This is a genomic window from Streptomyces nigra (assembly GCF_003074055.1).
In the GTDB taxonomy this organism is placed as follows: Bacteria; Actinomycetota; Actinomycetes; order Streptomycetales; family Streptomycetaceae; genus Streptomyces; species Streptomyces nigra.
Genome location: NZ_CP029043.1, coordinates 4677043 through 4902521, shown reverse-complemented (window position 1 = coordinate 4902521; position 225479 = coordinate 4677043). Strand labels below are relative to the sequence as shown.

Below are 225479 nucleotides of genomic sequence, written 5' to 3'. Positions count from 1 at the left end.
CTACCCGTTCTTCGGCACGGCCTTCCTGATGGCCGTCGGCTTCCTGTGCATCGCGGCGTTCCTCAGGGAGCAGCCCAGGCCGGCCCGCAGAACGTCGCTCCTGGACCCGGTCAAGGCGCTCGGCCACGGCGGTCTGGCCTCGGTGGCGGCCTCGGCGTTCTTCTACAACTACACGTTCTTCACGGTGCTGGCCTTCACCCCGTTCGTGCTGGACATGAGCCCGTACCGGTCGGGTGCGGTGTTCTTCGCCTGGGGTGTGCTGCTCGCCGTGTTCTCGGTGATCGTGGCACCGCGTCTGCAGAAGCGGTTCGGCTCGCTGCGGGTGCTCGGCGGCTCGCTCGTGCTGCTCGCGGCGGACGTCCTCGTGCTCGGCTACGGCGACCACACGACCGCGGTCGTCTGCACCATCCTGTCGGGTGCCTTCATCGGGGTGAACAACACCGTCTACACGGAGCTGGCCCTCGGCGTGTCGGACGCGCCGCGCCCGGTGGCCAGCGCGGGCTACAACTTCGTCCGCTGGTTCGCGGCGGCCGCGGCGCCGTTCTTCGCCCCGCGGATCGAGGAGTGGACCGGCAGCCTCCAAATCCCCTTCGTGGTGGCGGCCGTCACGGCGGTGGCAGGTGCGCTCGTGGTCCTCGTGCGCCGCGGGGCGCTCACGCTCCGGGCCGAGGAGGCCGCGCCCCGGCACGCGACCCGGGACGGTGTCGGCGTCTTCGTCAACTGACGCTTTTCAGCCACCGGTTGGTGAGATCGCTCACGTCAGCGGGACGGACGCGCGGGCGGGGTCCCGCAGGTCCGTCCCGTGCGTCAGCCAGCGCTCCTGAAGGGCCTGGGCGCCGTGCACACGCTTCCAGGCGGCCTCGTTCGGCGTCATCGGGAGCAGCGGCAGAAAGCTCACCGGGTCGAGGGGAGCGTCGAGCTCCAGGTCCTCGACGAGGCCGCCCGGCTCGGCGACCAGCACCGAGGTGAACGGGGCACCGGGCCACAGCGGTTCGCCGACGTCCAGGGAGGCGCCGGGCGCCACGACGACACCCTCCACCTGCGGGGACGCGGCGAGCACGGCGAGCGGGCGGAGCACCTTGCCGGTGTCGGCGACGCCGGCGCGCACGGAGAGGACCAGCTCGGCGCGGGGGCCCTTGACGGGGTCGGCGACCACGGCCGTCGGGTCGGCCATGGGGTGCGCGGACATGCCGAGGGTGGCGTAGCGGACGATGTCGCCCTCCTGGAAGCGGAGCACCTCGATGCGGTCCGTGCCGAGGAAGGTGACCGCCGCGCGCGCGTCCGGTTCGCCGAGGGCGGTGCGCAGCCGGGCCTCTACCAGGGGAAGAACATCAGCCATGCGGCGAGCATAGAACTCGTCAGGACGCGGCAAAGCAGCGCCTTGACACTTCAGTCGGCTGATACTCTTGCCCGGTGTTCGGGCAGCGCGCAGAGGCATCGCGAACGAGTCCCGACGCCTGAATACTCCCGAACGGGGAACCCCTAGGGGTATGGAACGTCCCTCACGAGGGACCGGCCGGAGGAGGTGGGGCTGTCATGGATCGAAGTCGACCGTGCAGTACCACTCGCTCTTCCCGCCGTTGATGTAGCTGGCTCGGCTGTTCCGGCTCCGGCTGACCGCCGCCTTTCACGCTCGTGTTCCTGACGCGGAAGAGCACTTCGTTTCGCTTTGCCTGATCGTCTGATCTGTTTCAGCAACGAAGCCCATCACCGCAACGGTGCGGTGCTCCCCGCTTTGTGGACGTACCAAACATCCTGAGGTCAGGACGTCCTCATTCCGGGCAGTTCCACCCGTGCCGCGGTTCGCACGCGCTTCGTTGCCCGTCGCGAAGGAGCCTGCTCATGTCGATGATCCGCGACCTGCGTGCCGTGGTCCGTCCGTCCCGCATCTCGCTGCGCAAGGACAGCGGCCCGTACGAGACCACCCGCGACCCCGCGACGCCCTCCGCCGTCGTCGACTGCGCCGTCTACCGCGACGGCGCCCGTGTCCCCGTCACGACCCCGCTGACGCCGCACGAGGCGATGCGCCAGGTGCGCCGCGACGGCGGCTTCGTCTGGATCGGGCTGCACGAGCCCACCGAGGCCGAATTCGCCGGTATCGCCAGCGAGTTCGGGCTGCACCCGCTGGCCGTCGAGGACGCCGTGCAGGCCCACCAGCGGCCCAAGCTGGAGCGCTACGACGACACCCTGTTCACCGTGTTCAAGACGGTCCACTACGTCGAGCACGACCGGCTCACCGCCAACAGCGAGGTCGTGGCGACCGGTGAGGTGATGTGCTTCACCGGCCGGGACTTCTTCATCACCGTCCGGCACGGCGGCCAGGGCTCGCTGCGGGCCCTGCGGCACCGCCTCCAGGACGACCCCGAGCTGCTCGCCAAGGGCCCGTCCGCGGTGCTGCACGCCATCGCCGACCATGTGGTGGACGGCTACATCGCCGTCGCCGACGCCGTACAGGACGACATCGACGAGGTCGAGACCGAGGTGTTCTCGCCGGGCCGCAAGGGCGCGCCGCGCGGCACGGACGCCGGCCGGATCTACCAACTCAAGCGCGAGGTGCTGGAGTTCAAGCGGGCGGTGTCGCCGCTGCTGCGTCCGATGCAGTTGCTCAGCGAGCGGCCGATGCGGCTGATCGACCCCGACATCCAGAAGTACTTCCGGGACGTCGCCGACCATGTGGCGCGCGTGCACGAGCAGGTCATCGGCTTCGACGAGCTGCTGAACTCGATCCTCCAGGCCAACCTCGCGCAGGCGTCCGTCGCGCAGAACGAGGACATGCGCAAGATCACCTCCTGGGCGGCGATCATCGCCGTCCCGACGATGGTCTGCGGGGTGTACGGCATGAACTTCGACTACATGCCGGAGACCCACTGGAAGTACGGCTACCCGGTGATCATGAGCGTCACGGTCGCCATCTGTCTGGGCATCCACCGCACGCTCAAGCGCAACGGCTGGCTCTGATCCGGCCGGGCCCCGCTGGATAGGCTTGGGCCATGACAAGCGAGCTGCTCGACCAGGCCCTCGTCGAGGAGGCCACGAAGAAGTCCGGCCTCGTCTGGGTCGCGGCACCCGGTGTCCCGGCCCGCGCGCTGTGGCACGTGTGGCACGAGGGTGCCGCGTGTGTCGTGGGCGACGGCCCCGGCGAGCAGCCGCTGCCGGGTCTGGCCGACGGGGCCACCGTCGAGGTCACCGTGCGCAGCAAGGACAAGGGCGGCCGGCTGGTCTCCTGGCCGGCCCGGGTCGTCGAGCTGGCGGCGCGCAGCGAGGCGTGGGAGGCCGCGGTCGCCGACCTCAAGGGCAAGCGGCTGAACGCCCCGGACGGCGAGGCGATGCCGGAGCGCTGGGCGCGCGAGTGCCGCGTGCTGCGGCTGGAGCCGGCCGGTGCGCCGGCCCCGCTGCCCGACGGCTCTCTCGCGGAGGTCCCCGTCCCGACCCCGGCGACGACCCGTCGGCCGATCCCCGCGGGCCTGCCCCGCCTTCTGGCCAAGCGCCGCAAGCCCTAGGTCGTGTCCGTAAAGTCGCGTCGTCCGCCCGTAGGGCGGGCCGAGCGGCGTCCGGTGCGTGCTCTGGGGGTACCCCCTGCTCGAAGAGCTGGGGGAGTGCCGGACGGGCTCCCGCGTACTGGTTGTACGCGGGTGGCCGGCCGGTGCGGCGAGTGGGGGTCCCCCTGCTCGAAGAGCTTGGGGGAGTGCCGGGCGTCGAACGGCAGGCGGGACTTTGCGGACACGGCCTAGCGGCAGGTCAGGACGACGGCAGCTGCCTGCCGTAGTCCACGGTGTCGTCCTTGTTCGGCTTCTGCAGCGGGAAGTCCTTGCCCCACGCCGAGAAGGTGAGGGTGCCGGCGCCGCCCGCGCGGGTCAGCAGCAGCGGGTAGGGCTTGCCCTCCAGGGAGACCTCCAGGGTGCCGCCGTCCCCGCCGTCGCCGGAGAGCCGGATCGTCTTCAGGCCCGCCTGCTCGTGGTGCCCGTCCGTGGTCACCTCGCCGTGCAGCGCCAGCAGCCCGTCGAACAGCACGTCCTTCTCGGTGAAGCCGCTGAACTTCTTGTACGCCGGGTCGCCCTGCGGGACCTTCACATACTTGCCGTCCAGCTTGTCGACGGCGGCTGCGTCCGTCCTGCCGTCGGTGCCGGCGTCGCTCCAGAAGCCGGCGTCGGCCTTCAGGAACAGCTGCTCGCCGAGGCGCAGCAGATGGAACGTGGACCCCTGGGCGGTGACCGATCCGGTCGCCCCGTCGGCTTTCAGCCGCATATCGAGTTTGTAGGTGCGTCCGCTGGTGACCACGTTCCCTGAGAGGTGCACGGCCTGGGCGGAGTCGGCGGCGGCCCGGGTCTTGCGCTGGATCTCGGCCGGCGGCAGCTTGCCGACCCCGTTCGTCCCCGCGTCGGGGTCCTCGCTGCTGCATCCCGTCAGCCCCGCCGCCGACACGAGAAGGGCGCACATGGCGGACACCAGCGCGGCCTTGCGGGAGCGGCCGTGGGGAATCGCGGTCACAGGTGGGGCTGCCTTTCTGTCGTGGGACCCGAGCGGCGTACGGCAGCGTACCGGGGCGTCGGGGCCTGGGCGGAGTCAGTCCGTCCGGACCGCTCACCAGGGCGGACCGGATCCGGACGGGCTAGCCTGAAGCCCACCCGAGCGGGCAATTCGGAAAGGGCGCCCCCGGCGCGGCACCCGCCACAGAACCACCAGTGACTCGGCCGACCCCGCACGGAGAGGAGCCTCAGCCATGGCAGCCGGCGCGCCCCGCATCTTCGTCTCGCACCTGGCCGGTGTCGCCGCGTTCGACCCGAACGGCGACCAGGTCGGACGGGTGCGCGACCTGGTCGTCATGCTGCGGGTCGGCCGGCGCCCGCCGCGACTGCTCGGCCTGGTGGTCGAACTGTCCACCCGGCGCCGGATCTTCCTGCCGATGACCAGGGTGACCAGCATCGAGTCCGGCCAGGTCATCACCACCGGGGTGCTCAACGTCCGCCGCTTCGAGCAGCGGCCCACCGAGCGCCTCGTCTTCGGCGAGCTGCTCGACCGGCGCGTCAAGCTGGTCGAGACCGACGAGGAGGTCACCGTCCTGGACCTGTCGGTGCAGCAGCTGCCCGCCCGCCGGGACTGGGAGATCGACAAGGTGTTCGTCCGCAAGGGCGGTCGCGGCGGCGCCTTCCGGCGGGCCAAGGGCGAGTCACTGACGGTCGAGTGGTCGGCCGTCACCGGGTTCTCCCTGGAGGAGCAGGGCCAGGGCGCGGAGAACCTGCTGGCCACGTTCGAACAGCTGCGCCCCGCCGACCTCGCCAATGTGCTGCACCACCTCTCCCCCAAGCGCCGGGCCGAGGTCGCCGCCGCTCTGGACGACGACCGCCTCGCCGATGTGCTGGAGGAGCTGCCGGAGGACGACCAGATCGAGATCCTCGGCAAGCTGAAGCAGGAGCGGGCCGCCGACGTCCTGGAGGCCATGGACCCCGACGACGCGGCCGACCTGCTGGGCGAGCTGCCCCTGGACGAGCAGGAGCGGCTGCTGAACCTGATGCAGCCCTCGGACGCGGCCGACATGCGCCGTCTGATGGCGTACGAGGAGCACACGGCGGGCGGTCTGATGACGACCGAGCCGATCATCCTGCGGCCCGACGCCACCGTCGCCGACGCCCTGGCCCGCATCCGGCACCCGGACCTGTCCCCGGCCCTGGCCGCGCAGGTCTATGTGTGCCGCCCGCCCGACGAGACGCCCACCGGCAAGTACCTCGGCACGGTCCACTTCCAGCGGCTGCTGCGCGACCCGCCGTACACCCTGGTCAGCTCGATGGTGGACGAGGCGCTGGAGGCCCTGGAGCCGGACGCGACGCTGCCGGTCGTCGCGGGGTTCTTCGCCACGTACGACATGGTCGCGGCGCCCGTCGTGGACGACTCGGGGTCGCTGCTGGGCGCGGTCACCGTGGACGACGTCCTGGACCACATGCTGCCCGACGACTGGCGGGAGACCGAGTTCCACCTGGAGGAGGACTCCGGCAAGGGGGTGGGCGCCGATGGCTCCTGAGCGCGAGGGCGGACGCGAGCGCGCGGCGGCGGGCGCGACCGCCGCCGGACGGGGACCGCGGACCCGGCTGGACCAGCCGCGCCCGCCGCGCCGCCGCATCCTGCCCGAGTGGGACCCGGACGCGTTCGGGCGGCTGTCGGAGCGGATCGCCCGGTTCATCGGCACCGGGCGGTTCCTGGTGTGGATGACCGTCGTGATCATCCTGTGGGTGCTGTGGAACATCGCGGCACCCAGCGAGCTGCGCTTCGACGAGTACCCGTTCATCTTCCTGACCCTGGCTCTGTCCCTGCAGGCGTCGTACGCGGCCCCGCTGATCCTGCTCGCGCAGAACCGGCAGGACGACCGGGACCGGGTCAACCTCGAACAGGACCGCAAGCAGAACGAGCGGTCGATCGCCGACACCGAGTACCTGACCCGCGAGGTCGCGGCGCTGCGGGTCAACCTGGGCGAGGTCGCCACCCGCGACTGGATGCGCTCGGAGCTGCAGGACCTGGTGAAGGAGCTGGACGCGCGGCGCAACGGGCACCATGATCGCGGCGTATTCCCGGCGGAACGGTCGCCGGGACGTGACGTAGACGACCGCTGACGGCCTTACCGGGGCGAGGCTACCGGGCCGTACCATCGTCCTTATGGCTACGGAAGACGCGGTGCGCGAGGCACTGGCGACGGTGAACGACCCCGAGATCAACCGCCCCATCACCGAACTGGGGATGGTCAAGTCGGTGGAGATCGGCGCGGACGGTGCGGTCGCGGTCACGGTGTACCTGACGGTCTCCGGCTGCCCGATGCGCGAGACGATCACCCAGCGCGTGACGGACGCCGTCGCCGCGGTCGAGGGGGTCACCCGGGTCGACGTCACGCTGGACGTGATGAGCGACGAGCAGCGCAAGGAGCTGGCGAACGCCCTGCGCGGCGGCCAGGCCGAGCGCGAGGTCCCCTTCGCCAAGCCGGGCAGCCTGACCCGCGTGTACGCGGTCGCCTCCGGCAAGGGCGGCGTCGGCAAGTCCTCGGTGACGGTCAACCTGGCCGCTGCCATGGCGGCCGACGGGCTGAAGGTGGGCGTCGTCGACGCCGACATCTACGGCCACAGCGTGCCGCGCATGCTGGGCGCCGACGGGCGGCCCACCCAGGTCGAGAACATGATCATGCCGCCGTCGGCGAACGGCGTGAAGGTCATCTCCATCGGCATGTTCACCCCGGGCAACGCGCCGGTGGTGTGGCGCGGCCCGATGCTGCACCGCGCGCTCCAGCAGTTCCTCGCCGACGTCTACTGGGGCGACCTCGACGTCCTCCTCCTGGACCTGCCGCCGGGCACCGGCGACATCGCGATCTCGGTCGCGCAGCTGGTCCCGAACGCCGAGATCCTGGTCGTGACGACCCCGCAGCAGGCCGCCGCCGAGGTCGCCGAGCGCGCGGGCTCCATCGCCGTGCAGACCCACCAGAAGATCGTCGGCGTGGTCGAGAACATGTCGGGCCTGCCCTGCCCGCACTGCGGCGAGATGGTCGACGTGTTCGGCACCGGCGGCGGCCAGACGGTCGCCGACGGCCTGACCCGCACCACCGGCACCAACGTCCCGGTCCTCGGCAGCATCCCGATCGACGTCCGCCTGCGCGAGGGCGGCGACGAGGGCAGGCCGGTCGTCCTGAGCGACCCGGACTCCCCGGCCGGCGCGGCCCTGCGCTCGATCGCGGGCAAGCTGGGCGGCCGCCAGCGCGGCCTGTCGGGCCTGTCGCTGGGGATCACGCCGAAGAACAAGTTCTGAGGTTCTGACCTGCCCTCAGAGGCGGGTGCGCACGAGGAAGGGGCGCCGCGGATCATGCGGCGCCCCTTCCTCGTGCCGTGTCAGGCGTAGGACGCGATGTCCTTGATCATGGCGAAGCCCAGGCCGTACGCGCTCATGCCGCGGCCGTACGCGCCCACGTGGACGCCCTCCTGGGTGGAGCCGGCGAGCACCCAGCCGAACTCGGACTCCCGGTAGTGGAACGGGGTCGGCACCCCGTCCACGGGGAGGGACAGCGTCGACCAGTCCGGTCCGTCGAGGTCGTCGGCCAGCGCCCAGGCCGTCTCGGTCTGCTGGTCCAGCCAGTCGTCCCGCAGCGAGTGGTCCATCTGCCCCGGCCAGGTGAAGGACAGCAGTCCCACACCGGCCAGCCAGGCCGCCGAGGAGACCGAGGTGGCCTCCAGCAGGCCCGTGCCGTCGGCGCTGCGGCGGGACGGGTTGGCCGCGACGGTCACCACCACCGCGAACTTCTCACGGCCCTCCGAGGCCTCGTTGAGCACGGACGGCTCGTCGCCGTGCCCGATCGAACCGTGCTCCACGGCCCCGTCGGCCGCCATGCCGACCTGCATCAGCCAGCGCGGCCCCGTGAACGCCTCGTCGAGGCCGTACCAGGGGAAGGGCGCCAGCAGATAGCCGTCGACCGTGCGCCGGGCGGAGGGGACCTGCCGGCCGCTCTCCTCGGTCGTTTCCTGCGCGACCGCCCGACTCGTCGTCTGACTCGTCGTCTCCATGTGCCCGGACGCCTCCTCGCTCTCGCCGGACCAGCCCGGCCCGCCCCCCTTCGGGCGGCGGTCCCTTCTGGGTACGGTCCGCACAACAACTCGGCAGCATATCCACACGATTGCCGGCAGCCGGGGAGCCGCCCGGCGCGCGAGGCGCGCGAAAGGCGGGTTCAGGCCGTGAAGGACCTCCGGCGGAGTATGAGAAGCGTCACGTGCGGGCGGGCCGCCGGGCCGCTCAGGTGGCGTCGGCGTCGTACGGCGGGCGCTCGACGCGCGGGGTCTCCGGCTTCTTCGTCATGTCGATACGGCCGCCCGCCGACGGGGCCGGCGTCGGCGGCTCGGTCTCCCGGCCGTGGACGGCGTCGGTGACCTCGGCCATCTCCTTCTTCAGGTCGAAGCCGTTGCGGATCTCCTTCAGCCCCAGTTCCTCGTTGTCCAGCTGCTTGCGGATGAAGGTCTTGGGGTTGAGGTCCTCGAACTCGAAGTCCTTGAACTCCGGGCCGAGTTCCTTGCGGATGTCCTGCTTGGCACCCTCGGAGAACTCGCGGATCTTGCGGATCGTCCGCGTGACGTCCTGGATGACCTTGGGGAGCTTGTCCGGACCGAAGACGAGCACGGCAAGGACGATCAGCGTCACCAGCTCGAGCGGTCCTATGTCATTGAACACCTGAAGCTCCTTGCGATGTCCTCGGTCCTCGGCCCTCGGTGGTCGCTTGCGGGTCTTTCCGTGGTCCGGGCCGCCCCCACGTTACCCGTCCATCCCCTACGACCGGTACTGTCCCGACCCTTCCGGGTCGGCCCGGTGTGCGGGTCACCGGCCGCTCGACGAGCCCAGCGTCAGCTTCAGCGTGATCTCCTTGCCGTCGCGCCTCAGGGTCAGTTCGAGGCGGTCGCCGGGGCGGTGGGCGCGGGTCTTGATGATCAGTTCCTCGCCGGAGTGCACGCGGGCTCCGTCGATCTCGGTGATGACGTCACCGGGCTTGATGCCCGCCTTGGCGCCGGGCCCGCCCTTGGTGACGGCCGGGCCGCCGTCGCTGCCCTTGCTGCCGACCCGGGCGCCGTCGCCGGCGTACTCCATGTCCAGGGTGACGCCGATCACCGGGTGGGTGGCCCTGCCGGTCTCGATCAGTTCCTCGGCGACCCGCTTGGCCTGGTTGACCGGGATGGCGAAGCCGAGGCCGATGGAGCCGGCCTGACCGCCGTCCGGCTCGGCGCCGCTGCCTGCGGAGCGGATGGCGGAGTTGATGCCGACGACCCGTCCGGCGCCGTCGAGCAGGGGGCCGCCGGAGTTGCCCGGGTTGATGGGCGCGTCGGTCTGGAGCGCGTCGACGTACGACACGTCGCTGCCGTCGCCGCTCTCGCCGCCGGCGGTGATGGGCCGCTGCTTGGCGCTGATGATGCCGGAGGTGACGGTGCCTTCGAGGTCGAACGGGGCGCCGATCGCGACGACCGGGTCGCCGACCTGGACGTTCTCGGAGTTGCCGAGCGGCAGGGGCCGCAGTCCGCCGACGCCCTTGACCTTGACGACCGCGAGGTCATAGCCGCTGTCCCGGCCCACGACCTCCGCCTCGGCGGTGTCGCCGCTGTGGAAGGTCACGGATATCTCGCCGTCCTCGCCCGCGGGTTCGACGACGTGGTTGTTGGTCAGGATGTGACCGCGCTCGTCAAGGACGAACCCGGTGCCGGTGCCCTGCTCCGAACCGCCGCTCACATGCAGGGTGACGACGCTGGGCAGGGCGCGGGCGGCGATCCCGGCGACACTGTCGGCGGCCCGGTCGGGCGACTCGACGCCGGCCTGCGGCAGCTCGACGGTGTCCAGCCCGCCGTTGCGCTCGAGGTACGTCCCCAGCACCCCGCCGACGCCGCCGGAGACGAGGGCGATCACCAGGGCTCCGACGATCAGCGCCCCCTTTACCCGCCGCCGCGGGCCCCCGACCCCGGCACCGCTGTCCTGCAGGGGCGCTGCCGCCACGGCCCGCTCGGCCGCCCGAGTCCAGGGGTCGTAGTTCCGCCAGGGGTCGACGGGGTGGTGGGAGTGGCGGGTGGGGGCGCGTCGGCGAAGGCGGGAGCGGTGGGTGGGGGCGCGTCGGCGAAGGCGGGGTCGGGGACGGCTTGCGCGGGGCGCCGGGGGGTGCCTTGTGGGTCGGGCCCGACGAGGGCACGGGCTGCGCCGGGACGGCCTGGGCGGACGCGGCAGGGGGCACCGACCGGACCGGGCCCGACGAGGGCACGGGTTGCGCGGGGCCGGCCTGCGCGGGCGCACCGGGAGGCCCTGGCTGGGTCTGACCCGACGGGGGCGCAGGCTGCTCCGGGGCGGCCTGGGCGGGTGCCACCGGGGGCACCTGCTGGGCCGGTACCACCTGAGGGTGGTGAGGTGCGGGCTGGCCCGGCAGGGCGGCGGCCGCCGGGGTGCCGTGGGCCGGCGTGGCCGCCGGGTGCTGGACCGGCGGGGCGGGCGCCCAGGGACCGGGCTCACCGTACGGCGGAGTGCTGTACGGGTCGGGGTCGTGGAGGGGGCGCGGGCTCGCGTCCTGAGCCGGGGCGGGGGCGGGGGCCGGGGCGGGGGCGGGGGCCGGGGCGGGAGCGGGGGCAGCGTCCTGGGCGGAGGTGGGAGCGGGGGCAGCGTCCTGGGCCGAGGTGGGAGCGGCGGCCGGGGCCTCAACCGGGGCGGAGGTCTCGGCTGCTGGGGCCTGTGCGGCCCCGCCTCCCGCGCCGTGCTCGGCATGCCCGTCCGGGGAGGCGGCGGGGGCCTCCTGCCCCGGCTCCGTGCCCGCGCCCGCGTTCCGCTCCGGGGCGTCCGGCGTCACCGCGTCCAGCGGCCGGGGCCCGCCCCCCTGAGCCGGGGCAGAGCCGGCAGAGGCCGCCTCCTGGCCCGGCTCCGTGCCCGTGCCGACCCCCCGCTCCGGGGCGTCCGGCGTCACCGCGTCCAGCGGCCGGGGCCCGCCCCCCTGAGCCGGAGCCGAGGCGGCGGGGGCCGCCGGCGTGCCACCCGGAGCCTCCCCCGCTTCCCCCTCCGCAAGGCGCTGCTGCGGTACCGGCGGACGCTGAGGCTCCGCCAGTTCGAAGTCGCCGTCAGAAGTGGCCCGCGCGGGCGGGAGCGGGAAGTCGTCGTCCGGGGCCGGGGTGGCCGCCGGCCGTACGGGGCCGGCCAGTTCGAAGTCGCCGTCGGCGGACTCCCCGGCAGGGGTCACCCCCGGAGGGGCCTCCTGCGGACGGGGGCGGTTCCACCACTTCGCCCGCGTGGGCTTCCCCTCGTTCATGCTCTGCTTCCTACTCAGTTCGGCCACCCGTCCGGCGGGCACGCGGACGCGCGGCCCACCCCGGATTCAACCAGGTTCGTGGGCCGCTGCGCAGAGGGCCGGAGCAGGGGCCGGGGTCAGGGACCGGTGGCCGGAGAGGCGGTCGGGGAGGAGGTCGTGGCGGGGACGGGTGCGGCGAGCAGGCCCGGGGTCGCGGCGGTCCCGGAGTCCTTGGACCAGGAGGACAGGCTGAGCGGCGGGGTGGCGCTCAGCGGACGTATCAGCGGGGACATGGCGGCGGCGCCCGCCACCACGGGTGCTGTCAGCGTCCGCACGTCCTCGGCCGCCGGCGCGGCCGGCACCCCGGGGAGCAGCGGAGCGGGGGTCTTCGTCGGGGCGACCGGCGCCTGCGGAGCCCCGGACGCCTGCCCCTGCGCGAGCAGCGGGCCGGCGCCCCGGCGGCGCTGGTTCTCCGGAGCCGTACTGGCGCCGGCGCCCTGCGAGCGGGCCGGTGTCACATTGCTGCCGCCGGAGCCGCCGCGGGCGTCGGTGTCGGTCGGCACGCTGCCGGTGACACCGCCGAGCGCGATGGCGGCGAGCGACACGGCGCCGGCCGCGACGAAGGCGAACCGCATCCGCGACGACGCGGAGCGGTCGGTGTCCTGACGTCCGGTCACCGGGTGGGTGCGGAAGCCCCGGTCGGCCCCGGCGAACGTGGCGTGCGCGCCCGAGGGGACGTAACCGAACTCGAAGGCGTCGTCGCGCTTCACGCCGAAGGCGCCCGCGGTGCCGGGCCGTCCGGCCAGCCCGAATCCACCCCCGCCGAGCGGCGGGCCGCCGTCCGGGTCGCCTCCCCCGGGGAGGCCCTGGAGGCGGGCCAGGAAGCTCTCGGAGGGCGGCGGGGGTGCCGCCTCCGCGAAGACGTTCTTCAGTCGGCGCTGTGCGTCGACCTCGGCCTTGCACCGGGCGCAGGTCGCCAGGTGGGCCAGGACGCGCTCACGCGTCTCATGACCGAGCTCTCCGTCCACGAGGGCGGACAGTCGGTCGCCAAGGTGCTGCTCGGCGAAGAGCCGTTCGATGGGGTCGGGTCGAAGGCCGCTCACGCGCTCGCGCCCCCTCCCCCCAGAGCGGCCACGCGCGGCACGAAGGAGCGGCGTTCGGCACGCGCCTCCGGCGAGCGGTGGGCGAGGGCCTTGCGCAGCTGCGAGCGGCCGCGGTGGATCCGCGAGCGGACGGTGCCGAGCTTGACGCCGAGGGTGGCGGCGATCTCCTCGTAGGACAGCCCCTCGATGTCGCACAGGACGACCGCGGCGCGGAACTCCGGTGCGAGGGTGTCGAGGGCCTGCTGGACGTCCGCGTCGAAGTGGGCGTCGTTGAAGACCTGCTGGGGCGAGGGCTCCTTGCTGGGCAGCCGCTCGGCGGCGTCCTCGCCCAGCGCGTCGAACCGGATGCGCTGCTTGCGGCGGACCATGTCCAGGAACAGGTTCGTCGTGATGCGGTGCAGCCAGCCCTCGAAGGTGCCCGGCGTGTAGGTCGACAGGGAGCGGAAGACACGGACGAAGACCTCCTGGGTGAGGTCCTCGGCGTCGTGCTGGTTGCCCGTGAGCCGGTAGGCGAGCCGGTACACACGGCCGCTGTGCGTGCTGACGATCTCCTCCCAGGTGGGCGGAGTCCACGCCTGCCCGTCCGCGTCGGTGGAGAAGGTCGCGGTCTGGGCGAAGTCGCCGGCGTGGCTGTGGTCAGCGGTGTCGTTCACGGATTTCGGCCTGCCCGCCGATCCGAGGAGGCGCCGCAGCACCCCTGCCCGATCCGCAGGCGCAGCCGCACCTCCCCTATCGGCTCTGGTGGTGTCCAGTGGAGCCCCTACCATAGCCACCTCGCCCGTTAGCTCCGGATAAGCGGTTTTACGAGAGTTTGAACTGGGCTGACACGGCTGGTGCGCCTGCGTCGGCACTTGCTCGCGACCCTGCTCGTCATCGTGATCCAACTGTGTCCCCCCGCTCGTCTTCCCACCCTTCCAAACGCGCGGTCCCATCTGCGGGTTCCCGAGCGCAACGGATACAGTCACGCCCAGGCAACCACGGGGACAGGAGAGGGTCATTACCGGCAACCGGCAGACGAGCTGGGCGTTCGCCGACGCCTACGTCGCCGAGGACGACGTCCTGCGCTGGGCCCGGGACCGGGCCCGCGAGGCGGGACTGCGCTCGGTCTCGCCCGGCACGGGCGCCGCTCTGGGGTTGCTCGCCGCCACCGTGGACGCGAAGGCGGTCGCGGAGATCGGCACCGGCACCGGCGTGTCGGGCATCCACCTCCTGCACGGCATGCGCCCGGACGGCGTCCTGACCACGGTCGACTCGGAGCCGGAGCATCAGCAGTTCGCCCGTCAGGCCTTCCGCGCCGCGGGGTTCGCGAGCAACCGTGCCCGGTTCATCCCGGGCAGCGCGCTGGACGTCCTGCCGCGTCTCGCGGACGCCGGCTACGACCTGGTGTTCTGCGACGGCGACCGGCTGGAGTTCCTCGACTATCTCGCCGAATCGTTGCGTCTGCTGCGTCCGGGGGGCCTCGTCGCGTTCGAGGGCGTCTTCGCCAACGGCCGTACCGTCGACTCGGGCCCCCAGCCCACCGAGGTGATACGCGTCCGTGAGCTGCTGCGGGCGGTGCGGGAGAGCCAGGAGCTCGTCCCGTCGCTGCTGCCGGTGGGCGACGGACTGCTGTGCGCGGTCAAGCGCTGAGGGACGCTCCAGGGGCCGTACGCCCCGGGGAAAACAGCGACCCCGGCATCCGCGGAGTGCCGGGGTCACCGAAAGGGTAGGGTCGCTCCCGCGTCAGCCGACGACCTTCTTGAGGGCGTCGCCGAGCGCGTCGGCCTCGTCAGGGGTCAACTCGACGACGAGCCGACCGCCGCCTTCGAGCGGAACGCGCATGACGATGCCCCGCCCCTCCTTGGTCACCTCGAGCGGGCCATCGCCCGTCCGCGGCTTCATGGCCGCCATGCTCGTTCCCCTTCCTGAAACCAGCTCATCGTCAAAGCCGACGGCCCCATGGAGGGCACGCGTCTCGGGAGTGAGACACGCGACACCGGCATCGAACACATTGCTTCCCAGCCATTATCCCGCATCGCAGGACCCGATGACCAACATCGGTCGGCATCGCTTGGGCAACGCGCGCGAGCAAAACCACTCAATTCGGCGATGTGGCTGCGATACTGCGCCACCCCGCACACTTCGAGCGCACGCGCCCGTGCGGGCATTCTTTGACGCAGGTCACACGTCCGGTCGCCGTGGCGGGCCGTGATCTCCGCCATGCTGTCCCTCAGACAGGGGCGTACCGACGAGTACGCCCGAGCCGCCACACCGGAGGGGACACACCATGGCCGACACCGTGCTCTACGAGGTGAGCGACGGGCTGGCGACGATCACGCTGAACCGCCCCGAAGCGATGAACGCGCTGAACATCGCCGCCAAGGTCGCCCTGCGGGACGCGGTCGAGGCCGCCGCCGGCGACGACGCCGTACGGGCCGTGCTGCTGACGGCGGCCGGGGAGCGGTCGTTCTGCGTGGGGCAGGACCTGAAGGAGCACATCGGGCTGCTGGCCTCCGACCGGGAGACCGGGTCGCGGCTGACCATGACCACGGTCAAGGAGCACTACAACCCGATCGTCCGGGCGCTGGCCGGAATGCGGAAGCCGGTCGTGGCCGCGGTGAACGGCGTCGCCGCCGGGGCCGGCCTCGGCTTCGCGCTGGCCGCGGACTACCGGGTGGTGGCGGAGACCGCCGCGTTCAACACGTCGTTCGCGGGGGTCGCGCTGACCGCCGACTCCGGGATCTCCTGGACGCTGCCGCGGGTCGTCGGCCCGAGCCGCGCCACGGACCTGCTGCTCTTCCCGCGCAACATCGGCGCGCAGGAGGCGTACGACCTCGGGATCGCGAACCGTCTGGTGCCGGCGGCGGAGCTGCGCGCGGAGGCGGAGCGCGTGGCGCGCTCGCTCGCCGAGGGCCCGACGGTGGCGTACGCGGCGATCAAGGAGGCGGTGGCGTTCGGGCTGGCGCACTCCCTGGAGGAGACCCTCGACAAGGAGGACGAGCTGCAGACCCGCGCGGGCTCCTCCGAGGACCACGCGATCGCGGTGCAGGCGTTCGTGAACAAGGAGAAGCCCCGCTACCTCGGCCGCTGAGCACCAGAGCCGCGAGGCGCCGTCCCGCCGTCAGGCGACGCCCCGCGCCTCGCATGCGGCGAGATGGTCGTCGACCAGGCCGCACGCCTGCATCAGGGCGTACGCCGTCGTCGGGCCGACGAACCGCAGGCCGCGCTTCTTCAGCGCCTTGGACAGGGCCGTCGACTCCGGGGTGATCGCGGGGACGTCCGCCAGGGTTTTCGGGACCGGCCGGCCGGCCGGGTCGGGGGCGTGGGACCAGATGAGGGCGTCGAGCTGTCCCGGGGCCCAGCCGGCCAGCACCTTCGCGTTGGCCACGGTCGCCGCGATCTTCAAACGGTTGCGGATGATGCCCGGGTCGGCGAGGAGACGCTCCTCGTCGGCCTCGGTGAACTCGGCGACCCGGGCGATCTCGAACCCGGCGAAGGCCGCCCGGAAGCCCTCGCGGCGGCGCAGGATCGTGATCCAGGACAGGCCGGACTGGAACGCCTCCAGGCAGAGCCGTTCGTACAGGGCGTCGTCGCCGTGGACGGGGCGGCCCCACTCCTCGTCGTGGTAGGCCACGTAGTCCGGGGTCGAGAGGGCCCAGGGGCAGCGGAGGGCGCCGTCCGGGCCCGGGAGGGCGGTGCCGTCGCTCACCGCTGGTCCTCCTGGTCGGGCTTCTCCATGGACACCTGGTCGCGCGGCGCCCGCGCCCCGGCCAGCGCGGACTCCAGGTCGGCGATACGGGCGTCGCGCTCGGCGAGCTCGGCGCCGAGGCGGCTGAGGGCGTCGTCGACATCGGCCATGCGGTAGCCGCGGGCGGCCAGCGGGAAGCGCAGGCCCTCGACGTCGGCGCGGCCGACCGGGCGGTCCGGCGGCAGCGGGTCGCTCAGCCGCTCGGGCGCGGCCTCCGGCAGCGGTCCGTCGCCCTCGCCGCCGCCCACCACGGCGAGCGTCACCGCTGCGACCACGACGGCCAGCGCGACGACCAGGAACAAGAACATGAGCATCGCTGTGGCCCCCACGGTCCGTGATGCGAGCGGTCGGGTGTGTCAGGGTCCGATCGTGCCATGCGACGCTGACGGTTAGGGTCGCAGGCGGCCCGAAGGCCGCACGCAGCGGGAATGTCGAGGGAAGGTCAACAGGGGATGCTCAGGCTGGGCAGTCGTGAGTTCGGCGCGCACGAGCCGGTGATCATGGCGATCGTGAACCGGACCCCGGACTCCTTCTACGACCAGGGGGCGACGTTCCAGGACGAGCCGGCCCTCGCGCGCGTGGAGCAGGCCGTGGCCGAGGGCGCGGCCGTCATCGACATCGGCGGCGTCAAGGCGGGTCCCGGCGAGGAGGTGACCGCGCAGGAGGAGGCGCGGCGCACGGTCGGGTTCGTCGCGGAGGTGCGGCGGCGCTTCCCGGACGTGGTGATCAGCGTGGACACCTGGCGGGCCGACGTCGGCGCCGCGGTGTGCGAGGCGGGCGCCGATCTGCTGAACGACGCCTGGGGCGGTGTGGACCCCGGCCTGGCGGAGGTGGCGGCCCGCTACGAAGTGGGTCTGGTGTGCACGCACGCCGGGGGCGCCCGGCCCCGGACCCGGCCGCACCGGGTGACGTACGACGACGTCATGGCGGACATCCTGCGGGTGACCGTGGGCCTGGCGGAGCGGGCGCTCGCGCTGGGGGTCCCCCGCGAGTCGATCCTGATCGACCCGGGGCACGACTTCGGGAAGAACACCCGGCACAGCCTGGAGGCGACCCGGAGGCTCGGGGAGATGGTGGAGACGGGCTGGCCGGTGCTGGTCTCCCTGTCCAACAAGGACTTCGTCGGGGAGACCCTGGACCGGCCGGTGAAGGAGCGGGTGGTCGGGACGCTCGCGACGACCGCGGTGTCCGCGTGGCTGGGCGCCCAGGTCTACCGGGTGCACGAGGTGGCGGAGACCCGGCAGGTGCTGGACATGGTGGCGACGATCGCGGGGCACCGCCCGCCGGCCGTGGCGCGGCGGGGACTGGCCTAGGTCGTGTCCGTATAGTCGCGTCGTCCGCCCGTAGGGCGGGCCGAGCGGCGTCCGGTGCGTGCTCTGGGGGTCCCCCCTGCTCGAAGAGCTGGGGGGAGTGCCGGACGGGCTCCCGCGTACTGGTTGTACGCGGGTGGCCGGCCGGTGCGGCGAGTGGGGGTCCCCCCTGCTCGAAGAGCTTGGGGGAGCGTGCCGGGCGCCGAACGGCAGGCGGGACTTTGCGGACACGACCTATGGCCTTGCGTTGGGATCAGGCCGGGGTCGCGGGGTGTGATCCGAACGAAAGGCCCCAGCCCCGCCACGCCGTCTCACAGGGGCCCGGTCAGCGGCCCGCCTCCTTGGACACCAGGGCCACCGCCTCGTCCACGTCGTCGGTGACGTGGAACAGCAGCAGGTCCTTCTCGGACGCCTTGCCCTGGGCCACCACGGTGTGGGTCAGCCAGTCCACCAGACCGCCCCAGTAGTCGGTGCCGAACAACACGATCGGGAACCGGGTGACCTTCTGGGTCTGGACCAGGGTGAGGGCCTCGAAGAGCTCGTCGAGGGTGCCGAGGCCGCCCGGGAGGACCACGAACCCCTGGGCGTACTTGACGAACATCATCTTGCGGACGAAGAAGTACCGGAAGTTCAGGCCGATGTCGACGTAGGGGTTGAGGCCCTGTTCGAAGGGCAGCTCGATGCCCAGGCCGACCGAGGTGCCGTCCGCTTCGAGGGCGCCCTTGTTGGCCGCCTCCATCGCGCCGGGGCCGCCGCCGGTGATGACGGCGAAGCCGGCCTCGACCAGGCCCCGGCCCAGCCGCACGCCGGCCTCGTACTCCGGGGAGTCCACCGGGGTGCGGGCGGAGCCGAAGACGCTGATCGCGGGCGGCAGCTCGGCGAGCGTGCCGAAGCCCTCGATGAACTCCGACTGGATGCGCAGGACCCGCCAGGGGTCGGTGTGGACCCAGTCGGTGGGAGCACGCTCGTCCAGCAGACGCTGGTCGGTGGTGCCCGCCTGCACCTGGTGGCGCCGCCGCAGCACCGGCCCCAGCCGCTGCTCGTCGGGTGGCTGCTTTTTCCCCTCGGGGTCACCGGTAGCCATATGCGCTCCCTCCATGTGCCAGGACGTTCCGCCTCAGCGTAGATCGACGCGGGTTACCCGCGAGGGACGTCAGCATGTCCGCGCTGAGACGTTCCAAACCCGCCGGCGCCCCGATCGGCTCACGCGGTGAGCCAGGCCCGCAGCCGCTCCTCGCCCGCGAGGATCTTCGCCGTCTCGACCCGCTCGTCCCGCTTGTGGGCGAGATGCGGGTTGCCGGGGCCGTAGTTCACGGCGGGGACGCCGAGGGCGGAGAAGCGGGAGACGTCCGTCCAGCCGTACTTGGGCCGCGCGATGCCGCCGACCGCCTCCATGAAGGCCGCGGCGGCCGGGTGGGACAGGCCGGGCAGGGCGCCGCCGCTGTGGTCGTCGATGATGAACTCCTCGACACCGCAGTCGGCGAACACCTCGCGGACGTGCGCCACGGCCTCCTCCTCGGTGCGGTCCGGGGCGTACCGGAAATTCACGGTGACGACGCACTCGTCGGGGATGACGTTGCCCGCGACCCCGCCGGAGATGCCGACCGCGTTCAGGCCCTCCCGGTACTCCAGGCCGTCGATCACGGGGTGGCGCGGCTCGTACGAGGCGAGGCGGGCCAGGATCGGGGAGGCCGCGTGGATGGCGTTCGAGCCCATCCAGGAGCGCGCGGAGTGGGCGCGCTCGCCCGTGGTCTTCAGCAGCACGCGCAGGGTGCCCTGGCAGCCGCCCTCGACCTCGCCGTCCGAGGGCTCCAGCAGCACCGCGAAGTCGCCCTCGAGCCACTGCGGGCGGTTCTCGGCGATGTGCTTGAGGCCGTTGAGGTCTGCGGTGACCTCCTCGTTGTCGTAGAAGACGAACGTCAGGTCGCGGTTGGGTTCCGGGACGGTGGCCGCGATGCGCAGCTGGACGGCGACGCCGGACTTCATGTCGCAGGTGCCGCAGCCCCACAGGACGCCGTCGTCGTCGAGGCGCGAGGGGACGTTGTCCGCGATCGGCACGGTGTCGATGTGCCCGGCGAGGATGACCCGCTCCGGCCGGCCGAGGTCGGTGCGGGCCAGGACGTTGTTGCCGTACCGCTCGACCGTCAGATGGGGCAGGGCGCGCAGGGCGCCCTCGATGGCGTCCGCGAGGGGCTTCTCGGAGCCGCTCTCGGAAGGGAGGTCGACCAGCCGGGCGGTGAGCAGGGCGGCGTCGAGGCTGAGGTCAAGGGAGGTGTCGGCCATGGGGCCGACCCTAACCTCCGGCCCCGCGTCCCCTCCCCCGTCCCTCTTCTCCCACCACTCCCCTACCACTCAGTAGCCTCGGCTACCTTGTACGCGTGCCGAAGACGTCGCCCACCACACGCCGTGGCCGCCTCCTCCGCCGGGGGCGTCCCTCCTGGTCCTGCTCGCCGTCGCGGGGTACCTCGCCGTGCAGTACGTCACCGGGGGCGCGCACACCCCGGGCTGCGCGGTCGTCTCCGGCTCGGGGGACGGCGCGCGGTACGAGTTCACCCCGGAGCAGGCGGTGAACGCGGCGACGATCGCCGCGGTGGGCACGGGGCGAGGGCTGCCGGAGCGGGCGGTGACGATCGCGCTCGCGACCGCGCTGCAGGAGTCGGCGCTGCGCAACATCGAGCACGGCGACCGGGACTCCCTGGGCCTGTTCCAGCAGCGGCCGTCGCAGGGCTGGGGCACCCAGAAGCAGATCATGGACCCGACCTACGCGGCCGGCGCCTTCTACGAGCACCTCGTCAAGGTCCCCGAGTACACCCGGCTCCCGCTGACGGAGGCCGCGCAGCGCGTCCAGCGCAGCGGTTTCCCGGAGGCGTACGCCAAGCACGAGCCGGACGCCGCCCTGCTGGCCGCCGCGCTCACCGGGCGCTCGGCGGCCACCCTGACCTGCGAGGGCCGTCCGGACACGACGCCCATCGAGGGCACGGACCGGGTCCGGGCGGCGCTGGTGCGGGACTTCGGGCGCGACGCGCTCCAGTCGGCCGCCGCCGAGGTGGGCACCGGCAGGGCGTCCCCGACACCGTCCGCCGAGCCGGGCGCCCGCGGGGACGGACGGACCGTCGTACTGCCGGTGACCGGGGACGGGCGGTCCGGGGACGGGCGCGAGGCCGGGGAGCGCGGCTGGCAGCTGGCGCACTGGGCGGTGGCCAACGCGTCCCGGCTGCACATCAAGCAGGTGGTGTACGCGGGGCGCGAGTGGACCGCCGGGAACACCGACAGCCGGTGGCGGGCGAGCGGCACCGCGGGCGCCCCGGAGAGCGGGACGGGCCGGGACGCGGTCCGGATCACGACGACGCGGTAGTACGCGCAGACGTTCAAGGGCTCACTCCGCCGGGTTACGGCGGGTGTCGTGGGACCGTGCGGCGGGCAGGCTTGCGCGCGGCGGGCCTCACGCGGTCAACGCCCTTGTGAACAAAGGGATGTAAGGGTTCCGCACAGATTTCGACGCGATGCGCTTTGCCCGTTTTTGTCCGCAGGCGATTATGCGACGCATTGCCAACTCTTTACATTGTCGCGCCGCAACCTTCCCGGCCTTCGAGCGGTAGTCACTGCGCCGAGCCCGGAGATCAACAGCCTGTCGGTCAACTGCCGGGCCTGGTCGGACACTTCAACGTTCTCATCCGACTTACCCGTCGAAGGAGCATCATGACCCTCCCCCTGACCCGCCGGATCGCCCGTGCCGCGCTGATCGTCGCTGCGGGAGCGGCCGCCGGGGTCGGTGCGGCCGGCTCCGCCAGCGCGGCCCCCGAACTGCCCGACGCGTCCAAGGTCGGCGGGCTCTCCGCGCTGGACGGCGCGAGCGTCGTCGACGGCGCCGCCCAGAACGCCACCGGGATCGCGAGCGGTGCCGTCGACTCCGCCGTCGACCAGGCGCTGCCGACGGCCACGCAGACCGGCGACAAGGTCACCAAGAAGGGCACCAAGGCCGCCAAGAAGGCCGGTGGCAAGGTGACGAAGACCGGCGGCAAGGTCGCGAAGAAGGCCGCGCCGGCCGCCCAGCAGACCGCGGGCGGCGTGGCCGGGTCGGTCGGCACCGTCCTCGGCGACACCGCGGGGGCCGCCACGCAGGGCGGGCTGCCCGCCACCGGCTCGCTGCCGGTGCAGGGCCTCCCGATCGGCTGACACGGCCGCAGGCGGACGAGAGCGGCAGGGTCCGGGACGCTTCCCGGACCCCGCCGCTCCTTCGTGTCTCAGGCCAGCCGCTGGACCGCGGCCCGCACCCGCTCGTCGGTGGCCGTGAACGCCACCCGCACATGCCGGGCGCCGGCCTCGCCGTAGAAGTCGCCGGGCGCCACCAGGACGCCGCGCTCGGCGAGGTGCGCCACCGTCGACCAGCAGGACTCGTCCCGCGTGGCCCACAGGTACAGGCTCGCCTCGCTGTGCTCGATCCGGAAGCCGTGTCCCTCCAGGGCCGTGCGCAGGGCGGCGCGGCGGGCCGCGTAGCGCTCGCGCTGGACACGGACGTGCTCGTCGTCGCCCAGGGCCGCGACCACGGCCGCCTGGGTCGGCGCGGACGTCATCATGCCGCCGTGCTTGCGGATCTCCAGGAGCGGGCCCAGCACGGCCGGGTCTCCGGCCAGGAAGGCGGCGCGGTACCCGGCGAGGTTCGAGCGCTTGGACAGCGAGTGCACGGCGACCAGGCCGTCGTACGAACCGTCGTTGACGTCGGGGTGCAGCACCGAGACCGGCTCGGCCTCCCAGCCCAGTTCCAGGTAGCACTCGTCGGAGAACACGAGCACGCCGTGCTCGCGGGCCCATGCGACGATCCGGGTCAGCTCCCGCTTCGACAGGACCCTGCCGGTCGGGTTGGACGGGGAGTTCAGCCAGAGCAGCTTCAGGCCCGTCGGGTCCAGCTCGGTCGGGTCGTCGTAGACCTCGTAGTCCGCGCGGGCCAGCCGCGCGCCCACCTCGTACGTCGGATAGGCCAGACGCGGATACGCCACCCGGTCGCCGGGGCCGAGGCCCAGCTGGGTGGGGAGCCAGGCGACCAGTTCCTTCGAACCGACGATCGGCAGGACGTGCCGGTGCGTGACCTCGCGGGCGCCGAGCCGGCGCTCCACCCAGCCCGTGATCGCGTCCCGCAGCGCCGGGGTGCCCCACACCGTGGGATAGCCCGGGGAGTCCGCCGCGTCGATCAGCGCCTTCTGGACCAGCTCGGGGACCGGGTCGACCGGGGTGCCGACGGAGAGGTCGACGATGCCGTCCGGGTGCGCGGCGGCCGTCTTCTTGTACGGCTCCAGCTTGTCCCAGGGGAAGGTCGGAAGTCGGTCGGAGACTGCGGACACGGGATGTCGCTCACTTTCTGGTACGGCCGGACACGCCGAAGCCCCGGTCCCGTACGGCGGTCGAGGCCGTACGGGACCGAGGCGGCACGCTGTGCGGGTCGCCGACGGGTGTTACCCGTTCTGCGGCGGCAGCGCGGCGATGAAGGGGTGGTCCCGCTCGATCAGACCGAGCTTGCTGGCGCCGCCGGGAGAGCCGAGCTCGTCGAAGAACTCGACGTTCGCCTTGTAGTAGTCCTTCCACTCCTCCGGAGTGTCGTCCTCGTAGAAGATGGCCTCGACCGGGCAGACCGGTTCACAGGCACCGCAGTCGACGCATTCGTCCGGGTGGATGTACAAGGACCGCTGGCCCTCGTAGATGCAGTCGACCGGGCACTCCTCGATGCACGCCTTGTCCTTGACGTCGACACAAGGCTGCGCGATGACGTAGGTCACGCTGTCGTTCCTCCTCGATTGGGCGCTGGCGGGCCTCCTCAGGCTCCGCCGCCTGGCGCGCGGGAGCGCGGCGTCGTCGATGCCCGCCCCTAGTATCTCCGTTCTTGGGCATGATCCGAACAGGAGGGGTGAACTGACCTGTGGAAATCTCTGCGACGGGGCGCTTTGAGGTCCGTATCACCGCTGCTGACGTGGGCAAACGGGTCTCGGTACGCCGCCTGGCCGATGCCGCTGGTTCGGGTGAGAAGTTCACCGACACGGTGGGCGTGCTCGCATCGTGGGACGACGGTGTGCTGCTGATCACACGGAAGAGTGGTGAGACCGTCCGCATTCCGGAAGCCTCGCTGGTCGCCGGCAAGGTGGTGCCCGCCGCTCCGGCCCGCCGCCGGGGTCCCGCCGCGACGTACGAGGAGCTCGCGCGTGTCGCCGCTCGCGCGTGGCGGCCCGTGGAGAGCGAGCGGCTCGGCGGCTGGGAGCTGCGCGCCGCCGCCGGCTTCACCCGCCGCGCCAACTCCGTCCTGCCGCTGGGCGATCCCGGGCTGCCGCTCGACGCCGCGCTCGACGCGGTGCGCCGCTGGTACGGCGCCCGCGGCCTGCCCGCGTACGTCCAGACCGCGACCGGCGCCGAGGGCACGCAGGAGCTGCTGTGCGCGGAGCTGGAGGAGCGCGGCTGGGAGCGGGAGGTGACCGCCGAGCTGTGGATCGGGGCATTGGCGCCGGTCGCCGACCGGCACGAGGGCTCCGGAGTGGTGCTGAGCCGGGAAGCGGACGAGGCTTGGCTTGCGCGGTATCAGCGCAAGGGAGTGAGCGACGTGGCCCTGAAGGTGCTGGGCAGCGGCCCCTCGGTGTGGTTCGCGAGCATCCCCGCGGAGCACGGCGGGGCGCCCGCCGCGATCGGGCGCTGCGTCGTGGACGGCCGGTGGGCCGGGTTCGCCGCCGTCGAGGTCGACCCGGCGCTGCGGCGGCGCGGGCTGGCCCGCCGGGTGATGGCCGCGCTGTCGGCGCGCGCCCTGGACGAGGGGGCGTCGGCGGCCTGGCTCCAGGTCGAGACGGACAACGTGGGCGCGCGCGGGCTGTACGCCGGGATGGGGTTCGCCGCGCATCACGCGTACCACCACTACCGCTCCGCGTGAGCGGCTGTACCGATCACCGTGGAAGGGCACGAGCCGGTTATGCGTCCCCTGTATCCCCCGACCCCCGAGCGCTCGGCCGAGCTGCGGCGGCGGTTCGCCGAGGAGGCGCGGTCCGAGCGGCCCGATCTGTCCGCCCTGTGCCTGCTGGTGGCCGCCGAGGCCGACGGGGCGCTGGACGAGGCGGGCATGGACGCCGCGCAGATGGAGCTGGACGAACTGGCGGGCCGGCTGCCGTACCGGCCGGGCGGGCCGCACGCGTGGGCGGTGGCGCTGCGGGAGCTGCTGGGCGAGCGGTGCGGGTTCCGCGGCTGCGCGGCGGACTACGAGCGGCTGGAGTCGTCCCTGTTGCACCAGGTGCTGCTGCGGCGCAGGGGGCTGCCGATCCTGCTGTCGGTGGTGTGGATGGAGGTGGCCCGGCGGGCCGGGGCCCCGGTGTACGGGGTCGCGCTGCCCGGGCACTTCGTGGTCGGGTTCGGCCCGCCCGGGGACCAGGTGCTGGCCGACCCGTTCGACGGCGGGCGGGTGCTGACCGGCTCCGACGCGGAGCTGCTGGTGGCGGGGGCCACGGGGGCGCCGCTGGAACCGTCGATGCTGACGCCTGCCGATCCGCTGGAGGTGGTGCAGCGGATCCTCAACAACGTGCGCGCGTGGGCCGCCGCCCGGCCCGAGCGCACGGACGTGGCGCTGTGGGCGGTGGAGCTGGCCCTGCTGCTGCCGGCGCACCCGGCCCGGCTGCGGCTCGAGCGGGCGCAGCTCCTGGTCCGGCGCGGTGACTTCGTACAGGGGGCCGTGGAGCTGGAGGAGTACGCGGAGCTGATCGAGGTCGTCGACGAGGGGGCCGCGGAGCGGGTGCGGGCGGAGGCTCGGGCCGCGCGGGCTCTGCTGAACTGACGGGCCTGGTCTAGAGCCAGCCCTTGTCCCGGGCTATGCGTACCGCCTCCGCCCTGTTGCGGGCCGCCAGTTTCTGGATCGCCGTCGACAGGTAGTTGCGGACCGTGCCCTGGGACAGGTGCAGGGCCGCGGCGAGTTCGGCGTTGGTCGAGCCGTCCTCCGCCGCGCGCAGCACCTCCCGCTCGCGGTCGGTCAGCGGGTTGGCGCCCTCCGCGAGGGCCGCCGCGGCGAGCGTCGGGTCGATGACCCGCTCCCCCGCCAGCACCTTCCTGATCGCCTCGGCCAGTTGGGCCGCCGGGGCGTCCTTGACGAGGAACGCGTCGGCACCGGACTCCATCGCGCTGCGCAGATAGCCGGGGCGGCCGAAGGTCGTGAGGACGACCAGCTTCACGGCGGGCAGCTCCGCGTGCAGGACGGCCGCCGCCTCGATGCCGGTCGCGCCCGGCATCTCGATGTCGAGCAGGGCCACGTCCACGTCGGCCGCGCGGGCCGCCGCCAGGACCTCGTCACCGCGGGCGACCTGGGCGACCACCTCGATGTCGTCCTCGAGGCCGAGCAGGGCGGCCAGGGCCTCGCGCACCATGGACTGGTCCTCGGCGAGGAGGACCTTGATCGTCGGGCTCATGCGCCGGATCCTACGTCCGCCGGGACGGCCGCCACCGGGGCGCGGGCGATCAGGAGGAAGCCGTTCCGGGTCCGGCCCGCCTCCAGGGTGCCGCCCGCCTGTGTCAGGCGTTCCGTGAGACCGGTCAGGCCGTTGCCCGGGCCGCCGCCGGGGCCACCGCCTGGGCCGCCGCGTGGGCCGCCGCGTGGGCCGCCGGAACCGTCGTCCTCGACGGCGAGTTCGAGGAGGAGGCCGTCCAGTGTCCGGCGGCGCAGGAGCTCCACCGTGCAGCGCCGGGCGCCGCTGTGCCGTACGACGTTGGTGACGGCTTCGCGCAACGCCCAGGCCAGGGCTGTCTCGCTGTCCTCCGGGACGCCGTCGAGGTCCGGTTCGGCGGGGAGCTCGGCGGTGATGCCGGCGGCCGTCAACGCGACCCTGGCGCCCGCCAGTTCCTCCAGGAGCCGGGGTTTGCGGTAGCCCGCGACGGCGGCCCGTACGTCGACGAGGGCCTGACGGCTGACCTGCTCGATGTCGGCTACCTGCTGCGCCGCCTTCTCCGGGTGGCCGGGGAGCATCCGGCCGGCCAGCTCGCTCTTCAGCGTGATCAGGGACAGCGAGTGGCCCAGCAGGTCGTGCAGGTCGCGGGCGAGCCGCAGCCGTTCCTCGTTGGCGGCGAGCCGGGCGACCGTGGCGCGGGCCTCCCGCAGTTCCGTCGTCGTGCGGATCAGCTCCCGTACGCCGGTCATGGAGAACCCGCCGAGCAGGGCCGGGAACAGCAGTCCGGTCAGGAACGACGTGCCGTCCGGCACCAGGAGCGCGCAGCCGGTCAGCAGGGCGGACACGGCCGGGATCGTCCAGCGGGCCAGGCGGAACGGCAGGGCCGCGCCCGAGGCGATGGCCACGTACACGTACAGCACGAGCCACTCGCGGCCGAGGGTCAGGGACAGCACCGTCGACTGGGCGGCCAGCACCGCCACCGAGCCGAGGACGACGCCGTTGCGCTCGCCGCGGCCGGCCCGGACGACGAGGGTGAAGTACCAGAAGACGAACGCGGCCAGGCCGATCCAGCCGAGGACCACCACACCGTCGCTGTGGCCTCCGTCGAGCAGGTCGCGGACCGGCGCGCTCAGATAGGCGAGCCAGATGCCGACCCAGAGGAACTTGACGACCTGCTGTCTGCGGTTCTGCGGGCGTTGCCCCATGCCGACGCTGTTCACGCTCGCAGCGTGTCAGGCGGGTGGGATGCGCGGGTAGTGCCTGCGGGCCTGTGTGGCGGATGACAGATGTCATACGGCAGCCCAGGGGGCGCGGCATACGCCGGGTGCCCCTGGGCCGGGCTGCCGTATTGTCTGCTGGTTCGGGTTGGTGTCGATCAGTTCGGGGTGGTCTCGATCAGTTCGGATTGGTGTCGATCGTGACCGTGCGCTCCGCCGGGGTCTTGCCGCGCAGTGCCTTGCGCAGGGCGGAGGCGACGTCCTGCGGCAGGACGTCCCGCTTGCCGCTGGCGCCGTTGATCTGCACCCCGTCGAACGTGGTGCCGTACGCCGCCTTGAGGGCCTTCAGGTCGTAGGTGTCGACGAGCTTGCCGTCGACGGCCTTCGCTCCGAGGATCTTCGGCAGGGACAGCGAACCGAACTGGATGCTGTGCGCGGGGTCCGTCTGGATGGTGACCTTCTGGGCCATCGCCGGTTCGGCGAACGCCTTCATGAACCGGTCGACCTCGGCCTTGGCGATCGTCGGCTGCTGCGTGGTCGTCGCGACCCGCACCGCCGGGGAGCGCCCTGTCTCCACCTGGGTGCGGTACGCCGCCTCCACGGCCGACGTCGAGCGCGTGACGTCGATGCCGGCGCCCGGCTTGCCGTACACGGCGACCGCCTTGCCGGTCTTGAACGAGACCGTGCCCTCCGTCACCGAACCGGAGCCGCCGGAGGCGGCCCGCAGGGCCGCGTGCAGCTTCTCCTCGTCGGTGGGCATGACCGGCTCGACGACCCGCTGGTTGCCGAACAGGGAGCCGATGACGGAGACCGGGTTGTAGTCGCTGCTCGCGGCGTCGCTCACCGTCTGCTGCATGTCGAACTGGAGGCCGGCCTTGTCCGGGTCCAGCGGGACGGTCCTCCCGCCCACCGACAGCTGCAGCGGCTTGCCGATCCGGTCGTCGAACGCGTCGTTGAGCTTCTTGACCGCGTCGTCGCGCGTTCCGCCGCCGATGTCCACGCCGAGCACCGTGGTGCCCTTGGGGACGTCGGTGTGGTTCATCAGCAGACCCGCGCCGTACAGGCCGCCCGCGAGGACGACCAGGCCGCCGCCGACCAGGGCCAGCTTGCTGCGGCCCTTCTTCTTGGGCGCGCGGGCCGCCGGGGTGCTCGACGTGGCCGGCTCGGGGGTGTCCGCGCCCGGTGGGCGGGCTCCCTGCTGGCCGGGGGTCACGACCGGGATGCCGCTGGTGACGGTGTGCCCGGAGACGTTGTCCGCCACGCCGTAGTGGGGGTGGCCGGGGTCGGGGGCGTGCTTCTGGGGGGTGAGGATCGCTGTGTCGTCGCTCAGGCCGCCGCCCGGGAAGGGGCCTTGGGCCGCATTGGGGGTCGCTCCGGGGCCTGTGGGGCCGGGGCGGCCCGGGCCCGTTTGGATGCCGGGGGCGCCGCCTGGGGCCATGGGGCCTCGGGGGTGCTCGGGGGCGCCCGGGGCGCCGTTGCCGAGGGGAGGCACGCGCGGGCCGTCGCCGGTCACGGGGCCCGTCGTGGGGCCTGCGGGGCCCTGGTGGCCGCCGCCCGGGCCGCCTCGGCCGAAGTCGTCGATGCCGCCCGGGCCGCCGGGGCTGTCCGGGGCGTTGAAGTCGGCGGACGGGTCCACGTTGCCGGGGCCGGTGTAGCCGCCCCGGGGGGCGGTTCCGTTCGGGCCCGGGCGGCCGTTCGGGGTGCTCCGGCCGTGGGTGCCGGGGCCTTCGCCCGAGAAGTACGGGAGGTCGTCGCGGCGGGCCTCGCCGGTCGGGGGGCGCGTGCCTGCGCCGCCTCGCGGGCCGGCCGCCAGGGCCTCCGTGACGTCGAAGGAGCCCGTGCCGCCGCCGTGGCCGGGGGCGACCGGGCCGCCTGTCGCTCCGGGCAGGCCCGTGCCGGTGGCGCCGGACGTGCTGCCGCTTCCCGGGCGGGCGCCCGGCACGTTCACCGAGCCCACGCCGGGGCCGGTGGGGCCGACGCCGGGGCCGGTGGGCGGGGTCTTGGGGGCGGCCGAACCCGTGGGTACCGTCGGGAGGTTGCCCGTCGCGCCGTTCTGACCGCCCCTGGCGGACGGGGACTTGCGCGGGGCGAACCACTCGCTGGCCTTCTCCTCCGCCGGCGGGGCGGGGTCGGCCGGCTCCGCGGGGGCCGCCTGGGCCGGGGTCGGGCCTGGGCCCTGACCCGGGCCCGCGGTGGGGGCGGGGGGCGCCTGGGGCGCCTGGGCCTCCGCGGCCGCGCCGGGCTTCCCGCTGTCGGAGACGGGCTTGCGCACCACGACCGGCGGGATGGGCCGTGATCCGGGGATGTTGATCCGGATACGGGTCGTCAGCGTGGTCTCGGTCTTGCGTTCCTCCGGCGCGCCCGAACGGCCCGCGCCCGCGCCGCTGTCGGAAGCCACGGGGGTCCCGTACGGCGGCGTCCCCGAAGGGTATGCGGCTCCGCCGCGCCCGTCGGGCCCGGAGGACGGAGTGTCAGTTTCACGACTCAAGGCAGGTTCTCCCGGTTGGCTCCGCCGCCCGTACCTCACTGCGTCGGGCGGCTCGGCGGCGCGCACCACCATACTGGCCACTTCTGGCGCGTATCCCACGACCGCCTGGGAAACCCACACGGGACTCGCACGTGCACGGTATGAAGAAGTGGTACGTCACTTGCCAAGTCGGACCCCGTCACCACCCGGTTGCCGTAGTGGGGCAAGGGTGGCGCAGATCACAGCCAGGGCCATGCCGCCGAGCAGGAAGAGGTAGGCGGAGGCTCCTGTGCCGAAGACGAAGTCGCCCTCGGGGCGGCTGGCCGTGAGCAGGATGACGGTGATCGCCCAGCCCGCGGCGGCGGCGACGGCTCCGCCCCGGCTGCCGGTGGCCCTTGCGGCGCCCAGGAGGAGGCCGGCCTCGCCTGCCAGGGCGAGCAGGAGGCCGCCCGGGAACCAGGCGGGCTGCAGGAGTGCGCCTGCGATGCCCACGAGGGCGCCCAGCAGCAGTAGGCCTAGGTGGGCCAGGATCCTGGGCAGGGTCGGGCTCTTGATCGGGCGGGCCAGCATCGAACTCATGACGTCTCCTCGATCCCCGCGAACAGGTCGGTCTCGGGGGCGCCGACGGGCTGCCCCTGGACCAGCTCGTAGTACTCGGTGGTCAGCAGGGGCTGGGCCAGCTCGTTGGACAGCGCGAAGTACCGGCCGGACACCTCGATCTGGGTGGCGTGTGCCCGCATCGCGGCGGCCTTGGCGGCGGCGTGCTCGGTACCGTCGATGACGGTGGTGATCCGCTCGTCCTCGACGACGCCGGGTACGTCGGCCGCCGTGGCGGACTTGGTGAACGGCAGGCTCGGCAGATCCGCCTGGAGCCGGGCGAACGCCTCGTCCACGGCGGTGCGCGAAACGCGGTTCCAGTAGATCTTGGGGATGCGCCAGCCGGACGCTGCGGCCAGCTCGGCGCCTCGCATCGCGATGCGGTGGGCCTGGATGTGGTCGGGGTGGCCGTAGCCGCCGTCGGGGTCGTAGGTGACCAGGACCTGGGGGCGGACCTCGAGGATGACGTCCACGAGGGCGCGGGCGGCCTCGTCGACGTCCGCCTGCCACAGGCACGCGGGGTCGTCGTTGTCGGCGGTGTCCATCATCCCGGAGTCCTCGTAGCGGCCGGGACCGCCCAGCTGACGGAAGTCCTCGACACCCAGCTCGCGCATCGCGGCGGCGAGCTCGCCCAGGCGGTGTTCACCCAGGGCGGTGCCGGTGAGGTGGCGCAGTTCGGCGGGGATGACCTCGCCGTGTTCGCCCAGGGTGCAGGTGACCAGGGTGACGTGCGCTCCCTCGGCCGCGTACGTGGCCATGGTGGCGCCGTTGTTGATCGACTCGTCGTCCGGGTGCGCGTGCACCAGGAGGAGGCGCCGGGCAGGCAGTTCCGTCATGCCGAACAGCCTACGAGGGGTTCTCGGTGGGCGCCGGTGGGTGGGTCGCTGCGGGATTGGGGATGCCTGCGGCGCAACTGCGGCCTCGGTGGGGTTCGCCGAGCGCCTGCGGTGCGGTCATGAGGTGGGGACGGGGTGGGGGGTGTCCGTCCTCGGTCCGGCGGCTCGGTCGGATGACCCGTGCTGCCCTTTGACGCCGGACGCTGCGGGCGGGAACCCCCACCCCGTCCCCTCACCGCCGTACGCGGGTGCGGGCCCCGGGTCGGGAGGCGCCGGGCTCAGAACTTGATGCTGCCGATCATGCCCGCGATGTTCGTCGTCAGCTCACTGATCGTGGGCGCGACGGTCGAGGACGCCAGATAGAAGCCGAGCAGCATGCAGACGATCGCATGGCCCGCCTTCAGACCTGACTTCTTGATCAACAGGAAGACGATGATCGCCAGCAGCACCACCGCCGAAATCGAGAGTGCCACGGCGGCTCACCTCCAAGAATCCCAAGCGGAAGTCGGTCTATGGGGGCAGATAAATCCATGCAGCAAGCCAGCAGGTTCATACCCACTATGCGACAGTGATCATAACTATCCGTACGTGCGCATCGGTCGGCGCACAGCCGCACAAGGGGGCGCACTGGCCAATATGGTCGGGGCATGACGACCGAGCCGATCTCCTTCCCCAGGCGGCACGCCCGCACCCAGAGGTTCACCTTGGGAGCGCCCCGCGCGTTCACGGTGGCGCCCGACGGTTCCCGTGCTGTTTTCCTGCGCTCCTCCTCCGGTACCGACCCGGCGAGTTCACTGTGGGTGTTCGACACGGTGGACGGCGGGGAGCGCGTCGCGGCGGATCCGCGCGCCCTGCTGGGCGGGGCCTCGGAGAGGCTGTCGACCGACGAGCGCGCGCGACGTGAACGCTCCCGTGAGGGGGGCGCCGGCGTCGTCTCCTACGCCACCGACGCGGCCGTCGAGTTGGCCTCGTTCGCCCTGTCCGGGCGGCTTTTCGCGGCGGAGTTGCGGGTCGGGACGGCTCGTGAACTGCCTGTTCGGGGGCCTGTGATCGATCCGCGTCCCTCGCCGGATGGACGGCACATCGCGTATGTCGCTCGGGGTGCGCTGCGGGTGGTCGGTGCGGAGGGGGACGGTGATCGGACGCTCGCCGAGCCGGAGGGGGAGGGCGTTGCCTATGGGCTCGCCGAGTTCATCGCCGCCGAGGAGATGGGCCGTCACCGGGGGTTCTGGTGGAGTCCGGAGTCGGACCGGCTGCTGGTGGCGCGGGCCGACGACACGCCGGTACAGCGGTGGTGGATCTCCGATCCGGCTCATCCGGAGCGGGCGCCTCGGCAGGTGGCTTATCCGGCGGCCGGGACGCCCAATGCGGAGGTCCGGCTCTTTGTGGTCGGGTTGGACGGGGCCCGTGTCGAGGTCTCCTGGGATCGGGCCCGGTATCCGTATCTGGCGCGAGTGCACTGGTCAGCGGCGGGGGCGCCGCTGCTGCTCGTACAGGCGCGCGACCAGCGCAGCCAGCTGTTCCTCGCCGTGGACCCGGCGACGGGGGCTACACGGATGGTGCACGCCGACGAAGATCCACAATGGCTGGAACTTTTCCCTGGTGTGCCGTGCTGGAGTCCGTCCGGTCATCTCGTGCGGATCGCGGACGAGGGTGGGGCGCGGGTTCTGGCGGTCGGGGAACGACCGCTGACCGGGGCGCAGTTGCATGTGCGTGCCGTTCTGGATGTGTCCGATGACGATGTGCTTGTCTCGGCTTCTGCGGGGGCCTCGGCGAGTGAATCCGAGATCGGTGAAGTGCATGTCTACCGGGTGAACGAACTCGGTGTGGAGCGTGTGTCGCAGGAGCCCGGTGTGCATACGGCGGTGCGGGCCGGAGGTCTGACCGTGCTCGTCTCGCATACTCCGGAGTGGGCCGGGGCCCGGGTCCAGGTGCTGCGCGACGGCAAGGCGATTGGCTTGGTCCGGTCGCATGCCGAGGATCCCGGAGTGACTCCGCGGCTCACGCTGACCGAAGGGGGCGCACGGCGCATCCCGTGCGCCGTGCTTATGCCTCGGGACTACGCCGGTGACACCCCCCTCCCGGTTTTGCTCGATCCCTACGGGGGACCGCACGGCCAGCGGGTGGTCGCCGCCCACAACCCGCATCTGACCTCCCAGTGGTTCGCCGACCAGGGCTTCGCCGTGATCGTCGCCGACGGGCGGGGCACCCCGGGCCGCTCGCCGGCCTGGGAGAAGGCCGTCAAGGACGACATCGCGGCGGTCGTGGTGCAGGATCAGGTCGACGCCCTGGAGAGTCTTGCCGAGCGGTTTCCTCTCGACCTCGGGCGGGTGGCCATCCGGGGCTGGTCCTTCGGCGGCTATCTCGCGGGCCTCGCGGCCCTGCGCCGCCCCGACGTCTTCCACGCGGCCGTCGTCGGCGCCCCCGTCACCGATCTGCGTCTGTACGACACCCACTACCAGGAGCGCTATGTCGGGCACCCCGACGAGCAGCCGGAGGTGTACCGGCGCAACTCGCTGATCGACGACGCCGGTCTGGTCGACGCGGCCGAACCGCACCGGCCGATGATGATCGTGCACGGCCTCGTGGACGACAACGTGGTCGTCGCCCACTCGCTGCGGCTGTCCTCGGCGCTGCTCGCCGCCGGGCGCGCGCACGAGGTGCTGCCGCTGTCCGGGGTGACCCATATGACCCCGCAGGAGGAGGTCGCCGAGAATCTGCTGTTGCTCCAGCTCGACTTCCTGAAGCGGTCTCTCGGGCTCGTGTAGACGGCAACGGACCGGGGTGCCCATGGGCGCCCCGGTCCGTCTACGGCACCCGCACGGCCGTACGGTGTTCAGCCTGGCGCGTCCGTATATCGGAACCGGGTCGGTCAAGTTGCCTGCGTGTTAACGCGGTTCGGTGGTCTTTGTGGGGGTACGGACGACTTGTTTCTCCTCGGCGAAGTGGCACGCCGAGGGGTGGGCCGCCGGGCCACGGAGGCTTTGCGGTACCGCCAGCACCGGGATCTCGGCCGCGCAGCGGTCCCTTGCCTTGAAGCAGCGGGTGCGGAAGCGGCAGCCGGACGGCACCTGGGTCGGGGACGGGACGTCTCCGGTGAGGATGATCCGTTCGCGGCGGGCCTGCGGGTCGGGGACCGGGACCGCGGAGAGCAGCGCCTGGGTGTAGGGGTGGGTCGGGTGGTCGTAGATGGCGGTGTCTCCGCCGGTTTCCACGATGCGTCCCAGGTACATCACGCTGATGCGGTCCGAGATGTGGCGGACGATCGACAGGTCGTGGGCGATGAAGACGTAGGAGAGGCCGAACTCCCGTTGCAGGCGGGCCATCAGGTTGATCACCTGTGCCTGGACGGAGACGTCGAGTGCGGAGACCGGCTCGTCGGCGACGATGATCTCCGGGCGCAGGGCCAGGCCGCGTGCGATGCCGATGCGCTGTCGCTGGCCGCCGGAGAACTGGTGCGGGTAGCGGTTGATGTGTTCCGGGTTGAGGCCGACCACGTCCAGGAGTTCGCGCACCCGGCGGCGGCGGTCGCCCTTCGGGGCCACCTCGGGGTGGATGTCGTAGGGCTCGCCGACGATGTCGCCCACCGTCATCCGGGGGTTGAGCGAGGTGTACGGGTCCTGGAAGACCATCTGGATGTTGCGGCGCACCGCCTTCAGGGCGCGGCCGGAGAGTCCGGTGATGTCCTCGCCCTTGTAGCGGATGGTGCCGGCCGTGGGGCGTTCCAGGTTTACCAGCATGCGGGCCACCGTGGACTTGCCGCAGCCGGACTCCCCTACGACGCCCAGGGTTTCGCCGCGGTGAAGGGTGAGGTCGATGCCGTCGACCGCCTTCACGGAGCCGATCTGTTTGCGGAGCAGGACGCCGCGGGTGAGGGGGTAGTGCTTGACCAGTCCCTCGACTTCGAGGATCGCCTCAGGCATGCAGGCACTCCGTCCGGAAGTGGCAGGCGCTGCCGCGGGTCTCGGAGACCGCGTACAGCGGGGGCTCGTCGGTGCGGCAGACGTCGCGGGCCATCGGGCAGCGGGGGTGGAAGGCGCAGCCGGGCGGGATGCGGGTGAGGTTGGGGGGCAGGCCGCTGATGGCGGTCAGTTCGCGGCCCTTGAGGTCCAGGCGCGGGACGGACTCCAGCAGGCCCCGGGTGTACGGGTGGGCGGGCGCCTTGTAGATGTCCTGGACCGGTGCGGACTCCACGATCCGGCCCGCGTACATCACGGCGATCCGGTCGGCCACGTCGGCTACCACGCCCAGGTCGTGGGTGATCAGGACGAGGGCCATCTTGTACTCGCGGCGTAGTTCGGCCAGTAGGTCCATGACCTGGGCTTGAACGGTGACGTCGAGGGCTGTCGTGGGTTCGTCGGCGATGATCAGGGCCGGTTCCAGGGCGATCGCCATGGCGATCATGATGCGTTGGCGCATTCCGCCGGAGAACTGGTGCGGGTACTGCTTCACGCGCTCCCTGGCGCCCGGGATGCGGACCTGGTCCATCAGCTCCACGGCCTTGGCGCGGGCGTCCTTGCGGGACATGCCCCGGTGCACGACGAACATCTCGCCGAGCTGGTCGCCGACGGTGAGGACGGGGTTGAGGGACGACAGCGCGTCCTGGAAGATCATCGCCATCCCGGCGCCCCGTACGCGTCGTCGTTCGTCCTCGTTCAGCCGCAGGAGGTCGCGGCCTTGGAAGAGGACCTCTCCGGCGGTGATCCGGCCCGGTGGGGAGTCCAGGATGCCCATCACCGCCTGTGCCGTCACGGACTTGCCGGAGCCCGATTCGCCGAGCACCGCGAGTGTCTCGCCCGCGTCGACGCCGAAGCTGACGCCGTTGACGGCGCGGGCGATGCCGTCCCGGGTCCGGAACTCCACCTTCAGGTCGCGTACGTCGAGCAGCACGGCGTCCTCACCTCAGCTTCGGGTCGAGGGCGTCGCGCAGTGCGTCGCCCAGCATGATGAAGGCCAGGACGGTGATCGCCAGCGCCCCCGAGGGCCACAGCAGGGCGTGCGGGGCGGTGCGGATGTACGGGGAGGCGGCCGAGATGTCGATGCCCCAGGACACGCTCGGCGGCTTCAGGCCGACGCCGAGGTAGGAGAGGGTGGCCTCCAGGGCGATGTATGTGCCCAGCGCGATGGTCGCGACGACGATGACGGGGGCGACCGCGTTGGGCGCGATGTGCCGCAGCAGTAGGCGGGTCGGGGAGGCGCCCAGGGCGCGGGCGGCCTGGACGTAGTCGTTCTGCTGGACGGTGATGACCGAGCCGCGGGCGATCCGGGAGATCTGCGGCCAGCCGAGCAGCACGATGAAACCGACCACCGGCCAGACCGAGTCGGCGGTCACGACCGAGAGCAGGACCAGGCCGCCCAGGACGACCGGGATGGCGAAGAAGACGTCGGTGACGCGGGACAGTACGGCGTCCCACCAGCCGCCGAAGAATCCGGCGAGCGCGCCGAGGACCGAGCCGAGGACGGCCACTCCGAGCGTGGCGCAGACGCCGACGACGACGGACGTACGGGCGCCGTGGACGGTGCGGGTGTAGACGTCGCAGCCCTGGCCGTCGAAGCCGAAGGGGTGGCCGGGCGCGGAGCCCTGCTGGGCGCGGGCCAGGTCGCACTTCAGGGGGCTGCCGGAGGCGATCAGGGACGGCCACAGGGAAATGACGACCAGGAAGAGGATGACCAGGGCGGAGAGCAGGAAGACGGGGTTGCGGCGCAGGTCGCGCCAGGCGTCGGACCAGAGGCTGCGGGGCCGGTCGGTGGCTTCGGGCCGGGCGGCCGCGGGTGGGGCGGGTTCGCCCGTTCCGTCGGGGGGCCGTACCGTCCCCGTCTCGGTCGGGGTCAGGTCCATCGCGCCGCCGCCGGCGATCACCCCCTCGGGCGGGAACGGCTGTTCAGGCATAGCGGATCCTCGGGTCGAGTACGGCGTAGAGGAGGTCGACGACCAGGTTGCAGAGCAGGAAGACGAGGACGAGGACCGTCACGAAGCCGACGACCGTCTGGGTGTTCTGGCGCACGATGCCCTGGTAGAGCTGGTAGCCGACGCCGTGGATGTTGAAGATCCGCTCGGTGACGATCGCCCCGCCCATCAGGAAGCCGATGTCGGCGCCGAGGAACGTGACGACCGGGATGAGGGAGTTGCGCAGGAGGTGGCGGGTGACGACGCGGTGGCGGGGCAGGCCCTTGGCGACGGCCGTACGGACGTAGTCGGAGCGGCGGTTCTCCGCGATGGATGTGCGGGTGAGGCGGGTGACGTAGGCCAGGGAGACCGAGGCCAGGACGAGGCCGGGCAGCAGGAGTTCGCCGAAGGGGGCCGCCGGGGAGACCGAGGGTCTGATCCAGCCCCATTCGACGCCGAGCAGCAGCTGGAGCAGGAGGCCGGTGACGAAGGTGGGGACGGAGATGACGACGAGGGTGAGCAGCAGTACGCCGGTGTCGACGGGGCGGCCGCGGCGCAGCCCGGTGAGGACGCCGAGGGTGACGCCGATGAGGATCTCGAAGCAGATCGCCACGATGGTCAGCCGGAGGGTGACGGGGAAGGCCGTGGACATCAGCTCGGTGACCTCCTGCCCGTTGAAGGCGGTCCCGAAGTCCCCGGTGAACACGTTCCCCATGTAGGTCAGGTACTGCCGCCACACGGGCTGGTCGAGGCCGAACTCCTGGCGCAGCCGGGTGGCCGTCGCCGGGTCGCACCGGCGATCGCCGCACAGGCCCGCGACGGGGTCGCCCATCACGTTCACCATGAGGAAGATCAGCAGCGTGGACCCGATGAACACCGGGACCATCTGCACCAGGCGCCGGACGACGTACCGTCCCATGGCGGGCTCAGCCGACCTTGATCTGTTCGTAGACCGGGACGCTGAACGGGTTGAGGGTCACGTCGGACAGGCGCTCGGACCAGCCGGCGCTGCCGTTCTGGTACCAGAGCGGGACGGCCGCCATCTCGTCGCGGACGACCTCCTCCGCCTGCTGGAACAGCTTCACGGCCTTGGCGGGGTCCGTCTCGGCGTTCGCCCGGTCGACGAGCCGGTCGAACTCCTCGTTGGACCACTTGCCGTCGTTGGAGGAGGCGTTGGTGTAGTAGAGCGGCTGGAGGAAGTTCTGGGTGAGCGGGTAGTCCATCTGCCAGCCCGCCCGGAACGGCCCGGCGATCTTCTGGGTGGTGGACTTGCTGCGGAAGTCGGCGAAGGTGCCGATCGGGTTGCCGACGCAGGCCTTGTCGTCGTTCAGGGCGTTGTTGATGGAGTTGCAGACGGCGTCCACCCACAGCTTGTGGGACCCGGTGTCGGCGTTGTACGTGATCTTGACCTGACCGCCGGGCAGCCCGCCGCCCTCCTCGATGAGCCTGCGGGCCGCGGCGGCGTCGTACGCGCACCACTCGCCGCACAGCCCCGCCTTGTAGCCGCCCTCGGCGCCGAGCACGGGGGACGTCCAGTCGGTGGCGGGGGTGCGGGTGCCCTGGAAGATGGTCCGGGTGATCTGCTCACGGTCGATGGCCCGGGACAGGCCCTTGCGGACCTTGTCGGCGCCGGGGCCGGTCCAGCGCTTGTCGTAGTGCGGGAAGGACAGGGTCTGGATGATGCCGGCCGGGGTGTTGAGGTAGCGGCCGTCGAGGTCGGCGCGGACGTTCTTCAGCTGCTGGGCGGGGACGTCGTCGACCAGGTCGAGGTTGCCGGCCATCAGGTCGGTGTAGGCGGTGTTGTTGTCGGTGTAGACCTTCAGGGTGACGCCGTCGTTGCGGGCCGCGTCGGGCCCGGTGTAGGCGTCCCACCGCACCAGCCGCATCTCCGAGCCCCTGGTGTACGACTGCACGGTGTACGGCCCGTTGCCGACGGGCTTGGCGAGCCAGCCCGCGTGGTCCTCGTAGAACGACCGGGGCAGCGGGACGAACGCGTTGTAGCCGAGGGTGTCCGGGAACCCGGAGAACTTCTGGCTGAGCGTGACCGTGAAGGTCCGCTCGTCGACGACCTTCAGGCCGGACATGGTCTTCGCGCGCTGCTCGCCCTGCTCGGGGTGGACCTGGTCGTAGCCCTCGATGTAGCTGAAGAAGTAGGCGTTCTTCTGGTTGTTCTCCAGGCTCGCGCCGTAGTTCCAGGCGTCGACGAAGGACTTCGCGGTGACCTTCTCGCCGTCGCTGAACGTCCAGCCGTCCTTCAGGGTGACGGTGAAGTGCTGCGAGTCGGACGTCTCGATGCGCTCGGCGACCATGTTCTTCGCCTCGCCGGTCTTCGGGTCGTACTGCTTCAGCCCCCGGAAGATCATGGACAGCACCTTGCCGCCCTGCACCTCGTTGGTGTTGGCCGGCTCCAGCGGGTTCTGCGGGTCCGTCCAGGAGGAGCTGAGCACCGCCCCGCCCTCCCCGGCGTCGGCGCCGCCTCCGCAGGCGGTCGTCGCGAGCGCAACGACCATCGCGGCCGCGGCCCATCGGGCGTGCCTGGCTGCGCGCATCGGGTGCCTCCTCGTGACCGCGGCGCCCTGGTCGACGCCATGCTCTGGCAGCCACTATCGGCAGCCGCGCGGCGGCGGCGCATGCGCACGGAGGCCATCCGGGGGCGGGGTTGGCCCGTTCGGCGGCACGGTCCCGTCAGGGCGTCACGCCACGACCAGGGCCGCTTCAGCGGTCTGGACCACTGGCTGTCTCAATCTCATCACTTCGTTGTTTCCGCAGGCCACATGGGGTTTCATGCGCCGTTGACGTGCGCATGAACGCGCTGACAGTCCAACAGGCCGTCCCTCTGCAAGCGATGACGCGAGGTCACCACCATGAGTACTTCTGAGCAGCACGGCAGAGCACGGCGGCGCCTGGTCGCCGCCACCGGAGCCGCCGCCCTGACGCTGGCGGCCGGACTGGTGCCGCAGCAGGCGGCGGCCGCGGACGGCGACAAGGTCCTCACCGTCGCAGTCGCACAGAGCGTCGACTCACTGAGTCCGTTCCTCGCCCAGCGTCTCCTGAGCACCAGCATCCACCGGCTGACGTACGAGTACCTCACCAACTACGACCCCGAGGACGCCCGGGCGATCCCCGCCCTGGCCACCAAGTGGACGTCGTCGCCGGACAAGCTGACCTGGACCTACACGATCCGCTCCAACTCCTCGTGGTCGGACGGGAAGCGGGCCACGGCCGAGGACGCGGCGTGGACGTTCAACACGATGATGACCGACCCGGACGCGGCGACGGCCAACGGCAGTTTCGTCGCCAACTTCCGCAAGGTGACCGCCCCGAGCCCCACCAAGCTGGTCATCGAGCTGAAGAAGCCGCAGGCCACGATGACGGCCCTGGACGTGCCGATCGTGCCGAAGCACGTCTGGGAGAAGGTCGACGACTACTCGGAGTTCAACAACGACAAGAAGTTCCCCATCGTCGGAAACGGGCCATTCATCCTCACCGACTACAAGCCCGACAGCTATGTGCGGCTGAAGGCCAACAAGAACTTCTGGCGGGGGGCGCCCAAGTTCGACGAGCTGGTCTTCCGCTACTACAAGGACCAGGACGCGGCCGTCGCCGCCCTGCGCAAGGGCGAGGTCTCCTTCGTCTCCGGGTCGCCCTCCCTCACTCCCGCCCAGGCGTCCTCGCTGAAGAGCGAGAAGAACATCAAGGTGAACGACGCCCCCGGCCGCCGCTTCTACGCGCTGGCCGTCAACCCGGGCGCCCGGGCGAAGAACGGCGAGAAACTCGGCGACGGCCATCCGTCGCTGCTGGACGAACGGGTGCGGCACGCCCTGTTCATGGCCGTCGACCGCAAGACGATCATCGACAAGGTCTTCCAGGGATACGCCGTACAGGGCGAGGGCTACATACCGCCGCGCTTCGGCTCGTACTTCTGGGAGCCGTCGGACGGGCAGGAGCTCGCCTACGACCCCGCGAAGGCGGCCCGGCTCCTCGACGAGGCCGGGTACAAGAAGAACGGTGACGGCAAGCGCCTCGGCAAGGACGGCAAGCCGCTCGACTACCGCGTGCTCTGCCACGCCACCGACCCCAACGACAAGGCCATCGGACAGTACCTCCAGGAGTGGTGGGGCGACCTCGGCATCGACGTCACCCTTAACTGCCTGGACAACGTCACCGACCCCTGGCTCGCCGGCACCTACGACCTCGCCTTCGACGGCTGGTCCGTCAACCCGGACCCCGACTTCGTGATGTCGATCCACACCTGCGCGGCGCTGCCCGCCACCCCGAAGGACACCGGCGCCACCGACAACTTCATCTGCGACAAGCAGTACGACGAGCTGTACGCCAAGCAGCTCGCCGAGTACGACCCGGCCAAGCGCGCCGACCTCGTCAAGCAGATGCAGTCCCGGCTGTACGACCTCGGGTACATGAACGTCATGGCCTACCCGAACGCCGTCGAGGCCTACCGAACGGACCAGATCGCCTCGATCACGACGATGCCCGAGAAGGCGGGCAACATCTACGGACAGGACGGCTACTGGAGCTGGTGGTCGGCCACCCCGGCGGACGGCGGGGACTCCGGCGGCTCGAGCTCGACGGGCATCGTCGTCGGCATCGTCGCCGGTGTCGTGGTCCTCGCGGGCGCGGGCGTCTTCTTCGCGCTGCGCCGCCGGTCCACCGCCGAGGACCGCGAGTAGCGCATGACCGACGCACCCCTCACCGCGGCCGTGAAGGCCGCCGCGCCCGCGGGCCCCGGACCGCGGGCGCGCACCACCACGCGCTATCTGCGCTACGGCGCGGGCAAGGTGGGCGGCGCCGCCGTCTCCCTGTTCGCCGTGCTCGTCACCGGGTTCTTCCTGTTCCGGCTGATCCCCGGCGACCCGGTCAAGACCATGACCGGCGGCCGGCCCGTCTCGGCCGAGCAGATGGCCGCCTACCGCGAGGAGTTCGGGCTCGACCTGCCGCTGTGGCAGCAGTTCACCGAGTACTGCGGCAAGGCGCTCACCGGCGATCTCGGGACGTCGTACCAGTTCCACGCGCCCGTCACCGACAAGATCGCCGAGGCGCTGCCCAACACGCTGCTCCTCACCGGCACCGCCTTCGTCCTGTTCACCCTGCTCGGCATCGTGCTGGGCACCCGCTCGGCCTGGCGGCACGGCGGGCTCGGCGACCGGCTGAACACCGGTCTGGCGCTCACCCTGTACTCCGTGCCGTCGTTCTGGCTGGGCCTGCTGCTCATCATCGTGTTCGCCGTCGGCATCGGCCCGGTCCCCGGGCTGTTCCCGACCGGCGGCATGGAGTCCGGCGGCGAGGAGGGATTCGCCCATGTCCTCGACGTCGCCCACCACCTGGTCCTGCCCGTCGTCACGCTGGTGGCGGTCGAGTACGGCCAGACGCTGCTGGTGGCCCGCTCCGCGCTGCTGGACGAGATGGGCGGCGACTATCTGACGACGGCCCGCGCCAAGGGGCTCCGCGACGACCAGGTGCGCCGCCGGCACGCCGTGCCGAACGCGCTGCTGCCGACCGTGACCCTCGTCTTCGTCAACCTCGGCCGGACCGTCGCCGGCGTCATCCTGGTCGAGACGGTGTTCTCCTGGCCGGGGCTCGGCGGGCTGTTCTACCAGGGGCTGAGCGTGCCCGACCTGCCGCTGGTGCAGGGCCTGTTCCTCTTCTTCGCCGGGACGGTGATCGTCATGAACACCCTGGCCGACCTCGTGTACCCGCTGCTCGACCCGCGGGTGGGCCGATGACGGCCGGGACCGGGGAGCCGGTGACGGACCGGGGTGCCGGCCCGAAGGCGCCGAGCGCGCGGACGCTCGCCCGACGCCGGCGCCGTGCGTCCGCCGCGCGCTTCTGGCGGGAGTACCGCACCCACCGGGCCGGACTGGTGGGGCTGGCCGCGCTGGCCCTGTTCGCGCTGGCCGCGCTGACCGCGCCGCTCACCGTCGGCTCCGACGTGTCCAGCGTGACCGGGGCGCCCGGACAGCCGCTGGAGACCCCGAGCGGCGAGTTCTGGCTGGGCACCGACCGGTTCGGGCGGGACCTGCTCGGCCTGGTGGTGTGGGGGTCCCGGGTGTCGCTGCTCGTGGGGCTGCTCGCGGCCGCGCTGTCGGTGGCGATCGGCACCCTGGTCGGCATCACCGCGGGCCACTTCAAGGGCGCGTACGCCACGGTGGTCATGCGGATCACCGACTGGTTCCTGGTGATGCCGACATTGGTCCTCGCCATCGCGCTGGCCACCGTGATGTCCCGCTCGCTGGCCACGGTCGTGCTGGCCATCGGTGTCACATCCTGGCCGACCACGGCCCGGCTGGTGCGGGCGCAGACCCTCGCCGTGGAGGCCCGGCCGTACATCGAGCGGGCCCGGGCGCTGGGCGGCGGGCACCGGCACATCATGGTCCGGCACGTCCTGCCCAATGTGATGCCGCTGGTCCTCGCCCAGACGACGCTGATGATCTCCTCCTCCATCCTCGCCGAGGCGACGCTCGCCTTCCTGGGGCTGGGCGACCCGACCGTCGTGTCCTGGGGCGGGCTGCTCCAGGACGCCCGGGAGGCCGGCTCGGTCAGCTCCGGGAACTGGTCGTACCTGGTGCCGCCCGGCCTCGCGATCGCGGGCGTCGCGCTCGCGTTCACGCTGTGCGGGCGCGCGGTGGAGTCCGTCCTCAACCCCAGGCTGGGGGTGGCCCGTTGACACTCCTCGAGGTCCGGAACCTGGAGGTGACCTACCCGGGCGGCGCGGCCGCCGTCCGCGGGGTCGACCTGAGCCTGGAGGCCGGGCAGAAGCTCGGCATCGCCGGGGAGTCGGGGTGCGGCAAGTCCACGCTCGCCCTCGCCCTGCTGCGGCTGCTGCCGCCCGGCACCCGGGTCGGCGGCGAGGTCCTGCTGGACGGCGAGGACGTCCTCACCATGCGGTGGGGCCGGGTGCGCGCGGTGCGCTGGGCCGGGGCGTCGATCGTCTTCCAGGGCGCGATGCACTCGCTGAACGCCGTGCACCGCGTCGGGGACCAGATCGCCGAGCCGATCCTGCTGCACCGCAGGGCGACCCCGGCCGCCGCCCGCCGGCGCACCGGGGAACTCCTGGAGCAGGTCGGGCTCCCGGCGGCGCGGGCCTCGGCGTATCCGCACGAGCTGTCCGGCGGGCAGCGCCAGCGCGTCATGATCGCGATGGCGCTGGCCTGCGACCCCCGCCTCGTCGTCGCCGACGAGCCGACGACCGCGCTGGACGTGATGATCCAGGCGCAGATCCTGCGGCTCATCGAGGGGCTCGTCGCCGAGCAGGAGCTCGGGCTCGTCGCGATCAGCCACGACCTCGCCGTCCTCGCCGAGACCTGCGACCGGATGGCGGTGATGTACGCGGGCCGGGTGGTCGAGGAGGGCCCGGCGCGCACGGTGTACGAGGACGCCGGGCACCCCTACGCGTGGGCGCTGTCGGAGGCGTTCCCGAGGATCGGCGACCCGGCGTCCCGGTTCGCCCCGCGCGGTCTGCCCGGCGACCCGCCGGACCCGTCGGACCTGCCCTCCGGGTGCGCCTTCCACCCCCGCTGCCCGGTCGCGCTGGAGTCCTGCGCGGTCGACGACCCGGCGCTGCGCGTCTCGGGCACGGGCCGGCGGGCGGCCTGTGTGCACGTGGGCGCGGCCCAGGACGCGAGGAGCGGAACATGACCCTGCTGAGCGCACGGGACCTGCACGTCACCTTCCCCGGCAGGCACGGCGCCCCGCCCACCTGCGCGTGTGACTCCTGCGCGGCCGACAATCCGGCCCTGCGGTTCTCGGGCACGGGCCGACGGGCGGCGTGTGTGCACGTGGGCGCGGCCCAGGACGCGAGGAGCGGAACATGACCCTGCTGAGCGCACGGGACCTGCACGTCACGTTCCCCGGCAGGCACGGCGCCCCGCCCGCCCGTGCGGTGGACGGGGTCGAACTGGACATCGGTGCCGGGGAGATCGTCGCCCTGGTCGGCGAGTCCGGCTGCGGCAAGACGACCCTGGCCCGCGCCCTGCTCGGGCTGGTCCGGCCGACCAGCGGGCGGGTCGTCTTCGACGGGGAGGAGGTACGGCCCGACGCGCGCGCCCTCAAGGCGTACCGGCGCCGTGTCCAGCTCGTCCTCCAGGACCCGACGGGCTCCCTGAACCCCCGGCACACCGTGTACGAGGCGGTGGCGGAAGGGCTGCGCATCCACGGGTACACCGGCGACGAGCGTGCGGCGGTGGCCGGGGCGCTGTCCCGGGCGGGGCTGCGGCCGCCCGAGCGGTTCTTCCTGCGCTATCCGCACGAGCTGTCGGGCGGGCAGCGCCAGCGCGTGGTCATCGCCGGCGCTCTGGTCCTCGCGCCCGAACTCCTCGTCGCGGACGAGCCGGTGGCCTCCCTGGACGCCTCCGTGCGGGGCGAGATCCTGGCCCTGCTGCTGCGCCTGCGCACCGAACTCGGGCTGTCCGCGCTGGTGGTGACGCACGATCTGGGGCTGGCGTGGAACATCGCGGACCGGGTGGCGGTGATGTACCTGGGCCGGATCGTGGAGACCGGGGACGTCGAGCAGGTCCTGACGGCACCGCGGCACCCGTACACACGGGCGCTTTTGTCGGTCCTGCCGGAGGCGCCCGGTGATCCGGTGATCCTCAGCGGGGAGCCGCCGGACCCGTCACGGGTACCGCCCGGCTGCCGCTTCCACGCCCGCTGCCCGGTGCTGGCGAGCGGGGAGGCGGAGCGGGCGGGGGTGGCGGACGCCTGCCGCACCGAGGACCCGGAGATCCTCGACGGGGGCCCGCACGCCCAGGTGGCCTGTCACTGGGCGCGGGCGACGGCACCGGCCTGACACGCACGAGGACCGGGGTGCGAGCGCCTGCTGCGGCGCTCGCACCCCGGTCCTCGTGCGTGTGACCAGGGGTCAGCTCTTGGAGACCGGCCCGTCGTGGTCGGAGACACCCTCCAGGGCCTTGAGGCCGGCGTCCAGGACGACGTCCTCGCCCCGGTCCGCGATGGTGGGCTCCTCCGGGTAGTGGCACGCGGTCAGGTGACCGGGCTTGCTGCCCTCGATGTGCAGCAGCGGCGGCTCCTCCGTCGCGCACTTCTCCGTCGCCTTCCAGCAGCGGGTGCGGAAGCGGCAGCCGGAGGGCGGCATGATCGGCGAGGGCACGTCGCCGGCGAGCCGGATGCGCTCCCGCTTGGTCGCGTCGATGTCGGCGTCCGGGACGGCGGACAGCAGCGCGTGCGTGTACGGGTGCCGCGGGCCGTTGTAGATCGAGTCACGGTCGGCGATCTCGACGATCTTGCCGAGGTACATGACCGCGACGCGCTCCGAGAAGTGCCGGACGATCGCCAGGTCGTGGGCGATGAAGACGAACGCGATGCCCATCTCCCGCTGCACTTCCTGCAGCAGGTTCACCACCTGGGCCTGGATCGACACGTCGAGGGCCGAGACCGGCTCGTCGGCGACGATCAGCTTCGGCTCCAGCGCGATGGCGCGCGCGACGCCGATGCGCTGGCGCTGGCCGCCGGAGAACTCGTGCGGGAAGCGGTTGTAGTGCTCCGGGTTGAGACCGACGATCTCCAGGAGCTCACGGACGCGCTTCTCGCGGCCGCCGGGAGGGTTGATCCCGTTGATCTCCATCGGGCCGGAGATGATCGTGCCGACCGTCTGCCGCGGGTTCAGCGACGCGTACGGGTCCTGGAAGATCATCTGGATCTCGGACCGGATCGGCGCCAGCTTGCGGCGGTCGGCCCGGCTGATGTCCTGGCCCTTGTACTCGATGGTGCCCGCGGTCGGCTCGTAGAGCCGGGTCAGCAGCCGGCCGGTGGTCGACTTGCCGCAGCCGGACTCACCGACGAGGCCGAGGCTCTCGCCCGGGTAGACCTCGAAGTCCACGCCGTCGACGGCCTTGACGTGGCCGACGGTGCGCCGGATCGGGAAGCCGCCCTTGATCGGGAAGTGCTTGGTCAGTCCGCTGACCTTCATCAGCGGTGCCTCGTCGCTGCCCCGCTGCTGCGGGACGGCGTCGGCGACCGCCGTGGTCGTGTTGTTCTTGTCGCTCATGGTGATGCCCCAGTCGCCGGTTTCCGCTCAGCCCAGCCGGGGCTGAATCGTGTCGATGAAGACCTGCTGCCGCTGCTCCCCCGTCAGGTGGCAGGCGGCGGCACGCCCGGCGGCGAGCGCCGGCCGCTCCCCCGCGCACAGCCCGCCCTGCACCTTGTCGGTGTGCGCGCACCGCGGGTGGAACGGGCAGCCCGACGGCGGGTTCAGCAGGGACGGCGGCGAGCCGGGGATCGGCAGCAGCGGCTCGTCGACGCTCGAGGACAGCCGCGGCATCGAACCGAGCAGGCCCCAGGTGTACGGGTGCTGAGGCGTCTTCAGCACCTCGCGCACCGTGCCGCGCTCCACGGCCCGGCCGGCGTACATCACGAGGATGTCGTCCGCCATGTTGGCGACCACGCCGAGGTCGTGGGTGATCATGATGATCGCGGAGCCGAACTCCTGCTGCAGGTCCTTGAGCAGGTCGAGGATCTGCGCCTGCACGGTCACGTCGAGCGCGGTGGTCGGCTCGTCGGCGATCAGCAGGTCCGGGTCGCAGGCCAGCGCCATGGCGATCATGGCGCGCTGGCGCATACCACCGGAGAACTGGTGCGGGTAGTCGTCCACGCGCTGCTGCGGGTGCGGGATGCCGACCTTCTCCAGCAGATCGATGGCACGCACCCGGGCGTCCCGCTTGGAGGCGCCGGTGTGCTTCATGAACGGCTCGGCGATCTGCCGGCCCACCGTGTAGTAGGGCGACAGGGCGGTCAGCGCGTCCTGGAAGATCATCGCCATCTTCTTGCCGCGCAGCGTCTCCAGCTTCTTCTCGCTGGCGTCGGTCAGCTCCTGGCCGTCCAGCGTGATGGAGCCGTCGATCGTCGTCGTCTTGCGGTTGTGCAGACCGAGGACGGCGAGGTTGGTCACGGACTTGCCGGAACCGGACTCGCCCACGATCCCGAGGGTCTTGCCGCGCTCGAGGTCGAAGGAGAGCCCGTCCACCGCCTTGACGATGCCGTCCTCGGTGGAGAAGTGGACCTTGAGGTCGCGCACCGAGAGAAAGGCGTCCCCCGAGGCGGGAGCAGCGGCCTCTTCAGGCTTGGTCTGAGTGGTCACGGTGGTTCTCCTAGGACAGGCGCACGCGCGGGTCGATGACGGCGTACAGGGCGTCCACGATCAGGTTGAAGACGATGATGAGCGCGGCGCTGACCAGCATGACGCCCATCAGCATCGGCAGGTCCTTGTTGGTCACGGACTCGAGAGCGAGCCGGCCGAGCCCCGCCAGGCCGAAGGTCAGTTCGGTCACCATGCCGCCCGAGAGCAGGGAGGACAGGTCGATGCCGAGGATGGTGACGATCGGGATCAGGGAGCCGCGCCACGCGTAGCGGAAGAAGGTGTAGTTGGCCGACATGCCCTTGGCACGCGCGGCTCTGACGTGTTCCTCCTGGAGCTGCTCGATCATCGAGGAGCGGCTCATACGCGTGTAGTTGGCGGTGAAGATGGTCGCCATGACGACCCAGGGGATCAGCAGGCCCATGAACCAGCCGCCGAGATCCTCGGAGAAGGGCACGTACTTCGGCTTCTCGAGCCAGCCGGTGCTGTAGACGAGCGCGAGCAGGACCAGCGGGCCGAGGAAGTAGATCTGCAGGGAGCTGACGACCAGCGAGCCGGAGCTGAACAGCTTGTCGATCCAGGTGCCGCGGTTCTTGGCGGCCAGCAGACCGGCGCCGAGGCCGAGGAAGAGGAAGACCAGGAGGCTTCCGACGGTCAGCGAGAGCGTCAGCGGGAAGCGGTCGACGATCGTGTCCCAGACGTTCTGGTTGTTGGCGAAGGAGACGCCGAAGCAGGGGGCGGCGCAGTGGCCGACGGCGAAGTCACGGCCGGCGAAGATGCCGACGAGGAACGTCCAGTACTGGACGGTGACCGGCTTGTCGAGGCCGAGGTTCTTGTGAATGATCGCCAGCGCGTCCGGAGTGCAGTTCTTTCCACAGGCCAGAGTGGCCGGGTCCTGCGGGATGGCGAAGAACATGAAGAACGTGAACGCACTGATCAACAGCAGAATCAGCGCCGCGCCGAATGTCCGGCGGATGAGGAATTGAAGCATGGCAGGCAGCTGCTCTCAGGACGGCGGCAATCGAAGGGGGTCTGGCAGGGGGGTGGGGACGGGTGGTGGGCGCTCCGCCGCGCGCCCACCACCGTCGCCCCGACCTGGCGGGTTACTTCTTCAGGAAGACGCGGGTGACGTCCACGTAGCTCGAGTCCGAGCTGTAGCGGATGCCGCCGATGTTCGAACCGAAGATCTGGAAGACCTTGGTGTAGTAGATCGGCGCGGCCGGGTTGACTTCCTTGGAGATGTACTCGTTCAGCTCGGCCCAGGCCTTGGTGGCCTCGGTCGTGTCGGTGATCTTCGCGATCCGCTCGATCTCCGAGTTGACCTTCGGGTCGTTGATGTGCGAGTAGTTCGACGCACCGTCCTGGATCTGCTTGCCGTCGTACAGCGGCGGGAAGACGGTGGACGCCGACGGCCAGTCCTGACCCCAACCGGTCATGTACAGGTCGTAGCCGTTCTTGACCTTGCCGACCTGCTCGTACCAGGTGGCGGAGTCGATCTCCTTCTTCTGGATGTCGAGACCGATCTTCTCCAGGGCGGTGGCGATCAGCACGGCCTGCTGCTGGCGGACCGGGGTGTTGCCGTAGGCGTAGACGAGCTTCTTGCCCTCGAAGCCGCCCTCCTTGATGAGCTTCTTGGCGGCCTCGATGTCACCGTTCGGCTTGCCCTTGCGGTTGAACGGGTCGAACGCCTCGTCGTAGCCCGGGGTGGTGGGCGACATCAGGGAGTTGGCGACCTCACCGCCGTAGGCGCCACCGTCGGCCTTGAAGACCGAGGCGGAGGGCAGCGCGAGGGTGATCGCGTCGCGCAGCTTCTTGTCCTTGACGCGGTCGAGGTTGAAGTTGAGCTGCCACACGTACGGCGCGTAGCCCTGGATGGTGCGCTTCATCGCGGCCTTGTTGCCCACGACCTGCTGCAGCTGCGTGGTGGCGACCTGGCCGGTGAACATCATCGCGTTCTTGGCCCCGCCCTGGTCGGCGAGCAGCGTCTTGGTCTGGTCCTCGTCATCGTGGTTCATCTCGATGTCGAAGCCGTCGACGTACTGGTGGCGAACGGAGTCGGACTTGGGGTCCCACTTGTCGTTCTTGACCAGCTTCATGGACTTGCCGGGCTTGAAGTCGGCGATCTTGTACGGACCCAGGGCGACCGGGTCGTTGTCGTACTTCTCCTTGGTGTCCGTCTCCTCGGGCACGACGCTGTAACCGGGCATGGTCAGCATCTGCGGGAGGTCGACCTGGGCCTCCTTGAAGTGGAAGACGATCGTCTTGTCGTCCGGGGTGTCCAGGACGGTCTTCGGCAGGTGCTTGCCCTTGTCCGGACCCGGGTAGGCCTTGCGGTAGGTGGTGCCGGCACCCGACAGCGCCTGCTGCAGGTAGGTCGGGCCGTCCGTGATGTAGGACGCGTACAGGCGCTCGACCGTGTGGCGGATGTCCGCCGAGTTGATCGGGTTGCCGTTCTCGTCCTTCAGGTTGTCCTTGAGGGTGTAGGTCCAGGTCTTGCCGCCGTCCGAGACCTTGCCCGCGTCGGTGGCGAGGTCGCCCACGACGGTCAGGTTGCCCTGGTCGTCCTCGTCGTACTGGGTCAGGCCGCGGAAGATCAGACGGCTGAGCAGCTTGCCGTCGGAGACGTAGATCTGGCCCGGGTCCAGGTGGGAGAAGTCGGCCTCCTGGTACACGGTCGCGACGCCGCCGGGCTTGGCACCGGGGACCGCGGGAGCCGGACCGGTCGACGCCTTCGCGTCACCGATCTGCACCGGCTTGGACTGCGCCTTGGCATCGTCCTTGGTCTTGCTGTTGTCCTTGCTGGAGCCACCGCCGCCCCCGCCGCAGGCGGTGAGGGTCAGGGCGCCCGCGGCGACCGCGACTATGGCGGCCGAAGCGGCGCGGTTACGGAAGATGCTCATGGAGACGATCCACCTGCCTGTGAGTAGTGAGCACTGCTGGTACTGGGCCGGACGGTGCCGTACGGCGCCGGGGCCGGCCGAGCGGGAGTGTGGGGGGAGGGTGGGAGATGGCCCGAGGAGGGTCAGCGTCCCGTCTTGGGGTCGAAGGCGTCCCGTACCGAGTCGCCCAGGAGGTTGAACGCCACGACGAAGATCACCATGGCGATGCCGGGGAAGAGCATGTAGTACGGGTCCTGCTCGACGATGTTGGCGCCGATGGCGAACATCCGGCCCCAGTCCGGGGTGGGTTCGACGTATCCGACGCCCACGAAGGACAGGAACGCGATGCTGAGGATCGTGCTGGGCAGCGTCAGGGTGGCCTGCACCAGCGTGGGGGTGACGATGTTGGGCAGAAGCTCCTTGCGGATGATCCGCCAGGGCGAGGCACCGGAGATCCGGGCGGCCTCGATGAACTCGCGGTCGCGCAGCGACAGCGTGGCGCCGCGGACGATACGCGCCATGCTCATCCAGCCCAGGAAGGACAGCACGATGATGATCGCGCTGGTCCGCACGTAAGTGGGCGTCTCCTCGTCGGGGGCCACGAACACCGTGGTGATGACCGGCATCGCGGCGACGAAGAACAGCTGGCTGGGCAGCGCCATGAAGAAGTCGGTCATCCGGCCGAGCCAGTAGTCGATACGGCCGCCGAAGTAGCCGCCGGCGAGGCCGATCAGCACACCCAGGATGGTCATGATGAGCGTCGCGGCGAGGGCGGTGGCCAGCGAGGTCCGGATGCCGTAGATCAGCTGCGTGAGGACGTCACGGCCGAGGCCCGGCTCGATGCCGAACCAGAACTCGCCGTCGATACCTCCGGCGGGCTTCGCGGGCATGGTGAACATGTCCAGAAGCTCGGGCCTGTCCTGGCCGTACAGCGTGTACGGGTCCTTGCCGTAGACCTTCGCGATCAGCGGCGCGGCGGCGGCGATCAAGAAGAAGAACAGGACGACGAAAGCGGACACCACGCCGGTCCGGTCGCGCTTGAACCGCGCCCACATCAACTGGCTGGGGCTGCGCCCCGCGAGCTTCTTCGGCTCCTCGGCCTTGCTCGGTGACGCGCTCTCTTTGTCCAAGGCGGAGGAGGTGTCAACACCCTCAAGCTCGATTGGACTCGTCATGATTCGTCCATTTCACAGGTTGGAGGTCACCGGGGAGGAACACTGGCCCGGCGGCCTTCGCACGGCGTACGTATCCGCAGCGCGCGAGGGGGAACAACGACGGAGGGGCGTCGGCCGCCCCTGGGGGAACCCTGGCTCGCGACCGGCTGGGGGCCGGCCAACGGAACGAGTCGTCAAGGAAGTTCGCGACGCCGCGTCGCGAACGCAACCACCGTGACGGCACTGAGCGCACCCGCGGGGCCTACACCTGCCATCGGGGACGACGCGACCCATATGGCGCTTGTGGCACCTCGCATGGGTTCCTCCTCATGAATCCGCTGGTTCACCGCAAAGAGAGGCACACGACACCTTTCGGTCCCGTTCCGGTGCCGAAAGTCGTCAGGTGCCCCCCGCGCTCGAGAGTCGGCGCAGTCAGCGCGTGACCCGTTCAGACGAGCTCTACGCGCCTAACTATCTGCCATCGGCCACACGACGAACCACAGTCTCGAGGTCTCGGTTCGATCACAGATAGGGGCCAGGCCTTCCAAAATCCGGACAAAGGGTTTGGCGAGAGATCACTACGAAACGGACTTGTTACACATCTATCGGAGCTGGCCGTCCGTATAGCGGACGCCCGTCTCGAAAATGGGTTGCCGCTCACCCGCCGAAAAGGGAGGGTGCCCGCGGGGTGCTGTGCCACCCGCCACACGCCGGCCGCGAGGACCGGCACGGTGCGTCACCGGACCCGCGGTTACCGGCAGTCGCACCGCCTCTGCTTGCGGGCAGGATAGTGCGACCTGTCCCGTTCTCCGGCATCTCACATCGGATTCAAGGGTTTTCCCTATGCCGTTCACGTACGCCTCTCACCGGCCCCGGACGCACGACGGCGCCGGACACCCCCGGCAGGGGGCGCCCGGCGCCGTCGGGACGTACGTCAGCCGTGCTTGGCGCGGCTCGCGGCGCGGGCGCGCTCGCGGGCGTCCAGGTTCACCTTGCGGATGCGGACGGCCTCCGGGGTCACCTCGACGCACTCGTCGTCGCGGCAGAACTCCAGGGACTGCTCCAGCGACAGCTTGCGCGGCGGGACGATCGACTCGGCCACATCGGCCGTGGACGACCGCATGTTGGTGAGCTTCTTCTCCTTGGTGATGTTGACGTCCATGTCGTCGGCGCGGGAGTTCTCGCCGACGATCATGCCCTCGTACACCTCGGTGCCGGGCTCGACGAACAGCACGCCGCGCTCCTGAAGGTTCGTCATCGCGAACGCGGTGACGGCGCCGGAGCGGTCGGCGACCAGGGAGCCGTTGTTACGGGTCGTCAGCGTCCCGAACCAGGGCTCGTGGCCCTCGTGGATCGAGTGCGCGATACCGGTGCCGCGGGTCTGGGTCAGGAACTCGGTACGGAAGCCGATCAGACCGCGGGAGGGCACGACGAACTCCAGGCGCACCCAGCCCGAGCCGTGGTTGGACATGTTGTCCATCCGGCCCTTGCGGACACCCATGAGCTGCGTGACGGCGCCCATGTGCTCCTCGGGCACGTCGATGGTCATGCGCTCGACGGGCTCGTAGGTCTTGCCGTCGACCTCCTTGGTGACCACCTGCGGCTTGCCGATGGTCAGCTCGAAGCCCTCACGGCGCATCTGCTCGACCAGGATGGCCAGCGCCAGCTCGCCGCGGCCCTGGACCTCCCAGGCGTCGGGGCGCTCGGTGTCCAGGACGCGGAGCGAGACGTTGCCGATCAGCTCGCGGTCCAGGCGGTCCTTGACCTGGCGGGCGGTGACCTTGCGGTCCTTGACGGCCGCCTTCGCGTCGGCGCCCTTGCCGGTGCCGCCACGGCCGACCAGCGGGGAGGTGTTGGTGCCGATGACCATGGAGATCGCGGGCTCGTCGACCGTGATGAGCGGCAGCGGGACCGGGTTCTCCGGGTCGGCCAGCGTCTCGCCGATCATGATGTCCGTGATGCCGGCGACCGCGCAGATGTCACCCGGGCCCGCCTTCTCGGCCGGCTTGCGGGTGAGCGCCTCGGTCATCATCAGCTCGGAGATGCGCACGTTGGTGACGGAGCCGTCGCGCTTCATCCACGCGACGGTCTGCCCCTTCTTCAGCTCGCCCTGGTGGACGCGCAGCAGGGCGATACGGCCGAGGAAGTTGTCGGCGTCCAGGTTGGTGACGTGGGCCTGGAGCGGGGCGTCCTCGTCGTAGGTCGGCGCCGGGATGTGCTGGAGGATCGTCGAGAAGAACGGCTCCAGGCTGGTGGAGTCCTCCGGGACGGTGCCGTCGGCCGGCTTGGTCAGCGAGGCGATGCCGTCGCGGCCGCAGGCGTAGACGATCGGGAACTCGATCTGCTCCTCGTCGGCGTCCAGGTCGAGGAAGAGGTCGTAGGTCTCGTTGACGACCTCGTCGATCCGGGCGTCCGGACGGTCCGTCTTGTTGATGCAGAGGATGATCGGCAGGCGGGCCTGGAGGGCCTTGCGCAGCACGAACCGGGTCTGCGGGAGCGGGCCCTCGGAGGCGTCGACGAGCAGCACCACGCCGTCGACCATCGACAGACCGCGCTCGACCTCGCCACCGAAGTCGGCGTGGCCGGGGGTGTCGATGATGTTGATCGTGATCGGGTCCCCGCCGTCCTTGGGGTGATACTTCACCGCCGTGTTCTTGGCGAGGATCGTGATGCCCTTCTCACGCTCCAGGTCGTTCGAGTCCATCATGCGGTCGTCGACGCCTTCGAGCTGGTGGGCGGCGAAGGCACCGGCCTGCTTCAGCATGCCGTCGACGATGGTGGTCTTACCGTGGTCGACGTGGGCGACGATGGCGACGTTGCGGATGTCGTGGCGCGTGGCCATATTGCGGCGTACTCCCGGAGTGTGAGGACGGCCCTGCTGCGTACGTCTGTGTTACGCGGGCCCTGCCGGGCGGAACATGCCACGGCCTCACCCCATGGTACGGGGCTTGCGGGGCGGGGGCTTGGCGGGATGTGACGACGCAGGTCAGCCGCCCTTTGGAGCACGCGAAGGGCGCCGCGGGGCCCCTTTCGGCCCGCGCGGCGCCCGTGAGCGGCTTCCGACTGTGATCGGCTACGACGCCGAGGGGGCCGGCTGGCCCGCGGCACCCTTCTTCAGGAAGCCCATGTCCTCGAAGACCGGGGCGCCGAACCCGAAGGCGCCGGCGTTGGCGAGGTTGCTGCGCGCGGCCGTCAGCTGGGGACGCTGGTAGAGGGGGATCGAGCCGGCCGCGGCCCAGATACGGGAGTCCGCCTTGCGGATCAGGGAGCGGGACTCGGACTCGTCGAGTGTGCTGACCGCCTGCTCGAAGAGCTGGTCGACCTGGTCGGTGCCGACCCGGGTGTAGTTCTGCTCGACGTTCAGGGAGCCGTCGGCGGCCGGGACCGGCTTGGCGTAGATCGGCCGGGCGTCGGTCGCGGGGAAGGCGGAGGCCGGCCAGGAGTAGAGGGCGAGGTCGTACTGGCCGGACGCGATGTGGTCCTTGAAGTAGCTCTCGTCCGAGACCTTGGTGATCTCGGTGCGGATGCCGACCCGCTTCAGCATGTGGCCGATCCGGTCCGCCACCGTGCGCAGGGTCCCCGACCCCTCGCCGTCCGGCACGACGAACCGCAGTGTCAGCGCCTTGCCGTCCTTGGCGAGCTGCCGGGTCGCGGCGGCGGGAGCGGCCGTGCCCTGCGGGGCGTACGCGCCGGGCGCCCCGCCGGACAGCTGCTTGCCGCCGTACTGCTTGCCGTCCTGGGCGAGCGGCCGGCTGTCCTGCTCGTCGGCACCCTTGTTGTCGTCGCCGACGATGTAGGTGCCGTCGTCGGACTTCTTGTCCGTCTTCTTGTCCGTCTTCGACTCGGAGTCCTTCTCCTCCTCCTTCCCTCCCTCCTTCTTGCCGGTCTTGTCGGCCTCGCTGCCGGCGGCCTTCTCCCCCTTCTTCTTCTCCTTCACGGGGCCGCCCGGCACCCAGCCGGCGTCCGCGAGGAGGGCCTGTGCCTCGGCGGTGTCCTGGCCGCCGATCGCCCCGCTGTTGTCGGCGTACGCGGCCTGTCCGGACAGCGCGAGGTGGCTGCCGACCGGCTCGGCGGGCAGTCCGAGCGGCCGCAGGACCGTTTCGGCGATCTTCTCCCGGTCCAGGGCGCGGGCCACGGCCCGGCGCACCCGCTCGTCGGCGAGCGGGCCGTCGCCGCCGCCGTTGAGGGCGAGCTGGGTGTAGGCGGGCTCGAGGGACTTGCGGACCTCGAAGCCGTGGAACCGCTCCTTGTCCTTGCGCTGCACGGAGGTCAGCTTGCGCAGGTCGGGGCCCATCAGCGGGGTGCCGGACGGGCCGGCCGAGGGGTTCTCGGGGCGCGGGGCGGCGATCGCGATGCGCCGGGCGGCGGCCGGGTCGACGTCGGCGAGGTCGAGGCGTCCGGCGGCCAGTTCGGCGGCCCGCTCGTCGCGGGGGACGGCGCGCAGCACGATCTCGTTCAGCTTGGCGGGCTCGCCCCACCAGCGGGGATTGCGGGTGAGCCGGATCTCGTCGCCCTTGCGGTCGATCTTGCGCACGGTGAACGGGCCGGCGCTGACCTTGAGCTTGCGCCGCGCCCCGTCGTTGAAGGAGTCCGGCGTGCCCATGACCTCCTTCGGGTACAGCGGCGAGAACAGCGACTGCCAGTCGGCGTAGGGGCGGGCGAAGGTGACCCGCACCTCCAGGTCGTTGTCGCCGCGTTCGATCTTCTGGATGCGGTCGTAGCCGGCGTTGCGGGCGGTCCAGTAGGCGCTGTCCTTGCCGGACAGCGCCCGCCACTGGGCGGCGAAGTCGGCGGCGCCGATCTCCCGGCCGTCGCTCCAGACGGCCTGCTGGTTGAGCTTGTACAGCACGACCTGCTTGGGCTCGGTCTCGACGACCTTGGCGGACTCCAGATACGCCTCGTTGCGCTCGGGGCGCCCGCTCTCGTCGAGCCGGTACATCGAGGGCAGCGTGGCCTGGGCGATCCGGGACGTGGTGGCGTCGGCGTCCGACTGGAAGGTGTTCAGCGTCTCCGGCACGGTGTCGACCGCCCAGCGCAGGGTGCCGCCGTCGGCGATCCGCGCCCGGGCGGCCGGGGCGATGTCCTGGCCGGCCAGCGGCTTGCCCGCCGGGTCCGGGTCGCTGCAGCCGGAGAGCACCGGCAGCGCCAGCACTCCCGCGGTGAGGAAGGCGGCCGCGCGCATGACCGAGCCGCGGCCGGGCCTGGTTCCGACACCGTCATGGGACATCTGCGTACCTCCGGGGAGCGGCTCCCGCCGGTGACAATTAGTGCGTTCTGATCACGTTTGGCGGTATTTTGGTGCTGATCAGATCTACGGCACCCCACTGAAGAGGAAAGGGTTCGCCAGCCGGAGCCGACACGGCGCCGGGGGCGCTCAAGGCCACCCGTGCGGAGCACAGCGCCCCGCACACTCCTTCGATCCACCGGCGCACACAGAGCGCGTGCGAGCGCGCGTCCATGGCGCGCAATACGCCAATCGCTGCACACGCCTTCACAGAGGCAGGTGTGACGCGCAACACTCGCAGGCGCATGAACGTTGCCACCCAGGGCCGCAGGGCCCACGGAAGTGAGGTCACGTCATGTCCGTGCACGACGATTTGATCGCCGTCCAGCGCTGTCTGGACGACCTGGCCCGGTCCGTCGGCCGCCTGGAGAAGCAGCTGGGCACGGCGGGGCTGGAGATGCGCCGCGTGCGCACCGACGCCAACCATCTGCGCGAGAGCGTCGCACTGCTGCGGGAGGCCGCGGCGAGCCCGTCCGCCCCGCGCAAGCCGGAGCTCGTCACCATCCCCGACACGCCGTACGACGACTCGCTGTGGATCGACACGGACGACGAGGGTCTCGGCGCCCGGGACCGCCGCGCCCCCTGATCCGTCCCCCCTCACCCGACCGGAGTCATGCATTGGCCACTGGTACGGAACCCCATCTGAACAGCGGCGGCGTACACACCGGTACCCGCGCCGCGATCGACGCCCCGCACCTGCGGACCGACCGCTGGTGGCTGGCCCCCGCCGCCACCGCGGCCGGTCTGCTGGCGTTCATCGTGTACTCGACCTGGCGGGCCTTCGCCAACGCGGACTACTACGCGGCACCGTACGTGTCCCCCTTCTACTCGCCCTGCCTCGCGGAGAACTGCGAACCGATGCGCGGCGGGCCGAACTGGGAGCTCTTCGGGAGCTGGTGGGGGATCTCGCCGGCGATCATCATCCTGATCTTCCCGCTGGGCTTCCGGCTGACCTGCTACTACTACCGCAAGGCGTACTACCGGGGCTTCTGGATGTCGCCCCCCGCCTGCGCGGTCGCGGAGCCGCACAAGAAGTACTCCGGTGAGACCCGCTTCCCGCTGATCCTGCAGAACGTCCACCGGTACTTCTTCTACGCGGCGCTGCTGGTCGCCGGCATCCTCACGTACGACACGGTGCTCGCCTTCCGTGACGAGGACTACGCCTGGGGCCACATGGGCCTCGGCACCCTCGTCTTCCTCGCCAACATCGTGCTGATCTGGGCGTACACCCTCTCCTGCCACTCCTGCCGGCACATCGTCGGCGGCAAGCTCAAGCACTTCTCCAAGCACCCCGTGCGCTACCGCATGTGGCAGTGGATCGGGCGGCTCAACGCCCGCCACATGCAGCTCGCCTGGGCGTCGCTGGTGAGCGTCGCGCTCGCCGACTTCTACGTCTATCTCGTCGCGTCCGGGGTCTTCGACGATCCGCGCTTCTTCTAGATTTGGTGGGGACTGAACACATGTCCGTGGTCGACCGGCAGGAGTGGGACGTCGTCGTGGTCGGTGCCGGGGGCGCCGGCCTCCGCGCGGCGATCGAGGCACGGGAGCGGGGCGCCCGTACAGCCGTGATCTGCAAGTCGCTGTTCGGCAAGGCGCACACCGTGATGGCCGAGGGCGGTATCGCGGCGGCCATGGCCAACGCCAACGAGCACGACAACTGGAAGGTGCACTTCCGCGACACCATGCGCGGCGGCAAGTTCCTCAACCAGTGGCGGATGGCCGAGCTGCACGCCCAGGAGGCGCCGCAGCGGGTGTGGGAGCTGGAGACCTGGGGCGCGCTCTTCGACCGGACGAAGGACGGCCGGATCTCGCAGCGCAACTTCGGCGGGCACGAGTACCCGCGTCTCGCGCACGTCGGCGACCGCACCGGTCTGGAGCTGATCCGCACCCTCCAGCAGAAGATCGTCTCCCTCCAGCAGGAGGACAAGAAGGAGACCGGGGACTACGAGTCCCGGCTGAAGGTCTATCAGGAGTGCACGGTCACCCGGATCCTCAAGGACGGCCGCCGCGTCTCCGGGGTCTTCGCCTACGAGCGGGAGACCGGCCGCTTCTTCGTCCTGGAGGCCCCGTCCGTGGTCATCGCGACCGGCGGCATCGGCAAGTCCTTCAAGGTGACGTCGAACTCCTGGGAGTACACGGGCGACGGGCACGCGCTCGCGCTGCTCGCCGGGGCGCCGCTGCTCAACATGGAGTTCGTGCAGTTCCATCCGACGGGCATGGTCTGGCCGCCGTCCGTGAAGGGCATCCTGGTCACCGAGTCGGTGCGCGGCGACGGCGGGGTGCTGCGCAACTCCGAGGGCAAGCGGTTCATGTTCGACTACGTCCCGGACGTCTTCAAGGAGAAGTACGCCGAGTCGGAGGAGGAGGGCGACCGCTGGTACGAGGACCCGGACAACAACCGGCGCCCTCCCGAGCTGCTCCCCCGCGACGAGGTGGCCCGCGCGATCAACGCCGAGGTGAAGGCGGGCCGGGGCTCGCCGCACGGCGGGGTCTTCCTGGACGTGTCCACCCGGATGCCGGCGGAGGTCATCAAGCGCCGGCTGCCGTCGATGTACCACCAGTTCAAGGAGCTGGCGGACGTCGACATCACCGCCGAGCCGATGGAGGTCGGGCCGACCTGCCACTACGTCATGGGCGGTATCGCGGTCGACTCGGACACGGCGGCGGCCCGCGGGGTGCCGGGGCTGTTCGCTGCCGGTGAGGTCGCCGGCGGGATGCACGGCTCCAATCGGCTCGGCGGCAACTCGCTCTCCGACCTGCTGGTCTTCGGCCGCCGGGCGGGCTGGCACGCCGCCGAGCACGCGGCGGCGCAGGCGTTCGAGCGCCCTGGCGTCAGCGACCCCCAGATCGACAGCGCGGCGGCGGAGGCGCTGCGGCCCTTCTCGGCGGAGGGCCCGGCCGGGTCCGTGGACGCCGGACGGCCGCCGGAGAACCCGTACACCCTGCACCAGGAGCTCCAGCAGGCCATGAACGACCTGGTCGGCATCATCCGGCGCGAGGCCGAGATGGAGCAGGCGCTGGAGAAGCTCGCCGAGCTGCGGGTACGGGCCCACCGGGCCGGGGTCGAGGGGCACCGGCAGTTCAACCCGGGCTGGCACCTCGCGCTGGACCTGCGGAACATGCTGCTGGTCAGCGAGTGCGTGGCGCGGGCGGCGCTGGAGCGCACCGAGTCCCGCGGCGGCCACACCCGTGAGGACCATCCGGAGATGGACCGCCGCTGGCGCAACGTCAACCTGCTGTGCCGGCTGGCCGACCCGACGGGCGGCCTCGCGGCCACCGACCCCGAGAGCGGCCAGATCGACCTCGTCCGGGAGACCACCGAACCCGTCCGCCAGGACCTGCTCGCCCTCTTCGAGAAGGAGGAGCTGGTCAAGTACCTCGCCGAAGAGGAGCTCTACCAGTGAGCAGCTACGAGGCCCGCTTCAAGGTGTGGCGCGGCGATGTCGGGGGCGGGGACCTGGAGGACTTCCGGGTCGAGGTGAACGACGGCGAGGTCGTCCTCGACATCATCCACCGCCTCCAGGCCACCCAGGCGCCCGATCTGGCCGTCCGCTGGAACTGCAAGGCGGGCAAGTGCGGGTCGTGCTCCGCCGAGATCAACGGGCGGCCCCGGCTGATGTGCATGACCCGGATGTCGGTGTTCGACCGCGAGGAGACGATCACGGTCACCCCGCTGCGGGCCTTCCCCGTCGTACGGGACCTGGTCACGGACGTCGGCTTCAACTACGAGAAGGCCCGGCAGGTCCCGGCCTTCGTGCCGCCGGAGGGCGTGGGGCCCGGCGAGTACCGGATGATGCAGGAGGACGTGGACCGCTCGCAGGAGTTCCGCAAGTGCATCGAGTGCTTCCTGTGCCAGGACACCTGCCATGTGGTGCGCGACCACGAGGAGAACAAACCGGCCTTCGCCGGTCCCCGCTTCCTCATGCGCGTCGCCGAGCTGGACATGCACCCGCTGGACGCGGCGGCCGAGAGCGGACTCGACCGCAAGAGAACAGCGCAGGACGAGCACGGGCTCGGGTACTGCAACATCACCAAGTGCTGCACCGAGGTCTGCCCCGAGGGCATCAGGATCACGGACAACGCGCTGATCCCGCTGAAGGAACGGGCCGTGGACCGCAAGTACGACCCGCTGGTGTGGCTGGGGTCGAAGATCAGAAGGCGGACCTCGTAGCGGGCCCGCACCTCCCCTGACGCACCCCGGGTCGCGCGGGTGCATTCCTGCTCATACGCTCCGAAATGTGACGTCATCCTTGATCCGGGGCCGGCCGCGGCGCGCCCGTGCGCACATACCCGCGCGCGTGCTGCACGCCCTGCTGGGCGCCCTGGTCGGGGTGGCGTGGCTGGTGCTGCCCGGGACGGCGTCCGGCGGGGCGGTGGCCGGCGGACCGCACCGCCCGGTGGCGGGCGCGCTCGGACAGCGGGAGGACCGCGGGGCGCACACCACCGACCTGGTGCTCCCCATGATCGCCGTGGCCGCGGCGGGCGTGCTGGCGAGCTACGGCTTCTGGCGGCGCAGACGGCGGACGACGGGCCGTACGACACCCGGCGGGGCGCCGGTGACGACCGGGGAGCCGCCCGACGAGGAGCTGGACGAGCGGGCCCGGGACGCGCTGGTCCACGCGGACGACTGGGTACGGGTCAGCAGCGAGGAGCTCGCCTTCGCCGAGGCACGGTTCGAGGAGGCCGGGGCGCCGGAGGAGTTCGAGGACGTCCGGCGGGCGGTGCGGGAGGCCGGGACCGAGCTGGCGGCGGCGTTCCATATCCGCTGGCAGTACGAGCACGGCGTGCCCGAGGAGGGCGCGTCCCGCCGGCACGCGCTGGCGGGGATCGTCGGGCGGTGCGAGGAGGCCGGGCGGCTGCTGGACGTACGGGCCGCCGCCCTCGACACGCTGCGGGGCCTCGAGGAGGGGCCCGGCGGTGGGCTGGGGGCCGCTCTGGCGGTCGCGGAGGGCCGCTTCCGGGGGCTGACCGCGCGGACCGGGGGTGCCGACGCGGCCCTCGCCGAACTCGCCGAGCGCCACGCCCCCACGGCGTCCGCCCCCGCGGTGGGGAACGTCGAACAGGCCAAGGACCGCCTGGTGTTCGCGACGACCCGGCTGAACCTGGCCCGGCAGGCCGCCGACGCCGGTGACGTCGGCCGGGCGGCGAGCCGGCTGCGGGCCGCGGAGGGCGCCATCGCCCAGGCCGAGGTGCTCATCGACGGCGTGGAACGCCTCCGCGAGGACCTGGCCGCGGCGGCTGAGCTGGTCCCGGCCGCCCTGACCGGCGCGGAGACGGAGATCGCCGGCGCCCGGCAGGCCCTCGACGGCCGGCCCAGCGCCCACCCGGACATCACACCGGGCGAGCTGCGGGCCCGGACCGGTCACGCCGACGTCGTGCTGGCGGGCGTACGGCAGGAGCTGGCCTCGGGACGGCCGTACGACCCGCTCGGCCTGCTGCGCCGGATCGTCCGGGCGGTGGCACCCGTGGCCGCCGGGCGGGCCGGCGTGCTCCCGGCCGCCGCCGCGCTCTGCGCGCGGGCCGCCGTCGCCGGGGCGGACGACGTCGTCGCGACGCACCGGGCGGTGGTGGGGCGCGGGGCCCGCACCAGGCTGGCGGAGGCGCGGCGCCGGGGCGGCACGGAGAACCTGGACGACCTGGTGGCGGCCGACGAACTCGCCGAGGAGGCCCGGGATCTGGCCGACCAGGACCTCCGTCTGCACGGCCACCCGCCCGAGCCCACCCCCGATCAGACGGCGGCCTTCCTGGGCGGCCTGCTCCCCCACCCGCCGAGCTACGGCGGCCCCCGGACCTCCGACCGCCGCCGCGAGGCGGACGAGCCACGGTGACCGGGGCGTGGCTCGGGAGCGCACCGCCGCCGAGCCACGCCCCCGGGCAGCACGACCCGCCGTCGCGAGATGGACCAGCGCGAGTGACGTCCCCGCGCGGGACGGCCGGGCGCCCGGCACCCCGTCGCCTCCCGCCGGCAGTCGTGAACGCGGCCGAGCACTCACGGACGGAGGCCTGAGCAGGCGCCCGGCGCGCATCCCCACCCCGGCGCCCCGAGTCGGGTGTGCCGGAGTGGGGGGCGGACGGGATCAGAAGAGGCTCAGCAGGGCCTCCGCCGGGTCGGTCAGGGTCGTTTCGCCGTCGGGGAGCGGGAGTTCGAACCAGACCGTCTTGCCGCGCGGGGTGCGGCGGGAGCCCCAGGCCGCGCTGAGCAGGCCGACCAGCTGGAGGCCGCGGCCGCCCTCGTCCGTGTCCCGGGCGCGGCGGCGGCGCGGCTGGACCAGGCCGGAGTCCCAGACCTCGCACACCAGTGTGCGGTCCAGCAGCAGCCGGAGTCTGATCTCGCCCTCGCCGTAGCGCAGGGCGTTGGTGACCAGTTCGCTGACGAGGAGTTCGGTGGTGTCGGCCAGGGCCTCCAGGTCCCAGGACCGCAGCCGGGTGCGCGCGAACTCGCGGGCGCGGCCCACGCTGCGCGGCTCGCGCGGCAGGGTCCAGTCGCCGACCGAGTCGGCGGGCAGGCCCTGGACGCGGGCCATCAGCAGCGCGATGTCGTCCTCGCCGTGATGGGTGTCGAGGGTGTTGAGGACGTGGTCGCAGACGTCCTCCAGGGGGCGTGTCGGGTCGGTGAGCGCCCCGACGAAGGCCTGCAGGCCCTCGTCCAGGGGATGGTCGCGGGACTCGACCAGTCCGTCCGTGTAGAGGGCCAGCAGCGCGCCCTCGGGGAGTTCGACCTCCACCTCCTCGAACGGCTCGCCGCCGACGCCGAGCGGCATCCCGGGTGGCACGTCCAGCATCAGCGCGTCCTCGCCGGGCTCGACGAGGACCGGCGGGAGATGGCCGGCGTTGGCGAAGGTGCAGCGCCGGGTCACGGAGTCGTACACCGCGTACACACAGGTCGCGAGGTACACCTCGGAGAGGTCCGCCTCCCGGGGCCGGCGCGCCGCGCGGGTGGCCTGCTGGACTCCGCCGGGGGCGCCGAGACCGCGCGCGATCTCGTCCAGCGCGGAGAGCACCTCGGCCGGTTCGAGGTCCAGCAGCGCCAGCGTCCGTACGGCGGAGCGCAGTTCGCCCATCGCGACGGCGGCGCGCAGCCCGCGCCCCATCACGTCGCCGACGACCAGCGCGGTGCGGTGCCCGGGGAGTTCGATGACGTCGAACCAGTCGCCGCCCACCTCGCTGTGCCGGTCCGCGGAGGAGTTGCCGGGCAGATAGCGGCAGGCGATGTCGAGTCCGGCGGCGACCGGGTCGCCCGGCGGCAGCAGCGACCGCTGCAGTATCAGGGCGCGTTCGTGTTCGCGGCGGTAGAGGCGGGCGTTGTCGATGCAGACGGCCGCGCGGGCGGCGAGTTCCACGGCGAGTTCGCGGTCGCGGTCGCCGAACGGCTCGCTGCCCTTGGTCCGGGCGAACTGGGCGAGTCCGACGACGGTGTCGTGGGCGACCATCGGCACGGCGAGCGTGGACTGCACCAGGCCGCCGTCCTCGCCGGGCACATGCTGCACCCGGGCGGTGCGCAGGGCGTCCGCGCAGGGCGAGTTGAACGGGTAGTGGTGCACGGCGCCGACGGCGACCTCGGCGCCGCCGCCCACGAAGGGCGCGTCGGAGACGGCGCTGGAGAAGGCGACGCGGCGCAGTTCGGCGCTGCCGTCGGCGAGGCCGGGCGGGGTCTCGTCGCCGGCCAGCAGGCCCTGGTACAGGTCGACGGTGGCGAGGTCGCAGAAGCCGGGCACGACGACGTCGAGGAGTTCGCGGGCCGTGGTCTCCAGGTCGAGGGAGTTGCCGATGCGCGCGCCGGCGTCGTTCAGCAGGGCGAGGTTGCGCCGGGCGGCGGCGGCCTCGCGGGCGGCGGCGCGCCGGGCGGTGATGTCGATGCCCAGCCAGGCGATGCCGATGGGCCGGCCGCTTCCGCTGTGCACCCGGTAGAGGTTGACGGACCAGTGGCGGCGCTCGTCGGACCCGGGCAGGAAGCCGGTGACGTGCATGTCGGTGATGGAGTCGCCGCTCTCCAGGACGCGCCGCAGGGTGGCCGCGACCCGTTCCGCCTCGGGCCGGGCGAGATAGTCGTGGACGCCCCGTCCGCGGTGGTCGTCGGGGGTGCCGCCGAACAGGGACGCGAACCGCTGGTTGGCGCGGCGCACCCGCAGATCGGTGTCGATCAGCAGGAAGCCGAAGGGAGATTGACCGAAAATTGCCTGCGAGGCGGCGAGGTCGGTCTCCATCCGGCGCAGGGTGCGGACGTCGACGACGATGCAGACGGCGGCCTTCTCCCCCTCCTCGGTGCGCGTCGGCATGACGTACACCTCGGCGAGGCCGTCCTTGCCCCGGCCGCCTTCGTCGGAGTCGTCCGGCACCCGGAAGGGGACCACACCGGTCCACTCACGCCCGTCCAGGATCTCCGCCATCTTGCGCTGGCCCTGTGCGCGCAGGTCGGGGTCGATGAACGCCTCGATGGGGTCCATGCCGACCGCGCGTTCGGCGGGGATGCCGAAGACCTGCTCGGCGCGCAGACTCCACTGGTCGACCAGGCCGTCGGGGCCGATGGAGAAGGACGCGACCTTGATGTAGTCGTAGATCGAGCCGGGCGGCTTGCTCTGCCACAGCGGCTCGCCGGGGCGCGGCTCCTCGGAACCGAAGCCGGTCGCGTCGGGGCCCCGCGGGTCGCGGGCCGAGCGGGCGTCTCGGTCGACTCGGGCAGCGCGGTCGTCACGAGCGTCACGGTCGTCGCGGGCGTCCGCCGCGGCGGACCGGGCGGGCACGGGCGAGGCGGATGTGCCGTCGGAGGCGGGTGTGCCGTGAGAGGCGCGAGCGTCGGAGAGATCTCCGGCGGCCCTCGCCCTACCACTGTTCGACGAGTCCTCGGACTCCGTCGCCTTCGCTGGTATCTCGCTCACGCGAACCGTCCCCTCCAGCTCACCGCGTCCGGCACCGGTCACCGGCGGCGGCTGCCCGCAGTATCCAGCACTACGGCCCACCACAACACGGTGTTCACGATCACAGCACGGTCCCGATGGTTTTCGGTCCCCGCCGCGGAAACACTTCCAGTCTTCTAACCAGCGGACACGTCCTCGAATCACGACTTGGGTCACCCGTCACCGGCCAGAACCGGCCGCCGGCGGTCCGGGCGCGGACGGAGGGCGTCCGGCACGTCCGCTGACGGACCGTGGGGAACGGGGTGTCAGCGTGGGACCGCGAGTTCGAACCACACCGTCTTGCCGCTGCCGCGTCCCGGCCGGGTCCCCCAGCGCCGGGAGGTGCGCGCGACGAGCTGGAGTCCCCGGCCGCCCTCGTCGTCGGTGTCGGCGCCGCGGGGACGCGGTGGATCGGGCAGCGGGTCGGAGACCTCGACGAGCAGGACGCCGCCGTCCCCGTCGGGGCGCACCAGGCGTACACCGATGGGACCGGTGGCGTGCCGCAGGGAGTTGGTCACCAGCTCGCTGACGAGCAGGGCCGCGAGGTCGGCGAGACCGCCCAGCCCCCAGGCGTACAGCCGGCCGCGCACGGCGTCCCGGGCCGCGCGGACGGCACCGGCCTCCGCGGGGAAGGTCCATTCGGCGCAGTCGCCATCGGTGTCGAGCACGCCGATCACTTCCCAGCCAGCGAAGCCACTCCATGTCCGGTTTCATGCGTTTAATGGGCACATACCCGATATTCAGGTGTCAGTACCGCGCCGGCCGGGTCAAGGGCGGGGGTGCGTCAGGGTGTCAGCCGCCGGGCCACCTCGCGGACGGCGGGGACGTCCTGGTCCAGCCAGTCGACGTCCCACAGCTCGCCGGCGTCGAGCCAGCGCAGGTCGTCGTGGTCCTGCAGGGGGTGCGGCGCCGGGCTGCCGGGCCGCAGCCGGGCGGTCCACACATGGAGGACGAAGGGGGCCCGCAGGGGCCAGACGCCGGGGACACGCCCCATCACCTCGGCGTCCACGCCGAGTTCCTCGCGCAGTTCGCGGGCGAGGGCCGCCTCCGGCCTCTCGCCCGGTTCCACCTTGCCGCCGGGCAACTCCCAGCGCCCGGCCAGGTCCGCGGGCGCGCTCCGGCGTGCGGCGAGCAGACGGCCCGCCTCCAGCAGCGCGGCGCCGACCACGATCCGTTCCGTCATGCGCCGGAGCCTACGGGAGCGCGGTGTCAGCGGTCGGCGCCGCCGCCGTTCTGCGTGATGCGCTCGACCCAGTACAGCTGCTTGTGCCCGCGGCCGTCGAGGCTGTCCGCGATCTTCTGGGCCTCGGCCCGGGTCGCGTACCGGCCCACGCGATAGCGGTTGCCGTTGTCGTCCTGCCGGACGACGAGCCAGGGAAGAGTGATCGTGCTGTCGTTCATCGCGCCCCACTGCTCCTTCCCGCCCACGGCCGCCCGGCTAACGCTCGCGGCCTGTGCCGTGCCCCGCCCGCTGAGGAAACCGCAATCCGCATATGCCCGAGCCTACGCCTAACCTTCACGCAGCGAATACGGCTTTTCACAAAGAGGTACGCAATGAGCCAAGCCGAAGGGGGCGCACGACGCTGAACGCGCCGTGCGCCGGGGGCAATGCATCCGTTCGCGGGCATACCGCGCACACCCGCGCCGACCTGCGGGAACGTCCAGCGCACAACAGAGTGCGCGGAGACGGGTGTTACCGGTCCGCGCAGGGCAACGGACAAGAGGTGTGCGCTACTTCACTCGCACACGCGCTTCTTCACTCGCACATGCGCGCTACTTCACCGGCAGGTGGTACGCGACCCGGTAGCGGTCGGCCGGGACCACCACGTCCGCCGTCTCCACCGGACGGCCCGAGGCGTAGTAGGTGCGCTGGATGACGAGGACCACATGGCCGGGGACACCGCCCAGCGCGTGCAACTCCTCGGCGAGGCCGGGGCGGGCGCCGACCTCCTCGGTGACGTTGTCCACGACGACGTCGATGGCGGCCATCCGCTCGACGACGCCCATGCCGCCGAGCGGCCCCTCCTCGGGCAGCATCACGGGCGTCCGGCCGGTGACGGAGAGGGGCTCCCAGGAGGTGGAGAGCATCATGGGCTCGCCCGCCTCCCGGAACAGATACCGCGTGCACATCACGCGCTCGCCGGGCCGGATGGCCAGCCGCTCGGCGACGGCACGGCCGGCGAGCGCCTGCTCGCTGCTGGACTCCCAGGTGCCGCGCACATCCCCGTCGGCCTGCTCCTGCCGGAACGGGGTGGCGCCGCTCGGCGGGCGGAAGCCGGAACGGGCGATACGGCGGGGCACGGGCCGCTCGCGCACATAGGTCCCGGAGCCGGAGCGGCCCTCGACCAGGCCCTCGGCCATCAGCACCTTGCGCGCCTCCAGGGCGACGGTGTCGGAGACGCCGTACTCCTCGCGGATCCTGGCCTGTGACGGGAGGCGGGTGTGCGGAGGGAGCGAACCGTCGACGATCTTCTTACGGAGATCACCCGCGACACGCAGATACGCCGGCTGCTCACCGAAAGTCACTGGCCGCTCCCATCAGGTTGTACAGACAGCAACAGCCTGGCAACCAAGCGTTGTCCTGTGCAAGCAAAGGCCAGAGAATCACTCGATGTGATGACTTGTGGCCGCGGGGGGCTTTACGCAGGCACTTTCTCCCCGCTATGGCGGCGCTCACACCTGGAGATCGCCCGCGTCCTCGCCGCCGCCCCCGCTGTCGGAGTCGTCCGTGTACTCCGGAACGGTGGTGTCGAGGCCCAGAGCCTCGCGCGCGGTGACCGTCGTGGGCCCGTCGACGTACGCGTAGCCCTTGTCGTAGTGCGCGAAGTACGTGTCCGTGTCCTTCGCGGCGGCGGCCCGTGCCCACTCCTTGCGGGCGTCCTCCATCTCCTCGACCAGGTCGGTGACCGGCTTCTTCGCCGTGCCGGACCAGCCGTGCGCGCGCAGCGCCGCGATCTGCTCGCCGAGCACCCGGTCAACGTCCTTCGCCCAGACCTGATTGGCGCCCAGGTCGTCGTCGGGGTGGTCCTCCGGCTCCTCGTACAGGACCGCGTCGACGGCGTTGACCGCGGACAGGAAGGCGACCTGGTCGGCGTCGAGCGTCGTGGCGTCGCCGCGCAGCGAGCCGGTCAGCCGGCGCTCCTCGACGCTGCCGAACAGGCAGGTGAGTTCACGGTCGCCGAACCGCCAGCTCTGCGCGGTGGGGATGAAGTAGTAGACGTCGACGTCGTCCGGCACACCCCAGGTGTCCATGGCGTAACCGTCGCTCAGCGCGTAGCACTTGTCGTCGGCCGTGCGGGACAGCTCGTCCTCGCCGGGGTAGCCGCCGTCCGGCAGCTCGACCACCGCGAAGACCTCGCCGTCGTGCTCACCGGAGCAGGGCACCTTCTCGGCGTCGAAGGTCTCCCCCTCCAGGCTCCCCGCCGGGGTGTCGAAGCAGTCGCCCTTGTCCAGCGCGAAGGCGCTGCCCTCCCCGGTGGCGGCGCCCTTGAAGCCGTCCCAGAAGTCGGCGGCGGCACCGGTGGACAGCGTCAGCGCCCACAGCGCGAGGCCCACCGTGGACAGCACCGAACCGGCGATCGCCATGCCCTTGCCGCGCTCGCCCTTCCGCCGGATCTGCGCGAGCGCGACGATGCCGAGCACCAGGCCGACGGCCGGCACGAAGCACAGGATGCCGAGCACGAGGGAGCCGATCGCGAGACCGTTCACCGGCGCCTGCCCGCCGAAGGCCCCGTACGGGCCGTAGGGGGCACCGTACGGCGCCCCGTAGGGCGAGCCGGGACCGGCGGCGTACGGCCCGTGGGGCGGTGCCGGTGGCCCGTACGGCTGCTGGGGTCCGGGCGGCGGGGGTATCGACACGGCTACCGTGCTCCTGGTTCGGGCGATGGGGCGGGGCGTACGACTGCGCGCATCGTAAGCGCGCCGCGAACCGGGACGGCATGGGGGGCGGCCGGGTTCACCAGTCGTCGCCGATGCCGAAGTCGGCGGCGATCGGCATGCCGTCGTACGCGAACACCACCACGAGGTGGTCGCCCGACGCGGTCAGCCCGTCGTACATCCGCTCCGCCGGCTCCGAGCTCGCCACCTCGTAAGACCGTGAGATCACGGTGAGCATGGCGGGCACCTGGTCCAGCACCCCGGAGTCCGGCTCCGGGGGGCCGAGTGCAGATGGGCGCTCAGGTCGTCGTCGAACCGGTATCTGTGTCCGTCGGGGGCGTCCGGTTCGATCGTCGCGCCCTCGAAGCGTTTTTCCAGGATGCGCGAGAGGTCCGCCCAAGGCGGTCGCCGAACGCCTTGCTGTGGAAGTCCTCCGCTCGGGCGGGCCCGATGTGGAAGTCGAAGTCGTGCTTGTAGCCGTCGTACTGTGCGAAATCCGTCATCGCTGTCTCTATAGCGCCTCGTCCCCGCGGGGAGCCGGGTCACGGGACCCGGACTCCGCCGCGAGGACGAGGACGTGAATGGCTGGTGGTCACTCGGGGACCTGGGCTAGAACTGCAGCGCCCAGGAGTCGATCCGCCCGGTGTCCAGTCGGGCGTTGTCGCTGACCCTCAGTCTCCATGTGCCGTCGGCCGCTTCGGAAGAGGCGTCCACGGTGTACGTGGTGTCGATGTTGTCGGCGCTGCCGCCGGTGCCGTACGCCTTCAGGGTGTAGGCCGTGCCGTCGGGGGCGACCAGCTGGACCTGCAGGTCACCGATGTAGGTGTGGACGATGTGCACCTCGACGGCGAGGGCCGAGGGCGCGTTGCCGGAGACACCGGAGACCGTCACCGGGGACTCCACGGTGGAGTTGTCGGCGACGGTGAAGTCGGCGGCGTTCTCGAAGCGCGGCCCGGGCGGGGTGGTCGTGCCGCCGCCCACGTACAGCAGACGGTTGGGCGAGCCCGAGCCGGGGCTGGTGACGACGCCCGACGTGGCGGCCGCCGTGAGCGCCGAGGCGACCTGCGCCGGGGTGGCCGTGGGGTTGTCGGCGAGGTGCAGGGCGGCGGCGCCCGCGACGTGCGGGGTGGCCATCGACGTACCGGAGATGGTGTTGGTCGCCGAGTCGCCGCTGTTCCAGGCCGAGGTGATGGAGGAGCCGGGCGCGAACAGGTCGAGCGACGAACCGTAGTTGGAGTAGCTCGCCCTGGCGTCGGTGGAGGTCGTCGCGCCGACCGTGATCGCCTCGGCGACGCGGGCGGGCGAGCGGGTGGAGGCGTTGGTCGACTCGTTGCCGGCGGCCACGGCGAAGGTGACGCCGGAGGCGATGGCGTTGCGGACGGCCGTGTCGAGCGCGGAGTCGGCGCCGCCGCCGAGGGACATGTTGGCGACGGCCGGCTTGACCGCGTTCTGCGCGACCCAGTCGATACCGGCGACGACCTGGGCGGTCGTGCCCGAACCGGAGTTGTTCAGCACGCGGACGCCGACGATCTTCGCCTTCTTCGCGACGCCGTACGACGATCCGGCGACCGTGCCCGCCACGTGTGTGCCGTGGCCGTGCCCGTCCTGGGCGGTGTTGTCGTTGTCGATGGCGTCGTAGCCGTAGGAGGCGCGGCCGCCGAAGTCGCTGTGCGTGATGCGGACGCCGGTGTCGATGACGTACGCCGTCACACCCTGCCCGGCCGAGTCCGGGTAGGTGTAGGAGCTGTTGAGCGGCAGGTTCTTCTGGTCGATGCGGTCCAGGCCCCAGGACGGCGGGCTGGGCTGGGTGGCCTCGACGTGGAACGTGCGGTTCTGGACGACGGAGGCGACGGCCGGGTCGGCGGCGAGCCGCTCGGCCTCCGCCTCGGAGGCCTCGACCTCGTAGCCGTTGAGCGCCTTGCGGTAGGTGCGCTCGATGCCGGCGCCGTAGCGCTCGACGAGGGCGCGCGCGGACTTCGAGCCCGAACGGGCCTGGTCGGCCTTGAAGGTGACGATGTAGCTGTCGGCGACGGCGTTCGCCGCGCCCGCGTACTGGACGCGGCCCTCGGGGGCGGCCGCGGCGGGGAGTGCGGTGACGAGGCCCGCGGCGAGAACCGCGGTGGCCGCCGTGCTGAGCAGCGCCAGTCTTCGGCGGGTCGTGCGCTGGGGGGTACGCATCACTGCCATCTGAGGGTTCCTCCTCAATCGGTGGTGCGCCGGCGTGGGGTGGCACGAGAACGACGAAGGAAGTCATGATCATGTCAAGTTCCGACGCGTCAGGTGCGCCAGCCGAAAGATTGAGGCCTCCACAGGAATTGCACAAGAGTGCTGCGTGAGCCAGTCATTGGGCGGCCGGCTCACGCAGGGAGGAACGGTCAGTCGTCGAAGGCGGTCGCGCGGGCGCTCTTCTCCCAAGGGGCGATGTCCTCGCGGACCTGGTCGAGGTGGCCGAGGACCGCGCCGACCCCGTCGTCCCCGAGCGGCAGCCGCAGCGGGGTCCGCTCCGCCTCCAGGGCGGCCACGATGAGGGCCGCCGCCTTCGCCGGGTCACCGGGCTGCGATCCGTCGCCGCCCGCGACGAAGCCCCGGGTCCGGCTCACCTTCGGGTAGAGCCCGCTGTCCGGGCTGGTCCCGGCCCGGTCCGTCTCGAACAGCGAGGTGCGGAAGGCGCCCGGCTCCACGATCAGCACCCGGATGCCGAAGTCCGCGACCTCGTCGGCCAGGGCCTCGGACATGCCCTCCAGCGCGAACTTCGTCCCGCTGTACGCCGAGAAACCGGCGAACGACATCTGCCCGCCCATGCTGGAGAACTGCACGATCGCCCCCGACCGCCGCTCGCGCATGTGCGGCAGCACGGCCCGCACCAGGGCGGCGGGGCCGAAGACATGCACGTCGAACAGCGCGCGCAGCTCGTGCTCCGTGGTCTCCTCGAAGGCACCGACATGCGTACGGCCCGCCGCGTTGACCAGCACGTCGATCCGCCCGTGCCGCGCCACGACGTCCGCCACGGCCGCCTCGGCGGCGCCCGTCTCCGCGACGTCCAGACGTAGCGCCTCCACCTGGTCGGGGTACGCGGCGACGAGGTCGTCCAGTGCCTCGGGCCGGCGTACCGCGCCGACCACCACATCGCCGTCGGCGAGAGCCAGCTCCGCGAGGGCACGTCCGAAACCGCTGCTCGCCCCGGTGATCAGCCACACCTTGTTCATGTCCGCTCCTCGATCCGCGGGGCCCCCGTCGGCCCACGGGTTCAGCCTGCTGCGGAACGGCCTTGCCCGTCCAAGACCCACGCTGATAACCGATGGCTATGACGTCGGACGTTCATGTACGGGACCTGCGCTACTTCGTGACGGTCGCCGAGGAGCTGCACTTCACCCACGCGGCCGCCCGGCTGTACGTCTCCCAGCCCGCCCTCAGCAAGCAGGTACGGGCGTTGGAGCGGCAGTTGGGCGTGGAGTTGCTGGACCGAGGGCCGCGCGGGGTGGCCCTCACCGAGGCCGGTGCGGCCCTGCTGCCGCACGCGCGGCGGGTGCTGGCCGCCTGGGCGGAGGGGGCGGCGGCGCTGGACGCGGTGCGGGCGGCGGCCCGCGGCACGCTGGTCGTGGGCATGAGCACCAGCCCCGGCCGCGGCGGGCTGCTGCCGGCGATCCGGTCGCGGTTCACGGCCGCGCACCCCGAGGTGACGGTCCGGCTGCGGCAGGTGAGCTGGGAGGACCCCACGGCCGGTCTGGCGGACGGCGAGGCGGACGTCGCCTTCGTCTGGCTGCCGCTGCCCGACGCCGGCCACTACGGCTGGACGGTGGTCGCCGAGGAGCCCCGGCTGGTGGCCCTGCCCGAGACACACCCGCTGGCCGACCGGCCCGAGGTGGACTTCGCCGACCTCGCCGACGAGCCGTTCCTCGCTCTGCCGAAGAGCGCCGGGCCGCTGCGCGACCACTGGCTGGCGCTGGACGAACGCGGCGGACGGCCACCGCGGATCGGCGCCGAGATCGCGAGCACCGAGGAGACCTACGAGGCCCTGGTCGCCGGCCTCGGCGTCTGCCTGCTGGCCTCGGGCAACGCGCCCCTGATCACCCTCGGCGGTGTGGTGACCCGCCCGGTCCGGGGCCTCTCCCCGGCCCGCTACGCCCTGGCCTGGCGCCGCACGGACGCGGAGCGCCCGTCGGTGCGGGCGTACGCGCGGGCGTGCGCGGAGGTGAGGGGGCAAGGCTGACCGGCTCCGCACCCAGACGGGCCTGTTCCTCCTCGACGATACGGCGGGCCAGACCCAGGTCGGAGACGTCCACCGCGTCCGGGGTCGACTCGGCGACCGCGCTGCGGCGGGCGTAGGCGTCGAAGAGGCGGGACTTGTTCTCCAGGAGCCGCACCAGGCGCTCGTCCACGCCGCCCGTGCACAGCAGGCGGTGCACCTGCACCGAGCGGACCTGGCCCATACGGTGGGCGCGGGCGACCGCCTGGTGCTCGACGGTCGGCTTCAGCTGCGGCTCGCACAGGATGACCACGGACGCGGCCTGCATGTTCAGGCCCACTCCCCCGGCCTCGATCTGCGCGAGCAGCACCGCGTGGCCGGGCGCGGCGGCGAAGTCGTCGACGAGCCGCTGCCGGCGCGCGGGCGGCACACTTCCGGTGAGCGGCCCGAACACATGCCCCTCGTCGCTCTTCCCGAGTGCTTCATGCACCGTGCCGAGCACGTCTCGGAACGCGGAGAACACCACGACCTTGAGCCCGTTCTCGGCGGCCTCCGCGGCGATCTCCCGCAGCCGGTCCAGCTTCGCGGACGCGGCCGGCCGCGCGTAGGCCGCCCTGCGCATGGCCATGAAGTTGCCCGCCCGCACGGCCTCCCGGTACGCCTCCTCGTCCTGGGCGCTGGGTTCCTCCCACTCGTCGGTGTGCTGCAGCGCGGGGAGCTCGGTGAGGACGTCCTGCTGGTTGCGGCGCAGATAGACCGGCGCGACCGCCTTGCGGAACGCCTTCGAGCCCGCGACGCCGTCGTGTTCGTCCACGCGCTCGGCGAGGTCCGGCTGCAGGATCCGTACGAGGCTGCGGAACTCCTCCACCCGGTTCTCCATGGGTGTGCCGGTCAGGAACAGCACGCGGTCGCAGGTGCCCGCCCAGGCGGAGACGGCGCCCGCGCGGCGCGTGTTCGGGTTCTTGACGTAGTGCGCCTCGTCGACGACGAGCAGGCCGATCTCACCGTTGCCGGGCGCGGGGAAGCCGCGCAGGGCGTCGAAGGTGGTGACGGCGACGCCGCCCCGCTCCTTCCAGTCGGTGAACGCGTCCTGCCGGTCCGGGCCGTGCACCGGGGTGACCCGCAGCGTGCTGCGCTTCTCGATCTCCCGGGTCCAGTTGATGAGCACGCTGGCCGGGCAGACCACCAGGAAGTGGGTCTCGCCCCGGGCGGCCAGGTGCGCCAGCGCGGCGATGGCCTGGATCGTCTTGCCGAGCCCCATCTCGTCGCCGAGGATCACCCGGCGCTGGGCGAGGGCGAACCGGGTGCCGAACGCCTGGTAGCCGCGCAGCGACACCCGGCGGTGGGTGTCGTCCAGCGACTGCTCCCGCACCCGGTCGGCCACCTCGTCCGGCAGGAAGCCCTCGGCGGCGGCCGGGTCGGGGGCGCGGCCCGTGACCTCGGCGAGCAGGCTGTAGTACTCGGCGGAGCGCAGCTCGAAGTCGACCAGGGCGGCCAGGTCGGACTCGGGGCGGCGCAACAGGTCCACCGAGGCCTGCGCCAGCAGCTCCGGCACACCGTCCTCACGCGCCCGCTCGGTCAGCGCGCGGACCTCCGCCACGGCCGCGACCGCCCGCTCCCGGCCGACCCGCCCGGCGAACAGCATCCGCAGCCGCCCGGCCGCGGGGGCCGCCTCGGCCAGCAGCGGACCGAGCCGCTTCTCCAGCCCGGCGGCCGTCTCCACGGCCCGGCGCGCCTCGGGCCCCGCCTCCACCAGCACATGCAGGGCCGCGACCAGCGCGGTGGTCCGCGGCTCCGGCCGGTCCACGTCGATGTGCACGGCCACGGTGTCCCGTACGGCGTCGGCGATCCGTCGCGCGGCGGCCACCGTCTGATCGGCGGTCTGCTGCCCCACGCCGGGCAGCTGACGCAGCCGGTACGCCCCGGCGTCGAGCACCTGCCCGACCGTCCGGAACCCGCCCTTCTCCACCTCGCCGAGCCGCAGCCGGCCCTCGGTGAGGTCCTTCAGCCGGGCGACCGGGATCGCGTCCAGCTCATGCCGTACGAGCTCGTCGTGGATCGGCTCCAGCGCCGCGCGCACGGCGGCGACGGCCCGCGCGTGGTCGCCGGCCACCCCCTGCACGGCCTCGTACAGCCGCCGCCCCCCGGCAACCGCTTCCCGCTCACTGCGCCCCATGCCGCCCCCGCCCTCCCGACCCCTCCCGACGCGTCCTCGCATCCTGCCACTGGGAGGGGGCAGCTCCGAGCCCGGTCCACCGACGCCACACGATCCCGCGCTCGGACCTGCGCCGAGTCACTACCGTCGCACCAGGCCCTGACTGCCGCGGAGCCCCAAACAGGGCCCTGACCTGGACTTTCCTCGTCAGCATGCGGTGGCTCCCGACGGCCGTCACGGGTGTCCTGCGGACTGGCCGGCGGCTCCGAGGCGGCGAAATGCCTGGCACACCGGCTGGGCCTGCAAGGAGACTGCGCAGGTGAGCGACTCCTACCCCTGCCCCTGCTGCGGGCACCGCGTGCTGGACGCGATGCCCGGCTCGTACGAGATCTGCCCCGTCTGCTTCTGGGAGGACGACGGGGTCCAGTTCCGCTGGCCGACCATTGCCGGCGGCGCGAACCAGGTCTCCCTCATCGATGCCCAGCGCAACTGGCGAGTGGACACCGGCCGCGCCTACTGCGTCCCCGGCCCCGGCCTGGGCTGGGAACTCGACTGGACCGCGCCCTGGGAACACCTGGTCGAGGAGTCCCGCACCTGGTCCCTGCTGGAAGCCTCAGAAGCCCCCGCCGGCGACGGCATCTTCGTCGCCCCCGCCTGGATCGACCGCAGCGACCTGCACCCGGAGAGGTGACCGATGCCGTTCCAACACCCCGAGGAAGTCGGCTACGGCCATGTGATCGAGCGCTACGCGGCAAGGAACGACTCGGGCCGAGCACGCTACCTCGTCCTGAGGAGTGGTCGATTCCTACGGCCCGAATGGCCTCACGGCGAAAGCTTCGCCCGTCACCTCATCGACGACGCGGCCACGATCACCGACGCGGAGTTGGAGGCCCTCCTCGGCTACGAGTGGCGTTCGCGCCTCACCGCCGCATGGCTGATCGGCGTCGACCGCCGCGACCGGTTCCGCGAACGCATCGGCGACCTGCTCCTGGCCAGCGAGGTCGGCTTCTCGGGTGGCGCCTACTGCTTCGCCCTGGCCCGCTTCGGCACCCACGCGGACGCCGAGATCCTCGCCGCCTACCTCGACCACTACCTCCCGCGCACCGACCTCCGCTACGACCAGCACGCAGCCCTGGGCGCCCTCCTCCGCCTGGACGCCCACCTCGGCACCCACCACGCCGACCGCTTCACCCGGCCCGACGGTCTCTGGGACCAGTGGGTCGACGCCCTGCCCCACCTCCGCGGTCACCCCGCCTACACTCCCGTCGAACGGCGCCGCTCGACAGACCTCCAGTGCGACTTCGCCAACGGCTGGCGACGCCGGTGACCACAAAGGCCGCCCGACCCGCCGCATCGCGGGTCGGACGGCCTTCTGCCGGGCGTATCAGACGTTGAAGCGGAACTCCACCACGTCGCCGTCCTGCATGATGTAGTCCTTGCCCTCCATGCGGGCCTTGCCCTTGGCGCGGGACTCGGCGACCGAGCCGGTCTCGACCAGGTCCTCGAAGGAGATGACCTCCGCCTTGATGAAGCCCTTCTGGAAGTCGGTGTGGATGACTCCGGCGGCCTCGGGGGCGGTGGCGCCCTTCTTGATGGTCCAGGCGCGGGACTCCTTGGGGCCGGCCGTCAGGTAGGTCTGCAGGCCGAGGGTGTTGAAGCCCACGCGGGCCAGCGTGGCCAGGCCGGGCTCCTCGGCGCCGACCGACGCCAGGAGCTCCATGGCGTCCTCCTCGTCCAGCTCGGCGAGGTCCGCCTCCAGCTTGGCGTTGAGGAAGATCGCCTCGGCGGGGGCGACCAGGGCGCGCTGCTCGGCCTTGAAGTCGTCGTCGACCAGCTCGTCCTCGTCGACGTTGAAGACGTAGAGGAAGGGCTTGGTGGTCAGGAGGTGCAGGTCGTGCAGCAGCTCCTCGTTGCCGGAGCCCTGGACGATTCCCGCGGAGAACAGGGTGTCGCCCTTCTCCAGGATCTCCTTGGCCTCCTCGACGGCCTTCACCTTCGGCGCGATGTCCTTCTTGATCCGCGACTCCTTCTGCAGGCGCGGCAGGACCTTCTCGATGGTCTGGAGGTCGGCGAGGATCAGCTCGGTGTTGATCGTCTCGATGTCGTCCTTCGGCGAGACCTTGCCGTCGACGTGGACGACGTTCTCGTCCTTGAAGGCGCGGATGACCTGGCAGATCGCGTCCGACTCACGGATGTTCGCCAGGAACTTGTTGCCCAGGCCCTCGCCCTCGGAGGCGCCGCGCACGATGCCCGCGATGTCGACGAAGTCGACGGTCGCCGGAAGGATCCGCTGGGAACCGAAGATCTCGGCCAGCTTCGTCAGACGCGCGTCGGGGACGCCGACCACACCGACGTTGGGCTCGATCGTGGCGAACGGGTAGTTGGCCGCCAGCACGTCGTTCTTGGTCAGGGCGTTGAACAGGGTCGACTTGCCGACATTCGGCAGACCGACGATTCCGATCGTGAGCGACACGTTGCGACTTCCCGTACGTGAGAGGTGAGGACTGGGGGGCTTGGCCGATCCACCAGTCTACGGCGTGCCGGGCCCGCCTCCCGCGTGCCGTCGAACACCTGGCCAAGGTGCGCCCCCGGGCGTGTCCGTCGCCCGCCGCACCCCGTGCCCCGGCCTAGGTTGGTCCGGTGGAGCGGCACGGCGCGCGACCCGCCGGGTACGGAATGCCACGAGACACTCGGTTCCACGTGGGGTGAGGGCGGGTACGCGCCGCGCGAGCGGTTTGCGGATGTCGAGGCGGACGGGGAGACGGTGGAACGGCGGGGCGAGGGCCGTACGAGGCGCGGCGAGGGCGGGCTCATGCCCGGCGGCGGTGAGCGGGGTGGCGGCAGCGGGGACGGTGGCGGGACCGGGCGGAGGTCCGCCTGGCCGGCCTCGCGGTCCGCACAGTCGCCCCAGGGGCTGTCCCGGTCCGCCCGGGAGCGGCGGCCCCTGCGGAGGGACGCTCCCGTGCGGCCGGGTCCGGCCACGCGGCCCGTCGCCCAGCGGCGGCCCGTCCCCTCCCGCCCGGCAGGGGCCCTACGGCGGCCCGGTCCGGCCCCTGTGGCAGCGCAGGCCCGGCGGTTTCCCAACCCCCGGCTGACCGGACTCGGCAGCGGGCTGTTCTGCGGCGCCGCGATGCTGCTGCTCGGCTTTCTCGACGCGGCGGTGTCCGGCTCGCTCGGTCTCTACAGCGTCGCGTTCCTGCCGGTGTGCGTGCTGACCGCGCTCTGGGTGCGCGAGGGCGATCTGCTGACCGCCCCCGTGGTCCTGCCGAACGCGTTCGCGCTGGGGCTGCTGCCCGCGGCCGCCGACCATGGCGGGGGCTTCGGCGGTCACCTGATGGGGCTGGTGACCGCCCTCGCGACCGAGGCCGGATGGCTGTACGGCGGGACGCTGCTCGCCGGTGTGGTCGTCCTGGTCCGCCGGGTCCGGCTGGTGGCCCGCCGAAACGCCGCCCGCCACCCCGGGCACCCCGGGGTCTGAGGGCCGCCCTACCCGCCGATGTCCGTCTCCGCCGCGTGCATCGCCGCGCCCACGATCCCCGCGTTGTTCTGCAGCTGGGCCGGGACGATCTCCGCGCGGATGCCCTGGATGTGGGGCAGGAACTTGTGCGCCTTGCGGCTCACGCCGCCGCCGATGATGAACAGCTCGGGCGAGAACAGCATCTCCACGTGCGCGAGGTACTTCTGGACCCGGCGGGCCCAGTGCTCCCACGTCAGGTCCTCGTCCTCCTTGGCCTTGCTGGAGGCGTGCTTCTCCGCGTCGTGGCCGTTCAGTTCGAGGTGGCCGAGCTCGGTGTTGGGGACCAGGCGGCCGTCGAGGAACAGGGCGCTGCCGATGCCCGTGCCGAAGGTGAGCAGGAACACCGTGCCCTTGCGGCCGCGGCCCGCGCCGAAGTGCATCTCGGCGACTCCGGCGGCGTCCGCGTCGTTGACCACGGTCACCGGCAGTCCGCCGAGGCGCTCGCCGAACAACGCGCGCGCGTCGGTGTCGATCCAGCTCTTGTCGACGTTCGCGGCGGTGCGGATCGTGGAGCCGTCGGTCACCACACCGGGGAAGGTGAGGCCGACCGGGCCGGTCCAGCCGAAGTGCTCGACTACCTGGCGCACACCGTCGGCGACCGAGTCGGGGGTCGCCGGGTGCGGGGTGAGCACCTTGTGGCGCTCCTGGGCGAGGTCGCCCTTGTCGAGGTCCACCGGGGCGCCCTTGATCCCGGATCCGCCGATGTCCAAGCCGAAGATCTGCATGGCCCTACGGTACGACGGACGTCTGACGGTCACTCACCGGTCGCGGTGGCGGTGCGCTCGGCGATGAGCGTGGCCGCCTCCTCGCGCAGGTCGCGGCGGAGCTCCTTGGGCAGCGAGAAGGTGATGGACTCCTCGGCCGCCTTGACGATCTCGACGTCCTCGAAGCCGCGCTGCGACAGCCACTCCAGGACCTGCTCGACCAGGACCTCCGGCACCGAGGCGCCCGAGGTCACGCCGACCGTCGTGACGCCCTCCAGCCAGGCCTCCTCGATCTCGTCGGCGAAGTCCACGAGGTACGCGTCGCGGGCGCCCGCCAGCTTGGCGACCTCCACCAGCCGCTTGGAGTTGGAGGAGTTGCGCGAGCCGACGACGATGACCAGGTCGGCCTCGGCGCCCATCTGCTTCACGGCGAGCTGGCGGTTCTGCGTGGCGTAGCAGATGTCGTCGCTGGGCGGCGAGATGAGCTGGGGGAACTTCTCCTTGAGGGCGTCGACGGTCTCCATGGTCTCGTCCACGGAGAGCGTGGTCTGGGAGAGCCAGACGACCTTGGACTCGTCGCGGACCTCGACCTTGGCGACGTCGCCGGGGCCGTCGACGAGCTGGATGTGCTCGGGGGCCTCGCCGGACGTGCCGATGACCTCTTCGTGGCCCTCGTGCCCGATGAGGAGGATGTCGTAGTCCTCGTTGGCGAAGCGGACCGCTTCCTTGTGGACCTTGGTGACCAGCGGGCAGGTCGCGTCGATGGTGGCCAGCTTGCCGCGCGCGGCCTCCTCGTGGACGACGGGGGCGACGCCGTGGGCCGAGAACATCACGATGTTGCCCGGCGGCACCTCCTCCGTGCGCTCGACGAAGACGGCGCCCTTCTTCTCCAGGGTCTGCACGACGTACTTGTTGTGGACGATCTCGTGCCGGACGTAGACGGGAGCGCCGTACTGCTCGAGGGCTTTCTCGACGGCGATCACGGCGCGGTCCACACCCGCGCAGTAGCCACGGGGGGCGGCGAGCAGGACACGGCGGCCAGGCGAAGCAGTCATGCGTCCCATCGTAAGGGTGCGCCGCCCGCCCCGAAGATCGCCCGGGGTGTGGGGCGGTGCGCGGGGCGGGGGACGGCGCGCGGGGCGCCCGTCCACGCCCTCGCCGCACGGACGGGCGGTGTTGTCGGTGGCGGCCGTTACGCTCGCGGCATGGCTGTGAACACGTCGCCCGAGTCCCCGTTGCCCGTCGGTGAGGTGTCCCGGCTCATCGGGGGGTGGATCGACCGGCTCGGCGCGGTGTGGGTGGAGGGGCAGATCACCCAGCTGTCGCGGCGGCCCGGCGCGGGCGTGGTGTTCCTGACGCTGCGCGACCCGTCGTACGACATCTCGGTGAGCGTGACCTGCTACCGGCAGGTGTTCGACGCGGTGTCGGACGTGGTGAGCGAGGGCGCGCGGGTCGTGGTGCTGGCCAAGCCCGAGTGGTACGCGCCGCGCGGGCAGCTCTCGCTGCGGGCGACCGAGATCAAGCCGGTCGGGGTCGGGGAGCTGCTGGCCCGCCTGGAGATGCTGAAGAAGTCCCTGGCCGCGGAGGGTTTGTTCGCTCCGGAGCGCAAGACGGCGCTGCCGTTCCTGCCGCAGCTCGTCGGCCTGGTGTGCGGGCGGGCGTCCGCCGCCGAGCGGGACGTCCTGGAGAACGCGCGGCACCGCTGGCCCGCCGTCCGCTTCGAGGTGCGCAATGTCGCCGTGCAGGGTGTCCACGCGGTGCCGCAGGTGGTGCAGGCGGTCAAGGAGCTGGACGCGCTCGACGACGTGGACGTGATCATCGTCGCGCGGGGTGGTGGCAGCGTGGAGGACCTGCTGCCGTTCTCCGACGAGCAGCTGGTGCGGGCGGTGGCTGCCTGCCGTACGCCGGTGGTGTCCGCGATCGGGCACGAGCCGGACAATCCGCTGCTGGACCTGGTCGCCGATCTGCGTGCCTCCACCCCGACCGACGCCGCCAAGAAGGTCGTCCCGGACGTGGGCGAGGAGTACGAGCGGGTGCGGATGCTGCGGGACCGGGCCCGGCGGTGCGTGGAGGCGTACGTCGAGCGCGAGGAGCGGGGGCTCGCGCACGCTCTCGCGCGCCCCTCGATAGAGGATCCGCACCGGATGATCGACGAGCGGGCCGACCATGTGGCCTCGCTCCTCGACCGCGGCCGCCGCTGCCTGGGGCATCACCTGGACCGGGCCGCGTCCGAGTTGACGCACACGCACGCGCGCGTGGTGGCCCTCTCCCCGGCGGCGACCCTGAGGCGGGGGTACGCCGTGCTGCAGCGGGAGGACGGGCATGTGGTGCGCGATCCCGGCGAGGTGACGGCGGCCGAGGTGCTGCGCGCCCGGGTCGCCGAGGGCGAGTTCTCCGTACGAGTCGACGCAGGAAACGATGCATAGGGTGGGCGGCATGACCGGCAAGGTGGAAGAGGCCCTCGGGTACGAGCAGGCCCGGGACGAGCTGATCGAGGTCGTACGGCGGCTGGAGGCGGGCGGCACGACGCTGGAGGAGTCGCTCGCGCTCTGGGAGCGCGGCGAGGAGCTGGCGAAGGTGTGCCGGCGCTGGCTGGACGGGGCGCGGGCGCGCCTGGACGCGGCCCTCGCCGAGGAGGAGGCCGGGGACGGGCCGGAGGAGACCGGCGACGACGACTGAGCCGCCCGCTCGGGGGCTGTGAGGCGACTCACCAGAGGGCCTTAGTTGAACATTGAACTTGTCTCGCGTACTGTCGCTCACGTAAGCGGTCCACGGTCCGTTTACGCGTGCCGTGCGGTCCCCGTGCGGCGCCCCCGACGACGCACCACCGAGAAGGTTCCGCATGTCTCTCGTCCTCGACCCCGCCGCCCAGGACCTGCTGTTCCGTGAGGCCCGCACCGCCAACACCTTCACCGACGAGCCGGTGACCGACGAGCAGGTGCAGGCGGTCTACGACCTGGTCAAGTACGGCCCGACCTCCATGAACCAGTCCCCGCTGCGGGTCACGCTGGTCCGCTCCGCCGAGGCCCGTGAGCGCCTGGTGCAGCACATGGCCGAGGGCAACCGGCAGAAGACCGCCACCGCCCCGCTGGTCGCGATCCTCTCCGCGGACAACGAGTTCCACGAGGAGCTGCCGGCCCTCTTCCCGCACTTCCCGCAGGCCAAGGACGCCGTCTTCGGCGACCGCGTGGTCCGCGAGAACAGCGCCGCGCTGAACGGCGCCCTCCAGGCCGCCTACTTCATCGTCGGCGTCCGCGCCGCCGGGCTGGCCGCCGGCCCGATGACCGGCTTCGACTTCGAGGGCGTCCGCAAGGAGTTCCTGGACGGCGACCACACCCCGCTGATGGTCGTCAACATCGGCCGCCCCGGCCCGGACGCCTGGTACCCGCGCTCCCCGCGCCTGGCGTACGAGCAGGTCGTCACCACGGTCTGATCCGGCGCGCGGCCCAGGCCGTGTCCGCCCGCCCATGACGAAGGCCCCCGGCAGCACTCGCCGGGGGCCTTCGCCGTGCTCAGGGGGTCACTCGGCCCGCAGGGCCTTCGCCATCCGGGTCAGCTCGCCGAAGGAGCCGGTCCCGGCGACCACGGTCGTCGCGCCGTCCTCCTGGGAGACCAGGGCGTCGTAGCGGCCACCGGTCCAGCGGGTCCAGGTGCGCTCACCGATCCGCTCGGCGACGTCCGTCCTGCCCGCGCCCTGGGTGGCCTGCTCGATGAACTCGGCCGGCTTCTCCGTCGACTGCTGGACCTGCACATAGCCGCCGTCCGGGGTGTGATAGCCGAGATGCCAGGCGTCGAACTGGTCGGCCCGGAAGCGGACGGAGGTCGGCTTCCAGGTGTCGGGCAGCCCCTGGGGCGCCACCACCGGATAGGACGCCGCCCGGCGGGCGGTGAGCAGTTCGACGCGGTAGTCGACCCGCGGGAGGTCGGGCGTGCCGTCGTCGTGCGGCACGAAGAGATAGACGACTCCCGCCGCGAGCACGGTCACCCCGAGGGAGAGAACCATGTTGCGGACCGACTTCTGCTTAACCTTCGAACCAGCCACGCCTCTATCGTCGCAGGTGCCCTGGCCGCTCATCCGTGGGGCCCCCTGCTCATTCTGTTCACCCGGGGATAGAGTCGAGCCGGTCACCCTCATCCGGCCGTCGTCGTATCAGAAAGGTGCGCTCCGATGACCGAGAATCATCATCATCTGCCGTCCGAACTCGAGGTACCGAGCGAAGCCCCCGACCGCAACCTTGCCCTGGAACTGGTCCGTGTGACCGAGGCGGCCGCGATGGCGGCGGGCCGCTGGGTCGGTCGCGGCGAGAAGAACGGCGCCGACGGTGCCGCGGTGCGCGCCATGCGGACCCTCGTCCACACCGTGTCGATGAACGGCGTCGTCGTCATCGGTGAGGGCGAGAAGGACGAGGCGCCCATGCTCTTCAACGGAGAGCGGGTCGGCGACGGGACGGGCCCGGAGTGCGACATCGCCGTCGACCCGATCGACGGCACCACGCTCACCGCCAAGGGCATGCCCAACGCGATCTCCGTGCTGGCCGCGGCCGACCGGGGCTCCATGTTCGACCCGTCGGCCGTCTTCTACATGGACAAGCTCGTCACCGGGCCCGAGGCCGCCGACTTCGTCGACATCGACGCGCCCGTCGGGGTCAACATCCGCCGGGTCGCCAAGGCCAAGCGGGCCACCGTCGAGGACGTCACCGTCGTCATCCTCGACCGCCCCCGGCACGAGGGCATCATCAAGGAGATCCGGGACGCCGGCGCGCGGATCAAGCTGATCTCCGACGGCGATGTCGCCGGCTCCATCTACGCGCTCCGCGAGGGCACCGGCGTCGACATGCTGCTCGGCATCGGCGGCACCCCCGAGGGCATCATCTCGGCCTGCGCGGTGAAGTGCCTCGGCGGCACCATCCAGGGCAAGCTGTGGCCCAAGGACGACGAGGAGCGGCAGCGGGCGATCGACGCCGGGCACGACCTGGACCGGGTGCTCATGACGGACGACCTGGTCGCCGGCGACAACGTCTTCTTCGTCGCGACCGGCATCACCGACGGCGAGCTGCTGCGCGGTGTGCGCTACCGGTCGGAGACGGCCACGACCGACTCGATCGTGATGCGGTCGAAGTCGGGCACGGTGCGCCGGATCGATTCCGAACACCGGCTGAGCAAGCTGCGGGCCTACAGCGCCATCGACTTCGACAGGGCGAAGTGACGGCGTAGCGGTCCCGCTGAGCGGCAAGGGCGCCCCCGGTGCGGAGGGGGCGCCCTTTTCCGTCGTGTCTCAGCCGGCCTGGGCTATCCGGTTCGCGGCGCCCACCGTCTTCTTGAGCTCCATCTCGCGGCGGCGGCGCCGGGCGAGGACGACCCGGCGCTCGGCCGCGGTCAGTCCGCCCCACACGCCGTACGGCTCGGGCTGGAGCAGGGCGTGCTCACGGCACTCGACCATGACCGGACAGCGTGCGCAGACGCGCTTGGCGGCCTCCTCACGGGAGAGGCGGGCCGCGGTGGGCTCCTTGGAGGGTGCGAAGAACAGGCCCGCTTCGTCGCGCCGGCACACCGCTTCGGTGTGCCACGGGGCGTCCTGATCCCTGTCTCGCGCTGGCACCCGCTGGGCCGGAACGGCGGCTACCTGCAGGGACGAATGCGGCGGTTGCAGCACGGTCTACTCCTGACGACGGCTTCGCGAGCGAGAGACGATGCGACAAGGTCTACCCGCTGTACGCGCGCCTATGCGGGGAGTTCCGAACCGCTGGGCCCCGGGCCGCCCCGGACGCCCCACCGGGGCCGCCGACCGCGGGAACCCGCCCGTCCGGTTCACGACCGTCAATGCTCCAGGTGCCGGCGCAAACTCCGGTCGACCTTGCGGTGCACCCGGTCCAGGATGTCCGCGACCAGCTTCCCGCGCCGCGGCCGGCCCTCGATGCTGCCGAGCACGGCCCAGCCGTCGATGTGGACGACCGGCGCGTCCGGGTCCTCCGCGTCGAGATGGTCCACCTCGAAGGCGCCGAGGACGCCGCCGCCGGTGCCCCGCAGCGACACGTTCTCCGGGACGCGGACCTCGACGCTGCCGAAGACCGACCACGCCCGGATCACGATGTGCTGGTACTGGAACAGGGCCTCGCTGAGATCGATCTCCACGCTGCCGAAAACGGCGTACGCGTGGATACGGCGGCCCGCGCGCCAGCGCCCCTTGCGCACGGCACTGCTGAACACCGCGACCACATGGTCGTCGGCGTCGGCCGGGACCGGACCCGGCGCCGGGAGCGGGGCGGCCGGGGCGACCCGGCGCGGATGCCCGGCGGGCAGATCCCGGATGAACGCCTCCAGCTCCCCCACCGTCCGGGCCGCCAGGACGCCCTCGACCCGCTCGGCGTGCTCGTCGGCGGTCAGGCGCCCCTCGGCCAGGGCGTCGCGCAGTATGTCGGCGATGCGGTCACGGTCCGCGTCGGAGGCGCGGAGCTCGGCGGCGGGAGCGGGCGCGGTGCGCTTCTGAAGGTCCACGGCAGCAGCGTACCGAAACACGATAGATCGCGATAGCCCTCGGCCGATTCGTCCGCCGGTCACCGAACTGAGCCTTACCTCACAGGCTCGCCGTCGGAGGCAGGTTCTACGCTGGTGGACGCTGCCAACGGAGGCCAGCCGCTGTCTGTCGAGTGAGGAATGGGCGAGATGCCTGAGTTCGCGTACACCGATCTGCTCCCCATGGGAGAGGACACCACCCCGTACCGGCTGGTGACCTCCGAGGGTGTCTCCACCTTCGAGGCCGACGGGCGGACCTTCCTCAAGGTGGAGCCCGAGGCGCTGCGCAAGCTCGCCGAGGAGGCCATCCACGACATCCAGCACTACCTGCGCCCCGCGCACCTCGCCCAGCTGCGCCGGATCATCGACGACCCCGAGGCGTCCAGCAACGACAAGTTCGTCGCGCTGGACCTGCTGAAGAACGCGAACATCGCGGCCGCCGGCGTCCTCCCGATGTGCCAGGACACCGGCACCGCGATCGTCATGGGCAAGCGCGGCCAGAACGTGCTGACCCAGGGCGAGGACGAGAAGGCCCTCTCCAAGGGCATCTACGACGCCTACCAGAACCTGAACCTGCGCTACTCGCAGATGGCCCCTCTCACCATGTGGGAGGAGAAGAACACCGGCTCCAACCTCCCCGCCCAGATCGAGCTGTACGCCACCGACGGCGGCGCCTACAAGTTCCTCTTCATGGCCAAGGGCGGCGGCTCGGCCAACAAGAGCTTCCTCTACCAGGAGACGAAGGCCGTCCTGAACGAGGTCTCCATGATGAAGTTCCTGGAGGAGAAGATCCGCTCCCTCGGTACGGCCGCCTGCCCGCCGTACCACCTGGCCATCGTCGTCGGCGGCACCTCCGCCGAGTACGCGCTCAAGACCGCCAAGTACGCCTCCGCGCACTACCTGGACGAGATCCCCGCCGAGGGCTCCGAGCTCGGCCACGGCTTCCGCGACAAGGAGCTGGAGCAGAAGGTCTTCGAGCTCACCCAGAAGATCGGCATCGGCGCGCAGTTCGGCGGCAAGTACTTCTGCCACGACGTCCGCGTGATCCGCCTCCCCCGGCACGGCGCGTCCTGCCCGGTCGCCCTCGCCGTCTCCTGCTCCGCCGACCGCCAGGCCGTCGCGAAGATCACCGCCGAGGGCGTCTTCCTGGAGCAGCTGGAGACCGACCCGGCGCGCTTCCTGCCGGACACCACCGACGAGCACCTGGACGAGTCCGGGGACGTCGTGAAGATCGACCTCAACCAGCCGATGGACACCATCCTGGCCGAGCTGACGAAGTACCCGGTCAAGACCCGCCTGTCCCTCTCCGGCCCGCTGGTCGTGGCCCGCGACATCGCGCACGCCAAGATCAAGGAGCGGCTGGACGCGGGCGAGGAGATGCCGCAGTACCTCAAGGACCACCCGGTGTACTACGCCGGTCCCGCGAAGACCCCCGAGGGCTACGCGTCCGGCTCCTTCGGCCCGACGACGGCCGGCCGCATGGACTCCTACGTCGAGCAGTTCCAGGCCGCGGGCGGCTCCAAGGTGATGCTCGCCAAGGGCAACCGCAGCAAGCAGGTCACCGACGCGTGCGGCACCCACGGCGGCTTCTACCTCGGCTCCATCGGCGGCCCGGCCGCCCGCCTCGCCCAGGACTGCATCAAGAAGGTCGAGGTCGTCGAGTACGAGGAGCTCGGCATGGAGGCGGTCTGGAAGATCGAGGTCGAGGACTTCCCGGCCTTCGTCGTCGTCGACGACAAGGGAAACGACTTCTTCCAGGATCCCGCGCCGGCGCCCACCTTCACGTCCATTCCGGTACGCGGCCCCGGGCTCGGCTGAGCCGCGCGGTGACGATCCGCCTCCGCGGGGAACAGTGGTCGGGGTGCCGGTGCTGTGACACGTGGAGGTGATCGTCGATGACCGACGGACAGGACAGGGACGGGTACCGGGTCGAGCACGACTCGATGGGTGAGGTGCGGGTGCCCGCGCACGCCAAGTGGCGGGCGCAGACCCAGCGGGCCGTGGAGAACTTCCCCGTGTCCGGGCAGCGCATCGAGCGGGCGCACATCGAGGCGCTCGCCCGGATCAAGGGTGCCGCCGCGAAGGTGAACGCGCGGCTCGGGGTGCTCGACAAGGACGTCGCCGAGGCGATCCAGGAGGCGGCCGCGGAGGTCGCCGAGGGCCGGTGGGACGAGCACTTCCCCGTGGACGTGTTCCAGACCGGGTCCGGCACCTCGTCCAACATGAACACCAACGAGGTGCTCGCGACGCTGGCGACCGAGCGGCTCGGCCGGGACGTGCACCCGAACGACCACGTCAACGCGTCCCAGTCGTCGAACGACGTCTTCCCGTCCTCGATCCACATCGCGGCCACCGCCGCCGTCACCCGGGACCTGATCCCGGCGCTCGAGCACCTCGCGGCGGCCCTGGAGCGCAAGGCCGGGGAGTTCGCCGACGTCGTGAAGTCGGGGCGGACGCATCTGATGGACGCCACGCCCGTGACGCTCGGTCAGGAGTTCGGCGGGTACGCGGCCCAGGTCCGGTACGGCGTCGAGCGGCTGCGGGCCTCGCTGCCCCGGCTCGCCGAGCTGCCGCTGGGCGGTACGGCCGTCGGCACCGGGATCAACACCCCGCCCGGGTTCTCCGCCGCCGTCATCGAGGAGGTCGCCCGGGTCACCGGGCTGCCGCTGACCGAGGCGCGCGACCACTTCGAGGCGCAGGGCGCCCGGGACGGCGTCGTGGAGACCAGCGGGCAGCTGCGGACGATCGCCGTGAGCCTGACGAAGATCGCCAACGATCTGCGGTGGATGGCGTCCGGGCCGCGCACCGGGCTGGCCGAGATCTCGCTGCCCGATCTGCAGCCGGGGTCGTCGATCATGCCGGGCAAGGTCAACCCGGTCATCCCGGAGGCCGTGCTGATGGTCGCCGCGCAGGTCGTCGGCAACGACGCCACGGTGGCCACCGCGGGGGCGGCCGGCAACTTCGAGCTGAACGTGATGCTGCCGGTGATCGCGAAGAACGTGCTGGAGTCGGTGCGGCTGCTCGCGAACGTGTCCCGGCTGCTGGCCGACCGGACGGTCGACGGCATCGTGGCGCACCGCGAACGGGCCCGGGAGTACGCGGAGTCCTCGCCGTCGGTCGTCACGCCGCTGAACAAGTACATCGGGTACGAGGAGGCCGCCAAGGTCGCCAAGCGGGCGCTGGCGGAGCGCCGGACCATCCGCGAGGTCGTCCTGGACGGCGGGTACGTGGACCGCGGCGACCTGACGCTGGAGCAGTTGGACGAGGCGCTGGACGTGCTGCGGATGACGCGGCCGTGACCGGTGGTCACGAAGGCGTGAACCGTGACCCGTCTCGCAGCGTCGCGTGCCTGGGGCACCTAATATCTGTGCATGGCAGACGGCGGGTCGGTGACGACGGAAGTGGAAACGGGCGGGTCGACGGGCTTCTGGGCCCCCGGCTCGCACATCCTGTGGCGGTACCGGGAGAACGCGGGCCCGCGTTTCCACATCGCGCGCCCGGTCACCGTCGTCCGTGACGACGAGGAGCTGCTCGCGGTGTGGCTCGCGCCGGGCACGGAGTGCGTCAAGCCGGTGCTGACCGACGGGACGGCGATACATCTGGAGCCGCTGCGGACCCGGTACACCAAGCCGCGTACCGTCGCGCGGGGCCGCTGGTTCGGGACCGGGGTGCTGAAGCTGGCGCGGCCGGGTGAGCCGTGGTCGGTGTGGTTGTTCTGGGAGCCGGGCTGGCGGTTCAAGAACTGGTACGTGAACCTGGAGGAGCCGCTGGCCCGTTGGGCTGGCGGGGTGGATTCCGAGGACCACTTCCTCGACATCTCGGTGCATCCGGACCGCAGTTGGCACTGGCGGGACGAGGACGAGTTCGCGCAGGCCCGGCGGGACGGTCTGGTGGACGAGCCGCTGGCCGCGCGGGTGCGCCGGGCCGGGGAGTCGGCGGTGGAGGTGATCCGCGCATGGGGGCCGCCGTTCCGCGACGGCTGGCAGAACTGGCGCCCCGATCCGTCCTGGGCTGTACCTTCTTTGCCTGAGGACTGGGACCGTACGCCCGCGCGTCTGTCGTCATGAGACCCTTGATGCGCCCCCCTGCAAGAAACGTAGGATCGTCCTCCGCACGGGCGCGCGGGGACAACTGACGGACGAAGCGCCGGGCTTGACCGATCGTCACCGAGGGGCGGCAGGACGTGAGCGAGGGTTACCAGGGCGGCGCCGGCACGGACCGGCGCCGGTACCGCACGGGTGGCACAGGAACTGCCTCTGGTCACGCGGGATTTCCGTTCCCGGGGCATGTATTGCGGGTATCGGAGTCTCGGCGGGACGAACTGCACGCGTGGCGCGCAGCCCCGGACGGATGGATTCGAGAGGCGTGACGGAGCAGCCGACCTCCTACGAGCGCCCCGAGGCGGGCGTCGACCCCGCGGAGCCCCGCGGGGCGCTCGCGCGTTCCTCGGCGCCCCGCGCCACGTCCACGCGCCCCTCCGGAGGCGGTGCCGCGTTACCCGCGCAGGCCCGCACCGGAGAGACCCCTTCCACGCCGGGCACCACCGCACCGTCCGGCCCGAGCAAGGAGCCCCCAGTCATCGTCGGCAACGGTCCCGAGCACGCGCAGCCCTCCGTCGCCGAGCCCGACGCGCACCGGCCACGGCCGGCGCCGGAGGCGATTCCTCCGCAGCCGGGTGCCGAGCAGCCCCCGGCGTCCGCGGAGCGGCGGACCGGTCAGGGGGTGCAGCCGGGCCGTCCCACGCCGATGCGGCGGGACGGGGACCGGCTGCGTTTCGTGGGCGCGGCGACCCGGCGGATCGCGCGCGGCATAGACCTGGACGAGATCGTGATGGGGCTGTGCCGGGCGACCGTGCCGACGTTCTCCGACGCGATCCTGGTCTATCTGCGGGACCCGCTGCCGGTCGGGGACGAGCGGCCGACGGGGCCGGTGGTGCTGCGGCTGCGGCGTACGGACCGGATTCCTGAGGAGCGGGACACCGAGGGTTTCCTGCCGCCGGCACCGCCCGCGGACCCGGCGGAGCTGTCCGGGCTTTCGGCGGTGACGGCCGAGTTGTGCGAGGTACGTCCCGGGGGCGCGCTGGCGGAGGTGCTGCGCGGGGTGCGTCCGGTGTTCGCGGACGCACCCGCCGCGCGGGCCGCGCTGCCCGAACTCCTCGGCGAGGAGGGCGAGTCGATCATTCCGGACGGTCAGCGGGCGATCCTGGCCCCGCTGCGGGGGCGGCGCCGGGTGATCGGCGCCGCGGTGTTCCTGCGCCGCCCGGAGCGGCTCGCGTTCGAGCCGGACGATCTGCTGGTCGCGGCGCAGCTGGCCACGCACAGCGCGCTGGGCATCGACAAGGCGGTGCTGTACGGCCGTGAGGCGTACATCGCGGACGAGCTGCAGCGCACGATGCTGCCGGAGACGCTGCCGCGTCCGACGGGGGTGCGGCTCGCCTCGCGCTATCTGCCGGCCGCGGAGACCGCCCGGGTGGGCGGCGACTGGTACGACGCGATCCCGCTGCCGGGCAGCCGGGTGGCGCTGGTGGTGGGCGATGTCATGGGGCACTCCATGACCTCCGCCGCGATCATGGGCCAGCTGCGGACGACGGCGCAGACCCTCGCGGGGCTGGATCTGCCGCCGCAGGAGGTGCTGCATCATCTGGACGAGCAGGCGCAGCGGCTGGGCACCGACCGCATGGCGACCTGCCTGTACGCCGTCTACGACCCGGTCGCGCACCGGATCACGATCGCCAACGCCGGGCATCCGCCGCCGGTGCTGCTGCATCTGGGCGGGCACGCCGAGGTGCTGCGGGTGCCGGCGGGCGCGCCGATCGGTGTCGGCGGTGTGGACTTCGAGGCGGTGGAGCTGGACGCGCCGGCCGGGGCGACCCTGCTGCTGTACACGGACGGTCTGGTGGAGTCCCGGCTGCGGGACGTGTGGACCGGGATAGAGCAGCTGCGGGAGAAGCTCGCGGCGACCGCGCAGCTGACCGGCCCGGACCATCCGCCGCCGCTGGAGGCGCTGTGCGACGACGTGCTGGACATGCTCGGTCCCGGTGACCGTGACGACGACATCGCGCTGCTCGCCGCCCGGTTCGACGGGATCGCGCCGAGCGATGTGGCGTACTGGCATCTGGACCCGGAGGACGCGGCGCCGGGGCGGGCCCGGCGGCTGGCCCGGGGCGCGCTGTCGGGCTGGGGGATGGAGGAGCTGACCGACTCGGTCGAGCTGCTGGTGAGCGAGATCGTGACGAACGCGGTCCGGTACGCCTCCCGTCCGGTGACGCTGCGGCTGCTGCGCACGGATGTGCTGCGCTGCGAGGTCGGCGACGACGTGCCGCAGCTGCCGCGGCTGCGGCAGGCGCGGGCCACGGACGAGGACGGGCGCGGGCTGTATCTGGTGAACCGGCTGGCGCGGCGCTGGGGTGCGACCCGGCTGAGCACCGGCAAGGTGGTCTGGTTCGAGCTGAACCGCGGCTCGGCCGCGGGCTGAAGAAGGCGCCGCGCCCCTGGGAGGGCGCGGCGCCGGGCCGTACTAGTCCTCGTCGTCGGGGCGGGCCGGGTCCAGGGTGATGCCGCCCGTGGGCCGGCCCGTGGGGTCGGTCGTGGGCTTCTGGGTGGTCGGCTCGTCCGTCGGTTCCTGCGTGGTGGGTTCGTCGGTCGGTTCCTGGGTCGTGGGCTCGTCCGACGGTTCCTCGGTGGTGGGCTCGTCGGTCGGTTCCTCGGTGGTCGGCGTCTGCGACGGCGTCGGCGTCCAGGTGGGCCGGACCCCGGCGCCCTGGTCGGTCTGGAGGCTGAACCGCGCGTCGGGCCTGGTCACGCCGAACATGTACGAGGCCCAGATCTTCGCCGGGAAGCCGCCGCCGTTGACGCGGTCGAAGCCGCCGGCGCCGTACATCTTGGTCTGGGCGTGGGTCTTGGCGTCCTCGCCGAACAGGCCGACGGAGGTGACCAGGTCGGGCGTGTAGCCGGTGAACCAGGCGGACTTGTTGTCGTCGGAGGTGCCGGTCTTGCCGGCGACCTTCTGCCCGCTGCGCTTGGGGTTGTTCGCCACGGCCTGGCGGGCGGTGCCGTCGTCGACCACGCCGGTGAGGACGGAGGTGACGGTGTCCGCGGCGCGGCGGGAGATGACGCGCTCGCCGACGGGGTCGGGGATCTCGACCTTGCGGGTGTTGTGCTCGGCCTCCTTGAGGATGCCGGGGGTGACCTTCACGCCGTGGTTGTCGAGGGTGGCGTACACGCCGGCCATCTGGAGCGGGCTGGCGCCCATGGTGCCCAGGGTCTGGGCGGGTACGGCCTGGGCGTCCTCGGTGTCCATGCCGAGCGCGCCGGCGACGGCCATGACGTCCTTCATGCCGACGTCGACGCCCATCTGCGCGAAGACGGAGTTGACGGACTTGTTCATCGCCGTCTGCACGGTGATGTCGCCGTAGTCCTGGTCGTCCTCGTTCTCCGGGGCGAAGCCGACCTTGGCGCCGCCGTCGACGACCGGGCGCTTGCTGGTGCCGTCGTAGACCGTGTCGGCGGTGATCGGGTCGCCGTCCTGGGTCTGTGCGGCGTTCTCCAGAGCGGCCGCGAGGATCACCGGCTTGAAGGTGGAGGCGGGCTGGTAGTCGGCGCGGGTGGCGTTGCTCGTGTAGTGCTTGAAGTAGTCCTCGCCGCCGTAGAGGGCGACGATCTTCCCGGTCTTGGGGTCGACGGAGACGGCGCCGGCCTGGATGTTCTTGTCGACCTTGCGCTTCTTCGGGTCGAGCCGGGCGGTGAGTTCGGCCTTGACGGCCTTCTCCAGCGCGGCCTGCCGCTTCTTGTCGACGTTGAGGGTGATGGTCCAGCCCTGGTCGACGACGGCGGCCTCGGCCTGGGAGCGGGTGAGGCCCTGCTGCTCCATCAGCTGGTCCTCGAGCTGACGGTTGGCCAGCTCGATCAGATAGCCCTTCTGGCCCTCGCGGCCCGCGGCGGGCTTGGGCTCCCTGGGCACCGGCAGCTTGGTCATCTCCTGGCGTTCGGAGCGCTTCAGCCAGCCTTCCTCGACCATGTTGTCGAGGACGTAGTTCCAGCGGTTGGTGACGAGCTTCTTGCCGGTGTCGGACGCGCTCGACCAGTCGTACTGGCTGGGCGCCTGGAGGAGGGCGGCGAGGTAGGCGCCCTGCTCGACGGTCAGCTTCTCGGCGTCGACGCGGTAGTACGCCTGGGCGGCGGCCTGGATGCCGTAGGCGCCGCGGCCGTAGTAGCTGGTGTTGATGTAGCCGGCGAGGATGTCGTCCTTGGTCATCTGGCGGTCGACCTTCAGGGAGATGACCATCTCCTTGAGCTTGCGGCTGACCGTCTGCTCCTGGCTCAGGTAGTAGTTCTTGACGTACTGCTGGGTGATGGTCGAGCCGCCCTGCGCGCCCTTGCCCATCGCGGTGTTGAGCAGACCGCGGGCGGTGCCCTTCAGGTCGATGCCGTGGTCGTTGTAGAAGCTCTTGTTCTCGGCGGCGACGAACGTGTACTGGACCTTCTTCGGGACCTTGGACAGGTCGACGATCTCGCGGTTCACGTCGCCGGCGCGGGCGAGGACGCTGCCGTCGCTGTACTTGTAGACGTTGCTCTGGCGCTGCGCGGCCTGGGCGGCGGCGTTGTCGCCGGGGACGTCGACGTACAGGTAGAGCGCGATGAAGGAGCCGATGGCGAGCAGGCAGGTGCCCAGGAAGGTCCCGAGGATCTTCTTCCAGGTGAACAGCCGGCGTATCCGGCCCTTGCCGTCGCGGCCGGCGCCCTTGGCGGCACGGCGGGCGGCGGCGCGGCCTCCGCCGGACTCGGACGGTGTGCCGACGACCGTCGGCCCGTCGTCCCCGGTGCGCGGGGGCACCCCGGAGGAGCGCCGGGGCGCGGCGCGGTGGCCACTGCGCCCGCGCGCTCGTCTCTCTTCCGCTCGTCCCATGGTTCGTTCCGCTCCGCTTCGCTTGGGTGTGCGCTCCTGACACACGGGTTCGCCGCTTCCGGTCAGCTCCGAAAGCTAACACCGGAAGTTGTGACAAAGGGCTGCCGATCCGGGCTTTTACGGACGTGACAATCAGCACCCACCCCAACGGAACCGACGGCTCAGGAGGCTTCAAGGTTGCCCGCGTGGGGTAATCTGATATCACTTAGCTAGTCGGATGAGAGCACCAACGAACGGGGGCACCACCATGCCGAACGACAGGAACGACAGAAACGCCGCGGTGACGGCGGACGTGCCGGAGATGCCCGCGCCGCGGGTGCGCGAGTTCGCCGCCCACAGCATCGGCGGCGGGCTCGCCCTGCTGCTGGGGCTGGTCGGGCTGCTGGTGGGCGCGGGCCTGATCGCCGGGGCCACCGCGGTCGAGGGAGCCGGCGGCAAGGCGGCCCTGATCGTCGCGGGCGTCCTGGTCGCGGTCGCCGCGCTGCTCGCGATGTCGGGGCTGAACATGGTCGCGCCGGGCGAGGCCCGGGTGGTCCAGCTCTTCGGCCGCTACCGGGGCACGATCCGGCAGGACGGACTGCGCTGGGTGAACCCGTTCACCTCGCGGACGAAGATCTCGACGCGGGTGCGCAACCACGAGACGGCCGTCCTGAAGGTCAACGACGCCTACGGCAACCCGATCGAGCTGGCCGCGGTCGTGGTGTGGCGGGTCGAGGACACCGCCCAGGCCACGTTCGAGGTGGACGACTTCCTGGAGTTCGTCTCCACGCAGACCGAGGCGGCCGTGCGGCACATCGCCATCGAGTACCCGTACGACGCCCACGACGAGGCCGGTCTCTCGCTGCGTGGCAACGCCGAGGAGATCACCGAGAAGCTGGCCGCGGAGCTGCACGCGCGCGTGGAGGCGGCCGGTGTGCAGATCATCGAGTCGCGCTTCACGCATCTCGCGTACGCTCCCGAGATCGCCTCCGCGATGCTCCAGCGCCAGCAGGCCGGCGCGGTCGTCGCGGCCCGCCGGCAGATCGTCGACGGCGCGGTGGGCATGGTCGAGGCGGCACTCGCGCGGATCAACGAGCGGGACATCGTGGAACTGGACGAGGAGCGCAAGGCGGCGATGGTGTCGAACCTGATGGTGGTGCTGTGCGGTGACCGGGCTCCGCAGCCGGTCCTCAACACCGGGACGCTCTACCAGTGACGGCTTCCGCCGGGGGCTCCGCCCCGCAGGGCCGGCCGCAGCGCAAGCAGGTGCTGCTGCGGCTGGACCCGGCCGTGTACGAGGCGCTCGCTCGCTGGGCGGGCGACGAACTGCGCTCCGCCAACGCGCAGATCGAGTTCCTGCTGCGGCGCGCGCTGGCCGAGGCGGGCCGGCTGCCCGGCGAGGCGGGGCCGATCCCGCGCCGGGGCCGGCCCTCCGGGCGGCCGCCCGAGACGCCGTAGCGGAACCGTGACAATCAGCCCTCACCTGGGCCTTCACACACCCCGCCGACAACTGCACACCGTGCGTATACACACCGGGTATACACCCCGTGTAGTGTCCTCGGCATGTCCATCGGTCACACCCTTCTAGGGCTCCTTGAGTCGGGCCCCCGCCACGGTTACGACCTCAAGCGGGCCTTCGACGAGAAGTTCGGTCACGACCGGCCGCTGCATTACGGCCAGGTCTACTCGACGATGTCCCGGCTGCTGAAGAACGGCCTCGTCGAGGTCGACGGGATCGAGCCCGGCGGCGGGCCCGAGCGCAAGCGGTACGCGATCACCGACGCCGGCGTCACCGACGTCCAGCAGTGGCTCGCGACCCCGGAGAAGCCGGAGCCGTACCTCCAGTCGACCCTCTACACCAAGGTCGTCCTCGCACTGCTGACCCGGCGCGACGCCGCCGACATCCTCGACACCCAGCGCGCCGAGCACCTGCGGATGATGCGCATCCTCACCGACCGCAAGCGCAAGGGCGACCTGGCCGACCAGCTGATCTGCGACCACGCGCTCTTCCACCTGGAAGCCGACCTGCGCTGGCTGGAGCTGACCGCCGCCCGCCTCGACAAGCTGGCGGAGGTGGTGGTCAAGTGACTCCGCCCCCCGGCTCCCTGCTCGCGGCCTCCGAGCTGCGTAAGGCCTACGGCCCGACCGTCGCCCTCGACGGCGCCGACTTCTCCATCCACCCCGGCGAGGTCGTCGCCGTCATGGGCCCCTCCGGCTCCGGCAAGTCGACGCTGCTGCACTGCCTGGCCGGCATCGTCCCGCCCGACTCCGGGTCCATCGTCTACAACGGGCGCGAGCTGGCCACCATGAACGACTCCCAGCGCAGCGCCCTGCGCCGCTCGGAGTTCGGGTTCGTCTTCCAGTTCGGCCAGCTCGTCCCCGAGCTGACCTGCGTGGAGAACGTCGCCCTGCCGCTGCGGCTGAACGGCACCGGCCGCAAGGAGGCCGAGCGGACCGCGCTGACCTGGATGGAGCGCCTGGAGGTCGACGACCTGCGCAAGAAGCGGCCCGGCGAGGTCTCCGGCGGTCAGGGGCAGCGGGTCGCCGTCGCCCGCGCGCTGGTCACCAGCCCGCGTGTGCTCTTCGCGGACGAGCCGACCGGTGCGCTCGACTCCCTCAACGGCGAGCGCGTGATGGAGCTGCTGACGGACGCCGCCCGGTCCACGAACGCCGCCGTCGTGCTGGTCACCCACGAGGCGCGGGTCGCCGCCTACTCCGACCGCGAGATCGTCGTCCGCGACGGCAAGTCCCGGGACATGGAGCGCGTCGTATGAACGTGCGTCAGTGGGCCAGGGACCTCGGCATGGGGGTCCGGTTCGCCTTCGTCGGCGGCCGTGAGGGCTGGGTCCGTGCCCTGCTGACGGCCGTCGGCGTCGGCCTCGGGGTGGCGCTGCTGCTGCTCACCACCGCGATCCCCAGCATGCAGTCGGTCCGGCACGACCGGGAGAGCGCCCGCGCCGACGTCGACTACAGCGAGCTCGACAAGAGGCCGAACGACCACAGTCTGATCGTCGCGGACGTCGACACGGACTGGCGGGACAAGGACATCCGGGGCCGCGCCATCGAGCGCGAGGGCGCGAAGGCGCCGCTGCCGCCGGGCGTCGACCGCTTCCCCGCGCCCGGCGAGATGCTCGTCTCCCCCGCCCTCGAACGGCTTCTGAAGTCGGACGACGCCAAGCTGCTGCGTGAGCGGCTGCCCGAGAAGATCGTCGGCACCATCGGGGAGAGCGGACTGGTCGGCTCGCAGGAACTCACCTTCGTCCGGGGCGGCGAGGGCCTCGCGCAGGCGATCGACGGCGCCCGGGTCGCCCGGATCGACCGGTTCGGGGACACGAGCCCCGCCGAGACCCAGACCGACCCCGTGCTGCTGCTGATGGTCATCGTCGTCTTCGTGGTGCTGCTCATGCCGGTCGGCGTGTTCATCGCCGCGGCCGTCCGCTTCGGCGGCGAGCGGCGCGACCGGCGGCTCGCGGCGCTGCGGCTGGTCGGCTCCGACGGGCGCATGGTCCGCCGGGTCGCGGCCGGTGAGGCGCTCGCGGGCGCCGTGCTCGGCCTGGTCTTCGGCACCGTCTTCTTCCTCATCGGACGCCAGGTCGCGGGCTCCGTCGAGGTGTTCGGCATCAGCGTCTTCCCGAGCTATCTGAACCCCTCCCCCGCGCTGGCCCTGCTCGTCGGCCTCGCGGTGCCGGCCGCGGCCGTGATCGTCACCCTGTTCGCGATGCGCGGCGTGGTGATCGAGCCGCTCGGCGTCGTCCGGACGGCGAAGCCCGCGCGACGCCGGCTGTGGTGGCGGCTGCTCATGCCGCTCGCCGGTCTGGCCATGCTGTGGCCGATGATCGGCCAGGGCCGCACGAACGGCACCTTCAACGCGTACCTGGTGATCGGCGGTGTGCTGCTGCTGCTCATCGGTGTCACCACCCTGCTGCCCTGGGTCGTCGAGGCGGTCGTCGCCCGGCTCGGCTCGGGCGGTGTGGCCTGGCAGCTCGCCGTCCGCAGGCTCCAGCTGAGCAGCGGTACGGCGGCCCGCATGGTCAACGGCGTCGCGGTGGCGGTGGCCGGCGCGATCGCCCTGCAGATGCTGTTCGCCGGTGTCGAGAGCGACTACACCAAGGACAGCGGCAAGGACGTCGCCCGGGCCCAGATGGAGGTGTCGCTGTCGCGAGACACCGGGATCGGCCCGGCGGCGGAGCGGTTCCGCGGCACCGAGGGCGTCGAGAAGGTCTTCGCCTACGACCGGGGCTATCTGGGCGACCGGCGCAGGGAACCGGAGAAGGGCCTCGAGTTCAGCGTCGGCGACTGCGCGTCGCTGCGCGAAGTGGCCACCCTGCCCTCCTGCAAGGACGGCGACGCGTTCTACGTGTCCGACGCCGAGTGGGACACGGACACCCCGAAGCTGGCGAAGCAGCCCGGCCGGACGATGTACCTCGACCCGTCGTACGAGGGCGGACCTCGGCGCGCGGAGATCGCCTGGAAGATCCCGAAGGGGCTGAAGCCGGCCCACGCGCGTCAGGACCTCACGGGCGGCGAGCGCGGCGGCCTCCTCCTCACGCCGAAGGCGGTGGACCCGTCGACCGCGCCCGCGCTGCGCGGCCAGGTGTACCTCCAGCTCGACGACTCCGTGGCGAACGTGCACGACCTGGCGCGCAACACCGCGGCGGCCGTCGACCCGCTGTCGAATCCGATGAACTGGTACAGCACGGAGACGTCCACGCGCTACGCCACCATCCGCACCGGCCTGTTCGTCGGCGCCGTCTGTGTCCTGGCACTGATCGGGGCCAGCCTGCTGGTGTCCCAACTGGAGCAGTTGCGGGACCGCAAGAAGCTGCTGTCCTCGCTGGTCGCCTTCGGCACCCGGCGGCGCACCCTGAGCCTGTCGGTGCTGTGGCAGACGGCCATCCCGATCGCCCTCGGGCTGCTGCTGTCGGCGATCGTCGGCGTGACGCTGGGCACGGTCCTGCTGAAGATGACGGAGACGCCGGTCACCATGGACTGGGGCAGCATCCTGTCGATGACGGGCGCCGGCGCGGCCGTGATCATCGTGGTGACGCTGCTCAGCCTGCCGCCGCTGATGCGGCTGATGCGCCCGGACGGCCTGCGCACGGAGTGACGCCCGTCCAGCCCCGGCCGGTGGCCGTACCGCCTCGCGCGGTGCGGCCACCGGCCGTACGTGTTCGGGCGGGCTGTGCCAGGATCGGTGGGGTCCGACCCCCAGGAGCGCGCGTCATGTCCCTCGACTCCCTGAAGTCCCGCCTACCGCACTACGCCCCGGACCTGCGGCGCAACCTGGACGCCGTGTTCGGCCGTCCGCGCCTTTCGGCGCAGCAGCTGTGGGGCACGGTGCTCGCCACCGCGATCGCCGCCCGCTCCCCGGTCGTGCTGCGCGAACTGGCGCCGGAGGCGAGGGCGAACCTGTCGCCGCAGGCGTACACCGCGGCGAAGTCGGCGGCCGCCGTGATGGCGGTGAACAACGTCTTCCACCGCACCCGGCATCTGCTGTCCGACCCCGGCTACGGCGAGTTGCGCACGGGCCTGCGGATGAACGTCCTCGGCGATCCGGGCGTGGCCAGGGTCGACTTCGAGCTGTGGTCCCTCGCGGTGTCCGCGATCAACGCCTGCGGTGCCTGCCTGGACGCGCACGAACGGGTGCTGCGCAAGGCGGGCCTGGACCGGGAGACGGTCCAGGAGGCGTTCAGGATCGCGTCCGTGATCCAGGCCGTCGGCGTCACGCTGGACGCCGAGGCCGTCCTGGCCGACGTCGAGTAGACCCCGCTCAGGCCTTGGGCGCGGGGGCCTCGGTGTCTCCAGGCCCCTCGCCGGGGCCGTCCGCCGCCTCGACGGGCCCGCCCACGGGCTCGGGGACGGCCGCTTCCGGCACGGCCCGTCCGCTCTCCAGGTCCAGTTCCAGCGAGTACCGCCGCAGATAGCCGACGATCGTGTTGGTCACCGCCACCAGCGGGACGGCCACCACGGCGCCGCCGATACCGGCCACCATGCCGCCGGCCGCCACCGCCAGCACGACCGCGAGCGGATGCACACGGACCGCGCGGCCGAGGATGAAGGGCTGCAGGATGTGCCCCTCGATCTGCTGGACGGCGAGCACCACGACCAGCGTCATCACGGCGGTGAAGACACCCTGGGTCACCAGGGCGACGACCACCGCGAGCGCGCCCGACGCCACGGCGCCGACCAGCGGGATGAAGGAGAACAGGAAGATGAACACGGCCAGCGGCACGGCCATCGGGACGTCGAGGAAGTAAATGCCGATGCCGATGAAGACGGCGTCGATGAGGGCGACCACGACCGTGCCGCGCACATACGCCGTGAGCGTCGCCCAGGCCCGCGGTCCGGCGCCGGCGACACCGGGCCGGGCGGCGGCCGGGACCAGCTTGAGGGTCCACTGCCAGATCCGCTTGCCGTCGTAGAGCAGGAACAGCGTCGAGAAGACGGACAGCAGGATGCCGGTGAGGGCCTCGACGATGACCGTCACGCCTTCGAGGCCGGCGGAGGTGATCTCGTCGGTGTTGGCGCCGACGGCGTCCCGCAGGTTCTCCGCGATCTCGTTGATCTGCTTGTCGGTGACGTGGAACGGGCTGTTGAGCAGCCAGTTGCGCAGCTCGTCGATGCCGTCCTGGATCTGGTCGGACAGGTCGTCGATGTTCTCCATGACCTGCCAGGTCACGAACCAGCCCATCAGCCCGATGACGACGAACCCGAGGATCGCGGTGAGGGCGGTGGCCAGTCCGCGCGGGACCCCGCGCCGGGTCAGCCAGGCCACCGAGGGCTGCATCAGCGCCGTCAGGAGCAGGGAGATGACGAAGGCCAGCACGACCAGTTGGACCGCGCTGATGATCCGCATCAGCACCCAGAGGGTCCCGGCGAGGACCAGCAGCCGCCAGCCGGCCTCCGCGGCGACCCGCATCCCCCACGGCACGGCCTGGGCGGGGTCGGGGCGCGGGGGCGCGCTGACGGGCGCCCGCTCGGGGCGCCGCTGTGCGGTGCCCTTGGACATGGGGACGTCACCGGCCGCGGGCCCGGCGGACGGCCGGTCGGCGGGGAGCTCGTCGCTCTCCCGCTCCGCCGCGGCACGGCGTTCGTTCAACCGCTCGCTCATCTCGGTCAGTCCGGCTCCGAGCCGGCCGAGCCACCCTGGCACTCGTGACATGATCCGTCCTCTTCCCCCGTCCGTGCCCACCACTCCTCCCCGGAGCCGGTCCGACGCTACAGGGGCGGCGCGCGGCAACGCGAAAGCCCCTCACCTGAAGACGGTGAGGGGCGATGCGGGGTTGAGCGGCGGGCCTAGTACCAGTGGTTGGCCTGCCAGAAGCTCCACGCGCCACAGGGGCTGTCGTAGCGCTCGTTCATGTAGTTCAGGCCCCACTTGATCTGGGTGGCCGGGTTCGTCTGCCAGTCCGCGCCGACGGACGACATCTTCGAACCGGGCAGAGCCTGGAAGAGGCCGTAGGCGCCCGAGGACGGGTTCACGGCCCGGTAGTTCCAGCTGGACTCGTGGTCCACGATGTTGCTGAAGCACTGGAACTGGTCGGCCGGCACCATCTGGCGGGCCATCGCCTGGATCTGCGCGATCGTGTAGGAGCTCTGAACGGGGAAGTCGGCGGAGGACCGGGAGGCCTTGGACTGGGCCTCTTCACGCTCCTTGGCTTCCTTGGCCGCCTTCTCCGCCTTCGCGGCGGCTTCCTTCTTCTCGATCGCGCTCTGGGCGGCAGCCTTGCGGGCCGCCTCCTCGGCGTCCTTCTTGGCGCTCGCGTCCGCGGCGATGGCCTGGACGTCCGCCTGCGCCGACAGGGACTCGGTCTGCACCTGGGCCTGCTGGCCCGCGGGTATGTCCGCGAGGAGCGTCGTCTCGGCTGCCGTCGCCTCGGCGTCGTTCGTCTGCGCGGTGCTGCCCGAGGCAACGCCGACGACGCTTCCGACAGCGGTGACCGCGGTGGCAGACGCCACTGCGAATCCCCTGACCGAAATCGGACTCACACGGTTTCCTTCCAGCATCGCCCGCTTCGGTGACCCTGGCGGACGCAATCGTGCCCCTGGCGCTGGCCTCCCAACTGCGGGGTCACGGGAGGCACGGACCCGCTGGGCAACTCCCTTGCGAGGAGCGCCGCGTGTTGACTCGGGCGGCATACGACGTCGCTATGCAGTTGGTGGTGCTGCTGTGGCGCCGTACCGCTGGGGGCACGACTGTGTCGTATGCGGGGCCTGACAGGAGTGAGACTCTGCCGCACCCGCACACCGCAAGGCAATTCTGTGTTGCGTGTGAAAGCTCACACCCAGTTTGCCCCTGGGCTTTCCCGGAAAGCGGCACACGCCAAGGCGCCGCCCGGCTAGGCTCTTCGCCTTTCCGGACGGCGCCAACTGACGCGTAACCGCTATGAAGTTGGGCAGTCCTCCGCAGGAGCGTGCAGACCCGTCAGATCTGCCCGTCCTCGAGCATTTCGGTAACAAGGGCGGCGATCTGGGACCTCTCGGACCGGTTCAGCGTGACGTGGGCGAACAGCGGGTGTCCCTTCAGCTTCTCGACGACGGCGACCACTCCGTCGTACCGGCCGACGCGCAGGTTGTCCCGCTGTGCCACGTCATGGGTGAGAACGACCCGTGAGTCGGCGCCGATCCGGGACAGGACGGTCAGCAGAACGTTTCGCTCCAGCGACTGCGCCTCGTCCACGATGACGAACGCGTCGTGCAGCGAGCGCCCGCGGATGTGGGTGAGGGGAAGCACCTCCAGCATCCCTCGCGCGGTGACCTCCTCGATGACCTCGCGGCTGGTGACCGCGGACAGCGTGTCGAAGACCGCCTGCGCCCAGGGGCTCATCTTCTCGGCCTCGGTGCCGGGCAGATAGCCGAGCTCCTGCCCGCCCACCGCGTACAGCGGCCGGAAGACCATCACCTTCTGGTGCTGACGGCGCTCCAGCACGGCCTCCAGTCCCGCGCACAGCGCCAGGGCCGACTTGCCGGTGCCGGCCCGGCCGCCCATGGAGACGATCCCGACGTCCGGGTCGAGGAGCAGGTCGAGCGCGATCCGCTGCTCGGCGCTGCGCCCCTTGATGCCGAACGCCTCCCGATCGCCCCGCACCAGACGGACGTTGCCGTCGGGGGTGACCCTGCCGAGCGCCTTGCCGCGCTCGGAGTGGATGGTCAGGCCCGTGTGCACGGGGAGGGCGGCGGCTTCGGGCACATGGACGCGGCCCTCCTCGAAGAGGATGTCCACCTGCTCGCCCGGAAGGGTCAGTTCGGACATGCCGGTCCAGCCGGAGGAGTCCGTGATGGCCAGTTCCGCGCGGTACTCCTCGGCGAGGAGTCCGACGGACGAGGCCTTGATCCTCAGCGGCAGGTCCTTGGACACGACCGTGACGTCGAACCCCTCCGCCTGCAGATTGCGGGCGACCGCCAGGATGCGGGAGTCGTTGTCCCCCAGGCGGTAGCCGCTGGGCAGCACGCTGGGGTCCGAGTGGTTGAGCTCGACACGGACGGTCCCGCCGAGGTCCCCCGTGGGGATGGGGGAGTCGAGACGGCCGTACCGGACCCGGAGGTCGTCGAGCAGGCGCAGGGCCTGCCGGGCGAAGTAGCCGAGTTCGGGATGGTGCCGCTTGGCCTCCAACTCCGTCACCACGACGATGGGGAGCACGACCTCGTGCTCGTCGAAGCGGCTCAGGGCGTTCGGGTCGGCCAGCAGGACGCTGGTGTCGAGAACATAGGTGCGCCGGTCGGGCTTGTGGCGCTTTGTGCTGGTCACCACGGAAGGACGTACCCCCTCGGATGAGGTCGGGGAGCGACGGAGTGGAGCTGGACCGGTCGTCGGCCTCGGTGCACGTCCCGCACGGGCCGGAAACCGGCCCTCCACTGCTTCGTCCGTGCCGTCACCGCACGGTCGGGCTGGTGCAAAGGGCCTCCCGGGCGGACGGCTCCGGCGCCGTCCGCTGAGATCCGACACCCGTGGTTCGGGCGTCGACCTGCTTGGTCTATGCCCTCGAACACGCGCCGCCATGCCGACGCATATGACGGCGCGCCGGTGAACTCCTCTTTACGTCCGTCCCCGCCGACTCACGCGGGGGTGCGGTCTCAGCCGCCGTAACGGCGGTGCCGTGCCGCGTAGTCGCGCAGGGCACGCAGGAAGTCGACCTTGCGGAAGGCCGGCCAGAAGACCTCACAGAAGTAGTACTCCGAGTGGGCCGTCTGCCACAGCATGAAACCGGACAGCCGCTGTTCACCGCTGGTGCGGATCACGAGGTCGGGGTCGGGCTGGTCGCCGGTGTAGAGGTGACGGCCGATGAGGTCGACGCTGACGGACTCGGCGAGCGCCTCCATCGAGGTGCCCTTGTCGTGCGCCTCGACGATCATCGAGCGCACGGCGTCGGCGATCTCCTGCCGACCGCCGTATCCGATGGCCACGTTGACCAGTATTCCGTCGACGTGGGCGGTGGCCTCCTCGGCCTCCTTGAGCGTGGTCTGCATCGGGCCGGGGAGCAGGTCCGGGGTGCCGACGTGGTGCACGCGCCAGCGGCCGTCGGCGGCGAGGGTGCGGACGACGTCCTCGATGATGCCGAGCAGGGGGACGAGTTCCTCCTGGGGGCGGTCGAAGTTGTCGGTCGACAGCAGCCAGAGGGTGACGACCTCGACGTCCGTCTCGCTGCACCAGCCGAGGAACTCCTCGATCTTCTCGGCGCCGGCCCGGTGTCCGTGCACGGTGGAGGAGCCGGCGGCCTTCGCCCAGCGACGGTTGCCGTCCATGATCACGCCGATGTGCTTGGGCACCTGAGCGTGGTCCAGGTGGCCTTCCACCCGGCGTGCGTACAGCCTGACCAGCAGGCCGCGCAGCCTGTCGCGCAGGTTCACGTGATTGTCAGCCCCTCCGTACGGATGCGGTCCCCGCGCATGGAGCGTACCGGGGTTCGGGGCGGGTGCGTCCCCGGGGGCGGGCCTGGAACAGTCCTGGAACAGAAGAGGGGCCGGTCCCGGAACTGGAGGCGGGCCGGTCCCGGAACAGAAAACGGGCCGGTCCGTGGGGGGAGACGGACCGGCCCGAGGGGGGGTTTCCACCATAACCCTTCGTAAGTGCTGCCGCGTGCATCAGCGCTGCACAACTACGCTCCGGAGTCGCCCGGCGACGGCCGGATGAGAGGCAAAACGACCCCTCGGGGCGGTGATACGGCGAGGCGCGCGCCTGTGACCAGGGAAAACGCGGATCGCTTGGCCGGTAATGGTGGGTTTGGCCGGTTGTGTGCGCCGCTCGGCCGATCGGGGGGCCATCCCTCCCAGGGGTGACCCCGGCCGCGAACGTCCGCTTGACGCTCCGGAGCCGGCCCCGGGGGCGGGTCGCAGCAGGGCAGGGCACCGCGCAGCCCCCTCCACCGCGCGGTGCCACCGCGCAGCTTTGCTTACGCGAATTGCCTTGGTCTGAACTTACGGGACGGCTTCACGGAAAGCGAGCCAACCCCCATAACAATGTGGAAAAGGCGAGGGCCCCTTGGATGCCGAGGCCGGAACCCCCGCCGAACCCTTGAATGTACGATTCGCGCCGTTTGCCGCAAAGGCGGCTACCTGCGGCCGGGGTCTCAGTGCCCCGGCTTGCGTGCGACGAACAGATGCCGGGTGCTGTGCGCCACGAAGGGCCCCTCGGACTCGATCCGCTCGTGCAGGGCGCGCAACCGGGGCCGGTACGCCTCGACGGTGAAGCCCGGCACCATCCACACCACCTTGCGCAGGAAGTGGACGACGGCGGCGATGTCGTGGAACTCCACCCGCAGGGTCTCGGCGCGCAGCTCCACGACCTCCAGGCCCGCGCCCTCGGCCTCGGCGCGTTCACGGTCCGGGTGCCGGGCGTCGCGCACCTCGTCCGGCTGGGGCCCGAGGAAGTACTCGACCAGCTCGAAGACGCGGCGCGGGCCGACGTGCTGGGCGAAGTAGGTGCCGCCGGGCCGCAGCACCCGGGCGATCTCCGCCCACGGGGCCCGGACCGGGTGCCGGCTCGACACCAGGTCGAAGGCCGCGTCGGCGAACGGCAGCGGCGCGTCCTCCGGCACGGCGACGACCGCGACCCCGCGCGGGGCGAGCAGCGCGGTGGCCTGGACGACGTTCGGCGGCCAGCCTTCCGTGGCGACGGCGAGCGCGGGGGTCTTCGGGGCCCGTCCGAGGGCGAAGTCGAGGGCCTCCCCTCCCCCGGTCTGGAGATCGAGCGCGGCCGTGGCGCCGGCCAGGCGGTCCGCCAGCGACACGGCGTACCCCCAGCTGGGCCGCTCCTCGGTGGCCCGCCCCTCGAACCACGAGAAGTCCCAGCCCTCGGTGGGCACAGCGGCGCCCTCCGCGACGAGTTCCTCGAACGACCTGCTGCGCTGTCCCATCCGGGCATGGTCGCAGGGCGGTGTCGGTGGCCGCTGATAATTTCCGGCCCATGACGAACCCCGCGGAGTTGAAGAACCCGACGTACACGGCGGACGAGAAGGCCGTGCTCCGCGAGAGCCTGGACCGGCACCGGGACGCGGTGCTGTGGAAGCTGGAGGGGCTGGACGACGAGGCGCTGCGCCGCCCGATGACACCGACCGGCACCAGCCTGCTGGGGCTGGTCAAGCACCTCGGCTCGGTGGAGTACGGCTGGTTCGTCGCGAGCTTCGGCGGCGAGGTCGAACCGCTGTGGTTCGACCCGTACAGCGACGAGGACATGCGGGCCGACCAGGGCGAGACGACCCAGCAGATCGTCGACTTCTACGGCCGGGCGCGCGCCGCCGCCGACCGTGTGATCGAGAGCAGGTCGCTGGACGAGCGGGGCCGGCCGGACTGGCGGGACGTCGAGGTGTCCCTGCGCTGGGTGCTCGTCCACATGATCGAGGAGACGGCGCGCCACGCGGGCCACATGGACATCGTCCGCGAGCTGATCGACGGGGCGGCGGGCAGCCACCGACCCGGCTGACGCTCACCCCCTGGTCAGGGGACCAGCGGGCGCACCTCCTCGGCCACGAACCGCACGAACCCCTCCGGGTCCGGCTCGTCCCCGGTCGGCTGCAGTACGACGGTGTCGGCGCCGGCCTCCGCATACCGCCGTACGGCCTCGGCGACGGCCTTCGCGTCTCCGGCGACCCCGAGCCCGGGCACGGACGCGACGCCCTCCGCGGCCAGTTCGGCCTGTACGCGCTCGGGGCCGTCGGAGCCGGTGGCGGCGAGCAGGTAGACGACGATCGGGTGCGGCCCGGCGTCGGTGCGCCCGGCCGCGCTCCGTCCCTCGTCGACGAGCTGCCGGGCCCGGCGTACGCCGTCCGGCGGGGTGGAGGCGGTGAGCAGGGTCCCGTCGGCGGATGCGCCGGACAGCCGCAGCGACCGGGGGCCGGTGACCCCGGCGATGACCGGCGCGGGTCCGTCCGGCGGCCAGTCCAGGGCCACGTCGTCGAGCTGGACGTACCGCCCCTCGACGGTGAGGCGTTCCCCGCGCAACAGGGCGCGCAGCGCGTCGAGATGTTCCCGCAGCAGCGTCACCGGCGACTCGGCGCGGGCGCCGACCTGCCCCATCCAGTCCTGCACGCCGTGCCCGAGGGCGAGGAGCGGCCGCCCCGGGAACATCCGGTGCAGGGAGGCGGCCTCCATCGCGGTGAGCGCGACGTTGCGCAGCGGCACGGGCAGCAGGCCGACGCCGACTCTCACCCGCTCGGTCCACGCGAGGGCGGCCGCGGCGGTGGAGACACCTCCCTCACGGAAGCAGTCCTCCCAGAGCCACAGTTCCTCCAGGCCCGCCTCGTCGGCGGCCCGGGCGACGGATCGCAGTCGTTCGGGGGCGAGTTGGGGGCGGAACACCGCGCCGAGTCCGGTCATGGGATCTTTCCTACCCGGGTATGCCCGGCAGGACAACGCGAAATCCGCGAAGGGCGGGAGGGGCCGCGATGGCTCGGCGGTGGCAGGACGGACGGGGCACGCTGGTCGTCCACGGGGACCGGGGCGAGGTGGCGGTGCCACTGGAGATCGCCGCGTCCTACCGTGCCCGGACGAAGGGCCTGCTGGGCCGGGACTCGGTCGACGGGGCGCTGCTGCTCACCCCGGCCGGCAGCGTCCACACCGTCCGGATGCGCATACCGATCGACGTCGCCTACCTTGACCGCCACCTCCGCGTCCTCGCCGTCCGCACGATGCCCCCGAACCGCCTGGGCCTCCCCCGCCTCCGCTCCCGCCACGTCCTGGAGGCGACGGCGGGGGCGATGGCGCGGTGGGGGGTGCGGGCGGGGGTGCGGGTCGATGTCGAGCTGGGCTGAGACGCGCTCCCCCGTCGGCGTTCACGAGCGGGGGAAGGACACCTCGACTCTGCGGTTCTTCTTGCGGCCGGCTTCCGTGGCGTTGGAGGAGATGGGGTACTGCTCGCCGTAGCCGCGGACCTCGTAGGTGATCGTGGAGTCGTCGAGCTCCGATTCCAGGACGCCCTGTACGGCGTTGGCGCGCTTGCGGGACAGGACGTCGCCGTGGGCCGAGGAGCCCAGGTTGTCGGTGAAGCCGAAGACCCGGATGCGGGTGGCGTTCTGCTTGCCGATCTCCTCCGCGATGGCGGCGATACGGGCCTTCGCCTCGCCGGTGAGCTTGGCACTGTCCTTGGGGAACAGCACCTCCGCCTGCAGCGCGAACTTCACGTCGGCGTTGGTGTCCTCGCGGCGCTCCTCACCGGCCTGGTCCTCGACGACCTGCTTGATGTCCAGCACCTTGGCGGCGGCGAGGGTGGCGCCCTCGGGCAGCTTGAGATCGGGGTCGTTGGCGTCGACCTCCACGGGCGCGGCGGCGGACGCCTCGGTGCCGGGCGGCACGGCGGGGTCGTCGTCGGCCTCGGCCGTGGTGGCGGTCAGGAGATTGGCGGCGATCATGACGCCGACCGCGGTCAGGGTGAGGGGGAGACGGGTCATGGGCGGCTCATCCGGAGATCTGGATGGAGGCGGAGGCGAAGGTGGGGAGTTGGAGGCTCACTTCCCCGGTGCTGGCCGGCGGGGCCGGGAACTGCATGAACACGGGGACGGTGTCACCGGCCTTGATGCGTGGCACGCCGGTGGTGGTCAGGGGGCGCCCGTCGGTGTCGCGCAGGACGTAGTAGCGCTTCTTGCTCGCCGAGTCGACGAGTGTGGCTCCGCCGAACGACGTCCCGTGCCGGACGATCTCCGTCTCGTCACCCGAGGTGCGCGCCGAGAGGCGGGCGGATTCGTCCCCGTCGTTCTTGAGCTCGCCGCTGACGGTGACGAATCCCCCCGAGTCCCGCTGGGCAGAGGTGATGCGCAGGATCAGTCCGTCCTCGCCCTTGAGTTCGGCGAGGAGTTCGTCGGTTCCCTCTTGTGTGCTCGGCTTGGATCCGTCGGTGTCCTTGGAGGTGGACGCGGAGCCCCGGGGCTTCTTGCCGTCGTCGCCGCCCCCTCCGCCGCAGCCCACCGCACCGAGTGCCAGCCCGGCCGCAACGGTCATCGCGACCATCCCCCGACCGGCCTTCGTAGAGAACCGCATGCTCATGTCCTGCTTCCTTCGTCACTCGTCGTTCGTTGCGTCGGCCAGGTGGACGTCGAACAGGTCCTCGGGGTCCGGAAGAGTGGTCGGGTCATCCGGATCCGGCTCCCAGTCCGTGTCACCGCAGTCGAGTACGGGCAGCGGAAGCGTCTCGTTCCCGTCGCCGTCACCGTTGTCGCCCTCCTCGTCCGTCGGAGGCTCGAAGGAGCAGCGCGGTTCGATCACCGCTGTCGCCGACGCGGTCGAGTGCAACTCCTCGGTCCCCGGGACGATGGATTCACCCACGGACTCCTGGGCGGTCACGTCGACCGTGTAGCCCAGCGGCCCCGACGGGCCACAGGCGTCGACATCGGCGCGATTCTGCTCCGCCAGTTCATACGCACGGGGGCAGCCGTCGAGCACCACCGTGTCCCCGTCCAGGAACTCCAGCCACTTGTCCGGGTCGTCGATCACCGACAACCAGTCCCCCGCAAGCTGGTCACGCGTGTCCTGCGCCGCCGCCAGCGCCGCCGCGTCCGCCGCCGTCTGCGCACCGTTGCGATTCACACCGGCCTGCCCGACGGCGAGATACGCGAACGCGAGAAAGAGCAGGCCCCCCACCACCGTGATGTATACGGGGAAGGCCTGCCCTGAGTCGCCCGGCGAGCGACGCCGCCTCATCCCGTGAGCTCGTCGATCTGCTCCACGATGGCGTCGTAAATGGTCTGCCCGATGTCCGTCCCCGTGATCGCCAGCACGATCGCCACCACCACCGCGATGATGCCCAGGTACTCCACCGCCGTCTGTCCCCTGTCGTCCCGTGCGGTGCGGGAGCGCAGGTACGCGGCGGTCGCGTTGATCCAGTTGCTCATGGGGGTCCCCTCCGGTGTCCGGCGATCGTTGAGCGCTCTGGGGAGAAACGTAGGCGGGAACGGCCGCGATGCCAGAGGTTCCCTGGACCCGTTTCCACGCCATGACCGAAAACAGTCGTCGCGTCATCGCCCCTCAGCTCCGCCCTGGTGTGAACCGGGCTGCGTACCACGCCACTTGGCTGCGGCCTCCGCCCGGTTGGTGCTGTGAAGTTTGGCGAAGATGCGGTTGATGTGGTTCTTGACCGTCTTTTCGGTGATGAAACAGGTGGCGGCGATCTGCTGGTTGTTCATGCCGGATGCGATGAGGTCCATGATCTCCGCCTCCCTCCTGCTCAATCGGAACCGTGACCGGTACGACGACTGTGCCATAGGTGGTTGCACTTGCGAAAGCCGTTCCGGTGAAGTCCCAGCTCTATAAGCTCGTTCGGTGTTTGCTTGCGCGAGTAGTGCGGCGACTGACGGGGTCAGGGGGGTCCGTCCCCGCTTCACCTCCCGTATCGCCGCCACCAGTTCGGATGCCGTGAACTCGCCCTGCACCAGGTAGCCGCTCGCTCCTCGGCGCAGTGCCTCCCTCGCGGTCTCCGGCTCCTCGGCGTACGTCAGCATCAAAACCGGAACCACACCGGCCAGTTGTGGGATGTCCAGGGCCGGCAGGTGCACGTCCGGCAGGACCGTGTCCGGGTGGTGGTGGCGGGCCGCCTCCTGGGTTTCGGGGCCGTCGGCCGTCTCCGCCACGATCCGCAGGGCGGTGTGGCCGGACAGCAGGGCGGTCAGGGCCGCCCGCGCCGCGGGGTCGCCGTGTGCCACGACGATCCGCAGCGCCTCCTGCGCCGGAATGCCGGTCATGTGCTCCCCCTACTCCCCCGTCAGCGTCCCGAAGTCCGTGCCGGACCCGAGCAGCAGGCCCGCGCCCAGCAGGATCAGCGTGGCCGGGACCATGAAGGTGGTGATCATCAGCGTGGCCCTGGGCACCGCGCGGGCCGCCTTGCGGCGGGCGTTCTGCGCGTCGGTGCGGCGCATGTCCTTGGCGAGGGCCACCAGGGTGTCGACGATCGGGGCACCCAGTTCCTCGCCCTGCTGGAGCGCGGTCACGAACATCGCGACCTGTTCGGAGTCGTTGCGGCGGCGCAGTTCCGCGAACGCCTGGCGGCGGCTCATGCCGAGGTCCATCTGGCGCAGGGTGATGCGCAGTTCGTCCGCCCAGGGACCCTCGTACCGGCCGGCGACGCGGTCGAGGGCCTGGCGGAAGCCGAGGCCGGCGCTGACCACGACGGCCAGGACGTCCAGGAAGTCCGGCAGGGTCCGTTCGATCTCGTCCTTCCTGATCCGGATGGCCGACCAGATGCCGACCTCCGTCCAGAAGGCCCCGAACGCGAGCAGCAGCAGCGCGACCAGCGGCTGTCCGCGCAGCAGGAAGACCAGGAAGCCGACGGCGCCGAGGAAGCCGTACACGGCGCGGCGGGCCGCGTACCGGTCGATGGTCAGGCCGCCGGGGTTGCCCGCGAGATCGATCTTGCGGCGGTACCGGGCGACCAGCTTGGGTCCCATGAGGCGCAGCACGGCCGGGGCGTACCGCATGCCCATACGGTCGACCAGGGAGTCCACGGCGCCGGTGCGGGTCGCGCCGACCTCCAGCGCGAGCGCCAGGTCGGCGGGGAGCTTGGTCTCCGCCCGGTACATGCGGACACCGGCGAAGACGCCGGCGACGCCGAGGGCCATGACGGTGGCGAGAAGCAGTCCGATTCCCATGTGCGGTCCCCTCAGACGTCGATCCGCGACAGGCGGCGGATCAGCAGGAAGCCGAGCGCGTACAGCCCGAACGCGATCAGGACGGCCGCCTGTCCGACAGGGCTGCCGGTCATCCGTTCCAGGGCGCCGTCCTTGACGCCGTTCATCAGGAACAGCGATCCGACGCCGAGCACGGGGACGGCGTACGACGTCATGCTGACCTGGGAGAGCTGGGTGCGGACCTCGCGCCGGGTCTCCTTGCGTTCCTCCAGGGTCTCGGTGAGGTTCCGCAGGGCGCTGACGACCTGGCCACCGGCCCGGTTGGACAGGACCAGCGTGGTGACCAGGACGACGAGTTCGCGGGAGGGGAGGCGTTCGGCGAGTTCGCCGAGCGCGTCGTCCATGGAGGCGCCGAGCGCCAGCTGGTGGGAGACCTTGGCGAGCTCCTCCCCGGCGGGGGCCTCCAGTTCCTCCGCGGCGAGGCCGATCGCGGTGCGCAGGGCAAGTCCCGCGTGCGCGGCGTTGGCCAGGATGCGGGCGAGTTCGGGGAGCTGGTTGATGAAGCGCTCGATGCGTTTCTGCCGTTGCCAGTCGAGGAACTGGACGGCCGCCCACGCGCCCAGCAGTCCGGCGATGGGGCCGAAGAAGGGGGCGAGGGCGGCCTGTCCGACCAGCCAGAGGCCGGCCACCACGGCGAGCATGGTCACGAAGAACTCGCCGGGGGTGATGTCCAGTCCGGTGGCGACCAGCCGCAGTTCGAGGCGACGGCCCAGGCGGGTGCGGCGCAGCCGGCGGTCCAGGTCGGCGAAGCGGCGGCGCCTGCCACCGGCGTCGGCGAGCTGACCGGCCGCGGTCAGACGGTCGACCAGGGCCTGGCGGCGGGCCCGTCCGGCGGCGTACGCCTGGACGCCCAGCACGGCCAGGACGCAGGTCAGCAGCGCGATGCCGGTGGTGAGCGTGATGCGGGTCTGCAGGTCCATGGGCGGGGTCCTACCTGGCCTCTCGGGTGGCGAGCTCGAGCGGGGACGCGGCGACGCCGAACGCCTGCGGGATCGGCTGGTTCGCCATGTAGAGGCGGTCGGCGGTGCGGCGCGGGAGCGGGTGGCAGGCGAAGGCGCCGTGGACGCGGCCGTCCGGTGTCATCGGCTGGGCGTTGAACCGCGCGACCGTGACCAGCCGGTACGGCTCGGCCCCGTGGCTGTCGAGGACGGCGATCTCGGTGATGCGGCGGGCGCCGTCCGGGAAGCGGGTCAGCTGGATGATGACGTCGACGGCGCTGTTGATCTGGTCGTGCAGCGCCTCGAAGGGGACGGCGACCTCGGACATGGACGCGAGGGTCTTCAGCCGCATCAGGGCGTCCTCGGCGCTGTTGGCGTGCACGGTGGCCAGCGAGCCGTCGTGGCCGGTCGACATCGCCTGGAGCATGTCGAGGGACTCGCCGCCGCGCACCTCGCCGACGACGATCCGGTCGGGGCGCATCCGCAGGGAGTTGCGGACCAGGTCGCGGATGGTGACCTGCCCCTTGCCCTCGACGTTCGGCGGGCGGGACTCCAGGCGGATCACATGGGCCTGCTGGAGCTGGAGTTCGGCGGAGTCCTCGATGGTGATGATGCGCTCGTGGGCGGGGATCAGGCCGGACAGGGCGTTCAGCAGGGTCGTCTTCCCGGTGCCGGTGGCGCCGGAGACGATGACGTTGAACTTGGCCTGCACGAGGCCGGCCAGCAGGAACACCATGGGCTCGTCGAGGGAGCCGAGGCCGGTCATCTCGTGCAGCGTGAAGGAGCGCGGGAAGCGGCGGATGGTGAGGGTGGCGCCGCTGAGGGAGAGCGGCGGGATGATGACGTTGACGCGCTCGCCGGACGGCAGCCGGGCGTCCACCATCGGGTTGGACTCGTCGACCCGGCGGTTCACGGTGGAGACGATCCGCTCGATGGTCTGCATCAGCTGGTCGTGGGAGGCGAAGCGGAGCGGCAACTGCTCGACGCGGCCGCCGCGTTCGACGAAGATCGCGTCGGGTCCGTTCACCATGATCTCGGTGATCGACGCGTCCTCCAGGAGCGGTTCGAGGATGCCGAGGCCGAGGGCCTCGTCGACGACCCGGCGGATCAGCTGGGAGCGCTCGGAGGTGGACAGCACCGGGCCCTCGCGGCTGATGATGTGCCCGAGCACCCGCTCCAGGCGGGCCCGGCGCTCGGCCGCGGCCAGCGAGCTCATCTCGGCGAGGTCGATCTCCTGGAGGAGCTTGGCGCGGTAGGAGGCGACGAGGTGGCCGTCCTCGCCCCGGCCGCCGTTCTCCTCGGGGGTGGTGATGCGTGACCTCAGGCTCATGGGGATCCTCGTTCAGTGGTCGAGCGGCATGATCGCGGTCTTCTCGGCGGGGTCGAATTCCCAGCCGGGGACGATCGACGGGATCTCGACCGTCGCCGTGACGGTGACCTCGTCGCCGCCCAGGGCGGGCGGGCAGCTGACCTCCAGCCATTCGCTGACCGCGGCGGAGCAGGCCTCCTGCGCGCTCTCGTCCAGGGAGGCGGCGCGGGCCCCGGCCCGGGCCGCGGTGCCGGCCTGCTGGGCGGCGTAGGCGATGAGGCCGAGCTGGATGCCGGCCAGGGCGACGAGGATCAGCAGCGGGACGAACCCGAGGTATTCGAGGGCGACCTGTCCGCGGTCGCGGTTCTTCCTGCCGTACGCCATGTCAGTCGCCCCTCTCCTCCTCGACGGCGCCGGCGTGGCCGTCGACCGTGAACGGGAACCCGATGGACCCGGGGAAGAGCACGGGCACCTCCAGGCGCACGTCGGCCGTCACCAGACCGCCGCCGGTGGCGCACTCCACCTCTCCGGTCCAGGCGCCCGGCAGATCCTCGAGCCCGGCCTCCTGGCACGCGGCGTCCCGGGCGCCGGGGTCCGCGGCCGTGCCGGCCCGCACCGCCTCGTCGGCGGCGTGCCCGGCGAGGGTGTACGTGTAGCCGACCAGGACGCACTGCCACAGCACGATCAGTGTCAGCAGGATGAGCGGGGTCATCCCGAGGAACTCGACGGCCAGCTGACCGCGGTCCCCCCGGCGCCGCCTCACCGCCCTATCTCCTTGCGCCGCCGGAACGTCACCGCGGGCCGCTCCCCGCCGCGCGCCCGCTCCCCTCCCCTGGCCCGGCCGCCGCGCCGCTGGACGGCGCCCTCGGTGCCCTTCACCAGGCCCAGTTCGCCCGCGAGGGCCCACAGGGCCTGCTTGACGCTCGACTTGGCGTCCAGTTCGTGCACCCGGCCGGCGTCGACGGCGCCCTGCAGCTCCTTGTAGTTGGCCGGGACGGCGGTGGCGGCGACCGCGGTGCCGGTGATGCGCTGGACCAGGGCGGGCTGGATCTCCGCGGACCGGGTGTGCCGGTTGACGACGATGGTGGTCTCCTCCGCCTTGCGGATCTGCAGGCGGTCCCACATCCGGACGGCGCGCTTGGCGCCGCGCACCGCGAGCACGTCCGGGGTGGTGACGAGGAGCGCGGTGTCGGCCATCTCGACGGCGGCCGCGCTCGCGCCGCTGAGCTGGGCCCCGCAGTCGACGACGACCACCTCGTACCGGGAGCGCAGCGCGCCGACGATGTGCCGGGCGGCCCGGTCGGTGACCTCCTCGCCGCGCTCGCCGTCGCCGGGGGCGAGGAGCAGCGCGACCCCGGTGTCGTGGCGGAACACGGCGTCCGCGAGGACGCGCGGCGAGATGTCGGTGATGGCGGCGAGGTCGGCGACCGAGCGCCGGAACTGGATGTCCAGGTAGGAGGCGACGTCACCGGTCTGCAGGTCCATGTCGAGCAGGGCGGTGCTCCGGCCCGACGCCTGCGCGGCGAGGGCGAGCTGGATGGCGGTGAGGGTCGCGCCCACGCCGCCCTTGGCGCCGCTGACCGTGACGACGGTACCGCCGGTCCCGGCGAACACGTCGCCTCCGGCGCCCAGGTGCCGCCGTACGCCCACCGACCACTGGGCCACGGCGTTGACGCGGCTGGCGAGTTCCTCGTAGTGCAGGGGCAGCGCGACCAGGCCGCGGGCGCCGTGGTCCATGGCGGCCTGGAAGAGGCCGGGGCTCGCGTCGGAGGTGACGAGGACGACGCCGACGGCGGGGAAGCGCAGGGCGACCTCGCGGATGAGCTCCAGGGCCGGTACGGGCCCGATGCGCTCGTGGACGACGACGACCTCGGGCAGCTCGTCGACGGACTCGGCGGCGAGGCGGGCGAGGGTGTCGACGAGCTGCGTGGAGTCGGTGACGGGGGCGACCGGCTCGGCGTCGGGGAGCTGGCTGAGCAGGGTGGTGAGGGAACGGACCGCGTCCGCGTCGCCGACGGCCGGGAGGATCCTCGTGGGCATGGGGGCCTCTCACTTGTCCTTGGCGAGTTCGTACGTGCGGTCCGACGGGGCGATGTCGGAGGCGGCGCCCGGGGCCACCAGGGCGAGCCGGACCTCGTCGGCGAACGACTCGGCGTAGGTGATGCGCTGGGCGTCCACGGTCTTCAGCGCGAAGGTGATGGGGACGGCCTCGACGGTACGGCGGTCCCGGTCGTCGCGGTCGGGCTGCAGGGAGGTCAGGTCGCCGACGTCGATGACGCGGGCGTTGGCCACGATCAGCTTGGACTGGTCGGGGTCGCCGTCGCGCCGGCCCTCGAAGGTGGCGTAGACGTTGACCGTGGCGCCGGGGGTGATCTTGCCGGCGACGCCGGTGGCCGCGTCGATCATGATGGCGAGTTCCTGCTCGTCGGCCTTGAGGGCGGGCTGGTCGACGACCATGTCGCTCTGGAGGAGGGAGCCCTCCTTGAGCGTGGTGACGGCGATCTTGCCGCGGATCTCGCGCAGGTCGGTGACGGCGTTCGGGGACAGCCACCGCTCGGGCATCTGGATCTTCTCGAACTGGGCCGCGCCGAGCGGGGTGTAGGGGGCCACGTCGCGGGTGAGCCGGTAGGCGGTGGTCTCGGGGCCGACCTTGGACTTCACGTCGCTGACGACGGACAGCACGCCGGCGAAGGCGCCCAGGGCGCACAGGACCGACAGAAGCAGGAGTATCACGCCGCGGCGCTGACGGGAGTTCATGAACCGTGCAACCTCATTGGGGGAATCGGTCGGGGGCGGTCGGTGGGCCCGGTCCGGGGTCCGGGTCCTCTCAGCCTGCGCGGGCGGGCTGCTCGTGGACGGGCGGGGTGGCGGAGCAGAAGACGCAGCGGTCGCCGATGACGTCGATGCCGCACCAGTGGCAGGAGCTCTGCCGGACGGAGGTGACGAGCTGGTAGAGCACCGGCAGGCCGGGCAGGAAGGCGCAGAACTCGATCAGCCTGGGCGTCCCCCACCAGCGGGCGGATTCGGCGGGCAGCACCACCTCGCGCAGGCCCTGGGCGCGCCAGGACGGGGCGAGGGTGCCCGCCACCCAGTCGGACTGGAGCTGGCCCCGGGCGATCAGCATCGACGTGCCGAACTCCGGCCCGGGCAGGCTGACTCCGGGGGCGGCGCGGACCAGTTCGGGGGACGGGTGGGCGAGGACGCCGAACTGGCTGCCGGGCATCCAGGACCGGGCGTGCGAGCCGAGGTCGACGGGGACCCGGTCGAGCTTGGCGACGGAGCCGAGGAGCGCGCCCGCGTGCAGGTAGTGGGTGAGCAGCCGCCCTGCGGAGGCGAGGATGCCGGGGCTGAGGTCGCAGGAGGCGAGCTGGCGCAGCTGCCGGGCGAGGACGGCGAGCGCGAGCGGCGGCAGATCGGGTTCGAAGACGGCGATCCGGTCGCTCTCCAGCAGGGACCGTACGGTGTGCAGCCGTTGCCGGGCGCGCCGGGAGACGGCCCGGGAGCAGACGACGATCACATGGCCGTGGTGTTCGGTCAGGGTCTGCAGATGCGCCAGCGAGCTGTCCAGCGGCTCCTGTTCGAGGTCCTTGAGCACCACGGCGGGCACGGTCCGCTCGTCCTGCGCCGGCAGTGCCATGTCGGCACTGGTCACGGCAATGGCAGTTGGCACGCGTCGCTCCCCGCTCCCCACCCGGCCCCGGCGCTCCGGTGTCACTCCGCCGCACCGGGACGACTTCGTTGCGTGACTGTCCCTGCACTGTATCCACGGCTCGATGACGGGAGAACAGCGTTTCAGCAGCCGGGGGACAACTGCCCACCCCCAACTCCCGTCAAAACGGGGCAGGTCGCGCGCACAAAGTCTCCACGTCCGGAACCTCTTGACAGTTTGATTGGTCTGGACCACCTTGTTTTGGCATGTTCACCAACAGATCCCGGGGCTTCCCCGGACGGGCGGCGCGCCTGTGTGCGGCTCTCGCCGCCTCGGCCCTCTCCCTGACCCTCCTCGGCGCCGGTCAGGCGTCCGCGGCGGACGTCAACAACGCCAGGAACGCCGGCTTCGAGTCCGGCCTGACCAACTGGACCTGTACCGCGAACAGCGGCACCACGGTCACCTCACCCGTGCACGGCGGCGCCACGGCACTCAAGGCGACGCCCGCCGGGCAGGACAACGCCCGGTGCAGCCAGAGCGTGGCCGTGAAGCCCAACTCGACCTACACGCTCAGCGCATGGGTCCAGGGCGGCTACACCTACCTCGGCGTGACCGGCACCGGCACGACCGACGTGTCGACCTGGACGCCGGACTCGGCGGGCTGGAAGCAGCTCTCGACGACGTTCACCACCGGCGGCTCCACCAGCTCGGTGACGGTCTACACCCACGGCTGGTACGGCCAGGCGGCCTACTTCGCCGACGACATCTCTGTGTTCGGGCCGGACGGCGGCGGGGGCACCGACCCCGCTCCGACGGTCCCCGGCGTCCCGGGCGGGCTCAGCGTCTCGGGCCGCACCAGCTCCTCGGTCTCCCTGGCCTGGAACACGGTCTCCGGCGCCACCGGCTACAACGTCTACCGCAACGGCACCAAGGTGACGGCGGTCGGCGGCACCTCGGCGACGGTCACCGGCCTCGCGCCCTCCACGTCGTACTCCTTCCAGGTCACCGCCACCAACGCGGCGGGTGAGTCCGGGAAGTCGGCGACCGTGACCGGCACGACCACGGCGACCCCGACGGGGCCCGCACTGCCCAAGCACGCGGTGACCGGCTACTGGCAGAACTTCAACAACGGCGCGGCCGTGCAGAAGCTGGCCGACGTGCAGTCCCAGTACGACATCATCGCCGTCGCCTTCGCCGACGCGGCCGGGACACCGGGCGCGGTCACCTTCAACCTGGACTCGGCCGGGCTCGGCGGCTACGCCGTCGACCAGTTCAAGGCGGACATCCGGGCCAAGCAGGCCGCCGGGAAGAAGGTCATCGTCTCGGTCGGCGGCGAGCGCGGCACGGTCGCCGTGAACGACTCCGCCTCGGCGGCGAACTTCGCGAACTCGGTGTACGCGCTGATGCAGGAGTACGGCTTCGACGGCGTCGACATCGACCTGGAGAACGGCCTCAACGCCACCTACATGACCCAGGCGCTGCGGTCCCTGTCGGCGAAGGCGGGCTCGTCGCTGATCATCACGATGGCGCCGCAGACCATCGACATGCAGTCGACGTCGAACGCGTACTTCCAGACGGCGCTGAACATCAAGGACATCCTCACCGTCGTCAACATGCAGTACTACAACAGCGGTTCGATGCTGGGCTGCGACGGCAAGGTCTACAGCCAGGGCTCGGTGGACTTCCTGACCGCCCTGGCCTGCATCCAGCTGGAGGGCGGACTGGCCCCGTCCCAGGTCGGCCTGGGCCTGCCCGCCTCCACCCGGGGCGCGGGCAGCGGCTATGTGTCGCCGGCGATCGTGAACAACGCCCTGGACTGCCTCGCCAAGGGCACGAACTGCGGCACGTTCAAGCCGTCCCGGACCTACCCCGACCTGCGGGGCGCGATGACCTGGTCCACCAACTGGGACGCGACCGCGGGCAACGCCTGGTCCAACGCGGTGGGACCGCACGTCCACTCCCTGCCGTAGGGAGGGCTCACCCCGCCGGACGGTAGTGGCCGAGCACCCAGGCCAGCTGCGGGAACCACTCCCGCAGCCTGGCCCGGGGCTTGGCCTCCACCACACACTCGTAGAACCGGCCGTCCTGGTGGACCACGGCGACCATCAGCGCCTTGCCGTTCGGGCTCGCCCGGTAGTGGACGCTGCGGATCTCCGGCCAGCGGAACTCCACCGACAGGCCGTACATCTCGAAGACGACCCCGGAGGCGTCGACGACGACCGCGTTGCGCTTGTCGACGGCCAGGAACTCCGGTCCCGCCGCCTGCGGCCCGGGCTGCGGCGGGACCGGCCCGTGCCCCGGCTGCGCGGGGGCGTACGGCGGTGGCGCGGGCGCCTGATGGGGCGCGTACTGCGGCGGGGGCGGGCCGAAGCCCGGGCCGGGTGCGGGTGGCTGCTCGCTCATCGGTGGCGTCCTGGTCCTCGTCCTCGCGGGATGCTCCGGAAAGTTCCGGGTGCTGCGGTGAAACATTCTCCCCGCCCCACCGCATCAGTGAGGTGAGGGCCTCACCGCACAGCCAACAGGGGGACGTATGAGACAGCCGCGCGCCGACGAGTACGCGCGGTTCGCGGCGGCCAGGGCCGGGCATCTGTACCGCTCGGCCTGTCTGCTGACGGCCGGGGACACCCATCTCGCCGAGGACCTCGTCCAGGAGACCCTCGGCCGGATCTACGTCCGCTGGGGACGGATCTCCCGGGTGGACAACCCGGCCGGCTACGCGCAGACCGTCCTCACCCGCGCCTTCCTCGCCCACCAGCGGCGGCGCAGCAGCACCGAGCGGGCCACCGGCGCCATCCCCGACCGGGCGGCGGCCGACGGAGACCTGCCGCTGCGGCTGACGCTGCTCCAGGCGCTGGCCCGGCTGCCCGCCAAGGACCGGGCGGTCGTCGTGCTGCGCTACTGGGAGGACCGCTCGGTCGAGGAGACCGCCGACGTCATGAACGCCAGCTCGGCCGCCGTGCGCACCCGGTGCACCCGGGCACTGGGCCGGCTGCGCGAACTCCTCGGCGAGGAACTCGGCGAGTACGCCGCCCGCTGAGCCCGACCCCCTCACTTTTCTTCGAGAAACGGTGGATCCGTCATGCCCGTGGAACACGACCAGGACCCCTTCGAGACCCGGCTCGGGCACGCCCTGCGCGACGCCGGCGACCACTTCACCACCGACCGCGCGGCCCTCGTCGACGGAGGGCTGGCCCGGGGCCGCCGACAGCGGCTGCGCCGGCGTACGGCGGTCGTCGGCGGGGTCGCCGGGGTGGCGCTGGCCGGGGTCGGCGGGGCGCTGCTCACCCCCTGGGACGACGGCGCCGCGCCCCGGCCCGGCACGTCCGGACGGCCCTCCGCACAGGCGCCCGTGGCACCCGTCACCGGGCACGAGCTGCTCGAGTCGCTGGAGGACATGCTGCCCGCGGGGGAGGTGAGCGGGCAGGAGGCCAAGGGCGGGGCGGACCGCTCCCCGGCGCCGTACGCGCGTCTCGTGTTCGACGACGGGAAGGGGGCCGCGGCGGTCGTGGTCGGGCTGGACCGGATCGCGTTCGGCGGGCAGCACGCCCGTCAGACCGTCGACTGCCCCGACCGGACGCTGGTGCGGCACGACGCGTGCGTCTCCACCGAGCTGGCCGGCGGCTCGCTGCTGAAGCTGTTCCAGGGGTACGTGTACGGCGACCGGCGCGCGAAGACCAAGCTGTGGTCGGCCGATCTGGTGACCCCGGCCGGGCAGCACGTCTTCGTCACCGAGCTGAACGCCGCCGCCGAGAAGGACTCCCCGGTGACCCGGCCCGAACCCCCGCTGTCCACGGCACGGTTGAAGAAGCTGGTGACGGATCCGGTGTGGCGCGGTTACGTCGACTCGCTCCCCGAGGACCCGGTGGAGGCGCAGGAGCCGCCCGCCCAGCCGTCCGTGGACTCGGTGCTGGACACGTTCGCGGCCCTGCTGCCCCGGAAGGCGAAGGTCGTGGAGCGGGGCGAGGACTACTCGTTCCTCGTCCTGGACGACGGCGAGGGCCGCGGCTATGTACAGGTCGACGTGCAGCCGGGCATGGGAGATGTCGCCGGGGAGCTGTTCGGGGAGGGGTCCGAGACGCTGCCGGACGGGACGCGGGTGAACTTCCGCGAGAACGGCGGCGACAAGGGCGTGGCGGGTGCCGTGATGTGGACCGTCGACACCCTGCGCACCGACGGCTTCCGGGTCGTCGTCAGCGCCCTCAACGCGCCGACCCAGCACGACGCCCCGAGCCGCACGGCACCGGTCCTCACCGAGGCCCAGCTGCGGAAGATCGCCCTGAGCCCCCAGTGGGACCGGTACCGGTAGAAGGCGGCTAGAAGAAGTCCGCCCAGGGCTGGTCCCAGATCTGCTTGACGCACAGGACCAGGAACAGCAGTCCGGCGATCGTCAGCATGGCGTTGCTGAGCAGCCCGTTGCGCCACGGCGCGGGCGTACGGGCGGAGTTGAGGAGCCAGAGCAGGGTGCCCGCGAGGAACGGCAGGAAGGCCGCGCCCAGTACGCCGTAGAGGATGATCAGGCGGAAGGGCTGGCCCTGGAACAGCAGGACCATGGGCGGGAAGGTCAGCCACAGCAGGTACGCGCGGAACGGCCAGGAGCGTTCGCGGGCACCGGAGGCGACCTTCTCGCCCTTCTGCGCGCTCTCGCCCCGGTAGCGGGCGACGAAGTCCGCGAACATCAGGCTCACGCCGTGCCAGACGCCGATCAGTGAGGTGTACGACGTGGCGAAGAAGCCGATCAGGAAGAACTTCGCGGTCGCCGTGCCGTACTCGTCCTCCAGGATGTCGCCGAGCTGGAGCAGGCCCTTGTCGCCGCTCGCGATGGCCACGTTCGCCGAGTGGAGCAGTTCGGCGCCGACGAAGAGCATCGCGACGACGAAGATGCCGGTGGTGATGTAGGCGACCCGGTTGTCGAGCCGCATCACCTTCATCCAGCCGGTGTCCGTCCAGCCCTTGGCGTTGACCCAGTAGCCGTACGCGGCCAGCGTGATGGTGCCGCCGACGCCGCCGATCAGACCGAGGGTGTTGAGGATCGAGTCCTTCTCGTCGGGCAGCACGGGCAGCAGGCCCGCGAAGGCGTCCCCGAGGTTCGGCGTGACACGGATCGCGAGATAGACGGTGACGACGAACATGACGCCCACCAGGACGGTCATGACCTTCTCGAACACCGCGTACTTGTTGAACCAGACGAACACCAGGCCGGTCAGGCCGCAGGCGATGGCCCACCACTCCAGGTCCATCACGTTCGGGAACAGCGCCTGCAGGGGCAGGGCGCTCGACGACATCGCGGCCGCCCCGTAGACGAAGCCCCAGACCACGACGTAGGCGCCGAAGAACCAGGTGGTCCAGCGGCCCAGGGAGGCCCAGCCGTCGAAGAGGGTGCGGCCGGTGGACAGATGCCAGCGTCCGGCGGCCTCGGCGAGCGAGATCTTGACCAGACAGCCGATGATCGCGGCCCACAGCAGGGTGTAGCCGAAGTTGCTGCCCGCGATGAGCGTGGCGACCAGGTCGCCGGCGCCGACCCCGGTCGCGGCCACGACGATGCCGGGCCCGATGTACCGCCAACTGGACTTACGGGGCCGGGAGTCCGCCGCGCCGACCGGTGTTGCCTCTGTGCTTCCCGTGGTGTCCGCCATGCAGGTCAAGTAAGCGTACGGGCGCCGGGGCGGCAAGAGGGCGTGCCGCGATCTGCACCCGATGTCCGCACGGACGCTACGAGCGCACCTCGTCCCCGCTGGTCATCCGTACTGGAGCCGGACGCTCGCCCCGTCCGGCTCGTCGCGGACGTCCACGTAGGCGCACACCTGGCGGGCGAACCACAGGCCTTTGCCCTGCCCGGGTGCGGTGTCCGGCGGCGGTACGAAGCCCGCCAGCGGGTCGTCGACGCGGCGCACGGGCCGCAGTTCGCAGACGCAGGCCGGGCCGTCGGCCCACAGCAGGGCCCGGTCGAGGGGGCCGAGGGCGGCGGCCGCCTCGGCGACGGCCGTCGCGAACACCTCCGCGTCGGCCGGGGCCAGCCCCTGCACGGTCGCCCAGGTGCGGACGGCACCGGCGGCGGGGGCCGGACCGGGGAGGCGCTCGGCGTCGGCGGGCGGGGCGGGGAGCGGTACGGCGTCCAGTTCGGCGGCGATCCGCAGCGGGTCCTCGTACACGGGGGTGTCGGGGTGGGTGCGGCGGGCGGCGGCGACGATGGCGGCACCGGCGATCCGGGCGTCGTAGGCGCACAGCGCGGTGGTGGCGAGCGGGGCGAACAGCAGGTTGGCCAGGGCCTCGTAGCGGATCCACTCGGCGGTCTCGCGGGGCGAGCGGCCGGCGCGGCCGCCCCACACGGGCTCCATCAGCAGATGGATCCGGCCACCGGGGCCGGCGTGCGCGGCGAGGTGACCGGCGCCCTGCGCGATCGCGTTGGCGGCGGAGCCCGAGTACCACTCGGTGTGCGGGACGAGTCCGATGTCGCCGGTGCCGGGCCCGAGGGTGTCCCGCAGCAGGTCCAGGTTGCCGGGGGCGGCGATGACCACGGGCGGCGGTTCGTGCGGCGCGGCGAGCCCCTCGGCGAGGAACGGCAGCGCCTGGGCCAGGAACTCCTCGTCGGAGCCGAAGACGGCCATGCGGTGGTCGAACGGACCGGGTCCGGGGTCGGCCTGGGAGGTCATGGGCGGGCTCTCCTGACGTCCTGGGGAGGCCGGGGGGAGCCGGGGGTGCGCCGGTCCCCGCCGCCGTCGCCCCCCCCCGCTCCCCCTTGCGCGGACCCTCACCCTTCCCGGGCCGTGCGCCGCCGCGCACGCCGGGGTCACACCGGCGGGTGGACTTCGCCCGGGAACGCGCCGGGCGCATACCGCGCGCGTACACTGCGCGGCCCGGTTTTCGGCCGGTTCCGGGCATCGGCCGGTTCTCCACTCTTGAACTGTTCATGCCATGCCCCGACCATGAGCCCCGCACCCCCGCACCACGTCGTACGTCGCACTGAACCCCACCCCCACTTCTCCCAGGAGAATTCATGCGACTTCGCACACGCGGTCCAGGCGCCCGGGGCGGCAGACGGGCCGCCGCACTCGCGGCCCTGCTCTCCCTCGCCCTCGCGGCGCCGCTGACCACCACCGACCCCGCCACCGCCGACAGCGCCGCCAAGGCGGCCCCCTCGGCCGACGACATCCGCCAGTACGAGGTCCGGCTGCACGCCACTCCCGCCGACCGCACCGCACTCCAGCGCACGGGCGTGAGCGTGGACGCCGCCGACGACCACGGTGTCGTCGTGTCCGGCCGCGCTGACCAGATCAAGAAGCTCAGGGCGCTCGGCTACGACGTCACCCCGCTCGGCGCGGTCCCCGACCGGTCCGCCGGCGAGGACGACGTACGGCTGTACGACTTCCCGTCGGGCGACTCGCGCTACCACAACTACGCGGAGATGACGGCCGAGATCAACACGGTCGTCGCGGCCCACCCGTCCCTCGTGAGCCGGCGCGTCATCGGCACGTCCTACCAGGGCCGGGACATCGTCGCCCTCAAGATCAGCGACAACGTGGGCACCGACGAGGCCGAGCCCGAGGTGCTGTTCACGCACCACCAGCACGCCCGTGAGCACCTCACCGTCGAGATGGCGCTCTACCTGCTGCGCGAACTGACCTCCGGCTACGGGAGCGACGCGCGGGTCACCGGCCTGGTGAACAGCCGGGAGATCTGGATCGTGCCCGACCTCAACCCGGACGGCGGCGAGTACGACATCGCCACCGGCTCCTACCGGTCCTGGCGCAAGAACCGGCAGCCCAACTCCGGTTCCTCCGCCGTCGGCACCGACCTCAACCGCAACTGGGCCTACCGCTGGGGCTGCTGCGGCGGCTCCTCCGGGTCGGCGTCCTCCGAGACCTACCGGGGCAGGTCCGCCGAGTCGGCCCCCGAGGTGAAGGTGGTCGCGGACTTCGTGCGTAGCCGGGTCGTCGGCGGCAAGCAGCAGATCACGGCCGGCATCGACTTCCACACCTACAGCGAGCTGGTGCTGTGGCCGTTCGGGTACACGTACTCCGACACCACGACCGGGATGACGGCCGACGACCGCAACGCCTTCGCCGCCGTCGGCCGCAAGATGGCCGCCAGCAACGGCTACACGCCCGAGCAGGCCAGCGACCTCTACATCACCGACGGCTCGATCGACGACTGGCTCTGGGGCGACCAGCGGATCTTCTCGTACACCTTCGAGATGTACCCGCGGTCCGGCGGCGGGGGGTTCTACCCGCCCGACGAGGTCCTCGAGCGGGAGACCTCCCGCAACCGGGACGCCGTGCTCCAACTGCTGGAGAACGCGGACTGCATGTACCGGTCCATCGGGAAGGAGGCCCAGTACTGCTCCTGAAGACCGGTACGGGGCCCGGGAGTTACTCCTTCTCGGCGGCTGCCTCGGATTCGGCCTCCGCCTCCTCGGCCGCGCCCTCCTCGAAGTAGGCGTCGAGGACGGCGTCCAGCCGCTCGTCCCACTCCGTGAAGCGGCTCCTGGCCGTCGCCTCGATCTCGATCGGGTACCAGCGGCGGTCGGGAGTGTGCACCGTGATGGTGAACCGCTTCCCGAAGCGCGGGGACTCCGTCTCGACGGCGGCGATCTCGTCCCAGCGGAACTCGCACTCCTGGTCGTCCAGGCAGAGCCGGACTCCCCGGTGGTCGGCGACGATCCGCGCCCGCCGGTCGGCGGCCTCGAACACGGGGCCGTCCACCGGCGCCTCGTCCTCGGGGACGTCCGCCGTCTCCTCGGGCTCCGCCGTCTCCTCGGGCTCCTCGGCGGCGTCCTCGGGCACCGTCTCGTCGGGGTCCGCCGCGACCGGGTCGCCCTTCTCCTGCGGGCCCTTGGGGGCGGCGGACGCGGGCGGGGTGAGCCCGGGGACGAAGGCCGGGTCGAACCCGGCGCCTTCCACCAGGGGCTGGCTGCCTGAACCTATGCGCTGCTCCACAGCCGAGCAGTATGGTCGACAACCCTGTGGTCCGCACAGCCAGCCCCCGCATCGTTACCGACCCGCGAGACGCGGGACTACACGAACAGGCTGAGCACCGCCGCCACCGCGAACCCGGCCAGCGACAGGACGCTCTCCAGCACCGTCCAGGACTTCAGCGTGTCCCGCTCGGTGATGCCGAAGTACTTGGCCACGATCCAGAATCCGCCGTCGTTGACGTGCGAGGCGAAGATCGAGCCGGCCGAGACGGCCATGATGACCAGGGCGACGAACGCCTGCGAGTGGTCGCCCTCGGACAGGAGCGGCGCGACGATGCCGGCGGTGGTGACGATGGCGACCGTCGCGGAGCCCTGCGCGACCCGCAGCACGAGCGAGATCAGGTACGACAGCACGATGACGGGCAGGCCCACGTCGTTGAAGGTGTCGGACAGCGCCTGGGCGACCCCGCTGGCCTTCAGCACGGCGCCGAACACACCGCCCGCGCCGACCACCAGGAGGATGTTGCCGACCGGCTTCAGCGACGAGGTGGACACCGTCTCCAGGGACTTGCGGGACCAGCCGCGCCGGATGCCCAGCAGGTAGTACGCGAGGAGCAGCGCGATCGTCAGGGCCACGAACGGGTGCCCGAAGAACTCGATCACCGAGCGGGTGGTGGACGGGTCCAGGCCGATCGAGGAGAACGTCGCGGCGAGGATCAGCACCAGCGGCGTACCGATGATGCCGAGGACCGTGCCGAGCGGCACCGGGGCCTCCCGGGGCTCCACACCGGCCGCCCGCTGTTCGGCGACGACCGACTGCCGGGCCTCCTCGGCCGCCTCGACCATGTCCTGCGGCACGGCGACGAAGACGCGCCGCCCGATCCAGGCCGCGTACGCCCAGGCGGCCAGCACGGCGGGGATGCCGCAGACGACGCCCATGAGGATGACCCAGCCCAGCTCGACGTGGAGCAGTCCGGCCGCGGCCACCGGGCCGGGGTGCGGGGGCAGGAAGGCGTGGGTCATGGACAGGCCCGCGAGCAGCGGCAGGCAGTACAGCAGGATCGACTTGCCGGAGCGCTTGGCGGCCGCGTAGACGAGCGGCGCGAGGACGAAGATGCCGACGTCGAAGAAGACCGGGATGCCGAAGATCAGACCGGTCACGCCCATCGCGAGCGGGGCCCTGCGCTCCCCGAAGAGCCGCAGCAGCCGGGAGGCCAGCACCTCGGCGCCGCCGCTGACTTCGAGGATGGCGCCCAGCATGGTGCCGAGGCCGATGATGATGGCGACATGGCCGAGGATGCCGCCCATGCCGGACTCGATGGTGGAGACCGCGTCGGACCGCTGGACGGTGCCGAAGAGTTCGGTGACGGAGAGGCCGGCCATCAGGCCGACGGCTATGGAGACGGCGAGCAGCGCGACGAAGGGCTGGAGCCGCACCTTGATGATCAGGTAGAGCAGCAGCGCGATACCGAGGGCGGCGACCGTGAGCAGTCCGGCCGTGCCGTCGATCAGGTGCAGCAGACCGCCGGTGTGCGGGGGTGTGTCGGGGGCCTGCGCGGCGAGCGGAAGGAGCGAAGGGGGCATTCGGGGGTCCTCGGGGTGGGTGCATCCGGCTTTCGGGCAGGGGGCATCGCGGCACGGCGTCGCGGGGGTGGGCGGACACCGTGCCGTGCGGGGGGGTGGGGCGGGGGGAGGCGTCAGCCGAGGACGGCCAGCGCGTCGATCTCGATGAGGAGTCCCGCGGGCAGACCGACGTAGACGGTCGTGCGGGCGGCGGGCGGCTGGGTGAGGCCCTGCTCCTCGAAGTAGGCGTTGTAGAGCGCGTTCATCTCGGCGAAGTGGTCCACGTCGGTCAGATAGACGCGGATCATCATGACGTCGTCCCAGGTGGCGCCGCCCTCCTCCAGGATCGCCTTGACGTTGGCGAGCGTCTGGAGGGTCTGCTCGCGCAGGGTGGGGCCGGCCGGGGTGGGGGCCTGTCCCTCGACGGCGGGGAGGAAGCCGACCTGACCGGCGACCTGGAGGATGTTGCCCTTGCGCACCCCGTGGGAGAACTGCGCGGGCGGGGTGGTGTGGGTCTTCGGGGTGAGCGCGATCTTGTCGGTCATGGGGTGTCCTTCGTCGGGGTTCTGCCGGAGTACTCGCCGCTGATGGCGTCGGCGGTGCGGCGCACGAGCGGGAGCAGGGTGAGGAGTTCGTCGGCGGTGACGACGACGTTCGGCGCCGACACCGACATGGCGGCGACGACCCGGCCGTCCGCGCCGCGGATGGGGGCCGCGACGCAGTTGATGGACTCCTCGTGGCCGCCGAGGTCGGTGGCCCAGCCCTGTTCGCGGACCTTGTCCAACTCCCGGAGGAAGGCGGGCGCGTTGGGGGTGGAACGGGACGTGTACATGGGGTACTCGAGCTGTTCGGCGAGGGCCCGCCGCTCGTGCTCGGGCAGGTCGGCGAGGAGCAGCTTGGCGACGGCCGCGACGGTGATGGCGACGGGCTTGCCGATCCGCGAGTACATCCGCACGGGGTAGCGGCTCTCGACCTTGTCGATGTAGAGCACCTCGTCCTCCTCGTAGACGGCGAGGTGCACGGTGTGGCCGCAACTCTCGTTCAGCCGGACGAGGTGGGGGTGGGCGATCCCGCGGATGTCGAGGTTCTCCATCGCCTCCTGGGCGAGGGCGATGAGGCGGGCGCCGAGCCGGTAGCGCTGGTCGGACTGGCGGTAGACCATGCCGTGTTCGTGCAGGGTGCGCAGCAGCCGCAGTGCGGTGGACTTGTGGACGCCGAGCCGCTCGGCGACCTTGCCCAGGTCGGCGGGGCCCTCGGCGAGCAGCGGCAGGATGCTCAGCGCGCGGTCGACGGTCTGGCTCATGGCGTGGGTACCTCCTCGTCGGCCCGGTCCGTGGTGTGGTTCCAGCCGGGGCCGAGTCGAAGTTTCTCCCACCCGGTGTCGTCGAGGGCCACCAGGCCGTCGGCGGTGTCGCGGGCGGGCGGCGGGGCGAGGTCGGCGGGGCTCGTCAGGGTGGCGGCGGCCCACAGGTGCCCGTGGCGCAGCCGGTCGCGCAGCGGAAGGCCGCGCAGGGTGGCGGAGAGGAACCCGGCGGCGAAGGCGTCCCCGGCGCCGGTGGCTGCGGCGACCCGTACCTCGGGGGCCGGCACGTACACGGCGGAGTCCGTGGCGCGGTCGAAGACGGTGGCGCCGCGCGCGCCGTCCTTCACCACCAGCACCGGCGGCTCGGGCAGCGCGGCGCGGATCGCCTCGGGGCCGCCGGTGACGCCCCAGGCGTCCTGCGCCTCGTCGACGCCGACGAAGACGAGGTCGGCGGCGCGGGCGAGGTCCAGCAGGACGGCCGGTCCGTGGGCGTCCCGCCACAGGCCGGGCCGGTGGTTGACGTCGAAGGAGACGGCCGGGCGGTCCTCGCGCGGCGCGGTCAGTTCGCGCAGCAGGTCCAGGCAGCTGTCCGAGAGCGCGGCGGTGATCCCGGAGAGGTGCAGGACGCGTCCCGCGCGTACGGCGTCGAGGTCGACATTGTGGGCGGACATGGCGGACGCGGCCGATCCGGCCCGGTAGTAGGCGACCTCGTGCGCGTCGGTGGCCCGGTCGCCGGCGGTGCGGAAGTAGACGCCGGTCGGGCGGGCCGGGTCGCGGCGTACGGCGGAGACGTCGACGCCGTGGCCGCCGATGGCCGTCACGAGGTGGTCGCCGAAGCCGTCGGCGCCGACCCGGCTCACCCAGCGCACCCGGTGCCCGGCGGCGGCGAGCCCGCAGGCCACGTTGGACTCGGCGCCGCCGATGGCCCGCTCGAAGGAGGGGACGTCGGCGAGGCGTCCCGGCCGCGACGGCAGGAACGTGACCATGGACTCGCCGAGCGCGACGACGTCCATGACGTCGGGGGCATTGCAGGGTCCGGTGAGGGTCACGATCGTCGTAGCTCCAGACCTTGGGCGGGCGGATCCGCAGTTCCGTTGACCCGCGGTTGGCCGAGATGTTAGACAGCGACAAGCGAAATACGCAATGACTGTTGCACTCACTGCAACGCCACTGATCAGGGAGGTTCCATGGGGAACGAGGCGCTGGCCCGCCTGGCGGAGGAACGCGTCGACCACCGCTTCAAGGGCCTCCCGCCCGACGCCGACGGCCTGAGCGTCGCGGAGCTGGCCGCCCAGCGGCGCAACCTCTTCACCGGCGGCTTCACCACCCCGGTGCTGGCGCTGTCCGCCGAGCGCCTGGAGCACAACCTCGCCCTGATGGAGACGTACGCCGACCGTCACGGTCTCGCGTTCGCCCCGCACGGCAAGACCTCGATGGCACCGGCGCTCTTCCAGCGGCAGATCGAGCGCGGCGCCTGGGGCATCACGCTCGCCGTGCCCCATCAGGTGCGTGTGGCCCGGGCGTTCGGCGTCGAGCGGATCTTCCTCGCCAACGAGCTGGTGGACGCCTCCGCGCTGCGCTGGATCGCCGGAGAGCTGGCCGCCGACCCGCACTTCCGTCTCGTCTGCTACGTCGACTCCGTGTCCGGTGTGCGCCTCATGGACGCCGCGCTGCGGGACGCCGGGGCCGGCCGGCCGCTGGACGTCGTGGTGGAGCTGGCGGCCGGCGAGGGCGCCCGCACCGGCGTCCGCACGGACGAGGAGTGCGCGGCCGTCGCGGACGCCGTGGCCGCCACCGGCACGCTCCGCCTGGTCGGGGTCGCCGGGTACGAGGGCGAGGTCCCCCGGGCGGACCCGGAGCGGGTGCGCGCCTGGCTGCGCCGGCTGGTGGCGCTGGCGGCGGCCTTCGACAAGGCGGGCCGGTTCGCGGGACTGGACGAGATCGTCGTCAGCGCGGGCGGCAGCGCCTGGTTCGACGCGGTGGCCGACGTGTTCGCCGAGATCCCCGGCCTCTCCGTCCCCGTACTGAAGCTGCTGCGCTCGGGCGCGTACGTCTCGCACGACGACGGGCACTACCGCAGGCTCACCCCGTTCAACCGGGTGCCGGGCGAGGGCGCCCTGGAACCCGCCTTCCGACTCTGGACGCAGGTCGTCTCCCGCCCCTCCCCCGGCCAGGCGTTCGCCAACGCCGGCAAGCGGGACGCGGCGTACGACCTCGATCTGCCGGTCGCCCAGGTGGTCCGCCGGGACGGCGCCGAGCGCCCCGCCGACGGTGTCACCGTGACCGCGCTGTCCGACCAGCACGCCTGGTTGGAGACGTCCGGCGAGGCGGACCTGGAGGTCGGGGACTGGGTCGGCCTGGGGCTGTCCCACCCGTGCACGGCGTTCGACAAGTGGCAGCTGATCCCGCTCGCCGAGGCGGACGGGACGGTCGTCGACTACATCCGCACGTTCTTCTGAGCAGGGGGCCGGTCGTGGAAGAGCTCGTCATCCGGGACGCCGACGTCGTCGACGGCAGCGGCGGTCCGTCCTACCGCGCCGACGTGGTCGTGGACCGCGGCAGGATCGTGTCGATCGTCCGGGAGGCCGCCGCGGCCGGCTGCCAGCGGCCCAAGGCGCGCCGCGAGCTGGACGCGGAGGGGCTGGTCCTCTCCCCCGGCTTCGTCGACATGCACGCCCACAGCGACCTGACGCTGCTGCGGGACCCCGACCACAGCGCCAAGGCCGCCCAGGGCGTCACCCTGGAGGTGCTCGGCCAGGACGGGCTGTCCTACGCGCCCGTCGACGACCGCACGCTCGGCGAGGTCCGGCGCGCGATCGCCGGCTGGAACGGCCCGGGCGACGACATCGACTTCGACTGGCGGTCCGTCGGCGAGTACCTGGACCGCCTCGACCGGGGCATCGCGGTGAACGCCGCGTATCTGGTGCCGCAGGGCACGGTCCGGGCGCTCGTCGTCGGGTGGGAGGACCGGGAGGCGACCCCGGCCGAGCTGGACCGGATGCGCGCCCTGGTCGCCGAGGGCCTGGAGCAGGGCGCGGTCGGCCTGTCGTCGGGGCTGACGTACACACCGGGCATGTACGCGGGGGACACCGAGCTGACCGAGCTGTGCCGGGTCGTCGCCCGGTACGGCGGCTACTACTGCCCGCACCACCGCTCCTACGGGGCCGGGGCGCTCCAGGCGTACGAGGAGATGGTGGCGCTGACCCGGGAGGCGGGCTGCGCGCTGCACCTCGCCCACGCCACCATGAACTTCGGCGTGAACCGGGGCCGCGCCCCCGAGCTGCTGTCCCTGCTGGACAAGGCGCTCGCCGAGGGCGCCGACATCAGCCTCGACACCTACCCGTACACCCCCGGCTGCACGACCCTGGTCGCCCTGCTGCCGAGCTGGGCGAGCGAGGGCGGGCCCGAGGCGATCCTCGCGCGGCTCGCGGACGACGTGACGGCGGAGCGGATCCGGCACCATCTGGAGGTCGTCGGCGCGGACGGCTGCCACGGCGTGCCCGTGGAGTGGGAGACGATCGAGATCTCGGGGGTGGGCGAGCCCGCGCTGGCGGACCACGTCGGCCGCACGGTCCGCGAGTCGGCGGACGCCCGCGGCGAGACCCCCTGGACGACCGCGCGCCGGCTGCTCCTGGAGGACCGGCTCGGCACGACGATCCTGCAGCACGTCGGCCATGAGGAGAACGTCCGGGCGATCATGCGGCATCCCGTCCACACGGGCGGTTCCGACGGCATCCTGCAGGGCAGCAAGCCGCATCCGCGCGCGTACGGCACCTTCCCGCACTATCTCGGGCACTACGTACGGGAGTTGGGGGTGCTGTCGCTGGAGGAGTGCGTGGCCCATCTGACCTCGCGCCCGGCGAGGCGGCTGCGGCTGCCGGACCGGGGCCTGGTCCGCGAGGGGTACCGGGCGGACCTGGTGCTGTTCGACCCGGAGACGGTGGCGGCGGGCTCCACGTTCGCGGAGCCGCGCACGCCACCGACGGGCATCCCGCATGTGCTCGTGGACGGCCGTTTCGTGATCGAGGACGGCCGTCGCACGGACGTACTGGCGGGACGGGCGGTCCGCAGGGCCGGTTAGCCGGCCCTACGGCGCGCCGGTCACGGCTTGGGCAGGACGCAGCCGCTCGCGCTCAGGTTCAGCTTGTTGCCGGTGCCGAAGCAGGCGGGGATCTGGTACGTCTGCTGGGCGTAGTTGATGCCCTGGCGGACGGTGACCTCGCCGTTCTCGTCGACCTCGCACGGGTTGTTGACCGTGCAGGACTGGCCGTCCTCGTTGCCGGTGTTGTTGACGGCGACGACCCGCTTGGTGGCCTGGTCGATCACCGGGGAGCCGGAGGTGCCGCCGATGGTGTTGCAGGCGGACGTGTAGCGGACCGAGTCCTTGAAGGTCCAGTCGCCTTCCTTCAGGCGGTACGCGAACCCGTCGACGTTGCAGTTGTAGAGGCGCTTCCAGTAGCCGGAGGCGACGGTGATCGCGGTACCGGCGGCCGGACGGGTGTCGGACACGGTCAGCGCGCTGATCCCGGTCGAGCTCTTGATCTGCGCGTACGTGCTGGTGAGCTGGTAGATCGACACGTCCGTGTCGGTCATCGTGCCGTAGGCGATCTTGCTGGCCCGCAGGGTGGCGACCCTGGAGCCGGAGGAGTTCAGCAGGCTGAAGGTCCTGCTGGACGCCCGGTCGACGACGACCTGGCCGGGGCCCGGCATGCCGGTCTCCAGACAGTGGCCGTTCGACATGACGAGCGCCGGGTCGCTGTCCTGGGACTTCGGGAAGCGCACGACCGAGCCGGAGCAGTTGCTGAGCGCCACGGTGCCGGCGAAGTCGACGGCCCGGACGGACGGCTTCAGCGCCTGTTCGAGACCGGCCGTCACGGAGGCGACGGTGTCCCGGACCACCGAGGTGACCGAGCCCGTCCCGGCACCCTTGCCGAAGGACTGCGTGGTGTCCGCGGGAGCCGCGGCCACGGGTGCGGCGCCGGCCCCGGCCATCGCCAGGGCGAGGAGGGTGGCGCCGAGAGGTTTTCTCATGTGGGGGTCCCCTCATACGAGGAGGGTGACCGGAGAATCTCCGGCCACCCGCGCTTTTGTCATGCGCATTCTCACTCAGGAGGGGGGTGCCCACAAGAAGCAGGTGACCGGCGAGTAGGGCCGTAGGGCTTTCCCTACCACCGGATCCCGGACGTTTCGGCGGGGCGGCGCAGGACCTCCACGGGAGGGTGGCCGGATCACCACAGGCGGGGCGGCGCACACCGCACCCGGCCGGCGACGGAGGACGGCTACCTGGGCCCTTTGGTGATGCCGAGGCCGCGCCCGGGGGGGTCGTCGCGTCCGCCCCTCGTCGCGGACGCGGTCGCCGTTGCGGTCGGTGTTGTGGGGGCCGTGCTCGCCGCGGGGGCCGAGGGCTCGCCGCCCCCGGTCCCGGTGGCCGACGCGGAGGGGGCCGAGGTCACGTCCGGGGTGCTCGTGCGCGCCGCGCCGCCGTCCCGGGGCGCACCGGACGCCGTCGCACCGCCGGCCGTCTCCTCCGCGCTCGGCGCGGGGTCCACCTCGGTCGGCCCCGTCCGCTCCCTCCCGCCCCGGGAGTCACCGTCGGACGACGACCCGGACAAGGAGAAGCCCGCCACGAGCGCCACGGAGACGGCCCCCACCGCACCGGCCGAGACCAGGACCCACCGCGAGGGGCGCGGGCGCTCCTTGCGGCGCGTCCCCCGGCGCCCGCGCGCGGCCCGCGCTCCCCCGTTCGCAGCAGCGCCCCCCGGCGTGCGGGGCAGTTCCTCCGTCCGGTCGTACGCGTCCTGCCAGCCGTGCGCGGCGGCGGGATCGGCGTACTCCTCGTAGGACGGCACCGCGCCGGCCGGCGGGTGGTACACACTCGGCCCCTTTGTCGCCGGACCGCCCTGCTCGGCGCCGCCGTAGCCGTCGTGCGCGGCATCGCCGGCGTTCATCGCCTTGTCGTTCTCCGGTGGCCTGGGCATGACCGGGCATTCTAGAGAGGTACGGGCGCACACGACAGCGGCCCACGACAACCGCCCACACCACACGTCTCACGTGGCGGAAAACACGGGCCTTCGCACGGGGGGCGGCCGTAAGCTCCCAGACATGCAGGTGATCCAGTCGACCAAGCTCGCCAACGTCTGTTACGAGATCCGGGGCCCGGTGCTCGAGGAGGCGATGCGGCTCGAGTCGGCGGGGCATCGGATCCTCAAGCTGAACACCGGCAACCCGGCCGCGTTCGGCTTCGAGTGCCCGCCCGAGATCCTCGAGGACATCCTCCGCAACGTGTCGACGGCGCACGGCTACGGCGACGCGAAGGGCCTGCTGGCCGCGCGCCGGGCCGTCGTCATGCACAACCAGACCCTCGGCATCGAGACCGACGTCGAGCACGTCTTCATCGGCAACGGCGTCTCCGAGCTGATCGTCATGGCGATGCAGGGGCTCCTCGACGACGGGGACGAGGTGCTGGTCCCGGCGCCGGACTACCCGCTGTGGACGGCGGCCGTCTCCCTGTCCGGCGGCACCGCCGTGCACTACCGGTGCGACGAGCAGTCCGACTGGATGCCCGACCTCGCCGACGTCGAGCGCAAGGTCACCGACCGCACCAAGGCGATCGTCATCATCAACCCCAACAACCCGACGGGGGCCGTCTACGACGAGGCCGTCCTGCGCGGGCTGACGGACATCGCCCGGCGGCACAACCTCCTCGTCTGCTCCGACGAGATCTACGACAAGATCCTCTACGACGGCGCCACGCACACCCCGACCGCCGCCGTCGCGCCCGACCTGCTCACACTCACGTTCAACGGCATGTCCAAGGCGTACCGGGTGGCCGGCTACCGGGTGGGCTGGATGGCGATCTCGGGCCCCCGCGCGCACGCCGACTCCTATATCGAGGGCCTGACGATCCTCGCCAACATGCGCCTGTGCGCGAACATGCCGGGTCAGCACGGCGTGGTGGCCGCGCTCAGCGGCCGGCAGACCATCGACGACCTGGTGCTGCCCGGCGGCCGGCTCAAGGAGCAGATGGACATCGCCTACGAGCTGCTGACCGCCATCCCCGGGGTGAGCTGCGTCCGCCCGAAGGGGGCGCTCTACCTCTTCCCGCGCCTGGACCCCAAGGTCTTCAAGGTCAAGGACGACCGGCGGATGGTCCTGGACCTGCTGCGCAGCGAGAAGATCATGGTCGTGCAGGGCACCGGCTTCAACTGGCCGGATCCGGACCACTTCCGGGTGGTGACCCTGCCGACGGCCGCGGACCTGCGGGACGCGATGGGCCGGATCGGCCGCTTCCTCGACGGCTACGGCCAGCCGTGACCGCTGCCGTGGCCGCTACCGCGAGTACATGCACGGTCCACTTTTTGCTTACAACTCAACTTTAGACGAAATCCAAGCTAGGATGGTTTCCTGTCAGCGCACAGGAGGCCATCCCCCATGTACGAACCGATCCGCACCAAGTCGATCCACAGCACGATGGCCGGCGGCACCGACTTCCCCCACCGCACACGCGAGGAGGAGCTGGACATCCAGCTCGCCGGTCATCTCGCCGCGCTGCTCGCCGTCACGGACGAGCTGCGCTCCACGGCCCCCTCGCAGGACCTGGACGACGCGGCCGAACGGCTCGCCGAGCAGGTGACCCGGCTCCGGGAGGGACGTCCGCCGGCCCGCTCCGCCGTCGCGGCCGACCCGGCCCGGCTCGCGACCCTGCACCGGCGGGCGCACGCCCTGGCCGGACGCGCCCTGGTCGTCGCCGCGTCCCGTGCGGACACCGCCGCGGCCATCCTCGCCGCCGAACGCATGGACGCGCACGCCGCGGCCCAGGCGTCACAGAAGCTGACCGGGGTCGGCGGCTGACAGGCGCCGTTCCCCGGAGATCACGCAGGCCCTCGCCGTTCCTCAGGCGAGGGCCTGCCGCCGCTTACGTCCCGTCGGGGCGGACGGGACCCGGCGGCGGCAGGCCCGGGGCCCCGCACACCGTTGTACGGGGCCTCGCCGGTCCGTGAGGCGGTCACCGCGGCCGGCCGTGACGATGTAGCTGGTCAGGGCACGATCGGAGCCGGCCGCGGCGTCTTGGGGGGCTGTGCTCAGCCCAGGCGCTCCACCAGCGCGTGGTACTCGTCCCACAGCTCCTTGGGCGTGTGGTCGCCGAAGGTGTCGAGGTGCTCGGGGACGAGCGCCGCCTCCTCGCGCCAGACGTCCTTGTCGACGGTGAGCAGGAAGTCCAGGTCCGACGCGGACAGCGACAGGCCGTCGGTGTCGAGCGCGTCCTTCGTGGGCAGCACGCCGATCGGCGTCTCGACGCCCTCCGCCTTGCCCTCCAGGCGCTCCACGATCCACTTCAGGACGCGGGAGTTCTCGCCGAAGCCGGGCCAGACGAACGCGCCGTCGTCGTTCTTGCGGAACCAGTTGACGTAGTAGATCCGCGGCAGCTTCGCCGGGTTCTTGTCCTTGGCCACGTCGACCCAGTGGGCCATGTAGTCGCCCATGTTGTAGCCGCAGAACGGCAGCATGGCGAACGGGTCGCGGCGCAGCTCGCCGACCTTGCCCTCGGCGGCGGCGGTCTTCTCGGAGGCCACGTTGGCGCCGAGGAAGACGCCGTGGTTCCAGTCGAAGGACTCCGTCACCAGCGGGACGGCGCTGGCGCGGCGCCCGCCGAAGAGGATCGCGGAGATCGGCACGCCCTTGGGGTCCTCCCACTCGGGCGCGATGATCGGGCACTGGGACGCCGGCGTGGTGAAGCGGGCGTTGGGGTGGGCGGCCGGGGTGCCGGACTCCGGCGTCCAGTCGTTGCCCTTCCAGTCGGTCAGATGGGCCGGGGTCTCCTCCGTCATGCCCTCCCACCAGACGTCGCCGTCGTCGGTGAGGGCGACGTTGGTGAAGACGGAGTTGCCCCACAGGGTCTTCATCGCGTTGGCGTTGGTGTGCTCACCGGTGCCGGGCGCGACGCCGAAGAAGCCGGCCTCAGGGTTGATCGCGTAGAGGCGGCCGTCCTCGCCGAAGCGCATCCAGGCGATGTCGTCGCCGATCGTCTCGACCGTCCAGCCGGAGATCGTGGGCTCCAGCATGGCGAGGTTGGTCTTGCCGCAGGCGCTCGGGAAGGCGGCGGCCACGTACTTCGACTCGCCCTGCGGCGGCGTCAGCTTGAGGATCAGCATGTGCTCGGCGAGCCAGCCCTCGTCACGGGCCATGACGGAGGCGATGCGCAGGGCGTAGCACTTCTTGCCGAGCAGGGCGTTGCCGCCGTAGCCGGAGCCGTAGGACCAGATCTCGCGGTCCTCGGGGAAGTGCGAGATGTACTTGGTGCTGTTGCAGGGCCAGGGGACGTCCTTCTGGCCGGGCTCCAGCGGGGCGCCCAGGGAGTGCACGGCCTTGACGAAGAAGCCGTCGGAGCCGAGCTCGTCGAGGACCGCCTGTCCCATCCTGGTCATCGTGCGCATGGACACGGCGACATAGGCGGAGTCGGTGATCTCGACGCCGATCGCGGACAGCGGCGACCCGACCGGGCCCATGCAGAAGGGCACGACGTACATCGTGCGGCCGCGCATCGAGCCGCGGAACAGGCCCCGCTCTCCCTGGAAGATCTCCCGCATCTCGGCCGGGGCCTTCCAGTGGTTCGTCGGGCCCGCGTCCTCCTCCTTCTCGGAGCAGATGAAGGTCCGGTCCTCGACGCGGGCGACGTCGGTCGGGTCGGAGGCGGCGTAGTACGAGTTGGGGCGCTTGATCGGGTCGAGCTTCTTGAAGGTGCCCTTGGCGACGAGCTCTTCGCACAGGCGCTCGTACTCGGCCTCGGATCCGTCACACCAGACCACGTTGTCCGGCTGGGTCAGTTCGGCGATCTCGTCCACCCATGTGACGAGCGCCTGGTGCTGGGTGGGAACGACGGGGGGAGCCGCGTTGTCACGCGCCACGGTTGCTCCTAAGTGAGGGATTTTGTCCTTGGTATGCCCTTGTGTGCCCCGTGGGGGCCTCGACCCGGCTGCCGCGCCCGCTGGATCATGCCGCGCTCATCCGGTGCCGACCGCACTCATTTGATCATCCGACGCGTCCGGGCATATGTCCAGAGGGCATCACAAGTGAGCGGCGTGAGGATCGCCACTCATCCGGAGGTTTCCGGTCCGTCATCACGGCCTCACCCCGGGTATCCGCACTCTTGGGCACCCGTGAGACGATGGCCAGTTCCGGCCGTCATCTGGCCACCCAGACGCATAAGTTACGGTTCCGTAGGTACGATTTCCCCATGACTGCGCCCGACCCCGACGCGCCCTCGGAGACGCCGGCCGCCGGCCGGGATTCCGGAGCGCCCTCGCTGCCGCACCAGATCGCCCACCAGGCCCAGCAGCTCGGCGAGGAGATCAAGCCGAAGCTCCGCGGCTGGCTGCACCTGGGCATGTTCCCGGCCGTCCTGATCGCCGGGCTGGTCCTCACCGCCCTCGCGGACTCCCCGCGCGGCCGGCTCGCCTGCGGGATCTACGTCCTCACGGCCTGCCTGCTGTTCGGCGTGAGCGCGCTCTACCACCGGGGCAACTGGAGCCCGCGCATGGACGGCATCCTGCGCCGGCTCGACCACGCGAACATCTTCCTGATCATCGCGGGCACCTACACCCCGCTGACGATGCTGCTCCTGCCCGGAGCCAAGGGGCAGTGGCTGCTGTGGGGCATCTGGGGCGCCGCCGCGGCCGGGATCGTCTTCCGGGTCTTCTGGGTCGGCGCGCCCCGCTGGCTCTACACGCCCTGCTACATCGCGATGGGCTGGGCCGCCGTCTTCTTCCTGCCGGACTTCATGCGCACCGGCGGCATCGCCGTGCTCGTCCTGGTGATCGTCGGCGGCCTCCTCTACAGCGCCGGCGGCGTGGTCTACGGCTTCAAGCGCCCGAACCCGTCACCGCGCTGGTTCGGCTTCCACGAGGTCTTCCACTCCTTCACGCTGGCCGCGTTCATCGCGCACTACGTCGGCATCTCCATCGTCGCCTACCAGCACGGCTGACCGGCGCCCGGGCCGGTTTCCCCGCGGATGGATCCCGGGTCGCCCGCCCCCCTGCCGTGACATCCTGACCAGGTGAACGGTCCCGAGATCCACGTCGAGTTCGCGCCCGAGCTGCGTCTGTTCGTCGCCGGTGACCGGCGCCGCGGCGCCACCGCACTGGTCACCGACGGAGCCTCGACGCTCGGCCATGTCGTGGAGTCCCTGGGCGTCCCGCTCACCGAGGTCGGCACCCTGCTCGTGGACGGCCGTCCCGTTCCCGTGGCGCACGTCCCGCGGGCCGGCGAGTCCGTGGCCGTGCGGCCCGTCGAGCGGCCCCAACGGGTGCCCGGCGCCCCCCTGCGCTTCCTGCTCGACGTCCATCTCGGCACCCTCGCCCGCCGGCTACGCCTGCTCGGTGTGGACACCGCGTACGAGTCGACCGACATCGGCGACCCGGCGCTCGCCGCCCGCTCCGCCGCCGAGAAGCGGGTCATGCTCAGCCGCGACCGGGGCCTGCTGCGCCGCCGCGAGCTGTGGGCCGGCGGCTATGTCTACAGCACCCGCCCCGAGGAGCAGCTGCGGGACGTCCTCGACCGCTTCCGCCCGGAGCTGCGCCCCTGGACCCGCTGCACCGCCTGCAACGGCCTGCTGAAGGAGGCCACCAAGGACGAGGTCGCCGACCAGCTGGCGGGCGGCACCCGGCGGACGTACGACGTCTTCGCGCAGTGCACGGCGTGCGGGCGCGCCTACTGGAAGGGCGCGCACCACGAACAGCTGGAGGCCATCGTGGAGCGCGCCCTCACCGAGTACGCGAGCTGATCTGGCGCTTCGCCCTCACCGAGCCGACTGCTAGCGCCTGCTCTTCACATCACCCTTTCCGCAGGCCACGCCGTCCCGGTTGGGGTCGAGGCGGAGCGGGTCGTCCTTGCCGTTGACCTTCAGCCGGCCGTAGTCGTTGGCCTTCAGCCAGTCGCAGCGGGCCTTCGTCGTCGCCTTCACGGCCGGCGGGAAGTCCGTCGGCACACAGACATTGGCGGAGCCGTAGTGCCGGTCGCAGCCGGAGACGGCCGGGCCGACCTTCTGCGCCGTGCGCTTCTTGCCCGGGCGCGTGACCTTGCCCTCGAGCTCGTCGGCGAAGGCGTGGACGTGCGCCGAGGCGTCCTTGGCGCTCAGCGCCCGCGGGCCGTCCAGGTGCACCCACTTCGCCACCGACGGCACCCCGTTGGCGTCCACCGCGAAGAGCATGTACCAGCCGGGCGGCGCCAGGTCGGGGTTGCTCGTCACGTTCAGGTCGACGTTGTTCCCGTCCACCGACAGCGGCAGGTCGACGAACCGCTGGTTGGGGTCGGAGGAGTGGGTGACGGCGGCCGGACGGATCAGCTCCGCCTTGGCGATGGGCCGGTCGACGGTGATCCGCTGGGTGTCGCCGTAGCTCCACTCGGTGTCGATCACCGAGGTGATCGCCGGGCGTTCGCCCTTGAGCAGATAGGGCGGGGTGTAGATCGACACGTCGTGGTTCCAGGAGCCGTTGCCCGGGTTGTCGCCGGTCGCCATGACCCGGCCGTCGGGCAGCAGGAAAGCCGAGGAGTGGTAGCCGCGCGCCTCCGGGTCGGCCGCCACCGGGTCGAAGGTGCCGGTCGCCGGGTCGTAGAGCGACGACTCGTACACCGGGTCGGCCCGGTTGTGCAGGGCGCCTCCGGTCTCCAGCACCTTGCCGTCGGGCAGCAGCACCGCGGAGACGTACATCTTGCCCTGGTCACCGGTCTGCGGGACCTTGCCCGCGCCCAGGTCGACGGTGCCCTGCGGGAGCGGCGGCCCGGCGACGTACGAAGGGTTCGGCTGCTTCAGGTCGATGACGTCGGTGAGGCGGTTGGCGTCGGGGTTGGAGTCGATGTTGCCGCCGCCGAGGGTGAGGACCTTCTGGTCCTGGGCGGGTGGCAGCAGCACGCTCGCGGACTGGTCGCGCTCGTCCTTGCGCCGCAGGCCGGGGACCTGGGTGACGGTGTTGGCGTCGTAGTCGTAGATCGCCGCGCCGGTGCCCGGGATGTTGTTGCCGAAGACATGGCTGCCGGAGTAGAAGAGCCGGCCGTCCTGCATGAGGATCATCGACGGGTACAGGCCCCAGTACGACCAGGTCTGGTTGACCTTCCAGAGCTCCAGCCACTTCTGCTCGGCGTCCGACCACAGCTCGGCCGTCACCGAGCCGGTGGAGTCCTCCTTGAGGCCGCCGAAGGAGATCACGTCGCCGTTGCCGAGAATCGTCGCCGACGGGTACCAGTGCCCGTCGTTCATGTCGTTGGTCTTGCTGTAGGTCTCGGTGACCGGGTCGAAGACGTACGAGTCCTTGTAGCCCTGGTAGCCGATCGTGCCGTCGGCCGACGGATAGCCCTTGTTGCCGCTCATCACGAGCACCCGGCCGTCCTTCAGCTGGACGTGCCCGGCGCAGAACATGTCCTTGGGCGTCGGGATCTGCTGGTACGTGCCGTTCTCCGGGTCGTAGACCGCGCTGGTGAACGTGCCCGCCTCGAACATCTCCTCGCTGTTGCCGGACCCGGCGATCAGCAGCACCTTGCCGTTGTTGAGGACGACGGAGTGCATGGAGCGGACCGGGTTCTGGGTGGGCAGCACGTCCCAGCGGCCGTCCGCGCACTCCTCGGCGGTACCCGTGCACTCCGGGTCCGGCACGGGCTCGGCGACCTGGTCCATCGTGTAGTCGTCGGTGGTGACCGAGCCGGTGCCGTAGACGGAGACGCCCCACGCGATCCGGTCGGTGCCGGCCGGCACCTCGGGGGTGCGGACCGTCGCCTCGGTCCAGCCCGCCGCCGTCTGAAGCGTCTTCAGGTCCGTCCAGTACTGCCAGCCCGCGGTCGTGTCGTGCCGGAACAGGGTGATCGAGGTGTCCGGGGTCGTCGACTTGTACCAGAGCCCCAGGTCGTACTGCTTGCCCACCGTGACGACCGGCGCGCACTCGGCGGACTCGGTGATGAGCGCCTTGCGGTCGCCCTCGGTCCGGCGGGTCAGCGTCACCTTCATCGCCTTGGAACCGGAGTGCGCGTCGGCCACCGTCTCGAAGGCGAAGTCGTTGTCGCCCCACCCGGACTTCTCCCAGCAGTACGGCATGTCATCGCCGCCCGCGGTCTCGAAGCCCGGGTTCTTCACGAGGTTGGCGGCGGACGCGGGCTGGGGCGTGGTGAGGAGCAGTCCTCCGGTGAGGCCCATGACGGCCAGCAGGGCCGTTCTGGTTCTGGATCTCATGCAGTACTCCTTGCTGTGCGGCTGCGGCTCCTGCGGGGCAGATAGACCAGCGCCTCGGTACCGGCGAAGCGCAGGACGAAGGTGATGACCAGGGCCAGTGCCGTCGCGGGCAGCACCGCGAGCCCGAACTGGCCGACGAGCAGGGCGATCAGCGGGATGCGCAGCACCAGATCGGCGTTGGCGAGCAGCGCGAACCGGATCGTGCGGTCGGCCCAGTGCCGGTGGACGCGCCGCTCCCGGAACAGCAGCTTCTCGATCAGCAGGAAGTTCCAGGCCACGCCGAACTGGTTGGCGATGATCTCGGCGGGCAGATAGTGCAGCCCCGCCTGGGTCATCGCCCACAGCGCGGCCAGGTTCGGCACGAAGCCGGTCAGCCCGATCAGGCCGAACACCACCATGCGGGCCAGCGGGTCGGCCGTGCGCAGCCCGGCCAGGTGCCGCAGGAAGCGGCGCCCCTCCGCCGCCGTGGACTTGGACTCCCCCGCGAACCGCTCCTGGAACACGAACGGCACCTCGGTGACCGCCCGCGGGCGGCTGCGGACCGCCAGCTCCAGCAGGATCTTGTAGCCGAGCGGCTTGAGGGCCTCGGCGGTGATGTCGCTGCGCCGGATCGCGAAGAAGCCGCTCATTGGGTCGCTGATGCCGTGCAGCCGACGCGGGAACAGGGCCTTGGTCAGCCAGGTCGCGCCCCGGGAGACGGCGACCCGGTAGCTGCCGGCGAGCCCGGCCCGGCTGCCGCCCTTGATGTACCGGGAGGCGACGACGAGTCCGGCGTTGGCGCGTTCGCCGGTGGCCACCAGTTCCGGGACCAGGGACGGCGGGTGCTGGCAGTCGCCGTCCATGACCACGATCCAGTCCGAGCCGGCCGCCTTCATGCCCTCGACGACCGCTCCGCCGAGGCCGCCGACGGGCTCGTCGCGGTGGAGGACGGTGACGGGGAACGGGCAGTCCTGGGCGGCCTCCTCGATGACCTGCGGGGTGTCGTCGGTGGAGTCGTCCACGAAGACGACCTCGCAGGGCAGCCGGGCCGGCACGGACTCGGTGATCTGGTGCAGCAACTGCCGAACGTTCGCCGACTCGTTGAACGTCGGGACGACGATGGTGACGGCTCCCGGCTCAGGGACCTCGGTGGTCTCGACGGCCGGATCGTCCAGCCCGCCGGGGACGGTGTACTCGTGGGTCATCGAACGCCTCCGGCGGAAGTCTGGATCTGGCGGATCTCGATACGGTCCTCGCCCTCGCCGAACACGGCGACCGGCTCGGAGTGCTCGATGGCCGCCTTGACGTTGGGCAGGTCGACGGCGTCACGCCGGACCGTCGGGGACGCCACGACGTAGTCGAGGTCCTTCCAGCCGCGCGGCATCGTCTTCGTGACGGCCGGGTCGAGGTCGGCCTTGTAGAACCAGATGACGCCCCGGCCCGGTTCGTACCCGGCGTGCACCAGGTCGAGCCACAGCGCGTCGTCGACCAGGACGCGGGTGTCCGCCGGGTCCTCCACCTCGGTGGCCAGCCACTTCGAGGCCGCTTGGTAGGGGGCGTTGGCGTCGGCGGTGACGGCCGTGCGGTCGCCGTCGTACCAGCGCGGGACGACATAGGCGCCGGCCGCGATCGTCAGCACCGCCGCCAGGGCGTACCGGCCGCCGGTGAGGGGGCGGGGCTCGCTCTCCGAGCGCCGGCGCCGCAGCACGGCGTGCGCCACGGACGCCGTACCGCCGGCCAGGACCAGGGCGAGGAACGGCAGCGCCTGGATGACGTACATCGCCGGCAGATAGCCGTTCGGGCGCAGGGCGACCAGGGCGAGGATCACCACGGCGGCCGAAGGCCCGGCCAGCGCGCGGGCGGTGACCGACCAGCGCCAGGTCACCAGGAGCAGCAGGGCGCCGGCGAGACCGCCCACGATGAGGACCCGGTCGTAGTAGAGCCACGACTGCAGCACGCCCCAGGAGCCCGAGCCCTCGTCGAGGATGAAGCCCGAACCGGGCCGGGTCATCTGGTAGGTGATGCCGTCCCACAGCGAGACATGCCCGCTGCCCGGCAGCAACTCGCCCTTCAGCAGGGCGAACAGCGGGTAGGACAGACCGATCAGGGCGCACGCGGTGATCGCGCCGGTGAGGGCGAACTTCCGGGTGTCGCGGTGGCTGTGCCGCCACATGGTGATCAGCACCGCCGGGAGCACGAAGAGCATCGTCTCCTTGGTGAGCACGGCGGTGGCGGCCGCGATGCCCGCCCCGAAGTGGTGCCACAGATGCCGGCTCGGCGAGGCCGCCAGCGCGAACGCCAGCAGCGTCCACATCACCGCGAGGTTGTCGAGGAAGATCTCCCGCTGGAGCACCACCGACAGCGGCGACAGGCCGAACAGCACCATGCCGAGTCCGGCCGCCCAGCGCGGCAGCGACAGCCGCCGCCCGAGGACGTAGACCAGCACCGCGCTGACCGCGCTGACGACGAGCATCGCCGCCCGCATCGTGCCGACGGTCATCGACTCGGGGCTCAGCGCGGCCGGGATCCAGGTCAGCAGGGCTATCTGGATCCAGCCGAGCGGCGGATGGTCGTACCAGTACGTGTAGTGGGCGAGGCCGCGACCCTCCTGGACCGCCCAGGCCTGGGCGAGATAGGTGCCCTCGTCGTCGCTGAGAGTCGGGTAGTCGGCGATGTTCCAGCCCTGGACGACGAGGATCGCCACCAGGAGGACACCGCACAGGAGCAGGTCGGACCGGGAGGAACGCAGCCGGGACGGCCCTGTTCGGCCGGTCGGACGGGTCGTGGGCGCAGGCCGGCGCTGCGCGGGGACCTTCGGAGTGGTCGCCGCGGGAAGGGTGGAGGTCACGCGTGGACGTCCTCTCGGAGGTCACGGGTCGCGTCGGCGGCGTCGAGATGCGCGCCGACGTGGCTGGTCAGCTCCCAGTCGTTGCGGCCGCGCTGCTCGCGCCAGACGGCGCGGACGGCGGCCCCGGCGAGGAGCACCTGGTAGAAGGGGCCGCCCACGACGAGCTTCACGTAGTGGACGAAGCGCACGCGCAGCCCGTACTGGCGGCCGAAGTCGTGCAGTCCGACGATCTCGAACACGAAGGTGACGAGCGCGGTGACGGCCGGCAGGAAGGTGATGAACGCGATGCTCACGGGCACGTCGAGGAACACCGCGATCGCGATGTTCAGCGGGATGACGAGCCCGGTGAACGCCTGCATGAACGGCGTCATCAGCGTGTAGCGCGCGAGCAGCCGTTGCCCGAACGTGGGCAGTTGCTTCCAGTCCTTCTTCCGGTAGACCTGGAGGAAGCCCTGGTTCCAGCGGGTGCGCTGCTTCAGCAGCGACATCAGGCTGCCGGGTGTCTCCTCGCGGGTGACCATGTCGGAGTCGTAGGCGACGACGACCTTCTTGCCGATGCTGGAGAGCCGGACCCCCAGGTCGCAGTCCTCGGCGAGGCAGTCCGGGTCCCAGCCGCCGGCCTCGCGCAACACGTCGGTGCGGACGAAGACCGTGTTGCCGCCGAGCGGGATGAACCCTTTCTGCGCGTGCAGGTGCAGCCGCGAGCGGAACCAGAAGAAGTACTCCAGGCAGTTGCGCAGGCTGTACCAGCTGGAGTGGAAGTTGATCAGCTGGACGCCGCCCTGGACGACGTCCGCCCCGGTGGTGCGGAACGCGTGGTCCACGTGGGCCAGCAGCTCCGGGTGCACCTGGTCCTCGGCGTCGAAGACCCCGACGACATCACCGCGGCAGTGCGGCAGCGCGGTGTTCATCGCCTTCGGCTTGTTCTTCTTCTCGTGCGTGTCGACGACGACACGGACCCGTGGATCACGCGCGGCGGCCCGCTCGGCCACCTCGGTGGTCTCCGGGTCGTCGTGCCCGACGATCACGATGATCTCGAAGTCGGTGTGGGTCGACTCCAGCAGCCGCTGGATGGTGTGGTCCAGCACGGCCTGTTCATGCCGTGCCGGCAGCAGCAGGGAGAACGACACATGGTCGTCCCCGTCCGGTCTGCTGAACCGGGTGGAGGCGAGCACTTCGGGCGTACGCCACGCGTGCATCTGCCACCACAGGGTGAAAGCCGCCATCCAGAACAAGGCCAGCGAGACGACGGCTATGAAGACAGACGTCAGCAACAGATCCCCCCAGATCCCCAATGCCCCCTGTCGCGACGGCGTTTCACACCGGTCGCGGCACTGTGCAGAGATTAGGAGGGATGTGTGAAGTTCGCAGGTGCTTTCGATGAAGAGCGCGTTTCCTCACAACCGGAGGCGAGAGTGAACAATTCGAGCGCCACCCGCGTAACTGCCGCGATACGACCCCTGTTTCAGCTGCTCAGCGCCTCCCGCAGCCGCTCCGGGTCGGTCGTCGGGGCGTCACAGGTGAAGTTACGGCAGACATAGGCGGCCGGCGCCCCCTGCTGCAACGGGCGGTCGGCGAGCAGCGGGAACTCGCCACTCTCCGCAGCACCGACGGCGACGACCGCGCCCGGCGCCGTGCCCAGAAGTGCCGTGCGATGCAGGGTCTTTGTCGCCTCGTCGGACAGCGACGGACCGACGACGGCGACCTCGCGCGGCCCGTCGAGCAGCGCCTCCGCCACCGCGAGCCCCCACCCGATGAACCGCGGCACGCGCGGGCCGAGCGCCTTCACCACGCCCAACGCCCGCTCGGCGGCCCGGCGATGGGGCTCGGACCCGGTGTGCGCCGCGTACCCGAGCAACGCCCCGGCCGCCGCGCTCCACCCGGACGGCACCGCGTTGTCCGTCGGGTCCTGGGGCCGCCGGATCAGCCGCTCCGCGTCCGCCGCCGTGTCGAACAGCGCGCCCGACTCCTCGTCCACGAACCGGGCCAGCACGTGGTCCAGCAGGAACCCGGCGAAGTCCAGCCAGACCCCTTCCCCGGTGACGGAGGCCAGCGCCAGGAAGCCCTCGGCGACATCGCCGTAGTCCTCCAGCACACCCGCGTTGGCCCCCGCCTTGCCGTCCTTGCTGGTCCGGGTCAGCCGCGCCTGGTCGTCGAAGTGCACGCGCACCAGCAGATCGGCGGCGCCGACCGCGGCCTCCACCAGGTCCGGGCGTTCGAAGTAGGCGCCGGTCTCGGCCAGCGCGGCGATCGCGAGGCCGTTCCACGCGGCGACGACCTTGTCGTCCCGGCCCGGCGCGGGCCGCGCCGCCCTCCGCTCCAGCAACCGGGCACGCACCGAAGCGACCCTCTCGGCGTCGAACACCTCGTCGCGCTGCGGGAGTTGCAGCACCGAGGCGCCCTCCTCGAAGGTGCCCTCCTGGGTCACCCCGAAGTACCGGGCGGCGAGTTCGGCGTCGTCGTCCCCGAGCGCCTCGCGCAACTGCTCGGGCGTCCACACGTAGTACGCGCCCTCGACGTGCCGGCCGGTCCCGTCGTCGCTGTCGGCGTCGAGCGCGGAGGCGAACCCGCCCTGCTCCGTGCGCAGTTCGCGCACCATGAAGTCGGCGGTCTCCAGCGCCACCCGCCGCGCGAGGTCCGACCCGGTGGCCCGCCACAGGTGCGCGTAGACCCGGCACAGCAGGGCGTTGTCATAGAGCATCTTCTCGAAGTGCGGTACCACCCAGTCCCGGTCCACGGAGTAGCGCGCGAATCCGCCGCCGAGCTGGTCGTAGATACCGCCCCGGGCCATCCGCTCACAGGTGTCCTGCGCCATCTGCAGCGCGCCCTCGGCACCGGTGCGCGCGTGGTGGCGCAGCAGGAACTCGATCACCATGGACGCCGGGAACTTGGGCGCGCCGCCGAATCCGCCGCGCTGGGGGTCGTACTCCCGGGTGAGGCCGAGCAGGGCCTGCGCCAGTTCCTGTTCGCCGGGGGCCTCGGTGCCGCCGTAGGAGATCTCCCGTCCGGCCAGATCTCGGACGATCTTCCCGGCGACCTCGGCGACCTCGTCGCGCCGGTCGGTCCACGCGCTGCGGACGCCTTCCAGCACCTGCCGGAAGGACGGCATGCCGTGCCTCGGCGCGGGCGGGAAGTACGTGCCGAAGTAGAACGGCTCGGCCTCGGGGGTGAGGAACACCGTCATGGGCCAGCCGCCCTGGCCGGTGGCCGCCTGCACGGCCTCCATGTAGACGGCGTCGACGTCGGGGCGCTCCTCGCGGTCCACCTTGACGTTGACGAAGTGGGTGTTGAGGAAGTCGGCCGTCGCCTCGTCCTCGAAGGACTCGTGCGCCATGACGTGGCACCAGTGGCAGCTGCTGTATCCGACGCTGAGCAGGACCGGGCGGTCGCTTCTGCGGGCCTCCTCGAAGGCCTCTTCCGACCAGGGCCACCAGTCCACCGGGTTGTCGGCGTGCTGGAGCAGGTAGGGGGACGTCTCGTGGGCCAGTCGGTTCGGCATGTCCCCATCCTGCCCCACCTCCCCCGGCCGGTCCCGGGACGGCCCGCGCGTCCGCCTGTCGCCGCGCGACTCGGGCATCCGTCCGGCCGTCATACGGGCGCTCGGGCGATCGCAGGTCATTGCGGGTGCGGTGATCGCCGCCCTCTCGCGCTAGCGCCGGTGGCGAAGGACACTCGTAGGCGCTGGAGTTGCCGCCGGAGGGGGACATGCCATGCGGGACAGTCACCGGGCAGAGGCGGAACGGCTGCTGGGCCGGGCCGTGGAGGAGGAGGTCCGGCGTTCGGGCGGGCGGGTGGACGGGCGGGTGCTGTCGGCGCGGGCCCGCGCTTCGCTGGACGCCCTGGCGCAGACGGCGGCCGAGGAGTACGAGGCGTACACCCGGGCGCTGGACGAGTCGGAGGCCGGGCGGCTCACGTTCGGCCGGCGGTTCGCGCAGGAGGGCGGGGCCACGCCGCTGATGGTGGCCGCGGTCGCGGCGCTCGCGGCGACCGTGTCGGATCTGGCGCTCGGCACCGGGGCGGGCACCGCGCTCGGCGTGGGCGCGACGGTGGGCGTGATCGGCGCGGCGGCCGCGGTGGCGAAGGTGGCGGGCGCCCATCTGCCCGCGGCGCATCACCGGGCCGGGGCGGCGGGGCAGCCGGGCGGGCCCGAGCAGTTGCGTCTGCAGTGGCTGACGGCCCTGGAGGTGCGGGGCATCCGTCCGTTCCTGGACCAGCAGCGGGTGCTGGGCGCGGCGGGCGGGCCTGCGCCCCGGCTGAAGGGGGCGGACAAGAGCGCGGCGGCGCGCGGCCGCGGGGTGCTGGCGCAGTCGTTCGGGCAGCTGCCGGACCCGGCGGAGCCGTTCGCGGGCCGGCGGCGGGAACTGGCCGGGATCCGGCAGTGGGTGCAGGCGGGGCGGGCGAGCACGGAGACCCGGCCGACGGTGGTCGTGCTGCACGGGCCGCCGGGCAGCGGCCGTACCGCGCTGGCGGTGCGGGCGGCCCATGAGCTGAAGGACCAGTTCCGGGGGGCGTGCGTGGTGGATCTGCGCGGGGACAGCCCGGAGGAGCCGCCGCTGACCACCCGGGAGGCGCTGCTGCATCTGCTCAACCGGCTGGGCGCCCCGCGCGAGCAGTTGTTGTTCCGGGAGCGCGCGTCGGCCGGGCAGCAGGTCAAACGGCTGGGCGAGCTGTACCACCAGCATCTGGCCGGGGTGCCGGTCACGGTGATCCTGGACGACGCCCGGGACGCGGAGCAGGTCGCCGCGCTGGTGCCGGAGCGGTCCGACAGCCTGGTCCTGGTGACGGCCCGGGAGCCGCTGGAGCTGCCGGCGGGCCTTGCGGCGCGGGTGCACCGGCTGCCGGTGGAGCCGCTGGACGCGGCCGGTTCCGAGGAGCTGCTGGCGGCGGCCGCGCGGGACGCCTCGGGGCCGTACGACGCGCAGGCCGCGGACCGGATCCGTGAGCTGTGCGGCGGGCTTCCGCTGGCGCTGCGGATCGCGGGTTCGTCGCTGGGTCCGAGATCGCCGCGGGCGCTGGCGGGCGACCTGGGGGCGTACGGGCCGGTGGGGCCGGGTGAGCGGGTGCTGTGGCTGCGGTACACCGACCAGGGCGAGGCGGGCCGGCGGCTGCTGCGCCGGCTGGCGCTGGCGGGCCGCGCGTCGCTGGGGGCGGCCGCCGCGGCGGCGCTGCTGGCCACGGACCGGGCGGAGGCGGGCCGACTGCTGGCGGGGCTGGCGGACGCCGGTCTGATCGACCATGTGCGCGGCGACCGCTACCGGCTGCACGACGTGGTGCGGGCCTTCGCCCACGCCCGGCTCCTCGACGAGGAGGACCCGGCGGAGCGTACGGCGGCGCAGGAGCGGCTGATCACGAGCTACGCCGATCTGGCGGACTCGGTGCTGCGGCTGGTGGACGGCAACGTGTCGACCCGCTCGGACCGGTTCAGCCCGCACGGCTTCGCCTCGCCGGACGAGGCGCTGCGGTGGCTGGACGAGGAGTCGAGCTTCATCACGGCGGCGCTGCGGCACGCGGAGGGCGTCGACCAGGGACCGGTGCTGAATCTGCTGGGTGCGCTGTGCGACTACTGCCTGCTGCGCGGCGACCTGTACCGCCTCGGTGAGATCAGCGAGCTGGCGCAGGCCGTGGACCAGGGGCTGCTGGTGCGCTCGGTGCAGTGGCGCACGGGCATCGCGGCCCGGCAGCTCGGCGAGCTGGACAAGGCGCGGGCGACCCTGGCGTCGGTGGTGGACCTCTACCGGGAGGCCCATCACGACGCGGGCGCGGCGCGCGCCCTGTGCTCGCTGGGGATCACGCTGCACCACCAGGGCAATCTCACGGAGGCGGCGGCGCGGCTGCGGGAGGCGCTGGACCTGCAGGCGGCGCCCGCGCTGGCGACGGACCGGGCGTGGACGATGCACGCGCTGGCGGCCGTGGAGCGGGACCGGGGCCGGGTCGCGGAGTCCCGGGCGCTGCTGACTCGGTCGCTGGCGCTGCACCGGGCCGGGGAGTCCCTGCACGGTGAGGCGTGGGCGCACTTCCAGCTGGGCCAGCTGGAGCTGCGGAGCGGGGACGTGCCGCGGGCCGAGGCGGATCTGCGGGCGGCTCTCGAGCTGTACGGGCGGACGCGGGACGCGCGCGGCGAGGCGTGGGCGCTGACGCAGCTGGCGCGGGCGCGGCTGGTGGCCGGTGACCCGGCGCCCGCGGTGGAGGGGCTGCGGCAGGCGGCGGCCCGGCACCGGGACAACGAGGACGCGCGCGGCGAGGCGTGGTCCGTGTACTACCTGGGGCAGGCCCTGGAGGAGACCGGCGACCTGGACCGGGCGGTGCGGGAGCTGGAGCGGTCGCGCACGATGTTCTCCCGGATGCGGGACGTGTACGGCCTGGCGTGCGCCCGGCACCACTCGGCGCGGGTGACCCGCGACCAGCGGGCGGTGCAGACGGGCTCGCTGCGCAACTCCGGCTTCGCCCGGCAGCTCCTGGTCGACGCGCGCGCCGACTTCCAGCGCATCGGTGTCGCGCACGGGGAGGCGTGGACGTGTCTGGAGCTGGCCGTGGTGGACGGCGGGAACGCCCGGACCGGGCAGGCGCTGGACCTGTGCGACGAGGCGGTGACGCTGTTCGCGTCCTACGGGGATCTGCGCGGGGAGGACTGGGCGCGCTTCCTGCGCTGCACGCTGCTGCCGTACGCGGCCCCGGGCGGCGTGGAGGTGGGTACGGCGGTGGCGCTGGAGGAGCTGGCGCAGCTCGCTCGGGCGGGGCATCCGCTGCGGGACGGCAGGCTGGCGGAGTGCCTGGAGGCGTACCGGCTGCTGCTGGAGCGGGGTGTGGAGCTGGAGGCGGGATGGCAGGCATGGCGGCTCGGCATGGTGCCGAACCGCCCCGCGCGGGAGGTCATGGGCGTCGCTCCGGCGGCCCCGCGCTGACGGGGCCGCCGGGGTGGTCGCGTCAGCCCTGCTTGCGCCCGTCCGCGCCCGTCGTCGCCCCGTCGGCGGCGTCGGCCTCCGGGTCGGGGGCCTCCGTGAACTCGACCCGGCCCATGTGCCGGTTCATCGACTTCATCAGGGCCCACACCGCCAGGGCCATCACCGCGAAGACGATGAAACCGAGGACGCCGGGAGTGACCTTGTCCTCGTCCACCTCCTTGGCGAGGGTGGCGAGGTGGGTCATTGCCAGGCTTGCGCTTGCGCTCATGTCAGGCATTGTCCCGGATGCCTGCGAAGAGGTCGTCCTCGGGGAGGGAGGTGGCGACGAGCGACTTCGCCAGCTCGTACTCCTCGGTCGGCCAGACCTCCTTCTGGAGCTCCAGCGGCACGCGGAACCAGCCGCCGTCGGGGTCGATCTGGGTGGCGTGGGCGATCAGCGCCTTGTCGCGGATCTCATAGAACTCCGCGCACGGGACGTGCGTGGTGAGGGTCCGCTCGGTGCGCTCGAACTCGTCCCAGCGCTTGAGCCAGTCCCCGTACGGCGACTCCAGGCCGCGGTCGAGCATGGCCTGGTGCAGGGTCTCGGTGCGGGGGCGGTTGAAGCCCTGGTTGTAGTAGAGCTTCAGCGGCTGGTACGCGGGGCCGAACTCGGCCTCCGGGTACTTCTCGGTGTCGGCCGCGCCCTCGAAGGCCACCATCGAGATCTTGTGGGTCATGATGTGGTCGGGGTGCGGGTAGCCGCCGTTCTCGTCGTAGGTCGTGATCACCTGCGGGCGGAACGAGCGGATCTGCTTCACCAGCTCGCCGGCCGCCTTGTCGACGTCCTCCAGGGCGAAGCAGCCCTCGGGGAGCGGGGGCAGCGGGTCGCCCTCGGGCAGGCCGGAGTCGACGAAGCCGAGCCACTCCTGCTTGACGCCGAGGATCTGGCGGGCCTCGTCCATCTCCTTCTTGCGCACCTCGTGGATGTGCTCCTCGATGTACGGGTCGCCCTGGAGCTTCGGGTTGAGGATGGAGCCGCGCTCCCCGCCCGTGCAGGTCACGACCAGCACGTCCACCCCCTCGGACACGTACTTCGCCATGGTGGCCGCGCCCTTGCTCGACTCGTCGTCGGGGTGGGCGTGGACGGCCATCAGTCGCAGCTGGTCAGTCAAGACTCAATCCTCGTAGTCGGCGCCCCGGCGTGCCCCGGTGCGATCGGCGGCTTCTATAGTGACCGAATCGGGGGGCGGATAATTCCGGGGTACGGCCCGGAGGCCCTGTTTCGGGACATCCGTTCCGCTCCGGCCGGGAGGACGATCATGAGTACGGTGAGCACGCGACCGCCCGAGGGCCGTTACGGCCGTTCCTCGGACGCGCGCGCCGACCGCACCCTCAGGGTCGTCGGCGGGGTGCTCGGGGTGCTGCTGCTGGCCCTGGTGGGGTACTTCGGCTACCACTACGTCGGCCAGAACAAGATCAGCGCCGAGGTGATCGAGTTCGACGCCGCCGAGAACGCGGTGCACGTGCATCTGGAGGTCCGCAAGGACGCCGGCGCCACCGGCTACTGCACGGTGCGCTCGCAGTCCGAGAGCGGCGCCGAGGTGGGCCGGGCGGACTTCCGGTTCGACGGTGACGAGACCCGGATCGACAAGGTCGTCACGCTCCGTACGACGGCCCGGGGGACGACGGCCGAGCTGCTCGGCTGCCACGCCGGCTGACCGCCCCGGTACAGCGGCGCGAAAGCGCTCGACACCGACCGCATTCACCCGGAATAGGTCAGGTCTGACCTGCGGTGATGTAAATCCTGTGGCTTATGTCCTCCCCCTGCGGGCATCCAATTGTTAGGCTCGTGGTTTCGCCCATCCGTGAAGGAACATTCTTCTGGGTAGGGCGATGCTTTGTATTCCCAGTACCGACGAGGAGCACCTGTGACCCAGACCAGCGAGAACGTCACCTGGCTGACCCAGGAGGCGTACAACCAGCTCAGGGCCGAGCTGGAGTACCTGTCTGGTCCTGCGCGCACGGAGATCGCAGCCAAGATCGCGGCCGCGCGCGAGGAGGGGGACCTGCGCGAGAACGGCGGGTACCACGCGGCCAAGGAGGAGCAGGGCAAGCAGGAGCTCCGCGTGCGCCAGCTGACCCAGCTCCTGGAGAACGCGAAGGTCGGTGAGGCCCCGGCGTCGGCGGACGGCGCGGTGGCGCCCGGGATGGTCGTGACGATCGCCTTCGACGGCGACGAGGACGACACGATGACCTTCCTGCTGGCCTCCCGCGAGTACGCGAGCTCGGACATCGAGACGTACTCCCCGCAGTCCCCGCTGGGCTCCGGCGTGATCGGCCACAAGGTCGGCGAGGACGCGGAGTACGAGCTGCCCAACGGCAAGAAGGCGTCCGTACGGATCCTCAAGGCCGAGCCCTACAGCGGCTGACCCGGCCCCTTCACCTTCACAAGAGCCCCCGGCGCCGATCGGCACCGGGGGCTCCGCCGTGTCCGGGGCGCTGCCCGGAGCCGGTCACGCCGTCGCGGAGCGGTACTTGCGCACGGCCAGGGTGCGGAAGAACGCGATGATCAGCACGGACCAGATCAGTGAGGCCCACACCGGGTGCTGCATGGGCCAGGCGTCGGGTGCCTTGAAGCCCGGCGGCAGGTTGCCGAACAGCTCCCGGCAGGCCTGCACGGTGGCACTGAACGGGTTCCACTCGGCGATGTGCCGCAGGAAGGTCGGCATCTGGTTGGCGTCCACGAAGGCGTTCGAGATGAACGTCAGCGGGAACAGCCAGATCAGACCGCCCGAGGTCGCCGCCTCCGGGGTGCGCACGCTCAGACCGATCAGCGCGCCGATCCACGAGAACGCGTACCCGAGGAGCAGGAGCAGACCGAAGCCGGCGAGCACCTTGCCCGCGTTCTCATGGGTGCGCCAGCCGACGATCACGGCGACGACCGCGAGGACGACGAGGGTGAGCGCGGTCTGCACCAGGTCGGCGAGGGTGCGGCCGGTCAGGACCGCGCCGCGCGCCATCGGCAGGGAGCGGAAGCGGTCGATCAGGCCCTTGTGCATGTCGTCCGCGATACCGGCGCCCGCACCGGCGGTCGCGAAGGTGACCGTCTGGGCGAAGATGCCGGCCATCAGGAACTCGCGGTAGGCCTGGGTGGAGGTGGAGGAGCCGACCTGGATCGAGCCGCCGAACACATAGGTGAACAGCACCACGAACATGATCGGCTGGATCAGCCCGAAGATCAGCATCTCGGGGATCCGGGCCATCCGGATCAGGTTTCTGCGGGCGATGACCGCGGAATCGTTGATGGCGCTCACTTCGCCGTCTCCTCCTTGACGCTCTCGTCGGTCTCGGCCTCGGCGGCGTGGCCCGTCAGGGACAGGAAGACGTCGTCGAGGGTGGGGCGGCGCAGGCCGATGTCGTCGATCTCGATGCCGCGGGCGTCGAGCTCGCGGATGACCTCGGCGAGGAGCTTGGCGCCGCCGGTCACCGGCACGGTGAGCTTGCGCATGTGGTCCTCGACGGTGGTCTCGCCCTTGCCGAAGCCGCGCAGCACCTCGGACGCGGGCTGTATGGCCTCGCGCTCGTGCACGACGACCTCGACGCGCTCACCGCCGGTGCGGGCCTTGAGCTCGTCGGAGGTGCCCTTGGCGATCACCCGGCCGTGGTCGACGCCGGCGATCTCGTGCGCGAGGTGGTCGGCCTCCTCCAGGTACTGCGTGGTCAGCAGCAGCGTCGTACCGCCGGAGACCAGGCGCTTGATGACCTCCCAGAGCAACTGGCGGTTGCGCGGGTCGAGGCCGGTGGTCGGCTCGTCCATGAACATCACGGGCGGGGAGACCACCAGGGCGGCCGCGAGGTCGAGCCGGCGGCGCATACCGCCCGAGTACGTCTTGGCGGTGCGGTCTGCGGCGTCGGCGAGGTCGAACTGCTCCAGCAGCTCGTTCGCGCGGACCTTCGCCGCCTGCGCCTTCATCTGGTACAGCTGCCCGACCATCTGGAGGTTCTCCCGGCCGGTCAGGTACTCGTCGACCGCCGCGAACTGGCCGGACAGGCCGATGGAGCGGCGTACGGCGTCGGGCTGCCGCAGGACGTCGAGGCCCGCGACGACCGCCTTGCCGCTGTCGGGGCGCAGCAGGGTCGTCAGACAGCGGACCGTCGTCGTCTTGCCCGCGCCGTTCGGCCCGAGCAGACCGAGGACCGTGCCCTCGGGGACGTCGAGGTCGACGCCGTCCAGAGCCCTTACGTCACCGAAGGTTTTCACCAGGCCTTCGGCATGGATCGCGCCTGGCATATGGATCTCCACGTCGTCGGGGAAGCTTCGCAGAAGCCTAGGTTTGCACTTTTCATGCCGCACGATGGCGGAATTACGGGACACACCATAACGCGATGTATCGCGTCTCTCAATGGAGTTTCCCGAACGAGTGACCTGGGAGGACCGGAGGGCGTTCGACCGGTGCCGGACCGCCGGCGGCCGGCGATCGATGGCCGGTGGCAGACGGCCGACGACCGGGTCAGCCGATGACGGTGTAGCCCGCCGCCCGCAGCGCCTCGCCGACCTCGGCGCAGTGCTCGCGCCCCTTGGTCTCCAGGTGCAGTTCGACCTCCGCCTCCGTGAGCCCGAGCCGTGGATCGGTCCGGGCATGGCCCACGTCGAGGACGTTAGCGTCCACCACTGACAACGCCCCGAGCAGCGAGGCGAGCGCCCCCGGCCGGTCGGTGAGCCGCAGCCGTACGGCCAGGTAGCGGCCCTGCGCGGCCATGCCGTGCCGCAGGACCCGCTGGAGCAGCACCGGGTCGACGTTGCCGCCGGACAGCACGGCGACGACGGGACCCTCGAAGGAGCCCGGGTCGCTCAGCAGCGCCGCGACCGGGCTCGCCCCGGCCGGCTCCACGACCAGCTTGGCCCGCTCCAGGCACAGCAGCAGTGCCGCGGCCAGCTCGTCCTCGGTGACCGTGCGGACCTCGTCCACCAGATCGCCGATGATCCGGAACGGCACGTCGCCGGGCCGGCCCACCTTGATGCCGTCCGCCATCGTCGCCGGATGCTCGACCGCGACGGGACGCCCGGCCGCCAGCGAGGGCGGGTAGGCCGCCGCGCCCTCCGCCTGCACGCCCACGATCCGTACGTCCGGGCGGAGCGTCTTCACCGCCATCGCGATCCCGGCCGCGAGCCCTCCCCCGCCGATGCCGACGACGACGGTGCGCACCTCCGGGCACTGCTCCAGGATCTCCAGGCCGACCGTGCCCTGCCCGGCGATGATGTCGGGGTGGTCGAAGGGGTGGATGAACACCGCGCCGGTCTCGGCCGCGTACTCCTGCGCGGCGGCCAGCGTCTCGTCGACCACCTGGCCGTGCAGGCGCACCTCGGCGCCGTAGTCACGGGTGGCGCTGATCTTGGGCAGCGGGGCGCCCTTCGGCATGAACACCGTGGAGCGCACGCCGAGCAGCGAGGACGCGAGGGCGACGCCCTGCGCGTGGTTGCCGGCGCTCGCGGCCACGACCCCGGCGGCCCGCTCCTCGGGGAGCAGCCCGGCGATCCGGACGTAGGCGCCGCGCAGCTTGAACGATCCGGTCCGCTGGAGGTTCTCGCACTTGAGGTGCACCGGGGCGCCGACCAGCTGCGACAGATGCCTGCTGCCCTCCATCGCGGTCACCCGGGCCACACCGCTCAGCATCTTCTGGGCGCCGCGCACGTCGTCGAGGGTGACCGGGGGCAGCGCGTAGGGCGTGCGGTGGTTCATGTCCTCAGTCTCCCAGTTCACAGGCGCTACTTTGCGGTGTGACCAAGCGGCGAGACGGGATTGCGCAGCGTCGGTACACCCCGCGTCCCAGCCGCGTACCCTGTCCCCCAACCCAGCACCCCTTCATGAAGTGAGCCTCCGGCCATGCCCACAACACCTGACATGTCGATGGACATGACGACCGTCGCTGACAGCGGTCTCCTCGACACGCTGCAGCACGAGGTGGCGGTGTTCGCCCGCCGTGCCGAACAGACCCGCCTCGGTGGTGTCGGCCAGGTGCGCAACTCCATGGACCGCGCCGCGTACCTGCTGCTCAACCGCCTGGACAAAGAGGGCCCCATGGGCGTCAAGGCGCTCGCGGCGAGCATGGGGATCGACTCCTCGACGGTCACCCGGCAGGTCGCCCCGCTGGTCGACACGGGTCTCGTCAAGCGCACCTCGCACCCGGAGGACGGGCGCGCGGTCGTGCTGCAGCTGTCCCCGCGCGGGCAGTCCCGGCTGGAGGAAGTGCGCTCCTCGCGCCGTCAGTTGATGGCCGAGCTGACGCACGACTGGGCGCCGGAGGAACGCGAGGCGTTCTGCTCGCTGCTCACCCGCTTCAACGTCGCGCTGTCGGCGCGGATGGCCCAGACCGGCACTACCGGCCCCGAGGCGCCGGCCGCGTCCTGACGGGGAGCCCCGACGGGGCCCTCACGCGCGGGTGCCGCCGGGAGGACAGGTCCCGGCTCTTGACCACCGGGCCGCCGCTGGCTTCCCATGAGACCGGGCCCTGATGACGCACGGCCGACGTCCCGTGCGGCCCGCGGGGCCGGTCCTCGGCACGCGGTCAGGCGGGAGGGGCGGTGGGACGACGACACACGGTCCGCGACACCCGCCGCGGCCAGGAGTTCGAGGCGTTCGTCGCGGGCGCGGCCGGACGGCTGCTGCACACCGCGACCCTGCTCACCGGCGAGTCCCGGGACGACAATCCACGCGCGCGTCGCCTGCTGACGCTTTCGCTCGCGCACACGTACGCGTGCTGGGACCGGCTGCGCGGCGAGGATCCGTACGGCGTCGCCCGCCAGGAGCTGGCCACCCGGTTCGCGCGCTCGGTCTGGCACCGCTACGGCGGTCCCGGCGCGCTGGGCCGCAGCCGCCCCCATCCGGACAGCCCGCTCGCCCGGCTCACCGCGAGGGAACGCCTGGTCTTGGTGCTGCGGCTGTACGAGGGGGTCGCCGAGGAGCAGACGGCGGCGCTGCTCGGACTGCCCAGGGAGCGGATCGAGGCGATCTGCTCGCGCGCGACGGAGACGCTGCTGCAGCGGCCGCGCGAGACCGCGCCCCGGGTGCTGGGGGCCAAGGCGGTGGCGCGGTGAACCGCGTCCGGCGGGAGGCGGCCGCGCGCCGGCTCATGGAGGCCGCGCCGCCCCCGCCGGTACCGCCCGAGCTGTACCCGGAGATCGTCCGGCGCGGCGAGCGGCTGCTGCGGCTGCACCGGGCGGCCGTCCTGCTGATGTGGGTGCTGCTGGGCGCGGCGGCGGTGGCGTTCACGGTGTGGGCGATCACCGCCCAGCCCTGGGTGGAGCCGCCGTCGGAGACGACTCCACCGCTCACGGGCTGGTGACGTACGGCCTTATTACGGCCTTACGTGACCGTACGGCCTTACGTGACCGTACGGCCTCAGTCGATGGCGTACGGCCCTCAGCGGTCGAGCGCCTGCTTGAGGTCCTCGACCAGGTCCTCGGCGTTCTCGATGCCCACCGAGAGACGGACCAGGTCGGCCGGGACCTCCAGGGCCGAACCGGCGACGGAGGCGTGGGTCATCCGGCCGGGGTGCTCGATCAGGGACTCGACGCCGCCGAGGGACTCGCCCAGCGTGAGCACCTGCGCGCGGTTGCAGACCTCGACGGCCGCCTCCTCGCCGCCCTCGACACGGAAGGAGATCATGCCGCCGAAGGCGCGCATCTGCTTGGCGGCGACCTCGTGACCGGGGTGCTCGGGCAGCCCCGGGTACAGCACGCTCGTCACGCGCGGGTGCCGGGTGAGCATGTCGGCGATCTTCGTGGCGTTCTCGCTGTGCCGGTCCATGCGCACCGACAGCGTCTTGGTGCCGCGCAGCACCAGCCACGAGTCGAAGGGGCCGGCGACCGCGCCCATCGCGTTCTGGTGGAACGCCAGCTCCTCGCCCAGGTCGGCGTCGGCCGCGATCAGCGCGCCGCCGACCACGTCGGAGTGGCCGCCCATGTACTTGGTCAGGGAGTGCACGACGACGTCCGCGCCGAGGGACAGCGGCTGCTGGAGGTACGGCGTGGCGAAGGTGTTGTCGACGACGAGCCGGGCGCCCGCGTCCCGCGCCACCTGGGCGACGGCGGCGATGTCGGTGATGCCGAGCAGCGGGTTGGAGGGGGTCTCCACCCAGATCACCTTGGTCTTCGGGGTGATCGCGGCCCGTACGGCGGCCGGGTCGGAGGTGTCGGCCACCGACCACTCCACGCCCCAGCGGGCGACGACCTTCGCGAACAGCCGGAACGTGCCGCCGTAGGCGTCGTTGGGGATCACCACGTGGTCGCCGGGCGCGAGCAGCGTGCGCAACAGGCAGTCCTCGGCCGCCAGTCCGGACGCGAACGCGAGGCCGCGGCGGCCGCCCTCCAGGGCGGCGAGGTTCTCCTCGAGGGCGGTGCGGGTCGGGTTGGCGCTGCGGCTGTACTCGTAGCCGCCGCGCAGGCCGCCCACGCCGTCCTGCTTGTAGGTCGAGACCTGGTAGATCGGCGGGACGACCGCGCCGGTGAGGGGATCGGCGGTGTTGCCCGCGTGGATCGCGAGGGTCTCGAAGTGCTGACTGATGTGCCTGTCGCTCATGGGGACCGAGGGTAGTGCGCCCGCGCCCGGTATGCCGTACGGGCCGACAGCGGCGGGCCGGCGGCCGCCCGTCCGCAGCTCTTCCGCCGCCCGTCCGCCGTGCTCCGACGGACCGTTTCTCCACAGGTCCCCGACCTCGTTGGCCAAGTGTCGGCGGCGTCTGGAACGCTGGAGGCATGGAGATTCTCTGGGTCCTGATCGCCGCCGCCATGATCGGCTTCGTGCTGGTGCCGTTCATGCGGCGCAGGAGGGGCATGATCGAGCAGGTCTCGCCGGGCCACCCGGACGCCGCGGACCCGGCGAACTACGGCTTCGTCCGCCAGGAGGAGCTGGACATCCGGATGCCCGGTCCCGACCAGGATCTGCTGGACGTCCTCGACCTGGTGCAGCGCACCCAGGACTACCGGGCGGCCGCGCAGCTGCTGGCCGGCACGGAGGCCGAGGGCGAGCGCCGCTGGCAGCGGGTGCAGGCGTTCGCGGGCGCGGCGGCGCTGGAGCTGCAGCAGCGGCCGGGCGGGGTGAGCGAGTCGCCGGGCGGGCAGTGGCTGCGGGTGTGGCGCAGCGAGCAGCCCAAGGACGCGGGCGGCGCGGCCGTGCACGCGGAGTTCCTGGTGCAGCAGGCGTGGCGTACGGCGACGCCGGGCACGGACGAGTTCCGGATCATCATGGAGGAGGCGAAGGCGGCGTGCGGTGAGGCGGCGCTGCTCGCCCCCGGTGACCCGGTCCCCTACATCGTGGAGCTGTCCGTCGCGCGCGGGCTGGCCTACTCCCGGCCCGAGTTCGAGCAGCTCTGGCTGAAGATCCTGGACCGCGCGCCGTCTCACATGGGCGCGCATCTGGGGGCTCTGCACTACTGGTGCGAGAAGTGGCACGGCTCGCGGCAGCTCGCGTACGAGTTCGCGGAGTCGGCGGCCGCCCGGGCGCCCCGGGGCTCGCTGCTGGCGGCGATGCCGCTCTTCGCCGTGTTCGAGCATCTGCCCGAGGTGACGCTGGTCGCCGGGTTCTGGCAGAGCGAGGTCGTCACCAAGGCGGTCCACGGCGCGCTGTTCGCGGTGGGCGCGGCCCGGCCCGACGACCCGATGCTGGCGCATGTGCGCCATCTGCTGGTGTTCTTCCTGGTCCGCGGGGAGCGCTGGGCGGAGGCCATGGACCAGCTGGTGCATGTCGACGGGCATGTCGGCGCCCTGCCGTGGACGCTGTCGACCGACCCGGCGGCGGAGTTCGCGGTGTTCCGCGCGCTGGCCGTGGCGGGCTACGAGGCGAACGGCGGCAGCCCGGCGACGCTGCCCCACTGACACACGGCGGCCCCGCCGCGTACGGGACGCGGCGGGGCCGACAGCGCGTGGCGGGTCAGCTCTCCGTGCGGGCCGGCAGGCGCCAGCCCGGGCGCGGGAAGTGGCAGGTGTAGCCGTCGGGGTAGCGCTCCAGGTAGTCCTGGTGCTCCGGCTCGGCCTCCCAGAAGGGGCCGACCGGCTCGACCTCGGTGACGACCTTGCCCGGCCACAGGCCCGAGGCGTCCACGTCCGCGATCGTGTCCTCGGCGATCCGCTTCTGCTCGTCGTCCACGTAGTAGATCGCCGAGCGGTAGCTCACGCCGATGTCGTTGCCCTGGCGGTTCTTCGTGCTCGGGTCATGGATCTGGAAGAAGAACTCCAGGATCGCCCGGTAGTCGGTCTGCTCGGGGTCGTAGAGGATCTCGATGGCCTCCGCGTGGGTGCCGTGGTTGCGGTAGGTCGCGTTCGGCACGTCACCCCCGGTGTATCCGACCCGGGTCGCCGTCACGCCGGGGAGCCGGCGGATCAGGTCCTGCATCCCCCAGAAACATCCGCCAGCCAGCACGGCCCTCTGCGTCTGCGCAGCCATTGCGGCCCTCCATCCTTGTCGCTTCACACACTCGGGCTTCTCGACTGGCATGTCCACCGGCATCGATGCCCACCAGCGACAACACACGCGGGGCCGCCCGGATTCCGCGCCGCACAGGGGCTGTGCCGGTGATCACCCCGGCGCTGGAGTGCACGCTCCACACAGCTGTACGTCAAGGACAAGGCGCCCGACGGTCACGGTGTGGCCGTGCGCCCGGTGACCGACGGCGACGCCGGCACGGCCCGCTTCCGGCTGCGCCGGGTCGCCACCGGCTCCGGCACCGCCGGCCAGTGGTACACGTACGCCGTCCAGGGCGGCTGGATCGGCCGGGCCTGCATCGAGCTCTGCCAGATGGAGGGCACCACGGTGCTCCGGTGCGTCCGCTCCTCGATGGTGTACCCGGCCTACGCCGACAGCGGCAACGCCGACCCGTTCTGAAGAACGTCCCGACGAACCGGCCGGGCCGTGTGGCGGTCCGGCCGGTTCGTCGTGTCAGCCGTGTCCCGCGGTGTGGAGCCGGGCCGCCTGACGGGTCAGATGGTCGCGTTCCGCCAGCTTGGGCGCCCGGAAGGCGGCCTCCGCGTAGAGGCGTGCCGCCTCCGCGAGGTCTCCGGCGCGTTCGTGCAGGTGGGCGGCGACGGCGGTGTACCGGGGCAGTGCGGGGTCGAGGTCGGCGAGGGCGGCCAGTCCGGCGCGCGGTCCGTCGGCCTCGCCGACCGCGACGGCCCGGTTGAGGCGGGCGACGGGGCTGTTGGTCAGGCCGACCAGCTCGTCGTACCACTCGACGATCTGCACCCAGTCGGTCTCCGCGGCGGTGAGCGCGTCGGCGTGCAGCGCGGCGATGGCCGCCTGGGCCTGGAACTCGCCGAGCCGGTCGCGGGCGAGGGCGGCCTGCAGGACGCCGATGCCCTCGGCGATCGACCGGGTGTCCCAGCGGGAGCGGTCCTGCTCGGCGAGCGGCACCAGGCTGCCGTCGGGCGCGGTCCGGGCGTCGCGCCGGGCGTGGTGCAGCAGCATCAGCGCGAGCAGCCCGGCGACCTCGGGGTGGTCGACGGCCGCCGCGAGCTGCCGGGTGAGCCGGATCGCCTCGGCGGCGAGGTCGACGTCGCCGGAGTAGCCCTCGTTGAAGACGAGGTAGAGGACGCGCAGCACGGTGGCGACATCACCGGGCCGGTCGAACCGGACGCCGGACACCGTGCGCTTGGCCCGGCTGATGCGCTGCGCCATGGTCGCCTCGGGGACCAGATAGGCCTGGGCGATCTGGCGGGTGGTGAGCCCTCCGACGGCACGCAGGGTGAGCGCGACCGCGGAGGACGGGGTCAGCGACGGGTGCGCGCACAGGAAGTACAGCCACAGGGTGTCGTCGGCGGACGGCACGGGCCCGGGCGCCGGTTCGTCGTCGGCGCGGTCCTCGCGGCGGCGGCGCGCGGTGTCGGCGCGGGCCGCGTCGAGGAACCGGCGCCAGGCCACGGTGACCAGCCAGCCCTTGGGGTCCTTCGGCGGGTCGGCGGACCAGACCCGGACCGCCTCGACCAGCGCGTCCTGCACGGCGTCCTCGGCCGCCGCGAAGTCGGCTCCGCGGCGGACGAGGACGGCGAGGACGCGCGGGGTGAGGCTCCTGAGCAGGGCCTCGTCCAGCGACGGGGGCATCGGCGCGGTCACTCCGTGATGGTGGGCGCCGCGTGCAGGAACGGGCGCAGCTCCAGCCACTCGTGAATCGGCTTCCCGCCCGCGCCGGGGGCCGCGGACAGCTCACCGGCGAGCTCGACGGCACGGTCGTAGCTGTCGACGTCGATGATCATCCAGCCGGCGATGAGGTCCTTGGTCTCCGCGAACGGCCCGTCGGTGACCGGCGGGCGCCCCTCACCGTCGTAGCGGACCCAGGTGCCCTCGGGGGCCAGCGCCTGCCCGTCGACGAACTCGCCGGTCTTCTCCAGCCGGGCGGCGAAGTCCGCCATGTACTGGATGTGCTCGGAGACCTGCTCGGGGGTCCACCGGTCCATCGGCACGTTGTTCACCGCGTCGGGGGCGCCGCGGTAGTGCTTGAGAAGCAGGTACTTCGCCATGACGGTCTCCTCGGTACGACACGAACCATTGTGGTCGCGTTCATACCGGGGACGGAGCCGGCCGGGCGATCTCGACATCCCGCGCGGAATTTCCCGGAAGATTTTTCCCGGGGTTCGTCAGGTCGGTCTCGGGGCGCTCTTTGTTCGAAAATGTCTGCGATTCCCACCGTGTCATGCCTACGCTCACCCCATGTCTCTTCACCGAGCGTTACGCATGTTCCTGGTCCTCGTCGTCACCCTGACCGGCGCACTGGCGGCCGGCACAGGCACCGCTGTGGCCGACGACGACTCCCGGCACGACGGACAGCTGCTCTTCTTCAACCACGCCTACGGTGTGCTCGACCGCGAGACCGCCGACGCCATCGAACACTCCGCCTATCTCCGCGAGTTCGCCGACTTCCAGGTCCGTACGACGACCGGGGCGGGCGGTCAGGTCTGGACGGGCCGGTATCTGATGGGCCGCGAGACCTATCTCGAACTGTTCGGCGTGGGCGACCTGCCCGGCCCGGACGGCGTCCTGGGCGCGGGCGGCCTCGGCCTCTCCGCCGAGCGCACCGGCGACCTGGCCCGCGCGGCCGGACGGCTGCCAGGCCTGGGCGTCCCGGACCCGATCGAGTTCCAGCAGACCCGGGACTTCGGCGACGGCGTGCCGGTGCCGTGGTTCGACGCGGTCCTCACCACCGCCGCGTACGACGGCTTCGGCGCCTGGGGGATGGAGTACCGCCCGGAGTACTTCGCCGACCCGCGCGGCAACACCGAGCCGGCCGCGCACCCCGCCGACGTGGGCCGGGAACGCTATCTGCCCGACACCTACCGCGACCGCCTGATGCGGGACGTCACCTCGATCCGGCTGGCGGTCACCCGGCGGGACCTCGACAGCACGGTGCCGCTGCTGCGGGCCGGTGGCTTCTCGGTCCGCTCCACGCCGGACGGCGGGGTCGTCGCGCGGGGCGGCGGCACGACGATCCGGTTCGACGCGGTGCCGCGGGAGGAGGCGGGGCTGCGCCAGGTGACGTTCGCGCTGAACGACGCCGTGGCGTCGAAGCACGTGGAGCGCATCGGCCGCTCGGTCCTCACCGTGGGCCCGGGCCCACGCGCCGTGTGGACGTTCGGCCACTGAGCGGGACGGTCCGGCGGGCGGTGATCACCGGCCCGCCGCGCCGCACACGGAAGCGGGTCCCTCGCAAGCTCACAGAGCCGTGCCCCGGCCCGCCCTCGTCGCGTCCGCGCCCCAGCTGGCCAGCAGCCGCAGCCCCTCCGCGGACGGGGAGCCGGGCTCCGCGTAGTACGTGGTCAGATGCTGGCCCGTGCCGTCGGTCAGCCCGAACGACTCGAAGTTCAGGGTCAGTTCGCCGACGAGCGGATGCCGCAGGCGCTTGACGCCGTATGTCTTCTCCTTGACGTCGTGGACGGCCCACAGGCGCCGGAACTCCGCGCTCTTCACGGAGAGTTCGCCGACCAGGGCGGACAGCCTCGGGTCGTCGGGGTGGCAGCCGGCGTCCATGCGCAGATAGCCGACCATGTCGGACGCCTTCTGGTCCCACTCCACGAACAGCTCGCGGTAGTCGGGCCGCAGGAACACCATCCGGGCCCAGTTGCGCTCCTGCGCCGGCAGCTCGCCCCAGTCACCGAAGACGGCAGCGGACATGCTGTTCCAGGCGAGGATGTCCGAGCGGCGGCCGGTGATGTACGCGGGGACGCCGTCGATCGAGTCCAGCAGATGCCGCAGCGCCGGCCGCACCTGCTCGGTCCGGGTGGACGGCCTCCGCTTGTGCTGCTTCGGCTTGGTCAGATGCGTGAGGTGCGCGTGCTCGGCGTCGCTGAGCCGCAGCGCCCGGGCGATCGCGTCGAGGACCTCGGCGGAGACATTGCGTCCGTTGCCCTGTTCCAGGCGGGTGTAGTACGCCACGGACACCCCGGCCAGCTGCGCCAGCTCCTCACGCCGCAGCCCCGGCACCCGCCGGTGCCGCCCGAAGTCCGGCAGCCCCACGTCCTGCGGTTTCAGCCGGGCCCGCCGGGTGCGCAGGAACTCGCTCAGCTCGGCGCGCGGGTCCAGCCCCGCCCCGGCGCCGGCCCCTGACTCGGAGTGCTCGTCCATGCCTCGAGTATTCCTGGTCGTACGCACGGGAGCCTGACCCCACCGGTGGTAGGACCAGCGGACGTACGTACACCCGGGGGCTGGGTGATCGCGGCCGGTCCGGGCACGCTGAAAGCCGTGCCCGGACACAGCACCACCATGTAGGCACCGGGCGCTCCGACCACTCGCTAGGAGATCCCCGGCATGACCACCGTCGCCGCGTACGCCGCACCCGCCGCCAAGGCTCCCCTGGAGCGCACCACCATCGAGCGCCGCGAGGTCGGCGCGCACGACGTCCTCATCGACATCAAGTTCGCCGGTATCTGCCACTCCGACATCCACCAGGCCCGCGAGGGCTGGGGCGAGGCGATCTTCCCCATGGTGCCCGGCCACGAGATCGCTGGCGTCGTCTCCGAGGTCGGCTCGGACGTGACGAAGTACCGGGTCGGCGACCGGGTCGGCGTCGGCTGCATGGTCGACTCCTGCCGTGAGTGCGAGAACTGCGTGGCGGGCCTGGAGCAGTACTGCCTCGAGGGCAACACCGGCACCTACAACGCGATCGGCCGGGACGGCGAGCCCACCTACGGCGGCTACTCGGAGAAGGTCGTCGTCGACGAGAACTTCGTCGTCCGCATCCCCGACGGCCTCTCCCTCGACGTCGCCGCGCCCCTGCTGTGCGCCGGCATCACCACGTACTCCCCGCTGCGGCACTGGAACGCCGGCCCCGGCAAGAAGGTCGCGATCCTCGGCATGGGCGGCCTCGGCCACATGGGCGTGAAGATCGCGCACGCGCTCGGCGCCGAGGTGACGGTCCTGTCGCAGTCCCTGCGCAAGAAGGACGACGGTCTGCGGCTGGGCGCCGACCACTACTACGCCACCAGCGACGACGCCACCTTCAAGGAGCTGCGCGGCACCTTCGACCTCATCCTGTCCACGGTGTCGGCGCCGCTGGACCTGGACCGGTTCCTGTCCCTGCTGCGCACGGACGGCGCCTTCGTGAACGTCGGCGCCCCCGAGGAGCCCGTCTCCCTGAACCTGTTCTCGGTGATAGGCGGCCGCAAGACGCTCGCCGGCTCCGGCATCGGCGGCATCCGCGAGACCCAGGAGATGCTGGACTTCTGCGCGGGGCACGGCATCGGCGCCGAGATCGAGCTGATCGGCGCCGCCGAGATCAACGAGGCCTACGAGCGCGTCCTGAACAGCGACGTCCGCTACCGCTTCGTGATCGACACGGCGACGATCTGACCCGCCCCGGACCGAGGGCCCCGCGGCACGACCACCGCGGGGCCCTCGCCGTACCGGCCCTCGGACGGAGGACCCTGGGAGGAGGGCGGCCCCCGTCCGGCGACCGATGTGCCCGGGCGGTGACGGCCCCTAACGTGGCTCACGGAGCCCGACCCACCGTGCCCACGAGGAGGCAGCCCGATGACCGTCCGGCTCGACCACACCATCGTCGCCGCGCACGACAAGCAGGCGTCGGCCCGGTTCCTCGCCGACGTCCTCGGCCTGGAGGTGGGCCCGCGCTACGGACCCTTCGTCCCGGTCCGGATCCCGAACGGGGTGACCCTCGACTTCCTGGACTCCCCCGGAGCCGTCACCCCGCAGCACTACGCGTTCCTGGTGTCGGAGGACGAGTTCGACGCCATCTTCGCCCGGATACGGCAGGCGGGACTGACCTACTGGGCGGACCCGCACCACCGCCGTCCCGGGGAGATCAACCGGAACGACGGCGGGCGGGGTGTCTACTTCGAGGATCCCGTCGGCCACAGCCTGGCGATCCTGACGGTCCCCTACGGCGGCGCGTGAGGCCTACGTGCCGTAATAGGCGTTGTAGAGCGAGATCGTCGCCTTGTTGCCCTTCTTGTCGGTGACCTTGCCGTGGAAGGAGATCCCCTTGCCCTTGGCGGGGTTCTTCACGGTGACCTTGCCGTCGCGCACGTCGAGCTTCGTCCAGGTCTGGCCGTAGTCGTACGACGCGTACACGTGCAGGGACTTGAGGTCGCGGCCCGACGCGGCGCCGACGACGGTGACCGGGAAGGTGACCTTCTTGCCGGCCTCGGCGCGGCTGTCCAGCCCGGTCTTCGCGCCGAAGCGGACGGTGGAGGCGGGGAGGGTGACGATGTCACCGGACGCCTTCTTGGACCGGAAGGTCCAGCTCGCGTCGATCCGGGTGGAGGCGGCTGCGACCTTCACGCTCCGCTTCACCGACGTCGTCAGCCGGTACTCGGCCTCCCCCGCGGGCACCTTGAACGCCTCCCCGAGCAGCGGGTCGGCGTTGGTGCCGATCTTGCGGCCGTTGCGGTAGAGGTTCGTGGTGACCGAGGTGACGTCGGACGAGCCGGCGTGCTTGTGGGCGTCGGCGAACAGCGGCAGGAAGCCGTAGATCTCGTCGCCGTCGCGGAACAGGCCGTAGTCCTTGTTGATGTGCGGGCCGAAGACGGCGGTGTTGAACGTCTTCGTGTAGCTCTTGCCCGCCTTGAAGGTCTGCGGGGCGCCCAGTGTGTAGAAGGCGTCGACGATCCCGAGGCCGTCGGCGTCCCGGCTTGCGTACTGCTCCAGGTCGAACGTCCACTGGATGTCGTCGGACGTGGACACGTACAGCGTCCGGGCGCCGGGCAGCTTCTGCTCCACCGGCGTGGCGAACACGACGTCGTCGGGGAGGAACCCGACGGGCAGCAGGGCGCCGGTCTTGCCGGGTGCGGCGGCGCCGAGCCCGTTGGACACCTTGGCCAGCTCGCCCGCCGTGAAGTGGCGGACCTTGTGCCCCTGGATCTTCTTGACCCTCGCCGAGGTGGCGACGTCGTACTCGGTGGCCGCGCCCTTGGTGTACTGGGCGTTCCAGGTCTGCGTCAGACCGCTCGCGATCTCCGGGCCCAGGTGGGCCATGCGCAGGTCGGCGAAGGATCCGAGACCGGCACCGATGCCGATGCCCGCCGTGTCGTAGAAGTAGCCGGAGGCGGCGAACACCGGCTTGGCCCCCGGGTCCGGCACGGTGATGTCGGCCGACTTCGTGGTGCGCGCGTCGATGGTCAGGGTGGTGTTGCGGGTGACGTTCAGCTTGGGCTGGACCACCCAGTCGAGGCCGCCCTCCATGGTGACCAGGTCCTTGGCGATCCAGGCGTCCATCAGATACGTGCCCTTGGGCACGCGCAGCTTGACCGTGCCGGAGGCGGCCGTGGGCACCTGGTAGTAGCGCTCGTTCGCCAGTCCGGAGAAGCCGATCAGGGCCGTGTTGTACTCGGGCGCGGGCTTGCCGTCACGGTCGATGTGCTTGACCGTGACGTCGTACGACTCCACCTCGCGCTGCACCGCGGCGGCCGTACGGACGCTCTGCCCGCCGCCCGTCGCCGTGACGTACGCGGAGTAGGCGCCGTCGGCGGTGCCGCCCAGCCGGGTGTCGACGGTGAGGTCCACCGTGGCCCTGCCGCCCGCCGGGACCGTCACCTTGGTCGCGCCCAGCGTGAAGAAGCCCGCCGGGGCCGCGTGGCCCTTGGGGTCGGTGGCCTTCACGGTGAGGTCGAGCGTGACGTCCTTCGTGCCGAGGTTGCGGTACGTCAGCTCGCGGGCCTCCGGCTTGTCGTCGGCGTGCGGCCACTGCTGGACGCCGAAGCTCAGCGACACCGGTTCGGCGACCACGGTCTGCTGCAGGGCCTTGTCGGCCTGGACACGGCCCGCACCCTGCTCGAACGGCGTGTACGGGCCGCCCTTGGCCGAGCCGGTGAGCGCGCCCTTCAGCTCGGCGGACGTCCAGTCCGGGTGCCGCTGCTTGAGGATCGCGGCCGCGCCCGCCACATGCGGGGTCGCCATCGAGGTGCCCTCGATGGTCACATAGCCGGGCGGGTTCTCCCCGACCTCTTGCGCGATGACGCTGCCCTTGGCGGAGGCGGCCGTGATGTCCACGCCCGGCGCGGTCACATCCGGCTTGACCGCCCCGTCGCCCACCCGGGGACCGGTGCTGGACCAGGGGGCGAGGACATCCTTGCCGTCGACGGCGCCGACGGTGAGCGCGGCGTCCGCGCTGCCGGGCGAACCGACGGACTCCGGGCCCGCGTTGCCCGCGGCGATGGTGAACAGGACGCCCTTCTCGGCGGACAGCTTGTCGACCGCCGCCTCCAGCGGGTCGACCTCCGGGGTGTCGGTGCCGCCCAGGCTCATGTTGACGATCTGCGCGCCCTGTTCGGCGGCCCACTCCATGCCGGCGAGGATCGCAGAGTCGTCGCCGTAGCCCTCGTCGTCCAGGACCTTGCCGTTGAGGATGCCGGCGCCGGGCGCGACACCCTTGTACTTCCCGCCGGACGTGGCTCCGGTGCCCGCCGCGATGGACGCGACATGGGTGCCGTGCCCGACCTTGTCGGTGGCGTCGGGGGCCGGGCTGAAGTTCTTCGCGGCGACCACCTGCCCCTTGAGGTCCGGGTGGGTGGCGTCGACACCGGTGTCCAGGACGGCGATCTTCACGCCCTCGCCGTCGTAGCCGGCCGCCCATGCCTCGGGGGCGCCGATCTGCGCGACGGACTTGTCGAGGCTGGCCCTGCGGACGCCGTCGAGCCAGACGCTCGCGATGCCGGACGCGGTACGGCCGCCGTCGGTGAGCGCGTCCCACAGGCCGGGCGCGCCCCGGTCCGTGGTCTGCACGGCGTCCGCGTTCAGGGACTTCAGGGTGCGGCGCAGGGTGCCCGCGTCCCGGACGTCCGCCTTGGCTCCGGCGGCGGCGCCCCGGTAGCCGACGATGACCTTGGGGCCCTGTCTGCCGGAGGCGTGGGTCCGTGACCTGGTCAGTTCGGTGACGTCGAACAGGCGCCGGTCGAGGGTGCCGTCGGCGACGAGCCGGATCGCGTCGGCGGGTATCACCAGGGTGTGCCCGTCCGTCTTGCGTATCTGGACGGGTATGTGGGTGCGGCCCTTCGCCCGCTCCAGTCCTACGACCCGGCCCTCGGCGTCCACGGAGACCCGGTCGCCCGTGATCAGGGTGACCCGCTGCGGGAGCGGCGAGGCGGCGGACGGACCGGTGGCGGCGCCCGGCGGGCCCTCGTCGGGCTGGGCGGACGCCGGGGCGATCGTGCCCCCGGCGAGGGCGGGGGCGGCCGCCGAGGCGACGGCGGCCGCGCATGCTCGTCTGACGTGTCTGCGCACGTTTCCCCCTTGCAGAGGATCCGGGTGGGGTCCCGGATCACGCGTCCGGAGGTGGTCCCGGACGCCTGTGCGCCGCCCCCCGGATCACGCAGTATGCCGAGGGGTTGTCTCACGCCTCAAGGGAACGTGCGGAGTTGGCCCGCGCGCCGGGGCGACTGTTACGCGACGGGCCGAACTCCGTTACCCAGTCGCCGGGTTAGGCCTTGGCGTTCTCCTTGACGGTGATGCGTCCCTTGCGGATGGTCGCCAGCCGCGGGGCCTTCCGGGCGATCGCGGAGTCATGGGTGACCATGATGAACGTCAGCCCCAGCTCCTGCCACATGCGTTCGAGCACCTCCATGATCTCGTCGCGCATCGACTCGTCGAGGTTTCCGGTGGGTTCGTCGGCGAGCAGCACCTTGGGCCGCTTGACGAGGGCGCGGGCGACGGCCACCCGCTGCTGCTGGCCGCCGGACATCTCGGACGGCAGATGCCCGAGCCGCTCGCCGAGACCCACGGAGTTGAGCGCCTCGGCGGCCCGCTCACGTCGCTCACGGGCCTTGAGGCCGAGCGGGACGAGCGCGGTCTCGACGTTCTCCTGGGCGGTGAGGGTGGGGATCAGGTTGAAGGACTGGAAGACGAAACCGATGTTCTCGCTGCGCACCCGGGTGAGGCGGGCCTCGGGGAGCGCGGCCAGGTCGGTGCCGTCGAGGACGACCTCGCCGGAGGTGGGCCGGTCCAGGCCGCCGAGCATCTGCAGCAGGGTGGACTTGCCGCCGCCGGTGGGGCCCTGGATGACGAGGCGGTCGCCGTCGGGGATGGTGAGGTCGACGCCGTCGAGGGCGAGGACGGTGTCCTTGCCGCGGGTGTAGCGCTTGGTGACGTTCCTGAGTTCGTACATGGTGGCTCCTCGGTCGGTACGGGGGTGGTGCGCGTCGGTCCGGCCGCTACTCGACGCGGCGCAGGGCGTCCGCGGGGCGCAGCCGCGACGCCCGCCAGCCGCCGAACGCGCCCGCGATCAGACCGCCCGCCACCGCCAGACCGACCGCCAGGGCCACCGTCGTCAGGCTGACCGGCGCGGTCAGGGCGACGTCCAGAGTCCGGGACGCGCTCTCCCGACCGGGTCCGCCCGCGAAGCCGCCCCCGCCGGCGGGACCGGCCATGCCACCGCCCCCGCCGGCACCGCCGCCCAGCTCCGCCTGGAGTGTCGGACTGATCGCGGTGACCGCGTAGGCGCCGGCCAGGCCGACCGCGATACCGAGGACGCCGCCGAGCAGCCCGTTGACGACGGCCTCGCCGACCACCTGCCGGGTCACCCGGCCCGACTTCCAGCCGAGCGCCTTGAGCGTGCCGAACTCCCGCACCCGGCGCGACACCGCCGAGGAGGTCAGCAGCCCGGCCACCAGGAACGCCGCGACGAGCACCGCGACGGACAGCCAGGTGCCGACGCGGGTGGCGAGCGAGGACGCCGTGGACAGGGAGCCGGACACGGTGTCCGCGAGGTCGGCGGAGGTCGTCACCGTCGTACCGGAGACGTTCTTCTGAATGGCCGACTTGACGGACTCGATGCGCTGCGAGTCGCTCGCCCGCACATAGATGGTGGTGACCTTGTCCTTGGCGTCGGCGAGGGTCTGCGCCCGCTTCAGCGGCATGTACAGGTTCGCGGCCGCGTCCCCGCTGTCGGGCGTCGCGATGCCGATCACCTTGAACTTGGTGCCCTTGACGGTGACCGTCGAGCCGGTCTTGAGCTTCTTCTCCTTGGCGTAGGAGGTGTCGGCGACCACGACCTTCGCGTCGGTCTCGGCCGCCTTGAAGGTACGGCCGCTGGTGATCTTCGAGGAGGTCAGCGGTCCGATGCCGGTCCGGGTGACGTCGGCGCCGTAGACGGTGTAGCTGTTGACGTCGAAGTCGGCGCCGCCGCCGCGCACTTCGCCCTGCGGCTGTCCGTCGCCGCCCTGCCCGGGCGGCCCGCCCCGCTCCCCGCCGCCCCCGTCCTGCTGGAACCGACCGCGGGTGAACTCGCCGCTCACCTTGAGGACCTGGAGGCTGAGACCGCCGACCGCGTCGGCGACGCCGTCCTGCTCGCCGACCTTGGTCACGGTGGCGGCGGACAGGGTCTGGAAGCCCTGGACCATGACACGGTCACTGGACTGCTCCTCGCCGGAGCCGTCGTCCCGCGCGTCGAACCGGAAGCGCGGACGTTCGGAGTCGCTCGCCGCGGGCTCGGCGGCCTTGGTGACGGTCATGTCCGTGCCCAGGCCGTACAGGGACTGAAGGACCTTGTCCTGGGCCTTGCTCATGCCGGACGACACGGAGGAGACCACGATGACCAGCGCGATGCCGAGCGCGAGCCCGGAGGCGACGACGAGCGCCGCCTTTCTGCGGCGGCGCAGCTCGCGCCTCAGATAGGTGAAGAACATGCGCCGCAAGCTAGGTGCCGCGCCTGATGAAGCGATAAGCCCGCGATAAGAGACGGATGAGAAGCGCCCGCGCGGGGCGGTGGGCCCGGAAACGCCGATGCCGCCCCTGGAAAGCCAGAGGCGGCATCGGATGGTGCGAGGGGGACGGGGGCGGATCAGACGGCGGAGCCGGCCTTCCACTGCTCCCAGCCGAGGTTCCAGCCGTTGAGGCCGTTGTCCGGGGCGATGGTCTTGTCGCCGGTGTTCTGGACGACGACGACGTCACCGACGATGGAGTTGTTGAAGAACCAGTAGCCGGCGGTGCCCTTGTCGTTGGCGCCCTTGGTGTCGGAGAGGCCCACGCAGCCGTGGCTGGTGTTCACGCTGCCGAAGATGGACTTGGCGCCCCAGTAGTTGCCGTGGATGAAGGTGCCGGAGGTCGACAGGCGGATGGCGTGCGGCACGTCCTTGATGTCGTACTCGCCCTTGCCGTCGTCGTCGGTGAAGCCCACGGTCGCGCCGTTCATGCGCGTCTCCTTGAACATCTCCGACATCACCATGACGCCTTCGTACGTCTTGTTCTCCGGGGAGCCGGCCGAGATCGGGATGGTCTTGACGACCTTGCCGTCCTGCGTGACCCGCATCTGCTTGGTCTTCGCGTCGACGTACGAGACCTGGTTGCGGCCGATCTTGAAGGTGACGGTCTTCTGCTGGACGCCGTAGACGCCCTCGGAGCCCTCGACGCCGTCCAGGGCCATCTTCAGGGTGACCGTGGAGCCTTCCTTCCAGTAGTCCTGGGGGCGGCAGTCCATGCGCTTGTCGTTGAACCAGTGGCAGACGACTTCCTGACCGCTGGTGGAGTTCACGGTGACGGCCTTCTGCACGTCGGCCTTGTTGGTGATCGCCTTGTCGAAGTTGATCGACACGGGCATCCCGACGCCGACGGTGGAGCCGTCCTCCGGCGTGAAGTAGCCGAGGAAGCTGTTGTCCGGGGAGACGGTGGTGAAGGAGCCGTTCTCGTGGGCCTCCAGGCCCTTGGCGTCCTTCGCGGTCACCGTGATCTTGTAGGTGGTCGAGCGCTTCAGCGGGCCGCTGGGCTTCCAGCTGGTCTTGTCCGCCGATATCTGGCCCTCGACGGCGGCACCGTCGGCGGTCTTCATCGTCACCTCGGTGAGCGAGCCCTTGCTCACGGTGACGGCGGCGGAGTTGTTGATGGAGGCGTTGTCGGTGCCGTCCTTGGGCGTGATCTTGATCTGCGCCTCGGAGGTCTTCTTGGCGGCCGCCTCGTCGACCTTGGCCTGCGAGGTGTCGCCACCGCCGGAGGCGTCGTCGCCGCCGCCCGAGCAGGCCGAGAGCACCAGGACACCGCCGAGCAGAGCGGACGCGGCCGCCAGGCCCTTGCGCCGCTTGCTGTTCGTCATCACATGCTTCTCCATCGTTCCCGAATCCCCAAACGCCCGAGAGTCCCCGTCAAGGATCTTCAACGCTACGACCGGTTCGTCCCGTTCCACATCCCTGCCATGTGTGGGGCACACCACCTCGGCCGAGGCCGGTGGTGCTGATCGCGTTACGCGCCCCATGAGACGACGGAACCCCGGGCGGCGGTTGCCGTCCGGGGTCACGATTTCCCCAAGACGTCTCAGCCGGCCCGCGTGGGCTCTTCGTCGTCGAAGTCTTCCTCCTCGCCATCATCCTCGCCCAGGTCCCACTCGGGCGAATCCGGGTCGTAGTCGATGCTCTCGCTCGACCAGGAGGCCTGGGTGAGCTCGATCCCCGGCACCTCACTGACCAGGTCGAACGGATCCACGAGATAGGCCAGCGCCTCCGCAGTGTCTTCCGTCACAGCGATCTCGGCGTGCGCCCGCTCCTCGTCGGGCAGACCGCCCTCGGCCGCCTCGCCCTCGATGCGCCGCACCGCGGCGTCCCGGACGGCCCCCTCGTCGTCCACTTCCAGGACAAGCTCCAGACGAAGCCGTACAAAACGCGTGTTTTCCGGTGTACTCATACCCGGAGCGTACGGCTCATTTCTCCCGTGACTTTCCCGTGACCCGCGACTTTCACTACCATCGGCCCACACGGCCAATTCGCCAGTAGCACAAGGGGATCGATATTCCGTGTCCGCCGCTCACCGATCGTCGTCCACCGCACGCCGATCGCTGCTGACCGCCACCGCCGCGGGAGCCCTGCTGGGCGCCCTGTGGTTCGTGCCCTCCGCCAACGCCACGGGCGAGGAACCGGCGAGAACGGAACCCACCGCGAGCCCCTCCGTCCAGGTCACCCAGCAGGCCCGCGCCGCCTCCACCAGCACGGACGGCACCGCCGAGGACACGCAGGACACCCGGCTCGCCGATACCGGAAGCTTCGACACCACGCCGTACATCGTGGGCGGGACCGCCTTCCTCGCGCTCGGCGCGGGATTCGTCGCCTACTCGGTGCGCCGCGAACACCTCGGCTTCTGAAAGATCTTGACGACCCTTTGACCGGACCTTCATAGTCCGATCATGAAGAGATCATCGGGCGTGCGCGCAGCCGCCACGGTTGCCGTGAGCGCGCTGTCGCTCGCCCTTGTCACGGGTTGCGGTGGGGGGTCTGACGACTCGTCGAACGGGTCGGACGGGCAGTCCTCGAAGCAGACGAAGGCCGCGAAGGCGCTCAGCGCCGCGGAATTGAAGAAGGCGATCATCGCCGACGGCGATGTCGAGGGCTACGAGGTGGACGCCTCCGGCAAGCAACTGCCGAAGTCCAAGGACCAGGTCAAGAGCGCCGACGAGAAATGCGCGCCGATCGCGTACGCCATGGCGGGCATGGCGCCGGGAGACTCGGCCTCGAACGCGGCCGTCATGGTCCAGCAGGAGAAGCAGAAGCCCACCGACAACGCCTCCAAGTCCCTGGAGGACTTGACGGAGAGTGAGATCGAGGACTCGCTCACCGACGCGATGAGCCTGGACATGACCCTCGTCGGTCTGTCCTCGTACGACGGTGACGGTGCCGAGCAGACCTTCAAGTCCGTGTCGGACGCCGTGGACGGCTGCGCGGGCGGCTTCACTGTGACCATGCAGGGCACGGACCAGAAGCTCACCAAGCTCACCTCGGAGAAGGCGTCCGGCGCGGGCGACGAGTCGGTCGCGTTCACGGTGTCGAGCGACACCGAGGACGGTGACGTCGCCACGACCCATGTCGAGGTGGTGCGGCACGGCGCGACGATCGCGACGTACTACACGATCAACCTCGGCCTGATGATTACGGACAAGACGTACAGCGTCCCCGCCGCCGTCATCGAGGCGCAGGCGGCCAAGCTGAAGTAAGGTCCCGCACGCCACAGAAGGGGCCCCGTCGTGCGACGGGGCCCCTTTTCGCCGTCACGGGGACGGCCGGTGTCTCACTGGAGCGGGCCGGTCACCTTCTCCACGGCCGCGACCAGCTGCCCGGTGCGCACGAACGCGTCCGCCGCGGCGAGGTCCGGGGCCAGGAACCGGTCGGGCCCGGCGCCCTGGACGCCCGCCGCCCGGACGGCGTCGATGACCTGGCGGGAGGCCGGCGCCGGGGTGAGCCCGTCGCGCAGCTCTATCGCGCGCGTGGCCGCGTACAGCTCGACGGCGAGGACGCGCGCGAGGTTGTCGACGGCGGTGCGCAGCTTGCGGGCCGCCGACCAGCCCATCGAGACGTGGTCCTCCTGCATCGCGGACGACGGGATGGAGTCCGCCGAGGCGGGCACGGCCAGCCGCTTCATCTCACCGACCAGGGCGGCCTGCGTGTACTGGGCGATCATCAGGCCCGAGTCGACGCCCGCGTCGTCCGCGAGGAACGGCGGCAGCCCGTGGCTGCGGTTCTTGTCCAGCAGCCGGTCGGTGCGGCGCTCGGCGATGGAGGCCAGGTCGGCGGCGGCGATGGCGAGGAAGTCCAGGACGTACGCGACGGGCGCGCCATGGAAGTTGCCGTTGGACTCCACGCGCCCGTCGGGGAGTACGACCGGGTTGTCGACGGCCGAGGCGAGTTCACGCTCGGCGACCAGCCGCGCGTGCGCCATGGTGTCCCGCCCGGCCCCGGCCACCTGGGGGGCGCAGCGCACGGAGTAGGCGTCCTGGACGCGGGGCGCGTCGTCCTGGTGGTGCCCGGTGAGCTCCGAACCCTTCAGTACGGCGGCCATGTTGGCGGCGGAGGCGCCCTGCCCGGGGTGCGGGCGGATGGCGTGCAGCTCGGGGGCGAGCACCCGGTCGGTGCCGAGGAGCGCCTCCAGCGACAGGGAGGCGGTGACGTCGGCGGACTTGTAGAGCGTGTCGAGGTCGGCGAGGGCCATGATCAGCATGCCGAGCATGCCGTCGGTGCCGTTGAGGAGGGCGAGGCCCTCCTTCTCGCGCAGTTCGACGGGCTCGATGCCGTGCGCGGCGAGCAGGTCGCGGGCGGGCCGTACGACGCCGTCGGGGCCCTCGGCGTCGCCCTCGCCCATCAGCGTGAGGGCGCAGTGCGACAGGGGGGCGAGGTCGCCGGAGCAGCCGAGGGAGCCGTACTCGTGGACGACGGGCGTGATCCCGGCGTTGAGGACGTCGGCCATCGTCCGCGCGACCTCGGGCCGTACGCCCGTGTGGCCCGAGCAGACGGTCTTCAGGCGCAGGAACATCAGCGCACGGACGACCTCGCGCTCCACCCGGGGGCCCATGCCCGCGGCGTGCGAGCGGACGATGTTGCGCTGCAACTGGGCCCGCAGCTCGGGGCTGATGTGCCGGGTCGCGAGGGCGCCGAAACCGGTGGAGACGCCGTAGACGGGCTCGGGCTTGGCCGCCAGCGCGTCCACGATCTCCCGCGCCGCGGCGAGGGCCGCGAGCGCCTGCGACGACAGCTCGACGCGGGCTCCGCCGCGTGCCACGGCGAGGACGTCGGACGCGGTGACCCCGGACGTCCCCACCACCACAGTGTGCATATCCATATTCAGGAGCGTACGCAGTGAAGACGAGGATGTCACTAGTGGATGCCCCTTCCACCCCTTACCGTCACGCCACCGGTCACGGCACCCGCCCGCGGAACCGCCGCCGCTCCACGGCACCCTCCCCCGACGGCTCGGCGTCCGCGAGCCGCACCACGGGATCGTCCGGCCCCTCCCGCCCCGCGACCACGGGCCGCTCCGCCCGCTCCGCCTTCGCCCGGTACTGCGCGGCGTCCGCGAGCCGGAACAGCCGCCGCGCGCTGCGCACCGTCCCGATCGGGTCCTCGGTGGACGCGACCCCGCACGCCACGCCCTCCCCCAGCTCCAACTCGGCCGCCCGGCGGCACAGTTGGTCGGCCGCCTTCACGACGTCGTCCGCCGGGGAGCCGACCGCCAGCAGACAGAACTCGTCGCCCCCGAGGCGCGCGGCGAGCGCCCCCGGCAGCATGGCCCCGCACAGCGACAGCACCGACCCGAACCGCTCCAGCAGCCGGTCGCCGACGGCGTGCCCCTGGGTGTCGTTGACCCGCTTGAGCCCGTTCAGGTCGCAGACGACGAGCGAGACGACGACCCCGTCGACCCGGTGCCGCTCGACGGCCTCCTCCAGCCGGACGTCCACGGCCCGCCGGTTGGCCAGCCCGGTCAGGGCGTCCGTGAACGCCAGCCGCCGCGCCTCCTCCAGGCGCTCGGTCTGCGCGAGCCCGGCGGCCACCACCGAGGCCAGTACGGTCGCGAAGTCGGCGTCGCCGCGGTCGAACACGGGGACCCCCGCGGGCCGGGCCACGTACAGCTCGCCCCAGGCCCGCCCGTGCAGCACGATCGGCGCGACCACACAGCAGCCCCGGCCGCGCCGCCGCAGCGCGGCGACCCGCTGATGGCAGTACCCGGGGTGACCGGCCGCCGGCCCCTCGGCCGTCTCCACCCAGGCGTCCGGCTCACCACCGGCGGCCCACCGCTCGTGCAGGAACTCGGTGATCTCCGGGAACTGATGGACGGGATACGTCTCCTCGGCGGGAAACTCCTCCTCGCCCTGGGTGCGGTCCCCCACGTTCACGAGGACCCGCAGCCGTCCGAGCTCCCGCTCCCACACCGACAGCGCGGCGAAACTCCCCGACAGCGCCCGGCACGCCCCGAGTGCGGCCGCCCGCCAGGACTCGCGCGGGGTGTGCGCCGCCGCCATCCCCTGGGCCAACGCGACCACGGCCGCGAGCCGTCTGTCCTCACCCATCTCCCCAGGCTAGGGAGCTTTGCCAGGGTTTGGGACATTGGTGTGGCGAACGGGCGCCCACCCTGGCGGACGCTCTCCCGCTCACTCCCCCGGCCACTGGGGCTTGCGCTTCTCGTTGAAGGCGGCCACGCCCTCCGCACGGTCCCCGGAGAACGCCACCGACCGCCAGGCCGCGTCCTCCACCTCCAGCCCGGCCCGCAGATCCATCCCGAAGCCCAGGCGCAGCGCCTTCTTCGCGGCCCGCAGGCCCACCGGCGAGTTCGCGGCCATCCGGGCGCCCAGCGCCAGCGCCTCCTCGCGGTCGTGCCCCTCCTCGACCAGGACGTCGACCAGGCCCAGCTCACGGGCCTCCAGGGCCTCGACACGGCGCGCGGTGAAGATCAGCTCGGCCGCCCGGGCCGCCCCGACCCGGCGCGGCAGCAACTGCGTACCACCGCCCCCGGGGATCACGCCGACCGACACCTCGGGCAGGCCCACCACGGCCGTCGGGTCCGCCACGATCACGTCGCAGGACAGCGCCAGCTCGAAGCCGCCGCCCAGCGCGAAGCCGTGCACGGCGGCGACCGTCGGCACGGGCAGCTCCAGCACGCCCGTGTACGCACCGCGCGCGACCGGGCGCTGGCGCACCAGGTCGGCGTCGCTGAAGGAGTTGCGCTCCTTCAGGTCCGCCCCGACACAGAACGCCCGCTCGTGCGTGGAGGTGACCACCACGACCCGTACGTCACGGTCGGCGCCCAGCGCCGCGCAGGCACCCGCGATCGACCGCGCCATCTCCGTCGAGACGGCGTTCATGGCCTTGGGCCGGTCGAGGGCCAGCTCCGCGACATGCCCGTCCCCATGCCGCCGCACCAGGACGAACTCCCCGAACCGCTCCTCACTCATGACACCCTCCGGTTAACGCGGGTTAACAACACTCGCCCCGATCATCGCAGCCCGGCCCCGCCGGCGAAAGGCCCGCCGCGCCCGGGTCCGGGGCCAGGCCCCGACACCCGTTCGAGTGACATCCCACCCAAGTCCCGCCCCACCCCCCACAGCACCGCATAACGTGCCCGAAACCACGGCGCCTCGGGGGTACGGGCGCGTTGGGAGGGGTCGCGATGGGCAACACGACGAACAGCCCGAGAACAGGGGAACCGGGCCGGATACGGCCCACGTCCGAGGGGGCCACGGAACCGTCCGGTCCGCCCCCGGACACGGCCGGGCCCGGCCCACGGGAGCAGACCCCCGCCGCGAGCGACGCACCGCCGCCGAAGCCGGCCGAGGAGACGACGTACGGCACAGGGACACCAGGCAGCGCAGCCGCCACCGCTGCAAAGCCGATGCCCCTGGCGACGAAGGCACACCAGGCCCCGCCCTCCGCCGGACCGGGCCCCGAGCGGCCACGCCCGGCAGGTGTTGAGCCCACCGCCCCGAAGCCCACCCCGCCCGCGGCCAACATTGAGACGCGGCAACAGGCCGCCCCCACCACCGCGCCACGGGCCCAGCAGCCACGCCCGGCAGGCCCTGCACCGACATCACGCACAGCCACGGCCACCGGCGTCACAGCCAAGCCCAGCCGGGATCGGGACCCGGCCAAGACACCGCGCCCCTCGGCAGCCAAGCCCACCGCGCGCGTGGCCAACACCGGGACGCCGCAAAAGGCTGCACCCGCCACCGGCCCACAGACCAACCGGCCACGCTCCGCGGGCCCTGCAAAAACCTCGCCCACAGCCACCGCTGTCCCGGCCGGGCCCGGCCGGGATCGGGACCCGGCCAAGACACCGCCCGCCTCGACAGCCAAGCCCACCGCCCCGAAGCCCACCCCGCGCGCGGCCAAGAGCGGGGCGCCGCAGAAAGCCACGCCCGCCACCGAGCCACGGGACCAGCAGCCGCACCCCGAAGGGCCGGCGCCGACATCACCCACAGCCACCACCGCCACAGCCAAACCCGGCCAGCAGCCGCAGCCGACCAAGACACCGGCCCCGCCCACAGCCAAGAAGCCGAAGCCGGCCAAGGCGACCCCGACCCCCACTCCGCTCCCGCAAGAGCCCACGGGCCTCATCGGCGACTCCCCGGGCGGCGACGACGAGCCCCCCACCCCCACCCGTCTCTTCACCTCCCGCGGCCGCCACCGGCGCCGCCCCCACCGGAAGGCCCTCCTCGCCGCCGGAGGCATCGCACTCGCCGCCGGGGCGCTCAGTCTCGTGCGGCTGGCGCCGGAGACCGGGATCCCGGGGCTGGGCCCCGCCGAGCCCGCGGATGTGCCCGAGCTCGCCATCGACACCGACGACCCCGGCACCGGCCAGGACCGCTCGACCAGGGCCGCCGCCACGCTCGCGCCGTCGGACCGTGCGCACCCGAGCCCGTCCGCCACCTCGGCCATGGGCGGCCAGGGCACCACACCCGCCGGCGGCTCGATCCTCGTACCGACCCCGTCGGCGACGGCGGCGCAGCCGGAGGCGCCCGGTTCGACGGGCGACGCCCCGGCACCCGTGCATCCGCCCCACATCCCACCGGGCACGGGCAGCGGCACCACGGAGCCGTCCCGCCCCGCGCCCACCACACCGGCGCAGCCACCGCCCGCACCCCGCCCCAGCGCCTCCCAGACACCCGCCCCGCAACCGTCGGAGCCCGACGACCACGGCATCTGCGTGCCGGTCATCGGGCTCTGTGTCGATCTCTTCGGTTCCCCCAACCGGGGATAGGAAGCCGGGGCGGAGGTCACTCCTCCCCGGCGGGCGTCCTCCGGGTCAGCAGCCACGGTTCCACAACCCCGAGGCCACGCACCGGCCGCTGCCACATCGGCTGGAGCGCGAACCGGTACACCGGCGGCTCCTCGCCCTCCTTCTCGGCGGTGGCGGCCGCCTCCGCCGCCTCGGCCTCCGAGGCGGGGGCCTCGCCGGTCCGGATCAGCTCCTCCGCGAACGCGCTGTCCACGAGGACGGCGTCGCGGGGGGCTATGGAGGTCAGCCGGGAGGCGAGGTTCACCGTCGTACCGAAGACGTCGCCCATCCGGGTGGTCACCGTGCCGAAGGCGATGCCGACCCGCAGTTCCGGCATGGTCTCGTCGTTCGCCACGGTCTCGATGAGCCGCAGCGCGATCTCCGCGGCGACGCCCGCGTCGTCGGCGGCGTACAGAACCTCGTCGCCGAGGGTCTTGATCAGCCGTCCGCCGTTCGCGGCCACCAGGTCCGCCGCCGTCGTCTCGAAGGCCTCGACGAGCTCGCCGAGCTCCTCCTCCTCCATACGGCGGGTCAGCCGGGTGAAGCCGACGAGGTCGGCGAAGCCCACGGCCAGCCGCCGGTCCACCATCTCCTCGTCGTCGGCGGCCTGCACGACCCGGCCGGTGGCGGCGGCCAGCTGGCGCCGCCAGACGTAGACGAGGAACTCCTCCAGCTCCGGCAGCAGCAGCTCGATCAGCGGATAGGTGACCTCGGTGCGGGTCATCCCGGGCTCGGGCGGCTCGGTCAGGCCCTCCAGGAAGGAGTCGATCTGCCACTCCGCGAGCCGGGCCGTGGTCTGCCCGGTGGACCGGGCGACCTGCACCGCCATGGCCTCGCTGAGCAGTCCCGCCTCGACCAGACCGGCCAGGCGGCGCAGCGCCAGTACGTCGGCCTCGGTCAGCGCCTTGGCCTGCCCGATGTCGGCGAAGCCCATGGCCCGCCAGAACCGCGAGGCCAGCTCCATGGAGACACCGGCGCTGCGGGCCGCCTGGAACGGGGTGTAGCGCCGCTCGGCGCCGAGGATGAGCTGTTCCAGGCGCAGGGCGAGAGGGTCCTCGCCCGGTTCGGCGGCGTGGGGGTCCACGCGGCCGTCCCCGCCGGAGCCCGTGTCGTCGACGGTCACGCCTGCTGCCCTTCCGATCTGCCGCGGTCCAGTAAGCGACCGGCCTTCACTTTACGGCAGGTGTGCGCCAGCTCACTCCGTCGGGGAAAGCCGACCCTGCCGTACCGCCGCTGGTGAGGTACCCCGGCGGCCGTGGTCCGATCCGGCGCACGCCGCCCGCGCCGGGCTTCCGTTTCGCGCCCCGGATACCCGTACGGCCGCCGTCAGGCCTTGCGCAGGTGCACGATGTCGCCGGCGCCCACGGGTTCCTGCACGCCCTCCCCGGTCGCGATCACGAGCCGCCCGTCGCCGTCGAGGGCGACCGCCTCCCCGGTGATCGCCCGGTCTCCCGGCAGCTCCGCCCGTACCCGCTTGCCCAACGTCGCACAGCCCGCCGCGTACGTCTCCTGGAGTCCGCTGGCCTCCGGGTCGCCGCCCGCGCCCCGCCACCGTCCGTACCACTCCTCCAGGGACCGCAGCACGGCCCGCAGCAGGGGGTCCCGGTCGGTGCTGACGGCCCCGGCGAGCGCCAGCGAGCCGGCCTGGGGCACCGGGAGCTCGTCCGCGCGCAGCGTCACGTTGATGCCGACGCCGATGACGACGCCCTCGTCGCCGGCCCGCTCGGCCAGGATGCCGCCGGCCTTGCGCTCCTCGCCGCCCACGGTCAGCAGCAGGTCGTTCGGCCACTTGAGTGCCGTGTCCACGCCCGCCGCGCGCGAGAGCCCGGTCGCCACGGCGACGCCGGTGAGCAGCGGCAGCCACCCCCAGCGGGTCACCGGCACCTCGGCCGGGTTCAGCAGGACGGAGAAGAACAGCCCGGAGCGGGCCGGTGCCGTCCAGTCGCGGTCGAGGCGGCCCTTGCCGGCCGTCTGCTCCTCGGCGACGAGGACCGTGCCCTCGCGGGCCTCGCCCTTCGCGGCCAGCGCGACCAGGTCGGTGTTGGTGGAGCCGGTGCGCGCCACGACCCGCACCTCGTCCCAGAGCCCGCCCTCGCGGACGAGCCCCCGGCGCAGCGCGGCGGCGTTGAGCGGCGGACGGTCCAGGTCCGACCAACGGCTGTCGTCTGATGCATCTCGCGGCGTCATGCAAGCCACCCTAGGTGTGTGAAACGCCGCACTGCTGATCCGCGGGCCCCCCACTACTCTACGGATGAGTAACCGTCCCCCCTTTTGAGCAGGCAGGGAGCCGCGATCCCGATGTCCGAGCCGGAAGAGCAGATCGACATCCACACCACCGCGGGCAAGCTCGCGGATCTCCAGCGCCGCATCGAGGAAGCGACGCACGCCGGCTCCGCACGCGCCGTCGAGAAGCAGCACGCCAAGGGCAAGTTGACGGCCCGTGAGCGTATCGAGCTCCTCCTCGACGAGGGGTCGTTCGTCGAACTCGACGAGTTCGCCCGGCACCGCTCCACCAACTTCGGGCTGGACAAGAACCGCCCCTACGGCGACGGCGTCGTCACCGGCTACGGCACGGTCGACGGACGCCCGGTGGCCGTCTTCTCCCAGGACTTCACGGTCTTCGGCGGCGCCCTCGGCGAGGTCTACGGCCAGAAGATCGTCAAGGTCATGGACTTCGCGCTGAAGACCGGCTGCCCGGTCATCGGCATCAACGACTCCGGCGGCGCCCGCATCCAGGAGGGTGTGGCCTCGCTCGGCGCGTACGGGGAGATCTTCCGCCGCAACACGCACGCCTCCGGTGTGATCCCGCAGATCAGCCTGGTGGTCGGTCCCTGTGCGGGCGGCGCGGTCTACTCCCCCGCGATCACCGACTTCACGGTGATGGTCGACCAGACCAGCCACATGTTCATCACCGGCCCGGACGTCATCAAGACCGTCACCGGTGAGGACGTCGGCTTCGAGGAGCTGGGCGGCGCCCGCACCCACAACTCCGCGTCCGGCGTGGCCCATCACATGGCGGGCGACGAGAAGGACGCCATCGAGTACGTCAAGCAGCTGCTGTCGTACCTGCCGTCCAACAATCTGTCCGAGCCCCCGGCGTTCCCGGAGGAGGCGGACCTCGCGGTCACCGACGAGGACCGCGAGCTGGACACGATCGTGCCGGACAGCGCGAACCAGCCGTACGACATGCACACGGTGATCGAGCACGTCCTGGACGACGCCGAGTTCTTCGAGACGCAGGCGCTGTTCGCGCCGAACATCGTCACCGGCTTCGGCCGGGTCGAGGGCCGCCCGGTCGGCATCGTCGCGAACCAGCCGATGCAGTTCGCGGGGTGCCTGGACATCGCCGCCTCGGAGAAGGCCGCGCGGTTCGTGCGGACCTGCGACGCGTTCAACGTGCCGGTGCTGACCTTCGTCGACGTCCCCGGGTTCCTGCCGGGCGTGGACCAGGAGCACGACGGCATCATCCGGCGCGGCGCCAAGCTGATCTACGCCTACGCCGAGGCCACCGTCCCGCTGATCACCGTGATCACCCGCAAGGCGTTCGGCGGCGCCTACGACGTCATGGGCTCCAAGCACCTGGGCGCCGACCTGAACCTGGCCTGGCCGACCGCGCAGATCGCCGTGATGGGCGCCCAGGGCGCCGTCAACATCCTGCACCGCCGCACCATCGCCGAGTCGGACGACCCGGAGGCGACCCGCGCCCGGCTGATGCAGGAGTACGAGGACACCCTGCTCAACCCGTACGTCGCCGCCGAGCGCGGATACGTCGACGCGGTCATCATGCCGTCGGACACCCGTCTGCACGTCGTGCGCGGCCTGCGTCAGCTGCGGACGAAGCGGGAATCCCTGCCCCCGAAGAAGCACGGCAACATCCCCCTCTAGTCCCGCTGGGAGCCGTCATGAACATCAAGGTGGTCCGGGGCAACCCGACACCGGAGGAGCTGGCCGCCGCACTGGCGGTGGTCCGCGCCCGCGCCGCGGCGGCGGCAGCCGTGCCGCCCGGCGCACCCGAGCCGCGGGACGGGTGGTCGGACCCGTCCCGCATCGCCGCACACCGGCTGCCCCAGCCGGGCCCGTCCTCCTGGGCGAGGACGTACTGGCCCGGCTAGCCGGCCGTACGGCCGCCACGGCTTCGGTGGTCGCCGAAGCCGTGGCCCGAAACCTGAGTACGCGTACTCAGGCGCAGGCCTCCGCGTCCGCCCGACGATGGAAGGCATGCTGTGGTCCGACCCCGAGAACGAGCCGCCCGAGGAACTGCGCGAGATGCAGGTCAGGTTGCGGCGGCTGGGCGTTCTCATGGCACTGGCCATGGTCCTGACGATGATCGTGATCGGGCTGAGGTGAGCACGGCCGGGCGCGCCGATACGCTGACGGCATGACTGATCAGCCGCGCCGCCGACTCGTCCTCGCCTCCCAGTCCCCCGCCCGGCTCAACCTTCTGCGCCAGGCCGGGCTGACCCCAGAGGTCCTGGTGAGCGGTGTCGACGAGGACGCCGTCACCGCCCCCACCCCCGCCGAGCTGGCCCTCGCGCTGGCCGAGGCGAAGGCCTCCGTCGTGGCGGCCCGCCCCGACGTCAAGGGCGCCCTCGTCATCGGCTGCGACTCGGTCCTCGACCTCGACGGCGAAGCACTCGGCAAGCCGGCCGACGCCGAGGAGGCCACGGCCCGCTGGAAGGCGATGCGCGGCCGCGCGGGCACCCTGCAGACCGGCCACTGCGTCTACGACACCGAGAGCGGCCGCTACGCCTCGGCGACCGCCTCCACGGTCGTCCGCTTCGGCGACCCCACCGACGAGGAGATCGCCGCCTACGTGGCCTCCGGCGAACCGCTGCACGTCGCCGGGGCGTTCACCCTGGACGGCCGCTCGGCCCCGTTCATCGACGGCATCGAGGGCGACCACGGCAACGTCATCGGCATCAGCCTGCCCCTGGTGCGGCGGCTGCTCGGCCGGCTCGGCGTCGGCATCACGGAGTTGTGGGCGCCGGCGGAGGCGTGACGGGCGAGCCGTCGCCGTCCCCTCCGGGAGCGGCGTCGGCGGGCCCCTCGGACGCACTCCGGCCGTCGTACGTCATCAGCACGAGCACGATCAGGGCGAACACGACGACCATGAAGAGGAACGCCGTCCAGCCCACCAGGCCCCAGGTGAACGCGCCCAGCAGGGCGTGCACCACGGCGGCGCTGATCAGCAGGACACGCCCGAGGCCGGCCGGCGCGCGGTCCCGCAGGGCGACGAGCAGCGCGACCAGGCCGCACAGCGCGAAGTAGGCGCCGAAGACGACACCGCCCACCTTCGAGGACATCGACATCACGTCAGGATCCAGACCGGCCAGGGACATGTCCTGGCGGTCGACGACGATCCCGAGGAACCAGTTCAGCGCCCCGATGCCGAGCGCCTCGACGAAGAGCACGACCGCCACGACCCACGCCACCGGCCTGCGTACCACCGGTCCCACCCACTTCCGAGCTAGCCGAGCGCCGCCCCGGCCCGATCCGGGCGCGGCCGCTGTTACCCCAAGTACGTATCGAGACATCGCGAACGCTACTAACGGGTAAACCGCGGGACAAGGGTTCGGGCGGGGGCAAAGAATCATTGGGCCATTCGTAGGGATTCCACAAAGAAACCGAGTGGCCCGCAGCACGTGATGACAGAGACCTTGACCACAGCGGAGGGCTAGGGTTTTCCGGGAGAGACCTGCGTGCCGAGGCGCGACATGGGATTTCGCAGGGTGGACCGACCCGGAATCACGCTCCGTGTGGGCAAGGTCACCACTGGGGACGGGTCGAAGTGCCGTGTCGGCAGTCCCTAAACTCGGCTTGTTTCAAGGAGGGAGCCTCAATCGTGCGCAAGGTGCTCATCGCCAACCGTGGCGAAATCGCTGTCCGCGTGGCCCGGGCCTGCCGGGATGCCGGTATCGCCAGCGTGGCCGTCTATGCGGAGCCGGACCGGGACGCTCTGCATGTCCGCGCCGCGGATGAGGCGTTCGCCCTGGGCGGTGACACCCCGGCCTCCAGCTATCTGGACATCGACAAGGTCCTGACCGCCGCCCGCGAATCGGGGGCGGACGCCATCCACCCGGGCTACGGCTTCCTGTCGGAGAACGCCGACTTCGCCCAGGCCGTCCTGGACGCCGGTCTGATCTGGATCGGCCCGCCGCCGCAGGCGATCCGCGATCTCGGCGACAAGGTCGCCGCCCGCCACATCGCCCAGCGCGCCGGCGCCCCCCTCGTCGCGGGCACCCCCGACCCGGTGAGCGGCGCCGACGAGGTCGTCGCGTTCGCCGAGGAGCACGGCCTGCCGATCGCGATCAAGGCGGCGTTCGGCGGCGGCGGCCGCGGTCTGAAGGTCGCCCGCACCCTCGAAGAGGTCCCCGAGCTCTACGACTCCGCCGTCCGCGAGGCCGTCGCCGCGTTCGGCCGCGGGGAGTGCTTCGTCGAGCGCTACCTCGACAAGCCCCGCCACGTGGAGACCCAGTGCCTGGCGGACACCCACGGCAACGTGGTCGTGGTCTCCACGCGTGACTGCTCGCTGCAGCGCCGTCACCAGAAGCTGGTGGAGGAGGCTCCCGCGCCGTTCCTGTCCGACGCGCAGATCGAGGAGCTGTACGCGTCGTCGAAGGCGATCCTGAAGGAGGCCGGCTACGTCGGCGCCGGCACGGTGGAGTTCCTCGTCGGCGCGGACGGCACGATCTCCTTCCTGGAGGTCAACACGCGTCTGCAGGTCGAGCACCCGGTCACCGAGGAGGTCGCCGGCATCGACCTGGTCCGGGAGATGTTCCGCATCGCCGACGGGGAGGCCCTCGGCTACGGCGACCCGGTCCTGCGCGGGCACTCCTTCGAGTTCCGTATCAACGGCGAGGACCCCGGCCGGGGCTTCCTGCCCGCCCCCGGCACCGTCACCACCTTCGCCCCGCCCTCGGGCCCGGGCGTGCGCCTGGACGCGGGCGTGGAGTCCGGCAGCGTGATCGGCCCGGCCTGGGACTCCCTGCTGGCCAAGCTGATCGTCACCGGCGCCACCCGCGAACAGGCACTCCAGCGCGCCGCCCGCGCCCTGGAGGAGTTCAAGGTCGAGGGCATGGCCACCGCCATCCCCTTCCACCGCGCGGTCGTCGAGGACCCGGCCTTCGCCCCCGAACTCACCGGCAGCGCAGACCCCTTCACGGTCCACACCCGCTGGATCGAGACCGAGTTCGTCAACGACATCAAGCCCTTCACCTCCCCCACCGACACCGACACCGACGAGGAGAGCGGCCGCGAGACGGTCGTCGTCGAGGTGGGCGGCAAGCGCCTGGAGGTCTCCCTCCCGGCGTCGCTGGGCATGTCGCTGGCCCGCACCGGCCTCGCCGCCGGCGCCAAGCCGAAGCGCCGCGCCGCCAAGAAGTCCGGTCCGGCCGCCTCCGGCGACACCCTCGCCTCCCCGATGCAGGGCACGATCGTCAAGGTCGCGGTCGAGGAGGGCCAGGAGGTCAAGGAGGGCGACCTGATCGTCGTCCTGGAGGCCATGAAGATGGAGCAGCCGCTGAACGCCCACAAGGCGGGCACGGTCAAGGGCCTGACCGCCGAGGTCGGCGCCTCGCTCACCTCCGGCGCCCCGATCTGCGAGATCAAGGACTGACGCCACAGCACCCCGAGGCGCCCGGCGGACCCCCTCACGGACGGTCCGCCGGGCGCCTCGTCGTCGTACGGGTGGCATTCTTGGGGGCACACCGGGCGGACCAGGAGGCAGGGTGGGCTCACGCGAACAGGCGGTGGCGCCTGCGCGCGCCATGCGCGCGGACGCCCGCCGCAATCACGAACGGCTGCTGACGGAGGCCCGCGCGGTCTTCGCCGAGCACGGCACGGACGCGTCCCTGGAGGACGTGGCCCGGCGGGCCGGGGTCGGCATCGGCACCCTGTACCGGCACTTCCCGAACCGGGACGCCCTGGTGAGCGCCGTCTTCGAGGACGCCGTCGACGAGCTGCTGACCCGCTCGCGCCAGCTCCTCACGGACCCGGAGCCCTGCGCGGCGCTGGTGACCTGGCTGCGCGAGATGGTGACCCACGCGGGCGAGTACCGCGGGCTGGCCCGCTCCCTGATGGCGGTCTCCGCCGACGGCTCCTCGGCGCTCGCCCGGTGCAGCGACCCGATCCGGCAGGCGGGCGGGGCACTGCTCGCCCGCGCCCAGCAGGCCGGCTCCGTCCGCGCGGACGTGGCGATCACCGACCTGCTCCAGCTGACGCACGCGATAGCCCTGGCGGCCGAGGAAACCCCGACCGACCCAGACTTGGCGGACCGCCTCCTCCACCTGACCCTGCGAGGCCTGAAGCCGTGAAGGCTCAGCGCCGCCGCAGGTCGGCAACCCGGGCCCGCTCCCGCTCGGCTCCCTGCTCACCGAGCATCGCGGCGGCGGGGCGGAGCCCCGGAGGAGCCTGACCCCGGCGCGGTCCCGGCAGCGCGCGCTGCTGGCGCCGCGCCGGGACCTCGTCACCCCCCGACGCCCCGGCCGCCCCGGCCACGGCGATCTGCACCCCCTGGTCGGCGAGGGCCTGGAGCTCGGTGTGGGCGCGGTCGTCATGGGTCGGCGGCTCGTCGGTGACCAGCCGGGTGATGACGTCCGAGGGCACCGTCTGGAACATCGTGTCGGTGCCGAGCTTGGTGTGGTCGGCGAGGACGACGACCTCCGCGGCGGCCTGCACCAGCGCCCGGTCGACGGACGCCGACAGCATGTTGGACGTGGACAGTCCGCGTTCGGCGGTCAGCCCGCTCCCGGAGAGGAAGGCCCGCGACACCCGTAGCCCCTGCAGGGACTGCTCGGCACCGCTCCCGACGAGGGCGTAGTTGGAACCGCGCAGCGTGCCGCCGGTCATCACGACCTCGACCCGGTTGGCGTGGGCCAACGCCTGTGCCACCAGCAGCGAGTTGGTGACGACGGTCAGACCGGGCACCCGGGCGAGCCGGCGGGCCAGCTCCTGGGTGGTGGTCCCCGCCCCGACGACGATGGCCTCGCCCTCCTCCACGAAGTTCGCGGCGAGGTCGGCGATGGCGGTCTTCTCGGCGGTCGCGAGATGTGACTTCTGCGGAAAGCCGGACTCCCGCGTGAACCCGCCCGGCAATACCGCACCGCCGTGCCGGCGGTCGAGGAGTCCTTCTGCCTCCAGTGCGCGCACGTCCCGCCGTACGGTCACTTCGGAGGTCTGGACGACGCGGGCGAGCTCACGGAGCGACACGGCCCCGTTCGCTCGCACCATTTCGAGGATCAATTGGCGACGTTCTGCAGCGAACACGAAACTGACAGTAACCCCAACGACCGTCTGCTTTCAGCAGTTTGCGCCGAATAACAGAAGTTGTTCGTACGCAGGCACGCCGAGTGGTATAAGGCCTAGTCCCGCCGCCTATGCCGCTCGCATGGCCGGCAACTCCCCGTGACCGGCGGGGAGTCGGATCCGGCCGTCAGAGCTCGGCGCCCGCCTTGCGCGTGTGCAGCTGCCGCGCGACCTCGGCGATCGACCCCGAGAGCGACGGATAGACGGTGAAGGCGTTCGCGATCTGCTCGACCGTCAGATTGTTGTCGACGGCGAGCGAGATGGGGTGGATGAGTTCCGAGGCGCGCGGGGCGACGACCACACCGCCGACCACGATGCCGGTGCCCGGCCGGCAGAAGATCTTGACGAACCCGTCCCGGATCCCCTGCATCTTGGCGCGAGGATTCCGCAGCAGCGGCAGTTTGACGACCCGGGCGTCGATCTTGCCGCCGTCCACATCGGCCTGGGTGTACCCGACGGTGGCGATCTCGGGATCGGTGAAGACGTTCGACGACACGGTCTTCAGATTCAACGGAGCCACCGCGTCACCGAGGAAGTGATACATGGCGATACGCCCCTGCATCGCCGCGACCGAGGCGAGGGCGAAGACACCGGTCACGTCACCGGCGGCGTACACCCCCGGAGCCGTGGTGCGGGAGACCTTGTCGGTCCAGATGTGCCCGGACTCGCGGACCTTGACGCCGGCCTCCTCCAGGCCGAGGCCCTCGGAGTTCGGGACGGCACCGACGGCCATCAGGCAGTGGCTGCCGCTGATGACGCGGCCGTCCGCCAGGGTGACCTCCACCCGGTCGCCGACGCGCTTGGCGGCGGCGGCACGCGAGCGCGCCATGACGTTCATGCCACGACGCCGGAAGACGTCCTCCAGCACGGCGGCGGCGTCCGGGTCCTCACCCGGCAGCACGCGGTCCCGCGACGAAACGAGCGTGACCCGCGAGCCCAGCGCCTGATAGGCACCGGCGAACTCGGCACCGGTGACACCGGAACCGACCACGATGAGCTCCTCGGGCAGCTCGTCGAGGTCGTACACCTGGGTCCAGTTCAGAATGCGCTCGCCGTCCGGCTGGGCGTCGGGCAGCTCGCGCGGGTGACCGCCCGTCGCGATGAGCACGGCGTCGGCGACCAGCGTCTCCTCGCTGCCGTCGGCGGTCCGCACCACGACCTTGCGCGACCCGTCGAGGGCCTGCATGCCCTCCAGCCGCCCACGCCCGCGCATCACCCGCGCACCGGCACGCGTCACGGACGCGGTGATGTCGTGCGACTGAGCCAGCGCGAGCCGCTTCACACGCCGGTTGACCTTGCCCAGGTCGACGCCCACGACACGCGCGGGCGTGTCGATGTGCGGGGTGTCGTCGGCGACGATGATGCCCAGCTCCTCGTACGAGGAGTCGAAGGTGGTCATCACCTCGGCCGTGGCGATCAGAGTCTTGGACGGCACGCAGTCGGTCAGCACCGACGCCCCGCCCAGACCGTCGGCGTCGACGACGGTCACCTCCGCGCCGAGCTGAGCGGCCACCAGCGCCGCTTCGTATCCGCCGGGTCCGCCACCGATGATCACGATCCGAGTCACGTACTCCATTGTCCCGCACGCATCGGGGTGCGACCGCCTGGGGGGCCGCCACGAGACACCACCGTTACGACAGTGACACTGCCGTACCCTTCCCCCCATGTCGCTCTACGCCGCGTACGCCTGCAATCTCGACGCGCGGCTGATGACCCGCCGCGCCCCCCACTCGCCGCTGCGCGCCACCGGCTGGCTCAACGGATGGCGGCTGACGTTCGGCGGCGAACAGCTCGGCTGGGAGGGCGCGCTGGCCACACTCGTCGAGGACCCGATGGAACAGGTCTTCGTCGCGCTCTACGACATCGCCCCGATGGACGAGGACTCCCTGGACCGCTGGGAAGGCGTGGGCCTGGGCATCTACCGCCGCCTGCGCGTCCGAGCCCACACCCTGGAGGGCGAGGAGCAGGCCTGGACGTATGTCCTGAACGCCTACGAGGGCGGCCTCCCGTCGGCCCGCTACCTGGGAGAGATCGCCGACGCGGCGGAATCGGCAGGAGCCCCCCCCGACTACGTGATGCAACTACGCAAGCGCCCCTGCTGACACAAGCCCCCCAACCACCCCCCTTTTTTGTCGGATACGACAAGACAACGATCGCCATCCCGTGAGCTCCGTCATCTACGCGCGTAGGCCCAAACCGGCTACCCTCAGTCGCGTGAACGCATCTCTTCTTCCGGACGACATCCAGGGCGACCCGCACGCGGCCGCCGACGCCGCCGCCGCGCGCCTGCGCGAACTCACGGGCGCCGACACCCACGACGTCGCCCTGGTGATGGGCTCCGGCTGGGCCCCGGCCGTGGACGCCCTCGGCGCGCCCGAGGCCGAGTTCCCCGTCACCGAGCTGCCCGGCTTCCCGCCGCCGGCGGTCGAGGGGCACGGCGGCAAGATCCGCTCGTACCGCACCGGCGACAAGCGGGCCCTGGTCTTCCTGGGCCGTACGCACTACTACGAGGGCCGCGGCGTGGCCGCCGTAGCCCACGGCGTGCGCACCGCAGTCGCCGCGGGCTGCAAGACGATCGTGCTCACCAACGGCTGCGGCGGCCTCCGCGAAGGCATGCGCCCCGGCCAGCCGGTCCTGATCAGCGACCACATCAACCTCACGGCCACCTCCCCCATCGTCGGCGCCAACTTCGTCGACCTCACCGACCTCTACAGCCCCCGCCTGCGCGCCCTGTGCAAGGAGATCGACGCCACCCTCGAGGAGGGCGTCTACGCACAGTTCCCCGGCCCGCACTACGAGACGCCGGCCGAGATCCGCATGGCCCGCGTGATCGGCGCGGACCTGGTCGGCATGTCGACGGTCCTCGAGGCGATCGCCGCGCGCGAGGCGGGCGCCGAGGTCCTCGGCATCTCCCTGGTCACCAACCTGGCCGCCGGTATGACGGGCGAACCCCTCAACCACGAGGAGGTCCTCCAGGCCGGCCGCGACTCGGCCGCCCGCATGGGCTCCCTCCTCGCCCAGGTGCTGGGCCGCCTGTAGCCGTACCCACGGTGAGGCCCCCGTGCCGCAGCCGCACACGGCGGGAAGGGCACGGGGTGGGGGGTGCCCGCCCGCAGCGTCCGGCGTCAAGAAGACGGCACAGAACACGGCACCGAGCCGCCGGACCGAGGACGGACACCCCCCACCCCGTGCCCGCACCTTCCAAAAGCGCTGGCGCCACAGAAGCCCCCACCCTCCGAAACGGGCCGCCGCAGGCACCGCCCCCGACCACCACGAGAGGCTGACCCGACGTGCAAGACGACCTCATCGCCCGGGCCCAGGCATGGCTCGCCGAGGACCCCGACCCGGAGACCCGCGCGGAACTCGCCGCCCTCCTCGACGCCGGGGACACCGACGAGCTCGCATCACGCTTCGCGGGCACCCTCCAGTTCGGCACCGCGGGCCTGCGCGGCGAGCTGGGCGCCGGCCCGCTCCGCATGAACCGCTCGGTGGTCATCCGCGCAGCCGCAGGCCTAGCCGCCTACCTCAAGAAGCAAGGCCACACCGACGGCCTGGTGGTGATCGGCTACGACGCCCGCCACAAGTCCTCAGCCTTCGCCGAAGACACCGCAGCGGTCATGACGGGCGCCGGCCTCCGCGCCGCAGTGTTGCCCCGTCCCCTCCCCACCCCGGTCCTCGCGTACGCGATAAGGCACCTCGGCGCGGTAGCCGGCGTAGAGGTCACCGCCAGCCACAACCCCCCGCGCGACAACGGCTACAAGGTCTACCTCGGCGACGGCTCCCAGATCGTGCCGCCCGCCGACGCGGAGATCGCCGCCGAGATCGCCGCGATCGCCTCGCTCCACGACGTCCCCCGCCCCGACACCGGCTGGGAGACCCTGGACGACAGCGTCCTGGACGCCTACCTCGCCCGCACCGACGCGGTCCTCGCCAAGGACTCCCCCCGCACCGCCCGCACCGTCTACACGGCGATGCACGGCGTCGGCAAGGACGTCCTCCTGGCCGCCTTCGCGCGCGCCGGCTTCCCCACTCCGGCCCTGGTCGCCGAGCAGGCCGAGCCCGACCCGGACTTCCCCACCGTCGCGTTCCCCAACCCGGAGGAGCCCGGCGCGATGGACCTGGCCTTCGCGAAGGCCCGCGAGGAGGACCCGGACCTGGTCATCGCCAACGACCCGGACGCCGACCGCTGCGCGGTGGCCGTCAAGGACGACGGCGGCTGGCGCATGCTGCGCGGCGACGAGGTAGGCGCACTGCTCGCCGCACACCTGGTCGCCCGCGGAGCACAGGGCACGTTCGCCGAGTCGATCGTCTCCTCCTCCCTCCTCGGCCGGATCGCCGAGAAGGCGGGGCTGCCCTACGAGGAGACCCTGACCGGCTTCAAGTGGATCGCCCGCGTGGAGGGCCTGCGCTACGGCTACGAGGAGGCGCTCGGCTACTGCGTGGACCCGGAGGGCGTACGCGACAAGGACGGCATCACGGCCGCCCTGCTGATCACGGAACTGGCCTCGACACTCAAGTCCGAAGGCCGAACGCTGACCGACCTCCTGGACGACCTGGCCGTGGAACACGGCCTGCACGCCACGGACCAGCTCTCGGTACGCGTCGAGGACCTGTCGATCATCGCCGACGCGATGCGCCGCCTGCGCGAGCAGCAGCCGACCGAACTGGCGGGCCTGCCCGTGACGAACGCCGAGGACCTCACCAAGGGCACGGACAAGCTCCCGCCCACGGACGGCCTGCGCTACACGCTGGAGGGCGCGCGCGTCATCGTCCGCCCCAGCGGCACGGAGCCGAAGCTGAAGTGCTACCTGGAAGTGGTGGTCACCGTCAGTGACCACACGGAACTGCCCGTAGCGCACGCAAAGGCAAAGACCCTGCTGACGGCGCTCAAGAAAGACCTGTCAACAGCAGCAGGCATCTGAAATAACGAGGGGTGCCTCGCCGGAACGAGGCACCCCTGAACCCGCGTCGAAGCTCACCCCGTGGCGAGCAGAATCACCAAAAGAACAGCCCCCGCCACAGCAGGCCCGATGACCTCATAGGCCCACCGCACACTGACCTCACCCATACTCGGGGCGTCGGTACGCGAGGCCCGCTCCTCCCACCGCTCGAGCAGCTCCCGCAGCTCGTCCATGACCTTGTCGGTCTCGGCCCGCACAGGCCCACTCGACGCACCGGCGCCCCCACCCGACGCATCGAGGCCCGGCCCAAGATCCCGCCCCCCACCACGGCGCCCGCCACGCCCAGCGCCCCGCTCGGCGGCGGCCGTCTGCCGGGCCGCCTTCTTACGGGCCCGCAGCGACACCGGAATGGCCCACAGCGCGAACGTGGCACCGGACGCCGTGACGACCTCGTTGGAGTAACGCGAGCGCAGGGACGCGACCTGCCCCCAGGGCAGCACGACGACCCGGAGCGGATTGCGGATCCGCAGCCGTTCCTCGTTGGCGTACACGGCCGGACGCAGCGTGAACGCCGTGATGACCGGCACGATCAGGATCAGCGCGGCGAGGGCCAGCCACGGCGTGCGCCCGGTGCCGATCATCAGGGCGTCGATGCCGAGCCACAGGGCGATGACCAGTACGAGGGCACCACCGAGCATGCCCATGGGCGAGCGGTAGACCCGATCCTTCGCGGCGGGGTCGGGGCTAGGAGCAGGGGTCGTCATACCGCCGATTCTGCCGCACCCCTGAACGCCTGTTCACAAGCAGCACCCGACAACGCACCCACACCCACCCGCACAACGCATCCCCCACCACCACCCCACAAGCCCCCCACACCCCACCCCCCACCGATTCCGCCCCACGGGGTGTACAGCCGCTACGCGCGTAGATATGCTCGTCTGGTGACCATGCCCACCAATGCACCTGCCGCAGCTCACGCACTCAAGGACGTCGCCGCGTCCGACAGCACGCTGCGCCGCTTCCTCCACGGGCTGCCCGGCGTAGACGCGGTCGGCCTGGAGGCGCGGGCCGCGTCCCTCGGCACCCGTTCCATCAAGACGACCGCCAAGGCGTACGCCATCGACCTCGCCATCTCGATGGTCGACCTGACGACGCTGGAAGGCGCGGACACCCCGGGCAAGGTCCGGGCGCTCGGCGCCAAGGCGGTCCGCCCCGACCCGACCGACCGCACGACCCCGTCGACGGCGGCCGTCTGCGTCTACCCCGACATGGTGGCCACCGCCAAGGAGGCCGTCGCCGGCAGCGCCGTGAAGGTCGCCTCGGTCGCCACCGCCTTCCCCGCGGGCCGCGCCGCGCTCTCCGTGAAGCTCGCGGACGTGCGGGACGCCGTCGCCGCCGGTGCCGACGAGATCGACATGGTCATCGACCGCGGCGCGTTCCTCGCCGGGAACTACATGAAGGTGTACGACGAGATCACCGCCGTGAAGGAGGCCTGCGGGACCACCGCCCGTCTCAAGGTCATCTTCGAGACCGGCGAGCTGTCGACGTACGACAACATCCGGCGCGCGAGCTGGCTCGGCATGCTGGCCGGCGCGGACTTCATCAAGACGTCCACCGGCAAGGTCGCCGTCAACGCCACCCCCGCCAACACCCTCCTTATGCTGGAAGCGGTGCGCGACTTCCGCGCCCAGACCGGCATCCAGGTCGGCGTGAAGCCGGCCGGCGGAATCCGCACCTCCAAGGACGCCATCAAATTCCTCGTGCTGGTCAACGAGACCGCCGGCGAGGACTGGCTGGACAACCACTGGTTCCGCTTCGGCGCCTCCTCGCTTCTGAACGACCTGCTGATGCAGCGGCAGAAGCTGGCCACCGGCCGCTACTCCGGCCCCGACTACGTGACGGTGGACTGATCACCATGGCATCGGTATTCGCATACGCCCCGGCCCCCGAGTCCCGCTCGATCGTCGACATCGCGCCGTCGTACGGCCTGTTCATCGACGGCGAGTTCACGGACGCGGCGGACGGCAAGGTCTTCAAGACCGTCTCGCCGTCGTCCGAGGAGGTCCTGTCCGAGATCGCCCAGGCCGGCGAGGCGGACGTGGACCGCGCGGTGAAGGCCGCGCGCAAGGCGTTCGAGAAGTGGTCCGCGCTGCCCGGCTCCGAGCGCGCCAAGTACCTCTTCCGCATCGCCCGCATCGTCCAGGAGCGCAGCCGCGAGCTGGCCGTCCTCGAGACCCTCGACAACGGCAAGCCGATCAAGGAGACCCGCGACGCGGACCTCCCCCTGGTCGCGGCGCACTTCTTCTACTACGCGGGCTGGGCGGACAAGCTCGACCACGCCGGCTACGGCCCGAACCCCGCGCCCCTCGGCGTGGCCGGCCAGGTCATCCCCTGGAACTTCCCCCTCCTGATGCTGGCGTGGAAGATCGCGCCGGCACTCGCGACGGGCAACACGGTCGTCCTGAAGCCCGCCGAGACGACCCCCCTCTCCGCGCTCTTCTTCGCGGACATCTGCCGCCAGGCGGGCCTGCCCAAGGGCGTCGTCAACATCCTCCCCGGCTACGGCGACGCGGGCGCGGCCCTCGTCGCGCACCCGGACGTGAACAAGGTGGCCTTCACGGGCTCCACGGCGGTCGGCAAGGAGATCGCCCGCACGGTCGCGGGCACCCGCAAGAAGGTCACCCTGGAGCTGGGCGGCAAGGGCGCGAACATCGTCTTCGACGACGCCCCGATCGACCAGGCCGTAGAAGGCATCGTCAACGGCATCTTCTTCAACCAGGGCCAGGTCTGCTGCGCGGGCAGCCGCCTGCTGGTCCAGGAGTCGATCCACGACGAGCTCCTCGACTCCCTCAAGCGCCGCCTCTCCACGCTCCGCCTCGGCGACCCGCTGGACAAGAACACCGACATCGGAGCGATCAACTCCGAGGAGCAGCTGAGCCGTATCACCTCCCTCGTGGAGCGCGGCGAGGCGGAGGGCGCCGAGCGCTGGTCGCCGGCCTGCGACCTGCCCGAGAGCGGCTACTGGTTCGCGCCGACGCTGTTCACGAACGTCACGCAGGCGCACACCGTCGCCCGGGACGAGATCTTCGGCCCGGTGCTGTCGGTCCTCACCTTCCGCACCCCGGACGAGGCCGTCGCGAAGGCCAACAACACCCCGTACGGCCTGTCGGCGGGCATCTGGACGGAGAAGGGCTCGCGCATCCTCGCGGTCGCGAACAAGCTCCGGGCGGGCGTCGTCTGGTCCAACACGTTCAACAAGTTCGACCCGACGTCGCCTTTCGGCGGCTACAAGGAGTCGGGCTTCGGCCGCGAGGGCGGCCGACACGGCCTGGAGGCGTACCTCGATGTCTGAGCGCTTGACTGTCCTGAAGACCTACAAGCTGTACGTCGGCGGGAAGTTCCCGCGTTCCGAGAGCGGCCGGGTGTACGAGGTGACGGACTCGAAGGGCAACTGGCTGGCGAACGCACCGCTGTCGTCCCGCAAGGACGCCCGTGACGCGGTGGTCGCCGCCCGCAAGGCGGTCGGCGGCTGGTCGGGCGCGACCGCGTACAACCGCGGTCAGGTCCTCTACCGGGTCGCCGAGATGCTGGAGGGCCGCAGGGCCCAGTTCGTCCACGAGGTCGCCGACGCCGAGGGCCTGTCCAAGTCGAAGGCCGCCGAGCAGGTCGACGCGACGATCGACCGCTGGGTCTGGTACGCGGGCTGGACGGACAAGATCGCCCAGGTGGTGGGCGGCGGCAACCCGGTCGCGGGCCCGTTCTTCAACCTGTCCTCCCCGGAGCCGACGGGCGTGGTGGCCGTCCTGGCCCCCCAGAAGTCCTCGTTCCTGGGCCTGGTCTCGGTGCTCGCCCCGGTGATCGCGACGGGCAACACGGCGGTCGTGGTGGCCTCCGAGAACGCCCCCCTCCCGGCCCTGTCCCTGGCCGAGGTCCTGGCCACGTCCGACGTCCCCGGCGGAGTGGTCAACATCCTCTCCGGCCGTACGGCGGAGATCGCCACCCCCCTCGCGGCGCACCAGGACGTCAACGCGATCGACCTCGCGGGCGCCGACGAGGTGCTGGCGAAGGAGCTGGAGATCGCCGCGGCGGACAACCTCAAGCGCGTCCTGCGTCCACAGCCTGTGGACGACTGGTCGGCCGCCCCCGGCACCGACCGCATGACGGCGTTCCTGGAGACCAAGACGGTCTGGCACCCCACGGGCTCCCTGGGCGCCTCCGGCTCCGCGTACTGAGGCCACCTGCCCGAAGAGCCGTGCCTCCCCTCCGTCCAGGGAAGCCACGGCTCTTCGCCGTACCCGAACGCACCCGGCATGGAGGCACCGGCATGTGATGCGCGCATCAACCACGCCCGCCTGGTCGTCCCGACCCCGCCGGATGCCTCACACTGGTGTCCCGTGAGTTCCCCTGTGCCCATACCGACGCGAGTCGTGCTGCTCTGCGGCCCCTCCGGCTCCGGCAAGTCCCTCCTCGCGGCCCTCTCCGGTCTTCCGGTACTGCGGCTCGACGACTTCTACAAGGAGGCCGGCGACCCGACCCTGCCGCTGGTCCCCGGGAGCTCCGACATCGACTGGGACCACCCCGACTCGTGGGACGCCGACGCGGCCGTCGACGCGATCGCGGACCTGTGCCGCACGCGCCGCACGGACATACCGGTCTACGACATCTCGCTGAGCGCCCGCACCGGGCACGAGAGCATCGAGATCGAGCAGACCCCGCTGTTCATCGCGGAGGGCATCTTCGCGGCGGAGATCGTGTCGCGCTGCCGGGAACTCGGCCTGCTGGCCGACGCGCTGTGCCTGAGCCGCGGCCCGGTGAAGACGTTCCGCCGCCGTTTCCTGCGCGATCTGCGCGAGGGCCGTAAGTCGGTGCCGTTCCTGCTGCGCCGCGGCTGGCGCCTGATGCGCCAGGAACGCTCGATCGTCGCCCGTCAGACGGCCCTGGGCGCCCACGCGTGCGACCGCGACGAGGCCCTGAACCGCCTGACGGAAGCCGCCACGGTGACACCGGCACCGACGCCCTGAACGATCACGCCGCCTCCTCCGTCGTAGTCACGGCATCCGACAGCTCCTGCGACGATGAGGACGACGATGAGGCGTGCGGTACTGCTCATGACCCTGGCAGCCCTGACCACGGCCGGGTGTTCCGGCGAAGACAGCAAGGGATCCGGCGCGGCGTCCTGCTCAGGTCTGGTGGTCTACGACGGCCGCGACTACCTGCCCACCGGTAAGTCCGTCTTCACCGTGGGCGAGCGTCTGGGCACCGCCACCGTGGCGGCCTGCTACGACACGCCCAACGAGCCGGGCACCGGAGTCGCCGAGGCCACGACCGGCGTCTACGCGGTCAAAGGGGTCGATCCCACCGAGGCGGTCGCCGTCGGCGACGCCCCGTCGACAGCCGCGCACGTGACCGCCCGCTGACCACCGACCCCACACACGGAAACGGGGCCGCGGACCCCCCGGCCCCGGCCCCGCACCGTCGTGCTCCACCGCTTCCCCCGTGGCGGAGCACCCCCCGTTCCCCCGTAGTTCCCCCCGGTGGCCCCCCAGCCCCCCGTGAGTCCCCCTCCCTGCACCGCTCCCCCGAGCGGTCCCCCCTTCACCTTCAGGCGACAAGCTCCCCGAAGGCGTCCTCCTCGTCACGGCCGAAGCTGAGGACCTCGTCCTCACGCAGCCGGCGGAGCGACCGCCAGATGCTCGACTTCACCGTGCCGACACTGATGTCGAGGATCTCCGCGATCTCCGGGTCGGTGCGGCCCTCGTAGTAGCGCAGGACCAGCATCGTCCGCTGGAGTTCGGGCAGCCGGGCCAGCGCCTGCCACAGGACCGCGCGCAGCTCGGTGCCCCGCATCGCGTCCGTGTCGCCGGCCGTCTCCGGCAGCTCCTCGGTCGGGTACTCGTTCAGCTTGCGGCGGCGCCACGCGCTGATGTGCAGGTTCGTCATCGTCCGCCGCAGGTAGCCACCCACGGCGGCCTTGTCGCTGATCCGGTCCCACGCCCGGTAGGTCGAGAACAGCGCGCTCTGCAGCAGGTCCTCGGCCTCGAAGCGGTCACCGGTCAGGTGGTAGGCGGTGGCGTACAGGGAGGCGCGGCGCTCCTGGACGTAGGCGGTGAACTCCGCCTCCGACAGCGAGCGCCGGCTCTCCCCCGAGTCCTCCCTGTACGCGGTTCCCCCGTGCGTCTCCCCCGTGCGGCCGTCGACCACCGTCATGTAGCCGGTGTGCTGACGCCCCGTGCCGCGAGCGCACCCCCGCCCCGCCGTACCCCGGCCCCCGTTCACGTCGTGCAGACGCGTGATCACTGCGCTGGTGCTGGTGCCGTGCAGCGTGTTCATCTCGCGCCCCCCGTCGTGGACTTACCGGTGTTCTCGGTGCTGTCTTGCCTGTGCCGAAAAGCTTGCCCGGCCACTTTCATGGCCCTGTCCGCCGACTGTCACAGACCTGTCACAGGGGTCCGTGACACCCCGCCTCCACGCGCGCGAGACCGAACTGCTCGTACAGGTGTCGAAACACCACCCCCGCATGGGCCAGAATGTGCGGCGTGCCTTCCCTGTTGCTGATCGAGGACGACGACGCCATCCGCACGGCCCTGGAGCTTTCGCTCACCCGCCAGGGTCACCGGGTAGCCACGGCTGCCACCGGTGAGGACGGCCTGAAGCTGCTGCGCGAGCAGCGGCCGGACCTGATCGTGCTGGACGTGATGCTGCCAGGCATCGACGGCTTCGAGGTGTGCCGGCGCATCCGGCGCACCGACCAGCTGCCGATCATCCTGCTCACCGCCCGCAGCGACGACATCGACGTCGTGGTCGGCCTGGAGTCCGGCGCGGACGACTATGTGGTCAAGCCCGTGCAGGGCAGGGTGCTGGACGCCCGGATCCGCGCGGTGCTGCGCCGCGGGGAGCGCGAGTCCAACGACGCGGCGACCTTCGGCAGCCTGGTGATCGACCGGGCGGCGATGACCGTCACGAAGAACGGCGAGGACCTGCAGCTCACGCCGACCGAGCTGCGCCTGCTCCTCGAACTGAGCCGCCGCCCCGGCCAGGCCCTCTCCCGGCAGCAACTCCTGCGCCTGGTCTGGGAGCACGACTACCTCGGCGACTCGCGCCTGGTGGACGCCTGTGTGCCGCGCCTGCGCGCCAAGGTCGAGGACGTCCCGTCCTCGCCCACCCTGATCCGTACCGTACGCGGGGTCGGCTACCGCCTGGACGCGCCTCAGTGACGGACGCACAGAAGGATCTCCGCGGCTGGGCCGCGGCTCGCAAGGGAGTGTGGTCGAGGCTGCGTTTCACCAGTCTGCGGCTGCGGCTGGTGGTCGTCTTCGGCCTGGTGGCGCTCACCGCCGCCGTCTCCGCCTCCGGGATCGCGTACTGGCTCAACCGGGAGGCGGTCCTCACCCGCACCCAGGACGCGGTGCTGCGCGACTTCCAGCAGGAGATGCAGAACCGCGCGGCCCTTCTCCCCGAGAACCCGACGCAGGACGAACTGCAGCACACCGCGGGCCAGATGGCGAACAGCAGCCAGCGCTTCAGCGTGCTGCTCGTCGCCCAGGACGCCGACGGCAAGCCGCTGTCCAGCAGTTCGGGCGCCCTGGACGGCTTCACGCTCGCCGACGTGCCCAAGTCGCTGCGTACGGCGGTGAACGACAAGGTCGACTCCGACAAGGCCGAGTACCACCTGTACTGGCAGCGGATCGTCGAGGACGACAAGCCGTATCTGATAGCCGGCACCAAGGTCATCGGCGGAGGCCCGACCGGCTACATGCTCAAGTCCCTCGAACAGGAGGCCAAGGACCTCAACTCCCTGGCCTGGTCCCTAGGGATCGCCACCGGCTTGGCCCTGATCGGCTCGGCACTCCTCGCGCAAGCGGCCGCCACGACCGTACTGAAGCCGGTGCACCGCCTGGGGGTCGCCGCCCGCCGCCTGGGCGAAGGCAAACTCGACACCCGCCTCAGGGTGTCCGGCACGGACGAACTCGCGGACCTCTCCCGGACGTTCAACAACGCGGCCGAAGCGCTGGAGAAACGGGTCGCCGACATGGCCGGCCGCGACGAGGCGTCCCGCCGCTTCGTGGCCGACATGTCCCACGAACTGCGCACCCCGCTCACCGCGATCACGGCAGTCACCGAGGTCCTCGAAGAGGAACTGGAGGCGGAGACCGGCTCGGTGGACCCCATGATCGAACCGGCGGTCCGCCTCGTCGTCAGCGAGACCCGCCGCCTGAATGACCTGGTCGAGAACCTGATGGAGGTCACCCGCTTCGACGCGGGCACGGCCCGCCTGGTCCTCGACGACGTCGACGTGGCCGACCAGATCACGGCGTGCATCGACGCCCGCGCCTGGCTGGACGCGGTCGAACTCGACGCCGAACGCGGCATCATGGCCCGCCTCGACCCCCGCCGCCTCGACGTCATCCTGGCCAACCTGATCGGCAACGCGCTCAAGCACGGCGGCTCCCCGGTCCGCGTCACGGTCCGCGAGGAGGACGACGCGGTGGTGATCGACGTACGCGACCACGGCCCCGGCATCCCCGAGGACGTCCTCCCGCACGTCTTCGACCGCTTCTACAAGGCCAGCGCCTCCCGCCCACGCTCCGAGGGAAGCGGCCTGGGCCTCTCCATCGCCCTGGAGAACGCCCACATCCACGGCGGCGAGATCACCGCCGCGAACTCCCCCGAGGGCGGCGCCGTCTTCACCCTGCGCCTCCCCCGGGACGAACCGAAGAAGGAGGACTGATGACCCCGCGCCTCACGGCCCTCCTCACCCTGGCGGCCATAACCCTGGCCGGCTGCGGCATACGGTCCACGGAAGTCCCCACCAACTTCGGCCCGGCCCCCTCCCGCGTCCACTGCTCGCTCTCGGAACCGGACGCCTCCCCCCAGGCCACCCGCGGCCTCCCGGTCCAGGTCTTCCTGCTCTGCGGCTCCCAGCTGGTCGCGGTGGACCGCACCATCCGCGTCCCCGACGGCACGGCCGACGCGGCCCGCCGCGTCCTGGTGGCCCAGGGCCTCCTCGAGGAACTCCAGGCAACGCCCTCCCCGGCCGAGAAGGAGGCCGGCTACACCACGGACCTCCGAGGCGCGATGGACGTAGCGGGCCCCCGCAGAAACGACCCGGACGAAACCCTGCGCCTGACAACCACCCCGTCCACCCTCACCAGCTACGCCCTGGCCCAGATCGTCTGCACCCTCTCGGACTCCGCGGCGGCGGAGGGCGACGGCTCGGTCATCCTGGGCGGCCCCACGGGCACCCCCCGCCGCTACGAGTGCACGGACGAGGTCCGCACCCGCCCCGGCACCACCGAGCCCCCGTCGACCGAGGTGGCGACGACCTGACACCCGCCTACGGCGGTGAGGGGCCGGGGTGGGGGGTGCCCGCCCGCAGCGTCCCGCGTCAAAAAGACAGCACAGGTCATCCACCCGAGCCGCCGGACCGAGGACGGACACCCCCCACCCCGGCCCCGCCTCATGACGCACCGCAGGCGCGAGACGCACCCCCACGAACCCGAGGATGCGCCGCAGGCATCACACCGCCCCCCGAAACCGCCCGTGTGGCGGACACCTCACCCCACCCCACCCCCACCCGGAACCGATCCCACCGAAGACCGCGTCTTGGGGATCGTGCAGCGTCAAGGCTCCATCGGCGGCAGCGCCGTGATCCGCGTCCGCGCGACAGGAGGCATCCTCCTGGTCGCCCACCTTGCGTTCGTCGCCTGGCTCACGCTGCGCCCCCTGGACGTCCCCTGGGTGATGCCCGCGAATCTCCAGCCCTTCGCCGGCATCCAGGCCGACCTGGCCCTTGGCTGGCGCGAGGCGACGAGGTGCATCGTCGAGGGCCTGGCCCTCCTCGCCCCCCTCGGAGTCCTGCTCCCGATGGCCCACGGCAGGACGACATCGTCCCCCCTGGGCTCCCTGGCCCGCACCACGACGACGGCCGCGCTGATCTCCCTGGCCATCGAACTGCTCCAGACCGGAGTCCCCGGCCAGATGGTCGACGTCGACTCGCTCCTCCTGAACACGCTGGGCGTAGCGCTGGCCCACACCGCTGTGGTCCCCGCGGCTCGAGCCCGCCTCCGCCGCGGCTCCCCGAGGAGCCACCGCGTCCCGGTACCCCAGGAGGAGCCGTCTCAGGGTCGTACCCCGACGATCCCCAGGGTCGGGATGGCCCCGTAGCACGACGCTTCACCCTGTTTGTCCTCGTAGCGTTGAGGTCAGTGGAAGAGAGAGACCACTCGGAGGGCCCGCCCAGGAGCCACCGACACCGACCGACGCTCGCGAAGGAGCCACACCATGACCGCGCTCGCCCGACCCACCCACGGCCGCATGATCGGCGGAGTGTGCGCCGCGCTGGCGCGACGCTTCGGCACGTCCGCCACGACGATGCGCGTGATCTTCCTGGTCTCCTGCCTCCTGCCGGGCCCGCAGTTCCTGCTCTACATAGCCCTGTGGCTGCTGCTGCCCTCGGAAGAGAAGGCAGCCAGGACGAACACGGCCTGGTAGGAACCCAAATCCCCCTCCCCCGGAAACCCGGCGAGAGGGGGATCCCGTCTGCCACGTCACACAGCCACCACGGCCCCCCGAGCCCGAGCCGCCCGAGTCCCCAGCAGGGTGATCGCCACGACCCCGACGACGGCCAGCAGCCCGACCCCGACGGTCCCGCCCCAGCCCCCCGCGTGGAAGGCGACGGCCCCGACGGTGCTGCCCGCGCTGGACCCGACGTAGTAGGCGGACTGATACAGCGCCGAAGCCTGCGCACGCCCGTGCGTGGCGGTCCTGCTCACCGCGGACGACGCCACGGCGTGCCCCGCGAAGAACCCGGCAGTGATCAGCACGAGCCCCAGCAGCACAAGCGGCAGCGACCCCGCCAGGGTCGCGAGCAACCCCACCGCCGTAGTCGCAGCGCCCGCGTACAGCGCCCCACGCCGCCCCAGCCGGTTCACGAGCCGCCCCGCCGTGGAGGCGGAGACGGTGCCGACCAGATAGACAAGGAAGATCGAGCCGACGATGCCCTGGGGCAGCGAGAACGGCGCCTCGGTGAGCCGGTACCCGATCACGGTGTAGACGCCGCCGAAGACGGTCATGAACAGCGCGCCGATCGCGTACAGCCGCCGCAGCAGCGGGTCGGAGAGATGGTCCCGCACGGTCCGCGCCAGCACACGGGGCCGCAGCGACCCGGGCGTGAAGTGCCGCGGCGCAGGGAGCAGCAGCCGGAAGGCGACCGCGCAGGCCACGGCGAGGGCGCCGATGACACCGACGGCGACACGCCAGCCCCACTCCTGGGCGACCCAGCCGGTGATGACACGGCCGCTCATGCCGCCCACGCTGTTGCCGGCGACGAACAGCCCGATCGCCGTGATCAGCGCCTTGGGCCGCACTTCTTCGGCGAGGTACGCGGTCGCGGAGGCCGGCAGACCGGCCAGCGCGGCGCCCTGGACGGCCCGCAACACCACGAGCGCGGTCAGGTTGGGCGCGAACGGCACGGCCACACCGACGGCGACCGCGACGACGAGGGAGCCCGTCATGACGGTACGGCGGCCGTACCGCTCGGAGAGGGCGCTCATGGGGAGCACGAACAGGGCCAGTCCGCCGGTCGCGGCCGCCACCGTCCAGCTGGCCTGGCTCGCCGCGACCCCGAACTCGTCGGAGATCAGCGGCAGAAGGGCCTGCGTGGAGTAGAGGAGGGCGAAGGTCGCGACACCGGCGAGGAAGAGGGCGAAGCTCATCCGGCGGTATCCGGGACCGCCCGGAGCCATACGGGAGTCGGCGACAGGGGCTGCGGGGGCGGCGACCACGGCAGTGGACGCCTCGGTACTGGCGGGAGACATGCCTCGAAGCTACGTACGCCGTCACTGATCCGTCCAATGCATGGATTCGCCATAATCGTTCCCATGGCGCATCAGCACAGTTCACGACGTCGGCTGTCACCGTTCAGTGACACAGAAGACATGGCCGACATGTCCCGGCTGCTGGCGCCCCGCCTCGCGTACTTCGCCGGGGTGGCGCGCACCGAGCACGTCACGAGGGCCGCGCGGGAGATGGGCGTACCGCAGTCGACGCTGTCGCGGGCCATGGTCCGCCTGGAGCAGGATCTCGGGGTGGACCTGTTCGCCCGGCACGGCCGGACGGTGTCGCTGACGCCGGCGGGCCGCACGTTCCTGACCTCGGTGGAACGCGCACTGGCCGAGGTGGAGCGCGCGGCCGAGGAGGTCCGCGCAGACGCCGACCCGGCGACCGGGAAGGTCGCGTTCGGCTTCCTGCACACGATGGGCGCGGAGACGGTGCCGGGCCTGCTGCAGGCGTTCAGGGCGGACCACCCCCGGGTCCGCTTCAGTCTGGTGCAGAACTACGGGGAGGCGATGCTGGAGGGCCTGCGGGCCGGCGAGCTGGACCTGTGTCTGACGTCGCCGGTGCCGGACGCCCCCGACCTGGTGGCCCGCCGCCTGGACGAACAGAAACTGCGCCTCGTGGTACCCGCCGACCACCGCCTGGCCACCCGCAGGCGCATCCGGCTGGCGGAGGCGGCGGAGGAGAACTTCGTGACGCTGGAGCCGGGCTACGGCCTGCGCCGCATCACGGACGACCTGTGCGGTGAGGCAGGCTTCCGGCCGCGCATCGCCTTCGAGGGCGAGGAGGCGGAGACCCTGAGGGGCCTGGTGGCGGCAGGGCTGGGCGTGGCGCTGCTCCCCCCGCCGGCAGTACCCCGCCCGGGGGTGAGGGAGCTGACGGTCACGGCACCGAGGGCGGCACGGGAGATCGGCGTGGCCTGGCTGGCGGACCGCCCGGACACGCCGCCGGTGGCGGCGTTCAAAAGGTTTTTGCTCTCACGTAGAGGAACACTGCTCCCCTGACCCGAAGAACCGCCCCCAGCCACCCCCGACACACATCGGATCGCACCCCACCCCACCCGCACCCGCCCTACCGCCGCAACGACTTCCCGAACCCCGAGGCAAGCGGCATCCGCAACCCCAACGGCGGCGGAGCCGCGAACGCATCGACAACAGGCCGCGAGAACACGGCCCCGAACAGCGCGCCCATGACGAAGTCCTCGGCCAGCGCCAGCACTTCGTCCCGATGCTGATGCAACCGATGCCGATCGGAGTGCACTTCGAACCGGCACACCTCCCGGTTCGCCTTCTTGGCCCGCGCCGCCAGCCGGAAGGACAGTTCGGGATCGGTCCGCTCGTCGTTCGTGCCGTGCACGATCATCACGCGCCGCCCGGCGAGCTGCTTCACCGGTTCGGGCGAGCCCGCCGCGTCCTCGTCCGGCAGCCAAGGGGCGATGGCGAGCACGGAGTTGACGGCCTCATGCCCACCCGCGCGCAACGCCGCCCGCCCGCCCATGTCGAGCCCGACGAGACACACGGGCACATCGCCGTAGAGCCGTACGACCTCGTCGGCGGCCCACAGCGCGTCCCGCATGAGCGCGGCCTCGTCGCCGTTCCACCCGCGATAGCGGTAGTGGACGGCGTGGACGGCGAGCCCCTCCCCCCGCCCGGCCCGAGCGAGCCGGCGCCCCAGTGCACGCACCAGCGAGGTGGCCAGCAGCGGCGCGGGTCTGCGGTAGGAGGTCTCGTCCCCACCCGGGAGCAGCAGAACCACACCGCTCACCGCCGTCGGCTCCGGCCCGACCACCTTGCCCAGCCGGACCCTGCGCACCGGCGTCGCTTGCTGTGCCATGACAGAACAGTGGCAGAAACGAGAGCCCGGGCGACCCGTCCGTGCGGTCACCGTTACGTATCGACGGATGTGTAAAGCGCGGTTCCGGCCGTCCACACCCCGCACTTCACTTCCCGCACGGAGCCGCACTCCCCCACAAAACTCTCCTCCTGCGCGGAGCCGCGCCCTCTACGCGCGTAGGCGTTAGAGTGCGGAAATGACGAGCCAGACTGCCCCGAAGGCGCACACCCCGAGCTCGGACCAGATCCGCCGGGCCCCGAAGGTTCTGCTGCACGACCACCTCGACGGCGGGCTCCGCCCCGGCACGATCGTCGAGCTCGCCCGCGAGTCGGGCTACGACCAGCTCCCCGAGACCGACCCCGGAAAGCTCGGCCTGTGGTTCCAGGAGGCCGCCGACTCCGGTTCGCTGGAGCGGTACTTGGAGACGTTCTCGCACACCGTGGCGGTCATGCAGACCCGTGACGCCCTCGTCCGCGTCGCCCGCGAGTGCGCGGAGGACCTCGCGGAGGACGGGGTCGTCTACGCCGAGGTGCGCTACGCCCCCGAGCAGCACCTGGAGGGCGGGCTCACCCTGGAGCAGGTCGTGGAGGCCGTCAACGAGGGCTTCCGGGAGGGCGAGCGGATCGCCCGGGAGAACGGCCACCGCATCCGCGTCGGCGCGCTGCTCACCGCGATGCGGCACGCGGCCCGCTCGCTGGAGATCGCCGAACTCGCCAATTCCTACCGCGACATGGGCGTCGTCGGCTTCGACATCGCGGGCGCCGAGGCGGGCCACCCGCCGACCCGGCACCTCGACGCCTTCGAGTACCTCAAGCGCGAGAACAACCATTTCACGATCCACGCCGGCGAGGCGTTCGGGCTGCCGTCGATCTGGCAGGCCCTCCAGTGGTGCGGCGCCGACCGGCTGGGGCACGGGGTCCGGATCATCGACGACATCCGGGTCCGGGACGACGGCTCGGTGGAGCTCGGACGCCTCGCGTCGTACGTGCGGGACAAGCGCATCCCTCTGGAGCTGTGCCCGAGCTCCAATCTGCAGACGGGCGCGGCCGACTCGTACGAGGCGCACCCCATCGGGCTGCTGCGCAAGCTGCACTTCCGGGCCACGGTGAACACGGACAACCGCCTGATGTCGCACACCAGCATGACCCAGGAATTCGAGCATCTTGTCGAGGCGTTCGGTTACACGCTCGACGACATGCAGTGGTTCTCCGTCAATGCGATGAAATCATCGTTCATTCCTTTCGATGAACGGCTGGCCATGATCAATGACGTGATCAAGCCCGGATATGCCGAACTCAAGTCCGAGTGGCTTTTCCGACAGACGAGCTCTACCAGCGGTTCTCCCGACGAGGAGGGCTGACGAGGGGTTCCGCCCGCACAGGGACTGCGGACGCCATTCACAATCCGTCCGCAATTCGATGTTTGCGGCCGGACGGCGGGGGTGTTTACGGTCGAAGAACCGCTCACATCCCCGTTCTCAAATTTTGAGGTTTTCCATGAAGCAGTCTGCCGCCAAGTCCCTCGGTGTCGCCGCGCTCGGTGCCGCCTTCGCCGCCACGGGCGCGGGTGCCGCCAACGCCGCCCCCGCCGTCCCGGACGCCGGCGCGGCGCTGGACACCGTCACCCGGACGCTCCCGGCCGAGAGCCTGACGCAGGCGGCCCCGAACGCCGCCGAGGGCCTGGCCGGGGGGCAGGAGGCGGTCGCCGCCGGCCTCGCCGCCGCGCAGCCGACCGCCGAGCGGACGCTGGCCGGCGCCCCGGCGCTGGCGGCCGGACCGACGGGCGCGGCCACCGGCCTCCTCGGCGGCCTGCCGGTGGAGACCCTCCCGGCGCAGGCCCTCCCCACCCAGGGGCTCCCGACGCAGGGCCTCCCGACGCAGGGCCTGCCCGTGAACGGCGTCCCGCTGGGCTGACCCCGCCGCACGGCCGCACACCATCGGGGCGCACTCATGACATGGGGGTGCGCCCCGATGCCATGCCCGAAGGTCACACCGCACCCCCGACCTCGCACCGCACCCTCGACCTCACGCCGCCCCCTCGACCTGCGGCTTTCCCCACTCCGGGGGCCATTGTCAGTGGGCTGCGGTAGCTTCCGAAGTGGTGGGGCGCGACGAGGTGTTCCACAGGACGGCCACAGGGGTGGGTGGACGATGAGCGACGGTACGGCGACCACGACGACGGATCTCGACGTCAGGCTGGAGAAGCACCGCGTCGAGCTGACCGGGTACTGCTACCGCATGCTCGGTTCGTCCTTCGAGGCCGAGGACGCGGTGCAGGACACGATGGTGCGGGCCTGGCGGAGCTACGACAAGTTCGAGGGCCGTTCCAGCCTCCGCTCGTGGCTGTACCGCATCGCGACGAACGTCTGCCTGGACATGCTGACGGCGGGCAACAAGAGGGCCCGGCCCATGGACCTCACCGAGTCGACACCGCTCGCGCAGGCCGCTCTCTCCCCCCGCCCGGACCACACCTGGCTGGAGCCTGCGCCGGACAGCCGGGTGCTGCCCACGACGGACGACCCGGCGGAGGCCGCGGTCGCCAAGGAGTCGGTGCGGCTCGCCTTCATGGCCGCGCTGCAGCAGCTGCCGCCGAAGCAGCGGGCGGTGCTGATCCTGCGCGAGGTGCTGGCGTGGAAGGCGAGCGAGGTCGCCGAGCTGCTCGGCACCTCGGTCGCGTCGGTGAACAGCGCGCTGCAGCGGGCCCGGGCCACCCTGGCCGAGCAGCGCCGGCCCGGCGCGGACGCGGCGGTCTCCGACCCGCTGGACGAGGAGCAGCAGAAGCTCCTGGACCGCTATGTCGCCGCCTTCGAGGGGTACGACATGACGGCACTGACCGCGCTGCTGCACGAGGACGCCATCATGACGATGCCGCCGTTCGACCTGTGGCTGACCGGCGCCGGGGACATCACCGGGTTCATGACGACGATGGGCGCCCCCTGCGCGGGTTCCCGTCTGGTGCCCGTCCAGGTCAACGGGCTGCCGGGGTTCGCCCAGTACAAGCCGGACCCGGAGGCGGGCGGGTTCACGCCATGGGCGGTGCAGGTCCTGGAGATCTCAGGGGGGCGGATCACCGGGTTCCACTGCTTCCTCGACACCAAGCGCTGGTTCCCGCTCTTCGGGCTGCCCCTCCACCTCGAAGCGGAGGCCGACGAGGTCGAGCAGGGCGTGTAGGGCGGGGTCCGGGTCCCGCAGCCGTATCCGGCCGCCGGCGCGCCGGGCGGTGAGCTGGAGCCGGGCCAGCAGGTCCACGGTCCCCAGACCGGGCGGGCCGAGCCCGCCGACGTCGCACACCACGACCCTGGAGGGGCAGCCCTCCAGCCGGGCCCGTACGACGGCGCACAGCCCCGTCACCTCACCCCGGGTGACAGGGCCGGCCAGCACGAGTACCGCGGGTGTCATGGCGTCCACGACCGGTAGACCGGACCGGGGCCGGTAACTCATCGCGGAGGTGCGCCCGCCCCGATCCGCCGGGCGCGCCCGTGTGTCCGCCGGCCGGGATCACATTGACCCGGCGCCCTCCCGCCCCGGAGGGTTGGGTGTATGCCCCACACACCAGTGCCTCCTCGAAGACCTCGCGGCCCGCTCCCCGCGAAGGGGGTTCCGTGCAGGGTGTGTTGACGGGTTTCGCGGTGATCGCGGTGGTGATCGCCGTCGGCTATGTGATCGGTCGGCGCGGCTACCTCGGGGAGCACGGGCGGGACGTGCTGACGAAGCTGGCGTTCCACGTGGCGTCGCCCGCGCTGCTCTTCACCACTCTCGCGGGCACCGACCTCTCGGTGATCTTCTCCAGCCGTCTCCTGGTGACCGCGCTGAGCACGGCCGCCGCGGCCGGGGTCTTCGTGGCGGTCGCCGCCGTACGGCGCTGGGGCGTGGGCCGCACCACGATCGGCGCCCTGTGCTCGAGCTACGTGAACTCCGGCAACCTGGGCATCCCGATCGCCGTGTACGTCCTCGGGGACGCGTCGCTGGTGGCGCCGGTGCTGCTGTTCCAGCTCGTCGGGGTCACGCCGGTCGCGCTGACGATCCTCGACCTCTCCGGTGGCGGCGCGAAGGGCCCGCTGTGGCACCGCCTGCTGACACCGCTACGCAACCCGATCGCGCTCGGCTCGCTCGCGGGCGTGGCGGTGTCGGCGACGGGGCTGCGCATCCCGGCGCCCGTCCTGGACCCGCTGACGCTGATCGGCGGCATGTCGGTCCCCGCGGTCCTGCTGGCCTTCGGCATCTCCCTGTGCGGCAGCACGATGCCGGGCCGGGGCCCGGACCGGCACCCGGTGTTCCTCTCGGTGGCCCTCAAATCCCTCGGCCAGCCCGCCGCGGCCTGGGCCCTGGCGGCGGGCGTCTTCGGCCTGCGGGGCGCGTCCCTGCTGGACGTGGTGGTGACCTCGGCCCTGCCCGCCGCACAGAACCTGTACACGTACGCGTCGAGCTACGGCATCGGCGAACGCCTGGCCAGGGACTCGATCCTGCTGTCGACGGTGATCTCGGTACCGGTCCTGGTGGCGGTGGCGGCGCTCCTGGGCTGACGCCGATCAGTCGACGGGGAACTCACCGGTGTCGATCGTCACGCCGAACGGCTCCGGCAGGGTGATCGGGTCGCCGAACTTGACCGCCCTCAGCACCCGGTAGACGTCCCCCTTGGGTTCCCCGAACAGCGTGGCGGTCGGGCCGCCCGGAGCCCAGCGGTCGATGAGCAGGTAGAGCGGGATACCGGCGGTGGCGTATGCGGCGGGCTTGCTGACGCGGTCGTGCTGGGCGTTGGACCGGGAGGTCACCTCGACGACGAGTTCGGCCAAGGCCGCCGGGATGTGGGACTCCGCCTCCGCGCACTCCTCCACGGGCGCCACGAGCAGGTCCGGGATGAGCATGCCCAGACGGGACGGCACGGAGATGGCCAGAGTCTGGAAGATTCCCCAGTCATCGGGGATCACGGAGTAGAGGCGACGCTGAATACGTTCCGCGATTACATTGTGGCGGGACGCGGGAGCAGGTGACACGGTGATGATCCCCTCGATGATCTCCACCTTGCTGCCCTCGGGCCATGCCATCTCCTCCCAGAACCGGACGAGGTCGTCCCAGTTCTGGTCGGGGTCCTGGCTCACGGTGAGTGCGCTCATGGCGGTCTCCTATCGCTGCGTCACCGATCCCAGCATGCCGAACGGGACCGGCGGTGGTCCACCGATCCCGTTCACCCGAAGGGGAAACCGCCTGGTCAGGCGATACGTTCCAGCACCACCGGCGACGCCGTGAAGTCGGTGCCGGCCGGGCTGACGTCGTACGAGCCCTCCACCGCCTGCAGCGCGTACGCGAAGCGCTCCGGGGTGTCCGTGTGCAGGGTCAGCAGGGGCTGGCCCGCGGTCACCGTGTCGCCGGGCTTGGCGTGCATCTCGACGCCGGCGCCCGCCTGCACCGGGTCCTCCTTGCGGGCGCGTCCGGCGCCCAGGCGCCAGGCGGCGACGCCGATGTCGTAGGCGTCCAGGCGGGTGAGGACACCGGAGGCGGGGGCCGTGACGACGTGCTGCTCGCGCGCGACGGGCAGTTCGGCGTCCGGGTCGCCGCCCTGCGCCGCGATCATGCGTCGCCAGACGTCCATCGCGGAGCCGTCGGCGAGGGCCTTCGCCGGGTCGACGTCCTCCAGCCCGGCCGCCGCCAGCATCTCGCGGGCCAGGGCGATGGTCAGCTCGACCACGTCGGCGGGGCCGCCGCCGGCCAGGACCTCGACGGACTCGCGGACCTCGAGCGCGTTGCCCGCGGTGAGGCCGAGCGGGGTGGACATGTCGGTGAGCAGCGCGACCGTCTTCACCCCGTGGTCGGTGCCGAGGCCCACCATGGTGGAGGCCAGCTCGCGGGCGTCCTCGATGGTCTTCATGAAGGCGCCGGTGCCGACCTTCACGTCGAGGACCAGCGAGCCGGTGCCCTCGGCGATCTTCTTCGACATGATCGAGGAGGCGATCAGCGGGATGGCCTCGACGGTGCCGGTGACGTCCCGCAGGGCGTACAGCTTCTTGTCGGCGGGGGCCAGGCCGTCGCCCGCCGCGCAGATCACGGCGCCGGTGGTGTCGAGCACGGACAGCATCTCCTCGTTGGAGAGCAGCGCGCGCCAGCCGGGGATGGACTCCAGCTTGTCGAGGGTGCCGCCGGTGTGGCCGAGGCCGCGGCCGGAGAGCTGCGGCACGGCGGCCCCGCACGCGGCGACCAGCGGCGCGAGCGGCAGCGTGATCTTGTCGCCGACGCCGCCGGTGGAGTGCTTGTCGGCCGTCGGGCGGGACAGCGAGGAGAAGTCCATGCGCTCGCCGCTCGCGATCATGGCGGCCGTCCAGCGGGCGATCTCGCGGCGGTTCATGCCGTTGAGGAGGATCGCCATGGCGAGCGCGGACATCTGCTCGTCGGCGACCTCCCCGCGGGTGTACGCGTCGATGACCCAGTCGATCTGTGCGTCGCTGAGCTCGCCGCGGTCCCGCTTGGTGCGGATGACGGAGTTGGCATCCGTCGACAAAACAGCCATGGCTTTCCTTCCGAAGGTGCCAGAAGAGACACGGCCCCTCCGGACGGTCGCGTGAGCGACGCGGAGGGGCCGCACGGGGGGGTTACTTGCTGAGGTGGTCCGGTCCGAACGCCTGGGGCAGCATCTCCGACAGCGGCAGGATGCCGGCCGGGGTGTCGAGCAGCAGGTCGGGGCCGCCGAACTCGTAGAGCAGCTGGCGGCAGCGGCCGCAGGGCACCAGCGTCCGGCCCTCGCCGTCGACGCACGCGAAGTGCGTGAGCCGTCCGCCCCCGGTGTTCTGCAGCTCCGACACCAGTCCGCACTCGGCGCACAGGCCGAGTCCGTACGAGGCGTTCTCGACGTTGCAGCCGGTGACCGTGCGGCCGTCGTCGACGAGGGCGGCGACTCCGACCGGGAAGCCGGAGTACGGCGCGTAGGCGCGGGACATGGCGTCCCGCGCGGCCTCCCGCAGCGTGTCCCAGTCGACGTCGGGGGCGGCGGCCGGGCTCACTTGCCCTGTCCCTTCCGGTACGGCAGGCCGTCCGCCTTCGGCATCCGCAGGCGCTGCGCGGACAGCGTGAGGACGACGAGGGTGACGACGTACGGCGTGGCGGAGACGACCTGGTTGGGCACCTCGTTGGTGGTGGCGTACCAGGTGTAGACCAGGGCGCCGACCACCGCGGTGATCATCGACGGGGCGTACTTCTTGCGGATGACCAGCCAGATGGCGCCGATGATCAGCAGCAGGGCGCCGAGCAGCAGCAGCGCGTGCACGTTGGTGGAGCCGCCGCGCAGGTTGAGGCTGTCGGTGTAGCCGAACAGGCCGGCGCCGAGGGCGAGGCCGCCCGGCATCCAGTTGCCGAAGATCATCGCGGCGAGGCCGATGTAGCCGCGGCCGCTGACCTGGCCCTCCAGATAGAAGGGGTTGGCGACGATGGAGAGGAAGACACCGCCGAGGCCGGCCAGACCACCGGAGATGATCACGGCGATGTACTTGTACTTGTAGACGTTGACGCCGAGGGACTCGGCGGCGATCGGGTTCTCACCGCAGGAGCGCAGCCGCAGACCGAAGGCGGTCCGCCACAGGATCCACCAGGTGGCCGGGATCAGCGCGACGGCGATCAGGGTCAGCCAGGACACGTTGGTGACGAGGCCGCCGAGCAGGCCGGCGATGTCGGAGACGAAGAACCAGCCGTTGTCGTTCAGGTCCCGCAGGCCGTCGGAGAGGCCGGGCACGGTGAAGTGGCCGAGGGTCTCGACCGCCGGGGACTGCTTGGCGGAGCCGCCCGCGTGGCCCTCGAAGGCGAGGGGCGCGAGGTAGCGGGTGATGCCGAGCGCGAGGATGTTCAGCGCCACACCGGAGACGATGTGGTTGACCCGGAAGGTGACGGTGGCGATGGCGTGCAGGACGCCGCCGATGCAGCCGCCGGCGATGCCGACGACGACGCCGGTCCAGGGGCCCCACTGGAAGCCGGCCCAGGCGCCGAACCAGGTACCGAGGATCATCATGCCCTCGAGACCGATGTTGACGACGCCGGCCCGCTCGGCCCACAGACCGCCGAGACCGGCGAGGCCGATCGGCACGGCGAGCTGGAGCGCGGTGGACATCTGGCTGACGTTGGTGATGCCGTCGGCGCCGGTGATGATGCGGACGATCGAGGTCAGTGCCAGGGCTCCGGCGATGACCAGCAGCAGCACCTGCCAGGAAAGACGGCGGCCGGTCGGCGCCGCGGGCTGCAGCGAGGGCTGGTTGACATCAACCGCTGAGGTCGGGGCAGTCATCGGCCAGCCACCTCCTTCGTGGTGTTGTTGTCGGCGCCGAGGACGTGACCGGCTGCCAGTTCGGCGCCGACCCGGCGCTGCTGGCGGCGCAGGCCCCACTCGCGGACGGCCTCGTAGGAGACGACGACCGAGAGGACGATCAGGCCCTGCATGATGACCGCGATCTCCTTGTCGTAGCCGTGGAAGTCCAGCTCGGGGGACGCCTTGTCGAGCCAGGCCCACAGCAGGGCGGCGAACGCGATGCCGACGGGGCTGTTGCGGCCGAGCAGCGCGATGCCGATGCCGAGGAAGCCGATGCCGGTGGGGAAGTTCAGGCTGTACGTGTGGGTGTCGCCGAGCAGGATCGGCAGGCCGGCGAGGCCCGCGATGCCGCCGGAGAGCAGCATGGCGGTGAGCACCATGCGCTTGGGGTCGACGCCGCTGGCCGCGGCGGCGGTCTCGGAGGCGCCGGAGGCGCGCAGGTCGAAGCCGAAGCGGGTGCGGTTGAGGACGACCCAGTAGCCGATGCCGAGGAGCACGGCGAGGAAGACCAGGCCGTAGATCTCGCCGGCGTCGCCGACGGGGATGCCGGAGACCCAGCCGGACTCGTGCATCTCGCCGGTGGTGTTGTTGTTGCCGACCTTGACGCCGAAGACGTTCGGCAGCCACAGGTAGGCGATGACGGAGGTCGCGATCGCGTTGAGCATGATCGTCGCGACGACCTCGCTGACGCCCCGGGTGACCTTCAGGACACCGGCGATGCCGGACCAGAAGGCGCCGGTGAGGACGGCGGTGAGGAGGAGCAGCGGGACCTGGAGGCCGGCCGGGAGGTTGGCGTGGGCGCCGACGACGGCGGCCATCATGGCGGCGAGCTGGTACTGGCCGTCGACACCGATGTTGAACAGGTTCATCCGGAAGCCGATGGCGACCGCGAGGGCGGCGATGTAGTACAGCGACGCCTGGTTGATGATCAGCACCTGGATGTCCGAGAAGCCGAGCTGCTCGAACATCAGGGTGTACGGCTCGACCGGGCTCTTGCCCGAGGCGATCAGGACGATCGCGCTGAGCACGAAGGCCACGGCCAGCGCGATGACCGGTCCGGCCACCGCGAGGAGCACGCGCTCCTTGTCGAACTTCTTCATCAGCGTGCCTCGTCTTCGCCGGACTCGGGAGACTTGCTCAGGTCGGGAGTCCCGGGGGTCGTGTCGTCGTCTTCGAGGTGCCCGGTGGCGGCACCCGTCATCGCCGAGCCCAGCTGCTCCGGGGTGATGGTGGCCGGGTCGGCGTCCGCGACCAGCTTGCCGTTGTAGATCACGCGGAGGGTGTCGGACAGGCCGATCAGCTCGTCGAGGTCGGCGGAGATCAGCAGCACGGCCAGGCCCTCGCGACGGGCCTCGCGGATGTGGTCCCAGATCGCCGCCTGCGCGCCGACGTCGACACCGCGGGTGGGGTGCGCGGCGATCAGGAAGCGCGGCTTGTGGCTCATCTCGCGGCCGACGATCAGCTTCTGCTGGTTGCCGCCGGACAGCGAGGCGGCGGTGACGTCGATGCCGGGGGTGCGGACGTCGTACGCCTCGACGATGCGGCGGGTGTCCTGCTGGGCGGCCTTGGGGTTCAGCCAGACGCCCTTGGCGAGGGGCTCCTCGGTGACATGGCCGAGGATGCGGTTCTCCCAGAGGGGGGCCTCCAGGAGCAGGCCGTGGCGGTGCCGGTCCTCGGGGATGTAGCCGATGCCCTGCTCGCGGCGCTTGCGGGTGGCCCAGCCGGTGATCTCCTCGTCGGCGAGGGTGATCGTGCCGGAGTCGGCGTGCTTGAGGCCGATGAGGGCGTCGACGAGTTCGGTCTGGCCGTTGCCCTCGACGCCGGCGATGCCCAGGACCTCGCCCGCGTGGATGGTGAAGGTGATGTCGTCCAGCAGGGCCTTGCCGCCGGCCGCCTCCAGACGGAGCTTGTCCACGGTGATGACGGGGCGGTCGGTGACCGTGGACTCGGCGGTCTCCGGCGTGGGCAGTTCGCTGCCGACCATCATCTCGGCGAGCTGCTTCGGCGTGGTCTCGGCGGGGACGGCCGTGCCGACGGTGGTGCCGCGGCGGATGACGGTGATCTCGTCGGCGACGGAGAGCACCTCGCCCAGCTTGTGGGAGATGAAGATGACCGACAGGCCCTCGGACTTCAGCTCGCGCAGGTTCTCGAAGAGCGCGTCGACCTCCTGCGGCACGAGGACCGCGGTCGGCTCGTCGAGGATGAGGGTGCGGGCGCCGCGGTAGAG

209 protein-coding genes and 2 pseudogenes (2 of these 211 only partly in view) are annotated in these 225479 nt (G+C 71.7%); 93 read left to right on the top strand and 118 right to left on the bottom strand.

What is annotated here, in order from left to right; translation table 11 throughout:
• On the top strand, nt 1-724 hold the 3' portion of the coding sequence (locus DC008_RS22855; RefSeq protein ID WP_108708558.1) for an MFS transporter. The gene continues 503 nt to the left of window position 1, outside the view; the window shows 724 of its 1227 coding nt (coding positions 504-1227); its start codon lies beyond the left edge, outside the window; it ends in the stop codon at nt 722-724.
• Between the two features lie 30 nt (nt 725-754).
• Here DC008_RS22855 and DC008_RS22850 read toward each other — a convergent pair whose 3' ends face one another.
• Nucleotides 755-1339: a suppressor of fused domain protein gene (locus tag DC008_RS22850; protein ID WP_108708557.1), complete on the bottom strand. Its 585-nt coding sequence runs from the start codon at nt 1337-1339 to the stop codon at nt 755-757.
• Nucleotides 1340-1842: 503 nt separating this feature from the next.
• On the opposite strand from DC008_RS22850, the gene DC008_RS22845 reads away from it, so the two are divergent.
• Together DC008_RS22845 and DC008_RS22840 are read left to right on the top strand one after the other, a co-directional pair.
• Nucleotides 1843-2958 carry a magnesium and cobalt transport protein CorA gene (locus tag DC008_RS22845; RefSeq protein WP_055621880.1) on the top strand — a complete coding sequence of 372 codons (1116 nt, stop codon included), beginning with the start codon at nt 1843-1845 and terminating at the stop codon, nt 2956-2958.
• A 32-nt stretch (nt 2959-2990) separates the two neighbouring features.
• Nucleotides 2991-3500 carry a hypothetical protein gene (locus DC008_RS22840; protein WP_108708556.1) on the top strand — a complete coding sequence of 170 codons (510 nt, stop codon included), beginning with the start codon at nt 2991-2993 and terminating at the stop codon, nt 3498-3500.
• A gap of 238 nt (nt 3501-3738) precedes the next feature.
• Here DC008_RS22840 and DC008_RS22835 read toward each other — a convergent pair whose 3' ends face one another.
• Entirely contained in the window at nt 3739-4488 is a 750-nt protein-coding gene (locus DC008_RS22835) for a hypothetical protein (RefSeq protein WP_108708555.1), read from the bottom strand.
• Between the two features lie 232 nt (nt 4489-4720).
• Between DC008_RS22835 and DC008_RS22830 the strand changes: the two genes are divergently transcribed.
• Genes DC008_RS22830 through DC008_RS22820 form a run of 3 tightly spaced genes read left to right on the top strand, consistent with a single transcriptional unit; the run spans nt 4721 to nt 7779 of the window.
• The gene (locus tag DC008_RS22830; RefSeq protein ID WP_108708554.1) at nt 4721-6016 is read left to right on the top strand and encodes a magnesium transporter MgtE N-terminal domain-containing protein; all 1296 of its coding nucleotides are present in this window, start codon (nt 4721-4723) and stop codon (nt 6014-6016) included.
• Nucleotides 6006-6602: a DUF1003 domain-containing protein gene (locus DC008_RS22825; RefSeq protein WP_108708553.1), complete on the top strand. Its 597-nt coding sequence runs from the start codon at nt 6006-6008 to the stop codon at nt 6600-6602. Before DC008_RS22830 ends, DC008_RS22825 begins: the two co-directional genes overlap by 11 nt.
• Before the next feature lie 43 nt (nt 6603-6645).
• Nucleotides 6646-7779: an Mrp/NBP35 family ATP-binding protein gene (locus DC008_RS22820; protein WP_108708552.1), complete on the top strand. Its 1134-nt coding sequence runs from the start codon at nt 6646-6648 to the stop codon at nt 7777-7779.
• Between the two features lie 80 nt (nt 7780-7859).
• On the opposite strand, the gene DC008_RS22815 is transcribed toward DC008_RS22820, so the two are convergent.
• The 5 genes from DC008_RS22815 to sigE form a co-directional block, all read right to left on the bottom strand.
• Nucleotides 7860-8528 (bottom strand): hypothetical protein, encoded by a 669-nt coding sequence (locus tag DC008_RS22815; protein WP_208645959.1) that lies wholly within the window; start codon nt 8526-8528, stop codon nt 7860-7862.
• 226 nt (nt 8529-8754) lie between these two features.
• Nucleotides 8755-9186, bottom strand: coding sequence for a sec-independent translocase (locus tag DC008_RS22810; protein ID WP_108708550.1), 432 nt, complete (start codon nt 9184-9186; stop codon nt 8755-8757).
• Nucleotides 9187-9330: 144 nt separating this feature from the next.
• Complete coding sequence (locus DC008_RS22805; RefSeq protein ID WP_425276550.1) at nt 9331-10491, bottom strand: S1C family serine protease; 1161 nt, start codon at nt 10489-10491, stop codon at nt 9331-9333.
• 1404 nt (nt 10492-11895) lie between these two features.
• Nucleotides 11896-12861, bottom strand: a complete 966-nt coding sequence (locus DC008_RS22800) for an anti-sigma factor (protein WP_108708549.1) — start codon at nt 12859-12861, stop codon at nt 11896-11898.
• Complete coding sequence (gene sigE, locus DC008_RS22795; protein ID WP_235073878.1) at nt 12858-13628, bottom strand: RNA polymerase sigma factor SigE; 771 nt, start codon at nt 13626-13628, stop codon at nt 12858-12860. The genes DC008_RS22800 and sigE overlap by 4 nt, the downstream gene beginning before the upstream one ends.
• A gap of 163 nt (nt 13629-13791) precedes the next feature.
• Between sigE and DC008_RS22790 the strand changes: the two genes are divergently transcribed.
• A complete protein-coding gene (locus DC008_RS22790) occupies nt 13792-14490 on the top strand; it encodes an O-methyltransferase (RefSeq protein WP_308313342.1) in 699 nt (232 codons plus the stop codon).
• A gap of 93 nt (nt 14491-14583) precedes the next feature.
• Here the strand turns inward: DC008_RS22790 and DC008_RS22785 are convergent, their stop codons facing one another.
• On the bottom strand, nt 14584-14751 hold the full coding sequence (locus DC008_RS22785) for a DUF3117 domain-containing protein (RefSeq protein WP_003966491.1): 168 nt from the start codon (nt 14749-14751) through the stop codon (nt 14584-14586).
• 376 nt (nt 14752-15127) lie between these two features.
• Between DC008_RS22785 and chcB the strand changes: the two genes are divergently transcribed.
• Nucleotides 15128-15931 (top strand): 2-cyclohexenylcarbonyl CoA isomerase, encoded by an 804-nt coding sequence (chcB, locus tag DC008_RS22780; protein ID WP_108708546.1) that lies wholly within the window; start codon nt 15128-15130, stop codon nt 15929-15931.
• A 30-nt stretch (nt 15932-15961) separates the two neighbouring features.
• Here chcB and DC008_RS22775 read toward each other — a convergent pair whose 3' ends face one another.
• Together DC008_RS22775 and DC008_RS22770 are read right to left on the bottom strand one after the other, a co-directional pair.
• Nucleotides 15962-16549, bottom strand: coding sequence for a DNA-3-methyladenine glycosylase I (locus tag DC008_RS22775; RefSeq protein ID WP_108708545.1), 588 nt, complete (start codon nt 16547-16549; stop codon nt 15962-15964).
• Nucleotides 16546-16902 (bottom strand): DivIVA domain-containing protein, encoded by a 357-nt coding sequence (locus DC008_RS22770; RefSeq protein WP_055621866.1) that lies wholly within the window; start codon nt 16900-16902, stop codon nt 16546-16548. The genes DC008_RS22775 and DC008_RS22770 overlap by 4 nt, the downstream gene beginning before the upstream one ends.
• Nucleotides 16903-17040: 138 nt before the next feature.
• Here DC008_RS22770 and folP point away from each other — a divergent pair, with 138 nt between their 5' ends.
• A complete protein-coding gene (folP, locus tag DC008_RS22765) occupies nt 17041-17901 on the top strand; it encodes a dihydropteroate synthase (protein WP_108708544.1) in 861 nt (286 codons plus the stop codon).
• A 322-nt stretch (nt 17902-18223) separates the two neighbouring features.
• Here the strand turns inward: folP and DC008_RS22755 are convergent, their stop codons facing one another.
• Together DC008_RS22755 and dapE are read right to left on the bottom strand one after the other, a co-directional pair.
• Nucleotides 18224-18982, bottom strand: a complete 759-nt coding sequence (locus DC008_RS22755; protein ID WP_108708542.1) for an LOG family protein — start codon at nt 18980-18982, stop codon at nt 18224-18226.
• A gap of 119 nt (nt 18983-19101) precedes the next feature.
• Entirely contained in the window at nt 19102-20181 is a 1080-nt protein-coding gene (gene dapE / locus DC008_RS22750; RefSeq protein WP_108708541.1) for a succinyl-diaminopimelate desuccinylase, read from the bottom strand.
• A 95-nt stretch (nt 20182-20276) separates the two neighbouring features.
• Between dapE and DC008_RS22745 the strand changes: the two are divergent.
• Together DC008_RS22745 and DC008_RS22740 are read left to right on the top strand one after the other, a co-directional pair.
• Nucleotides 20277-21253: pseudogene (locus DC008_RS22745) on the top strand (VldE C-terminal domain-containing protein).
• 344 nt (nt 21254-21597) lie between these two features.
• Complete coding sequence (locus tag DC008_RS22740; protein WP_108708539.1) at nt 21598-22074, top strand: ATP-binding protein; 477 nt, start codon at nt 21598-21600, stop codon at nt 22072-22074.
• A 68-nt stretch (nt 22075-22142) separates the two neighbouring features.
• Here the strand turns inward: DC008_RS22740 and DC008_RS22735 are convergent, their stop codons facing one another.
• Nucleotides 22143-23237 carry a bifunctional succinyldiaminopimelate transaminase/glutamate-prephenate aminotransferase gene (locus tag DC008_RS22735; protein WP_108708538.1) on the bottom strand — a complete coding sequence of 365 codons (1095 nt, stop codon included), beginning with the start codon at nt 23235-23237 and terminating at the stop codon, nt 22143-22145.
• Nucleotides 23238-23348: 111 nt separating this feature from the next.
• Nucleotides 23349-23669 (bottom strand): ferredoxin, encoded by a 321-nt coding sequence (gene fdxA / locus DC008_RS22730; RefSeq protein WP_010474859.1) that lies wholly within the window; start codon nt 23667-23669, stop codon nt 23349-23351.
• Between the two features lie 140 nt (nt 23670-23809).
• Here fdxA and DC008_RS22725 point away from each other — a divergent pair, with 140 nt between their 5' ends.
• Entirely contained in the window at nt 23810-24802 is a 993-nt protein-coding gene (locus tag DC008_RS22725; protein WP_108708537.1) for a GNAT family N-acetyltransferase, read from the top strand.
• 39 nt (nt 24803-24841) lie between these two features.
• The gene (locus DC008_RS22720; RefSeq protein WP_108708536.1) at nt 24842-25693 is read left to right on the top strand and encodes a transglutaminase family protein; all 852 of its coding nucleotides are present in this window, start codon (nt 24842-24844) and stop codon (nt 25691-25693) included.
• 10 nt (nt 25694-25703) lie between these two features.
• Here the strand turns inward: DC008_RS22720 and DC008_RS22715 are convergent, their stop codons facing one another.
• The 6 genes from DC008_RS22715 to DC008_RS22685 form a co-directional block, all read right to left on the bottom strand.
• Complete coding sequence (locus DC008_RS22715; RefSeq protein ID WP_055621857.1) at nt 25704-26318, bottom strand: response regulator transcription factor; 615 nt, start codon at nt 26316-26318, stop codon at nt 25704-25706.
• Nucleotides 26315-27514 (bottom strand): sensor histidine kinase, encoded by a 1200-nt coding sequence (locus DC008_RS22710; protein WP_108708535.1) that lies wholly within the window; start codon nt 27512-27514, stop codon nt 26315-26317. Before DC008_RS22710 ends, DC008_RS22715 begins: the two co-directional genes overlap by 4 nt.
• Before the next feature lie 175 nt (nt 27515-27689).
• Nucleotides 27690-29999, bottom strand: a complete 2310-nt coding sequence (locus DC008_RS22705; protein ID WP_208645955.1) for a hypothetical protein — start codon at nt 29997-29999, stop codon at nt 27690-27692.
• A 156-nt stretch (nt 30000-30155) separates the two neighbouring features.
• On the bottom strand, nt 30156-30557 hold the full coding sequence (locus DC008_RS22695; protein WP_108708532.1) for a DUF6113 family protein: 402 nt from the start codon (nt 30555-30557) through the stop codon (nt 30156-30158).
• Complete coding sequence (gene mshB, locus DC008_RS22690) at nt 30554-31411, bottom strand: N-acetyl-1-D-myo-inositol-2-amino-2-deoxy-alpha-D-glucopyranoside deacetylase (protein ID WP_108708531.1); 858 nt, start codon at nt 31409-31411, stop codon at nt 30554-30556. The genes DC008_RS22695 and mshB overlap by 4 nt, the downstream gene beginning before the upstream one ends.
• 278 nt (nt 31412-31689) lie before the next feature.
• Nucleotides 31690-31884 carry a hypothetical protein gene (locus DC008_RS22685; RefSeq protein ID WP_003992731.1) on the bottom strand — a complete coding sequence of 65 codons (195 nt, stop codon included), beginning with the start codon at nt 31882-31884 and terminating at the stop codon, nt 31690-31692.
• A 174-nt stretch (nt 31885-32058) separates the two neighbouring features.
• On the opposite strand from DC008_RS22685, the gene DC008_RS22680 reads away from it, so the two are divergent.
• Complete coding sequence (locus DC008_RS22680) at nt 32059-34179, top strand: prolyl oligopeptidase family serine peptidase (protein ID WP_108708530.1); 2121 nt, start codon at nt 32059-32061, stop codon at nt 34177-34179.
• 120 nt (nt 34180-34299) lie between these two features.
• On the opposite strand, the gene DC008_RS22675 is transcribed toward DC008_RS22680, so the two are convergent.
• From DC008_RS22675 to DC008_RS22655, 5 genes are read right to left on the bottom strand one after another with little or no spacing between them, the layout of a single operon-like run.
• On the bottom strand, nt 34300-35334 hold the full coding sequence (locus DC008_RS22675) for an ABC transporter ATP-binding protein (protein WP_108708529.1): 1035 nt from the start codon (nt 35332-35334) through the stop codon (nt 34300-34302).
• Nucleotides 35327-36301: an ABC transporter ATP-binding protein gene (locus DC008_RS22670; protein WP_108708528.1), complete on the bottom strand. Its 975-nt coding sequence runs from the start codon at nt 36299-36301 to the stop codon at nt 35327-35329. The genes DC008_RS22675 and DC008_RS22670 overlap by 8 nt, the downstream gene beginning before the upstream one ends.
• A 7-nt stretch (nt 36302-36308) precedes the next feature.
• Nucleotides 36309-37301: an ABC transporter permease gene (locus DC008_RS22665; protein ID WP_108708527.1), complete on the bottom strand. Its 993-nt coding sequence runs from the start codon at nt 37299-37301 to the stop codon at nt 36309-36311.
• Nucleotides 37294-38217, bottom strand: coding sequence for an ABC transporter permease (locus tag DC008_RS22660; protein ID WP_108708526.1), 924 nt, complete (start codon nt 38215-38217; stop codon nt 37294-37296). The genes DC008_RS22665 and DC008_RS22660 overlap by 8 nt, the downstream gene beginning before the upstream one ends.
• Before the next feature lie 7 nt (nt 38218-38224).
• Nucleotides 38225-39847 (bottom strand): peptide ABC transporter substrate-binding protein, encoded by a 1623-nt coding sequence (locus tag DC008_RS22655; RefSeq protein WP_108708525.1) that lies wholly within the window; start codon nt 39845-39847, stop codon nt 38225-38227.
• A gap of 315 nt (nt 39848-40162) precedes the next feature.
• On the opposite strand from DC008_RS22655, the gene DC008_RS22650 reads away from it, so the two are divergent.
• From DC008_RS22650 to DC008_RS22625, 6 genes are read left to right on the top strand one after another with little or no spacing between them, the layout of a single operon-like run.
• Nucleotides 40163-41986 (top strand): ABC transporter substrate-binding protein, encoded by a 1824-nt coding sequence (locus DC008_RS22650; RefSeq protein WP_108708524.1) that lies wholly within the window; start codon nt 40163-40165, stop codon nt 41984-41986.
• Nucleotides 41987-41989: 3 nt separating this feature from the next.
• Nucleotides 41990-43039: an ABC transporter permease gene (locus tag DC008_RS22645; RefSeq protein ID WP_108708523.1), complete on the top strand. Its 1050-nt coding sequence runs from the start codon at nt 41990-41992 to the stop codon at nt 43037-43039.
• The gene (locus DC008_RS22640) at nt 43036-43980 is read left to right on the top strand and encodes an ABC transporter permease (RefSeq protein WP_108708522.1); all 945 of its coding nucleotides are present in this window, start codon (nt 43036-43038) and stop codon (nt 43978-43980) included. Before DC008_RS22645 ends, DC008_RS22640 begins: the two co-directional genes overlap by 4 nt.
• Nucleotides 43977-44951, top strand: a complete 975-nt coding sequence (locus tag DC008_RS22635) for an ABC transporter ATP-binding protein (RefSeq protein WP_108708521.1) — start codon at nt 43977-43979, stop codon at nt 44949-44951. The genes DC008_RS22640 and DC008_RS22635 overlap by 4 nt, the downstream gene beginning before the upstream one ends.
• A complete protein-coding gene (locus DC008_RS22630) occupies nt 44948-45127 on the top strand; it encodes a hypothetical protein (protein WP_108708520.1) in 180 nt (59 codons plus the stop codon). Before DC008_RS22635 ends, DC008_RS22630 begins: the two co-directional genes overlap by 4 nt.
• Nucleotides 45124-46101, top strand: a complete 978-nt coding sequence (locus tag DC008_RS22625) for an ABC transporter ATP-binding protein (protein WP_108708519.1) — start codon at nt 45124-45126, stop codon at nt 46099-46101. Before DC008_RS22630 ends, DC008_RS22625 begins: the two co-directional genes overlap by 4 nt.
• A 72-nt stretch (nt 46102-46173) precedes the next feature.
• On the opposite strand, the gene DC008_RS22620 is transcribed toward DC008_RS22625, so the two are convergent.
• The 7 genes from DC008_RS22620 to DC008_RS22590 all read right to left on the bottom strand — a co-directional run bounded on the left by DC008_RS22620 (nt 46174) and on the right by DC008_RS22590 (nt 57665).
• Nucleotides 46174-47319, bottom strand: coding sequence for an ABC transporter ATP-binding protein (locus tag DC008_RS22620; RefSeq protein ID WP_108708518.1), 1146 nt, complete (start codon nt 47317-47319; stop codon nt 46174-46176).
• Between the two features lie 27 nt (nt 47320-47346).
• Nucleotides 47347-48408, bottom strand: a complete 1062-nt coding sequence (locus DC008_RS22615; RefSeq protein WP_108708517.1) for an ABC transporter ATP-binding protein — start codon at nt 48406-48408, stop codon at nt 47347-47349.
• Nucleotides 48409-48418: 10 nt separating this feature from the next.
• The gene (locus DC008_RS22610; RefSeq protein WP_055621839.1) at nt 48419-49396 is read right to left on the bottom strand and encodes an ABC transporter permease; all 978 of its coding nucleotides are present in this window, start codon (nt 49394-49396) and stop codon (nt 48419-48421) included.
• Between the two features lie 112 nt (nt 49397-49508).
• Nucleotides 49509-51305 (bottom strand): ABC transporter substrate-binding protein, encoded by a 1797-nt coding sequence (locus DC008_RS22605; RefSeq protein WP_108708516.1) that lies wholly within the window; start codon nt 51303-51305, stop codon nt 49509-49511.
• A gap of 122 nt (nt 51306-51427) precedes the next feature.
• Nucleotides 51428-52459, bottom strand: coding sequence for an ABC transporter permease (locus DC008_RS22600; protein ID WP_108708515.1), 1032 nt, complete (start codon nt 52457-52459; stop codon nt 51428-51430).
• Between the two features lie 913 nt (nt 52460-53372).
• Nucleotides 53373-55280: a translational GTPase TypA gene (gene typA, locus DC008_RS22595; protein ID WP_108708514.1), complete on the bottom strand. Its 1908-nt coding sequence runs from the start codon at nt 55278-55280 to the stop codon at nt 53373-53375.
• 231 nt (nt 55281-55511) lie between these two features.
• Nucleotides 55512-57665 carry an ABC transporter family substrate-binding protein gene (locus DC008_RS22590; RefSeq protein WP_108708513.1) on the bottom strand — a complete coding sequence of 718 codons (2154 nt, stop codon included), beginning with the start codon at nt 57663-57665 and terminating at the stop codon, nt 55512-55514.
• Nucleotides 57666-58017: 352 nt separating this feature from the next.
• Between DC008_RS22590 and DC008_RS22585 the strand changes: the two genes are divergently transcribed.
• From DC008_RS22585 to DC008_RS22565, 5 genes are all read left to right on the top strand, one after another.
• Entirely contained in the window at nt 58018-58308 is a 291-nt protein-coding gene (locus tag DC008_RS22585; protein WP_055621834.1) for a hypothetical protein, read from the top strand.
• Between the two features lie 32 nt (nt 58309-58340).
• On the top strand, nt 58341-59162 hold the full coding sequence (locus tag DC008_RS22580) for a hypothetical protein (RefSeq protein WP_055621833.1): 822 nt from the start codon (nt 58341-58343) through the stop codon (nt 59160-59162).
• A 20-nt stretch (nt 59163-59182) separates the two neighbouring features.
• Nucleotides 59183-61126 carry a fumarate reductase/succinate dehydrogenase flavoprotein subunit gene (locus DC008_RS22575; protein WP_108708512.1) on the top strand — a complete coding sequence of 648 codons (1944 nt, stop codon included), beginning with the start codon at nt 59183-59185 and terminating at the stop codon, nt 61124-61126.
• Nucleotides 61123-61893: a succinate dehydrogenase/fumarate reductase iron-sulfur subunit gene (locus tag DC008_RS22570; RefSeq protein ID WP_108708511.1), complete on the top strand. Its 771-nt coding sequence runs from the start codon at nt 61123-61125 to the stop codon at nt 61891-61893. The genes DC008_RS22575 and DC008_RS22570 overlap by 4 nt, the downstream gene beginning before the upstream one ends.
• Before the next feature lie 67 nt (nt 61894-61960).
• The gene (locus tag DC008_RS22565) at nt 61961-63550 is read left to right on the top strand and encodes a hypothetical protein (RefSeq protein ID WP_244221402.1); all 1590 of its coding nucleotides are present in this window, start codon (nt 61961-61963) and stop codon (nt 63548-63550) included.
• 249 nt (nt 63551-63799) lie between these two features.
• Here DC008_RS22565 and DC008_RS22560 read toward each other — a convergent pair whose 3' ends face one another.
• The 9 genes from DC008_RS22560 to DC008_RS22520 all read right to left on the bottom strand — a co-directional run bounded on the left by DC008_RS22560 (nt 63800) and on the right by DC008_RS22520 (nt 73698).
• Complete coding sequence (locus tag DC008_RS22560; RefSeq protein ID WP_108708509.1) at nt 63800-66598, bottom strand: SpoIIE family protein phosphatase; 2799 nt, start codon at nt 66596-66598, stop codon at nt 63800-63802.
• Nucleotides 66599-66882: 284 nt separating this feature from the next.
• Nucleotides 66883-67293 (bottom strand): ATP-binding protein, encoded by a 411-nt coding sequence (locus DC008_RS22555; protein ID WP_108708508.1) that lies wholly within the window; start codon nt 67291-67293, stop codon nt 66883-66885.
• A gap of 107 nt (nt 67294-67400) precedes the next feature.
• The gene (locus DC008_RS22550) at nt 67401-67799 is read right to left on the bottom strand and encodes a (deoxy)nucleoside triphosphate pyrophosphohydrolase (RefSeq protein WP_108708507.1); all 399 of its coding nucleotides are present in this window, start codon (nt 67797-67799) and stop codon (nt 67401-67403) included.
• Nucleotides 67800-67825: 26 nt separating this feature from the next.
• Nucleotides 67826-68017, bottom strand: a complete 192-nt coding sequence (locus DC008_RS22545) for an SPOR domain-containing protein (RefSeq protein WP_055621826.1) — start codon at nt 68015-68017, stop codon at nt 67826-67828.
• A gap of 372 nt (nt 68018-68389) precedes the next feature.
• Nucleotides 68390-69142 carry a GntR family transcriptional regulator gene (locus tag DC008_RS22540; RefSeq protein WP_055621825.1) on the bottom strand — a complete coding sequence of 251 codons (753 nt, stop codon included), beginning with the start codon at nt 69140-69142 and terminating at the stop codon, nt 68390-68392.
• 147 nt (nt 69143-69289) lie between these two features.
• Nucleotides 69290-70474, bottom strand: coding sequence for a DUF4190 domain-containing protein (locus tag DC008_RS22535; RefSeq protein WP_108708506.1), 1185 nt, complete (start codon nt 70472-70474; stop codon nt 69290-69292).
• 97 nt (nt 70475-70571) lie between these two features.
• Nucleotides 70572-70730, bottom strand: a complete 159-nt coding sequence (locus tag DC008_RS35475; protein WP_164492345.1) for a hypothetical protein — start codon at nt 70728-70730, stop codon at nt 70572-70574.
• 371 nt (nt 70731-71101) lie between these two features.
• Nucleotides 71102-72679: a S8 family peptidase gene (locus DC008_RS22525; RefSeq protein WP_108708504.1), complete on the bottom strand. Its 1578-nt coding sequence runs from the start codon at nt 72677-72679 to the stop codon at nt 71102-71104.
• 188 nt (nt 72680-72867) lie between these two features.
• Nucleotides 72868-73698, bottom strand: coding sequence for an SDR family NAD(P)-dependent oxidoreductase (locus tag DC008_RS22520; RefSeq protein ID WP_108708503.1), 831 nt, complete (start codon nt 73696-73698; stop codon nt 72868-72870).
• A 92-nt stretch (nt 73699-73790) separates the two neighbouring features.
• Between DC008_RS22520 and DC008_RS22515 the strand changes: the two genes are divergently transcribed.
• Nucleotides 73791-74702, top strand: a complete 912-nt coding sequence (locus tag DC008_RS22515; RefSeq protein ID WP_108708502.1) for a LysR family transcriptional regulator — start codon at nt 73791-73793, stop codon at nt 74700-74702.
• Between the two features lie 10 nt (nt 74703-74712).
• Here DC008_RS22515 and DC008_RS22510 read toward each other — a convergent pair.
• Nucleotides 74713-76854, bottom strand: a pseudogene (locus DC008_RS22510) (DEAD/DEAH box helicase); the annotation flags it as partial.
• Nucleotides 76855-77152: 298 nt separating this feature from the next.
• Here DC008_RS22510 and DC008_RS36040 point away from each other — a divergent pair.
• Complete coding sequence (locus tag DC008_RS36040; RefSeq protein WP_108708501.1) at nt 77153-77524, top strand: CPCC family cysteine-rich protein; 372 nt, start codon at nt 77153-77155, stop codon at nt 77522-77524.
• A 3-nt stretch (nt 77525-77527) separates the two neighbouring features.
• Nucleotides 77528-78160, top strand: coding sequence for a DUF6000 family protein (locus DC008_RS22500; protein ID WP_208645953.1), 633 nt, complete (start codon nt 77528-77530; stop codon nt 78158-78160).
• A 57-nt stretch (nt 78161-78217) separates the two neighbouring features.
• Here DC008_RS22500 and ychF read toward each other — a convergent pair whose 3' ends face one another.
• Complete coding sequence (ychF, locus tag DC008_RS22495; protein WP_108708500.1) at nt 78218-79306, bottom strand: redox-regulated ATPase YchF; 1089 nt, start codon at nt 79304-79306, stop codon at nt 78218-78220.
• Between the two features lie 582 nt (nt 79307-79888).
• Here ychF and DC008_RS22490 point away from each other — a divergent pair.
• A complete protein-coding gene (locus DC008_RS22490) occupies nt 79889-80311 on the top strand; it encodes a DUF6542 domain-containing protein (protein WP_382109974.1) in 423 nt (140 codons plus the stop codon).
• Nucleotides 80312-80319: 8 nt separating this feature from the next.
• Here DC008_RS22490 and ppgK read toward each other — a convergent pair whose 3' ends face one another.
• Together ppgK and DC008_RS22480 are read right to left on the bottom strand one after the other, a co-directional pair.
• On the bottom strand, nt 80320-81075 hold the full coding sequence (gene ppgK / locus DC008_RS22485) for a polyphosphate--glucose phosphotransferase (RefSeq protein WP_108708499.1): 756 nt from the start codon (nt 81073-81075) through the stop codon (nt 80320-80322).
• 29 nt (nt 81076-81104) lie between these two features.
• Nucleotides 81105-82118: a 4-hydroxy-3-methylbut-2-enyl diphosphate reductase gene (locus tag DC008_RS22480; RefSeq protein WP_108708498.1), complete on the bottom strand. Its 1014-nt coding sequence runs from the start codon at nt 82116-82118 to the stop codon at nt 81105-81107.
• A 141-nt stretch (nt 82119-82259) separates the two neighbouring features.
• Here DC008_RS22480 and xseA point away from each other — a divergent pair, with 141 nt between their 5' ends.
• From xseA to DC008_RS22465, 3 genes are all read left to right on the top strand, one after another.
• Entirely contained in the window at nt 82260-83480 is a 1221-nt protein-coding gene (gene xseA, locus DC008_RS22475; RefSeq protein WP_108708497.1) for an exodeoxyribonuclease VII large subunit, read from the top strand.
• 10 nt (nt 83481-83490) lie between these two features.
• The gene (locus tag DC008_RS22470; protein ID WP_055621928.1) at nt 83491-83733 is read left to right on the top strand and encodes an exodeoxyribonuclease VII small subunit; all 243 of its coding nucleotides are present in this window, start codon (nt 83491-83493) and stop codon (nt 83731-83733) included.
• Between the two features lie 163 nt (nt 83734-83896).
• Nucleotides 83897-84487 (top strand): malonic semialdehyde reductase, encoded by a 591-nt coding sequence (locus tag DC008_RS22465; RefSeq protein ID WP_108708496.1) that lies wholly within the window; start codon nt 83897-83899, stop codon nt 84485-84487.
• An 87-nt stretch (nt 84488-84574) separates the two neighbouring features.
• On the opposite strand, the gene DC008_RS22460 is transcribed toward DC008_RS22465, so the two are convergent.
• Nucleotides 84575-85096: a DUF4245 domain-containing protein gene (locus DC008_RS22460; protein ID WP_164492344.1), complete on the bottom strand. Its 522-nt coding sequence runs from the start codon at nt 85094-85096 to the stop codon at nt 84575-84577.
• 126 nt (nt 85097-85222) lie between these two features.
• On the opposite strand from DC008_RS22460, the gene glpX reads away from it, so the two are divergent.
• A complete protein-coding gene (gene glpX, locus DC008_RS22455; RefSeq protein WP_055621801.1) occupies nt 85223-86260 on the top strand; it encodes a class II fructose-bisphosphatase in 1038 nt (345 codons plus the stop codon).
• Between the two features lie 69 nt (nt 86261-86329).
• Here the strand turns inward: glpX and DC008_RS22450 are convergent, their stop codons facing one another.
• Nucleotides 86330-86707 (bottom strand): WhiB family transcriptional regulator, encoded by a 378-nt coding sequence (locus tag DC008_RS22450; RefSeq protein ID WP_079033618.1) that lies wholly within the window; start codon nt 86705-86707, stop codon nt 86330-86332.
• A gap of 164 nt (nt 86708-86871) precedes the next feature.
• Nucleotides 86872-87549 (bottom strand): DUF1707 SHOCT-like domain-containing protein, encoded by a 678-nt coding sequence (locus DC008_RS22445; RefSeq protein WP_055621799.1) that lies wholly within the window; start codon nt 87547-87549, stop codon nt 86872-86874.
• Between the two features lie 168 nt (nt 87550-87717).
• On the opposite strand from DC008_RS22445, the gene DC008_RS22440 reads away from it, so the two are divergent.
• The 4 genes from DC008_RS22440 (at nt 87718) to DC008_RS22425 (ending at nt 94041) form a co-directional block, all read left to right on the top strand.
• A complete protein-coding gene (locus DC008_RS22440; protein ID WP_164492343.1) occupies nt 87718-89385 on the top strand; it encodes a fumarate hydratase in 1668 nt (555 codons plus the stop codon).
• Nucleotides 89386-89462: 77 nt separating this feature from the next.
• A complete protein-coding gene (locus DC008_RS22435; RefSeq protein WP_108708493.1) occupies nt 89463-90866 on the top strand; it encodes a class II fumarate hydratase in 1404 nt (467 codons plus the stop codon).
• Between the two features lie 72 nt (nt 90867-90938).
• Nucleotides 90939-91634: a cytidylyl-2-hydroxypropylphosphonate hydrolase gene (gene fomD / locus DC008_RS22430; protein WP_208645951.1), complete on the top strand. Its 696-nt coding sequence runs from the start codon at nt 90939-90941 to the stop codon at nt 91632-91634.
• Nucleotides 91635-91917: 283 nt separating this feature from the next.
• Nucleotides 91918-94041, top strand: a complete 2124-nt coding sequence (locus DC008_RS22425) for an ATP-binding SpoIIE family protein phosphatase (protein WP_208645949.1) — start codon at nt 91918-91920, stop codon at nt 94039-94041.
• 42 nt (nt 94042-94083) lie between these two features.
• On the opposite strand, the gene DC008_RS22420 is transcribed toward DC008_RS22425, so the two are convergent.
• Nucleotides 94084-96471, bottom strand: coding sequence for a transglycosylase domain-containing protein (locus DC008_RS22420; RefSeq protein ID WP_108708490.1), 2388 nt, complete (start codon nt 96469-96471; stop codon nt 94084-94086).
• A 247-nt stretch (nt 96472-96718) separates the two neighbouring features.
• On the opposite strand from DC008_RS22420, the gene DC008_RS22415 reads away from it, so the two are divergent.
• From DC008_RS22415 to ahpD, 6 genes are all read left to right on the top strand, one after another.
• On the top strand, nt 96719-97666 hold the full coding sequence (locus DC008_RS22415; RefSeq protein WP_108708489.1) for an SPFH domain-containing protein: 948 nt from the start codon (nt 96719-96721) through the stop codon (nt 97664-97666).
• Complete coding sequence (locus DC008_RS22410) at nt 97663-97908, top strand: type II toxin-antitoxin system antitoxin (RefSeq protein WP_108708488.1); 246 nt, start codon at nt 97663-97665, stop codon at nt 97906-97908. Before DC008_RS22415 ends, DC008_RS22410 begins: the two co-directional genes overlap by 4 nt.
• Nucleotides 97909-98013: 105 nt before the next feature.
• A complete protein-coding gene (locus DC008_RS22405; protein WP_108708487.1) occupies nt 98014-98538 on the top strand; it encodes a PadR family transcriptional regulator in 525 nt (174 codons plus the stop codon).
• Nucleotides 98535-99224, top strand: a complete 690-nt coding sequence (locus DC008_RS22400; protein WP_055621791.1) for an ABC transporter ATP-binding protein — start codon at nt 98535-98537, stop codon at nt 99222-99224. The genes DC008_RS22405 and DC008_RS22400 overlap by 4 nt, the downstream gene beginning before the upstream one ends.
• Entirely contained in the window at nt 99221-101557 is a 2337-nt protein-coding gene (locus DC008_RS22395; RefSeq protein WP_108708486.1) for an ABC transporter permease, read from the top strand. The genes DC008_RS22400 and DC008_RS22395 overlap by 4 nt, the downstream gene beginning before the upstream one ends.
• Before the next feature lie 116 nt (nt 101558-101673).
• On the top strand, nt 101674-102213 hold the full coding sequence (gene ahpD, locus DC008_RS22390; protein WP_108708485.1) for an alkylhydroperoxidase, AhpD family: 540 nt from the start codon (nt 101674-101676) through the stop codon (nt 102211-102213).
• Between the two features lie 7 nt (nt 102214-102220).
• Here ahpD and DC008_RS22385 read toward each other — a convergent pair whose 3' ends face one another.
• The 5 genes from DC008_RS22385 to DC008_RS22365 all read right to left on the bottom strand — a co-directional run bounded on the left by DC008_RS22385 (nt 102221) and on the right by DC008_RS22365 (nt 108803).
• Nucleotides 102221-103612 carry an AI-2E family transporter gene (locus DC008_RS22385; protein WP_123954024.1) on the bottom strand — a complete coding sequence of 464 codons (1392 nt, stop codon included), beginning with the start codon at nt 103610-103612 and terminating at the stop codon, nt 102221-102223.
• Nucleotides 103613-103746: 134 nt separating this feature from the next.
• On the bottom strand, nt 103747-104439 hold the full coding sequence (locus tag DC008_RS22380) for an aggregation-promoting factor C-terminal-like domain-containing protein (protein WP_450494210.1): 693 nt from the start codon (nt 104437-104439) through the stop codon (nt 103747-103749).
• Nucleotides 104440-104875: 436 nt separating this feature from the next.
• A complete protein-coding gene (gene phoH2 / locus DC008_RS22375; RefSeq protein WP_055621787.1) occupies nt 104876-106201 on the bottom strand; it encodes an RNA 5'-3' helicase PhoH2 in 1326 nt (441 codons plus the stop codon).
• A gap of 323 nt (nt 106202-106524) precedes the next feature.
• Complete coding sequence (locus tag DC008_RS22370; protein ID WP_108708484.1) at nt 106525-107298, bottom strand: isoprenyl transferase; 774 nt, start codon at nt 107296-107298, stop codon at nt 106525-106527.
• A 719-nt stretch (nt 107299-108017) separates the two neighbouring features.
• Nucleotides 108018-108803: a methyltransferase domain-containing protein gene (locus DC008_RS22365; protein ID WP_108708483.1), complete on the bottom strand. Its 786-nt coding sequence runs from the start codon at nt 108801-108803 to the stop codon at nt 108018-108020.
• A 50-nt stretch (nt 108804-108853) separates the two neighbouring features.
• Here DC008_RS22365 and DC008_RS22360 point away from each other — a divergent pair, with 50 nt between their 5' ends.
• Nucleotides 108854-109369 (top strand): DinB family protein, encoded by a 516-nt coding sequence (locus DC008_RS22360; RefSeq protein WP_108708482.1) that lies wholly within the window; start codon nt 108854-108856, stop codon nt 109367-109369.
• A 14-nt stretch (nt 109370-109383) separates the two neighbouring features.
• On the opposite strand, the gene DC008_RS22355 is transcribed toward DC008_RS22360, so the two are convergent.
• The gene (locus DC008_RS22355; RefSeq protein ID WP_108708481.1) at nt 109384-110262 is read right to left on the bottom strand and encodes an LLM class flavin-dependent oxidoreductase; all 879 of its coding nucleotides are present in this window, start codon (nt 110260-110262) and stop codon (nt 109384-109386) included.
• A gap of 68 nt (nt 110263-110330) precedes the next feature.
• On the opposite strand from DC008_RS22355, the gene DC008_RS22350 reads away from it, so the two are divergent.
• Nucleotides 110331-110696, top strand: coding sequence for a DUF192 domain-containing protein (locus DC008_RS22350; RefSeq protein ID WP_108708480.1), 366 nt, complete (start codon nt 110331-110333; stop codon nt 110694-110696).
• 21 nt (nt 110697-110717) lie between these two features.
• Here the strand turns inward: DC008_RS22350 and DC008_RS22345 are convergent, their stop codons facing one another.
• From DC008_RS22345 to DC008_RS22285, 13 genes are all read right to left on the bottom strand, one after another.
• On the bottom strand, nt 110718-111332 hold the full coding sequence (locus DC008_RS22345) for an OmpA family protein (protein ID WP_055621781.1): 615 nt from the start codon (nt 111330-111332) through the stop codon (nt 110718-110720).
• A 7-nt stretch (nt 111333-111339) separates the two neighbouring features.
• Nucleotides 111340-111924: a hypothetical protein gene (locus tag DC008_RS22340; RefSeq protein WP_108708479.1), complete on the bottom strand. Its 585-nt coding sequence runs from the start codon at nt 111922-111924 to the stop codon at nt 111340-111342.
• 15 nt (nt 111925-111939) lie between these two features.
• A complete protein-coding gene (locus DC008_RS22335; protein WP_108708478.1) occupies nt 111940-112578 on the bottom strand; it encodes a pilus assembly protein TadG-related protein in 639 nt (212 codons plus the stop codon).
• Nucleotides 112575-112769 (bottom strand): Flp family type IVb pilin, encoded by a 195-nt coding sequence (locus DC008_RS22330; RefSeq protein WP_055621778.1) that lies wholly within the window; start codon nt 112767-112769, stop codon nt 112575-112577. Before DC008_RS22330 ends, DC008_RS22335 begins: the two co-directional genes overlap by 4 nt.
• 123 nt (nt 112770-112892) lie before the next feature.
• Complete coding sequence (locus DC008_RS22325) at nt 112893-113615, bottom strand: LuxR C-terminal-related transcriptional regulator (protein WP_108708477.1); 723 nt, start codon at nt 113613-113615, stop codon at nt 112893-112895.
• Nucleotides 113616-113624: 9 nt separating this feature from the next.
• Nucleotides 113625-114518 carry a DUF5936 domain-containing protein gene (locus DC008_RS22320; RefSeq protein WP_108708476.1) on the bottom strand — a complete coding sequence of 298 codons (894 nt, stop codon included), beginning with the start codon at nt 114516-114518 and terminating at the stop codon, nt 113625-113627.
• Between the two features lie 11 nt (nt 114519-114529).
• Nucleotides 114530-115477 carry a type II secretion system F family protein gene (locus DC008_RS22315; protein ID WP_108708475.1) on the bottom strand — a complete coding sequence of 316 codons (948 nt, stop codon included), beginning with the start codon at nt 115475-115477 and terminating at the stop codon, nt 114530-114532.
• A gap of 10 nt (nt 115478-115487) precedes the next feature.
• Nucleotides 115488-116825: a TadA family conjugal transfer-associated ATPase gene (locus tag DC008_RS22310; protein ID WP_108708474.1), complete on the bottom strand. Its 1338-nt coding sequence runs from the start codon at nt 116823-116825 to the stop codon at nt 115488-115490.
• Between the two features lie 12 nt (nt 116826-116837).
• The gene (locus tag DC008_RS22305; protein ID WP_055621774.1) at nt 116838-117188 is read right to left on the bottom strand and encodes a TadE/TadG family type IV pilus assembly protein; all 351 of its coding nucleotides are present in this window, start codon (nt 117186-117188) and stop codon (nt 116838-116840) included.
• A 1-nt stretch (nt 117189) separates the two neighbouring features.
• Nucleotides 117190-117516 (bottom strand): pilus assembly protein, encoded by a 327-nt coding sequence (locus tag DC008_RS22300; protein WP_235073888.1) that lies wholly within the window; start codon nt 117514-117516, stop codon nt 117190-117192.
• A 47-nt stretch (nt 117517-117563) separates the two neighbouring features.
• Nucleotides 117564-118844, bottom strand: coding sequence for a CpaE/TadZ family protein (locus tag DC008_RS22295; RefSeq protein ID WP_108708472.1), 1281 nt, complete (start codon nt 118842-118844; stop codon nt 117564-117566).
• A 9-nt stretch (nt 118845-118853) separates the two neighbouring features.
• Nucleotides 118854-119561, bottom strand: coding sequence for a Flp pilus assembly protein CpaB (gene cpaB, locus DC008_RS22290; protein WP_108708471.1), 708 nt, complete (start codon nt 119559-119561; stop codon nt 118854-118856).
• A gap of 70 nt (nt 119562-119631) precedes the next feature.
• Complete coding sequence (locus tag DC008_RS22285) at nt 119632-120441, bottom strand: hypothetical protein (RefSeq protein WP_244221507.1); 810 nt, start codon at nt 120439-120441, stop codon at nt 119632-119634.
• A 278-nt stretch (nt 120442-120719) separates the two neighbouring features.
• Between DC008_RS22285 and DC008_RS22280 the strand changes: the two genes are divergently transcribed.
• On the top strand, nt 120720-122423 hold the full coding sequence (locus DC008_RS22280; protein WP_108708469.1) for a chitinase: 1704 nt from the start codon (nt 120720-120722) through the stop codon (nt 122421-122423).
• Nucleotides 122424-122430: 7 nt separating this feature from the next.
• On the opposite strand, the gene DC008_RS22275 is transcribed toward DC008_RS22280, so the two are convergent.
• Nucleotides 122431-122856: a hypothetical protein gene (locus DC008_RS22275; protein ID WP_108708468.1), complete on the bottom strand. Its 426-nt coding sequence runs from the start codon at nt 122854-122856 to the stop codon at nt 122431-122433.
• Between the two features lie 127 nt (nt 122857-122983).
• On the opposite strand from DC008_RS22275, the gene DC008_RS22270 reads away from it, so the two are divergent.
• Together DC008_RS22270 and DC008_RS22265 are read left to right on the top strand one after the other, a co-directional pair.
• Nucleotides 122984-123490 (top strand): SigE family RNA polymerase sigma factor, encoded by a 507-nt coding sequence (locus DC008_RS22270; RefSeq protein WP_055621767.1) that lies wholly within the window; start codon nt 122984-122986, stop codon nt 123488-123490.
• A gap of 42 nt (nt 123491-123532) precedes the next feature.
• The gene (locus DC008_RS22265; RefSeq protein ID WP_108708467.1) at nt 123533-124759 is read left to right on the top strand and encodes a hypothetical protein; all 1227 of its coding nucleotides are present in this window, start codon (nt 123533-123535) and stop codon (nt 124757-124759) included.
• A 7-nt stretch (nt 124760-124766) separates the two neighbouring features.
• Here the strand turns inward: DC008_RS22265 and DC008_RS22260 are convergent, their stop codons facing one another.
• Nucleotides 124767-126086: an Nramp family divalent metal transporter gene (locus DC008_RS22260; protein ID WP_108708466.1), complete on the bottom strand. Its 1320-nt coding sequence runs from the start codon at nt 126084-126086 to the stop codon at nt 124767-124769.
• Nucleotides 126087-126188: 102 nt separating this feature from the next.
• Nucleotides 126189-127103 (bottom strand): MEDS domain-containing protein, encoded by a 915-nt coding sequence (locus tag DC008_RS36280; protein WP_108708465.1) that lies wholly within the window; start codon nt 127101-127103, stop codon nt 126189-126191.
• Between the two features lie 344 nt (nt 127104-127447).
• Here DC008_RS36280 and DC008_RS22250 point away from each other — a divergent pair, with 344 nt between their 5' ends.
• Entirely contained in the window at nt 127448-128797 is a 1350-nt protein-coding gene (locus DC008_RS22250; RefSeq protein WP_108708464.1) for a M14 family metallopeptidase, read from the top strand.
• Nucleotides 128798-128819: 22 nt separating this feature from the next.
• Here the strand turns inward: DC008_RS22250 and DC008_RS22245 are convergent, their stop codons facing one another.
• From DC008_RS22245 to DC008_RS22225, 5 genes are all read right to left on the bottom strand, one after another.
• Nucleotides 128820-129386, bottom strand: a complete 567-nt coding sequence (locus DC008_RS22245) for a hypothetical protein (RefSeq protein WP_108708463.1) — start codon at nt 129384-129386, stop codon at nt 128820-128822.
• 77 nt (nt 129387-129463) lie between these two features.
• On the bottom strand, nt 129464-130948 hold the full coding sequence (locus DC008_RS22240) for a GntP family permease (protein WP_108708462.1): 1485 nt from the start codon (nt 130946-130948) through the stop codon (nt 129464-129466).
• Nucleotides 130949-131061: 113 nt separating this feature from the next.
• Nucleotides 131062-131472: a RidA family protein gene (locus tag DC008_RS22235; protein ID WP_108708461.1), complete on the bottom strand. Its 411-nt coding sequence runs from the start codon at nt 131470-131472 to the stop codon at nt 131062-131064.
• Nucleotides 131469-132230: an IclR family transcriptional regulator gene (locus tag DC008_RS22230; RefSeq protein ID WP_108708460.1), complete on the bottom strand. Its 762-nt coding sequence runs from the start codon at nt 132228-132230 to the stop codon at nt 131469-131471. The genes DC008_RS22235 and DC008_RS22230 overlap by 4 nt, the downstream gene beginning before the upstream one ends.
• On the bottom strand, nt 132227-133279 hold the full coding sequence (locus DC008_RS22225; protein WP_108708459.1) for a sugar kinase: 1053 nt from the start codon (nt 133277-133279) through the stop codon (nt 132227-132229). The genes DC008_RS22230 and DC008_RS22225 overlap by 4 nt, the downstream gene beginning before the upstream one ends.
• Nucleotides 133280-133417: 138 nt before the next feature.
• Here DC008_RS22225 and DC008_RS22220 point away from each other — a divergent pair, with 138 nt between their 5' ends.
• Both DC008_RS22220 and DC008_RS22215 read left to right on the top strand, forming a co-directional pair.
• Nucleotides 133418-134689, top strand: a complete 1272-nt coding sequence (locus tag DC008_RS22220; protein ID WP_108708458.1) for an amino acid deaminase — start codon at nt 133418-133420, stop codon at nt 134687-134689.
• 14 nt (nt 134690-134703) lie between these two features.
• Nucleotides 134704-136311 carry an N-acyl-D-amino-acid deacylase family protein gene (locus DC008_RS22215; RefSeq protein WP_108708457.1) on the top strand — a complete coding sequence of 536 codons (1608 nt, stop codon included), beginning with the start codon at nt 134704-134706 and terminating at the stop codon, nt 136309-136311.
• Between the two features lie 20 nt (nt 136312-136331).
• On the opposite strand, the gene DC008_RS22210 is transcribed toward DC008_RS22215, so the two are convergent.
• Both DC008_RS22210 and DC008_RS22205 read right to left on the bottom strand, forming a co-directional pair.
• A complete protein-coding gene (locus DC008_RS22210) occupies nt 136332-137261 on the bottom strand; it encodes a S1 family peptidase (protein WP_108708456.1) in 930 nt (309 codons plus the stop codon).
• Nucleotides 137262-137509: 248 nt separating this feature from the next.
• Nucleotides 137510-138208 (bottom strand): hypothetical protein, encoded by a 699-nt coding sequence (locus tag DC008_RS22205; RefSeq protein WP_123954023.1) that lies wholly within the window; start codon nt 138206-138208, stop codon nt 137510-137512.
• A gap of 124 nt (nt 138209-138332) precedes the next feature.
• Between DC008_RS22205 and DC008_RS22200 the strand changes: the two genes are divergently transcribed.
• Together DC008_RS22200 and DC008_RS22195 are read left to right on the top strand one after the other, a co-directional pair.
• Nucleotides 138333-139544 (top strand): pyridoxal phosphate-dependent aminotransferase, encoded by a 1212-nt coding sequence (locus DC008_RS22200; RefSeq protein WP_108708454.1) that lies wholly within the window; start codon nt 138333-138335, stop codon nt 139542-139544.
• A 117-nt stretch (nt 139545-139661) separates the two neighbouring features.
• On the top strand, nt 139662-140081 hold the full coding sequence (locus DC008_RS22195; RefSeq protein WP_108708453.1) for an SCO4983 family protein: 420 nt from the start codon (nt 139662-139664) through the stop codon (nt 140079-140081).
• Between the two features lie 230 nt (nt 140082-140311).
• Here the strand turns inward: DC008_RS22195 and DC008_RS22190 are convergent, their stop codons facing one another.
• A complete protein-coding gene (locus tag DC008_RS22190; RefSeq protein WP_108708452.1) occupies nt 140312-142135 on the bottom strand; it encodes a phosphoenolpyruvate carboxykinase (GTP) in 1824 nt (607 codons plus the stop codon).
• A 329-nt stretch (nt 142136-142464) separates the two neighbouring features.
• Between DC008_RS22190 and trhA the strand changes: the two genes are divergently transcribed.
• Nucleotides 142465-143211 carry a PAQR family membrane homeostasis protein TrhA gene (gene trhA / locus DC008_RS22185; protein ID WP_108708451.1) on the top strand — a complete coding sequence of 249 codons (747 nt, stop codon included), beginning with the start codon at nt 142465-142467 and terminating at the stop codon, nt 143209-143211.
• Between the two features lie 72 nt (nt 143212-143283).
• Nucleotides 143284-144009, top strand: a complete 726-nt coding sequence (locus DC008_RS22180; RefSeq protein ID WP_108708450.1) for a Mut7-C RNAse domain-containing protein — start codon at nt 143284-143286, stop codon at nt 144007-144009.
• Between the two features lie 30 nt (nt 144010-144039).
• On the opposite strand, the gene DC008_RS22175 is transcribed toward DC008_RS22180, so the two are convergent.
• From DC008_RS22175 to DC008_RS22155, 5 genes are all read right to left on the bottom strand, one after another.
• Nucleotides 144040-146445 (bottom strand): galactose oxidase early set domain-containing protein, encoded by a 2406-nt coding sequence (locus tag DC008_RS22175; RefSeq protein ID WP_108708449.1) that lies wholly within the window; start codon nt 146443-146445, stop codon nt 144040-144042.
• Nucleotides 146442-147629 carry a glycosyltransferase gene (locus tag DC008_RS22170; protein WP_108708448.1) on the bottom strand — a complete coding sequence of 396 codons (1188 nt, stop codon included), beginning with the start codon at nt 147627-147629 and terminating at the stop codon, nt 146442-146444. Before DC008_RS22170 ends, DC008_RS22175 begins: the two co-directional genes overlap by 4 nt.
• A complete protein-coding gene (locus DC008_RS22165; protein ID WP_108708447.1) occupies nt 147626-149272 on the bottom strand; it encodes an ArnT family glycosyltransferase in 1647 nt (548 codons plus the stop codon). The genes DC008_RS22170 and DC008_RS22165 overlap by 4 nt, the downstream gene beginning before the upstream one ends.
• A complete protein-coding gene (locus DC008_RS22160; protein ID WP_108708446.1) occupies nt 149269-150546 on the bottom strand; it encodes a glycosyltransferase in 1278 nt (425 codons plus the stop codon). Before DC008_RS22160 ends, DC008_RS22165 begins: the two co-directional genes overlap by 4 nt.
• A 191-nt stretch (nt 150547-150737) precedes the next feature.
• Nucleotides 150738-152771 carry a thioredoxin domain-containing protein gene (locus tag DC008_RS22155; protein ID WP_108708445.1) on the bottom strand — a complete coding sequence of 678 codons (2034 nt, stop codon included), beginning with the start codon at nt 152769-152771 and terminating at the stop codon, nt 150738-150740.
• 211 nt (nt 152772-152982) lie between these two features.
• On the opposite strand from DC008_RS22155, the gene DC008_RS22150 reads away from it, so the two are divergent.
• On the top strand, nt 152983-156174 hold the full coding sequence (locus DC008_RS22150) for a tetratricopeptide repeat protein (protein ID WP_108708444.1): 3192 nt from the start codon (nt 152983-152985) through the stop codon (nt 156172-156174).
• Between the two features lie 22 nt (nt 156175-156196).
• On the opposite strand, the gene DC008_RS22145 is transcribed toward DC008_RS22150, so the two are convergent.
• Both DC008_RS22145 and mca read right to left on the bottom strand, forming a co-directional pair.
• Nucleotides 156197-156451: a hypothetical protein gene (locus tag DC008_RS22145; protein WP_055621743.1), complete on the bottom strand. Its 255-nt coding sequence runs from the start codon at nt 156449-156451 to the stop codon at nt 156197-156199.
• Entirely contained in the window at nt 156444-157304 is an 861-nt protein-coding gene (gene mca, locus DC008_RS22140) for a mycothiol conjugate amidase Mca (protein WP_164492461.1), read from the bottom strand. The genes DC008_RS22145 and mca overlap by 8 nt, the downstream gene beginning before the upstream one ends.
• A gap of 168 nt (nt 157305-157472) precedes the next feature.
• Here mca and DC008_RS22135 point away from each other — a divergent pair, with 168 nt between their 5' ends.
• Nucleotides 157473-157871: a DUF4307 domain-containing protein gene (locus DC008_RS22135; RefSeq protein WP_108708442.1), complete on the top strand. Its 399-nt coding sequence runs from the start codon at nt 157473-157475 to the stop codon at nt 157869-157871.
• Between the two features lie 210 nt (nt 157872-158081).
• Nucleotides 158082-158582 (top strand): transcription elongation factor GreA, encoded by a 501-nt coding sequence (gene greA / locus DC008_RS22130; RefSeq protein WP_108708441.1) that lies wholly within the window; start codon nt 158082-158084, stop codon nt 158580-158582.
• An 84-nt stretch (nt 158583-158666) separates the two neighbouring features.
• Here the strand turns inward: greA and DC008_RS22125 are convergent, their stop codons facing one another.
• The 3 genes from DC008_RS22125 to ilvA all read right to left on the bottom strand — a co-directional run bounded on the left by DC008_RS22125 (nt 158667) and on the right by ilvA (nt 161894).
• Entirely contained in the window at nt 158667-159416 is a 750-nt protein-coding gene (locus DC008_RS22125; RefSeq protein WP_234350842.1) for an ABC transporter permease, read from the bottom strand.
• A gap of 47 nt (nt 159417-159463) precedes the next feature.
• A complete protein-coding gene (locus DC008_RS22120; protein ID WP_108708440.1) occupies nt 159464-160444 on the bottom strand; it encodes an ATP-binding cassette domain-containing protein in 981 nt (326 codons plus the stop codon).
• A 220-nt stretch (nt 160445-160664) separates the two neighbouring features.
• The gene (gene ilvA / locus DC008_RS22115; protein ID WP_108708439.1) at nt 160665-161894 is read right to left on the bottom strand and encodes a threonine ammonia-lyase; all 1230 of its coding nucleotides are present in this window, start codon (nt 161892-161894) and stop codon (nt 160665-160667) included.
• Nucleotides 161895-162056: 162 nt separating this feature from the next.
• Between ilvA and DC008_RS22110 the strand changes: the two genes are divergently transcribed.
• From DC008_RS22110 to DC008_RS22100, 3 genes are all read left to right on the top strand, one after another.
• Complete coding sequence (locus DC008_RS22110; RefSeq protein WP_108708438.1) at nt 162057-162563, top strand: MarR family winged helix-turn-helix transcriptional regulator; 507 nt, start codon at nt 162057-162059, stop codon at nt 162561-162563.
• Nucleotides 162564-162736: 173 nt separating this feature from the next.
• The gene (locus DC008_RS22105; RefSeq protein ID WP_208645946.1) at nt 162737-163249 is read left to right on the top strand and encodes a sigma factor-like helix-turn-helix DNA-binding protein; all 513 of its coding nucleotides are present in this window, start codon (nt 162737-162739) and stop codon (nt 163247-163249) included.
• Nucleotides 163246-163497 carry a hypothetical protein gene (locus tag DC008_RS22100; RefSeq protein ID WP_108708437.1) on the top strand — a complete coding sequence of 84 codons (252 nt, stop codon included), beginning with the start codon at nt 163246-163248 and terminating at the stop codon, nt 163495-163497. Before DC008_RS22105 ends, DC008_RS22100 begins: the two co-directional genes overlap by 4 nt.
• Before the next feature lie 77 nt (nt 163498-163574).
• Here the strand turns inward: DC008_RS22100 and DC008_RS22095 are convergent, their stop codons facing one another.
• Nucleotides 163575-164732, bottom strand: coding sequence for a cystathionine gamma-synthase (locus DC008_RS22095; protein WP_108708436.1), 1158 nt, complete (start codon nt 164730-164732; stop codon nt 163575-163577).
• Between the two features lie 176 nt (nt 164733-164908).
• Between DC008_RS22095 and DC008_RS22090 the strand changes: the two genes are divergently transcribed.
• Nucleotides 164909-166027, top strand: a complete 1119-nt coding sequence (locus tag DC008_RS22090) for a hypothetical protein (protein WP_108708435.1) — start codon at nt 164909-164911, stop codon at nt 166025-166027.
• 55 nt (nt 166028-166082) lie between these two features.
• On the opposite strand, the gene msrA is transcribed toward DC008_RS22090, so the two are convergent.
• Complete coding sequence (msrA, locus tag DC008_RS22085; protein WP_108708434.1) at nt 166083-166595, bottom strand: peptide-methionine (S)-S-oxide reductase MsrA; 513 nt, start codon at nt 166593-166595, stop codon at nt 166083-166085.
• 207 nt (nt 166596-166802) lie between these two features.
• Between msrA and DC008_RS22080 the strand changes: the two genes are divergently transcribed.
• Nucleotides 166803-167033 (top strand): hypothetical protein, encoded by a 231-nt coding sequence (locus DC008_RS22080; protein WP_123954022.1) that lies wholly within the window; start codon nt 166803-166805, stop codon nt 167031-167033.
• Nucleotides 167034-167087: 54 nt separating this feature from the next.
• On the opposite strand, the gene DC008_RS22075 is transcribed toward DC008_RS22080, so the two are convergent.
• Together DC008_RS22075 and DC008_RS22070 are read right to left on the bottom strand one after the other, a co-directional pair.
• The gene (locus tag DC008_RS22075) at nt 167088-168233 is read right to left on the bottom strand and encodes an RNA polymerase sigma factor (RefSeq protein ID WP_108710814.1); all 1146 of its coding nucleotides are present in this window, start codon (nt 168231-168233) and stop codon (nt 167088-167090) included.
• 20 nt (nt 168234-168253) lie between these two features.
• Nucleotides 168254-168661 carry a YciI family protein gene (locus DC008_RS22070; RefSeq protein ID WP_108708432.1) on the bottom strand — a complete coding sequence of 136 codons (408 nt, stop codon included), beginning with the start codon at nt 168659-168661 and terminating at the stop codon, nt 168254-168256.
• A 214-nt stretch (nt 168662-168875) separates the two neighbouring features.
• Here DC008_RS22070 and DC008_RS22065 point away from each other — a divergent pair, with 214 nt between their 5' ends.
• Complete coding sequence (locus DC008_RS22065) at nt 168876-169781, top strand: DUF5829 family protein (RefSeq protein WP_108708431.1); 906 nt, start codon at nt 168876-168878, stop codon at nt 169779-169781.
• 69 nt (nt 169782-169850) lie between these two features.
• On the opposite strand, the gene DC008_RS22060 is transcribed toward DC008_RS22065, so the two are convergent.
• A complete protein-coding gene (locus tag DC008_RS22060) occupies nt 169851-170759 on the bottom strand; it encodes a helix-turn-helix domain-containing protein (protein WP_108708430.1) in 909 nt (302 codons plus the stop codon).
• A 183-nt stretch (nt 170760-170942) separates the two neighbouring features.
• Here DC008_RS22060 and DC008_RS22055 point away from each other — a divergent pair, with 183 nt between their 5' ends.
• Together DC008_RS22055 and DC008_RS22050 are read left to right on the top strand one after the other, a co-directional pair.
• Nucleotides 170943-171983: an NAD(P)-dependent alcohol dehydrogenase gene (locus DC008_RS22055; RefSeq protein ID WP_055621727.1), complete on the top strand. Its 1041-nt coding sequence runs from the start codon at nt 170943-170945 to the stop codon at nt 171981-171983.
• Nucleotides 171984-172163: 180 nt separating this feature from the next.
• Nucleotides 172164-172544, top strand: coding sequence for a VOC family protein (locus DC008_RS22050; RefSeq protein ID WP_108708429.1), 381 nt, complete (start codon nt 172164-172166; stop codon nt 172542-172544).
• A 3-nt stretch (nt 172545-172547) separates the two neighbouring features.
• Here the strand turns inward: DC008_RS22050 and DC008_RS22045 are convergent, their stop codons facing one another.
• From DC008_RS22045 to DC008_RS22025, 5 genes are all read right to left on the bottom strand, one after another.
• On the bottom strand, nt 172548-175868 hold the full coding sequence (locus DC008_RS22045; protein WP_108708428.1) for a S8 family peptidase: 3321 nt from the start codon (nt 175866-175868) through the stop codon (nt 172548-172550).
• Nucleotides 175869-176064: 196 nt separating this feature from the next.
• On the bottom strand, nt 176065-176748 hold the full coding sequence (locus DC008_RS22040; protein ID WP_108708427.1) for an ABC transporter ATP-binding protein: 684 nt from the start codon (nt 176746-176748) through the stop codon (nt 176065-176067).
• Nucleotides 176749-176794: 46 nt separating this feature from the next.
• On the bottom strand, nt 176795-178267 hold the full coding sequence (locus DC008_RS22035) for an ABC transporter permease (protein ID WP_108708426.1): 1473 nt from the start codon (nt 178265-178267) through the stop codon (nt 176795-176797).
• Nucleotides 178268-178422: 155 nt separating this feature from the next.
• The gene (locus tag DC008_RS22030; protein WP_108710813.1) at nt 178423-179667 is read right to left on the bottom strand and encodes a L,D-transpeptidase; all 1245 of its coding nucleotides are present in this window, start codon (nt 179665-179667) and stop codon (nt 178423-178425) included.
• Between the two features lie 218 nt (nt 179668-179885).
• Nucleotides 179886-180251, bottom strand: a complete 366-nt coding sequence (locus tag DC008_RS22025) for a hypothetical protein (RefSeq protein ID WP_108708425.1) — start codon at nt 180249-180251, stop codon at nt 179886-179888.
• Nucleotides 180252-180360: 109 nt separating this feature from the next.
• Between DC008_RS22025 and DC008_RS22020 the strand changes: the two genes are divergently transcribed.
• The gene (locus DC008_RS22020; protein ID WP_108708424.1) at nt 180361-180705 is read left to right on the top strand and encodes a hypothetical protein; all 345 of its coding nucleotides are present in this window, start codon (nt 180361-180363) and stop codon (nt 180703-180705) included.
• Nucleotides 180706-180747: 42 nt separating this feature from the next.
• Complete coding sequence (locus DC008_RS22015; protein ID WP_208645944.1) at nt 180748-181551, top strand: hypothetical protein; 804 nt, start codon at nt 180748-180750, stop codon at nt 181549-181551.
• Nucleotides 181552-181625: 74 nt separating this feature from the next.
• On the opposite strand, the gene hutH is transcribed toward DC008_RS22015, so the two are convergent.
• From hutH to DC008_RS22000, 3 genes are all read right to left on the bottom strand, one after another.
• On the bottom strand, nt 181626-183164 hold the full coding sequence (hutH, locus tag DC008_RS22010) for a histidine ammonia-lyase (RefSeq protein WP_108708422.1): 1539 nt from the start codon (nt 183162-183164) through the stop codon (nt 181626-181628).
• A gap of 82 nt (nt 183165-183246) precedes the next feature.
• Nucleotides 183247-184395, bottom strand: coding sequence for a GGDEF domain-containing protein (locus tag DC008_RS22005; RefSeq protein ID WP_108708421.1), 1149 nt, complete (start codon nt 184393-184395; stop codon nt 183247-183249).
• An 81-nt stretch (nt 184396-184476) separates the two neighbouring features.
• Nucleotides 184477-185277: an enoyl-CoA hydratase/isomerase family protein gene (locus DC008_RS22000; RefSeq protein ID WP_108708420.1), complete on the bottom strand. Its 801-nt coding sequence runs from the start codon at nt 185275-185277 to the stop codon at nt 184477-184479.
• 1301 nt (nt 185278-186578) lie between these two features.
• Here DC008_RS22000 and DC008_RS21995 point away from each other — a divergent pair.
• Entirely contained in the window at nt 186579-187079 is a 501-nt protein-coding gene (locus tag DC008_RS21995; protein WP_244221398.1) for a hypothetical protein, read from the top strand.
• Between the two features lie 16 nt (nt 187080-187095).
• On the opposite strand, the gene DC008_RS21990 is transcribed toward DC008_RS21995, so the two are convergent.
• Both DC008_RS21990 and DC008_RS21985 read right to left on the bottom strand, forming a co-directional pair.
• Nucleotides 187096-188220, bottom strand: a complete 1125-nt coding sequence (locus tag DC008_RS21990; protein ID WP_108708419.1) for an adenylate/guanylate cyclase domain-containing protein — start codon at nt 188218-188220, stop codon at nt 187096-187098.
• A gap of 203 nt (nt 188221-188423) precedes the next feature.
• Complete coding sequence (locus tag DC008_RS21985; protein ID WP_108708418.1) at nt 188424-189284, bottom strand: biotin--[acetyl-CoA-carboxylase] ligase; 861 nt, start codon at nt 189282-189284, stop codon at nt 188424-188426.
• 111 nt (nt 189285-189395) lie between these two features.
• Between DC008_RS21985 and DC008_RS21980 the strand changes: the two genes are divergently transcribed.
• From DC008_RS21980 to DC008_RS21970, 4 genes are all read left to right on the top strand, one after another.
• Nucleotides 189396-190982: an acyl-CoA carboxylase subunit beta gene (locus DC008_RS21980; protein ID WP_108708417.1), complete on the top strand. Its 1587-nt coding sequence runs from the start codon at nt 189396-189398 to the stop codon at nt 190980-190982.
• A 17-nt stretch (nt 190983-190999) separates the two neighbouring features.
• Entirely contained in the window at nt 191000-191209 is a 210-nt protein-coding gene (locus DC008_RS21975) for an acyl-CoA carboxylase epsilon subunit (RefSeq protein WP_055621712.1), read from the top strand.
• 106 nt (nt 191210-191315) lie between these two features.
• Nucleotides 191316-191444 (top strand): morphogenic membrane protein MmpB, encoded by a 129-nt coding sequence (mmpB, locus tag DC008_RS36275; protein WP_258873140.1) that lies wholly within the window; start codon nt 191316-191318, stop codon nt 191442-191444.
• A 31-nt stretch (nt 191445-191475) separates the two neighbouring features.
• Entirely contained in the window at nt 191476-192096 is a 621-nt protein-coding gene (locus DC008_RS21970; protein WP_108708416.1) for a Maf family protein, read from the top strand.
• Here the strand turns inward: DC008_RS21970 and DC008_RS21965 are convergent.
• A complete protein-coding gene (locus DC008_RS21965) occupies nt 192065-192544 on the bottom strand; it encodes a hypothetical protein (RefSeq protein WP_108708415.1) in 480 nt (159 codons plus the stop codon). The two genes, DC008_RS21970 and DC008_RS21965, sit on opposite strands and share 32 nt — an antisense overlap.
• 395 nt (nt 192545-192939) lie before the next feature.
• Here DC008_RS21965 and DC008_RS21960 point away from each other — a divergent pair, with 395 nt between their 5' ends.
• Together DC008_RS21960 and DC008_RS21955 are read left to right on the top strand one after the other, a co-directional pair.
• Nucleotides 192940-194712 carry an acetyl/propionyl/methylcrotonyl-CoA carboxylase subunit alpha gene (locus tag DC008_RS21960; protein ID WP_108708414.1) on the top strand — a complete coding sequence of 591 codons (1773 nt, stop codon included), beginning with the start codon at nt 192940-192942 and terminating at the stop codon, nt 194710-194712.
• Nucleotides 194713-194863: 151 nt separating this feature from the next.
• Nucleotides 194864-195409, top strand: coding sequence for a TetR/AcrR family transcriptional regulator (locus tag DC008_RS21955; protein WP_108710811.1), 546 nt, complete (start codon nt 194864-194866; stop codon nt 195407-195409).
• Between the two features lie 4 nt (nt 195410-195413).
• Here the strand turns inward: DC008_RS21955 and DC008_RS21950 are convergent, their stop codons facing one another.
• Together DC008_RS21950 and DC008_RS21945 are read right to left on the bottom strand one after the other, a co-directional pair.
• Nucleotides 195414-196361: a DeoR/GlpR family DNA-binding transcription regulator gene (locus tag DC008_RS21950; RefSeq protein WP_108708413.1), complete on the bottom strand. Its 948-nt coding sequence runs from the start codon at nt 196359-196361 to the stop codon at nt 195414-195416.
• A gap of 166 nt (nt 196362-196527) precedes the next feature.
• Nucleotides 196528-197976, bottom strand: coding sequence for an NAD(P)H-quinone dehydrogenase (locus DC008_RS21945; RefSeq protein ID WP_108708412.1), 1449 nt, complete (start codon nt 197974-197976; stop codon nt 196528-196530).
• 88 nt (nt 197977-198064) lie between these two features.
• Between DC008_RS21945 and DC008_RS21940 the strand changes: the two genes are divergently transcribed.
• The 3 genes from DC008_RS21940 (at nt 198065) to DC008_RS21930 (ending at nt 201322) form a co-directional block, all read left to right on the top strand.
• Nucleotides 198065-198502, top strand: coding sequence for a gamma-glutamylcyclotransferase family protein (locus DC008_RS21940; protein ID WP_108708411.1), 438 nt, complete (start codon nt 198065-198067; stop codon nt 198500-198502).
• A 112-nt stretch (nt 198503-198614) separates the two neighbouring features.
• Nucleotides 198615-199439, top strand: a complete 825-nt coding sequence (locus DC008_RS21935; RefSeq protein WP_062674534.1) for a purine-nucleoside phosphorylase — start codon at nt 198615-198617, stop codon at nt 199437-199439.
• A gap of 251 nt (nt 199440-199690) precedes the next feature.
• On the top strand, nt 199691-201322 hold the full coding sequence (locus tag DC008_RS21930) for a phospho-sugar mutase (protein WP_108708410.1): 1632 nt from the start codon (nt 199691-199693) through the stop codon (nt 201320-201322).
• Between the two features lie 53 nt (nt 201323-201375).
• On the opposite strand, the gene DC008_RS21925 is transcribed toward DC008_RS21930, so the two are convergent.
• The gene (locus DC008_RS21925) at nt 201376-202065 is read right to left on the bottom strand and encodes a PH domain-containing protein (protein WP_108708409.1); all 690 of its coding nucleotides are present in this window, start codon (nt 202063-202065) and stop codon (nt 201376-201378) included.
• A 183-nt stretch (nt 202066-202248) separates the two neighbouring features.
• Here DC008_RS21925 and deoC point away from each other — a divergent pair, with 183 nt between their 5' ends.
• The 5 genes from deoC to DC008_RS21900 all read left to right on the top strand — a co-directional run bounded on the left by deoC (nt 202249) and on the right by DC008_RS21900 (nt 206718).
• Nucleotides 202249-203211, top strand: coding sequence for a deoxyribose-phosphate aldolase (gene deoC / locus DC008_RS21920; RefSeq protein ID WP_108708408.1), 963 nt, complete (start codon nt 202249-202251; stop codon nt 203209-203211).
• A gap of 5 nt (nt 203212-203216) precedes the next feature.
• Nucleotides 203217-204653 carry an aldehyde dehydrogenase family protein gene (locus DC008_RS21915; RefSeq protein WP_108708407.1) on the top strand — a complete coding sequence of 479 codons (1437 nt, stop codon included), beginning with the start codon at nt 203217-203219 and terminating at the stop codon, nt 204651-204653.
• Nucleotides 204646-205533, top strand: coding sequence for an aldehyde dehydrogenase family protein (locus DC008_RS21910; RefSeq protein ID WP_108708406.1), 888 nt, complete (start codon nt 204646-204648; stop codon nt 205531-205533). Before DC008_RS21915 ends, DC008_RS21910 begins: the two co-directional genes overlap by 8 nt.
• Nucleotides 205534-205611: 78 nt before the next feature.
• The gene (locus DC008_RS21905; protein WP_108708405.1) at nt 205612-206322 is read left to right on the top strand and encodes a nucleoside/nucleotide kinase family protein; all 711 of its coding nucleotides are present in this window, start codon (nt 205612-205614) and stop codon (nt 206320-206322) included.
• 87 nt (nt 206323-206409) lie between these two features.
• Nucleotides 206410-206718 carry a DUF6281 family protein gene (locus DC008_RS21900; protein ID WP_115507605.1) on the top strand — a complete coding sequence of 103 codons (309 nt, stop codon included), beginning with the start codon at nt 206410-206412 and terminating at the stop codon, nt 206716-206718.
• Nucleotides 206719-206902: 184 nt separating this feature from the next.
• Here the strand turns inward: DC008_RS21900 and DC008_RS21895 are convergent, their stop codons facing one another.
• Nucleotides 206903-207631 (bottom strand): SigE family RNA polymerase sigma factor, encoded by a 729-nt coding sequence (locus DC008_RS21895; RefSeq protein WP_055621697.1) that lies wholly within the window; start codon nt 207629-207631, stop codon nt 206903-206905.
• A gap of 206 nt (nt 207632-207837) precedes the next feature.
• Here DC008_RS21895 and afsQ1 point away from each other — a divergent pair, with 206 nt between their 5' ends.
• The 5 genes from afsQ1 (at nt 207838) to DC008_RS21870 (ending at nt 211792) form a co-directional block, all read left to right on the top strand.
• The gene (gene afsQ1, locus DC008_RS21890) at nt 207838-208515 is read left to right on the top strand and encodes a two-component system response regulator AfsQ1 (protein ID WP_108710810.1); all 678 of its coding nucleotides are present in this window, start codon (nt 207838-207840) and stop codon (nt 208513-208515) included.
• Nucleotides 208512-210029, top strand: a complete 1518-nt coding sequence (locus DC008_RS21885; protein WP_108708403.1) for a sensor histidine kinase — start codon at nt 208512-208514, stop codon at nt 210027-210029. Before afsQ1 ends, DC008_RS21885 begins: the two co-directional genes overlap by 4 nt.
• Nucleotides 210029-210628: a hypothetical protein gene (locus DC008_RS21880; protein WP_108708402.1), complete on the top strand. Its 600-nt coding sequence runs from the start codon at nt 210029-210031 to the stop codon at nt 210626-210628. Before DC008_RS21885 ends, DC008_RS21880 begins: the two co-directional genes overlap by 1 nt.
• Nucleotides 210629-210913: 285 nt before the next feature.
• Nucleotides 210914-211465 (top strand): VanZ family protein, encoded by a 552-nt coding sequence (locus DC008_RS21875; protein ID WP_108708401.1) that lies wholly within the window; start codon nt 210914-210916, stop codon nt 211463-211465.
• Between the two features lie 117 nt (nt 211466-211582).
• Nucleotides 211583-211792 carry a PspC domain-containing protein gene (locus tag DC008_RS21870; protein ID WP_108708400.1) on the top strand — a complete coding sequence of 70 codons (210 nt, stop codon included), beginning with the start codon at nt 211583-211585 and terminating at the stop codon, nt 211790-211792.
• A 56-nt stretch (nt 211793-211848) separates the two neighbouring features.
• On the opposite strand, the gene DC008_RS21865 is transcribed toward DC008_RS21870, so the two are convergent.
• Nucleotides 211849-213117 (bottom strand): MFS transporter, encoded by a 1269-nt coding sequence (locus tag DC008_RS21865; RefSeq protein ID WP_108708399.1) that lies wholly within the window; start codon nt 213115-213117, stop codon nt 211849-211851.
• A gap of 63 nt (nt 213118-213180) precedes the next feature.
• Here DC008_RS21865 and DC008_RS21860 point away from each other — a divergent pair, with 63 nt between their 5' ends.
• Entirely contained in the window at nt 213181-214140 is a 960-nt protein-coding gene (locus DC008_RS21860) for a LysR family transcriptional regulator (protein WP_108708398.1), read from the top strand.
• Nucleotides 214141-214207: 67 nt separating this feature from the next.
• Here the strand turns inward: DC008_RS21860 and DC008_RS21855 are convergent, their stop codons facing one another.
• A complete protein-coding gene (locus DC008_RS21855) occupies nt 214208-214969 on the bottom strand; it encodes an alpha/beta hydrolase (protein ID WP_108708397.1) in 762 nt (253 codons plus the stop codon).
• Nucleotides 214970-215165: 196 nt separating this feature from the next.
• On the opposite strand from DC008_RS21855, the gene DC008_RS21850 reads away from it, so the two are divergent.
• The 3 genes from DC008_RS21850 to DC008_RS21840 all read left to right on the top strand — a co-directional run bounded on the left by DC008_RS21850 (nt 215166) and on the right by DC008_RS21840 (nt 218139).
• Nucleotides 215166-216329 (top strand): adenosine deaminase, encoded by a 1164-nt coding sequence (locus DC008_RS21850; protein WP_108708396.1) that lies wholly within the window; start codon nt 215166-215168, stop codon nt 216327-216329.
• Between the two features lie 136 nt (nt 216330-216465).
• A complete protein-coding gene (locus DC008_RS21845; RefSeq protein ID WP_108708395.1) occupies nt 216466-216882 on the top strand; it encodes an ATP-binding protein in 417 nt (138 codons plus the stop codon).
• 237 nt (nt 216883-217119) lie between these two features.
• Nucleotides 217120-218139 carry a sigma-70 family RNA polymerase sigma factor gene (locus DC008_RS21840; RefSeq protein ID WP_108708394.1) on the top strand — a complete coding sequence of 340 codons (1020 nt, stop codon included), beginning with the start codon at nt 217120-217122 and terminating at the stop codon, nt 218137-218139.
• On the opposite strand, the gene DC008_RS21835 is transcribed toward DC008_RS21840, so the two are convergent.
• Nucleotides 218023-218409, bottom strand: a complete 387-nt coding sequence (locus DC008_RS21835) for an STAS domain-containing protein (RefSeq protein ID WP_123954021.1) — start codon at nt 218407-218409, stop codon at nt 218023-218025. The genes DC008_RS21840 and DC008_RS21835 overlap by 117 nt on opposite strands.
• A 161-nt stretch (nt 218410-218570) precedes the next feature.
• On the opposite strand from DC008_RS21835, the gene DC008_RS21830 reads away from it, so the two are divergent.
• Entirely contained in the window at nt 218571-219491 is a 921-nt protein-coding gene (locus tag DC008_RS21830) for an AEC family transporter (protein WP_108708393.1), read from the top strand.
• Between the two features lie 6 nt (nt 219492-219497).
• On the opposite strand, the gene DC008_RS21825 is transcribed toward DC008_RS21830, so the two are convergent.
• From DC008_RS21825 to DC008_RS21800, 6 genes are all read right to left on the bottom strand, one after another.
• Nucleotides 219498-220082, bottom strand: a complete 585-nt coding sequence (locus tag DC008_RS21825; RefSeq protein ID WP_108708392.1) for a Uma2 family endonuclease — start codon at nt 220080-220082, stop codon at nt 219498-219500.
• Between the two features lie 95 nt (nt 220083-220177).
• Complete coding sequence (locus tag DC008_RS21820; RefSeq protein ID WP_108708391.1) at nt 220178-221461, bottom strand: thymidine phosphorylase; 1284 nt, start codon at nt 221459-221461, stop codon at nt 220178-220180.
• 91 nt (nt 221462-221552) lie between these two features.
• On the bottom strand, nt 221553-221960 hold the full coding sequence (locus DC008_RS21815; protein ID WP_108708390.1) for a cytidine deaminase: 408 nt from the start codon (nt 221958-221960) through the stop codon (nt 221553-221555).
• Complete coding sequence (locus DC008_RS21810) at nt 221957-223231, bottom strand: ABC transporter permease (RefSeq protein WP_055621685.1); 1275 nt, start codon at nt 223229-223231, stop codon at nt 221957-221959. Before DC008_RS21810 ends, DC008_RS21815 begins: the two co-directional genes overlap by 4 nt.
• Complete coding sequence (locus DC008_RS21805) at nt 223228-224352, bottom strand: ABC transporter permease (protein WP_108708389.1); 1125 nt, start codon at nt 224350-224352, stop codon at nt 223228-223230. The genes DC008_RS21810 and DC008_RS21805 overlap by 4 nt, the downstream gene beginning before the upstream one ends.
• Nucleotides 224352-225479 carry the 3' portion of an ABC transporter ATP-binding protein gene (locus DC008_RS21800; RefSeq protein WP_108710809.1) on the bottom strand. The gene runs 450 nt beyond the window's last position, so the window shows 1128 of its 1578 coding nt (coding positions 451-1578); the start codon falls outside the window, past its right edge; its stop codon occupies nt 224352-224354. Before DC008_RS21800 ends, DC008_RS21805 begins: the two co-directional genes overlap by 1 nt.

Excerpts from the sequence above, each read along its gene's own strand:
- DC008_RS22825 (WP_108708553.1), top strand. The coding sequence starts at position 6,006 with ATGGCTCCTGAGCGCGAGGGCGGACGCGAGCGCGCGGCGGCGGGCGCG.
- DC008_RS22120 (WP_108708440.1), bottom strand. The coding sequence starts at position 160,444 with ATGCCAGGCGCGATCCATGCCGAAGGCCTGGTGAAAACCTTCGGTGAC.
- DC008_RS22650 (WP_108708524.1), top strand. The coding sequence starts at position 40,163 with ATGAGTACTTCTGAGCAGCACGGCAGAGCACGGCGGCGCCTGGTCGCC.
- DC008_RS22135 (WP_108708442.1), top strand. The coding sequence starts at position 157,473 with ATGAGTACGGTGAGCACGCGACCGCCCGAGGGCCGTTACGGCCGTTCC.
- DC008_RS22360 (WP_108708482.1), top strand. The coding sequence starts at position 108,854 with ATGACGAACCCCGCGGAGTTGAAGAACCCGACGTACACGGCGGACGAG.
- DC008_RS22755 (WP_108708542.1), bottom strand. The coding sequence starts at position 18,982 with ATGGCTACCGGTGACCCCGAGGGGAAAAAGCAGCCACCCGACGAGCAG.
- DC008_RS22090 (WP_108708435.1), top strand. The coding sequence starts at position 164,909 with ATGGAGATTCTCTGGGTCCTGATCGCCGCCGCCATGATCGGCTTCGTG.
- DC008_RS22405 (WP_108708487.1), top strand. The coding sequence starts at position 98,014 with ATGTCCATCGGTCACACCCTTCTAGGGCTCCTTGAGTCGGGCCCCCGC.
- DC008_RS22200 (WP_108708454.1), top strand. The coding sequence starts at position 138,333 with ATGCAGGTGATCCAGTCGACCAAGCTCGCCAACGTCTGTTACGAGATC.
- DC008_RS22150 (WP_108708444.1), top strand. The coding sequence starts at position 152,983 with ATGCGGGACAGTCACCGGGCAGAGGCGGAACGGCTGCTGGGCCGGGCC.
- DC008_RS22440 (WP_164492343.1), top strand. The coding sequence starts at position 87,718 with ATGCCTGAGTTCGCGTACACCGATCTGCTCCCCATGGGAGAGGACACC.
- DC008_RS22715 (WP_055621857.1), bottom strand. The coding sequence starts at position 26,318 with ATGAGCCCGACGATCAAGGTCCTCCTCGCCGAGGACCAGTCCATGGTG.
- DC008_RS22820 (WP_108708552.1), top strand. The coding sequence starts at position 6,646 with ATGGCTACGGAAGACGCGGTGCGCGAGGCACTGGCGACGGTGAACGAC.
- DC008_RS21975 (WP_055621712.1), top strand. The coding sequence starts at position 191,000 with ATGAACATCAAGGTGGTCCGGGGCAACCCGACACCGGAGGAGCTGGCC.
- DC008_RS22340 (WP_108708479.1), bottom strand. The coding sequence starts at position 111,924 with ATGAGCATGCGGTTCTCTACGAAGGCCGGTCGGGGGATGGTCGCGATG.
- hutH (WP_108708422.1), bottom strand. The coding sequence starts at position 183,164 with ATGCACACTGTGGTGGTGGGGACGTCCGGGGTCACCGCGTCCGACGTC.
- DC008_RS22265 (WP_108708467.1), top strand. The coding sequence starts at position 123,533 with ATGCCCGTGGAACACGACCAGGACCCCTTCGAGACCCGGCTCGGGCAC.
- DC008_RS22550 (WP_108708507.1), bottom strand. The coding sequence starts at position 67,799 with ATGACGGAACGGATCGTGGTCGGCGCCGCGCTGCTGGAGGCGGGCCGT.
- DC008_RS22060 (WP_108708430.1), bottom strand. The coding sequence starts at position 170,759 with ATGGACGAGCACTCCGAGTCAGGGGCCGGCGCCGGGGCGGGGCTGGAC.
- DC008_RS21900 (WP_115507605.1), top strand. The coding sequence starts at position 206,410 with ATGACCCTGGCAGCCCTGACCACGGCCGGGTGTTCCGGCGAAGACAGC.
- DC008_RS22680 (WP_108708530.1), top strand. The coding sequence starts at position 32,059 with ATGACGACCGAGCCGATCTCCTTCCCCAGGCGGCACGCCCGCACCCAG.
- DC008_RS35475 (WP_164492345.1), bottom strand. The coding sequence starts at position 70,730 with ATGCTCACCGTGATCTCACGGTCTTACGAGGTGGCGAGCTCGGAGCCG.
- DC008_RS22320 (WP_108708476.1), bottom strand. The coding sequence starts at position 114,518 with ATGGGAATCGGACTGCTTCTCGCCACCGTCATGGCCCTCGGCGTCGCC.
- msrA (WP_108708434.1), bottom strand. The coding sequence starts at position 166,595 with ATGGCTGCGCAGACGCAGAGGGCCGTGCTGGCTGGCGGATGTTTCTGG.
- DC008_RS22420 (WP_108708490.1), bottom strand. The coding sequence starts at position 96,471 with ATGGGACGAGCGGAAGAGAGACGAGCGCGCGGGCGCAGTGGCCACCGC.
- DC008_RS22585 (WP_055621834.1), top strand. The coding sequence starts at position 58,018 with ATGTCCGTGCACGACGATTTGATCGCCGTCCAGCGCTGTCTGGACGAC.
- DC008_RS22230 (WP_108708460.1), bottom strand. The coding sequence starts at position 132,230 with ATGAGCCAGACCGTCGACCGCGCGCTGAGCATCCTGCCGCTGCTCGCC.
- DC008_RS21845 (WP_108708395.1), top strand. The coding sequence starts at position 216,466 with ATGAAGCAGTCTGCCGCCAAGTCCCTCGGTGTCGCCGCGCTCGGTGCC.
- DC008_RS22295 (WP_108708472.1), bottom strand. The coding sequence starts at position 118,844 with ATGCCCACGAGGATCCTCCCGGCCGTCGGCGACGCGGACGCGGTCCGT.
- fomD (WP_208645951.1), top strand. The coding sequence starts at position 90,939 with ATGGCAGACGGCGGGTCGGTGACGACGGAAGTGGAAACGGGCGGGTCG.
- DC008_RS22210 (WP_108708456.1), bottom strand. The coding sequence starts at position 137,261 with ATGAGAAAACCTCTCGGCGCCACCCTCCTCGCCCTGGCGATGGCCGGG.
- DC008_RS21880 (WP_108708402.1), top strand. The coding sequence starts at position 210,029 with ATGACCCCGCGCCTCACGGCCCTCCTCACCCTGGCGGCCATAACCCTG.
- DC008_RS22815 (WP_208645959.1), bottom strand. The coding sequence starts at position 8,528 with ATGGAGACGACGAGTCAGACGACGAGTCGGGCGGTCGCGCAGGAAACG.
- DC008_RS22240 (WP_108708462.1), bottom strand. The coding sequence starts at position 130,948 with ATGCCCCCTTCGCTCCTTCCGCTCGCCGCGCAGGCCCCCGACACACCC.
- DC008_RS22095 (WP_108708436.1), bottom strand. The coding sequence starts at position 164,732 with ATGAGCGACAGGCACATCAGTCAGCACTTCGAGACCCTCGCGATCCAC.
- DC008_RS22070 (WP_108708432.1), bottom strand. The coding sequence starts at position 168,661 with ATGGCGAAGTACCTGCTTCTCAAGCACTACCGCGGCGCCCCCGACGCG.
- DC008_RS22285 (WP_244221507.1), bottom strand. The coding sequence starts at position 120,441 with ATGGCACTGCCGGCGCAGGACGAGCGGACCGTGCCCGCCGTGGTGCTC.
- DC008_RS21850 (WP_108708396.1), top strand. The coding sequence starts at position 215,166 with ATGACGAGCCAGACTGCCCCGAAGGCGCACACCCCGAGCTCGGACCAG.
- ahpD (WP_108708485.1), top strand. The coding sequence starts at position 101,674 with ATGTCCCTCGACTCCCTGAAGTCCCGCCTACCGCACTACGCCCCGGAC.
- DC008_RS22220 (WP_108708458.1), top strand. The coding sequence starts at position 133,418 with ATGGGGAACGAGGCGCTGGCCCGCCTGGCGGAGGAACGCGTCGACCAC.
- sigE (WP_235073878.1), bottom strand. The coding sequence starts at position 13,628 with ATGGTAGGGGCTCCACTGGACACCACCAGAGCCGATAGGGGAGGTGCG.
- DC008_RS22425 (WP_208645949.1), top strand. The coding sequence starts at position 91,918 with ATGGATTCGAGAGGCGTGACGGAGCAGCCGACCTCCTACGAGCGCCCC.
- DC008_RS22515 (WP_108708502.1), top strand. The coding sequence starts at position 73,791 with ATGGCTATGACGTCGGACGTTCATGTACGGGACCTGCGCTACTTCGTG.
- DC008_RS22350 (WP_108708480.1), top strand. The coding sequence starts at position 110,331 with ATGGCTCGGCGGTGGCAGGACGGACGGGGCACGCTGGTCGTCCACGGG.
- mshB (WP_108708531.1), bottom strand. The coding sequence starts at position 31,411 with ATGACGGAACTGCCTGCCCGGCGCCTCCTCCTGGTGCACGCGCACCCG.
- DC008_RS22665 (WP_108708527.1), bottom strand. The coding sequence starts at position 37,301 with ATGCCTGAACAGCCGTTCCCGCCCGAGGGGGTGATCGCCGGCGGCGGC.
- DC008_RS21955 (WP_108710811.1), top strand. The coding sequence starts at position 194,864 with ATGCGCGCGGACGCCCGCCGCAATCACGAACGGCTGCTGACGGAGGCC.
- glpX (WP_055621801.1), top strand. The coding sequence starts at position 85,223 with ATGACCGAGAATCATCATCATCTGCCGTCCGAACTCGAGGTACCGAGC.
- DC008_RS22145 (WP_055621743.1), bottom strand. The coding sequence starts at position 156,451 with ATGCCTGACATGAGCGCAAGCGCAAGCCTGGCAATGACCCACCTCGCC.
- DC008_RS22415 (WP_108708489.1), top strand. The coding sequence starts at position 96,719 with ATGCCGAACGACAGGAACGACAGAAACGCCGCGGTGACGGCGGACGTG.
- folP (WP_108708544.1), top strand. The coding sequence starts at position 17,041 with ATGCTCAGGCTGGGCAGTCGTGAGTTCGGCGCGCACGAGCCGGTGATC.
- DC008_RS21945 (WP_108708412.1), bottom strand. The coding sequence starts at position 197,976 with ATGGAGTACGTGACTCGGATCGTGATCATCGGTGGCGGACCCGGCGGA.
- DC008_RS22610 (WP_055621839.1), bottom strand. The coding sequence starts at position 49,396 with ATGCTTCAATTCCTCATCCGCCGGACATTCGGCGCGGCGCTGATTCTG.
- DC008_RS22630 (WP_108708520.1), top strand. The coding sequence starts at position 44,948 with ATGACCCTGCTGAGCGCACGGGACCTGCACGTCACCTTCCCCGGCAGG.
- DC008_RS21970 (WP_108708416.1), top strand. The coding sequence starts at position 191,476 with ATGACTGATCAGCCGCGCCGCCGACTCGTCCTCGCCTCCCAGTCCCCC.
- DC008_RS22840 (WP_108708556.1), top strand. The coding sequence starts at position 2,991 with ATGACAAGCGAGCTGCTCGACCAGGCCCTCGTCGAGGAGGCCACGAAG.
- chcB (WP_108708546.1), top strand. The coding sequence starts at position 15,128 with ATGGCCGACACCGTGCTCTACGAGGTGAGCGACGGGCTGGCGACGATC.
- DC008_RS22250 (WP_108708464.1), top strand. The coding sequence starts at position 127,448 with ATGCGACTTCGCACACGCGGTCCAGGCGCCCGGGGCGGCAGACGGGCC.
- DC008_RS22310 (WP_108708474.1), bottom strand. The coding sequence starts at position 116,825 with ATGAGCCTGAGGTCACGCATCACCACCCCCGAGGAGAACGGCGGCCGG.
- DC008_RS21925 (WP_108708409.1), bottom strand. The coding sequence starts at position 202,065 with ATGACGACCCCTGCTCCTAGCCCCGACCCCGCCGCGAAGGATCGGGTC.
- DC008_RS21810 (WP_055621685.1), bottom strand. The coding sequence starts at position 223,231 with ATGACTGCCCCGACCTCAGCGGTTGATGTCAACCAGCCCTCGCTGCAG.
- DC008_RS22575 (WP_108708512.1), top strand. The coding sequence starts at position 59,183 with ATGTCCGTGGTCGACCGGCAGGAGTGGGACGTCGTCGTGGTCGGTGCC.
- DC008_RS21870 (WP_108708400.1), top strand. The coding sequence starts at position 211,583 with ATGACCGCGCTCGCCCGACCCACCCACGGCCGCATGATCGGCGGAGTG.
- DC008_RS22655 (WP_108708525.1), bottom strand. The coding sequence starts at position 39,847 with ATGCGCGCAGCCAGGCACGCCCGATGGGCCGCGGCCGCGATGGTCGTT.
- DC008_RS22365 (WP_108708483.1), bottom strand. The coding sequence starts at position 108,803 with ATGGGACAGCGCAGCAGGTCGTTCGAGGAACTCGTCGCGGAGGGCGCC.
- DC008_RS22025 (WP_108708425.1), bottom strand. The coding sequence starts at position 180,251 with ATGAGTACACCGGAAAACACGCGTTTTGTACGGCTTCGTCTGGAGCTT.
- DC008_RS22605 (WP_108708516.1), bottom strand. The coding sequence starts at position 51,305 with ATGAGCATCTTCCGTAACCGCGCCGCTTCGGCCGCCATAGTCGCGGTC.
- DC008_RS21940 (WP_108708411.1), top strand. The coding sequence starts at position 198,065 with ATGTCGCTCTACGCCGCGTACGCCTGCAATCTCGACGCGCGGCTGATG.
- mmpB (WP_258873140.1), top strand. The coding sequence starts at position 191,316 with ATGCTGTGGTCCGACCCCGAGAACGAGCCGCCCGAGGAACTGCGCGAG.
- DC008_RS22545 (WP_055621826.1), bottom strand. The coding sequence starts at position 68,017 with ATGAACGACAGCACGATCACTCTTCCCTGGCTCGTCGTCCGGCAGGAC.
- DC008_RS22300 (WP_235073888.1), bottom strand. The coding sequence starts at position 117,516 with ATGACCCCGCTCATCCTGCTGACACTGATCGTGCTGTGGCAGTGCGTC.
- DC008_RS22335 (WP_108708478.1), bottom strand. The coding sequence starts at position 112,578 with ATGAGGCGGCGTCGCTCGCCGGGCGACTCAGGGCAGGCCTTCCCCGTA.
- DC008_RS22170 (WP_108708448.1), bottom strand. The coding sequence starts at position 147,629 with ATGACCCACGAGTACACCGTCCCCGGCGGGCTGGACGATCCGGCCGTC.
- DC008_RS22470 (WP_055621928.1), top strand. The coding sequence starts at position 83,491 with ATGACCGGCAAGGTGGAAGAGGCCCTCGGGTACGAGCAGGCCCGGGAC.
- DC008_RS22395 (WP_108708486.1), top strand. The coding sequence starts at position 99,221 with ATGAACGTGCGTCAGTGGGCCAGGGACCTCGGCATGGGGGTCCGGTTC.
- DC008_RS21835 (WP_123954021.1), bottom strand. The coding sequence starts at position 218,409 with ATGAGTTACCGGCCCCGGTCCGGTCTACCGGTCGTGGACGCCATGACA.
- DC008_RS22740 (WP_108708539.1), top strand. The coding sequence starts at position 21,598 with ATGACCCTCCCCCTGACCCGCCGGATCGCCCGTGCCGCGCTGATCGTC.
- cpaB (WP_108708471.1), bottom strand. The coding sequence starts at position 119,561 with ATGAACTCCCGTCAGCGCCGCGGCGTGATACTCCTGCTTCTGTCGGTC.
- DC008_RS21805 (WP_108708389.1), bottom strand. The coding sequence starts at position 224,352 with ATGAAGAAGTTCGACAAGGAGCGCGTGCTCCTCGCGGTGGCCGGACCG.
- DC008_RS22195 (WP_108708453.1), top strand. The coding sequence starts at position 139,662 with ATGTACGAACCGATCCGCACCAAGTCGATCCACAGCACGATGGCCGGC.
- DC008_RS22315 (WP_108708475.1), bottom strand. The coding sequence starts at position 115,477 with ATGGACCTGCAGACCCGCATCACGCTCACCACCGGCATCGCGCTGCTG.
- xseA (WP_108708497.1), top strand. The coding sequence starts at position 82,260 with ATGGCTGTGAACACGTCGCCCGAGTCCCCGTTGCCCGTCGGTGAGGTG.
- DC008_RS22260 (WP_108708466.1), bottom strand. The coding sequence starts at position 126,086 with ATGGCGGACACCACGGGAAGCACAGAGGCAACACCGGTCGGCGCGGCG.
- DC008_RS22205 (WP_123954023.1), bottom strand. The coding sequence starts at position 138,208 with ATGCCCAGGCCACCGGAGAACGACAAGGCGATGAACGCCGGCGATGCC.
- DC008_RS22465 (WP_108708496.1), top strand. The coding sequence starts at position 83,897 with ATGTCTCTCGTCCTCGACCCCGCCGCCCAGGACCTGCTGTTCCGTGAG.
- DC008_RS22620 (WP_108708518.1), bottom strand. The coding sequence starts at position 47,319 with ATGAGCGACAAGAACAACACGACCACGGCGGTCGCCGACGCCGTCCCG.
- DC008_RS21860 (WP_108708398.1), top strand. The coding sequence starts at position 213,181 with ATGGCGCATCAGCACAGTTCACGACGTCGGCTGTCACCGTTCAGTGAC.
- DC008_RS22385 (WP_123954024.1), bottom strand. The coding sequence starts at position 103,612 with ATGTCACGAGTGCCAGGGTGGCTCGGCCGGCTCGGAGCCGGACTGACC.
- DC008_RS22850 (WP_108708557.1), bottom strand. The coding sequence starts at position 1,339 with ATGGCTGATGTTCTTCCCCTGGTAGAGGCCCGGCTGCGCACCGCCCTC.
- ilvA (WP_108708439.1), bottom strand. The coding sequence starts at position 161,894 with ATGAACCACCGCACGCCCTACGCGCTGCCCCCGGTCACCCTCGACGAC.
- typA (WP_108708514.1), bottom strand. The coding sequence starts at position 55,280 with ATGGCCACGCGCCACGACATCCGCAACGTCGCCATCGTCGCCCACGTC.
- DC008_RS21840 (WP_108708394.1), top strand. The coding sequence starts at position 217,120 with ATGAGCGACGGTACGGCGACCACGACGACGGATCTCGACGTCAGGCTG.
- DC008_RS22015 (WP_208645944.1), top strand. The coding sequence starts at position 180,748 with ATGAAGAGATCATCGGGCGTGCGCGCAGCCGCCACGGTTGCCGTGAGC.
- DC008_RS22435 (WP_108708493.1), top strand. The coding sequence starts at position 89,463 with ATGACCGACGGACAGGACAGGGACGGGTACCGGGTCGAGCACGACTCG.
- ppgK (WP_108708499.1), bottom strand. The coding sequence starts at position 81,075 with ATGCAGATCTTCGGCTTGGACATCGGCGGATCCGGGATCAAGGGCGCC.
- DC008_RS22480 (WP_108708498.1), bottom strand. The coding sequence starts at position 82,118 with ATGGGACGCATGACTGCTTCGCCTGGCCGCCGTGTCCTGCTCGCCGCC.
- DC008_RS22645 (WP_108708523.1), top strand. The coding sequence starts at position 41,990 with ATGACCGACGCACCCCTCACCGCGGCCGTGAAGGCCGCCGCGCCCGCG.
- DC008_RS22500 (WP_208645953.1), top strand. The coding sequence starts at position 77,528 with ATGCCGTTCCAACACCCCGAGGAAGTCGGCTACGGCCATGTGATCGAG.
- DC008_RS22845 (WP_055621880.1), top strand. The coding sequence starts at position 1,843 with ATGTCGATGATCCGCGACCTGCGTGCCGTGGTCCGTCCGTCCCGCATC.
- DC008_RS22235 (WP_108708461.1), bottom strand. The coding sequence starts at position 131,472 with ATGACCGACAAGATCGCGCTCACCCCGAAGACCCACACCACCCCGCCC.
- DC008_RS22355 (WP_108708481.1), bottom strand. The coding sequence starts at position 110,262 with ATGACCGGACTCGGCGCGGTGTTCCGCCCCCAACTCGCCCCCGAACGA.
- DC008_RS22625 (WP_108708519.1), top strand. The coding sequence starts at position 45,124 with ATGACCCTGCTGAGCGCACGGGACCTGCACGTCACGTTCCCCGGCAGG.
- DC008_RS22590 (WP_108708513.1), bottom strand. The coding sequence starts at position 57,665 with ATGTCCCATGACGGTGTCGGAACCAGGCCCGGCCGCGGCTCGGTCATG.
- DC008_RS22065 (WP_108708431.1), top strand. The coding sequence starts at position 168,876 with ATGTTCCTGGTCCTCGTCGTCACCCTGACCGGCGCACTGGCGGCCGGC.
- DC008_RS21855 (WP_108708397.1), bottom strand. The coding sequence starts at position 214,969 with ATGGCACAGCAAGCGACGCCGGTGCGCAGGGTCCGGCTGGGCAAGGTG.
- DC008_RS22720 (WP_108708536.1), top strand. The coding sequence starts at position 24,842 with ATGCGTCCCCTGTATCCCCCGACCCCCGAGCGCTCGGCCGAGCTGCGG.
- DC008_RS21905 (WP_108708405.1), top strand. The coding sequence starts at position 205,612 with ATGGAGGCACCGGCATGTGATGCGCGCATCAACCACGCCCGCCTGGTC.
- DC008_RS22155 (WP_108708445.1), bottom strand. The coding sequence starts at position 152,771 with ATGCCGAACCGACTGGCCCACGAGACGTCCCCCTACCTGCTCCAGCAC.
- DC008_RS21980 (WP_108708417.1), top strand. The coding sequence starts at position 189,396 with ATGTCCGAGCCGGAAGAGCAGATCGACATCCACACCACCGCGGGCAAG.
- DC008_RS21825 (WP_108708392.1), bottom strand. The coding sequence starts at position 220,082 with ATGAGCGCACTCACCGTGAGCCAGGACCCCGACCAGAACTGGGACGAC.
- DC008_RS22050 (WP_108708429.1), top strand. The coding sequence starts at position 172,164 with ATGACCGTCCGGCTCGACCACACCATCGTCGCCGCGCACGACAAGCAG.
- mca (WP_164492461.1), bottom strand. The coding sequence starts at position 157,304 with ATGGCCGTCCACGCCCACCCCGACGACGAGTCGAGCAAGGGCGCGGCC.
- DC008_RS22830 (WP_108708554.1), top strand. The coding sequence starts at position 4,721 with ATGGCAGCCGGCGCGCCCCGCATCTTCGTCTCGCACCTGGCCGGTGTC.
- DC008_RS22000 (WP_108708420.1), bottom strand. The coding sequence starts at position 185,277 with ATGAGTGAGGAGCGGTTCGGGGAGTTCGTCCTGGTGCGGCGGCATGGG.
- DC008_RS22175 (WP_108708449.1), bottom strand. The coding sequence starts at position 146,445 with ATGAGATCCAGAACCAGAACGGCCCTGCTGGCCGTCATGGGCCTCACC.
- DC008_RS22005 (WP_108708421.1), bottom strand. The coding sequence starts at position 184,395 with ATGGGTGAGGACAGACGGCTCGCGGCCGTGGTCGCGTTGGCCCAGGGG.
- DC008_RS21915 (WP_108708407.1), top strand. The coding sequence starts at position 203,217 with ATGGCATCGGTATTCGCATACGCCCCGGCCCCCGAGTCCCGCTCGATC.
- DC008_RS21985 (WP_108708418.1), bottom strand. The coding sequence starts at position 189,284 with ATGACGCCGCGAGATGCATCAGACGACAGCCGTTGGTCGGACCTGGAC.
- DC008_RS22770 (WP_055621866.1), bottom strand. The coding sequence starts at position 16,902 with ATGCTCATGTTCTTGTTCCTGGTCGTCGCGCTGGCCGTCGTGGTCGCA.
- DC008_RS22275 (WP_108708468.1), bottom strand. The coding sequence starts at position 122,856 with ATGAGCGAGCAGCCACCCGCACCCGGCCCGGGCTTCGGCCCGCCCCCG.
- deoC (WP_108708408.1), top strand. The coding sequence starts at position 202,249 with ATGCCCACCAATGCACCTGCCGCAGCTCACGCACTCAAGGACGTCGCC.
- DC008_RS21895 (WP_055621697.1), bottom strand. The coding sequence starts at position 207,631 with ATGAACACGCTGCACGGCACCAGCACCAGCGCAGTGATCACGCGTCTG.
- DC008_RS22695 (WP_108708532.1), bottom strand. The coding sequence starts at position 30,557 with ATGAGTTCGATGCTGGCCCGCCCGATCAAGAGCCCGACCCTGCCCAGG.
- DC008_RS22035 (WP_108708426.1), bottom strand. The coding sequence starts at position 178,267 with ATGTTCTTCACCTATCTGAGGCGCGAGCTGCGCCGCCGCAGAAAGGCG.
- DC008_RS22325 (WP_108708477.1), bottom strand. The coding sequence starts at position 113,615 with ATGACCGGCATTCCGGCGCAGGAGGCGCTGCGGATCGTCGTGGCACAC.
- DC008_RS21865 (WP_108708399.1), bottom strand. The coding sequence starts at position 213,117 with ATGTCTCCCGCCAGTACCGAGGCGTCCACTGCCGTGGTCGCCGCCCCC.
- trhA (WP_108708451.1), top strand. The coding sequence starts at position 142,465 with ATGACTGCGCCCGACCCCGACGCGCCCTCGGAGACGCCGGCCGCCGGC.
- DC008_RS21910 (WP_108708406.1), top strand. The coding sequence starts at position 204,646 with ATGTCTGAGCGCTTGACTGTCCTGAAGACCTACAAGCTGTACGTCGGC.
- DC008_RS22040 (WP_108708427.1), bottom strand. The coding sequence starts at position 176,748 with ATGTACGAACTCAGGAACGTCACCAAGCGCTACACCCGCGGCAAGGAC.
- DC008_RS36280 (WP_108708465.1), bottom strand. The coding sequence starts at position 127,103 with ATGACCTCCCAGGCCGACCCCGGACCCGGTCCGTTCGACCACCGCATG.
- DC008_RS22280 (WP_108708469.1), top strand. The coding sequence starts at position 120,720 with ATGTTCACCAACAGATCCCGGGGCTTCCCCGGACGGGCGGCGCGCCTG.
- DC008_RS22270 (WP_055621767.1), top strand. The coding sequence starts at position 122,984 with ATGAGACAGCCGCGCGCCGACGAGTACGCGCGGTTCGCGGCGGCCAGG.
- DC008_RS22305 (WP_055621774.1), bottom strand. The coding sequence starts at position 117,188 with ATGGCGTACGGCAGGAAGAACCGCGACCGCGGACAGGTCGCCCTCGAA.
- DC008_RS22600 (WP_108708515.1), bottom strand. The coding sequence starts at position 52,459 with ATGACGAGTCCAATCGAGCTTGAGGGTGTTGACACCTCCTCCGCCTTG.
- DC008_RS22520 (WP_108708503.1), bottom strand. The coding sequence starts at position 73,698 with ATGAACAAGGTGTGGCTGATCACCGGGGCGAGCAGCGGTTTCGGACGT.
- DC008_RS22675 (WP_108708529.1), bottom strand. The coding sequence starts at position 35,334 with ATGCCTGAGGCGATCCTCGAAGTCGAGGGACTGGTCAAGCACTACCCC.
- DC008_RS22110 (WP_108708438.1), top strand. The coding sequence starts at position 162,057 with ATGTCGATGGACATGACGACCGTCGCTGACAGCGGTCTCCTCGACACG.
- DC008_RS22525 (WP_108708504.1), bottom strand. The coding sequence starts at position 72,679 with ATGGCAGTGATGCGTACCCCCCAGCGCACGACCCGCCGAAGACTGGCG.
- DC008_RS22030 (WP_108710813.1), bottom strand. The coding sequence starts at position 179,667 with ATGACGAACAGCAAGCGGCGCAAGGGCCTGGCGGCCGCGTCCGCTCTG.
- DC008_RS22785 (WP_003966491.1), bottom strand. The coding sequence starts at position 14,751 with ATGGCGGCCATGAAGCCGCGGACGGGCGATGGCCCGCTCGAGGTGACC.
- DC008_RS22330 (WP_055621778.1), bottom strand. The coding sequence starts at position 112,769 with ATGAGCAACTGGATCAACGCGACCGCCGCGTACCTGCGCTCCCGCACC.
- DC008_RS22660 (WP_108708526.1), bottom strand. The coding sequence starts at position 38,217 with ATGGGACGGTACGTCGTCCGGCGCCTGGTGCAGATGGTCCCGGTGTTC.
- DC008_RS22640 (WP_108708522.1), top strand. The coding sequence starts at position 43,036 with ATGACGGCCGGGACCGGGGAGCCGGTGACGGACCGGGGTGCCGGCCCG.
- DC008_RS22055 (WP_055621727.1), top strand. The coding sequence starts at position 170,943 with ATGACCACCGTCGCCGCGTACGCCGCACCCGCCGCCAAGGCTCCCCTG.
- dapE (WP_108708541.1), bottom strand. The coding sequence starts at position 20,181 with ATGGCCGACACCTCCCTTGACCTCAGCCTCGACGCCGCCCTGCTCACC.
- DC008_RS22125 (WP_234350842.1), bottom strand. The coding sequence starts at position 159,416 with ATGGCCCGGATCCCCGAGATGCTGATCTTCGGGCTGATCCAGCCGATC.
- DC008_RS22345 (WP_055621781.1), bottom strand. The coding sequence starts at position 111,332 with ATGACCCGTCTCCCCCTCACCCTGACCGCGGTCGGCGTCATGATCGCC.